The organism is Pseudomonas putida NBRC 14164 (assembly GCF_000412675.1).
Classification (GTDB): Bacteria; Pseudomonadota; Gammaproteobacteria; order Pseudomonadales; family Pseudomonadaceae; genus Aquipseudomonas; species Aquipseudomonas putida.
Genome location: NC_021505.1, coordinates 5,481,233 through 5,708,301, shown reverse-complemented (window position 1 = coordinate 5,708,301; position 227,069 = coordinate 5,481,233). Strand labels below are relative to the sequence as shown.

At 63.1% G+C, this 227,069-nt stretch carries 204 protein-coding genes, 2 tRNA genes, 2 pseudogenes and 2 riboswitches (1 of these 210 cut by a window edge); of the genes and pseudogenes, 116 read left to right on the top strand and 92 right to left on the bottom strand.

What is annotated here, in order from left to right; all coding sequences use genetic code 11:
• Together metF and ahcY are read right to left on the bottom strand one after the other, a co-directional pair.
• Window positions 1-755 carry the 5' portion of a methylenetetrahydrofolate reductase [NAD(P)H] gene (gene metF / locus PP4_RS25415; protein ID WP_016501958.1) on the bottom strand. 91 nt of this gene lie to the left of the window's left edge, so only the first 755 of its 846 coding nucleotides appear in the window; its start codon is at window positions 753-755; the stop codon falls past the left edge of the window.
• Window positions 756-863: 108 nt separating this feature from the next.
• Complete coding sequence (gene ahcY / locus PP4_RS25410) at window positions 864-2,273, bottom strand: adenosylhomocysteinase (protein WP_016501957.1); 1,410 nt, start codon at window positions 2,271-2,273, stop codon at window positions 864-866.
• Between the two features lie 20 nt (window positions 2,274-2,293).
• A riboswitch (S-adenosyl-L-homocysteine riboswitch) is annotated at window positions 2,294-2,390 on the bottom strand.
• 178 nt (window positions 2,391-2,568) lie between these two features.
• On the opposite strand from ahcY, the gene PP4_RS25405 reads away from it, so the two are divergent.
• On the top strand, window positions 2,569-2,970 hold the full coding sequence (locus tag PP4_RS25405; RefSeq protein WP_016501956.1) for an acyl-CoA thioesterase: 402 nt from the start codon (window positions 2,569-2,571) through the stop codon (window positions 2,968-2,970).
• Between the two features lie 35 nt (window positions 2,971-3,005).
• Here the strand turns inward: PP4_RS25405 and PP4_RS25400 are convergent, their stop codons facing one another.
• A complete protein-coding gene (locus PP4_RS25400; RefSeq protein ID WP_016501955.1) occupies window positions 3,006-4,241 on the bottom strand; it encodes a cation:proton antiporter in 1,236 nt (411 codons plus the stop codon).
• Between the two features lie 282 nt (window positions 4,242-4,523).
• Between PP4_RS25400 and PP4_RS25395 the strand changes: the two genes are divergently transcribed.
• Window positions 4,524-5,357, top strand: a complete 834-nt coding sequence (locus PP4_RS25395) for a DMT family transporter (protein ID WP_016501954.1) — start codon at window positions 4,524-4,526, stop codon at window positions 5,355-5,357.
• A gap of 26 nt (window positions 5,358-5,383) precedes the next feature.
• Window positions 5,384-5,770, top strand: coding sequence for an MAPEG family protein (locus PP4_RS25390; RefSeq protein ID WP_016501953.1), 387 nt, complete (start codon window positions 5,384-5,386; stop codon window positions 5,768-5,770).
• A 109-nt stretch (window positions 5,771-5,879) separates the two neighbouring features.
• Here PP4_RS25390 and mltA read toward each other — a convergent pair whose 3' ends face one another.
• Window positions 5,880-7,031: a murein transglycosylase A gene (gene mltA, locus PP4_RS25385; protein ID WP_016501952.1), complete on the bottom strand. Its 1,152-nt coding sequence runs from the start codon at window positions 7,029-7,031 to the stop codon at window positions 5,880-5,882.
• Window positions 7,032-7,150: 119 nt separating this feature from the next.
• On the opposite strand from mltA, the gene PP4_RS25380 reads away from it, so the two are divergent.
• A complete protein-coding gene (locus PP4_RS25380; RefSeq protein WP_016501951.1) occupies window positions 7,151-7,597 on the top strand; it encodes a c-type cytochrome in 447 nt (148 codons plus the stop codon).
• Window positions 7,598-7,725: 128 nt separating this feature from the next.
• Here PP4_RS25380 and PP4_RS25375 read toward each other — a convergent pair whose 3' ends face one another.
• The 4 genes from PP4_RS25375 to PP4_RS25360 all read right to left on the bottom strand — a co-directional run bounded on the left by PP4_RS25375 (window position 7,726) and on the right by PP4_RS25360 (window position 12,294).
• The gene (locus PP4_RS25375; protein ID WP_016501950.1) at window positions 7,726-8,118 is read right to left on the bottom strand and encodes a DUF1090 domain-containing protein; all 393 of its coding nucleotides are present in this window, start codon (window positions 8,116-8,118) and stop codon (window positions 7,726-7,728) included.
• 132 nt (window positions 8,119-8,250) lie between these two features.
• A complete protein-coding gene (ligB, locus tag PP4_RS25370) occupies window positions 8,251-9,948 on the bottom strand; it encodes an NAD-dependent DNA ligase LigB (RefSeq protein ID WP_016501949.1) in 1,698 nt (565 codons plus the stop codon).
• 144 nt (window positions 9,949-10,092) lie between these two features.
• On the bottom strand, window positions 10,093-11,283 hold the full coding sequence (gene metK, locus PP4_RS25365; RefSeq protein WP_003249375.1) for a methionine adenosyltransferase: 1,191 nt from the start codon (window positions 11,281-11,283) through the stop codon (window positions 10,093-10,095).
• A gap of 18 nt (window positions 11,284-11,301) precedes the next feature.
• Entirely contained in the window at window positions 11,302-12,294 is a 993-nt protein-coding gene (locus PP4_RS25360; protein ID WP_016501948.1) for an ArsR/SmtB family transcription factor, read from the bottom strand.
• Window positions 12,295-12,521: 227 nt separating this feature from the next.
• Between PP4_RS25360 and tkt the strand changes: the two genes are divergently transcribed.
• From tkt to PP4_RS25315, 9 genes are all read left to right on the top strand, one after another.
• On the top strand, window positions 12,522-14,519 hold the full coding sequence (gene tkt, locus PP4_RS25355; RefSeq protein WP_016501947.1) for a transketolase: 1,998 nt from the start codon (window positions 12,522-12,524) through the stop codon (window positions 14,517-14,519).
• Between the two features lie 150 nt (window positions 14,520-14,669).
• Window positions 14,670-15,731: an erythrose-4-phosphate dehydrogenase gene (epd, locus tag PP4_RS25350; RefSeq protein WP_016501946.1), complete on the top strand. Its 1,062-nt coding sequence runs from the start codon at window positions 14,670-14,672 to the stop codon at window positions 15,729-15,731.
• A gap of 12 nt (window positions 15,732-15,743) precedes the next feature.
• Window positions 15,744-16,907, top strand: coding sequence for a phosphoglycerate kinase (locus tag PP4_RS25345; protein ID WP_016501945.1), 1,164 nt, complete (start codon window positions 15,744-15,746; stop codon window positions 16,905-16,907).
• Complete coding sequence (locus PP4_RS25340; protein WP_016489511.1) at window positions 16,907-17,158, top strand: hypothetical protein; 252 nt, start codon at window positions 16,907-16,909, stop codon at window positions 17,156-17,158. The genes PP4_RS25345 and PP4_RS25340 overlap by 1 nt, the downstream gene beginning before the upstream one ends.
• Window positions 17,159-17,318: 160 nt before the next feature.
• Window positions 17,319-17,648, top strand: coding sequence for an MliC family protein (locus PP4_RS25335; RefSeq protein WP_016501944.1), 330 nt, complete (start codon window positions 17,319-17,321; stop codon window positions 17,646-17,648).
• Between the two features lie 100 nt (window positions 17,649-17,748).
• Window positions 17,749-18,813 (top strand): class II fructose-bisphosphate aldolase, encoded by a 1,065-nt coding sequence (gene fba, locus PP4_RS25330; protein ID WP_016501943.1) that lies wholly within the window; start codon window positions 17,749-17,751, stop codon window positions 18,811-18,813.
• A 213-nt stretch (window positions 18,814-19,026) separates the two neighbouring features.
• Window positions 19,027-21,159 (top strand): putative bifunctional diguanylate cyclase/phosphodiesterase, encoded by a 2,133-nt coding sequence (locus PP4_RS25325; protein WP_016501942.1) that lies wholly within the window; start codon window positions 19,027-19,029, stop codon window positions 21,157-21,159.
• 39 nt (window positions 21,160-21,198) lie between these two features.
• On the top strand, window positions 21,199-21,699 hold the full coding sequence (locus PP4_RS25320) for a M48 metallopeptidase family protein (protein ID WP_016501941.1): 501 nt from the start codon (window positions 21,199-21,201) through the stop codon (window positions 21,697-21,699).
• Window positions 21,700-21,711: 12 nt separating this feature from the next.
• On the top strand, window positions 21,712-22,008 hold the full coding sequence (locus PP4_RS25315; protein WP_003249396.1) for a winged helix-turn-helix domain-containing protein: 297 nt from the start codon (window positions 21,712-21,714) through the stop codon (window positions 22,006-22,008).
• A gap of 79 nt (window positions 22,009-22,087) precedes the next feature.
• On the opposite strand, the gene PP4_RS25310 is transcribed toward PP4_RS25315, so the two are convergent.
• Window positions 22,088-22,540, bottom strand: a complete 453-nt coding sequence (locus PP4_RS25310; protein ID WP_016501940.1) for a GNAT family N-acetyltransferase — start codon at window positions 22,538-22,540, stop codon at window positions 22,088-22,090.
• A 155-nt stretch (window positions 22,541-22,695) separates the two neighbouring features.
• Between PP4_RS25310 and PP4_RS25305 the strand changes: the two genes are divergently transcribed.
• The gene (locus PP4_RS25305) at window positions 22,696-23,433 is read left to right on the top strand and encodes a substrate-binding periplasmic protein (RefSeq protein ID WP_041167917.1); all 738 of its coding nucleotides are present in this window, start codon (window positions 22,696-22,698) and stop codon (window positions 23,431-23,433) included.
• A 68-nt stretch (window positions 23,434-23,501) separates the two neighbouring features.
• Here PP4_RS25305 and yccS read toward each other — a convergent pair whose 3' ends face one another.
• The 7 genes from yccS to PP4_RS25270 form a co-directional block, all read right to left on the bottom strand.
• Window positions 23,502-25,685 (bottom strand): YccS family putative transporter, encoded by a 2,184-nt coding sequence (gene yccS, locus PP4_RS25300; protein WP_016501938.1) that lies wholly within the window; start codon window positions 25,683-25,685, stop codon window positions 23,502-23,504.
• Between the two features lie 83 nt (window positions 25,686-25,768).
• Window positions 25,769-26,950, bottom strand: coding sequence for a BaiN/RdsA family NAD(P)/FAD-dependent oxidoreductase (locus PP4_RS25295; RefSeq protein ID WP_016489502.1), 1,182 nt, complete (start codon window positions 26,948-26,950; stop codon window positions 25,769-25,771).
• 147 nt (window positions 26,951-27,097) lie between these two features.
• Window positions 27,098-28,435: an ATP-dependent RNA helicase DbpA gene (gene dbpA, locus PP4_RS25290; RefSeq protein ID WP_231859037.1), complete on the bottom strand. Its 1,338-nt coding sequence runs from the start codon at window positions 28,433-28,435 to the stop codon at window positions 27,098-27,100.
• A gap of 113 nt (window positions 28,436-28,548) precedes the next feature.
• Window positions 28,549-29,976 carry a multidrug transporter subunit MdtD gene (mdtD, locus tag PP4_RS25285; protein ID WP_016501936.1) on the bottom strand — a complete coding sequence of 476 codons (1,428 nt, stop codon included), beginning with the start codon at window positions 29,974-29,976 and terminating at the stop codon, window positions 28,549-28,551.
• A 127-nt stretch (window positions 29,977-30,103) separates the two neighbouring features.
• A complete protein-coding gene (locus PP4_RS25280) occupies window positions 30,104-31,423 on the bottom strand; it encodes a TldD/PmbA family protein (RefSeq protein ID WP_016501935.1) in 1,320 nt (439 codons plus the stop codon).
• Window positions 31,423-32,865 carry a TldD/PmbA family protein gene (locus tag PP4_RS25275; protein WP_016501934.1) on the bottom strand — a complete coding sequence of 481 codons (1,443 nt, stop codon included), beginning with the start codon at window positions 32,863-32,865 and terminating at the stop codon, window positions 31,423-31,425. Before PP4_RS25275 ends, PP4_RS25280 begins: the two co-directional genes overlap by 1 nt.
• 32 nt (window positions 32,866-32,897) lie before the next feature.
• Window positions 32,898-34,700: an acyl-CoA dehydrogenase gene (locus PP4_RS25270; RefSeq protein WP_016501933.1), complete on the bottom strand. Its 1,803-nt coding sequence runs from the start codon at window positions 34,698-34,700 to the stop codon at window positions 32,898-32,900.
• A gap of 612 nt (window positions 34,701-35,312) precedes the next feature.
• On the opposite strand from PP4_RS25270, the gene PP4_RS29180 reads away from it, so the two are divergent.
• Window positions 35,313-35,627, top strand: a complete 315-nt coding sequence (locus PP4_RS29180) for a hypothetical protein (RefSeq protein WP_016501932.1) — start codon at window positions 35,313-35,315, stop codon at window positions 35,625-35,627.
• Between the two features lie 8 nt (window positions 35,628-35,635).
• Complete coding sequence (locus PP4_RS25260; RefSeq protein ID WP_041167915.1) at window positions 35,636-36,055, top strand: hypothetical protein; 420 nt, start codon at window positions 35,636-35,638, stop codon at window positions 36,053-36,055.
• A 645-nt stretch (window positions 36,056-36,700) separates the two neighbouring features.
• Here PP4_RS25260 and putA read toward each other — a convergent pair.
• Window positions 36,701-40,654, bottom strand: a complete 3,954-nt coding sequence (putA, locus tag PP4_RS25255; protein ID WP_016501931.1) for a trifunctional transcriptional regulator/proline dehydrogenase/L-glutamate gamma-semialdehyde dehydrogenase — start codon at window positions 40,652-40,654, stop codon at window positions 36,701-36,703.
• Window positions 40,655-41,009: 355 nt separating this feature from the next.
• On the opposite strand from putA, the gene putP reads away from it, so the two are divergent.
• The 9 genes from putP (at window position 41,010) to PP4_RS25210 (ending at window position 51,870) form a co-directional block, all read left to right on the top strand.
• Window positions 41,010-42,488 (top strand): sodium/proline symporter PutP, encoded by a 1,479-nt coding sequence (putP, locus tag PP4_RS25250; RefSeq protein WP_041168145.1) that lies wholly within the window; start codon window positions 41,010-41,012, stop codon window positions 42,486-42,488.
• A 185-nt stretch (window positions 42,489-42,673) separates the two neighbouring features.
• Window positions 42,674-43,510, top strand: coding sequence for a 23S rRNA (adenine(2030)-N(6))-methyltransferase RlmJ (locus tag PP4_RS25245; protein ID WP_016501929.1), 837 nt, complete (start codon window positions 42,674-42,676; stop codon window positions 43,508-43,510).
• A 220-nt stretch (window positions 43,511-43,730) separates the two neighbouring features.
• Window positions 43,731-45,488: a carbamoyltransferase family protein gene (locus PP4_RS25240; protein ID WP_016501928.1), complete on the top strand. Its 1,758-nt coding sequence runs from the start codon at window positions 43,731-43,733 to the stop codon at window positions 45,486-45,488.
• Complete coding sequence (locus PP4_RS25235; RefSeq protein ID WP_016501927.1) at window positions 45,472-46,602, top strand: glycosyltransferase; 1,131 nt, start codon at window positions 45,472-45,474, stop codon at window positions 46,600-46,602. Before PP4_RS25240 ends, PP4_RS25235 begins: the two co-directional genes overlap by 17 nt.
• On the top strand, window positions 46,602-47,498 hold the full coding sequence (locus PP4_RS25230) for an antimicrobial resistance protein Mig-14 (protein WP_016501926.1): 897 nt from the start codon (window positions 46,602-46,604) through the stop codon (window positions 47,496-47,498). The genes PP4_RS25235 and PP4_RS25230 overlap by 1 nt, the downstream gene beginning before the upstream one ends.
• On the top strand, window positions 47,495-48,898 hold the full coding sequence (locus PP4_RS25225; protein WP_016501925.1) for a PIG-L deacetylase family protein: 1,404 nt from the start codon (window positions 47,495-47,497) through the stop codon (window positions 48,896-48,898). The genes PP4_RS25230 and PP4_RS25225 overlap by 4 nt, the downstream gene beginning before the upstream one ends.
• 48 nt (window positions 48,899-48,946) lie before the next feature.
• Complete coding sequence (locus PP4_RS25220; protein WP_016501924.1) at window positions 48,947-49,903, top strand: glycosyltransferase family protein; 957 nt, start codon at window positions 48,947-48,949, stop codon at window positions 49,901-49,903.
• Between the two features lie 64 nt (window positions 49,904-49,967).
• Window positions 49,968-50,741: a glycosyltransferase family 2 protein gene (locus PP4_RS25215; RefSeq protein WP_016501923.1), complete on the top strand. Its 774-nt coding sequence runs from the start codon at window positions 49,968-49,970 to the stop codon at window positions 50,739-50,741.
• A 37-nt stretch (window positions 50,742-50,778) separates the two neighbouring features.
• The gene (locus PP4_RS25210) at window positions 50,779-51,870 is read left to right on the top strand and encodes a glycosyltransferase (protein WP_016501922.1); all 1,092 of its coding nucleotides are present in this window, start codon (window positions 50,779-50,781) and stop codon (window positions 51,868-51,870) included.
• Window positions 51,871-51,873: 3 nt separating this feature from the next.
• Here PP4_RS25210 and PP4_RS25205 read toward each other — a convergent pair whose 3' ends face one another.
• On the bottom strand, window positions 51,874-52,479 hold the full coding sequence (locus tag PP4_RS25205) for a protein kinase family protein (RefSeq protein WP_016501921.1): 606 nt from the start codon (window positions 52,477-52,479) through the stop codon (window positions 51,874-51,876).
• A gap of 101 nt (window positions 52,480-52,580) precedes the next feature.
• Between PP4_RS25205 and PP4_RS25200 the strand changes: the two genes are divergently transcribed.
• From PP4_RS25200 to hldE, 3 genes are all read left to right on the top strand, one after another.
• On the top strand, window positions 52,581-53,756 hold the full coding sequence (locus PP4_RS25200; RefSeq protein ID WP_016501920.1) for an O-antigen ligase family protein: 1,176 nt from the start codon (window positions 52,581-52,583) through the stop codon (window positions 53,754-53,756).
• Between the two features lie 15 nt (window positions 53,757-53,771).
• A complete protein-coding gene (gene msbA / locus PP4_RS25195; protein ID WP_016501919.1) occupies window positions 53,772-55,580 on the top strand; it encodes a lipid A export permease/ATP-binding protein MsbA in 1,809 nt (602 codons plus the stop codon).
• Window positions 55,581-55,710: 130 nt separating this feature from the next.
• Window positions 55,711-57,132 (top strand): bifunctional D-glycero-beta-D-manno-heptose-7-phosphate kinase/D-glycero-beta-D-manno-heptose 1-phosphate adenylyltransferase HldE, encoded by a 1,422-nt coding sequence (hldE, locus tag PP4_RS25190; RefSeq protein ID WP_041167914.1) that lies wholly within the window; start codon window positions 55,711-55,713, stop codon window positions 57,130-57,132.
• Window positions 57,133-57,264: 132 nt separating this feature from the next.
• Here the strand turns inward: hldE and PP4_RS25185 are convergent, their stop codons facing one another.
• The 4 genes from PP4_RS25185 to PP4_RS25170 form a co-directional block, all read right to left on the bottom strand.
• Complete coding sequence (locus PP4_RS25185) at window positions 57,265-58,233, bottom strand: hypothetical protein (protein WP_016501917.1); 969 nt, start codon at window positions 58,231-58,233, stop codon at window positions 57,265-57,267.
• A 55-nt stretch (window positions 58,234-58,288) separates the two neighbouring features.
• Complete coding sequence (locus PP4_RS25180; protein ID WP_016501916.1) at window positions 58,289-59,101, bottom strand: aldo/keto reductase; 813 nt, start codon at window positions 59,099-59,101, stop codon at window positions 58,289-58,291.
• Window positions 59,098-60,273, bottom strand: coding sequence for an NAD(P)/FAD-dependent oxidoreductase (locus PP4_RS25175; protein WP_016501915.1), 1,176 nt, complete (start codon window positions 60,271-60,273; stop codon window positions 59,098-59,100). Before PP4_RS25175 ends, PP4_RS25180 begins: the two co-directional genes overlap by 4 nt.
• A gap of 161 nt (window positions 60,274-60,434) precedes the next feature.
• On the bottom strand, window positions 60,435-60,767 hold the full coding sequence (locus tag PP4_RS25170) for a DMT family transporter (protein WP_008095055.1): 333 nt from the start codon (window positions 60,765-60,767) through the stop codon (window positions 60,435-60,437).
• 87 nt (window positions 60,768-60,854) lie between these two features.
• Here PP4_RS25170 and PP4_RS25165 point away from each other — a divergent pair, with 87 nt between their 5' ends.
• Window positions 60,855-61,745, top strand: a complete 891-nt coding sequence (locus tag PP4_RS25165) for a LysR family transcriptional regulator (RefSeq protein WP_016501913.1) — start codon at window positions 60,855-60,857, stop codon at window positions 61,743-61,745.
• Between the two features lie 37 nt (window positions 61,746-61,782).
• Here PP4_RS25165 and PP4_RS28370 read toward each other — a convergent pair whose 3' ends face one another.
• Window positions 61,783-62,556, bottom strand: coding sequence for an RHS repeat-associated core domain-containing protein (locus PP4_RS28370; RefSeq protein ID WP_080642823.1), 774 nt, complete (start codon window positions 62,554-62,556; stop codon window positions 61,783-61,785).
• Between the two features lie 203 nt (window positions 62,557-62,759).
• Between PP4_RS28370 and waaA the strand changes: the two genes are divergently transcribed.
• Window positions 62,760-64,031 carry a lipid IV(A) 3-deoxy-D-manno-octulosonic acid transferase gene (gene waaA, locus PP4_RS25155; protein ID WP_016501911.1) on the top strand — a complete coding sequence of 424 codons (1,272 nt, stop codon included), beginning with the start codon at window positions 62,760-62,762 and terminating at the stop codon, window positions 64,029-64,031.
• Between the two features lie 152 nt (window positions 64,032-64,183).
• Here the strand turns inward: waaA and PP4_RS25150 are convergent, their stop codons facing one another.
• Window positions 64,184-65,617, bottom strand: coding sequence for a TolC family outer membrane protein (locus tag PP4_RS25150; RefSeq protein ID WP_016501910.1), 1,434 nt, complete (start codon window positions 65,615-65,617; stop codon window positions 64,184-64,186).
• Window positions 65,618-65,777: 160 nt separating this feature from the next.
• A riboswitch (TPP riboswitch) is annotated at window positions 65,778-65,884 on the top strand.
• 155 nt (window positions 65,885-66,039) lie between these two features.
• On the opposite strand from PP4_RS25150, the gene thiC reads away from it, so the two are divergent.
• A complete protein-coding gene (gene thiC / locus PP4_RS25145; protein ID WP_016501909.1) occupies window positions 66,040-67,920 on the top strand; it encodes a phosphomethylpyrimidine synthase ThiC in 1,881 nt (626 codons plus the stop codon).
• Between the two features lie 165 nt (window positions 67,921-68,085).
• On the top strand, window positions 68,086-69,369 hold the full coding sequence (gene cytX, locus PP4_RS25140; protein ID WP_016501908.1) for a putative hydroxymethylpyrimidine transporter CytX: 1,284 nt from the start codon (window positions 68,086-68,088) through the stop codon (window positions 69,367-69,369).
• Here the strand turns inward: cytX and PP4_RS25135 are convergent.
• Entirely contained in the window at window positions 69,338-70,084 is a 747-nt protein-coding gene (locus PP4_RS25135; protein ID WP_016501907.1) for an RsiV family protein, read from the bottom strand. The two genes, cytX and PP4_RS25135, sit on opposite strands and share 32 nt — an antisense overlap.
• Before the next feature lie 185 nt (window positions 70,085-70,269).
• Here PP4_RS25135 and PP4_RS25130 point away from each other — a divergent pair, with 185 nt between their 5' ends.
• The 9 genes from PP4_RS25130 (at window position 70,270) to PP4_RS25090 (ending at window position 79,635) form a co-directional block, all read left to right on the top strand.
• On the top strand, window positions 70,270-70,887 hold the full coding sequence (locus tag PP4_RS25130) for an NUDIX domain-containing protein (RefSeq protein ID WP_016501906.1): 618 nt from the start codon (window positions 70,270-70,272) through the stop codon (window positions 70,885-70,887).
• Window positions 70,878-71,330, top strand: coding sequence for a DUF1249 domain-containing protein (locus PP4_RS25125; protein WP_016501905.1), 453 nt, complete (start codon window positions 70,878-70,880; stop codon window positions 71,328-71,330). The genes PP4_RS25130 and PP4_RS25125 overlap by 10 nt, the downstream gene beginning before the upstream one ends.
• A gap of 1 nt (window position 71,331) precedes the next feature.
• Entirely contained in the window at window positions 71,332-72,129 is a 798-nt protein-coding gene (cpdA, locus tag PP4_RS25120) for a 3',5'-cyclic-AMP phosphodiesterase (protein ID WP_016501904.1), read from the top strand.
• Window positions 72,130-72,436: 307 nt separating this feature from the next.
• A complete protein-coding gene (locus tag PP4_RS25115; protein WP_016501903.1) occupies window positions 72,437-73,045 on the top strand; it encodes a YqiA/YcfP family alpha/beta fold hydrolase in 609 nt (202 codons plus the stop codon).
• Window positions 73,046-73,080: 35 nt separating this feature from the next.
• Complete coding sequence (parE, locus tag PP4_RS25110) at window positions 73,081-74,985, top strand: DNA topoisomerase IV subunit B (protein WP_016501902.1); 1,905 nt, start codon at window positions 73,081-73,083, stop codon at window positions 74,983-74,985.
• A complete protein-coding gene (locus PP4_RS25105) occupies window positions 74,982-75,968 on the top strand; it encodes an esterase-like activity of phytase family protein (protein ID WP_041167913.1) in 987 nt (328 codons plus the stop codon). The genes parE and PP4_RS25105 overlap by 4 nt, the downstream gene beginning before the upstream one ends.
• The gene (locus tag PP4_RS25100) at window positions 75,965-76,483 is read left to right on the top strand and encodes a retropepsin-like aspartic protease family protein (RefSeq protein ID WP_016501900.1); all 519 of its coding nucleotides are present in this window, start codon (window positions 75,965-75,967) and stop codon (window positions 76,481-76,483) included. The genes PP4_RS25105 and PP4_RS25100 overlap by 4 nt, the downstream gene beginning before the upstream one ends.
• Before the next feature lie 10 nt (window positions 76,484-76,493).
• Window positions 76,494-78,752: a DNA topoisomerase IV subunit A gene (gene parC / locus PP4_RS25095; protein WP_016501899.1), complete on the top strand. Its 2,259-nt coding sequence runs from the start codon at window positions 76,494-76,496 to the stop codon at window positions 78,750-78,752.
• 172 nt (window positions 78,753-78,924) lie between these two features.
• Window positions 78,925-79,635 carry a PqiC family protein gene (locus PP4_RS25090; protein WP_041167910.1) on the top strand — a complete coding sequence of 237 codons (711 nt, stop codon included), beginning with the start codon at window positions 78,925-78,927 and terminating at the stop codon, window positions 79,633-79,635.
• A gap of 111 nt (window positions 79,636-79,746) precedes the next feature.
• Here PP4_RS25090 and PP4_RS25085 read toward each other — a convergent pair whose 3' ends face one another.
• Window positions 79,747-81,204 carry an AhpA/YtjB family protein gene (locus tag PP4_RS25085; protein ID WP_016501897.1) on the bottom strand — a complete coding sequence of 486 codons (1,458 nt, stop codon included), beginning with the start codon at window positions 81,202-81,204 and terminating at the stop codon, window positions 79,747-79,749.
• A gap of 134 nt (window positions 81,205-81,338) precedes the next feature.
• On the opposite strand from PP4_RS25085, the gene serB reads away from it, so the two are divergent.
• Window positions 81,339-82,553, top strand: a complete 1,215-nt coding sequence (gene serB / locus PP4_RS25080) for a phosphoserine phosphatase SerB (RefSeq protein WP_016501896.1) — start codon at window positions 81,339-81,341, stop codon at window positions 82,551-82,553.
• A gap of 153 nt (window positions 82,554-82,706) precedes the next feature.
• Here serB and asd read toward each other — a convergent pair whose 3' ends face one another.
• From asd to PP4_RS25065, 3 genes are read right to left on the bottom strand one after another with little or no spacing between them, the layout of a single operon-like run.
• The gene (asd, locus tag PP4_RS25075) at window positions 82,707-83,570 is read right to left on the bottom strand and encodes an archaetidylserine decarboxylase (RefSeq protein WP_016501895.1); all 864 of its coding nucleotides are present in this window, start codon (window positions 83,568-83,570) and stop codon (window positions 82,707-82,709) included.
• Between the two features lie 9 nt (window positions 83,571-83,579).
• Window positions 83,580-84,389, bottom strand: a complete 810-nt coding sequence (locus tag PP4_RS25070; protein ID WP_016501894.1) for a rhodanese-like domain-containing protein — start codon at window positions 84,387-84,389, stop codon at window positions 83,580-83,582.
• A 44-nt stretch (window positions 84,390-84,433) separates the two neighbouring features.
• Window positions 84,434-85,969, bottom strand: coding sequence for an HDOD domain-containing protein (locus PP4_RS25065; RefSeq protein ID WP_016501893.1), 1,536 nt, complete (start codon window positions 85,967-85,969; stop codon window positions 84,434-84,436).
• 130 nt (window positions 85,970-86,099) lie between these two features.
• Between PP4_RS25065 and motA the strand changes: the two genes are divergently transcribed.
• Complete coding sequence (motA, locus tag PP4_RS25060; RefSeq protein WP_016489455.1) at window positions 86,100-86,951, top strand: flagellar motor stator protein MotA; 852 nt, start codon at window positions 86,100-86,102, stop codon at window positions 86,949-86,951.
• Window positions 86,952-86,954: 3 nt separating this feature from the next.
• Window positions 86,955-87,989 (top strand): flagellar motor protein MotB, encoded by a 1,035-nt coding sequence (gene motB, locus PP4_RS25055; protein WP_016501892.1) that lies wholly within the window; start codon window positions 86,955-86,957, stop codon window positions 87,987-87,989.
• Window positions 87,990-88,162: 173 nt separating this feature from the next.
• On the opposite strand, the gene rsgA is transcribed toward motB, so the two are convergent.
• Window positions 88,163-89,194: a small ribosomal subunit biogenesis GTPase RsgA gene (gene rsgA / locus PP4_RS25050; protein ID WP_016501891.1), complete on the bottom strand. Its 1,032-nt coding sequence runs from the start codon at window positions 89,192-89,194 to the stop codon at window positions 88,163-88,165.
• A gap of 152 nt (window positions 89,195-89,346) precedes the next feature.
• Between rsgA and orn the strand changes: the two genes are divergently transcribed.
• Entirely contained in the window at window positions 89,347-89,889 is a 543-nt protein-coding gene (orn, locus tag PP4_RS25045) for an oligoribonuclease (RefSeq protein WP_016501890.1), read from the top strand.
• A 91-nt stretch (window positions 89,890-89,980) separates the two neighbouring features.
• On the top strand, window positions 89,981-90,592 hold the full coding sequence (locus tag PP4_RS25040) for a trimeric intracellular cation channel family protein (RefSeq protein WP_003249516.1): 612 nt from the start codon (window positions 89,981-89,983) through the stop codon (window positions 90,590-90,592).
• Window positions 90,593-90,653: 61 nt separating this feature from the next.
• Here PP4_RS25040 and queG read toward each other — a convergent pair whose 3' ends face one another.
• Window positions 90,654-91,718 carry a tRNA epoxyqueuosine(34) reductase QueG gene (queG, locus tag PP4_RS25035; RefSeq protein WP_041167908.1) on the bottom strand — a complete coding sequence of 355 codons (1,065 nt, stop codon included), beginning with the start codon at window positions 91,716-91,718 and terminating at the stop codon, window positions 90,654-90,656.
• A gap of 65 nt (window positions 91,719-91,783) precedes the next feature.
• On the opposite strand from queG, the gene PP4_RS25030 reads away from it, so the two are divergent.
• The 14 genes and pseudogenes from PP4_RS25030 to PP4_RS24970 all read left to right on the top strand — a co-directional run bounded on the left by PP4_RS25030 (window position 91,784) and on the right by PP4_RS24970 (window position 106,869).
• A complete protein-coding gene (locus PP4_RS25030) occupies window positions 91,784-92,644 on the top strand; it encodes an NAD(P)H-hydrate dehydratase (protein WP_016501887.1) in 861 nt (286 codons plus the stop codon).
• Window positions 92,632-93,105 carry a tRNA (adenosine(37)-N6)-threonylcarbamoyltransferase complex ATPase subunit type 1 TsaE gene (gene tsaE / locus PP4_RS25025; protein WP_016501886.1) on the top strand — a complete coding sequence of 158 codons (474 nt, stop codon included), beginning with the start codon at window positions 92,632-92,634 and terminating at the stop codon, window positions 93,103-93,105. Before PP4_RS25030 ends, tsaE begins: the two co-directional genes overlap by 13 nt.
• An 11-nt stretch (window positions 93,106-93,116) precedes the next feature.
• Window positions 93,117-94,547: an N-acetylmuramoyl-L-alanine amidase gene (locus PP4_RS25020; RefSeq protein ID WP_016501885.1), complete on the top strand. Its 1,431-nt coding sequence runs from the start codon at window positions 93,117-93,119 to the stop codon at window positions 94,545-94,547.
• Complete coding sequence (gene mutL, locus PP4_RS25015; protein ID WP_016501884.1) at window positions 94,547-96,445, top strand: DNA mismatch repair endonuclease MutL; 1,899 nt, start codon at window positions 94,547-94,549, stop codon at window positions 96,443-96,445. Before PP4_RS25020 ends, mutL begins: the two co-directional genes overlap by 1 nt.
• A gap of 1 nt (window position 96,446) precedes the next feature.
• Window positions 96,447-97,418, top strand: coding sequence for a tRNA (adenosine(37)-N6)-dimethylallyltransferase MiaA (gene miaA / locus PP4_RS25010; RefSeq protein ID WP_016501883.1), 972 nt, complete (start codon window positions 96,447-96,449; stop codon window positions 97,416-97,418).
• Between the two features lie 94 nt (window positions 97,419-97,512).
• Window positions 97,513-97,773 carry an RNA chaperone Hfq gene (gene hfq, locus PP4_RS25005; protein WP_016489445.1) on the top strand — a complete coding sequence of 87 codons (261 nt, stop codon included), beginning with the start codon at window positions 97,513-97,515 and terminating at the stop codon, window positions 97,771-97,773.
• Window positions 97,774-97,785: 12 nt separating this feature from the next.
• Window positions 97,786-99,087 (top strand): ribosome rescue GTPase HflX, encoded by a 1,302-nt coding sequence (hflX, locus tag PP4_RS25000; RefSeq protein ID WP_016501882.1) that lies wholly within the window; start codon window positions 97,786-97,788, stop codon window positions 99,085-99,087.
• A 96-nt stretch (window positions 99,088-99,183) separates the two neighbouring features.
• The gene (gene hflK, locus PP4_RS24995; RefSeq protein WP_016501881.1) at window positions 99,184-100,365 is read left to right on the top strand and encodes an FtsH protease activity modulator HflK; all 1,182 of its coding nucleotides are present in this window, start codon (window positions 99,184-99,186) and stop codon (window positions 100,363-100,365) included.
• Window positions 100,365-101,234 (top strand): protease modulator HflC, encoded by an 870-nt coding sequence (gene hflC, locus PP4_RS24990; RefSeq protein WP_012274454.1) that lies wholly within the window; start codon window positions 100,365-100,367, stop codon window positions 101,232-101,234. Before hflK ends, hflC begins: the two co-directional genes overlap by 1 nt.
• Before the next feature lie 301 nt (window positions 101,235-101,535).
• The gene (locus PP4_RS24985) at window positions 101,536-102,723 is read left to right on the top strand and encodes an ATP phosphoribosyltransferase regulatory subunit (protein ID WP_016501880.1); all 1,188 of its coding nucleotides are present in this window, start codon (window positions 101,536-101,538) and stop codon (window positions 102,721-102,723) included.
• 56 nt (window positions 102,724-102,779) lie between these two features.
• Window positions 102,780-104,072: an adenylosuccinate synthase gene (locus PP4_RS24980; RefSeq protein WP_016489441.1), complete on the top strand. Its 1,293-nt coding sequence runs from the start codon at window positions 102,780-102,782 to the stop codon at window positions 104,070-104,072.
• A 632-nt stretch (window positions 104,073-104,704) separates the two neighbouring features.
• Window positions 104,705-105,397, top strand: a pseudogene (locus tag PP4_RS29945) (methyl-accepting chemotaxis protein); the annotation flags it as partial.
• Between the two features lie 21 nt (window positions 105,398-105,418).
• A complete protein-coding gene (locus tag PP4_RS29940) occupies window positions 105,419-106,303 on the top strand; it encodes a methyl-accepting chemotaxis protein (RefSeq protein ID WP_370529844.1) in 885 nt (294 codons plus the stop codon).
• 98 nt (window positions 106,304-106,401) lie between these two features.
• Window positions 106,402-106,869 carry a DUF2867 domain-containing protein gene (locus PP4_RS24970; RefSeq protein ID WP_016501878.1) on the top strand — a complete coding sequence of 156 codons (468 nt, stop codon included), beginning with the start codon at window positions 106,402-106,404 and terminating at the stop codon, window positions 106,867-106,869.
• Window positions 106,870-106,972: 103 nt separating this feature from the next.
• Here the strand turns inward: PP4_RS24970 and PP4_RS24965 are convergent, their stop codons facing one another.
• The 4 genes from PP4_RS24965 to PP4_RS24950 form a co-directional block, all read right to left on the bottom strand.
• Complete coding sequence (locus tag PP4_RS24965; protein ID WP_016501877.1) at window positions 106,973-108,538, bottom strand: ABC transporter permease; 1,566 nt, start codon at window positions 108,536-108,538, stop codon at window positions 106,973-106,975.
• Window positions 108,538-109,551 carry an extracellular solute-binding protein gene (locus tag PP4_RS24960; protein ID WP_016501876.1) on the bottom strand — a complete coding sequence of 338 codons (1,014 nt, stop codon included), beginning with the start codon at window positions 109,549-109,551 and terminating at the stop codon, window positions 108,538-108,540. The genes PP4_RS24965 and PP4_RS24960 overlap by 1 nt, the downstream gene beginning before the upstream one ends.
• Before the next feature lie 185 nt (window positions 109,552-109,736).
• Window positions 109,737-109,823, bottom strand: a tRNA-Leu gene (locus tag PP4_RS24955).
• Window positions 109,824-109,911: 88 nt separating this feature from the next.
• Window positions 109,912-109,998: transfer RNA gene (locus PP4_RS24950), tRNA-Leu, on the bottom strand.
• Window positions 109,999-110,270: 272 nt separating this feature from the next.
• Between PP4_RS24950 and rnr the strand changes: the two genes are divergently transcribed.
• The 7 genes from rnr to dnaB all read left to right on the top strand — a co-directional run bounded on the left by rnr (window position 110,271) and on the right by dnaB (window position 117,464).
• Window positions 110,271-112,856 (top strand): ribonuclease R, encoded by a 2,586-nt coding sequence (gene rnr / locus PP4_RS24945; RefSeq protein ID WP_016501875.1) that lies wholly within the window; start codon window positions 110,271-110,273, stop codon window positions 112,854-112,856.
• Window positions 112,853-113,599, top strand: a complete 747-nt coding sequence (gene rlmB, locus PP4_RS24940) for a 23S rRNA (guanosine(2251)-2'-O)-methyltransferase RlmB (protein ID WP_016501874.1) — start codon at window positions 112,853-112,855, stop codon at window positions 113,597-113,599. The genes rnr and rlmB overlap by 4 nt, the downstream gene beginning before the upstream one ends.
• Window positions 113,600-113,904: 305 nt before the next feature.
• A complete protein-coding gene (gene rpsF / locus PP4_RS24935; RefSeq protein WP_003249557.1) occupies window positions 113,905-114,330 on the top strand; it encodes a 30S ribosomal protein S6 in 426 nt (141 codons plus the stop codon).
• Between the two features lie 28 nt (window positions 114,331-114,358).
• Window positions 114,359-114,589, top strand: coding sequence for a 30S ribosomal protein S18 (rpsR, locus tag PP4_RS24930; RefSeq protein ID WP_003249563.1), 231 nt, complete (start codon window positions 114,359-114,361; stop codon window positions 114,587-114,589).
• A 33-nt stretch (window positions 114,590-114,622) separates the two neighbouring features.
• Window positions 114,623-115,486: a hypothetical protein gene (locus PP4_RS24925; protein ID WP_041167907.1), complete on the top strand. Its 864-nt coding sequence runs from the start codon at window positions 114,623-114,625 to the stop codon at window positions 115,484-115,486.
• Between the two features lie 20 nt (window positions 115,487-115,506).
• On the top strand, window positions 115,507-115,953 hold the full coding sequence (rplI, locus tag PP4_RS24920) for a 50S ribosomal protein L9 (protein WP_012316464.1): 447 nt from the start codon (window positions 115,507-115,509) through the stop codon (window positions 115,951-115,953).
• Between the two features lie 113 nt (window positions 115,954-116,066).
• Window positions 116,067-117,464, top strand: coding sequence for a replicative DNA helicase (gene dnaB, locus PP4_RS24915; RefSeq protein ID WP_016501872.1), 1,398 nt, complete (start codon window positions 116,067-116,069; stop codon window positions 117,462-117,464).
• Between the two features lie 76 nt (window positions 117,465-117,540).
• Here the strand turns inward: dnaB and PP4_RS28360 are convergent, their stop codons facing one another.
• The gene (locus tag PP4_RS28360; protein WP_016501871.1) at window positions 117,541-118,488 is read right to left on the bottom strand and encodes an RHS repeat-associated core domain-containing protein; all 948 of its coding nucleotides are present in this window, start codon (window positions 118,486-118,488) and stop codon (window positions 117,541-117,543) included.
• Window positions 118,489-118,913: 425 nt separating this feature from the next.
• Here PP4_RS28360 and PP4_RS24910 point away from each other — a divergent pair, with 425 nt between their 5' ends.
• Window positions 118,914-119,177 (top strand): DUF3077 domain-containing protein, encoded by a 264-nt coding sequence (locus PP4_RS24910; protein ID WP_016501870.1) that lies wholly within the window; start codon window positions 118,914-118,916, stop codon window positions 119,175-119,177.
• Window positions 119,178-119,378: 201 nt separating this feature from the next.
• Window positions 119,379-121,679 (top strand): YgiQ family radical SAM protein, encoded by a 2,301-nt coding sequence (locus PP4_RS24905; protein ID WP_041167906.1) that lies wholly within the window; start codon window positions 119,379-119,381, stop codon window positions 121,677-121,679.
• A 135-nt stretch (window positions 121,680-121,814) separates the two neighbouring features.
• On the opposite strand, the gene PP4_RS24900 is transcribed toward PP4_RS24905, so the two are convergent.
• The gene (locus tag PP4_RS24900; protein ID WP_016501868.1) at window positions 121,815-122,402 is read right to left on the bottom strand and encodes an LOG family protein; all 588 of its coding nucleotides are present in this window, start codon (window positions 122,400-122,402) and stop codon (window positions 121,815-121,817) included.
• Between the two features lie 349 nt (window positions 122,403-122,751).
• On the opposite strand from PP4_RS24900, the gene azu reads away from it, so the two are divergent.
• Complete coding sequence (azu, locus tag PP4_RS24895) at window positions 122,752-123,201, top strand: azurin (protein ID WP_016501867.1); 450 nt, start codon at window positions 122,752-122,754, stop codon at window positions 123,199-123,201.
• Window positions 123,202-123,314: 113 nt separating this feature from the next.
• Here azu and nadE read toward each other — a convergent pair whose 3' ends face one another.
• Together nadE and pncB are read right to left on the bottom strand one after the other, a co-directional pair.
• Window positions 123,315-124,142 carry an ammonia-dependent NAD(+) synthetase gene (nadE, locus tag PP4_RS24890; RefSeq protein WP_016501866.1) on the bottom strand — a complete coding sequence of 276 codons (828 nt, stop codon included), beginning with the start codon at window positions 124,140-124,142 and terminating at the stop codon, window positions 123,315-123,317.
• A 3-nt stretch (window positions 124,143-124,145) separates the two neighbouring features.
• A complete protein-coding gene (gene pncB, locus PP4_RS24885; RefSeq protein WP_016501865.1) occupies window positions 124,146-125,351 on the bottom strand; it encodes a nicotinate phosphoribosyltransferase in 1,206 nt (401 codons plus the stop codon).
• A gap of 470 nt (window positions 125,352-125,821) precedes the next feature.
• Here pncB and PP4_RS24880 point away from each other — a divergent pair, with 470 nt between their 5' ends.
• The 6 genes from PP4_RS24880 to PP4_RS24855 all read left to right on the top strand — a co-directional run bounded on the left by PP4_RS24880 (window position 125,822) and on the right by PP4_RS24855 (window position 132,271).
• Complete coding sequence (locus PP4_RS24880; RefSeq protein ID WP_016501864.1) at window positions 125,822-126,952, top strand: branched-chain amino acid ABC transporter substrate-binding protein; 1,131 nt, start codon at window positions 125,822-125,824, stop codon at window positions 126,950-126,952.
• A gap of 154 nt (window positions 126,953-127,106) precedes the next feature.
• Window positions 127,107-128,021, top strand: a complete 915-nt coding sequence (locus PP4_RS24875) for an ABC transporter permease subunit (RefSeq protein WP_016501863.1) — start codon at window positions 127,107-127,109, stop codon at window positions 128,019-128,021.
• 2 nt (window positions 128,022-128,023) lie between these two features.
• Window positions 128,024-129,325 carry a high-affinity branched-chain amino acid ABC transporter permease LivM gene (gene livM / locus PP4_RS24870; RefSeq protein ID WP_016501862.1) on the top strand — a complete coding sequence of 434 codons (1,302 nt, stop codon included), beginning with the start codon at window positions 128,024-128,026 and terminating at the stop codon, window positions 129,323-129,325.
• A complete protein-coding gene (locus PP4_RS24865; protein ID WP_016489420.1) occupies window positions 129,322-130,197 on the top strand; it encodes an ATP-binding cassette domain-containing protein in 876 nt (291 codons plus the stop codon). Before livM ends, PP4_RS24865 begins: the two co-directional genes overlap by 4 nt.
• Window positions 130,194-130,910, top strand: coding sequence for an ABC transporter ATP-binding protein (locus tag PP4_RS24860; protein ID WP_016501861.1), 717 nt, complete (start codon window positions 130,194-130,196; stop codon window positions 130,908-130,910). The genes PP4_RS24865 and PP4_RS24860 overlap by 4 nt, the downstream gene beginning before the upstream one ends.
• 593 nt (window positions 130,911-131,503) lie before the next feature.
• Window positions 131,504-132,271: an SDR family oxidoreductase gene (locus tag PP4_RS24855; RefSeq protein ID WP_016501860.1), complete on the top strand. Its 768-nt coding sequence runs from the start codon at window positions 131,504-131,506 to the stop codon at window positions 132,269-132,271.
• Window positions 132,272-132,388: 117 nt separating this feature from the next.
• Here the strand turns inward: PP4_RS24855 and PP4_RS24850 are convergent, their stop codons facing one another.
• The 3 genes from PP4_RS24850 to PP4_RS24840 all read right to left on the bottom strand — a co-directional run bounded on the left by PP4_RS24850 (window position 132,389) and on the right by PP4_RS24840 (window position 134,824).
• Window positions 132,389-133,486, bottom strand: coding sequence for an AGE family epimerase/isomerase (locus PP4_RS24850; RefSeq protein WP_016501859.1), 1,098 nt, complete (start codon window positions 133,484-133,486; stop codon window positions 132,389-132,391).
• 175 nt (window positions 133,487-133,661) lie between these two features.
• Window positions 133,662-134,294, bottom strand: coding sequence for a TetR family transcriptional regulator (locus PP4_RS24845; RefSeq protein WP_016501858.1), 633 nt, complete (start codon window positions 134,292-134,294; stop codon window positions 133,662-133,664).
• A gap of 122 nt (window positions 134,295-134,416) precedes the next feature.
• On the bottom strand, window positions 134,417-134,824 hold the full coding sequence (locus PP4_RS24840; RefSeq protein ID WP_016501857.1) for a hypothetical protein: 408 nt from the start codon (window positions 134,822-134,824) through the stop codon (window positions 134,417-134,419).
• Window positions 134,825-135,164: 340 nt separating this feature from the next.
• Here PP4_RS24840 and PP4_RS24835 point away from each other — a divergent pair, with 340 nt between their 5' ends.
• Window positions 135,165-137,231: an AsmA family protein gene (locus tag PP4_RS24835; protein WP_016501856.1), complete on the top strand. Its 2,067-nt coding sequence runs from the start codon at window positions 135,165-135,167 to the stop codon at window positions 137,229-137,231.
• Window positions 137,232-137,342: 111 nt separating this feature from the next.
• Here the strand turns inward: PP4_RS24835 and PP4_RS24830 are convergent, their stop codons facing one another.
• Window positions 137,343-137,873: a ferritin-like domain-containing protein gene (locus PP4_RS24830; protein WP_016501855.1), complete on the bottom strand. Its 531-nt coding sequence runs from the start codon at window positions 137,871-137,873 to the stop codon at window positions 137,343-137,345.
• A gap of 42 nt (window positions 137,874-137,915) precedes the next feature.
• Window positions 137,916-138,257, bottom strand: a complete 342-nt coding sequence (osmE, locus tag PP4_RS24825) for an osmotically-inducible lipoprotein OsmE (protein ID WP_016501854.1) — start codon at window positions 138,255-138,257, stop codon at window positions 137,916-137,918.
• A gap of 123 nt (window positions 138,258-138,380) precedes the next feature.
• Here osmE and PP4_RS24820 point away from each other — a divergent pair, with 123 nt between their 5' ends.
• On the top strand, window positions 138,381-139,271 hold the full coding sequence (locus PP4_RS24820; RefSeq protein ID WP_016501853.1) for an esterase/lipase family protein: 891 nt from the start codon (window positions 138,381-138,383) through the stop codon (window positions 139,269-139,271).
• Here the strand turns inward: PP4_RS24820 and PP4_RS24815 are convergent.
• Window positions 139,268-140,140, bottom strand: coding sequence for a DMT family transporter (locus tag PP4_RS24815; RefSeq protein WP_016501852.1), 873 nt, complete (start codon window positions 140,138-140,140; stop codon window positions 139,268-139,270). The two genes, PP4_RS24820 and PP4_RS24815, sit on opposite strands and share 4 nt — an antisense overlap.
• A gap of 226 nt (window positions 140,141-140,366) precedes the next feature.
• On the opposite strand from PP4_RS24815, the gene PP4_RS24810 reads away from it, so the two are divergent.
• From PP4_RS24810 to PP4_RS24800, 3 genes are all read left to right on the top strand, one after another.
• Window positions 140,367-141,155 carry an AraC family transcriptional regulator gene (locus PP4_RS24810; RefSeq protein ID WP_016501851.1) on the top strand — a complete coding sequence of 263 codons (789 nt, stop codon included), beginning with the start codon at window positions 140,367-140,369 and terminating at the stop codon, window positions 141,153-141,155.
• Window positions 141,156-141,217: 62 nt separating this feature from the next.
• On the top strand, window positions 141,218-141,505 hold the full coding sequence (locus tag PP4_RS24805; protein WP_016501850.1) for a PsiF family protein: 288 nt from the start codon (window positions 141,218-141,220) through the stop codon (window positions 141,503-141,505).
• A 70-nt stretch (window positions 141,506-141,575) separates the two neighbouring features.
• The gene (locus PP4_RS24800) at window positions 141,576-142,583 is read left to right on the top strand and encodes an AI-2E family transporter (protein ID WP_016501849.1); all 1,008 of its coding nucleotides are present in this window, start codon (window positions 141,576-141,578) and stop codon (window positions 142,581-142,583) included.
• A 134-nt stretch (window positions 142,584-142,717) separates the two neighbouring features.
• On the opposite strand, the gene PP4_RS24795 is transcribed toward PP4_RS24800, so the two are convergent.
• On the bottom strand, window positions 142,718-143,989 hold the full coding sequence (locus PP4_RS24795; RefSeq protein WP_016501848.1) for an Hsp70 family protein: 1,272 nt from the start codon (window positions 143,987-143,989) through the stop codon (window positions 142,718-142,720).
• Window positions 143,990-144,153: 164 nt separating this feature from the next.
• Between PP4_RS24795 and cbpA the strand changes: the two genes are divergently transcribed.
• On the top strand, window positions 144,154-145,107 hold the full coding sequence (gene cbpA, locus PP4_RS24790; RefSeq protein WP_016501847.1) for a curved DNA-binding protein: 954 nt from the start codon (window positions 144,154-144,156) through the stop codon (window positions 145,105-145,107).
• A gap of 2 nt (window positions 145,108-145,109) precedes the next feature.
• Window positions 145,110-145,415 carry a chaperone modulator CbpM gene (locus PP4_RS24785; RefSeq protein WP_016501846.1) on the top strand — a complete coding sequence of 102 codons (306 nt, stop codon included), beginning with the start codon at window positions 145,110-145,112 and terminating at the stop codon, window positions 145,413-145,415.
• 68 nt (window positions 145,416-145,483) lie between these two features.
• Here PP4_RS24785 and PP4_RS24780 read toward each other — a convergent pair whose 3' ends face one another.
• The 17 genes from PP4_RS24780 to PP4_RS24700 all read right to left on the bottom strand — a co-directional run bounded on the left by PP4_RS24780 (window position 145,484) and on the right by PP4_RS24700 (window position 163,218).
• Window positions 145,484-145,999: a GNAT family N-acetyltransferase gene (locus PP4_RS24780; protein ID WP_016501845.1), complete on the bottom strand. Its 516-nt coding sequence runs from the start codon at window positions 145,997-145,999 to the stop codon at window positions 145,484-145,486.
• A gap of 31 nt (window positions 146,000-146,030) precedes the next feature.
• A complete protein-coding gene (gene urtE / locus PP4_RS24775; RefSeq protein WP_016501844.1) occupies window positions 146,031-146,729 on the bottom strand; it encodes an urea ABC transporter ATP-binding subunit UrtE in 699 nt (232 codons plus the stop codon).
• Between the two features lie 98 nt (window positions 146,730-146,827).
• Window positions 146,828-147,685 (bottom strand): urea ABC transporter ATP-binding protein UrtD, encoded by an 858-nt coding sequence (urtD, locus tag PP4_RS24770; protein ID WP_016501843.1) that lies wholly within the window; start codon window positions 147,683-147,685, stop codon window positions 146,828-146,830.
• A complete protein-coding gene (urtC, locus tag PP4_RS24765) occupies window positions 147,682-148,761 on the bottom strand; it encodes an urea ABC transporter permease subunit UrtC (protein ID WP_016501842.1) in 1,080 nt (359 codons plus the stop codon). The genes urtD and urtC overlap by 4 nt, the downstream gene beginning before the upstream one ends.
• Complete coding sequence (gene urtB / locus PP4_RS24760; RefSeq protein ID WP_016501841.1) at window positions 148,761-150,248, bottom strand: urea ABC transporter permease subunit UrtB; 1,488 nt, start codon at window positions 150,246-150,248, stop codon at window positions 148,761-148,763. The genes urtC and urtB overlap by 1 nt, the downstream gene beginning before the upstream one ends.
• 138 nt (window positions 150,249-150,386) lie before the next feature.
• Window positions 150,387-151,652, bottom strand: coding sequence for an urea ABC transporter substrate-binding protein (urtA, locus tag PP4_RS24755; RefSeq protein ID WP_016395201.1), 1,266 nt, complete (start codon window positions 151,650-151,652; stop codon window positions 150,387-150,389).
• Between the two features lie 188 nt (window positions 151,653-151,840).
• The gene (gene cycA / locus PP4_RS24750) at window positions 151,841-153,247 is read right to left on the bottom strand and encodes a D-serine/D-alanine/glycine transporter (RefSeq protein ID WP_016501840.1); all 1,407 of its coding nucleotides are present in this window, start codon (window positions 153,245-153,247) and stop codon (window positions 151,841-151,843) included.
• Window positions 153,248-153,485: 238 nt separating this feature from the next.
• On the bottom strand, window positions 153,486-154,853 hold the full coding sequence (locus tag PP4_RS24745; RefSeq protein WP_016501839.1) for a PepSY-associated TM helix domain-containing protein: 1,368 nt from the start codon (window positions 154,851-154,853) through the stop codon (window positions 153,486-153,488).
• 58 nt (window positions 154,854-154,911) lie between these two features.
• Entirely contained in the window at window positions 154,912-156,978 is a 2,067-nt protein-coding gene (locus PP4_RS24740) for a TonB-dependent copper receptor (RefSeq protein WP_016501838.1), read from the bottom strand.
• A gap of 66 nt (window positions 156,979-157,044) precedes the next feature.
• Complete coding sequence (locus PP4_RS24735) at window positions 157,045-157,476, bottom strand: DUF2946 domain-containing protein (RefSeq protein ID WP_016501837.1); 432 nt, start codon at window positions 157,474-157,476, stop codon at window positions 157,045-157,047.
• A gap of 22 nt (window positions 157,477-157,498) precedes the next feature.
• A complete protein-coding gene (locus tag PP4_RS24730) occupies window positions 157,499-157,984 on the bottom strand; it encodes a copper chaperone PCu(A)C (protein WP_016501836.1) in 486 nt (161 codons plus the stop codon).
• Between the two features lie 46 nt (window positions 157,985-158,030).
• On the bottom strand, window positions 158,031-158,420 hold the full coding sequence (locus PP4_RS24725) for a DUF2946 domain-containing protein (protein WP_041167905.1): 390 nt from the start codon (window positions 158,418-158,420) through the stop codon (window positions 158,031-158,033).
• 208 nt (window positions 158,421-158,628) lie between these two features.
• Window positions 158,629-159,483: an SPFH domain-containing protein gene (locus tag PP4_RS24720; protein WP_016501834.1), complete on the bottom strand. Its 855-nt coding sequence runs from the start codon at window positions 159,481-159,483 to the stop codon at window positions 158,629-158,631.
• Between the two features lie 26 nt (window positions 159,484-159,509).
• Window positions 159,510-159,947, bottom strand: coding sequence for an NfeD family protein (locus PP4_RS24715; protein WP_016501833.1), 438 nt, complete (start codon window positions 159,945-159,947; stop codon window positions 159,510-159,512).
• Between the two features lie 232 nt (window positions 159,948-160,179).
• The gene (locus tag PP4_RS24710; protein WP_016501832.1) at window positions 160,180-160,923 is read right to left on the bottom strand and encodes a cobalt-precorrin-6A reductase; all 744 of its coding nucleotides are present in this window, start codon (window positions 160,921-160,923) and stop codon (window positions 160,180-160,182) included.
• On the bottom strand, window positions 160,920-162,014 hold the full coding sequence (locus tag PP4_RS24705) for a cobalt-precorrin-5B (C(1))-methyltransferase (protein ID WP_016501831.1): 1,095 nt from the start codon (window positions 162,012-162,014) through the stop codon (window positions 160,920-160,922). The genes PP4_RS24710 and PP4_RS24705 overlap by 4 nt, the downstream gene beginning before the upstream one ends.
• Window positions 162,007-163,218, bottom strand: coding sequence for a bifunctional cobalt-precorrin-7 (C(5))-methyltransferase/cobalt-precorrin-6B (C(15))-methyltransferase (locus PP4_RS24700; RefSeq protein WP_041167904.1), 1,212 nt, complete (start codon window positions 163,216-163,218; stop codon window positions 162,007-162,009). The genes PP4_RS24705 and PP4_RS24700 overlap by 8 nt, the downstream gene beginning before the upstream one ends.
• 244 nt (window positions 163,219-163,462) lie before the next feature.
• Between PP4_RS24700 and cobG the strand changes: the two genes are divergently transcribed.
• From cobG to PP4_RS24665, 7 genes are all read left to right on the top strand, one after another.
• Window positions 163,463-164,794 carry a precorrin-3B synthase gene (cobG, locus tag PP4_RS24695; RefSeq protein WP_016501829.1) on the top strand — a complete coding sequence of 444 codons (1,332 nt, stop codon included), beginning with the start codon at window positions 163,463-163,465 and terminating at the stop codon, window positions 164,792-164,794.
• Window positions 164,787-165,413: a precorrin-8X methylmutase gene (locus PP4_RS24690; RefSeq protein WP_016501828.1), complete on the top strand. Its 627-nt coding sequence runs from the start codon at window positions 164,787-164,789 to the stop codon at window positions 165,411-165,413. Before cobG ends, PP4_RS24690 begins: the two co-directional genes overlap by 8 nt.
• A complete protein-coding gene (locus PP4_RS24685) occupies window positions 165,413-166,144 on the top strand; it encodes a precorrin-2 C(20)-methyltransferase (protein ID WP_016501827.1) in 732 nt (243 codons plus the stop codon). Before PP4_RS24690 ends, PP4_RS24685 begins: the two co-directional genes overlap by 1 nt.
• On the top strand, window positions 166,132-167,829 hold the full coding sequence (gene cobJ, locus PP4_RS24680; RefSeq protein ID WP_016501826.1) for a precorrin-3B C(17)-methyltransferase: 1,698 nt from the start codon (window positions 166,132-166,134) through the stop codon (window positions 167,827-167,829). Before PP4_RS24685 ends, cobJ begins: the two co-directional genes overlap by 13 nt.
• 92 nt (window positions 167,830-167,921) lie before the next feature.
• Entirely contained in the window at window positions 167,922-168,602 is a 681-nt protein-coding gene (locus PP4_RS24675; RefSeq protein WP_016501825.1) for a hypothetical protein, read from the top strand.
• Window positions 168,603-168,661: 59 nt separating this feature from the next.
• Window positions 168,662-169,351: a hypothetical protein gene (locus PP4_RS24670; RefSeq protein ID WP_016501824.1), complete on the top strand. Its 690-nt coding sequence runs from the start codon at window positions 168,662-168,664 to the stop codon at window positions 169,349-169,351.
• Window positions 169,348-169,971: a hypothetical protein gene (locus PP4_RS24665; RefSeq protein ID WP_016501823.1), complete on the top strand. Its 624-nt coding sequence runs from the start codon at window positions 169,348-169,350 to the stop codon at window positions 169,969-169,971. The genes PP4_RS24670 and PP4_RS24665 overlap by 4 nt, the downstream gene beginning before the upstream one ends.
• On the opposite strand, the gene PP4_RS24660 is transcribed toward PP4_RS24665, so the two are convergent.
• The 9 genes from PP4_RS24660 to PP4_RS24620 all read right to left on the bottom strand — a co-directional run bounded on the left by PP4_RS24660 (window position 169,968) and on the right by PP4_RS24620 (window position 181,347).
• A complete protein-coding gene (locus PP4_RS24660) occupies window positions 169,968-170,564 on the bottom strand; it encodes a MarC family protein (protein WP_016501822.1) in 597 nt (198 codons plus the stop codon). The two genes, PP4_RS24665 and PP4_RS24660, sit on opposite strands and share 4 nt — an antisense overlap.
• Before the next feature lie 174 nt (window positions 170,565-170,738).
• Complete coding sequence (locus tag PP4_RS24655) at window positions 170,739-173,510, bottom strand: hybrid sensor histidine kinase/response regulator (protein ID WP_016501821.1); 2,772 nt, start codon at window positions 173,508-173,510, stop codon at window positions 170,739-170,741.
• A gap of 150 nt (window positions 173,511-173,660) precedes the next feature.
• Window positions 173,661-174,956 carry a phosphoribosylamine--glycine ligase gene (purD, locus tag PP4_RS24650; RefSeq protein ID WP_016501820.1) on the bottom strand — a complete coding sequence of 432 codons (1,296 nt, stop codon included), beginning with the start codon at window positions 174,954-174,956 and terminating at the stop codon, window positions 173,661-173,663.
• 182 nt (window positions 174,957-175,138) lie between these two features.
• Window positions 175,139-176,746, bottom strand: a complete 1,608-nt coding sequence (gene purH, locus PP4_RS24645) for a bifunctional phosphoribosylaminoimidazolecarboxamide formyltransferase/IMP cyclohydrolase (protein ID WP_016501819.1) — start codon at window positions 176,744-176,746, stop codon at window positions 175,139-175,141.
• Between the two features lie 81 nt (window positions 176,747-176,827).
• A complete protein-coding gene (gene fis, locus PP4_RS24640; RefSeq protein WP_003249693.1) occupies window positions 176,828-177,148 on the bottom strand; it encodes a DNA-binding transcriptional regulator Fis in 321 nt (106 codons plus the stop codon).
• Window positions 177,145-178,158, bottom strand: a complete 1,014-nt coding sequence (dusB, locus tag PP4_RS24635) for a tRNA dihydrouridine synthase DusB (protein WP_016501818.1) — start codon at window positions 178,156-178,158, stop codon at window positions 177,145-177,147. Before dusB ends, fis begins: the two co-directional genes overlap by 4 nt.
• Window positions 178,159-178,414: 256 nt before the next feature.
• Window positions 178,415-179,773 (bottom strand): DUF3426 domain-containing protein, encoded by a 1,359-nt coding sequence (locus tag PP4_RS24630; protein ID WP_016501817.1) that lies wholly within the window; start codon window positions 179,771-179,773, stop codon window positions 178,415-178,417.
• 42 nt (window positions 179,774-179,815) lie between these two features.
• A complete protein-coding gene (gene prmA / locus PP4_RS24625) occupies window positions 179,816-180,694 on the bottom strand; it encodes a 50S ribosomal protein L11 methyltransferase (RefSeq protein WP_016501816.1) in 879 nt (292 codons plus the stop codon).
• Between the two features lie 197 nt (window positions 180,695-180,891).
• Window positions 180,892-181,347, bottom strand: coding sequence for a MaoC family dehydratase (locus PP4_RS24620; protein WP_016501815.1), 456 nt, complete (start codon window positions 181,345-181,347; stop codon window positions 180,892-180,894).
• Between the two features lie 143 nt (window positions 181,348-181,490).
• On the opposite strand from PP4_RS24620, the gene PP4_RS24615 reads away from it, so the two are divergent.
• From PP4_RS24615 to PP4_RS24605, 3 genes are read left to right on the top strand one after another with little or no spacing between them, the layout of a single operon-like run.
• Entirely contained in the window at window positions 181,491-181,853 is a 363-nt protein-coding gene (locus PP4_RS24615) for a CidA/LrgA family protein (RefSeq protein WP_016501814.1), read from the top strand.
• Window positions 181,850-182,566, top strand: coding sequence for an LrgB family protein (locus PP4_RS24610; protein ID WP_016501813.1), 717 nt, complete (start codon window positions 181,850-181,852; stop codon window positions 182,564-182,566). The genes PP4_RS24615 and PP4_RS24610 overlap by 4 nt, the downstream gene beginning before the upstream one ends.
• A 9-nt stretch (window positions 182,567-182,575) precedes the next feature.
• Window positions 182,576-183,166 (top strand): LON peptidase substrate-binding domain-containing protein, encoded by a 591-nt coding sequence (locus PP4_RS24605; protein ID WP_016501812.1) that lies wholly within the window; start codon window positions 182,576-182,578, stop codon window positions 183,164-183,166.
• Between the two features lie 128 nt (window positions 183,167-183,294).
• Here the strand turns inward: PP4_RS24605 and PP4_RS24600 are convergent, their stop codons facing one another.
• Window positions 183,295-184,611: a bifunctional DedA family/phosphatase PAP2 family protein gene (locus tag PP4_RS24600; RefSeq protein WP_016501811.1), complete on the bottom strand. Its 1,317-nt coding sequence runs from the start codon at window positions 184,609-184,611 to the stop codon at window positions 183,295-183,297.
• A 2-nt stretch (window positions 184,612-184,613) separates the two neighbouring features.
• On the bottom strand, window positions 184,614-185,282 hold the full coding sequence (locus PP4_RS24595) for a DNA-3-methyladenine glycosylase (protein ID WP_016501810.1): 669 nt from the start codon (window positions 185,280-185,282) through the stop codon (window positions 184,614-184,616).
• A gap of 330 nt (window positions 185,283-185,612) precedes the next feature.
• On the opposite strand from PP4_RS24595, the gene PP4_RS24590 reads away from it, so the two are divergent.
• The 13 genes from PP4_RS24590 (at window position 185,613) to PP4_RS24530 (ending at window position 198,051) form a co-directional block, all read left to right on the top strand.
• Window positions 185,613-186,884, top strand: a complete 1,272-nt coding sequence (locus PP4_RS24590; RefSeq protein ID WP_016501809.1) for a glutamate-5-semialdehyde dehydrogenase — start codon at window positions 185,613-185,615, stop codon at window positions 186,882-186,884.
• 1 nt (window position 186,885) lies between these two features.
• Window positions 186,886-187,545: a nicotinate-nucleotide adenylyltransferase gene (gene nadD, locus PP4_RS24585; RefSeq protein WP_016501808.1), complete on the top strand. Its 660-nt coding sequence runs from the start codon at window positions 186,886-186,888 to the stop codon at window positions 187,543-187,545.
• Window positions 187,546-187,588: 43 nt separating this feature from the next.
• Window positions 187,589-188,020, top strand: a complete 432-nt coding sequence (gene rsfS / locus PP4_RS24580) for a ribosome silencing factor (protein WP_016489366.1) — start codon at window positions 187,589-187,591, stop codon at window positions 188,018-188,020.
• A 9-nt stretch (window positions 188,021-188,029) separates the two neighbouring features.
• Window positions 188,030-188,497 carry a 23S rRNA (pseudouridine(1915)-N(3))-methyltransferase RlmH gene (rlmH, locus tag PP4_RS24575; protein WP_003249722.1) on the top strand — a complete coding sequence of 156 codons (468 nt, stop codon included), beginning with the start codon at window positions 188,030-188,032 and terminating at the stop codon, window positions 188,495-188,497.
• 16 nt (window positions 188,498-188,513) lie between these two features.
• A complete protein-coding gene (gene mrdA / locus PP4_RS24570) occupies window positions 188,514-190,403 on the top strand; it encodes a penicillin-binding protein 2 (protein ID WP_016501807.1) in 1,890 nt (629 codons plus the stop codon).
• Window positions 190,404-190,441: 38 nt separating this feature from the next.
• The gene (gene rodA, locus PP4_RS24565) at window positions 190,442-191,545 is read left to right on the top strand and encodes a rod shape-determining protein RodA (RefSeq protein WP_049275595.1); all 1,104 of its coding nucleotides are present in this window, start codon (window positions 190,442-190,444) and stop codon (window positions 191,543-191,545) included.
• A gap of 17 nt (window positions 191,546-191,562) precedes the next feature.
• Window positions 191,563-192,573, top strand: coding sequence for a lytic murein transglycosylase B (gene mltB / locus PP4_RS24560; RefSeq protein WP_016501806.1), 1,011 nt, complete (start codon window positions 191,563-191,565; stop codon window positions 192,571-192,573).
• A complete protein-coding gene (locus PP4_RS24555; RefSeq protein WP_016501805.1) occupies window positions 192,573-193,574 on the top strand; it encodes a septal ring lytic transglycosylase RlpA family protein in 1,002 nt (333 codons plus the stop codon). The genes mltB and PP4_RS24555 overlap by 1 nt, the downstream gene beginning before the upstream one ends.
• Window positions 193,575-193,846: 272 nt before the next feature.
• Window positions 193,847-195,007 carry a D-alanyl-D-alanine carboxypeptidase family protein gene (locus tag PP4_RS24550; protein ID WP_016489361.1) on the top strand — a complete coding sequence of 387 codons (1,161 nt, stop codon included), beginning with the start codon at window positions 193,847-193,849 and terminating at the stop codon, window positions 195,005-195,007.
• A 73-nt stretch (window positions 195,008-195,080) separates the two neighbouring features.
• Complete coding sequence (locus PP4_RS24545) at window positions 195,081-195,356, top strand: DUF493 domain-containing protein (protein ID WP_016501804.1); 276 nt, start codon at window positions 195,081-195,083, stop codon at window positions 195,354-195,356.
• Window positions 195,356-196,003 carry a lipoyl(octanoyl) transferase LipB gene (gene lipB, locus PP4_RS24540; protein ID WP_012274372.1) on the top strand — a complete coding sequence of 216 codons (648 nt, stop codon included), beginning with the start codon at window positions 195,356-195,358 and terminating at the stop codon, window positions 196,001-196,003. The genes PP4_RS24545 and lipB overlap by 1 nt, the downstream gene beginning before the upstream one ends.
• A gap of 2 nt (window positions 196,004-196,005) precedes the next feature.
• Window positions 196,006-197,022 (top strand): lipoyl synthase, encoded by a 1,017-nt coding sequence (gene lipA / locus PP4_RS24535; RefSeq protein WP_016501803.1) that lies wholly within the window; start codon window positions 196,006-196,008, stop codon window positions 197,020-197,022.
• Between the two features lie 87 nt (window positions 197,023-197,109).
• Entirely contained in the window at window positions 197,110-198,051 is a 942-nt protein-coding gene (locus PP4_RS24530) for a S66 peptidase family protein (protein WP_016501802.1), read from the top strand.
• 106 nt (window positions 198,052-198,157) lie between these two features.
• Here PP4_RS24530 and PP4_RS24525 read toward each other — a convergent pair whose 3' ends face one another.
• The 5 genes from PP4_RS24525 to leuS all read right to left on the bottom strand — a co-directional run bounded on the left by PP4_RS24525 (window position 198,158) and on the right by leuS (window position 204,250).
• Window positions 198,158-199,474, bottom strand: a complete 1,317-nt coding sequence (locus tag PP4_RS24525; protein ID WP_016501801.1) for a lytic murein transglycosylase — start codon at window positions 199,472-199,474, stop codon at window positions 198,158-198,160.
• 60 nt (window positions 199,475-199,534) lie between these two features.
• Window positions 199,535-199,699, bottom strand: a complete 165-nt coding sequence (arfA, locus tag PP4_RS24520; protein ID WP_016501800.1) for an alternative ribosome rescue factor ArfA — start codon at window positions 199,697-199,699, stop codon at window positions 199,535-199,537.
• Window positions 199,700-199,899: 200 nt separating this feature from the next.
• On the bottom strand, window positions 199,900-200,937 hold the full coding sequence (gene holA / locus PP4_RS24515) for a DNA polymerase III subunit delta (protein ID WP_016501799.1): 1,038 nt from the start codon (window positions 200,935-200,937) through the stop codon (window positions 199,900-199,902).
• 39 nt (window positions 200,938-200,976) lie between these two features.
• Window positions 200,977-201,582, bottom strand: a complete 606-nt coding sequence (locus PP4_RS24510; protein ID WP_016501798.1) for an LPS-assembly lipoprotein LptE — start codon at window positions 201,580-201,582, stop codon at window positions 200,977-200,979.
• A gap of 61 nt (window positions 201,583-201,643) precedes the next feature.
• Window positions 201,644-204,250 (bottom strand): leucine--tRNA ligase, encoded by a 2,607-nt coding sequence (leuS, locus tag PP4_RS24505; protein WP_016501797.1) that lies wholly within the window; start codon window positions 204,248-204,250, stop codon window positions 201,644-201,646.
• Between the two features lie 228 nt (window positions 204,251-204,478).
• Here leuS and PP4_RS24500 point away from each other — a divergent pair, with 228 nt between their 5' ends.
• Both PP4_RS24500 and PP4_RS24495 read left to right on the top strand, forming a co-directional pair.
• Window positions 204,479-204,793 carry a hypothetical protein gene (locus PP4_RS24500; protein WP_016501796.1) on the top strand — a complete coding sequence of 105 codons (315 nt, stop codon included), beginning with the start codon at window positions 204,479-204,481 and terminating at the stop codon, window positions 204,791-204,793.
• A gap of 136 nt (window positions 204,794-204,929) precedes the next feature.
• The gene (locus PP4_RS24495; RefSeq protein ID WP_016501795.1) at window positions 204,930-205,691 is read left to right on the top strand and encodes a YdcF family protein; all 762 of its coding nucleotides are present in this window, start codon (window positions 204,930-204,932) and stop codon (window positions 205,689-205,691) included.
• A gap of 129 nt (window positions 205,692-205,820) precedes the next feature.
• On the opposite strand, the gene lnt is transcribed toward PP4_RS24495, so the two are convergent.
• From lnt to PP4_RS24475, 4 genes are read right to left on the bottom strand one after another with little or no spacing between them, the layout of a single operon-like run.
• Window positions 205,821-207,338 carry an apolipoprotein N-acyltransferase gene (lnt, locus tag PP4_RS24490; protein ID WP_016501794.1) on the bottom strand — a complete coding sequence of 506 codons (1,518 nt, stop codon included), beginning with the start codon at window positions 207,336-207,338 and terminating at the stop codon, window positions 205,821-205,823.
• Between the two features lie 8 nt (window positions 207,339-207,346).
• Complete coding sequence (locus PP4_RS24485; RefSeq protein ID WP_016501793.1) at window positions 207,347-208,186, bottom strand: HlyC/CorC family transporter; 840 nt, start codon at window positions 208,184-208,186, stop codon at window positions 207,347-207,349.
• A 25-nt stretch (window positions 208,187-208,211) separates the two neighbouring features.
• The gene (ybeY, locus tag PP4_RS24480) at window positions 208,212-208,685 is read right to left on the bottom strand and encodes an rRNA maturation RNase YbeY (RefSeq protein WP_016501792.1); all 474 of its coding nucleotides are present in this window, start codon (window positions 208,683-208,685) and stop codon (window positions 208,212-208,214) included.
• On the bottom strand, window positions 208,678-209,676 hold the full coding sequence (locus tag PP4_RS24475; RefSeq protein ID WP_016501791.1) for a PhoH family protein: 999 nt from the start codon (window positions 209,674-209,676) through the stop codon (window positions 208,678-208,680). The genes ybeY and PP4_RS24475 overlap by 8 nt, the downstream gene beginning before the upstream one ends.
• Window positions 209,677-209,908: 232 nt before the next feature.
• Here PP4_RS24475 and PP4_RS24470 point away from each other — a divergent pair, with 232 nt between their 5' ends.
• Complete coding sequence (locus tag PP4_RS24470; RefSeq protein WP_041167902.1) at window positions 209,909-210,235, top strand: DUF1820 family protein; 327 nt, start codon at window positions 209,909-209,911, stop codon at window positions 210,233-210,235.
• 3 nt (window positions 210,236-210,238) lie between these two features.
• On the opposite strand, the gene PP4_RS24465 is transcribed toward PP4_RS24470, so the two are convergent.
• The 4 genes from PP4_RS24465 to PP4_RS24450 form a co-directional block, all read right to left on the bottom strand.
• Window positions 210,239-210,784 (bottom strand): tetratricopeptide repeat protein, encoded by a 546-nt coding sequence (locus PP4_RS24465; protein WP_016489345.1) that lies wholly within the window; start codon window positions 210,782-210,784, stop codon window positions 210,239-210,241.
• A gap of 286 nt (window positions 210,785-211,070) precedes the next feature.
• The gene (gene hemL, locus PP4_RS24460) at window positions 211,071-212,354 is read right to left on the bottom strand and encodes a glutamate-1-semialdehyde 2,1-aminomutase (RefSeq protein ID WP_016501789.1); all 1,284 of its coding nucleotides are present in this window, start codon (window positions 212,352-212,354) and stop codon (window positions 211,071-211,073) included.
• 17 nt (window positions 212,355-212,371) lie between these two features.
• Window positions 212,372-212,995, bottom strand: coding sequence for a thiamine phosphate synthase (gene thiE, locus PP4_RS24455; RefSeq protein ID WP_016501788.1), 624 nt, complete (start codon window positions 212,993-212,995; stop codon window positions 212,372-212,374).
• A 13-nt stretch (window positions 212,996-213,008) separates the two neighbouring features.
• Window positions 213,009-213,806 (bottom strand): hydroxymethylpyrimidine/phosphomethylpyrimidine kinase, encoded by a 798-nt coding sequence (locus tag PP4_RS24450; RefSeq protein WP_016501787.1) that lies wholly within the window; start codon window positions 213,804-213,806, stop codon window positions 213,009-213,011.
• A 265-nt stretch (window positions 213,807-214,071) separates the two neighbouring features.
• Between PP4_RS24450 and PP4_RS24445 the strand changes: the two genes are divergently transcribed.
• Complete coding sequence (locus PP4_RS24445) at window positions 214,072-216,060, top strand: sensor histidine kinase (RefSeq protein WP_016501786.1); 1,989 nt, start codon at window positions 214,072-214,074, stop codon at window positions 216,058-216,060.
• Between the two features lie 456 nt (window positions 216,061-216,516).
• On the top strand, window positions 216,517-216,777 hold the full coding sequence (locus tag PP4_RS24440; protein WP_016501785.1) for a DUF3077 domain-containing protein: 261 nt from the start codon (window positions 216,517-216,519) through the stop codon (window positions 216,775-216,777).
• Between the two features lie 495 nt (window positions 216,778-217,272).
• On the opposite strand, the gene PP4_RS24435 is transcribed toward PP4_RS24440, so the two are convergent.
• The gene (locus tag PP4_RS24435) at window positions 217,273-218,673 is read right to left on the bottom strand and encodes a PAAR domain-containing protein (protein ID WP_041168144.1); all 1,401 of its coding nucleotides are present in this window, start codon (window positions 218,671-218,673) and stop codon (window positions 217,273-217,275) included.
• Between the two features lie 272 nt (window positions 218,674-218,945).
• On the opposite strand from PP4_RS24435, the gene PP4_RS24430 reads away from it, so the two are divergent.
• From PP4_RS24430 to PP4_RS24420, 3 genes are all read left to right on the top strand, one after another.
• A complete protein-coding gene (locus tag PP4_RS24430) occupies window positions 218,946-220,598 on the top strand; it encodes an acyl-CoA dehydrogenase family protein (RefSeq protein ID WP_016501783.1) in 1,653 nt (550 codons plus the stop codon).
• Window positions 220,599-220,732: 134 nt separating this feature from the next.
• The gene (gene amn, locus PP4_RS24425; RefSeq protein WP_217436105.1) at window positions 220,733-222,247 is read left to right on the top strand and encodes an AMP nucleosidase; all 1,515 of its coding nucleotides are present in this window, start codon (window positions 220,733-220,735) and stop codon (window positions 222,245-222,247) included.
• 6 nt (window positions 222,248-222,253) lie between these two features.
• The gene (locus PP4_RS24420) at window positions 222,254-222,886 is read left to right on the top strand and encodes a pseudouridine synthase (RefSeq protein ID WP_016501781.1); all 633 of its coding nucleotides are present in this window, start codon (window positions 222,254-222,256) and stop codon (window positions 222,884-222,886) included.
• A gap of 111 nt (window positions 222,887-222,997) precedes the next feature.
• Here PP4_RS24420 and PP4_RS24415 read toward each other — a convergent pair whose 3' ends face one another.
• Window positions 222,998-223,201 carry a DUF2788 domain-containing protein gene (locus PP4_RS24415; protein WP_003249787.1) on the bottom strand — a complete coding sequence of 68 codons (204 nt, stop codon included), beginning with the start codon at window positions 223,199-223,201 and terminating at the stop codon, window positions 222,998-223,000.
• 54 nt (window positions 223,202-223,255) lie between these two features.
• The gene (locus PP4_RS24410) at window positions 223,256-223,732 is read right to left on the bottom strand and encodes an Lrp/AsnC family transcriptional regulator (RefSeq protein WP_016501780.1); all 477 of its coding nucleotides are present in this window, start codon (window positions 223,730-223,732) and stop codon (window positions 223,256-223,258) included.
• Between the two features lie 396 nt (window positions 223,733-224,128).
• Here PP4_RS24410 and PP4_RS24405 point away from each other — a divergent pair, with 396 nt between their 5' ends.
• Window positions 224,129-224,965: a DUF6515 family protein gene (locus tag PP4_RS24405; RefSeq protein ID WP_016501779.1), complete on the top strand. Its 837-nt coding sequence runs from the start codon at window positions 224,129-224,131 to the stop codon at window positions 224,963-224,965.
• A gap of 123 nt (window positions 224,966-225,088) precedes the next feature.
• On the opposite strand, the gene PP4_RS24400 is transcribed toward PP4_RS24405, so the two are convergent.
• On the bottom strand, window positions 225,089-225,958 hold the full coding sequence (locus PP4_RS24400; protein WP_016501778.1) for a cation diffusion facilitator family transporter: 870 nt from the start codon (window positions 225,956-225,958) through the stop codon (window positions 225,089-225,091).
• A gap of 26 nt (window positions 225,959-225,984) precedes the next feature.
• Window positions 225,985-226,404 carry a hypothetical protein gene (locus PP4_RS24395; protein WP_016501777.1) on the bottom strand — a complete coding sequence of 140 codons (420 nt, stop codon included), beginning with the start codon at window positions 226,402-226,404 and terminating at the stop codon, window positions 225,985-225,987.
• Between the two features lie 117 nt (window positions 226,405-226,521).
• Here PP4_RS24395 and PP4_RS24390 point away from each other — a divergent pair.
• A pseudogene (locus PP4_RS24390) lies at window positions 226,522-226,935 on the top strand (DEAD/DEAH box helicase); the annotation flags it as partial.
• Window positions 226,936-227,069: the final 134 nt, after the last annotated feature.

Here is a 227,069-nt window from a genome sequence, read left to right as displayed (position 1 = left end):
AGCAGCTGTTCGCACATGCGGGTAATCACTTCTTCGCCAAATGCCTGGATGCTGGCGGTGTCGTCGGCATAGGCTTCCAGCTGCTTGCGGATCCAGCGCGGGATCTCGGCGCCACAAGCGTCGGAGAAGCGCGCCAGCTTGCTGTAGTTGGTGATCGGCATGATGCCGGGTACCACCGGGATGTCCACGCCCAGCTTCTGTGCGCGCTCGACGAAGTAGAAGTAGCTGTCGGCGTTGAAGAAGTACTGGGTGATGGCGCTGTCGGCGCCAGCCTTGACCTTGTGCACGAAGTTGGCCAGGTCGGTTTCGAAATTGCGCGCCTGTGGGTGCATTTCCGGGTAGGCGGCCACTTCCAGGTGGAAGTGGTCAGCGGTTTCCTGGCGGATGAACTCGACCAGGTCGCTGGCGTAGCGTAGTTCGCCACTGGCCATGCCCATGCCCGATGGCAGGTCGCCACGCAGGGCGACGATGCGCTTGATGCCGGCAGCCTTGTATTCCGCCAGCAGGGCGCGCAAGTCGTCCTTGGAGTCGCCCACGCACGACAGGTGCGGTGCGGCGGGTACCTTCACTTCGCTTTCCAGCTGCAGCACGGTGTTCAGCGTGCGGTCGCGGGTCGAGCCACCGGCACCGTAGGTGCAGGAGAAGAAGTCCGGGTTGTAGGTGGCCAGCTGGCGGGCGACGCCCATCAGCTTTTCGTGACCGGCGTCGGTCTTGGTCGGGAAGAACTCGAAACTGTAGCGGCGTTCTTGTGACATTACTCGTTCCTCAAGCAGCCTGCTTCAAGCGGCAGGCTGCAAGTAAAAGCCAGGGCGGTGTGGGCCGGCCTGGCTTGGGCATCGTTGCGAAGCGTTGCCTGCGACTACTTAGTAGCGGTAGGCGTGCGGCTTGAACGGGCCTTCGACGGTCACGCCGATGTAGTCGGCTTGCTGCTTGGTCAGCTTGGTAACCACGCCGCCGAAGCCGCGGACCATTTCCAGGGCCACTTCTTCGTCGAGTTTCTTCGGCAGTACTTCAACAGTCAGGCGCTCGGCTTTCTTCTCGGCCGACAGGTCGGCGTACTTCTGCTCGAACAGGAAGATCTGTGCCAGCACCTGGTTGGCGAACGAACCGTCCATGATGCGGCTTGGGTGGCCAGTGGCGTTACCCAGGTTGACCAGGCGGCCTTCGGCCAGCAGGATCAGGTAGTCGTCGTTCTGCGGGTCGAAGCTGCCAGCGCCGGTACGGTGGATCTTGTGTACCTGCGGCTTGACCTCTTCCCAGGCCCAGTTCTTGCGCATGAAGGCGGTGTCGATCTCATTGTCGAAGTGGCCGATGTTGCAGACCACGGCACGCTTCTTCAGGGCCTTGAGCATGTTGGCATCGCAGACGTTGACGTTACCGGTGGTGGTGACGATCAGGTCGATCTTGCCCAGCAGGGCCTTGTCGATGCTGGCTTCGGTGCCGTCGTTGATACCGTCGATGAACGGCGAGACCAGCTCGAAGCCGTCCATGCAGGCCTGCATGGCGCAGATCGGGTCAACTTCGGTGACCTTGACGATCATGCCTTCCTGACGCAGGGACTGGGCCGAGCCCTTGCCCACGTCACCGTAGCCGATCACCAGGGCTTGCTTGCCCGACAGCAGGTGGTCGGTACCACGCTTGATGGCGTCGTTCAGGCTGTGACGGCAGCCGTACTTGTTGTCGTTCTTGCTCTTGGTGACCGAGTCGTTGACGTTGATCGCCGGGACTTTCAGCTCGCCTTTGGCCAGCATGTCCAGCAGGCGGTGTACGCCAGTGGTGGTCTCTTCGGTTACACCGTGCACGCGGTCCAGTACCTGGGGGTACTTCTTGTGCAGCAGCTCGGTCAGGTCGCCGCCGTCGTCGAGGATCATGTTGGCGTCCCATGGCTGGCCATCTTTCAGGATGGTCTGCTCCAGGCACCACTCGTACTCTTCTTCGGTTTCACCTTTCCAGGCGAATACCGGGATGCCGGCGGCGGCGATGGACGCGGCAGCCTGGTCTTGAGTCGAGAAGATGTTGCAGGACGACCAGCGCACTTCGGCACCCAGGGCTACCAGGGTTTCGATCAGCACGGCGGTCTGGATGGTCATGTGGATGCAGCCCAGGATCTTCGCACCCTTGAGCGGTTGCTCGGTCAGGTACTTGCGACGCAGGCCCATCAGGGCTGGCATTTCCGATTCGGCGATGATGGTTTCGCGACGGCCCCAAGCGGCCAGGGAGATGTCAGCGACTTTGAAATCGGTAAAACCAGCAGGCGTGTTTACAGCGCTCATGAGAGCCTCCATTCGTAGTGTGCGAATGGGCGCCGTTGTGCGTTAAGCGCCCGCGAGAGCGAGCAACGCCCCATCCGAGCCTGACAGGCCTAGCCTGCTGCAGCGCCCCTCGGACAGGTGGCGGGCATGGCGCCGCAGTGGGCGACCATGTGAAACGGCGCAGATTATAGCCGCGCGCGGCCACTTGCCCAAGGTTTTCTGTCGATTAATCGAGACGATAGTCGATGTTCAATGGAGCGATGGCGGCCGCTCTGCCATCATTGCTACACGTTAGCCAAGCAGGTCAGGAGTACAGATGAACTTTCACACCCGCAAGTGGGTTAAACCCGAAGACCTCAACCCCAATGGCACCCTGTTCGGTGGCAGCCTGTTGCGCTGGATCGACGAAGAGGCGGCCATTTACGCCATCGTCCAGCTGGGCAACCAGCGCGTCGTGACCAAATACATATCGGAAATCAACTTCGTCAGCGCTTCGCGCCAGGGTGACATCATCGAGCTGGGCATCACTGCCACAGAGTTCGGCCGCACCTCGATCACCCTCAAGTGCGAAGTGCGCAACAAGATCACCCGCAAGAGCATTCTGACCGTCGACAAGATGGTGTTCGTCAATCTCGGTGAAGACGGCTTGCCGGCAGCGCACGGGCGCACCGAGATCAAGTATGTCCAGGACCAGTTCCCGGATTCGGCAGTCGAGTGACGATTTTTTGGGGCCGCAAAGCGGCCCCGAAAATCTTACGGCTGGGCGCTGACCTTGCGCACCACCCGCCCGATGCTCAAGCCCTGCACCAGGATCGACGACAACACCACGATGTAGGTGATCGACAGCAGCAGGTCACGCTCCGCGCCCAGTGGCAGCGACAGCGCCAGTGCCACCGACACCCCGCCACGCAGGCCGCCCCAGGTCAGCACCCGCACCGTGCCTTTGGGCACCGGGCGCCAGCGGCGCAGCAACACAATGGCCGGGGCCACGGTCAGCAGCCTCGACAGCAGCACCGCCAGCGCCAGCACACTGCCGGCCGCCAGGTGCATCCAGTTGAACGGCAACAGCAGCAGCTCAAGGCCGATCAGCGCGAACAGCAGGGCGTTGAGCATGTCATCGATCAGCTCCCAAAAACCGTCCATGTAGCGACGGGTCATGTCGTTCATCGCCAGGTTGCGCCCCAGGTTGCCGATGATCAGGCCGGCCACCACCATGGCGATCGGCGCCGAGACGTGCAGCTCGTAGCACATGGCCGAGCCGCCGATGACCAGCGCCAGTGTCAGCATGACTTCCACCTGGTACTGCTCGACGCTCTTGATCATGCGGTAGGTGGCGTAGCCGATCAGGCCACCAAACACCACGCCGCCGATGGCCTCGCGGGCGAACAGGATCGCCGTGTCGGTCATGCTCGGCGTTTCACCCAGCTGGATGATGCCCAGCAATACGGTGAACACCACCACCGCGGTGCCATCGTTGAACAGTGACTCGCCGACGATGGTGGTTTTCAGCGGTTTGGAGGCGTTGGCGGTACGCAGCGCGCCCAGCACGGCAATCGGGTCGGTAGGCGAGATCAGCGCACCGAACAGCAGGCAGTAGATCAGTGGCACTTGCCAGCCGAACATCGCGAATACCCAGTGCGACAGGTAACCGATGACCACGGTGGCAATCAGCACCCCGATTGTCGCGAGCAAACCGATCGGCCAGCGGTAACTGCGCAGATCGCTGAGGTTCACGTGCAGTGCGCCGGCAAACAGCAGGAACGCCAGCATCCAGTGCATCAGCAGGTCGTTGAAATCGATCTGGTTCATCAGCCCTTCGACGCGTTCTTCCAGGCCAGGGAAGCCGATCAGGCTCAGGCCCTGCAGCATCAGGGAGAACAGCAACGCCGTGACCATCACGCCAATGGCGGGGGGCAGGCCGATGAAGCGGTAATTTACATAGGTGAGGAGGGTGGTGAGGCAGATAAACGCGGCAACTAATTCAAGCATCCCGAATCCTGTGACAGTGGCTTCCAAGTCGTTACCCGAATGGCTCGGGCAGTTCTTTGATGACCTGGCGCGGGGTTCGGGACACAGAGTTTGACCCAATTAGTCCAAATCGTTCCCGTAACAGTCTGCACTGGATACCCTGTGGGAGCGGGCGTGCCCGCGAACACCGGCACAGCCGGTGCCATACACCGAGTTGCATTCTTCGCGGGCATGCCCGCTCCCACAAAGCCCCCCTGAACGCTATATATTCACAGCCATAATCAGCCATAAGGACAAGAAGGCGTGTTGGCAACATCCCTGGTGCTGGTCGCCGCCCTGCTGCATGCGACCTGGAATACCCTGATCAAATTCAGCGGCGAGCGCTTGCTGGTGATCGCCAGCATGGACACGGTGGCGCTGGTGTTCGCAGTGCTGGCTGTGGCCTTCGTCGATGTGCCGCCGGCTGAGATATGGCCTTGGCTGATAGCCTCGGCGCTGGCCGAGCAGTTGTACCGCTACCTGCTGATCAAGGCCTACCGCGTGGGCGACCTGGGGCTGGTCTATCCTCTGATGCGCGGGCTGTCGCCGCTGGTGGTGCTGGGGCTGACGCTGGCCTTTGCCGGGGAGTCGCTGAGCCAGCAGCAGATCATCGGCATCCTGCTGATCCCGTGTGGCATGGCCTGCCTGTTGTGGCAGGGCGGCGGCGGTGACCGGCTGCCTTGGTCGATGCTGCCGGTGGTGGCCCTGATCGGCCTGTGCATCGGCTGCTACACCTGGTTCGACGGCCAGGCCGTGCGCTTGTGGGGTAAACCGTGGGATTACCTGGTATGGCTGACATTGCTCAGTGCCTGGCAATTCCCGCTGCTGGCCAGCGTGGCGCGGCGGGCACCGTTCGTCCTGTTCTGGCGAACGCAATGGCGCCTGGGGCTGGCGGTGGGGTTCTGCGTATTGTTCAGTTATGCCCTGGTGTTGTGGGCCATGCACCTGGGGTCAGTGGCCGAGGCGGCCGCATTGCGGGAGTTGAGCGTGATTCTGGTGGTGCTGCTGGGTATGCGCTACCTCAAAGAACCTTTTGGCGGGCCGAGACTCCTAGCTTGCGGGCTGGTCCTCGCAGGCATGCTGGTGATGAAGCTCTAACCCATTATCGAACAAGGAGTCTGAGCATGACCGTTGCCCTGTGGTGCATCCTGATCGCGCTGCTGCTTAACCCGCTTTGTGCCTTGATCGCCAAGGTGGCCAGCGGCCGGTTCGGCCTCAAGGACAATCACGACCCGCGAGCCTTCCTTGATACCTTGTCGGGCTTGCCACGGCGTGCCCATGCGGCGCAGCAGAATGGCTACGAGGCATTCCCGGCGTTTGCGGCTGCGGTGCTGGTGGCGGATATCGTCGGTAATGCCGAGCAGGTGACGCAGGATGTGCTGGGGGTGATGTACATCACCAGCCGCTTGCTTTACATCATCTGCTACCTGGCCGATTGGGCGGCCTTGCGCTCGCTGGTGTGGTTTGCCGGGTTGGCAATTATCGTGTCGTTCTTCGTGGTTTCCATCTGAAACCGCGTTGCCTTCTTCGCGGGCTTGCCCGCTCCCACAGGCACCACAGTATTCAAGGGCTGTGGTGTACCTGTGGGAGCGGGCAAGCCCGCGAAGAATCCACCGCCGATCAAGGTACCTTAGGTACCTCAGGTAGCGGCTGGCCTTTAGGCCAGAGCATCCAGATCTGCCCCTGCTGCTTCATGTTCCCCGCCAGCTCGCCGGCTTCCGGCCCGGTGCCCCAGAACAGGTCGGCACGCACTTCACCCGCAATCGCGCCACCAGTGTCCTGCGCACCCACCGGGCGCACCACTGGCGAGCCGTCCGGGCGCGTGGTGGAAAGCCACAACAGGCTGCCCAGCGGAATCACCTTGCGGTCGATGGCCACGCTGTAGCCCGCTGTCAGCGGTACGTTCAACGAACCGCGCGGGCCTTCGTTGCTGTCCGGGCGGGTGCTGAAGAACACGTAGCTGGGGTTGCTGGCCAGCAGTTCTGGTACGCGCTGTGGGTTGGCCTGGGCCCAGGCATGAATCGCACCCATGCTCACTTCTTCTTTTTTCAGCTGGCCCTGTTCCACCAGCCAGCGGCCGATCGGCCTGTAGGGGTGGCCGTTCTGGTCGGCGTAGCCCAGGCGCAGCTGACGGCCGTCTTCCAGTTGTACCCGGCCCGAACCCTGGATCTGCAGGAATTGCAGGTCCATCGGGTCGGTCAGCCAGGCCAGCACCGGTGCCTTGACGCCGTTACGGTTGATCACTTCGGCAGTGTCGTATGGTTTGAGTACCCGGCCATCGAGCCGACCACGCAGGCGCTTGCCCTTCAGCTCGGGGTAGACGCTGGCCAGGTCGACCACGATCATGTCATCCGGGGGGCCGTAAACCGCCACATGGTTGGTGGCTGATTGGCTCAGGCTGCCGGGGTAGACCGGCTCGTAGTAACCGGTAATCAGGCCGTTGGCATTGTTCTCGGCGGAGCGCAGGCCATAAACCTGCAGATTCTGCTCAAGGAAGGTACGCACCTGGGCAGCGCTCGCCGTGTCGCTGCCGGCAGCTTCGCAGGTGGCGGCCCACACCGGGTCGCGCTTGAGCTTCTCACAGCCGCTGCGCCAGGCGTAGAAACCGGCCAGCAGGTCTTCGTCGCTGACTGCGGGCAGGTCTTTCCAGGTGGCCGGGGCGTAGGTGGCGATGGCGTGGGGCTCGGGCTTGGCGCTTTCGCCGCCGTTGCAGCCGGCCAGCAAAGCCAGCACTGGGAGTGTCCAGGCCAGGTGGCGCAGGGCAGATGTCATGTGTGCATTCCTGTCATGGGCGAACATGAAAATTCGCCCCTGTTTTTTATGTGGCTATTGGTGTTTGGCCCTTGGGCAGCGATACTGGCCGCCCATTTGCGTAGGCCGAAGTGAGCGTGATGTTGAAGCGATTGACCGTTGTTCTGCTGGCCGCCCTGGCCCTGAGTGGTTGTGACCGGGTTGACCCCAACTCGCCACTGGGCAAACGCAAGGTGATATTCAAGGACATGCTCAAGACCAGTGAAGACCTGGGCGGCATGCTGCGTGGCCGGTTGCCGTTCGACGGGCTGAAGTTTGCCGACGGTGCGCTGAAGCTGGACAGCCTGTCGCATCAACCCTGGCAGCACTTTCCGCAGGTGCGCGATGGCGGTGACAGTGCCGCGCGCGCAGAGGTATGGGAGCGTCAGGCGCGTTTTCATGACCTGGCCCGGCAGCTGGAAAGCGTCACGGGCGAACTGGTCGATGTCAGCCGCAGCCAGCCGCTGGACGCTGCACAGCTGAAAGCGCCGATGGATAAGGTCGAAGCGGCGTGCAAGGCGTGCCATACCGAGTTTCGTAATCATTGATGGCCTGCTGTGGCCTCATCGCCGGCAAGCCAGTTCACACAGGTACTGCGCAGTAATTGAAGGCAGTGTGATACCTGTTGGAGCTGGCTTGCCGGCGATGAGGCCAGTAAGGGCAACGCAAATCGCTGTCAGCGATCCAGATCGTCCACGGCTTCCTGCAACTCTTTACGCGATTCGGCAAGCTTGTCCTTGCGCTTGTTGATCTTCTCCGCGTCGCCTTTTTTCTCGGCTTTCTTCAGGTCTTTTTCCCGCTGCGCCACTTCGTGACGTGCATCCAGCACCTTCTGCTCACGCTCTTTGCGCAGGCTCGCGTCGGTGCAGTTGTCCACGCCACGCAGTGCTTCCTCCAGCCCGGCGACCTGGTCGCTGTTGCCGTGGTCGCGGGCGATTTTCAACTGGTTCTCGATGGCGCTGCGCTTGGCGGCGCAACCGGTCAGGCCTGGGTCCGGCTGGGCCGCTTGTACAGTTCCCGCAGCCAAACCCAGTGATGCGAGCAGGAAAAGAGTCGAAATGCGTTTCATGAAAAGCCTCCTGAACGGGGCGGGGCAGCAAAAGTTGGTGGAAATCCTGCCTTGGTTTTGCCCATTTAGGAACCCTTGGTGAGGTTTTCGGCTTTAATCTCGGGTTTTTCCTACGAGCTAAATGGTAAAAAATCATTGCTCAATGCGCTGTGGGCTCGCGGGGAACCCCTCTATGCCGGTTTTCGCCAACCGTGCAGCAACGGCCTGCACCTCAGGAGCCGCGAAGAAATCCACAAGTTGGCGCGAGCGTTTTGCGCCGATGCCGGGCACGGCTTGCCATTGCCCGGTACTGCGTGAAGCCAGCTCTGCCCAGTCGCCTGTCAGTCGTAGATGCTTGCTGACGGGTGCGCCAATGCCGCGCAGCCACTGATCGAAAGGGCGTGAGCGCGCTTGGTCGAAGCTGCTTAGCAGCTGTGCCGCCGTCAGGCTGCTAATGCCGGGTACCTGCTGCAGGCGCTCGGCATCGAGATGCAGCCAGTCGGTCATCGACGTTACCAGGCCCGCTTCGACCAGCCGGCGCCATGTGCCGGGCCCGGTACGCGGCAAGGCCAGGCCTTGTTTTCCGCCAAGCCAGGTAAGCCGGGCAATGAATTGCTCTTCACAGCCTTCGCTGGCCTGCCAGCAGCTGTGGGCATGATGCTGGTCGGGTGCAGGCACGGCCAGTGGCTGGCGCTCGACAGCGCGGTGCACGACGTGGTCCAGGCGTGGAATGGTCAGCCCGGCCAGGCTGATGGCCACCTGGTCGCCGGGGCGGATATCCAAGGCTTGCCAGCGCCCCAGCGAGCCAAGGCTTACCTGGGAAATACGCCGGTCATCGAGGGTTACCGGCTGCATATGCACAATGGGCGTGACCCTGCCGGTGCGGCCAACCCTAAAGCGCACGTCGCGCACCTCGGCCAAGGCTTGCACATAGGGGTATTTCCAGGCCGCGATCCAGTACGGCGCCTTGGCTTGCCAGCGCTGCGCGGGCGGCCGGCTGCCCTGGCGCAGGATCACACCGTCGGTGGCAAAGGGCAGGGGGGAGCGGTACCAGTGCTCACGCCAGTGTGCTGCGTCCTCCGCCGTGTCGATGGCGATGCTGTAACGCAGGCTGTCCGGGAACCCCAGTTGTGCCAGCTGTGCGAGGCGTTCTGCCTGTTGCCCGGGGCCCTGCGGCCAGCTCCACACAAACAGGCCGATCGTGTCCCCTTGCTCGGCGGTCAGTTGCTTGCGTGCGAGCAGCCCGGCCACGGTGCCGCGGGCGTTGGCACTGCCTGCCTTGGCTTGTACGTGTTCGTTCAGGCGCAGATACAGCTCACCTTGCAAGTGCAGGTCTACCGGCATGGGCAACTCTCGGGTGATTGCGCCGAGTTGTGGAATGTGTCGGCTCCAGTCATGGCCGTGTACACCGTCACCCCGGCTGGTCAGCTGTACCAATCGGCCCTGCTGGTAAGTGAGGGAAACTGCAACACCGTCGACCTTGGGCTGTACCCACACACCGGTCTTGCCGGCCATCCATCGCGCCACGGCCTGGCGGTCTGCCAGCTTGTCGACGCCGGTATGCGGCACGGGGTGGGGGACCGCGCCGCGAGCGCTGGCCAAGGGGGAGGGGCTGCTGCCAACCGCGAAGCACTGCTGCAGGTGATTCAGCCGCTCGCGGCTTTGGTCGTACAGTTCATCGGCGACCAGGGCAGCACCCTGGCGATGGTAGTGCTCGTCCCATCGGGCAAGCGTGGCGCGCAGTTGCGCAACTTCCGCCTCGGCCTGTTGCGGGGTCCAGTCGGGGCATGAGGTGGCGCTGGCCAGTGGGGTGTGTAGCGCAAACAGCAGGACAAGCAGCAGGTAAGGCATGGCCAGCATCCTTGCATGGCGGGTGAGTCCTCCAGCCTAGGCAGGTTTGCAGGCGCTTGCCGCCGCGCGATTGTCAGCCGATATGTCACAAAAAAGCCCCTGCCAATCGCTCGGCAGGGGCTTTCGTCTGGCGCTGCAGGAAACTTACAGGCCGGCAGCGTCACGCAGCGACTGGGCGCGGTCGGTGCGCTCCCAGGTGAAGGTGGTGAAGGTGTCGTCGCCGACAGTCTTCTGCTGCGGGGTACGGCCGAAGTGGCCGTAGGCAGCGGTTTCCTGGTACATCGGGTGCAGCAGGTCGAGCATGGTGGTGATGGCGTACGGACGCAGGTCGAAGCACTCACGCACCAGCTGGATGATCTTGTCGTCGGAGACCTTGCCGGTGCCGAAGGTGTTGATCGAGATGGAGGTCGGCTGCGCCACGCCAATGGCGTACGACACCTGGATCTCGCAGCGCTCGGCCAGGCCGGCGGCAACGATGTTCTTGGCTACGTAGCGGCCGGCGTAGGCAGCGGAACGGTCGACCTTGGACGGGTCCTTGCCGGAGAACGCGCCACCACCGTGGCGGGCCATGCCGCCGTAGGAGTCGACGATGATCTTGCGGCCGGTCAGGCCACAGTCACCCACCGGGCCACCGATGATGAAGTTGCCGGTCGGGTTGATGTGGTACTGGGTGCCCTTGTGCAGCAGCTCGGCAGGCAGGGTGTGCTTGACGATCAGCTCCATCACGGCTTCTTGCAGGTCTTTCTGCGACACTTCCGGGTTGTGCTGGGTCGACAGCACCACGGCGTCGATACCGACTACCTTGCCGTTTTCGTAGCGGCAGGTGACCTGCGACTTGGCATCCGGGCGCAGCCACGGCAGCAGGCCGGACTTGCGCGCTTCGGCCTGGCGCTCGACCAGACGGTGCGAGAAGCAGATCGGTGCCGGCATCAGCACTTCGGTTTCGTTGCTGGCATAGCCGAACATCAGGCCCTGGTCACCGGCGCCCTGGTCTTCCGGCTTGGAGCGGTCCACGCCCTGGGCGATGTCCACCGACTGCTTGCCGATGATGTTCATCACGGCGCAGGTGGCGCCGTCGAAACCGACGTCCGAGCTGTTGTAGCCGATGTCGATGATGACCTTGCGCACCAGGTCTTCAAGATCGACCCAGGCCGAAGTGGTGACTTCGCCGGCGATGATGGCGACACCGGTCTTGACCAGGGTTTCGCACGCTACGCGGGCGTATTTGTCCTGAGCGATGATGGCATCAAGGACGGCGTCCGAAATCTGGTCGGCGATCTTGTCCGGATGCCCTTCGGACACGGACTCGGAGGTGAAAAGGGAGTATTCGCTCATCTCGAAGGTTCCTGAAATTTACCGATGGTGTATGTCGCCAGCCGTCCGCTGGAAATGGCGGACCTGGATCTGGAAACCGTTACGCAAGCCTACGTACAGGCTGTCCCCATGGGCCAGCCCGGCAGCGTTGGCCCAGCGGGCCAGGTCGTCCTGTTCAAAGCCAAGCCACAGGTCGCCGCAGGCGTCCCGCGCCCACCCCTGGTCATGGCTGCACAATTCGGTGACCAGCAGACTACCGCCTGCCTTCACCCGTTTGGCCAACTGGCGCAAGGCCAGGGCCGGGTCGCTGAAATGGTGCAGCACCATGTTCAGCACAACGCAGTCGGCGGCCACATCCGTTGCACCCAGTGCATCGGCCAACTGCAGGTTCACGTTGTCGAGCCCCTCGCGCTGGCACACCTGGCGCGCCAGTTCGAGCATGGTCGGGCTGTTGTCCAGGGCGGTCACCTGGGCGAAGCGCCGGGCCAGGTCGGGGAGGAAGCCGCCATCACCGGGGCCGACCTCCAGGGCGCTGGCCGCCGGGTCGAAATGCAGTTTGTCGAGTAGCGCAAGCAGGCTTTCGCGGTACTGCGGCAGGCCGGCGATCAGGTCTTGCTGGGCGCGAAACTTTTCTTCAACGCGCAGGAAGAAGTCCTGGCTGGTGGCCGCACGGCGCTGCTGCACCTGGGCGATCCGCGCCTGCACATCGGGCGGCAGGACCAGGTCGTCGACTTCATCGAGCAGCGCCGCATGCAGCCGACCGCCCAGGCGCAGGCCGTCGGGCAGGGCACGGCGATAGAAGATGGCGTTACCTTCGCGGCGGGTTGCCACCAGCTCGGCCTGGGCCAGCACCTTCAGGTGGTGGCTCATGCCCGACTGGCCGATGTCGAAGATCTGCGCCAGCTCCAGCACGCCGAACGAATCGTTGGCCAGTGCGCGCAAAACATTCAGGCGCAGCGCATCGCCACTGGCTTTGCACAGGGCGGCCAATGCTTCGCGTTGCTCGGGTATCGATTGCGCACGGAGGTTCATGGGGCGGCAGTCTAGACAGGCATCGATGCCCTAGCAAGGCCAATATCAAAAAGTTTTGATATTGGGTGATGGGCGGGACGGTTAACCCGGTTTTGCCCCGAATTGAATGCCAATCACAGGAAAATCCCCCGACTGCGACCATACGTCATTGCCCCAAGCCCCCCCAGTGGGCGAAAATGGCCGCCTTTTTCGTAACACTACCTATTCAAGCCCCCAGGAGATCAGCGATGCCCAGCCGTCGTGAACGTGCCAACGCCATTCGTGCACTCAGCATGGATGCCGTGCAAAAGGCCAACAGCGGCCATCCAGGTGCCCCCATGGGCATGGCGGATATCGCCGAAGTGCTTTGGCGCGACTATCTGAAGCACAACCCGAGCAACCCGAGTTTCGCCGACCGTGACCGCTTCGTGCTGTCCAACGGCCACGGCTCGATGCTGATCTACTCGCTGCTGCACCTGACCGGCTACGACGTCACCATCGATGACCTCAAATCGTTCCGCCAGCTGCACAGTCGTACCCCGGGCCACCCGGAGTTCGGCTACACCCCGGGTGTGGAGACCACCACCGGCCCGCTGGGCCAAGGCCTGGCCAATGCCGTGGGCTTCGCCCTGGCCGAGAAGGTACTGGGCGCCCAGTTCAACCGTGAAGGCCACAACGTCGTCGACCACAACACCTACGTGTTCCTGGGCGACGGCTGCATGATGGAAGGCATCTCCCACGAAGTCGCCTCGCTGGCCGGCACCCTGGGCCTGAACAAGCTGGTTGCCTTCTATGACGACAACGGCATCTCCATCGACGGTGAAGTGGAAGGCTGGTTCACCGACGACACGCCGAAGCGTTTCGAGTCCTACAACTGGCTGGTGATCCGCAACGTCAATGGCCACGACGCCGACGAGATCCGTACCGCCATCGACACCGCCCGCAAGAGCGATCGCCCGACCCTGATCTGCTGCAAGACCATCATCGGTTTCGGTTCGCCGAACAAGCAGGGCAAGGAAGACTGCCACGGTGCTCCGCTGGGCAACGACGAAATCGCCCTGGCGCGCAAGGAACTGAACTGGAACCACGGTCCGTTCGAAGTCCCTGCCGACATCTATGCCGAGTGGGATGCCAAGGACGCTGGCGCCAAGGTCGAAGCCGAGTGGAACAAGCGCTTCGACGCCTACGCCGCTGCCTTCCCTGAGCTGGCAGGCGAACTCAAGCGCCGCCTGAGCGGTGAGCTGCCAGCCGACTTCGCGGAAAAAGCCGCTGCCTATATTGCTGAAGTCGCGGCCAAGGGCGAGACCATTGCCAGCCGCAAGGCCAGCCAGAACACCCTGAACGCCTTCGGCCCGCTGCTGCCGGAACTGCTGGGCGGCTCGGCCGACCTGGCCGGCTCCAACCTGACCCTGTGGAAAGGTTGCAAGGGCGTCAGCCATGAAGATGCCAATGGCAACTACATGTACTACGGCGTGCGCGAGTTCGGCATGACCGCCATCATGAACGGCGTTGCCCTGCACGGTGGCCTGGTGCCTTACGGTGCGACCTTCCTGATGTTCATGGAATACGCCCGCAACGCCGTGCGCATGTCTGCCCTGATGAAGCAGCGTGTGATCCACGTCTACACCCACGACTCCATCGGCCTGGGCGAAGACGGCCCGACTCACCAGCCGATCGAGCAGCTGGCCAGCCTGCGCAGCACGCCGAACCTGGACACCTGGCGCCCAGCTGACGCCGTTGAGTCGGCGGTTTCCTGGAAGCATGCCCTGGAGCGCAAGGATGGCCCTTCGGCGCTGATCTTCTCGCGTCAGAACCTGCAGCACCAGGACCGCGACGCCCAGCAGATCGCTGACATCGCCCGTGGCGGTTACGTGCTGAAAGACTGTGCTGGCGAGCCTGAGCTGATCCTGATCGCTACCGGCTCCGAAGTGGGCCTTGCCGTTCAGGCGTTCGACAAACTGACCGAGCAAGGCCGCAAGGTGCGCGTCGTGTCGATGCCAAGCACTAGCGTGTTCGACGCCCAGGACGCTGCCTACAAGCAGTCCGTGCTGCCGTTGGAAGTGGGTGCGCGCATCGCCATCGAAGCCGCCCATGCCGACTTCTGGTACAAGTACGTCGGCCTGGAAGGTCGCATCATTGGCATGACCACCTACGGTGAGTCGGCCCCGGCCTCTGCACTGTTCGAAGAATTCGGTTTCACCCTGGAGAACATCCTGGGTACTGCCGAAGAGCTGCTGGAAGACTGATACAAGGAAGGCGAGGGCCTTTGGCCCTCGTTCGCGGCACAAGGCCGCTCCTACAGGGTATTGCATACGCCGTCCCCTGTAGGAGCGGCCTTGTGCCGCGAATGGGCCGCGCAGCGGCCCCGTTCAACTGCCGGAGTTCAAGAGCTGCCTATGTCCCACCTGCGTCCCTACAAAGTTGCACTCAACGGTTATGGCCGCATCGGCCGCTGTGTCCTGCGCGCGCTGTTCGAGCGGGGGGCGAAGGCCGGTTTCGAGATCGTCGCGCTGAACGACCTGGCCGACCAGGCCAGCCTGGAATACCTGACACGCTTCGACTCCACCCACGGGCGTTTCCCCGGCGAGGTGAAAGTCGACGGCGACTGTCTGCATATCAATGGCGACTGCGTGAAGGTAATGCGCAGTGCCACCCCCGAAGGCATCGACTGGGCCTCGCTGGGTATCGACCTGGTACTGGAGTGCTCGGGTGCCTATAACACCCGTGCCGATGGCCAGCGTTTCCTCGACGCCGGCGCGCCACGTGTGCTGTTCTCGCAGCCCATGGCCAGCGAGGCCGACGTTGACTCCACGGTGGTCTACGGTATCAATCAGGCCTGCCTGACCGGCAGCGAACGCCTGGTGTCCAATGCCTCGTGTACCACCAACTGCGGCGTGCCGCTGCTACGTGTGCTGGACCAGGCGTTCGGCATCGAGTACGTGCAGATCACCACCATCCACTCGGCGATGAACGACCAGCCGGTGATCGACGCCTACCACCACGAAGACCTGCGCCGCACGCGTTCGGCCTTCCAGTCGGTGATCCCGGTGTCCACTGGTCTGGCACGTGGCATCGAACGCCTGCTCCCGGAACTTGCCGGGCGAATCCAGGCCAAAGCGGTACGTGTACCGACCGTCAACGTCTCGTGCCTGGACATCACCCTGCAGACCGCCCGCGACACCAGTGCGGCCGAGGTCAACCGGGTGCTGCGCGAGGCCGCGCTGGAAGGCCCGCTGAAAGGCTTGCTGGCCTACACCGAGCTGCCGCACGCCAGCTGTGATTTCAACCATGACCCGCATTCGGCGATTGTCGATGCCAGCCAGACCCGCGTTTCCGGCCCCCGCCTGGTGAACCTGCTGGCCTGGTTCGACAACGAATGGGGTTTTGCCAACCGTATGCTCGACGTTGCCGAACACTTTCTGCACGTCGTTCACCCAACCCGCAACAAACAGCCCTGAAGGACTGCATTCATGACCGTGTTGAAGATGACCGACCTCGACCTGCAAGGTAAGCGCGTACTGATCCGCGAAGACCTCAACGTGCCTGTGAAGGACGGTGTGGTAACCAGCGACGCGCGTATCCTGGCAGCGCTGCCGACCATCAAGCTGGCCCTGGAGAAGGGCGCGGCGGTAATGGTCTGCTCGCACCTGGGCCGCCCGACCGAAGGCGAATTCTCTGCCGAGAACAGCCTCAAGCCGGTTGCCGACTACCTGAGCAAGGCCCTTGGCCGTGACGTGCCACTGGTTGCCGACTACCTGGACGGTGTCGCGGTACAGGCCGGCGAGCTGGTGCTGTTCGAGAACGTGCGCTTCAACAAGGGCGAGAAAAAGAACGCCGACGAGCTGGCGCAGAAGTACGCTGCCCTGTGTGACGTGTTCGTCATGGACGCCTTCGGCACCGCCCACCGCGCCGAAGGTTCCACTCACGGTGTAGCCAAGTTTGCCAAAGTCGCTGCTGCAGGCCCGCTGCTGGCTGCTGAACTGGACGCTCTGGGCAAGGCCCTGAAGGCCCCGGCCAAGCCAATGGCAGCCATCGTTGCCGGTTCCAAGGTATCGACCAAGCTGGACGTACTGAACAGCCTGAGCTCGGTCTGCGACCAACTGATCGTTGGTGGCGGCATTGCCAACACCTTCCTGGCCGCTGCTGGTCACCCGGTTGGCAAGTCCCTGTACGAGCCTGACCTGGTTGACACCGCCAAGGCCATCGCTGCCAAGGTCAGCGTGCCGCTGCCCGTCGACGTGGTGGTTGCCAAGGAGTTTGCCGAGAGCGCCGAAGCTACCGTCAAGGCCATTGCCGATGTTGCTGCCGACGATATGATCCTGGATATCGGCCCGCAAACTGCAGCCAACTTCGCCGAGCTGCTGAAGTCGTCGAAGACTATCCTGTGGAACGGCCCGGTCGGCGTGTTCGAGTTCGACCAGTTCGGCAACGGCACCAAGGTGCTGGCAAAAGCCATTGCCGAGAGCGCAGCGTTCTCCATCGCCGGTGGCGGTGACACCCTGGCAGCCATCGACAAATATGGCGTCAGCGAGCAAATCTCCTACATTTCTACCGGTGGTGGTGCTTTCCTCGAGTTCGTCGAGGGCAAGGTCCTGCCAGCGGTGGCAATCCTGGAAGAGCGGGCCAAGGCCTGATGACGTCGGCGCTTGGCAAAGGGAGTGGCCTGATGGTCAAGCAATTGCCTGTGATGATGCTGGCTGGCCTGCTGAGCGCCTGCTCTGGCAGCCCGGCCTCGGATGGCGACCCGGCGCATCCGCCCAAGGGTGGTTGCTACCAGTCCGAGTGGCAGGCCGAAACCGTGCCGGTCATCAGCAAGCGCGTGGGCCCGGAAGGCCTGGAAAAGTACGACGAAGACCACCAGCGCAAGGCGCCGGGTTGCCCTTGATCGGGTGATAGGCAACCTGAAGGTTGATTTGTGGTCTTGAAGAAGGGGCCGCTGTGCGGCCCTTCGCGGGCTTGCCCGCTCCCACAGGTACAGTGCGGTCTCTGTGGGAGCGGGCAAGCCCGCGAAGGGCTGCACGGCAGCCCCAAATCGAGGAAACTGAATGAAAGCGCTTTTGGCCGTAACGGCCCTGGCGACACTGGCAGGATGCTCACTGCTGCAGCCGGCGCAACCCGCCCCGGCAGACAACTGGACCCGTTGGGTCTGCGACACCCAGGCCGAAGTGCTGTGGCGCTTCGCCGATGCACAACGCGAGCAGGTCGACGTACGCCTTGGCGGCGGTGACCAGGTCTACCGGCTCAAGTCCGAGCCGGGTGCTTCGGGTGCGCTGTACAGCGATGGCATGCTGGCCTTCCACACCAAGGGCGAAGAAGGCCTGGTGTACTGGGTGGCAACCAACGACCTGATTGGGCGGGGCTGCAAGGCACCGTGACTGGCCGGGCCGCGTGAATGGCCCACACTACTTGAACAGCAACCGCCCCTGCGGCAGGCTTGCACGAAACAAACGACGCTTGTCGGGAGAGAGATACACAATGGCACTCATTAGCATGCGCCAGATGCTGGACCACGCCGCCGAGTTCGGTTACGGCGTACCAGCTTTCAACGTCAACAACCTTGAGCAGATGCGCGCCATCATGGAAGCGGCTGACAAGACCGACTCCCCGGTGATCGTCCAGGCCTCGGCCGGCGCCCGCAAATACGCCGGTGCCCCGTTCCTGCGTCACCTGATCCTGGCTGCGATCGAGGAATTCCCGCACATCCCGGTGTGCATGCACCAGGACCACGGCACCAGCCCTGACGTCTGCCAGCGCTCCATCCAGCTGGGCTTCAGCTCGGTGATGATGGACGGTTCGCTGGGCGAAGACGGCAAGACCCCGACCGACTACGAGTACAACGTCCGCGTTACTCAGCAGACCGTTGCCATGGCGCACGCCTGCGGCGTTTCGGTAGAAGGCGAGCTGGGCTGCCTGGGTTCGCTGGAAACCGGCATGGCCGGTGAAGAAGACGGCATCGGCGCCGAAGGCGTGCTGGACCACAGCCAGATGCTGACCGATCCGGAAGAAGCGGCCGACTTCGTCAAGAAGACCCAGGTCGACGCCCTGGCGATCGCCATCGGTACCAGCCACGGTGCCTACAAGTTCACCAAGCCACCTACCGGTGACGTGCTGGCCATCGACCGCATCAAGGAAATCCACAAGCGCATCCCCAACACCCACCTGGTGATGCACGGTTCTTCCTCGGTACCGCAAGAATGGCTGGCGATCATCAACCAGTACGGCGGCGACATCAAGGAAACCTACGGTGTACCGGTCGAAGAGATCGTTGAAGGCATCAAGCACGGCGTGCGCAAGGTCAACATCGACACCGACCTGCGTCTGGCTTCCACCGGTGCAATGCGTCGCTTGATGGCGCAGAACCCGAGCGAGTTCGACCCACGCAAGTTCTTCGGTGAAACCGTCAAAGCCATGCGTGACGTGTGCATCGCCCGTTACGAAGCCTTCGGCACTGCCGGTAATGCCTCGAAGATCAAGCCGATCTCCCTGGAAGGCATGTACCAGCGCTACCTGAAAGGTGAGCTGGCCGCCAAGGTCAACTGATCGACCGGCAGCCGTAAAAAACCCGCAGTGATGCGGGTTTTTTTATGGGCGACAAAAAGCCGGAGCATAAATCCGGCAGACCGACCGTTAGTCGGCTACCGTACAGTTGAACCGCTGATAGCGTTCTGATTGCATTGCGTGTTACCACCTCAGGTCTAGAGTACTAATGGATCCAACCGTATTTTGAAGTCGGTCACATAATCGAGAAGCAGCATGGATGGCGCTCAAGCTCAAGTTCAACCACAGCCACTGGATGGCAGCTCGGTTCTACTGGTGGTAGATGACTACCCGGAGAACCTCATCAGCATGCGGGCGTTGCTGGCCCGGCAGGATTGGCAAGTGTTGACGGCAAGCTCGGGGACGGAAGCCTTGAGTGCGTTGCTCGAACACGATGTCGACCTGGTCTTGCTGGATGTACAGATGCCGGAGATGGATGGTTTCGAAGTCGCCCGGCTGATGCGTGGCAGCCAGCGCACCCGGCTGACACCGATCATATTCCTTACCGCCAACGAACAGTCCGAAGCCGCCGTGCTCAAAGGGTACGCCAGCGGCGCTGTGGACTACATGTTCAAACCGTTCGACCCGCAGATTCTCAAGCCCAAGGTCCAGGCCTTGCTCGACCAGCAACGCAACCGGCGCATGCTGCAGCGCCTTACGCGCGAGCTGGAAGCGGCCAGGGCGTTCAATGCGTCGATCCTGGAGAATGCCGCCGAAGGCATCCTGGTGGTGGATGCCCAGGGCATCATCAGTTTTGCCAACCCGGCCATTTCACGCTTGCTGTCTGCCCCGATGCAGCAACTGCAGGGCGTGCACCTGCTCGACCTTGTGCAACTGGCCAGTGCCAGCCTGTGGGGTGATTCTGACTTCTACCAGGCCTACCTGGGGCGGCGTATCTTCCGGGTGCATGATGCCCAGCTGCGTACCCCCGGCGGCGAACTGGTGCCGGTGGCGTTGTCCAGCGCCCCGCTGCCGGCTGACCAACAGGCCATGGTGGTCACCGTGCTGGACATGTCGGTGGTGCGCAACCTGCACCAGCAGCTGGAATACCAGGCTGTAACCGACCCGCTCACCGGCCTGCTCAACCGCCGCGGTTTCTACCAGGCTGCCGAAGGTGCGCTGCTGCGCAACGAGCGCTCGGACAAGGCGCAGGCATTGATATACATGGACCTGGATGGCTTCAAGCGCATCAACGACTCGTTGGGGCACGACACCGGTGACCGTGTACTGCGCTGGGTGGGCGAGCAACTCAAGGATTGCCTGGGCAGCGAGGCCTTGCTGGCACGCATGGGCGGTGACGAATTCACAGCGCTTTTCGACAGCCTGCCGTATCCCGAACAGGCCGGGCGCTATGCCGAGCAGTTGCTTGAGCGTATTTCGATCAGCCACCAGATCGAAGGGCTTGATGTATGCCTAGGGGTCAGCATCGGCATCGCCACCTACCCGGACTGCGGGGCCAATGTGGAAGGCCTGTTGCGCGCAGCCGATGCGGCGATGTACGCCGCCAAGCAGGCCGGGCGCCAGCAGTACCGTTTCTACGACCAGGAGCTCAACGGCCGGGCGCGTTCGCGGCTGATGCTGGAAGACAGTGTGCGCGCCGCCATCGAGCAGCAGGACTTCACCTTGGTGTACCAGCCGCAGGTGTCCTTCATTGATGGCCGACTGCGTGGCTTCGAGGCCTTGTTGCGCTGGCAGCACCCCAGCGTCGGCGACGTGCCGCCGGGGCTGTTCATTCCATTGCTGGAAGAAGCCCGCCTGATCAACCGCCTGGCCAGCTGGATCTACCGCCAGGGGGCCGCCCAGCGCCAGGCTTGGTACGACCGGTTTCCCGCCGACCTTGTGCTTGGCATCAGCCTGAGCCGCGCGCAGTTTGTCATGCCCGGCCTGGTCGAGGAGTTGCAGCGGGTGATCCAGCTTTACCAGCTGGACCCGGCGCAGCTGGAGGTGGAAGTCGCGGAAACTTCGCTGATGTACAACATCGATGCGGCGGTCAAACAGATACACCGCTTGCGCGAGCTGGGGGTGCGGGTGGCCCTGGACGATTTTGGCGCCGGCGACTGCTCGTTGCGCATGCTGCGTGACTTGCCGATCGACACCTTGAAGCTCGACCGCCACCTGGTGGCGCGCTTGCCCGATTCGGCAGTAGATGCTGCCCTGGTCCGCAGTGTCATCGGCCTGTGCGCCGACTACGGCATCACAGTGATCGCCGAGGGTGTGGAAACCCCGGCCCAGGCGGCTTGGCTGAAGGCCAATGGTTGCGAATACGTGCAGGGCTTCCTGGTGGCGTACCCGATGACCGCGGCGGATGCCAGCGGCTTCCCGGCGATTTTCTCCTGGCCTGGGCCATGATTGGCTAGAATCGGCATTCGTCACGCCGAATGCAGCGCCATGACCGTATTACGTTACTTGCAAGCCTACCCCCCGCACCTGCAACAGCAGGTGCGGCAGATGATCGACAGCGACCGCCTGGGCGAATACCTGCAGCGCCGCTACCCCGACCGCCATGACGTGCAAAGCGACAAGGCGCTGTACAGCTATGCCCAGGACCTGCGCCAGCAATACCTGCGCAGTGCGCCGAACCTGGACAAGGTGCTGTTCGACAACCGTCTCGACCTGACCCATCGGGCCCTGGGCCTGAACACGGCGGTGTCGCGGGTGCAGGGCGGCAAGCTCAAGGCGAAGAAGGAAATCCGCATTGCCTCGCTGTTCAAGGAGGCTGCGCCGCAGTTCTTGCGCATGATCGTGGTGCACGAACTGGCGCACCTGCGCGAGCGCGACCATAACAAGGCGTTCTACCAGCTCTGCCAGCATATGGAGCCGGACTACCACCAACTGGAATTCGACCTGCGCGTCTACCTGACCTATCGGGAGCTGCCGGGCAACTGTTAAGGACTACGCAGCATGGAAGTGAGCAAGACCAAGAGCAGCTTCTACCGTCGCCTGTATGTCGCGTGGCTGATCGACAGCCAGACCGCGACCAGCGTGCCCGCCCTGATGGAGGCCACCGGCATGCCGCGGCGCACGGCCCAGGACACCATCGCCGCCCTGGCCGACCTGGACATCGTCTGCGAGTTCGAACAGCAGGAAGGCGCACGCAACCACGCCGGGCATTACCGCATTCATGACTGGGGGGCGATCGACAAGCAGTGGATCATCCGCCATCTGCGGCAGATCCGCGAAGTGCTGGGTTACCCCTGAAGCATTTGGGGCTCAGGCCTGTGCGTAACCTGTGGGAGCTGGCTTGCCGGCGAAAGGGGTGCAAAGCACCCCGGCAATGTCAGCCTTTGCGCATCCCGATGTGCGGGATGTCATCTTCAAGATGTTCCTCGCCCACCACCGCAAACCCATGGCGGGCATAAAACCCCTGCAAATGCGCCTGCGCCGACAGGTAAACCGGTACTCCCGGCCAGCAGTGCTCCGCTGCCTCAAGCCCCTTGAGCAGCAAGTGTTCTTCAAGCGCCAATTCGCGCGCTTCAGGTGATGTCACCATCCGCCCGATTACCACGTCCCCGCCTTGGGACTGCGGATCGAGCAGGCGCAGGTAGGCCACCAGCTGGTCATCCTGCCAGGCCATGAGGTGCAGGGTATCGTCAGTCAGATCCTGGCCATCGACGTCCTGATAGGCGTAGCGCTGCTCGACCACCAGCACTTGCATGCGCAATTGCAGAATTGCGTAGAGCTGGTCCTTGCCGAGATCGGTGTGGTGCTTGCAGATCCAGTCGACGGACATTGGCGCGAACTCCTTGAGTGGGTCTTCGATCATCGCATGGTGTATGGCCTTCGGCCAAAATAGAGGCTAAATGACACTATTGGCCGCTGCCCTTGGTAACAGCTTTGTGTAATCTCTTCGGCAGTGTGTGCCCACCATTGCGAAAGGACTTGAGCATGCGGCCACTGCTTTGTGTTCTGGGATTACTGGCAATGCTGGTGGCCACGGCCGCCCCGGGTCACGACAAGCTACGCCTGGTGGCTGACAACTGGCCACCGTTCACGGATGCCAACATGCCGGGCGGCGGCCTGGCGACCAGCATCGTCACCACGGCGCTGGCCCGTGCCGGCTACAGCAGCAGCTATGAAGAAGCGCCCTGGGCGCGGGCGCTGCTGGGGGTAGGTGAAGGGCGCTACGACATACTGATCAATGCCTGGTACAACGACTCGCGCACCAACATCGGGCAATTTTCCAACGCCTACCTGACTAACCGCATTCGCCTGCTGCAACGCACGGGCGAGGCGTTCCACTACAAAGGCCAGTCGGATCTGTACCCCTACACCATCGCCGTGGTACGTGATTACGCCTATTCACCGGAATTCGACGCTGATACCCGCCTGCACAAGGTGCCGGTGCGCAACTTTTCGTCGGCGGTACGCATGCTGGCGGCAGGGCGGGTGAACCTGGCGGTGGAGGACGAGTATGTGGCCCGCTACAACCTGCAGCGTGAGCCGCAGGAGGTGCGTGACGGGGTAATGCTGGTGGAGCCGCCGCTGGGGGAGAACACCCTGCATATCCTGGTGAGCCTGAAGCACCCGGAGCATAAGCGCATCGTTGAGCGCTTCGAGCAGGCCATTGCGGCGATGAAGGCCGATGGCAGCTATGACCGGCTGATGCGCCAACATGGCTTCTGATCTGTATCGCCTGTGCCGGCCGCTTCGCGGGCTCGCCCGCGAAGAGGCCAGCACAGGCAACAAGGCAATCAGGCCGGGGCACCTTCCTTGATCAGGTGTGCCGCCAAGGTCCGCAACGGCCCCAACTGTCGGCAAATCAACGCCAACTGTGTCTGCACCAACCGCTGATGTTCATCCAGCTCTTCCGGCATCTGCTCCAGCGCATTGGCCAGCGCCTCTTCGGCATCGCTGTGAATCGCCACCGGTAGCCGAGCGGCCAGGCCGTTGGCAATCTCGTCCAGGCTGCTGGCCAGGCTTTGCCCGGCGCCCTCGATCAACTGCTCCTGCACCTCTGCCGGCAAGGCCGTGTCACGGTGCGCGCCCAGCCCCGAGAGGTAGCTGAGCAAGGTGTGCGACAGCACCAGGAAGCGGAAGCCGACGTCGGCTTCCTTACGGAAGTGCCCAGGCTCCATCAGCATGTTGGCCAAGGTCGTGGACAGCGCGGCGTCGGCGTTATGGGCGTTGCGCCGGGCCAGGCGGTAGGCCAGGTCGTCGCGCTTGCCGTGGGCATACTGCTGCATGATCTGGCGCAGGTACACGCTGGCGCAGGCCAGGGTATTGGCCAGCGCCTTGTTCAGCCGTCGCCCTTGCCAGTCCGGCAGGAACAGGAACACCGCCAGGATGGCGATCAGGCTGCCCACCAGGGTATCGAACAGGCGCGGCAGGAACAGGCCGTAGCCATCGCCGATCTGGTTGAAGCAGAACAGCACCATCAGGGTGATCGCGGCCGTGGCCAGGGTGTAGCGGGTGGTGCGGTTGACGAAGAACACTACCCCGGCAACCACGGCGAACAGCGACTGGATGACCGGGTTGGGGAACAGGTCGAACAATGCCCAGCCCACTGTCAGGCCGACGGCGGTGCCGAAGATTCGCTGCACCAGCTTGCGCCGGGTTGCACCGTAGTTGGGCTGGCACACGAACAGCGTGGTGAGGATGATCCAGTAGCCCTGGGTCGGGTGGATCAGGTGCACCATGCCGTAGCCGATCGACAGCGCCAGCGGCAGGCGCAGGGCGTGACGGAACAACAGCGAAGTCGGTGTGAGCTGGGTGCGCAGGCGCTTCCACACGTCCTTCAGCGAGCGTGGCGAGCGGTCGAGCAAGCTGCTGTCGCTGGTATCGGCCAGGCTGTCCGGGTTGCTGGCGGCGCTTAGCAGGCGGTCCAGCGTTGCCAGGTTGGCGGCCAGTGCCCGCAGCGAGCGCAACAGGCTGCGCCAGGCCGGGTTGTTCTGGAGGCGCAGGTGCTCCAGCGAGGCGTTCAGGTCTTCGAGGGCTTCTGGGTAACCACTGGCCAGCACAAACGGCTGGCGCAGACGGATCGAGCGGGCCAGCTCCTGGCACGACGAGCCTTGTTTACGCAGCAGGCGCTGGCAGCGGAACATCACGTCGCTGTGGAAAAACGCTTCGGTCAGGCCGTTGTAGGGGTAGTGCGAGGCACTGACCCGCTCGTGAATGTCCTGGGCCAGGAAGTACAGTTTGAGGTAGCGGCTGACCTTGGAATTGGGCTGGCTGTTGCCTACCCGGTGCAGGATGATCTCCTTGGCTGCGTTGAGCGCTGCCACCACCTTGCCGTTCTGCTGGGCCAACTCCAGGCGCCGGGCCTCGACGTCGAGGGTGCGGATGGGCTCGAACAGGCTGGCCTTGAGCTTGAGGTAGCTGCCCAGTTCGAAGAACAGCTTGGCCAGGCTCTGTTGCACCGGCTGGTTGGAAAACAGCGCCTGCCACAGTACCGAAAGCAGCCCGTACCAGGCCGCACCGGCCACCAGTAACAGGGGCTCGTGCCAGAAGTCCGTCACTTGGCCACCGCGCTGGTCCACACCGATCATGGTGTAAACCGCCGTGATCAGTGTCGCCGAGGCAATCGCACCATAGCGCTCGCCCAAGGCGCCGAGCATGGTCAGGCCGAACGCCGCCAAAGCCAGGGCGATGGCGAATATCCAGGGGTAGGGGAACAGTAACTCGACCGCCAGTGCAGCGATGGCGAAACATACCAAGGTAACGGCGAGGGCGCTGAGGCGGCCCTGCCAGCTGTCGTCGGTTTCGGCCAGGGCGCTGGCGATGATGCCGAGGAACAGCGGAATCAGCAGGGCCATCTCGTTCTGGTACCAGCACAGGGCCAGGCTGCCGGTGAGGGCGATGGTGACCCGGATGCTGTAGCTGAACTTGTCTTGGCCCCACAGGCGACGCAGTGACTGACGGAACGAGCTCGATGACATGATGGCCTGCTAGGCAGTGAGCGAAGAATGCATTGCAGCACGGGCCAGCAAGAAGCGTTCCGTGCTGCTGAATGGATTCTACTCTACACGAACTGCGCCGCGGCGTTGGCTGATGCCCAGGCCCACTGGAAGTTGAAACCGCCCAGGTGGCCAGTGACATCCAGCACTTCCCCGATGAAGTACAGCCCGGGGCTTTTCAGCGATTCCATGGTCTTGGACGACACTTCGCGGGTATCCACGCCGCCCAAGGTCACTTCGGCGGTGCGGTAGCCTTCGGTGCCGGCCGGCACCACTTGCCAGTTCGCCAGTTTTTCGGCGATTTGCGCCAGTTCCGCCGGGGTGTACTGCTTCATCGGCCTGGACTCGAACCATTGCTCGGCCAGCAGGTTGGCCAGCTTGCGGGTGAATACCTCGCCCAGCACGGTCTTCAGTTCGGCGTTGGCACGTTCGGCCTGCATCTGTTGCAGCCAGGTGAGCGCATCGCGGTCCGGCAGCAGGTTGATTTCGACCGTGTCACCGGCTTCCCAGAACGACGAAATCTGCAGGATCGCCGGGCCGCTCAGCCCGCGGTGGGTGAACAGCAGGTTCTCGCGGAAGCTGGTGCCGTTGCAGCTGGCGGTGCAGTCCAGCGAGGTACCGGACAACTCGGTGCACAGTGCCTTGAGCTGGGGCTCGGTGATGGTGAACGGCACCAGCCCGGCGCGGGTTGGCAGCAGGGTGTGGCCAAACTGGCGCGCCACCTGGTAGCCGAAGCCGGTGGCGCCCAGGGTCGGGATCGACAGGCCGCCGGTGGCGATCACCAGCGACTGGCAGGCGAACTGGCCGCCGCTGGTCTGCAGCAGGTAGCCGCTTTCGGTCTTCTCGATGTGTTCGATGCTGGTGTGCATGCGGATCTCGGCGCCGGCCTCGTCGCATTCGGCCAGCAGCATGTCGAGGATGTCGCTGGCCTTGTTGTCGCAGAACAGCTGGCCGAGCTTCTTCTCGTGGTACGCCACGCCGTGCTTGCACACCAGCTCGATGAAGTCCCACTGGGTATAGCGGGCCAGGGCCGACTTGCAGAAGTGCGCATTGTGCGACAGGAAGTTGGCGGGCTCGGTGTACATGTTGGTGAAGTTGCAGCGCCCGCCGCCGGACATGAGGATTTTCTTGCCCGGCTTGTTGGCGTGGTCGAGCAGCAGCACCCGGCGGCCACGGCGGGCGCTGAGCTGGGCGCACATCAGGCCGGCGGCGCCGGCGCCGAGGATGATCACGTCGGTGGAGTGCACGGTGTTACCTCATGGGTTGTTTGGGGCCGCTGTGCGGCCCATCGCCGGCAAGCCAGCTCCCACAGGCCGTGCACAAGCCTGAGGCCTGTGGTGATCCTGTGGGAGCTGGCTTGCCGGCGATGGGCTGCAGAGCAGCCCCAAAAAATGTCAGAGAATGCGGACTTTCAGGGCGCGGCCCTTGATCTTGCCGCTGTTCAGCCGCTGCATGGCCTGCTTGGCGAGCGCGCGCTCCACGGCAACAAACGCCTGGAAGTCGAAGATGGCGATCTTGCCCACCTGCTTGCCGGGGATACCGGCATCACCGGTCAGTGCCCCCAGGATGTCACCAGGGCGCAGTTTGTCCTTGCGGCCTGCGGCAATGCACAGCGTGGTCATCACCGGCAGCAGCGGTTCACCGCCCTTGCTCTTCAAGCTGTCCAGCGAGTCCCAGCGCAGCGGGCTTTTCTGCAGGTCTTCGATGGCCTGGGCACGGTGGCCTTCTGCCGGTGCCACCAGGCTTACCGCCACACCTTTCTCGCCAGCACGGCCGGTACGGCCCACGCGGTGCACGTGGATTTCCGCATCACGCGCCAGCTCCACGTTGATGACCATGTCCAGGCCATCGATATCCAGGCCGCGCGCGGCCACGTCGGTGGCCACCAGCACCGAGCTGCTGCGGTTGGCGAACATGGCCAGTACCTGGTCACGGTCGCGTTGCTCCAGGTCACCGTGCAGGGCCTGGGCGACGATGCCCTTGGCCGTCAGGTGGGCAACCACGTCCTCGCACTGCTGCTTGGTGAAGCAGAACGCCACGCAGGATTGCGGGCGGTAGTGGCCGAGCACACGGGTGACGGCTTCAAGGCGGTGCTGTGGGTCGATCTCGATGAAGCTCTGTTCGATCTGGTTGTCGGTGTGAAGGCTCTCGACCTTGACCTGCTGCGGGTTGCGCATGAAGTCGGCGGCCAGCTGCTTGATGCCGGACGGGTAGGTGGCCGAGAACAGCAGGGTCTGGCGGCGCGATGGGGTCTTGCCGATGATGCTGGCGATGGCGTCGAAGAAACCCATGTCGAGCATGCGGTCGGCTTCGTCCAGCACCAGCGTGTTCAGGCCGTCGAGCACCAGGGTGCCTTTGTCCAGGTGCTGCTGGATGCGCCCCGGGGTACCGACGATGATGTGCGCACCGTGCTCCAACGAAGCGATCTGCGGGCCCAGCGAAACGCCACCGCACAGGGTGAGGATCTTGATGTTGTCCTCGGCGCGGGCCAGGCGGCGCAGCTCTTTGGCCACCTGGTCGGCGAGCTCGCGGGTAGGGCACAGCACCAGCGCCTGGCAGCCGAAGTAGCGCGGGTTGATCGGGTTCAGCAGGCCGATGCCGAAGGCGGCGGTCTTGCCGCTGCCGGTCTTGGCCTGGGCGATCAGGTCCTGACCCTTGAGGATGACGGGCAGGCTCTGGGCCTGGATCGGCGTCATCGAGGCATAGCCGAGGGCGTCCAGGTTCGCCAGCATGGCGGCGGACAACGGCAAAGTGGCAAAGGCGGTGGATTCGGTGGTCACGAGGCGGGCCTGCGTTGCGAAGCGAAAAAATGCCGCACAGTCTACCAGCCTCGTGGCCATTAGCCCTACGGTTCCATGTGTTGTTCCGGACGACGGGCACGCCTTCCGTCCGTCGGCGCCAGTTGCAGGAAGATCGCTGCCGCCAGCATGGCCATCACGCCGATGGTGACAAACGTCAACTGGAAGGCGCCCAGGGTGCTTTCCACACCCTCGGCGCTACCGGCGGCGGTAAAGCCTCCAAGCAAGGCGCCGGCACAGGCCACGCCCAGGCTCAGCGCCAATTGTGCGACCACCGACAGCAGGCTGTTGCCGCTGCTGGCGCTGGCGTCATCGAGGTCGATCAGGGTTACCGTGTTCATGGCCGTGAACTGCATGGAGTTGACCGCGCCCAGCAGGCCCAGCTGGATCAGCAGCACTGCGTAGGGTGTCTGCTCATCGACCAGGCCGAGGCTGGCCAGCAGCAGGCCCAGCAACAAGGTGTTGCCGGTGAGGATGATGCGGTAGCCGAAGCGCTCGATCAGCGGCCTTGCGACAGACTTGGCCAGCATGGCCGCTGCCGCCAGCGGGATCATGCTCATACCGGCCTGGGCGGGTGAGTAGCCCAGTGCCACCTGCAGCAGCAACGGCACCAGGAACGGCAGTGCGCCGCTGCCCAGGCGGGCGAACAGGTTGCCGAGGATGCCGATGGCGAAGGTACGCACGCGGAACAGGCTGGGCGAGAACAGCGGCTCCGGGTCGCGCCCCGCGCGCAGCCAGTAGGCGGCCAGGCAGGCCATGCCGGCGAACAGCAGCAACATCACCCGCAGGTGCGGCAGGTGCAACTCTCCCAGGCCTTCCATGGCGATGGTGATCAATACCATCGCTGCGCCAAACAACAGGAACCCCGGGCCGTCGAACGAGGTTCGTTCGGCACCGCGCAGGTCCGGGATGAACTTCCAGACGGCAATGCAGCCGATCAGGCCGACTGGCAGGTTGAGCAGGAAGATCCAGTGCCAGCTGAGGATTTCCACCAGCCAGCCGCCGACGGTTGGCCCCAGCAGTGGTCCGAGCAGGCCAGGGATGGTGATGAAGCTCATGATCCGCACCAGCTCGCTGCGCGGGTAGGCGCGCAGCACCACCAGCCGCCCGACCGGCAGCATCAGTGCACCGCCCAGGCCCTGGACGACGCGGGCGAAGATCAGGAAGCCGAGGCTGTTGGCTGCGGCGCACAGTAGCGAGCCGAAGCTGAACAGCAGGATGGCGCTGAAGAAGATGCGCTTGGTGCCAAAACGGTCGGCGATCCAGCCCGAAGCCGGGATCAGCAGGGCCACGGTGAGCATGTAGGCGATGATCACGCCTTGCATGCGCAGCGGGTCTTCGGACAGCGAGCGGGCCATGGCCGGCAGCGCGGTGTTGAGGATGGTGCCGTCCAGGGACTGCATGAAGAAAGCGATGGCCACCACCCAGGGGATCCAGCGGGCGGTGACGGGGTCCAGCGGGGTGCGCTCAGGCATGACTTCCTCGTTTGTCAGTGCCGCCCCTTTCGCGGCTAAAGCCGCTCCCACAGGGATATCACTACATTTGCGGGCAGTGGAAATCCTGTGGGAGCGGCTTAAGCCGCGAAAGGGCCGGCAAGTCCAGTCACAATGTCAGGGTCAGGCCTTTGACCAGTGCCCCGGGCAAATGGCTCGACCCGGTACTGCGCTGGCCATAGGTACTGGTCGACAAGATCATCTCGCGCTCCTGGGTCAGGTCCTCCAGCTGGTTGCCCAGCAAACTGTACAGGCTGTCATCGAAGCGCATGGTGCTTACCGGCCCTTGGATCTGCCCGTTTTCCACCCAGAAGGTGGCGAAGCGGGTCAGCCCGGTCATGCGTGCTGCAGGCAGGTCAGAGTAGTTCAGGTACCACAGGTTGCTGATGTACAGCCCGGTGCCAAGCCGCTCAAGGACCTGCTCATTGGCCAGGTTGCCTGGCGCCAGGCTGAGCGCGCAGGGCGACTCGTAGCTGTCGGCGCCATTGGCCAGCAGCTCGAACTCGACCGCGCTGCGTGCGCAGATCAAGCGTTGCTGCGCCGCGCCTTGCTGGATCAACGGCACATCCAGGCGTGGCGCCCCTTCATCGGAAAACGCCGGGCTTAGCGAGCCGCTGACCTGCTCGGTGAAGCTCACCAGCGGGCTTAACCGTGCATCGCCGTTGTACAGGCGCTGCAAGGCGCTGTTGCCGGTGGCGAGGGCCTGTGCGGAAAAACCGCCCCAGCACAGCATGCCGGCGATTTCGTCCATGGCCGCAGGCGCCAGGTAGGCTCGGTAGCTGCCAGGCTTGAGGGTAACTGCCGGGCGGCCGAGGAAGCCCAGTTGTTCACGTGCCTGGCGCAGGCGCTCGGTGAAGTCGTCGGCGCTCCACTGCTGGCCGGCATAGTTGGCCTTCACCGCCTGGCCGTTTTCGTGGAACAGGCTCCAGTCAAAGTTGAAGCTGTTGGCCTGGTGCCAGCCAAAGGCCCCGAACGAACTGGCAAAGCCCCGGCAGATCGGGCCGGCGGCGTAGATGCCGACCAGGTCCAGGTCGCCAGCTTCACGGTCGAGCAGGGCCAGTACCTCGTCCAGTGCGGGCAGGGGATGGTCCAGCAGGCTGTGGCTGTGCCAGGCGCTTTCGTCCAGGCGCAGGTACGGGTCGAGGGCCAGCAACGGCAAGGTGTGGCGCAGTTGCTCAAGGGCATCGCTCAGGCGCTGGCGGTCCAGTTGCACGTCGCCACTCAAGGTCACTTGCTGTTCCGCCTGGCGGCCATCGCGCACCAGCCGCAGTTGCGCGCTTGCCTGGCTCACTTCACCGGCCTGGCGCACCTTGGCGTGGTTCAACCGCACGAACTGCGACTGTTCTGCGCTGTAGCCGAGGGTGAACTGCTCGCCTGCTTGCAGGGCAGCGCGTACATCCCCGACAAGCGTTTCGAAAGCGTGCTTCATCAGGCGTCTCCTCCGAATACATCGATCTGGCGGAATACGCAGGCCGGCGAGGCATGGCCGACCCGCACCACCTGGTTAGGTTCGCCTTTGCCACAGTTGGGCGTGCCCAGTACCTGGAAGGTACTGCGGTCGCCGACGGCCGACAGGTTGCGCCAGAACTGCGCGGAGATGCCGCGGTAGTTGGGGTTCTTGACGATGCCCTTGAGCTCGCCGTTTTCAATCAACTGGCCATATTCACAGCCGAACTGGAACTTGTTGCGCGCATCATCGATGGACCACGAGCGGTTGGTACGCATCAGGATGCCGTGCTCGATGCCTTGCACCAGTTGCTCCAGGCTCTGATCACCCGGTTCGATGTTGAGGTTGGCCATGCGGTCGATCGGTGCACGGTTCCAGCCACAGGCGCGGCTGTTGGCCACGCCGTCCAGGCCAGAACGGAACTGCGACAGCGCGCCGCCCAGTGGGCGCAGCAGCAGGCCGTCGCGGATCAGGAACTGCTTGCTGGCCGGGGTGCCGTCATCATCAAAGCTGTAGCTGGCCAGTTCTTCGCCGATGGTCGGGTCGAAGGTCACGTTCAACAGGCTGGAGCCGTACTGCAGGTGGCCGAAGTCGCTGGCTTTGACGAAGCTGGTGCCCGCGTAGTTGCGCTCGTCGCCGAGGATGCGGTCCATCTCCAGCGGGTGGCCGATGGACTCGTGGATCTGCAGCATCATCTGGTCGGGCATCAGCAGCAGGTCGCGCGGGCCGCTGGGGGTGTTGGGGGCCAGCAGCAGTTGCAGTGCCTCGTCGGCCACCTGCCGGGCGGCGCCGACCAGCCCGCAGCGCTCGATGATCTCGAAACCGCCCTGCTGGCCGAAGTTGTCGCGGCCCAGGCTGCGGCTCTGGCTGTCCTGGCCATCGCTGGCGGTTACGCCCAGCCCCGGGAACAGGAAACGCTGTGCGTGCCGCAGTTCGGCGCCCGCGGAGTTCAGGTAGGTTTGCTCCACCAGGCTCAGGCCCAGACTGGCCTGCCAGTCCACCAGGCGGCTGTCCTTGGGCACGCTGGCCGATTCGGCGGCGAGCAGGCCAAGGCAGTCGGCGAGGGAGGGGACGGGCTGGTCGAAGTTGGGCGAGATATGGTCGTGGCGTGCGCTGGTCACCGGCTGGTTGCGCAGGTCCAGCAGGCTGTGTCGGGCAATCTGCCGGGCCAGCGCCTCGGCTTGTTCCAATGCGCGTTGCAGGCCAGCCTGGGAGAGGTCGGCGGTGGCCGCATAGGCCTCCACGCCATTGACCCGCACGGTGAGCATGGCGCCTTCGTCCTGGCTGAAGAAAGGTGGCTCGGCGACATTGCGGCGAACCGACAGCGCCTGGTGCGACTGTTTCACATGGCGCAGGGAAAACAACTCGGCCGTACTGCGCAGCGCGGCAAAGCGCTGGCGCAGCAGGGCGCTGGAATCGAACATGCAAAAGCCTCCGTGTACACGGTGGCTCCCCCTTAGAACCACTCGTCCTGCATGGTGAGGCAAGTGTCGTCGCGCGCCTCTAGCAATGCCAGCTCATTATGGCAGCCCGGTACTTCCCAGGTCAGGAAATAACGCGCGGCCTGCAGCTTGCCCTGATAGAAGTCGCGATCGGCAGGGTGACCTTTCTGCAGGCCAAGCTCGGCGTGAATGGCCTGTTCCAGCCAGCGCCAGCCGATCACGCAATGGCCGAAGGCCTTTAGGTACAAGGCCGAGTTTGCCAGGGCACCAGCGACTTCGCCTTGGGCCATGTCGCCGAGCAGGGCCAGGGTCACGGCCTGCAGGCGGTTGACCAGTTGCTCCAGTGGCTGGCGCAGTGGGTCGAGTTTGGGGTGGTGGCTTGCACGTTCGCCAGTGGTGGCGATCAGGCGGATCAGTTGCTTGAGCCCGGCACCATGGTTCTGTGCCAGCTTGCGGCCGAGCAAGTCGAGTGACTGGATGCCTTCGGTGCCCTCGTGGATCGGGTTCAGGCGATTGTCGCGGTAGTACTGTTCCACCGGGTATTCGCGAGTATAGCCGTGGCCACCGAGAATCTGGATCGCCAGTTCGTTGGCCTTGAGGCAGAACGTCGAGGGCCAGGATTTGACGATCGGGGTCAGCAGGTCGAGCAGCGCCTGCGCTTGTGTGCGGGACGTTTCGTCATCGGCGGTGTGGGTATCGTCGAACAGGCGCGCGGCGTAAAGGCCCAGGTCGAAGGCGCCTTCCACGTACGCCTTCTGTGTAAGCAGCATACGTTTCACATCGGTGTGCGCGATGATCGGCACCGCCGGGCTGAGTGGGTCTTTGTTGTCCGGCAGCCGGCCTTGCGGCCGTTGGCGGGCATATTCCAGCGAATACAGGTAGCCGGCGTATCCGAGCATCACCGCGCCCATCCCAACGCCGATGCGTGCCTCGTTCATCATCTGGAACATGCAGGCCAGGCCCTGGTGCGGCTGGCCGACCAGGTACCCGACGCACTGGCCGTTGTCGCCGAAGTTCAGCGCAGTGGAGGTAGTGCCGCGCCAGCCCATCTTGTGGAACAGCCCGGCCAGCAGTACATCGTTGCGGGGGCCACGGCTGCCGTCGGGGTTTACGTGGTACTTGGGCACGATGAACAGCGAGATGCCTTTCACCCCGGGCGGTGCGTCCGGCAGCTTGGCCAGCACCATGTGCACGATGTTTTCCGACAGTTCGTGGTCGCCCCCGGAGATGAAGATCTTGTGGCCCTTGAGCCGGTAGCTGCCGTCGCCCGCAGGTTCGGCACGGGTGCGGATGTCGGCCAGAGACGAGCCGGCGTGGGGCTCGGTCAGTGCCATGGTGCCGAAGTAGCGGCCATCAATCATGGGCTGGAGGAACAAGCGTTTCTGTTCCTCTGTGCCGAAACTCTCGATCAGGTTGGCTGCGCCCATGGTCAGGAACGGGTAGGCCGTGGTGCCGGCGTTGGCAGCCTGGAAGTGTGCGAAGCAGGCCTGCGAAACCAGGCTGGGCAGCTGCATGCCGCCGACCTCGAAGTCGCGATTGGCGTTGAGGAAGCCGGCCTTGAGGAAGGCATCGACGGCAGGCTTGACCTCGGGTATCAGTTCCGCGCGGCCGTCCACGTAGCGCGGCTCGTTTTCGTCGGCCTTGCGGTTGTGCGGGGCGAAGTACTTTTCGGCGATGGTGCGGGCGGTAGCCAGTGCCGCGTCGAAGGTTTCGCGGCTGTGCTCGGCGAAGCGCGGGCGCTGGGTGAGGGCTTGGGCGTCGAGCACTTCGTAGAGTTCGAAGGCCAGGTTTCGAGGGCTGAGCAGGGTCTCGGGCATGGTGGCGGTCCTGAGGCGGGATGCTGCGAGTGTAGGGAATCGGGTGGGGTGGGGGGAGGTTAATAGGTTTGGGTGATATGGGTTTAGAAAGTGCAATGAGACCTAGCGGTCTGGCATCCGTTGAAATCTTGTTTCCCATGCAAAGCAGAGAAATTTCCCACAACATTTTCGGACGTTGCCATGCGGCTTTCTTGAGTTAAACCATGTAAATGTCAGTCTTTGGCATAGAGGATTGGCAATGGAAAAGCTCACTCGCTGGACGGACGTCAGGAAGGAGGAACTGTGCAAGGTCGAAGATCCATTTTTTGCGGTCTCGATAATTAGAGATAACTTGAAAAGTCGAGGTTATGTTCGGGAGGTATGTGGTGTAACCGAGCTCTTGAAGGAGTGTGGTCTCTATTACAGCTCGGTTAGCCTTGTGAGCGATCAAATTGATAAAGCGCTCACGCCGGTTGCGTCAGGCGAGTGGATGCTGATTAAGACGAACCATTCAAGCCAATAAGTATCGAAGAGAATTGGTATGCGAGAATTTGTAGTAGGAAAAATGACGGCGATTTTTTGATTAACACTGTCTCCGACGTAAGTGGTCCCGGCAAATGGAAGATCACGTCTATGCGCGTTAATAAAATTGCATCGAGTGTTGCCTTTGTTGCGAATTTCCTGGTATCGAGAGGCGATGAAGGTCGAGCCTTTTTGTCGTCAGGGAAAGATTTTGCGAATACGACGCGAACGGTAACTCAGGAGTGGGTGCCGTTGGGCGCTGAGGATCGCAACGTTGCATCGTCTTCAGCGAACTATAGATATGGTATGGAGCGGAAAGTCACGCAAGTTTACGTGGAGGCTGATGATGCCTGGGATGTATCGGGGGCTTCATGGCATTGGCGGCCAGTAATCGCAAACGAAGAGTATGAGCTAAAACAAAAATGACTTGGAGCATGGATTTGACAAAGTCAACGCGGTTGGTCGGTTTGCTTTGGGGTGGTATGGATGCTTTTTACATTTCTCTCGTGGTATTCAACAGCTTGAACAGAGGTGTGACGCCCTTTGTGAGTGACTTCAATTCGGCCCTTGCAAATATGGAACAGTGGGGCGGAGGTCTCGAGTTCATGATTTGGATGGCCCTGGCCGTCCAGTTATCCCTTGTCGCCAGCAGTATATTGCTTTGCTTGGGGAACGTCTCCGGAGTCTACTTGGCTAGTGTTCAATTCCCTTTTCGCATTTTCTTTATCATTCCATCGTTTTCCTTGATTTTGCTATTGCCTGATACCAGCACGTGGATTTGGTTGACCCTTGTCGTTGCCTCTGAAGGGGCTAAAGTCTGGAGTCTTTGGTGGCTCTGGCGAAGTCGCCCGTGAAGGACTTAAGGCATAAAGGTGCTTGTCTTTTGACAGCAGATGGTGGTGGTCCTTAACGAGAGAAAATCCAGTGCTGAAGATAGTTCCCGATCCACCTCCTAACACCCCTTCCCTCGAAGACACCTTTATCCAGGCCGGGGATTACGCGCAGTGTGCGCCGAGGTCGATTGACGTGTTGTGAGTGCCCGCGAAAGGGCCGGCCCAGGTATTACAGAAATTCCGGGGGATCGAACAATGACAACAGAAGGCAGTGAGGGCTTGCCTTCCGGTTGCGTGAAGGCGGCCAGGTGGTCGTCACAACATTTCAGCGCCTGTGAGACCGAGCGCCGCCCGCGCGGCGCATCGCGACGCAAGGCCGCTCCCACATTTGTTTCGGGCCAGTCCATCCTGTGAGGCCACCGCTGTCCGCCTTGTTTGTTCCATGCGGTATTGAAGGGGGCACAGTCGCTCTTTATCGATCTCCAGCCATGCACCCAGGGTGCGCGCGCCATAGGCACAGGAGAGACTGGCCCGAAACAGATGTGGGAGCGGCCTTGCGTCGCGATGCGCCGCGCGGGCGGCGCTCGATCTCACAGGCGCCAAGCATCTCAAGATATGCGCCCATAAAAAAGGAGAGCCGAAGCTCCCCTTTTTTATCAACAGCAATCAGCCAATGGTCATCAAGCTGGCATTACCCCCCGCAGCCGCAGTGTTCACACTCACCGCCCGCTCAATCACCAACCGCTCCAGCGCAATCTGGTGATCCCCGCTGGACAGCCCGTGCACACCGACGATCGCACCAGCACGCTTGGCCACCTGCTGGCACACGCTGCGCAGCTGGTCCGAGTCGCCATGGTGAATCACGGCGTCGAACGCCACGTCATCCTTGTTCCAGTCCGCCACCAGCTTGACCTTGGCCTGCAGCTCACGCGGCAGGCGGGCCCGCAGGGCCTTGCCCGGTTCGCTGTCAGCCCACACCGCCGAGCTACCAACGGCCAGTACTGCAGCCAGTTGCGCCAGCAGGTCAGCCTCGTTGTCAGCCAGGCACAGCACGTGCTCACGCGGCAGGATGGTGTAGCTGTTGCGCTCGCCAGTCGGGCCAGGCAACAGGCGGGCGATGCCGCTCTGCGACTGGCTGGCGAATTGGCTGCACAGCGCGGCCAGGTCGGCCAGCTGGTTGTTCTCGGCCCAGGCCTTCAGGCCGTGCAGTGGCTTGACCAGCTGTTCGTGCAGGGTGCGGTCTGGCTTGCCTTCGCCATCTTGCTGCTGGAAGTGGCGGCCAATCGCGTCGGCCGGGCGGGTCGACAGCAGGCGGTACAGGTACAGCGGGCCGCCGGCTTTCGGGCCGGTGCCAGACAGGCCTTCACCACCGAACGGCTGCACGCCTACCACTGCACCGACGATGTTGCGGTTGACGTACATGTTGCCGGCGTTGGCGTTTTCCACCACCTTGGCGATGGTCTCGTCGATGCGGGTGTGCACGCCGAGGGTCAGGCCGTAGCCGGAGGCGTTGATCTGCTCGATCAGCTGGTCCAGGTTGCGGCGGTTGTATCGCACCACGTGCAGCACCGGGCCGAAGATTTCGCGCTTCAGTTCGTCGAAGCTGTCCAGCTCGATCAGGGTCGGCATCACGAAGGTGCCGCGCTTGACCTCGGCAGCATCGGCAATGGCGACCTGATAGACCGAACGGCCTTTCTCACGCATGCCCTGGATGTGCTTCTCGATGCCGGCTTTGGCTTCGGCGTCGATCACCGGGCCAATGTCCACGGCCAGGCGGTCCGGGCAGCCCAGGCGGCTTTCGGCCATGGCGCCCTTGAGCATTTCGATCACGCGGTCGGCGGAGTCTTCCTGCAGGCACAGCACGCGCAGGGCCGAGCAACGCTGGCCGGCACTGTCGAAGGCCGAGGAAACCACGTCGATAACCACCTGCTCGGTCAGTGCCGAGGAGTCGACGATCATCGCGTTCTGGCCACCGGTTTCGGCGATCAGCGGGATCGGGCGGCCCTGGTTGTCCAGGCGACCGGCGACGTTGCGCTGCAGCAGGCGGGCAACCTCGGTGGAGCCGGTGAACATCACGCCTTTGACGCGCTCGTCACCGACCAGGCCGGCACCGACGGTTTCGCCGCGGCCTGGCAGCAGTTGCAGCACGCCCTCTGGGATGCCGGCTTCCAGCAGCAGGCGCACGGCCTGGGCAGCGATCAGCGGGGTTTGCTCGGCTGGCTTGGCCAGCACCGGGTTGCCGGCAGCCAGGGCGGCAGCTACCTGGCCGGTGAAGATCGCCAGCGGGAAGTTCCACGGGCTGATGCACACCACCGGGCCCAGTGGGCGGTGGGCGTCGTTGCTGAAGTCGTTGCGTGCCTGCACGGCGTAGTAGCGCAGGAAGTCCACGGCTTCACGCACTTCGGCGATGGCGTTGGCGAAGGTCTTGCCGGCCTCGCGGATGAGCAGGCCCATCAACGGCTGGATTTCGGCCTCCATCAGGTCGGCAGTGCGTTCCAGAATGGCAGCACGCTCGGCGGGCGGGGTTGCCTGCCAGATCGGCGCGGCGTTCAGTGCGCACTGGATGGCGTTGTCGACGTCGGCAACGGTGGCTTCCTGCACATGGCCGACCACGTCGCGATGATCTGCCGGGTTCAGTACCGGCGCGGCAGTGCTTTCACTGGCGGCGCAGGCCAGCAGCGGGGCGGCCTTCCAGTCGTTGTGAGCGGTGGCCAGCATGGCGCAGGACAGCGACGCCAGGCGGTGTTCGTTGGCCATGTCGATGCCGGCCGAGTTGGCCCGCTCGGTGCCATACAGGTCGCGCGGCAGCGGGATACGCGGGTGTGGCAGGCCGATGTTGCCTTCCTGGGTGCCCATGCGCTCGATGCTGGCGACCGGGTCGGCGACCAGTTCCTGGATGGAAATCGAGTGGTCGGCGATGCGGTTGACGAACGAGGTGTTGGCGCCGTTTTCCAGCAGGCGACGCACCAGGTAGGCCAGCAGCGTTTCGTGGGTGCCGACCGGTGCATAGACGCGGCACGGACGGTTCAGCTTGCCATCGGCAATCTTGCCGACCACTTGCTCGTACAGCGGCTCGCCCATGCCGTGCAGGCACTGGAACTCGTACTGGCCCGGGTAGTAGTTCTGCCCGGCAATGTGGTAGATGGCCGAGAGGGTGTGGGCGTTGTGGGTGGCGAACTGCGGGTAGATGGCTTCTGGCACGGCCAGCAGCTTGCGGGCGCAGGCGACGTAGGACACGTCGGTGTACACCTTGCGGGTGTAGACCGGGTAGCCTTCCAGGCCCTCGACCTGGGCGCGCTTGATCTCGCTGTCCCAGTAGGCGCCTTTCACCAGGCGGATCATCAGGCGGTGGCGGCTGCGCTTGGCCAGGTCGATGACGTAGTCGATCACGTACGGGCAGCGCTTCTGGTAGGCCTGGATGACAAAGCCGATCCCGTTCCAGCCCGCCAGCGACGGCTCGAAGCACAGGCGCTCCAGCAGGTCGAGCGACAGCTCCAGCCGGTCGGCTTCTTCGGCGTCGATGTTCAGGCCGATGTCGTACTGCTTGGCCAGCAGGGTCAGCGACAGCAGGCGCGGGTACAGCTCTTCCATCACGCGTTCGTACTGGGCGCGGCTGTAGCGCGGGTGCAGTGCCGACAGCTTGATCGAGATGCCCGGGCCTTCATAGATGCCGCGGCCATGGGAGGCCTTGCCAATCGAGTGGATGGCCTGCTCGTAGGACGCCAGGTACTTCTGCGCATCGTGCTCGGTAAGCGCGGCTTCGCCGAGCATGTCGTAGGAATAGCGGAAACCCTTGGCCTCAAAGCGGCTGGCATTGGCCAGTGCTTCGGCGATGGTCTCGCCAGTGACGAACTGCTCGCCCATCAGGCGCATGGCCATGTCGACGCCCTTGCGGATCATCGGCTCGCCGCTCTTGCCGATGATGCGCGTGAGCGAGGAGGTAAGGCCGGATTCATTGTGGGTGCTGACCAGCTTGCCGGTCAGCAGCAGGCCCCAGGTGGCGGCGTTGACGAACAGCGAGGGGCTGTTGCCCAGGTGCGGCTGCCAGTTGCCGGTGCTGATCTTGTCGCGGATCAGCGCATCGCGAGTGCCCTTGTCGGGGATGCGCAGCAGGGCTTCGGCCAGGCACATCAGCGCCACGCCTTCCTGGGACGACAGCGAGAACTCCTGCAGCAGGCCCTGGACGATGCCGGCACGACCGCCAGCGCTCTTCTGGTTGCGCAGTTTTTCGGCGATGCCAGCGGCCAGCTTGTTGGTGGCCTCGGCCAGCGGTGCGCTCAGGCGCGCCTGCTCCAGCAGCATTGGTACCACTTCCTGCTCGGGGCGGCGGTAGGCGGCGGTGATCGCCGAACGTAGTACCGACTGTGGCAGGATGCTTTCGGCAAATTCGAGGAAGCACTGGTGGCTGTGGTCGGCCTGAACATCACCGGCATCATCAGCCAGGCTGGTGGCGTGGCCGTTGAGTTCGGTCAGGGTGGCACCACCCTCGAGCTTCTCCAGGTAATTGAAGATCGCTTGCTTGATCAACCAGTGCGGCGTGCGGTCAATCGACTGCGCAGCTGCCTTGAGTCGCTCACGGGTTGGGTCATCGAGTTTGACCCCAAGGGTGGTCGTCGCCATTTCTTATCCTCGTTATTGCCACGGCTGTGGCCTAAGCTGGCGCCAAGAGTAGCTGTAGGACAATTCGGGTGCAACCAGGTGCAACCCGAATTTTTTGTGTAAAAGGTGCAACTCGTCTGACAGACATTTCCACACCGTGAAAAGGGGCGTTTCCGGTTCGTTTTGGTCTGAAAAATTGGCTTGATGCGCCAAAAAGGAGCAAAAAAGTGGCTTTTACAAAAAATGCTCAAGCGGGTGCAACTTGCAAAAGAAAAATGGTTGCACCTTCTTTGCGTTGTTGCATAGCATTCGCCGCCTGGGTGCAACCGCCATCGCTGTGGTTGCGCATGATAAAAACAAACGCCAGGGCACACGCATGGGCAATCCACTAACGATCACCTTCGTGATCTACATCGCAGCAATGGTGCTGATCGGCTTCGCCGCCTATCGCGCCACCAACAACCTTTCCGATTACATTCTGGGCGGTCGCAGCCTGGGTAGCGTGGTCACCGCGCTGTCCGCCGGCGCATCCGACATGAGCGGCTGGCTGCTGATGGGCCTACCGGGCGCCATCTACTTCTCGGGCCTGTCCGAGGCCTGGATCGCCATCGGCCTGACCGTTGGTGCTTACCTCAACTGGCTGTTCGTGGCCGGCCGGCTGCGCGTGCAGACCGAGCACAACGGTGATGCGCTGACCCTGCCGGACTACTTCGCCAGCCGTTTCGAAGACAATAGCGGCCTGCTGCGTATCATTTCGGCGATCGTCATCCTGGTGTTCTTCACCATCTACTGTGCCTCTGGCATCGTTGCCGGTGCCCGTCTGTTCGAGAGCACCTTTGGCATGCCGTACGAGACTGCCCTGTGGGCTGGCGCCGCAGCTACCATCGCCTACACCTTCGTGGGTGGCTTCCTGGCGGTGAGCTGGACCGATACGGTGCAGGCTTCGCTGATGATCTTTGCGCTGATCCTGACCCCGGTGATCGTGCTGATTTCCACTGGCGGCTTCGACACCACCTTTGCTGCCATCGAGGCGGTGAACCCGGCCAACTTCGACATGTTCAAAGGTGCCACCTTCATCGGCATCATCTCGCTGATGGGTTGGGGCCTGGGCTACTTCGGCCAGCCGCACATCCTGGCGCGCTTCATGGCCGCCGATTCGGTGAAATCCATCGCCAAGGCTCGCCGTATCTCCATGACCTGGATGATCCTGTGCCTGGCTGGTACCTGCGCCGTGGGCTTCTTCGGCATCGCCTACTTCTCGGCCAACCCTGACCTGGCAGGCCCGGTCACCGAGAACCATGAGCGTGTCTTCATCGAGCTGGCCAAGATCCTGTTCAACCCATGGGTCGCCGGTGTGCTGCTGTCGGCCATTCTTGCGGCGGTGATGAGCACCCTGAGCTGCCAGCTGCTGGTGTGTTCCAGTGCATTGACCGAAGACTTCTACAAGGCCTTCCTGCGCAAGAACGCTTCGCAGGTCGAGCTGGTGTGGGTCGGTCGCCTGATGGTACTGGCCGTGGCACTGATTGCCATCGCCATGGCTGCCAACCCGGAAAACCGCGTGCTTGGCCTGGTGGCTTATGCCTGGGCTGGCTTCGGTGCGGCCTTCGGCCCGGTGGTGCTGATTTCGGTGCTGTGGAAAGGCATGACCCGTAACGGCGCGCTGGCCGGTATCGTGGTTGGTGCACTGACCGTGATCCTGTGGAAGCAGATCGATACCTGGGGCCTGTACGAAATCATCCCGGGCTTCCTGCTGGCGAGCATCGCCATTGTTCTGGTGAGCAAGCTGGGCAGCCCGTCGAAAGCGATGGTGCAGCGCTTCGAGACAGCAGACGCGGCGTATCACGCTGACAAGTAATACCCGTTGAGTCGGCGTTGCCTTCTTCGCGGGCTTGTCCGCTCCCACAGGTACTGCGCAGGGTCTGAGAACTGTGCAGGCCCTGTGGGGGCGGGTTTACCCGCCAAGCAGGCGCCGCCGATCAGCAGCCAGGCCTGACTCCGCCTGCAAGGCAAGGTAAACTTGCCGCCTTCGCAGGAGTTGCCATGAACTATCGTCACGCCTTCCACGCCGGCAACCACGCCGACGTCCTCAAACACATCGTGCTGACCCGCCTCATCGCCTTGATGTCGCGCAAGGAGCAGCCGTTCGCCTACATCGATACCCACGCAGGGCTCGGTCTGTACGACCTGCAAGGCGACCAGGCAACCCGCACCGGCGAGTACCTGGAAGGCGTCGCCCGCCTGTGGGGCCGCGATGATGTGCCGGCCATGGCTGCCGATTACCTGCGTGTCATCAAGCGCCTGAACGCCGACGGTGAGCTGCGTTATTACCCCGGTTCGCCCGAACTGGCGCGCCGCCTGATGCGTCAGCAAGATCGCGCGCTGCTCAACGAGAAGCACCCTGAAGACGGGCCGCTGCTCAAAGAGAACATGAAAAAAGACCCGCGTGTGGTCGTGCACCTGGGCGAAGGCTGGCATGTGCCCAGGGCCCTGCTGCCGGTGCAGGAAAAGCGCGCGATCATGCTGATCGACCCGCCGTTCGAGCAGGCCGATGAGCTCAAGCGCTGCACCAATTCCATGAAAGAGGCGATCAGCCGCATGCGCCAGACTGTCGCGGCCATCTGGTACCCGATCAAGGACCAGCGCTCGCTGACGCGTTACTACCAGGACCTGACCAGCACCGGCGCGCCGAAGCTGCTGCGGGTCGAGCTGTATGTGCACCATCAGGATAGCCCGCAGGGCCTCAACGGTTCGGGCCTGGCCATCGCCAACCCGCCGTGGGGCCTGGAAGAAGAGCTCAAGGAGCTTCTGCCGTGGCTCGCCAAAGAGCTGGCCCAGACGGACGGTAGCTACCGCATGGACTGGCTCATCGCCGAATAGTATTGCTTGCCTGTACTGGCCTCATCGCCGGCAAGCCAGCTCCCACAGGAACACCACTGCCCTCAAGGGAGATGCAGTACTTGTGGGAGCTGGCTTGCCGGCGATGAGGCCAGTACAGGTTGCCGCGTTGCGCGCATGTTTGCGTTATAATCCCGCCCTTTAGCCGCCACCCGCCCAAGAGGCCGCTGGCGCATTTTTACCGAATGAAGAGGCTAATCCCTTGGCATTGACGATTCTTGGCCTGTCCGGCGCCCTTAGCCATGACCCTTCCGCGGCCCTGTACATTGACGGCAAGCTGATTGCCGCCGCCGAAGAAGAGCGCTTCGTGCGTGACAAGCATGCGAAGAACCGCATGCCCTACGAGTCGGCGAAGTTCTGCCTGGAGCAGGCAGGCATCAAGCCGTCCGACGTCGACGTGGTAGCCATCCCGTTCGCCCCGATCAGCCTGTTCGGCAAGGCGCGCTGGCACTATGCCAAGCGTTACTGGTACGCCCCGGATCGCGCCCTCGACGCCATCCTGATGGGCAACCGTCGCTACAAGCGCTACCGTAAGAAGATCGTCTGGTGCCTGGAGCAGCTGGGCTTCGACCCGAAAAAAGTCAAGATCGAGCCAGTCGAGCACCACTTGGCCCACGCCTCCAGTGCCTACCACTGCTCGGGCTTCAAGGAAAAAACCGCGATCCTCGGCATTGACGGTAAAGGCGAATACGCCACCACCTTCTTTGGCTACGGCGAAAACGGCAAGATCCACAAGATCAAGGAATTCTTCGACCCGGACTCCCTGGGCGGCTTGTATGGCGCAATCACCGAGTTCCTCGGCTTCGAGATGCTTGACGGCGAGTTCAAGGTCATGGGCATGGCGCCGTATGGCGACGCCAGCAAGTACGACTTCTCGCGCCTTGCCAGCTTCGAAAACGGCGAGCTGGTGATCAACACCGAGTACGCCAACGTCATCGGCCTGCGCCGCTATAAAGAGAAGGGCAAGGGGTTCTACTTCTCGCCAAAGCTGATCGAATGGCTGGGCCCCAAGCGCGAAGGCGATATCGCCGACGAGCCTTACATTCACTACGCGGCCAGCATGCAGGCGCTGTTCGAGAAGCTGGCGCTGCAGATGATCGACCACTACCTGGGCGACACCCTGCGTGAAACCGGCAAGCTGGCCTTCGCCGGCGGCTGTGCGCTGAACGTCAAGCTCAACCAGAAGATCATCGCCCGCCCGGACGTGAAAGAACTGTTTGTGCAGCCGGCCTCTGGCGACGCCGGTACTGCTGTCGGCGCGGCCGCCTATGTTTCCCACGCCCGTGGCGTACCGGTCGAGAAGATGGAACACGTCTACCTCGGCCCGTCGTACTCCAACGAAGACGTCATCGCCGCCTGCGCCCGTCACCCGGACCAGCCGAAGTGGCGCAAGCTCGACAACATGCCGCAGCAGATCGCCCAGATCATGGTCGATGGCAACCCGGTGGCCTGGTTCCAGGGCCGCATGGAGTTTGGCCCGCGTGCCCTGGGTGGCCGCTCGATCATTGGCTGCCCAAGCGTCGAAGGCGTGGCTGACCGCATCAACCACCAGATCAAGTTCCGCGAGCGCTGGAGACCTTTCTGCCCGTCGATGCTCGACACCGTTGCCCCTCAGATGATCAAGGTCGACCACCCGGCACCGTTCATGACCTTCACCTTCGAAGTGGCTGAAGAGTGGAAGACCCGCGTACCGGAAGTGGTGCACGAGGACGGTACTTCGCGTGCCCAGGTACTCAAGCGCGAGTACAACCCGCGCTACTACGACATGATGAAGGCGCTGGAAGACCTGACCGGCAATGGCGTGTCGCTGAACACCTCGCTGAACCGCCGCGGTGAACCGATGATCTGCTCGCCGACCGACGCCCTGAACATGTTCTTCGGCTCGGACCTGCAGTACCTCATCATGGAAGACATCCTGGTTGTGAAGGACGGCGCGGCCGCGTATGACCAGCCGCTCTGAACCGCGCATCCTGCAGTTCTGCCATGGCTATGACGGGCCGTTCCTCGACTGTGCCCGTCAGTACGCCAGCCTGTTCCAGGGGCGTGGCTACCAGGTCACCACGGTGTTCCTCACCGGTGCAGCCGACCCGCAGGTAGCGGCCGGCTGCGCATCGGACGAGGTGCTGTTTCTGGAGTTCAGCTCCAAGGCTGTGCGTGGCCTGAAGCTCGGTGCAATCCGTGCCTTGCGGCGCATCGCGGCCGAGCGCAACTTCGCCTTCTGCATTGCCCACCGCTTCAAGCCCATCTACGTGGCCTTGCTGGGTACCGGCCTGCCGGTCATTGGCGTGCACCATGCCTTTGGCGACTATGAGCGCAAAGGCCGTCGGCTGTTCGCCAACCTGTTCAGCAAGCGCCTGAGCCTGCTGGGCGTGTCGGACGCGGTGCGTGACGACATGCGCCGCTGCCTGCCGCAGTGGCCGGCCGAGCGCATCCAGACCCTGTACAACCGCATCGACATCGACGCGCTGCAAACAGCCCTGGTGCCGCGCGTCGAGGCACGCCAGGCCCTGGGCCTGGATGCCCAGGCGTGGGTCGTCGGCAACGTCGGGCGCCTGCACCCGGACAAGGACCAGGCCACGCTGTTGCGTGGTTTTGCACAGGCGCTGCCCGCGCTGCCGGCCGGTGCGCGTCTGGCGATCCTCGGCAAAGGCCGGCTGGAAGCGGAACTCAAGGCCCTGGCCGCCGAGCTGGCCATTGCCGGGCAGGTGGATTTCCTGGGCCAGGTGCCGGATGCACGCCGCTACTTCCAGGCCTTCGACGTGTTCGCCCTGAGCTCCGACCATGAGCCGTTCGGCATGGTGCTGCTCGAAGCCATGGTTGCCGGCGTGCCGGTGCTGGCCACGGCCTGTGGCGGGGCCCGCGAAGTGGTCGAGGGTGTGGGGGTGCTGTTCCCGCTAGGCGATGCCGCACAGTTGGCCCACGGGCTGAAGCATATGGCCACGTTGGACGCTGAACAGCGTCAGGCCTGTGCCGGGCACATGCTGCAGCGCCTGCATGAACGCTTCTCCGATCAAGCGGTACGCGAGGCCTTCTGGCAGCTGCCGCAAGTACGTGCGCTGGTGGGGCAGGCCTGATGCTCAATCGTATCCAGGCCTTCCGCGAGCGCGGTTGGCAAACGATCGACGCCCAGGCCTATGCCGAGGCGTGGGCGCGTTTTGGCGGCAGTGTCGCCACCCATCCGCTGGTGGTCGAGCAACTGGCTGACCTGGCGCAGATCCCGGTGCGTTACCTGGGCTGGTACCAGGCCGGCGAACTGAAAGCCGCCATCCCGACCTGGGGGCGCCACCTGGCGCTGGCCAAGGACGTGCTCAAACGTGCCGGCAAAAAAGCCCTGTTCGACCTGGGCAATGCCGAAATCATCCTGCCAGCGGCGGCCGATGCCGCCGCACCGTTGCGCCATACCGCACGCTACCTGTCCGAACTGTGCCAGGGCCGTTTCAGCGGCCTCAAGGCGCAGAAGGAACAGCTGGCGATGGCGCGGGCGCACGAAGACCTGTCGAAGAAATTCCGCTACAACCAGCGCCGCGAACTGCGCCTGCTGGAAGAGGCGGGTGGCGTGGTACGCCCGATCAGCGACTTCAGTGCGCAGGAAATCGCCAGCATGTACTGCGACCTGTTCCAGCGCCGCTGGGGCTTCCCGGCCACCGGTGCCGAGCGCATGGCCGAGGTGCTGGAGCGCCTGCGCGAGCTGCTGATCGGCTCGGTGCTGATGCTGGACGGCAAGCCGATTGCCATTCAGCTGGTGTACCGCGTCGAAGCGCCGGGATGGGTCAGTGTCGAGTACATCAATGGCGGTGTAGACCCGGAAACCAAGGCCTTCAGCCCCGGGAGCGTATTGAGCTTCCTCAATACCCAGGCCGCCTGGGAAGATGCCCGGGCGCGCAACAAGCCATTGCGCTTCTCGTTTGGCCGTGCCGACCGCGAATACAAGGACCGTTGGTGCAACCCTGTGCCGGTGTATCAGGCGTGAGCCGCAAGCAGCAGTTGCTCAAGCGCCATCGGCGCAACAAGCGCCTGGGCTTGCTGACCGGCCTGGTAGCGCTGATCGCCCTCGGGGTATTGGCCTGGTGGTGGCTGCCGCTGTTGCTGTTGCCGCTGCTCTGGGCCGCCCACGAGGCCTGGTTTGCCGACCATCTGTTCTATGCGCCAGGCGAGGACTACACCTACGATTTCGGTGAACAGGCGCGGGCAGTTCCTGTCAGCCTGCACGATGGGCTGCTCAAGGCTGACTGCGCATTGCAGGGCGATGAAACCCTTGTGCTGGAGCTGCGGGTAAAAGGCAGCTGGCTGGGGCGGTTCTTCGACCCGCAGGTTGTGCTGGTGGCGGCTGAGCAGGCCGACCGGCAAACCTTCGAGCGTGGCGTCGATGGCGTGCGATTCCTCAACCTGACCGGCCTGGCTGCGCCACTGCAAGCCGGCACGTTGCGCCTGCGTGGTCGTCATTGCCGGCTGCTGGGCGAGCCGCGTCTGTGGATAACCCCGGCGGTCGAACTGCAGCGGCGCCGGGTGATGGTGATTGCACCGCATGCCGACGACGCCGAGCTGGCTGCCTATGGCCTTTACAGCCAGGCGGATGAAACCTGGGTAGTGACGCTGACCGCTGGTGAAATCGAGGCCGAGCACTACCAGCAGATGGGCCTGGACAAGGCCGAGGCAGCGCGCCTGAAGGGTCGCCTGCGCGCCTGGGACAGCATCGCGGTGCCGCGCTGGGCCGGTGTGCCGGAGTCGCGTTGCGTGCAACTGGGTTACTTCTGCCTGCAACTGCCTGCCATGCAGGCAGCGCCCGACCAGCCGGCAGCCTCCCGGGAGGCCGACCTCGCCGATATCCGCGTGTTCCGCCAGTTCAACCCGTTCCCGCTGCCGGCCGATCGCGATGGCGCGCCAACCTGGCACAACCTGCTGGCCGACCTGCGTGCCCTGTTGGAAATGGCCAAGCCAGAAGTCCTGGTGATGCCGCACCCGCAGCTCGACCCGCACCTTGATCACATCTGTGCACAAGCAGCAGTGCTTGAAGCCTTGCAAGGCCTGGCCTGGCAGCCACAAACCCTGCTGTGCTACGCCAACCACCTGCATGACAACGACCGCTGGCCCATGGGCGACAGCGGCGATGGGGTGGCCTTGCCTCCGCAGTTGAGTGCTGCGCAGGCCTGGGCACCTTGCAGCCTGGTGCTGGACCTGGCTACCCAGCATGACAAGGCCATGGCCCTGGGCATGATGCACGACCTGCAGCCGCCCGGGCCGTTCAAGCGCCGCCTGCGCCGCTTGCTGCAACGCTGGCTGGCCGGGCGGCGGCCCTCGCCTTACGGGGAGAACGAGTTCTTCCGCAAGGCCGTGCGCCGACACGAGCTGTTCTGGCGGCGCGAGCTGTAAGCACGCCCCATGGTTGACCGCGATGGCGCAGAGCGCCCAAGGAAAGCAATGAAAGTCCTATTTCTGGTGCAGAAGGAACAGCGGGCGATTCTCGACCGCCTGTACGATGGCGTCGCGGCCAACTGCGAGTGCGACCTGCGTTGGCTGACCAGCGAAGACCAGCGCAACCTGCGCCGCTATTTCAAGCGCGAAGTGCAGGTCGAGCGCTATGACCGCATCGTGTTCTTCCTGCGCTTCAAGCAGGAAATCCGCCAAGTGGCCTTCATCCGCACCGTACCGAACCTGGTCATCCTCGAGCACGACGCCTACCAGAACTACATTCCGTGCAAGTACACCGGCAAATTCAGCGCTCATTACCGCCAATTGCCATGGGCACGGGTGATCAGCTCTGGCTACATGGTCAGCGAGCGCCTGCGCCAGGAAGGTTTCGATGCGGTGTTCGTGCCCAAGGGCTACGACGAGCAATTGCTGACCGACCAGGGGCGTGAGCGCGACATCGAACTGGCCTTCGTCGGTAGTGTCAACAGCGTGGCCTACAGCGGGCGCAAGGCGCTGCTGGACGAGCTGGGGCAGGTCGAGAACCTGCTGGTAACCCGTACCAAGTCGGGTGAAGACTATTGCAACACGCTGAACCGTATTCGCTTCTTCGTCAGTGCCGACGTTGGCATGGGCGAATACATGATCAAGAACTTCGAAGCCATGGCCTGTGGTTGTGTGTTGCTGGCGTACGACCAGGGCGAGGAAGAAAACCGCGCATTGGGCCTGCAGGACATGCACAACGTGGTGTTCTATGACAACATCCCGACCCTTCAGGCAAAGCTCCGCCGTTTGCGTGCAGACCCTGAGCTGGCTCGGCAGATTGCAGAAAATGGCCGCCATCTGGCGGTTTCCCGTTTCAGTTTCGCCGCAGTTGGACGTAGCATCGTCGACCATATGCGCCCGGCGCTCAGGCCCCATCCGCCGTTGTCTGCGTGGCAGCGGCTGCGCCTGAAGCTGGGCATCTAAACAAGAGCTTTCGCGCCCAGGAGCGGGTGTCGCAAGCCGATAGTCGCAATGCGGAGGGAGTCCGGTGCGCTTTTCAGAAGAGAGTGACGTCACGCTTGTCGTGACCAGTTGTGGGCGGTTCGATCTGCTCAAAGATACCCTTGAGAGTTTCGATCGCTACAACACCGCGCCCATTCGCGAAGTGTTCATCACCGAAGATTCCGGTGACGATGCCGTGCATGGCGCTGTGCCAGAGCACTGGAAACCGTACTGCAAGGTGTTCGTGAACCGGCCCAAACTCGGCCAGTTGCCGTCAATCGACCTGGCCTACAGCCACGTCAAGACGCCGTACATCTTCCACTGCGAAGACGACTGGCATTTCTACCGCCAGGGCTTTGTCGAAGATTCGCGGGCCATCCTGGATGTCAGCCCCAACCTGTTGCAGGTGTGGCTGCGCAGCCATGCCCATGACCTGGCCGTCCACAGCCCGTACATCCACCTGGGCGATCGCCAGATCATCGCCGGTGTGCCGTGCTACCCGCTGCTGTCCGACAAGGCCGAATGGCAGGCATTTTCGCTCAACCCCGGCCTGCGTCGGTTGAGCGATTACCAGCGCTGTGCGCCATTTGCCGCCTATGCTGGAGAGAAGGCGCTTTCCCGGCGCTACGCTGAGTTAAATCTGACAGCGGTCACCTTGGAGGGTGATGCAGTATTGCACACTGGATTTGGCAATCACGTGACCTTGCCCATTGAAGTGGAGCGCAAGGCCAAGCGTCGCCAACGTGACCGGATCAAACTGGCGTTGACGCTGGTGACAGGTGCCTTGATCGGCATGGGTATCACCCTTTTTGTTCAATGAAGTCGCTGTCCCACCTGACATGAGCGGGAGAGGGCCCATGAACATCGTCAATATGATGTGGGCGGGTGGAACGCCGTACATGTCCATCCACAAGGTGCATCGGCAAGTGCTGTCGCACGCCGGTACCGATGCCCGGATCAGTAACTGGTTGCTGCTGGGTAGCGGGCTCTGCTGTGGGCTCGGTTCGACCCGGGAGTGGCACATGCCGCCACGAGCGCTGAAAGGGCGACACCTGTGGCGCCTGCTGCGGCCGTGGTTGCGCATGCGTTTGCGCAAGGCGCTGACCGAGGCCAAGGCAGAAATCGTGCTGCTCGACGGTATTGGTGTCGCGCGGCTGGTACTGCCGCTGTTGCAGAACATTCCCCAGGTGCGGGCCAAGGTGCTGTTCCATGGCAAGACCCGTCTGAACAGCAGCGATATTCGCCTGTTGCGTATGCTCCCGGCCGAGCGGCTGAGCATCGCGGCCGTGTCGCATACGCTGGCTGAATCGCTGGAGCATGACCTGGGGCGGCCGGTGCAGACCCTGCGCATGGCGCTTGATCCGCTGGCGTTTGTCGAGCCGTTGCTGAGCCGGGACCAGGCCAGGCAGGCGCTGCAATTACCTCAGACCGACGGGGTGATGCTGGGCGCGGTAGGGCGGTTGGTAGAGAGCAAAGGCTTCGAAATGCTGATCGAGGCATTCGCCAAGGCCAATGCACGGCAACCGGGCCTGCAGTTGGCGATCATTGGTGAGGGGCCGCAGCATGCGGTGCTGCAGGCGCGTATCGACGCGCTGGGCCTGGCCGGGCGTGTTCACTTGCGCGGTCACCGTGAAGACCTGCAGCAGCTGTATCGGGCATTCGACTGGCTATTGGTGCCTTCGCGTTCCGAAGGCCTCGGGCTGGTGGTGCAAGAGGCCGTGATGGCCGATGTGCCGGTGGTGTGCAGTGACCTTCAGGTGTTCCGCGAGCAGTTGCGCGATACGGGTGGCTACCTGCCCATTGCCGACGAAAGCGCCTGGGCTGAGGCGATCGAGCGCTGTACGGCACTCGGTGCCCCGGCGGTAGCCGCCAGGCAGCGCCAGGCGCTGGCGCCGGAGCAGGCCTGGCAGGCCTTCTGCAACGGCTCGCAGAGCCTGTTGCGCAACTGACCTTCAGCGCGCCAGCAGGGCTGCCTCGAAGGCGGCGAGGGGGAACCGGTCACCCAGGTTCTCCCGCTCGATATAGCGCACCATGTGCTGCACATTGCGCCGAATCATGCGTGCCGACAGCGGCGGGCGCAGGAAACGCATGTCGGCAACATCGATCAGGCCGAGCTGCTGCTCAGGGGTGACCACCACATTGCCCAGGTGCAGCGAGCGGAAGTACACGCCGTTGCGGTGCAACTGGCGGACCAGCTGGATCAGTTCCGGCAGGTAAGTGTCCCAGCTGAAGCCTTCATCGCGCGACATTTGCAGCAAGGTGCGCCCGGGTAGCGGGCGATACAGCACGGCGGTGCGGCCTGGCAGGTCGAGCTTGTGCTGGCTGATCACCTCGAGGGTGGGGATGCCAAGTTCCGCCAGGCGCGCGGCGTTATCGACGAAGCGCTGCGAGTAAGGACGCAGCAGTGCAGATGAAATCAGCCGCTTCCTACGAAAAACCTTGAGGAAATTACCATCCGCGAGCAGGTAGACTTTGGCGCCATGGCTGTCTGCCTCAAGCACCTGTGCGCCTTGTGTCAGCTGATCGAAGTCGACCTGGGTGAGCCGGGAGCATTGCATGAATAGAGCCTTGTCGTCTGGCGAGCAAAATGACCGGCAATAATGCCGAAAATAATGCGGTAGCACCATGGATGGTGTCTTTGATTCATCGGGGGAAAAGGATGTTGTATCAAAAAAACTGGGCACGGGTCTGGTTGGGGTTGGGTCTGGTCTGGTTCCTGGCGGCGATTGCCTTGGCACCTAGCAACAAGATTTATCAGCAAGGGCTGGTGTTGTTCCTGTGGCTGCCGACGTTGGTGCTGGCATGGTCCGCCCGCGAGGTGCTGGTGCAGGCCTGCAAGCGTCAGCCGGCACTGTGGATGAGTTTGCTGTTGCTGTTGGCCTGGAGTGGGCTGAGCCTGGTCTGGTCATCGGCAGAGGACCCGGGGCGTGAGATCAAGCGCCTGGTCTACATTCTGGTGTTCCTGATGGCGTTTCCGTTGCTGGCCCAGCTTGGCCTGGCGAGGATTCGCCAGCTGTTGCTGCTCGGTAGTGCCTTGCTGGCTGTTGCCGCTCTGGTTTCGGTCATTCATTTCTATGGCGTGCTTGGCATGCCTTGGCGGGCCCGCCTGCAGGGTATCGGTGAAATATCGCACCCCATCCTGGGGGCATATGTCGTCGGTGCGGCGGTGCTTTTCATGCTTTACGAGCCGCCTCGGCAGCGTGGCCTGCAGCTGTTGTGGCTTTTGGCACTGGCTTGCCTGGGGGCGTTTGCCATGCTCAGCCAGAGCCGTGGCGCGCTTTTGGCCCTGGTGCTCACCGTCATCATGGCGCCGCTGTGGTTCCGTGACCGCCACAGCCGGGTGTTTTCCATCCTGGCAGTCTTTGCTACCGGCGTTGCTTTCTATGTGGTGTACGACCTGATCGCCAAGCGCGGCTCCTCCTACCGGCCGGAAATTTTCCATGCCGTGGTCGACATGATTGCCGCCCACCCCTGGACCGGTCTGGGCCTGGGGGCTGCCTACGACGTCAGTGCGGTGGGCAAACACTTTGACCACACCCACAACATGTTCACCCACGTTGCCGTAGAGATGGGCCTGCCGGGCATGCTGCTCTGGGTCATGGTGTGGTTGTTCACCCTGGGTGAAATCATTCGCGCGCGCGGCACGCTGTTTGGCAAGGTCCTGCTGGGCTTCTGGGTGTATTCGACCCTGGCCATGCAGTTCGATGCCGCCAGCCTCACCGGTACGCCACGTGCCGAATGGTTCATCAGCTGGCTGCCTGTCGGCCTTGCCATGATGCTGCCATGGGGGCGTGCCGAAAATGACGCCTGTGGTAAAATTTCCGGTTCAACCTGAACAGCGAGCTCGATAATGGCCGAAACACCGCGTCCGGCGGAGCACACCTCCAGCCTGAAGATCTACTTCCGGCTGTTGGGCTATGTGAAACCCTATGTCGGCATTTTCCTGCTGAGCATTGTCGGTTTTGTGATCTTTGCCTCGACCCAGCCGATGCTGGCCGGGATCCTCAAGTATTTTGTCGACGGGTTGAGCAACCCTGAAGCGGTGTTGTTCCCTAACGTCCCCTACCTGCGCGACCTGCAATTGCTGCAGGCGGTGCCGTTGCTGATCATCCTGATCGCCGCGTGGCAGGGCCTGGGGTCGTTCCTTGGCAACTATTTCCTGGCCAAGGTTTCCCTGTGCCTGGTGCACGACCTGCGCGTGGAGTTGTTCAACAAGCTGCTGGTACTGCCCAACCGCTACTTCGACAACCACAACTCCGGGCACCTGATTTCACGTATCACCTTCAACGTGACCATGGTCACCGGTGCTGCCACCGATGCAATCAAGGTGGTCATCCGCGAAGGCCTGACCGTGGTGTTCCTGTTTGCCTACCTGCTGTGGATGAACTGGCACCTCACCTTGGTCATGGTCGCCATCCTGCCGGTGATCGCGGTGATGGTCAGCATTGCCAGCAAGAAATTCCGCAAGCAGAGCAAGAAAATCCAGGTGGCCATGGGCGATGTCACTCACGTCGCCTCGGAAACCATCCAGGGTTACCGCGTGGTGCGTAGCTTCGGCGGCGAGGCTTACGAGGAGCAGCGCTTCAGCAGGGCTAGCCAGAGCAACACCGACAAGCAGCTGCGCATGACCAAGACCGGCTCGCTGTATACGCCGATGCTGCAGTTGGTGATCTACAGCGCCATGGCCGCGCTGATGTTCCTGGTGCTGTTCCTGCGCGGTGAGTCTACCGCCGGTGACCTGGTGGCCTACATTACCGCTGCCGGCTTGCTGCCCAAGCCGATTCGCCAGTTGTCGGAAGTCAGCTCGACCATCCAGAAGGGCCTGGCGGGTGCAGAAAGCATCTTCGAGCAACTGGACGAAGAGCCTGAACTGGACACCGGTACGGTCGAGAAAGACCGCGTGGAAGGGCGCCTTGAAGTGCGCAACCTGAGCTTCACCTACCCGGGTACCGAGCGTGAAGTGCTGAGCGACATCAGCTTTGTCGCCGAGCCTGGGCAGATGATCGCCCTGGTTGGCCGCTCTGGCAGCGGCAAGTCGACCCTGGCGTCGCTGATCCCGCGTTTCTATCACCATGACCAGGGGCAGATACTGCTCGATGGCGTGGAGATCGAGAACTACCGCCTGCGCAACCTGCGCCGCCACGTTTCGCAGGTGACCCAGCACGTCACACTGTTCAACGACACCGTGGCCAACAACATCGCCTATGGCGATCTGGCGGGTGCCCCGCGCGCAGACATCGAAGCCGCTGCGGCCGATGCCTACGCCAAGGAGTTCGTCGACCGCTTGCCGAAGGGCTTCGACACCGAGGTGGGTGAAAACGGCGTGCTGCTCTCTGGCGGCCAGCGCCAGCGCCTGGCCATTGCCCGGGCACTGCTGAAGAACGCGCCGCTGCTGATTCTCGACGAGGCTACTTCGGCCCTGGATACCGAATCCGAGCGGCACATCCAGGCTGCCCTGGACCACGTGATGCAAGGCCGTACCACGCTGGTGATCGCCCACCGGCTGTCGACCATCGAGAAGGCCGACCAGATCCTGGTCATGGACCAAGGGCGTCTGGTAGAGCGTGGCACCCACGCCGAACTGCTCGCGGCCAATGGCCATTATGCCCGCCTGCACGCCATGGGCCTGGATGAGCCGGCCAAGGCCGATATCACCTGAGTCCTCCCTGATCGGGGCCGTAACGGCCCCGATTGTCACGGGAATTTTCCGGGGGCGATCTGGCCATAAAGCCGTCGTCTACCCTGTGCTAATATCCTGCCCCTGTTCATTATTTCCATATGGGTTGCCCATGAAGTTGTCCATGCCGCGTTTCGATCAAGCCCCGGTTCTGGTGGTCGGCGATGTCATGCTCGACCGCTACTGGCATGGCGGTACTTCGCGTATTTCGCCCGAGGCGCCAGTGCCGGTGGTCAAGGTCGATCAGATCGAGGATCGCCCCGGCGGCGCGGCCAACGTTGCCTTGAACATCGCCGCCCTGGGCGCACCGGCGTCGCTGATCGGCGTTACCGGCCAGGACGAGGCCGCCGACAGCCTGGCCAACAGCCTTCAGGCTGCGGGCGTGCGTTCGGTGTTCCAGCGCATCGCGCACCAGCCGACCATCGTCAAGCTGCGGGTCATGAGCCGTCACCAGCAGCTGCTGCGTATCGATTTCGAAGAGCCGTTCGCCACCGACCCGCTGTCGCTGGGTGCCGAAGTCGACAGCCTGCTCGAAGGCGTCAAGGTGCTGGTCTTGTCGGACTACGGCAAGGGCGCACTGAAGAATCACCAAAGCCTGATCCAGGCAGCGCGGGCCAAGGGCATTCCGGTGCTGGCCGACCCCAAGGGCAAGGATTTTTCCATCTACCGCGGCGCCAGCCTGATCACCCCGAACCTCAGCGAGTTCGAGACCATCGTTGGCCGTTGCGCCGATGAGGCCGAACTGGTGGCCAAAGGCTTGCAGCTGCTGCAGGAGCTGGATCTGGGCGCCGTGCTGGTAACCCGTGGCGAGCACGGCATGACCCTGCTGCGCGTTGGCCAGCCGGCGCTGCACCTGCCGGCGCGGGCGCGTGAAGTGTTCGATGTGACCGGTGCCGGTGATACCGTCATTTCCACCCTCGCGGCGGCCATTGCGGCTGGCGAGGACCTGCCCCACGCGGTGGCCCTGGCCAACCTGGCGGCCGGCATCGTGGTCGGCAAGCTGGGTACGGCTGCGATCAGTGCCCCGGAACTGCGCCGGGCGATCCAGCGTGAAGAAGGTTCCGAGCGCGGCGTGCTGGGCCTGGAGCAACTGCTGCTGGCCATCGATGACGCGCGGGCGCACAAAGAGAAGATCGTCTTCACCAATGGCTGCTTCGACATCCTGCATGCCGGGCACGTCACCTACCTGGAACAGGCGCGGGCCCAGGGTGATCGGCTGATCGTCGCGGTCAACGACGACGCTTCGGTCAGCCGTTTGAAAGGGCCGGGCCGGCCGATCAACAGCGTAGACCGGCGCATGGCCGTGCTGGCCGGTTTGGGCGCGGTGGACTGGGTGATCAGCTTCCCTGAAGGCACCCCGGAAAACCTGCTGAGCCAGGTCAAGCCGGATGTGCTGGTCAAGGGTGGCGACTATGGCATTGATCAGGTAGTGGGCGCTGATATCGTCAAGGCGTATGGCGGCACTGTGAAGGTGCTGGGCCTGGTCGAGAACAGCTCGACTACCGCGATTGTCGAGAAGATTCGCAAGAACTGATACAGCCTGGGCCGCTTTGCAGCCCAATCGCCGGCAAGCCCGCTCCCACAGGTACAGCGCAAGCCTTGAGAATTGCAAAGGCCTTGTGGGAGCTGGCTTGCCGGCGATTGGCTGCGAAGCAGCCCCAGGGATTCACTTGTGAAGTGAGGTGCGGGCCCGCTCCAGCAATGCCCGGGCCTTGTCGCCAAACCGCTGCAGGTGCGATGCCCGCGCCGGCTTGCTCTCCACCAGCCCCTGCTGCTTCACCCAGTCCTTCCAGCGCACCCGCTCTTCCGTCACTACCCAGCCTTCCTGCCGGGCAAAACTCTCAGCCAGGTACAGTCCGCGTGTGCTCGCCGGCACCAGCTCATCCTTCTTCAGCGTATACAGCTCCGCCAGCGGGTGGCCGTCCTTCAACGGCATCAGGTACAGGTCTGGCCGTTTGCGGTTGAGCCGCGCTACCAGTTGGCCGCCCTCCAGCCGCTCATCGACGTGGAACAGGCTGAGTTTCTTGGCTTCACGAGGCACCTGCAGGCGCATGTCGTAGATCAGCTGCAGCGAGGCGGTGGGCAAGTGCACGTAGGCCCTTGGCCGCTCCAGCAGCATCAGGTTGCCGCAGTGCACGGGCCGCGCGGCACCGGACTCGGGGGCCAGCAGGAAGTGCGGTGTTTCGCGGTAGTGCAGGGCAGCGGCGTATGGGACGGGCAGCCAGGTATCGTTGAAGCGCCCGCCTAACCAGCCTTCCGGGGTTTCCAGCAGGCATTCCTCAGCCACTTCCTGAACAGCCGTGTGCAACGGCAGGTTCAGCTCCTGCGCCGGTACATACCCAGAAATCAGTTTCAGCACCACATCGCCACGGTCTTGCCGGCGCTGGCGCACCAACACCCAGTAATCTCGGTTTTGCCAATGCAGGGTAAGGCGCACCGACACACCCAGGTTGGCCAGTTCGACCACGAACCGCTGCGTGTCGGGCAGCTGGATGGCCTTGCGCCGCTGTTGGGTCTGGGCAAAGTTCAGCGGCATGCCGATGCTCTGGTAGATCAGGCCTTCGGGCGTGGCTTCGACATGCAGTGGCAGTGTCTTGAAGTTGCTCGGGTTCTTGCGGATCAGCGTTCGCGCCACGAGGCTCCTCCTTGCGTCGGGTCATTCTCCTGGCCCTTGTTGGGCCAGGGGCAACTCAGTGCTGGCCCAGGATGCGGGCGACGGTGGCCACGTTGTGGGCCAGGTGCAGCGGATTGATGGTGCCGACGATAGCACTGCTGACGCCCGGGTGGGCGAACAGCAGCTCGAAGCTTGCCTGCACCGGGTCAACGCCCGGGGCCAGGCAGACGTGCCCGCTGGCCAGGGCCTTCTTTACCAGGATGGCCTTGCCGTGTTCGGCAGCGTAGTCCAGCACCGGGCGTTCTGCCTGCTCGTTGAGGTTGTAGGTAACCATGGCGCAGTCGCCTTGTTCCAGTGCTTTCAGGCCACCGGCCACAGTCTTGCCGGACAGGCCGAAGCCGAGGATCTTGCCCTCTTGCTTGAGCTCCGCCAGGGTCTGGTAGACCTCCTGCTGTTCGAGGATCGCCAGGTCGTTGCCGTCGGAATGCACCAGCACCAGTTCGATGCGGTCGGTTTCCAGGCGGCGCAGGCTGCGCTCTACCGAAAGACGGGTGTGGGTGGCACTGAAGTCGAAGTGCGACTGGCCGTTGTCGAATTCTTCGCCGACCTTGCTGACGATCACCCACTCATCGCGTTGGCCGCGCAGCAGCGGGCCCAGGCGTTCTTCACTGCGGCCATAGGCGGGGGCGGTGTCGATCAGGTTGATACCCAGCTGGCGGGCCTGGGCCAGTAGCATGCGGGCTTCGTCATCGTCGGGGATGGTGAAACCGGTGGGGTACTTCACACCTTGGTCGCGGCCCAGCTTGACCGTGCCCAGGCCCAGTGGCGAAACCTGGAAACCGGTGCTGCCCAGCGGGCGGTGGAAGTCGTGCAGGGTGGGCAGGCTCATGGCAGCAAGTGCTCCCAGGCCGGCACGCCCAAGGGGGGGCGGGGCAGGTCGGCCAGGTCGGCTTGTGCCTGCGGGCGGATGCCGTCGCGCTCCAGATGGGCGATGACCCGGTCACTGAAGTCCGGTGCCAGGGCCAGCTTGGTCGGCCAGCCCACCAGCAGGCGCTGCTGGTCGGCAAGGAAGGCGTTGTCCGGGCGTACCAGGCCGGATTGCGCAGGTTCGGCGCGGTCGACGCGCAGGGTGGCCCAGCGCACCAGGCTCTGGTCAACCCATGGCAACAGGTTGGCGATTTCCTTCTGTGCCGCAGCAATCTGCGCTGCAGGCTCGCGCGCTACGCCATCGGCTTCCGCCAGGTCGCCGCCGAGGTACCACACCCACTGGCCATCGGCTGCCGGGTGGGTGGTTACCGTCACCCGTGGCTTGGGCCCGCCACCGAGGCAGTGGGCGTACAAAGGTTTGAGGTTCGGGCCCTTGGCCATGACCATGTGCAGCGGGCGTGTTTGCATGGCGGGCTGGTCCAGGCCCAGCGCCTGCAGCAAACCTTCGGTGCCGGCACCGGCGCTCAACACGATGCGCTGGGCACGGATTTCCCGGTCATCCACGCGCAGGCCGACCAAGGCATCACCTTCACGCAATGGTTCGATGCGCTCACCTGCAAGCAAGGAGTCGCCGGCCAGCTCGGCCAGGTTGGCCAGCAGGCTCGGGACATCAATCACCAGTTCTGCCAAGCGATAGACCTTACCCTTGAAGGCGCGGTCCTGCAGCGCGGGCGGCAGCTGGTCGCCCTTGACCTGGTCGACCCGGCCGCGTACGGCCTTGCTGGCGAAGAAACTGGTGAGGTTGCCGGCCAGGGTGCCGGGTGACCACAGGTAGTGGGCATCGGAGAGCAGACGGGTACGGCCGAGGTCGAGTTCGCCGTCACCAGCCAAGGCCTCACGCCAGCGGCGCGGCATGTCGGCGATGGCTTCCGAGGCGCCGGTAAGGGCACCGTGCAGGGCGTACTTGGTGCCGCCGTGGATAATGCCCTGCGACTTAATCGTCTGCTCACCGCCAAGGCTGGCGCGTTCCACCAGCACTGTCGAGTAGCCCTGGCGGCGCAGGCGGGCATTGAGCCAGAGGCCTGCGACCCCGGCGCCGACGATCAGCACGTCAGTGGAAATGGCAGATGGCATGGCGGTACCTCGAAGACTGGGACAGCTGGCAAGTATACAGGCTATACCTGTGAGGGCCCTATCGCCGGCAAGCCAGCTCCCCCAGGGATAGTGCAGAGCCTGCAACTTCCACTATCCCTGTGGGAGCTGGCTTGCCGGCGATGAGGCGCGCACAGGTTGTCTCAGTGCCCGGCTGTCTTGGAAAACAGCTGAATCACCACCACCCCACCCACAATCATGGCCATGCCCAGCATCGCCGGCACATCCAGCTTCTGCCCATAGATCACCAGCGCCGCCACACTGATCAGCACAATCCCCAGCCCCGACCAGATGGCGTAAGCGATTCCCACCGGAATGCTGCGCACCACCAGGGTCAGCATCCAGAACGCAATGCCGTAGCCAACCACCATCAGCAGCAGGGGCAGTGGCGTGCTCAGGCCTTTCACTGCTTTCATGGAGGCAGTGGCGATGACTTCGGCGCAGATGGCGATGGCGAGATAGGTATAGGCATTCATGGCGGGGTCCTCTGGTAACTGGTCGGGCATTCTAGACCTTGCCCAGATGCGGTAAAGTCATTACCTATCAGATATGGGGATAGGTTGATGGCTGAGCAATGGAACCTAGAGCAGTTGCGAATTTTTCTGCGCGTCGCCGAATTGCGCTCCTTTTCTGCCGTTGCCCGCGAACAACGCAAGGCTCAATCGGCGATCAGCAATGCCATCGCCCTGCTGGAAGCAGACCTGGGTGTCACGTTGTTCGAGCGCAGCAGCGGCCGGCAACCGAAGCTGACCGAAAATGGCAGCGCGTTGTTGGAAGATGCGCGCGAACTGTTGCGTCAGTGCGAACACCTGGATGGCCGTGCCCTGGCTCTGATGCGCGGGCAGGAGGCCTTGCTGAGGGTCGCCCAGGACGAAGCCATGCCTTACCAGCCGGTGATCGACAGCCTGGACGAGCTGGCCAGCCGCTACCCGTTCCTGGAGGTGCAACTGGCCAGCGGTGCCCAGGGCGATGTGGCGCGCAAGCTGGTGGAGCGGCGCGCCGATCTGGGCCTGTTCTTCCACCACGAAAGCATCCCGGCATCGCTGGAGCGGCGGGCGCTGGGCAGTGTGGAGATGGTCACGGTTTGCGCAGTCGACCACCCGCTGGCGGGCGAAGGCCGGGTCACCCGCCAGCAACTGGCGCGCCACCGGCAGTTGCTGATCACGCCACAACAAAGCGGTTACCCAGGCGGCGAGGCGATCAGCCCGCAGGTATGGCGTGCCGACAGCTTCTACGCCATGGCCGAACTGCTGATGCGCGGCCTGGGCTGGGCCTGGTTGCCGCGGCACGTGGTGCAGTACCCGACCTACCAGGCGCACATGGTCGAGCTCGATAGCGAGTGGCGCCCGCCGGCGCTGGTGGCGGAACTGGCCTGGCGCCGTGATGCGCCCCTGGGGCCGGCCGCGCAGTGGCTGGCCGAGCGCTTTGCGGTGCACCTGCGTGCGATCGGGTAAGCGGCCATACATGCAGGCACAGATGAGTTAAAGCTTGTTACAGGAACAACAGGTCCCCAAAATTTTCGGGGTCCATAGCGAATATGTCAGTGTCCACTCTTGATCTTATACGGCTAATCGATATCGCGATTTGATTATCGCCGTAAATATAGCCGGCTCGAGTAGCTTTACCTTTCCGTTCTAGCATGGCTCTGGCATCGTGTTCTGTAATTACGCCCTGATATTTTTTTTTAACGATGGTGGCGTTTTCGACCCCTGCTTTAAGGGCTGAGCTGAGCGTGAGCTGTTTGCTGTTGGCTAGCGTGAGTGAGTTGTGCGCAGAAAACACTGGGAAATATTCATTCATTAGGCTTGTTTTTTCGATGTTCAAGTATTTGGTGATGTTGTTTCCTAAGAGTGGTTGGTCAAAAAGTCCGTATAGAGGTGATTTTGTCGTGTCGTACCAGGGCTGCTTTACAGGTACTCGTGAGACCTCGTCATTGTCGTAGATTGGGCCTAGCCTTACCATTGGTCGGCGCGTTGGCCGTATCCGCTGTCGGCTTTGGCCGCTGGGGTCGCGAAAGTTAATGGGGTCAGCCGAGCAATAGCTATAGGTATTTATACCGCCTTTGCCGAACGGACTCAGCCGGTCGGGTGAAAAAAATCTCATCAAATCTTGGCTATAAGGCCGGCAAATCGGCCCAAGTAGATAGGCGTGAAGAGAGCGATCAAAAACCTCCCCATTAAAAAGAGTAAGTGGCTCGAGCTCAGTAGCTGTGTGTCCATATGGCGAATAACTGAGGGCGCTTTTATAGGTCTTTTTGGTGTCCATGATCAGGTTTTTTATATTGTACTGTGGTTGAGTCCAGCACCTTGTCGAAGATTTCAGGGTTTTGGAACTGGCAAAAATACCAGTTGCTTGTTTTGCAGAGCTGCGCCAGTCGAATGTGAACGGACACCTTTGTGAAACAACACGACCAAAAAATGCATTGATCGGTCAGCTTTTTTAGCTGATTCGAGATAAACTCAGCCGCCATGAACAGAACTCTCTATACCTTGCTGTTTCACCTGGGCCTGCCGCTGGTTGCGCTGCGCCTGTACCTGCGCGCACGCAAGGCGCCTGCCTATGGGCAACGCATCGGCGAGCGCTTTGCTTGCAAGCTGCCGGCAATGCGCCAGGGCGGCATCTGGGTACATGCTGTGTCGGTTGGCGAGAGCATTGCTGCCGCGCCCATGGTGCGTGCCTTGCTCAAGGCCTACCCGGAATTGCCGATCACGCTTACCTGCATGACACCGACCGGTTCCGAGCGTATTCGCGCCATTTTCGCCGACGAACCACGCGTACAGCATTGCTACCTGCCCTACGATCTGCCGTGGGCGGCCGGGCGATTTCTCGACCATGTGCAGCCGAAGCTTGGCATCATCATGGAAACCGAGCTGTGGCCCAACCATATCCACCAGTGCGCCAAACGCGGGATTCCGGTGGCGCTGGCCAACGCGCGATTGTCCGAGCGTTCGGCACGCGGCTACGGGCGCTTTGCCAAACTGACTCGGCCGATGCTGGCGGAAATGAGCCTGATCGCCGTGCAGACCGAAACCGAGGCGCAACGCTTTCGTGACCTGGGGGCGCGCCCTGAGTGCGTGCAGGTCACCGGCTCGATCAAGTTCGACCTGAAGATCGATGAGCAACTGCTACCGCGTGCCAGGGCATTGCGTGAGCAGTGGGGGGCCGAACAGCGCCCGGTGTGGATTGCCGCCAGTACCCATGACGGCGAGGATGCGCTGATTTTGCGGGCGCATCGGCAATTGTTGCAGGTGCATGGCGATGCCTTGCTGATCCTGGTGCCGCGCCATCCCGAGCGCTTCAATGCGGTGCATGCGCTGTGCAGCGAGCAATTCACCACCGTGCGCCGTTCTTCGGCAGCGCCGGTCGATGCGCAAACCCGCGTGTTGCTGGGCGACACCATGGGCGAACTGCTGTTCCTGTATGCCCTGGCCGACATTGCCTTCGTCGGTGGCAGCCTGGTGCCGACCGGTGGGCACAATCCGTTGGAGCCTGCGGCGCTGGCGTTGCCGGTGCTCATGGGGCCGCATGTGTTCAACTTCCTCGAAATCAGCGCGATGCTGCGCGAGGCGGGTGCGTTGCAGCAGATTGATGATGCTGACGGGCTGGCCGGTGCGGTGCGCCGTCTGGTGGAACTGCCGCAGGACGCCCAGCGCATGGGCGAGGCGGGCAGGGCGGTGATGCGGGCCAATCAGGGCGCGTTGCAGCGCTTGCTCGATGGCCTGGATGCGCTTATCCACTGACTTTTGCTTTGGTTTTCCTGGCCTCATCGCCGGCAAGCCAGCTCCCACAGGGGCTGCACAAGGCTTGAGGCCAGTGAGGAACCTGTGGGAGCTGGCTTGCCGGCGATGAGGCCATCAAAAGCAACCCGGTCTGTGAGCAATACACCCCTGTTTCAAGGGCGGCGCTCAAAGTTCTTGGCCGCTGCTGCAGCCAGGTCTGGCGGCAGGAAGTCCTTGTCCGGGTTGTAGTCCGGTTTCAGGTAACGCTTGAGGTCCTGCAGGTCTTGCGGGCTGAGGGTGCCGGCCGCCTGCTTCAGGCTCAGGTTGTCGAGGATGTAGTCATAGCGGCTGTTGTTGTAGTCGCGCACCGAGGTGTACAGCTGGCGCTGGGCATCGAGCACGTCGACGATGTTGCGGGTACCCACCTGGTAGCCGATTTCGGTGGCTTCCAGCGCGCTCTGGTTGGAGATGATCGACTGCTTGCGTGCTTGCACCTGTTCCACATCGGTGTTCACCGCGCGGTGCAGGTTGCGGGTGTTTTCCACCACCTGGCGGCGCAGGCTTTCACGCTGCTGCTCGCTCTGGCTCAGGCGCTGGTAGGCCTCGCGTACCTGCGAGCTGGTCAGGCCGCCGCTGTAGATCGGGATATTCAGCTGCAGGCCAACGCTAGTCTGCTCGACGTCGCCGCTGTAGCGCACGCCCAATTGCGAAGGGTTGGTAAAGCCCAGGTTGTCGTTGTCACCCTTCTGGTACTTGGCCACTGCATCCAGGGTCGGCGCATGGCCGGCCTTGCGCTGGCGCAGGGTCTCTTCGGCGGCGGAAACCGCATAGTTGGTGGCCAGCAGGTTGAGGTTCTGGCGGCCGGCGGTTTCGACCCAGGCCTTGGCGTCGTTTGGCGTAGGTACCTGCACCGGCAGGGTATGCACCACGCCTTGAATCGAGGTGTATTCACGGTTTGTCAGGGTGACCAGCGCTTCAAAGGCATCCTGTACCTGGCGCTCGGCGATGATCCGGTTGGCGCGGGCCGTGTCATAGCTGGCCTGGGATTGCAGCACGTCGGTCTTGTCCGACAGGCCCACATCGAAGCGTTCGTTGGACTGGTCCAGCTGGCGCTTGAACGCGGATTCTTCGGCCTTGGTGGCGGCCAGGTTGTCCTGCGCGCGCAGCACGGCGAAGTAGTTTTGCGCGGTTTGCAGGATCAGGTTCTGTTCAGTGGCCGACAGCTCCAGCGCGGCCTGTTCGTTGACTGCTTCGGCCGCCTGCAGCTGGAACCAGCGATCAGCGCGGAAGATTGGCTGGGCCAAGGTCGCGCTCCATGAGTTGCCGCTGCGGTTGGAGGTGATGGAAGGCTCGTCCAGCTTGGTGCGGGTGTTCAGCATCTCGGCATCGGCCGAGAGGTTTGGCAGCAACCCGGCGCGGGCCTGCGGTACCACTTCGCGGCGGGCGCCATAATCGGCGCGTGCCGCAGCCAGGTCGGCGTTGTTGTCTACCGCTTCCTGATAAACGCTGACCAGGTCGGTCTTGACTGTCGAGGGCACGTCCACTGCCCAGGCCACTCCGTTGGACGCACAAGACACGGCAATCGCCAGTGAGAGTTTGCGCAGCATAGAGGCAATCCTTGTACGAAATTTAATTACTGAACTGTTGAGTATCGAGTGACGGGCCAGTGTAGTGCCATGCGCCCCTGGCAACAATCGCCCGGTATGCCTTTCATCAACCGCGCATTTACCCGCTTGGCTTTGCCGACCACTCCAGTCTAGACTGCGCATGTTCTTGTCGGGGTGCCTTGAAGCAAAGGCTGAGATCGCAGAGGTGCGGATCCCGTTGAACCTGATCAGGTTAGCGCCTGCGTAGGGAACAAGATTGCTCGCCTTCCCGGGGAGCCTCTTGTGCCAGGTCCGGGAATGTCGCAGCTGCATGCAGCTTCAGGCACCCCCATATCCGGCACTGCACTCGTCCATGGGTGCGTCCGCGCTTTTCAGGTTCTCCCCGACATTCCACTGCTAGGAAGCCGTCTGGAGAGCCTGTGATGACCAAACAAGAAAAAGCGATCAACCTCAGCGAATCGGCACAAGTCGATCAGCAGTCCGTGCAACCCTTCCCGCGCTCGCGCAAGATCTATGTCGAAGGCTCGCGCCCGGACATCCGCGTGCCCATGCGTGAAATCAGCCTGGACGATACCCCAACCGATTTCGGCGGCGAGACCAACGCGCCGGTACTGGTTTACGACACGTCCGGCCCATACACCGACCCCGATGTGATCATTGATGTGCGCAAGGGCCTGGCCGACGTGCGTTCGGCGTGGATCGAGGCGCGCGGTGACACCGAGCGCCTGGGCGGGCTCAGCTCCGACTTCGGTCAGCAGCGCCTGAACGACGCCGAACTGGCCAAGCTGCGTTTCGCCCACGTGCGCAACCCGCGCCGTGCCAAGGCTGGCGCCAACGTCTCGCAGATGCACTATGCCCGCCAGGGCATCATCACCGCCGAGATGGAATACGTCGCCATCCGCGAGAACATGAAGCTGCAAGAAGCCCGCGCCGCTGGCTTGCTGAATGAGCAGCACGCCGGCCACAGCTTCGGTGCCAACATCCCGAAAGAAATCACCCCCGAATTCGTCCGCCAGGAAATCGCCCGTGGCCGCGCGATCATTCCGGCCAACATCAACCACCCTGAAGTCGAGCCGATGATCATCGGCCGCAACTTCCTGGTGAAGATCAACGGCAACATCGGCAACAGTGCCCTGGGGTCCTCGATCGAGGAAGAAGTGGCCAAGCTGACCTGGGGCATCCGCTGGGGCTCGGACACGGTCATGGACCTGTCCACCGGCAAGCACATTCACGAAACCCGCGAGTGGATCATCCGCAACTCGCCGGTGCCGATTGGTACCGTGCCGATCTACCAGGCCCTGGAAAAGGTCAACGGCGTGGCCGAAGACCTGACCTGGGAGCTGTTCCGCGACACCCTGATCGAGCAGGCCGAGCAGGGCGTGGACTACTTCACCATCCATGCCGGTGTGCTGCTGCGCTATGTGCCGCTGACCGCCAAGCGCGTCACCGGTATCGTCAGCCGCGGTGGCTCGATCATGGCCAAGTGGTGCCTGGCGCACCACAAGGAAAACTTCCTGTACACGCACTTCGACGAAATCTGCGAAATCATGAAGGCCTACGACGTCAGCTTCTCGCTGGGTGACGGCCTGCGCCCCGGCTCGATCGCCGACGCCAACGACGCTGCGCAGTTCGGTGAGCTGGAAACCCTCGGCGAGCTGACCAAGATTGCCTGGAAGCACGACGTGCAGTGCATGATCGAAGGCCCGGGCCACGTGCCGATGCAGTTGATCAAGGAGAACATGGACAAGCAGCTGGAGTGCTGCGACGAGGCGCCGTTCTACACCCTCGGCCCGCTGACCACCGACATTGCACCGGGCTACGACCACATCACCTCGGGCATTGGTGCGGCGATGATCGGCTGGTTCGGTTGCGCCATGCTCTGCTACGTCACGCCCAAGGAACACCTGGGCCTGCCGAACAAGGACGACGTCAAGACCGGCATCATCACCTACAAGATCGCCGCCCACGCCGCCGACCTTGCCAAGGGCCACCCAGGCGCGCAGATTCGCGACAACGCCCTGTCCAAGGCACGCTTCGAGTTCCGCTGGGAAGACCAGTTCAACCTCGGCCTGGACCCGGACACCGCCCGTGCCTTCCACGACGAGACCCTGCCGAAGGAATCGGCCAAGGTTGCGCACTTCTGCTCGATGTGCGGGCCGAAGTTCTGCTCGATGAAAATCACCCAGGAAGTGCGTGAGTACGCTGCCAAGATCGAGGCTGTGGATGTGACGGTCGAGCAAGGCATGCGTGAGCAGGCCGAGCGTTTCCGCCAGGAAGGCAGCCAGCTGTACCAGAAAGTGTAAGAACGCTGGGGCCGCTGTGCGGCCCCTTCGCGACACAAGGCCGCTCCCACAGGGACCGCACAAGGTTCAAGGCCTGCGCGGCCCTTGTGGGAACGGCCTTGCGTCGCGATTCGAGGACGAAGTCCTCGCCAAGAACACCAACAACATTGCCGGCGAGCGCCAACCATGACATCACCCAGCCAGTTCTCCCCCGACCACCCGGTCCCCACCCACCAGCGCATCTTCGGCGCCCGCGACCTGTTCTCGTTGTGGTTCTCCCTTGGCATCGGCCTGATGGTGCTGCAAGTCGGCGCCATGCTCGCCCCAGGCCTTGGCCTTGCCGGCGCGGTGCTGGCCATCGCCCTGGGCACCGGCGTGGGTGTGCTGTTGCTGGGCGCCGCCGGTGTCATCGGCAGCGACACCGGTCTTTCGGCCATGGGCACCCTGAAGCTCAGCCTGGGCAGCCATGGTGCGCGCTTGCCGGCTGTGCTCAACCTGCTGCAACTGGTAGGTTGGGGCGCATTCGAGATCATTGTCATGCGCGACGCCGCCAGCCTGCTGGGCGCGCGCGCGTTCGGCGAAGACAGTGCCTGGAACAGCCCGATGCTCTGGACCCTGTGTTTCGGTGCCCTGGCCACCTTGCTGGCCGTCAGCGGGCCGCTGGCCTTCGTGCGCAAGGTGCTGCGCGCCTGGGGTATCTGGGTGCTGCTGGGGGCTTGCCTGTGGCTGACCTGGAACCTGTTCGCCAAGGCCGACCTGGCTGAACTGTGGGGCCGCGCCGGTGACGGTTCGATGTCGCTGGCCGTGGGCTTCGACATCGTCATCGCCATGCCGCTGTCCTGGCTGCCGCTGATCGCCGACTACTCGCGCTTCGCCCGCAACGGCAAGCACGTGTTCGGCGGCACGGTCATTGGCTATTTCATCGGCAACACCTGGCTGATGAGCCTGGGCGTGGCCTACACCCTGGCCTTCGCTGCCAGTGGCGAGGTCAATGCCCTGCTGCTGGCCCTGGCCGGCGCCGGCATGGGCATTCCGTTGCTGCTCATTCTGCTGGACGAGTCGGAAAAGGCCTTCGCCGACATCCACTCCGCAGCGGTTTCCACCGGCGTGCTGGTGCCTGTGAAGGTCGAGCACCTGGCGCTGGCCATCGGCGTGCTGTGCACCCTGATCGCCCTGCTGGCGCCACTGGCCCAGTACGAGAACTTCCTGCTGCTGATCGGTTCGGTGTTCGCGCCGCTGTTCGGCGTGGTGTTGATGGACCACTACGTGGTTCGTCGTCGCCGCTTGCCGGCACAGGTCGGCGGCTTGCACTGGCAGGCGCTGGTGGCCTGGTTTGCGGGGGTGGCGGTCTACCACCTGATTGCCGCGCAGGCACCGGAGCTGGGGGCTACCCTGCCAGCATTGCTGCTGGCAGGTGTGCTGCATGGGTTACTGAGCCTTAGCCGCGGCCGGGAAACAGTTCAGGCTTGAGTACGCCGTTCAGGCGTGGGTAGGGGATCTTCAGTTCCACGTGGCCCATGGAATAGGGCGCGATGGCATAGACCTCGTACTTGACCACTACTGCGCCGTACGTCAGGGCGATGTGCGGCGACTTCTTGAACGGCCAGGTTTTGACGAACTCGGCGTCCTTGTCCATGCCCACGCTCATCAGCCAGGCGCGGTGCGACTCCTCGACGGTTTTCCAGAAGGTGTCCTCTTGGCCTGGCACCAGCATGTCCTGCAGGGTCAGCACCTTGTCCATCTTGCGCGAATAGTTGATGAAGCCGCGCCCAGGCATGCCGTGGGCGCCACCGCTGTCCAGGTAGCTGGACAACTCGATGATCACCAGGCCGTCATGCTGCTCACGTACCTTGGCTTGCAGATAACTGCTGTTACGTTTGTCGGCACTGGCCAGGTATTGCTGTTCGTAGGCCTGCAAGGTGCTTGGCGCGGTGCCATGCTGATTGTCTTCGGTCAGTTGCAGAAGGCGTTTTTCGACGATGCCGTCGAGCGCGGGCAGGGCCGGGAAGTGGACCATGTCGATGTTCACCAGCGGGCAGTCGCTTTCGCTGCAGCCGGGTTTGACATGCTCCCAGGCGTCGCGCTTGACCTCGAGCGGGGTCCGGTAGTTGGGCGTGAACAGGCTCTGGCAGGCGCCCAGAGCGAGTGCCAGCACGGCCACGGAAGTCAGTTTGACAAGTGTCATGATGATCCTTGCAGAACAGGGAAAAGTCGGCCTTTGACCGTCTGCGCGGCCTTCAGTTCGCCACTAAGCTAACAGAGTGAAGACGCGCTGTCCCGAGTGTGCGAACGGTTGCCGGAAAGGGGTGAAACGCGAAAGCGTGCAGAGTAGGATGGCGCGATGCGGTGATTGAGGTAACGAGGATTTCCATGTCAGACACGTTGAATTCGGTGCCCAAGGCGGTCGAGATCGTCAAGCGGGCCAACTGCTTCCAGGGCTTCTACAAGCTCGACAAGGTGCACCTGCGCCACGAGCTGTTTGCCGGGGGTATGGGCCGCGAGATCAGCCGCGAACTGTTTGTGCGCCATGATGCGGTGTGTGTGCTGCCTTACGACCCGTTGCGCGACGAAGTGGTGCTGATCGAGCAGTTCCGCGTCGGCGCACTGGACAAGGTCGCCAACCCCTGGCTGATCGAGATGGTTGCCGGGCTGATCGACAAGGATGAGCAACCCGAGGAAGTCGCCCACCGCGAAGCCGAGGAAGAAGCCGGCCTGACGTTCAGCGCCTTGTGGCCGATGACCCGCTACTTCCCGTCGCCGGGCGGCAGTGACGAGTACGTTCACCTGTTCCTTGGCCGTTGCAGCAGCGAGGGCGCGGGCGGGCTGCATGGCCTGGAAGAAGAGGGCGAAGACATCCGCGTGCGCGTGTGGTCGTTCGAGGATGCCTTGCAGGCGGTGCGCGACGGGCGCATCTGCAACGCGGCGACTATCATCGGCTTGCAATGGCTGGCGCTGAACCGTGACGAAGTACGAGGTATGTGGAAGTGAACCTGCTGCGCGAGCGCTATCGAGTCGACCTGGTCGGGCTGCAGGCTGCCTGCGAGGCCAACTACGCCCGGCTGATGCGCCTGTTGCCCGACATGCGTACCACCCAGAGCTCGCGCCGCATCGGCATGACCCAGGGCGACCAGATGCTCGGCGTGCTGGTACTGGACGTGGTGCTGGCCTGCCCGTACACCACCACCCTGCATGTGCGCCAGGAGCACAGCCTGCCGTGGCTGCCGGTGCCGCACCTGGAAGTGCAGGTGTACCATGATGCACGCATGGCCGAAGTGGTCAGCGCCGAACATACCCGGCGCCTGCGCAGTATTTACCCGTATCCGAATGAGGCCATGCACCAGCCGGACGAAAAGGCCCAGCTCAACCTGTTCCTCGGTGAATGGCTGAGCCACTGCCTGGCTTGTGGCCACGAACTGGCAAGCGTTCGCTGACATGTACCCAGACAACACGCGCCCTGTTCATGTGGTGCAACTGACCGACGCACATCTTTTCGCCGACCCGGCCGGCAGCATGCTGGGCCTCAATACCCGTGACAGCCTGCGCCATGTGGTGGCCCAGGTGCGGCGCGAGCAACCGCTTGTCGACTTGCTGTTGTGCACGGGTGATCTGTCCCAGGACGCCAGCGTTGCTTCTTATGAAGCGTTCCGGGATCTGACTGCGCCGTTTGCCGTGCCCACCCGCTGGTTGCCGGGCAACCACGACGAGGCCCGGGTCATGGCCGAAGTGGCCCCGGAGCTGGTGCAAGCAGTCACCGATGTTGGCGCCTGGCGTATTGTCATGCTCAACACGGCGGTGCATGGCGCGACACACGGTCTGCTGGAGCGTGACCAGCTGGCAGTGCTGGAAGCCGCCTTGAAAGAGGCGGGCGAACGACATTGCCTGGTGTGTTTCCACCATCAGCCGGTGGACATCGGCTGCGCCTGGATCGCGCCGATCGGCTTGCGCAATGCCCAGGCCCTGTTCGACATCGTCGGGGCTTATCCACAGGTGCGGGCGTTGCTGTGGGGGCATGTGCATCAGGAATGGGACGAGCTGCGCGATGGCCGGCGCCTGCTGGCCACGCCTTCGACCTGTATTCAGTTCGCGGCCGGCAGCGAAGACTTCAAGGTGAGCGAAGAGCATCCCGGGTACCGCTGGTTGCGCCTGCACGCCGACGGGCGGTTGGAAACCGGAGTGGAGCGGGCCACGGACTTTGAGGTGAAACTCGACTTCGATAGCCCGGGTTATTGAAGAATCCGGGGCCGCTGCGCGCCCCATCGCCGGCAAGCCAGCTCCCACACCGACCGCATCGGTTTCAAGCCATGTGAGTATCTGAGAGAGCCGGCAAGCCAGCTCCCATACAGACCGCATCGGTTTCAAGCCATGTGCAGTACCTGTGGGAGCTGGCTTGCCGGCGATGGGCTGCGCAGCGGCCCCGGCTTTCTTGAAGAAATTGTTGCGAAACCCGTGACACTGCGTCAAAACCCGGCGAACGCGCTACACTGCGCGTCCCTGCGCCCGCATCATCAGGCGCGAAGCCACAGATTCCGGGGGCAGCATGTCGGGTTCCATCCTCTATATCCATGGCTTCAACAGCTCGCCGCTTTCGACCAAGGCGCGCCAGCTCGAAGCCGTGATGCAGCAACTGGGCCTGTCGGCCCAGCTACGTGTGCCCGCCTTGCATCACCACCCGCGGCAGGCCATCGCCCAGCTTGAAGCTGCCATCGCCGAACTGGGCGCGCCATTGCTGGTGGGCAGTTCGCTCGGCGGCTACTATGCCACCCATCTGGCCGAGCGCCATGGCCTCAAGGCCCTGCTGGTGAACCCGGCGGTAACGCCACACAAGCATTTTGACGGGTACCTGGGCACTCAGCGCAATCACTACAGCGGTGAAACCTGGGAACTGACCCACGATCACGTACAGGCCCTGGCCGAGCTGGAAGTGCCGGCCCCGGTAGATGCCAGCCGCTATCAAGTGTGGCTGCAGACGGCCGATGAAACCTTGGACTATCGCCACGCCGAGCGCTATTACCGTGCATGTGCCCTGCGTATACAGGCTGGCGGCGACCACAGTTTCCAGGGCTTCGCCCAGCGCCTGCCGGCTCTGCTGGCTTTTGCCGGCATTGCTCGCGGGCAGTATGCGGCGCTCGATTTTTCTGTATTTTGACTTTTTTGCACTCACCAGACTGACGAAGAGACCCTATGGCCAATCCCAGCGCTAGCGCCTATAACGCAGACGCCATCGAAGTCCTCTCGGGCCTTGACCCGGTCCGCAAGCGGCCGGGCATGTACACCGATACCAGCCGCCCCAACCACCTGGCCCAGGAAGTCATCGACAACAGTGTCGACGAAGCCCTGGCCGGCCACGCCCGCTCGGTGCAGGTCATCCTGCATGCCGACCACTCGCTGGAAGTCAGCGACGATGGCCGTGGCATGCCAGTGGACATCCACCCGGAAGAAGGCGTGTCCGGGGTCGAGCTGATCCTTACCAAGCTGCACGCCGGCGGCAAGTTCTCCAACAAGAACTACCAGTTCTCCGGTGGTTTGCACGGTGTGGGTATCTCGGTGGTCAACGCCCTGTCGACCCAGGTGCGCGTGCGCGTCAAGCGTGACGGCAACGAATACCAGATGACCTTCGCCGATGGCTTCAAGGCCAGCGAGCTGGAAGTGGTCGGCTCGGTCGGCAAGCGCAACACCGGCACCAGCGTCTACTTCAGCCCCGACCCCAAGTACTTCGACTCGCCCAAGTTCTCCATCAGCCGCCTCAAGCATGTGCTCAAGGCCAAGGCCGTGCTGTGCCCGGGCCTGCTGGTCAGCTTCGAGGACAAGGCCAGTGGCGAGAAGGTCGAGTGGCACTACGAAGACGGCCTGCGTTCCTACCTGGTCGATGCGGTCAGCGAGTTCCAGCGCCTGCCTGACGAACCGTTCTGCGGCAGCCTGGCGGGCAACAAGGAGGCCGCAGACTGGGCCTTGCTGTGGTTGCCAGAAGGTGGCGACAGCGTCCAGGAAAGCTACGTCAACCTGATCCCCACCGCTCAGGGCGGCACCCATGTCAACGGGCTGCGTCAGGGCCTGCTGGATGCCATGCGCGAGTTCTGCGAGTTCCGCAATCTGCTGCCGCGCGGCGTGAAGCTGGCGCCTGAGGACATCTGGGAGCGCATCTCTTTCGTGCTCTCGATGAAAATGCAGGAGCCGCAGTTCTCCGGGCAGACCAAAGAGCGCTTGTCCTCGCGCGAGGCGGCTGCCTTTGTTTCCGGCGTGGTCAAGGACGCCTTCAGCCTGTGGCTGAACGCCCACCCCGAGCTGGGCATGCAACTGGCCGAGCTGGCTATCAGCAACGCCGGGCGCCGCCTCAAGGCCAGCAAGAAGGTCGAGCGCAAGCGCATTACCCAAGGCCCGGCGCTGCCTGGCAAGCTGGCCGATTGCGCCGGCCAGGACCCGATGCGTGCCGAGCTGTTCCTGGTCGAGGGTGACTCGGCGGGTGGCTCGGCCAAGCAGGCACGGGACAAGGAGTACCAGGCGATCCTGCCGCTGCGCGGCAAGATCCTCAACACTTGGGAAGTGGACGGTGGCGAAGTCCTGGCCAGCCAGGAAGTGCACAACATCGCCGTGGCCATCGGCGTCGACCCGGGTGCCACAGACCTGGCGCAACTGCGCTACGGCAAAGTCTGCATCCTCGCCGACGCCGACTCCGACGGCCTGCACATTGCCACGTTGCTGTGCGCGCTGTTCGTCCAGCACTTCCGGGCGCTGGTCGAGGCCGGGCATGTGTACGTGGCCATGCCGCCGCTGTACCGCATCGACCTGGGCAAGGAAATCTACTACGCCCTCGACGAAGCCGAGCGTGACGGTATCCTCGACCGCCTGGTGGCCGAGAAGAAGCGCGGCAAGCCACAGGTCACCCGCTTCAAGGGTTTGGGCGAGATGAACCCGCCACAGCTGCGTGAAACAACCATGGATCCGAACACCCGGCGCCTGGTGCAACTAACCCTGGACGACGTTGAGGCCACCTGCGAGCTGATGGACAAGCTGCTGGCCAAGAAGCGCGCCGGTGACCGCAAGAGCTGGCTGGAGACCAAAGGCAACCTGGCCGAGGTCATGGTTTGATTCGGCAAGTACTTGCCGTTTGCCTTGCGCTGGTTACCTTGCCTGCCCTGGCGGGTAACTGGCCGGAGCTGAAGCTCAGTGCCGAGCACCCGATCGACGGCATGCGTGGTGGCAACCTGTCTGGCCTGGTGGAATGCCGGGGCGGGCTGTGGGGCGTGTCCGACCGCGACGACGACCGCATCTACCGCTTCGACCAGCAAAAACCGACCTGGCGCGCGCAACCGCTGACCTTTACCCCGCCACCGCCGCCGGAAAGCGGCCTGCCGTGGGGCCTAAAGTCGCGCAATTGGGCGGCGTCGTACATTCGCGGGGGCGAGCTGGATTTCGAAGGCATCACCTGTGACCAGGCGGGTAACCTGTACCTGGCCAGCGAAGCCCATGCCGCCGTGTTGCAGTTACCGCTGGAAGGCGAGCCGGACTGGCTGAAGATCGACCCGGCCATGGTGCGCCAGGCCCGTGCCAGCGGCATGCTGCTGAACTTCAATGCGCTGTTCGAGGGCTTGGCGATCAACCCGGCGGGCGATCGCCTGTGGCTGGCCGCAGAACGCGAGCGCCGTGGCCTGGTGGCCATCGAGCGCCAGCAATCGGTGTGGACTTGCGGGCGCAGCTGTGTGCTGCTGAGCGAGGCCGGGGTGGAGATGCAGCCGGCGCAAATGCCCAATGCCCGGGCCCTGTCGCGCGATTTTGCCGACCTGGCCTGGTTCGAGGGCAAGCTGTTCACACTCGAACGCAATGCCTACCGGGTCTGCCGGCGTGATACCGACAGCGGCAAGGTAGAACGCTGCTGGTCGTTTGCTGCCGACGCCTTGGTCGAGGCCCGCCGTTACCCGCAACCGTTCGGCCTGGCCGAAGCCCTTGTGATCGATGCCAAGGGCGCCTGGATCGGCCTGGACAACAACAACGGCGCCCGCGCCGATGGCGAAACGCGCCCGATCGTCTGGCGCTTTGATGCACCGGAAGGTGGCTGGAGCGCCAAGTCATGAGCCAGGCGCCGGGCAAACGGGCGGGCAGGGTGCTGATGGTCCTCGCGTGGGCGGCCGCGATGTTCCTTGCCACGCGCTTTTTCGGCCAGTGGGAAGACAGCAAGCGCAACCCCAATGCCCAGGTGCAATCCGAACACGGCGAGGGCTTTGTCGAAGTGCGCCTGCTGGGCAACGGCCAGGGCCACTTCATGGTGGATGGCGCCATCAACGGCCAGGCGGTGCATTTCATGCTCGACACCGGCGCCACCGATGTGGCGATCCCCGAGGCGTTGGCCCGTGACCTGAACCTTGAGCGCGGCAGCCCGGTGCTGCTCAGCACCGCCAATGGCCGCGCCGAAGGCTACCGCACGCGCCTGGCCAGCCTGCAACTGGGCGATATCCGGCTGCAGGACGTACGCGCCACCGTGGTGCCGGGCCTGGACGGGCCCATCGTACTGCTGGGCATGAGTGCCCTGAAACAACTTGAATTTACCCAGCGCGGCGGCACCATGCTGTTGCGCCAGAACCTGAAATGACGAGGCCCGCATGAGCGACTCACTGGAACTCAGCCTGGACGGCGTCGAACGCCGCTCGCTGGCTGACTTCACCGAACAGGCCTACCTCAACTATTCCATGTACGTGATCATGGACCGCGCCTTGCCGCACATCGGCGACGGCCTGAAGCCGGTGCAGCGACGCATCGTCTATGCCATGAGCGAGTTGGGGCTCGATGCCGATGCCAAGCACAAGAAGTCGGCGCGTACCGTCGGTGACGTGCTCGGCAAGTTCCACCCCCATGGCGACTCGGCCTGCTACGAGGCCATGGTGCTGATGGCGCAGCCGTTCAGCTACCGCTATACCCTGGTCGACGGCCAGGGTAACTGGGGTGCGCCGGACGATCCGAAGTCGTTCGCTGCCATGCGTTATACCGAGGCGCGTTTGTCGCGCTACGCCGAAGTGCTGCTCAGCGAAGTTGGCCAAGGCACCGTGGACTGGGTACCGAACTTTGACGGTACCCTGCAGGAGCCGGCCGTACTGCCGGCGCGCCTGCCCAACATCCTGCTCAACGGGACCACCGGTATCGCCGTGGGCATGGCGACCGACGTGCCGCCGCACAACCTGCGTGAAGTGGCGAGCGCCTGCGTGCGCCTGCTCGACGAGCCCAAGGCCACCATCGAGCAATTGTGCGAGCACATTCAGGGGCCGGATTACCCGACCGAGGCGGAAATCATCACGCCACGGGCAGAAATCCTCAAGATGTACGAAATCGGTCGCGGTTCGATCCGCATGCGTGCCGTTTACCGCGTCGAGGATGGCGACATCGTAGTGACTGCGCTGCCGCACCAGGTCTCCGGTGCCAAGGTGCTGGAGCAGATCGCCGCACAGATGCAGGCCAAGAAGCTGCCGATGGTTGCCGACCTGCGTGACGAATCCGACCATGAGAACCCGTGCCGCATCGTCATCATCCCGCGCTCCAACCGTGTGGATGCCGACGAACTGATGCAGCACCTGTTCGCCACCACCGACCTGGAGAGCAGTTACCGGGTCAACGTCAATATCATTGGCCTGGACGGCCGCCCGCAGTTGAAGAACCTGCGTGCGATATTGGTGGAGTGGCTGGAGTTTCGCACCAACACTGTTCGCCGCCGGCTGCAGCATCGCCTGGACAAGGTGGAGCGGCGCCTGCACCTGCTGGATGGTTTGCTCACCGCATTCCTCAACCTGGATGAAGTGATCCACATCATCCGTACCGAGGAGCACCCCAAGCAGGCCCTGATTGCCCGGTTCGAACTGAGCGAAATCCAGGCCGAGTACATCCTCGAGACCCGTCTGCGTCAGCTGGCGCGCCTGGAAGAGATGAAAATCCGCGGCGAGCAGGACGAACTGCTCAAGGAACAGGCCAAGCTGCAGGCGCTGCTGGGCAGCGAGGCCAAGCTGCGCAAGCTGGTGCGCAGCGAACTGATCAAGGATGCCGAAACCTACGGCGACGCGCGCCGTTCGCCAATCGTCGAGCGCGTCGAAGCCAAGGCCCTGTCTGAAAACGAGCTGATGCCGACCGAGCCGGTCACCGTGGTGCTGTCGGAGAAGGGCTGGGTGCGTTGCGCCAAAGGCCACGACATCGACGCCACCGGCTTGTCGTACAAGGCCGGCGATGGCTTCAAGGCCGCCGCAGCCGGGCGTTCCAACCAGTTTGCCGTGCTCATCGACTCTACGGGGCGCAGTTATTCGGTGGCGGCTCACAGCTTGCCCTCGGCACGTGGTCAGGGCGAGCCGCTGACCGGCCGCCTGACGCCACCGCCAGGCGCCACCTTCGAGTGTGTGCTGTTGCCGGAGGACGACGCGCTGTACGTGGTTGCCTCGGATGCGGGCTACGGCTTCGTGGTCAAGGGTGAAGACTTGCAGGCCAAGAACAAGGCCGGCAAGGGTTTGCTCAGCCTGCCCAACGGTGCCAAGGTCATGACCCCACGCCCGGTGGCCAATCGCGAGCAGGACTGGCTGGCAGCGGTGACCACCGAAGGCCGCCTGCTGGTGTTCAAGGTCAGCGATTTGCCGCAGCTGGGCAAGGGCAAGGGCAACAAGATCATTGGCGTGCCGGGCGACCGGGTAGCCAGCCGTGAAGAATTTGTCACCGATCTGGCCGTGATTCCTGACGGCGCGACCCTTGTATTGCAAGCCGGCAAGCGTACCCTGTCTCTGAAAGCGGACGATCTTGAGCACTACAAGGGCGAGCGCGGACGGCGAGGCAGCAAGCTGCCACGCGGCTTCCAGCGCGTCGATGGGTTGCAGGTGGAAGTGCCGGCGTAACGGGCAGAAATGTCTGGAACGGCAATTTCAGCGCCGTTCCGGGCAGAAATGCTGGAGTCGGACGGTTATTTCGCGGATGATATGGCCCTTGCGGTGCCGGCGTGGCCGTGTGCCCGTTTGAATCTACATGTATCACTGCGGTGTGCCTTATGGCGGCCGCCTGGATGGGATGATGAAATTTCTGCGCCTTCCATTTGCGCTGTTGATGACTGGCCTGCTGGGCCTTGGCGGGTGCACCATGCATCAGCCGGTTGCCCTGTATCAGCTCGACAGTGGTGATCCTGGCCAGCCGTCGCAGAGTGCGGGCATGGCCGTGGTACTCGGCCCGGTATCGGTAGCCGATTACCTTCAGCGTGAAACGTTCCTGCAGCGTCAAGCCGACGGCAGCCTGAGCGCGGCGACTGACGGCCGCTGGGCGGGTAGCCTTTCGTCGGATATCGACCAGCTGCTGGTGCGTCAACTTGCCTGGCGCCTCGACAGCCAGCGCGTGGTGCTTGCGCCGGCGACCGCTGGCTTCAGCCCGGACGTGCAGGTGCTGTTGTCGATCACACGCCTGGACTCAGGCAAAAACCAGCCGGCCATCCTGGATGCCCAGTGGCGTCTGCTGGATCGCCGTGGCCATGTGCGTGACAATCGTATCGTTCACCTCGAGCAGCCGCACGAGGGCAGCGAGTCGTCGCAGGTTCAGGCCCAGGGTCAACTGCTGCAGAAGCTGGCCGAACAGCTGAGCACTGCGGTCAAGCCGCTGGCCAACCAGCCGGCGATTGCCGAAGAAGCACCGAAAAAGCCCGCTGCACCGGTGCAGGTCAAGAAGGGGCCGGAGAAATCCAGGATCCCTATGGCCTCGCCGATTCGCACCGATATGGAAGTTTATCGTTTCTGATCGAACTGCCACCCACAAAAAAGCCCGCATTTGTTGCGGGCTTTTTTGTACCTGAAGGATAGATGCGGCCTTTGTGGGAGCGGGCGCGCCCGCTCCCACAGGGGGAAACTATCAGGCGCGGCGCTCGTGCATGCGGGCCAGCTGGCGCTCCAGCATCGACGGGTAAGGCTCCATCAAACGCTCCACACAGCAGGCACCCTCAGGGCTGGCAATCGGGCGAATGCGGGCACGCTGGCGAATCAGCGCGTCATCGCTGATCTGCCGCTCCACCAGCAACAGGTTGCGGCTGTGCTGCGACAGCGCCAGGGCATCCTGGGCCTTTTCGGCCATCAGCAGGTCCACCAGCTCCAGCCCTTGCAGGTCGTTGCCCAGGACCAGGCCCAGTTGCAGCTGAAGGGTGATGCCGCTGTCGGCCACTTCGATCTGCAGGGCATGGCCCAGGGCGCGCAGCAGCTCGCCGCAGCAGATGGCGTTGGTCAGGTAGTCCTCGCCACAGTCGCGGCTGTGGAAAAGCACCAGGGTGCTGCCGTCGTTGAGCGTGTGGGTTTCACCGTCGTAGAGCGAGGCAGCATGCTCCAGGCAATCGCGGTAGCGGTCAGTCAGCTCGGTCAGGCGTGTACGCGGCAGGCGGCGCAGTTGTTCCTGTGAGCCCAGTTGCACGGCAAGTACGGCGCTGTGCTGCGGCTCGTCAGATTCGACCGGGGCGGCTTTGGGCGCACTGTCGTCGTCCAGCAGGCCGGCAAAGGCTGCGTCGTCATCGTCCTCGGCCAATGTGGCAACCTTGGGGCGCGGGGCTGCCTTGGGGGCCGGCGCTACGTCGTGGAAGTCGTCGAAATGCTCGTCGTCCTCTTCCTCCAGCTCTGGCTCCGGTGGCGGCGGCGGGGCCAGGCGCGCGTGCAGCTGGCGGGCGATGTCGCCGATCTCGTCCTGGCGGTCGGTGGCCGGGGTATAGGGCTGCGGGTCTCGCAGCCACACCCGCAACTGCAGCAGCGGCAGGGTGATATAGCGGCCCTGTCGCAGGCTCAGGCTGAGGGCCAGGGCCAGCAGGATGGCCGCCATGATGCCCATGCTCTGCAGGCTGATGAGCATCGGCTGCTGGAACTGGCTCATGTCCAGGCTGATGCGCAGTTGCCCGGCCGTCACGTCCTGGAAGGTGATCTTGGTCTGGTACAGGCCCTCTGCCTCGCCCAGCAGGCTGTTGCGCGGGCGCTGGCCGGCCTCGGCGAGGATGCGGTTGTCCACGCTGTAGATGGCCGCGTGGGCCACCAGCGGGTTTTTCACCAGGTTGCCCAGCAGCACGTTGAGACTGAGGATGTCGTTAGACACCAGCAGCTCGGTCGCCGAGGTGGCGGTCTGGGTGGTCAGGCTCTGGCCAAGGGCATCAGCCTGCTCGTGCATGGCCTGCTTGAACTGCAGGCCCATCACGCAGGCATAGATCACCAGCGCCAGCGCGACCAGGAAGATGTTGGTGCAAGCGATGCGCAATGCCAGCGGCACGCGACGTTGACTCAGGGCACGATAGATCATCAGGAAGAAATTGTCTGGTTTGACGGGCGTGGGCCGGTTCACTGAGCTCGGCTCTTAATGGCAGAAAGTGTGGGGCAGTATAGCGACCCGGGTTTTGTCGGCAAAGTATCGTTGGCGCCCGATGGTCACGGAAAATCGGTAGAATGCGCATTTTTCATCGAAGTCGGAGCCAGGTTGTGCGCGAAATCGTCCTGATCAACATCACCGGTGAGGACCGTCCCGGTCTCACTGCGGCTATCACCGGCGTCCTGCTGCAGGGCGGTGTGAGCATCCTCGACATCGGCCTGGCGGTCATGCACGGCACTTTGTCGTTCGGTATCCTGGTCGACATCCCGGACAACGAAGTGGCTACCGCCCTGCTGCAAAGCGTGCAGGCCAAGGCCCATGAACTGAACCTGCAGGCCCGCTACACACCGATTTCCGAGGCGGACTACCAGCACTGGGCTGACGGCCAGGGCGAGGCGCGCCACATCGTCACCCTGCTCAGCCGCAAGATCACCCCCGAGCAACTGCAGCGGGTGAGTGCGGTGATAAGCCAGTATGGCCTGACTATCGAGCGTATCGAGCGTCTGTCGGCGCGTGTGGCGCTGGATGCCGAAACCGACAAGGGCAAAGCGGCCATCGAAATCTCCGTGCGCGGCGCGCCGAGCGATGCCCAGGCCCTGCGTGCCGACTTCTTTGCCCTGGCCGAAGCGCTGAGCATCGACATCGCCTTCCAGAAGGACGACCTGTTCCGCCGCAACCGCCGCCTGGCGGTGTTCGACATGGACTCGACGCTGATCGAAGCCGAAGTCATCGACGAACTGGCCAAGGCTGCCGGCGTGGGTGAGCAGGTGGCGGCCATCACCGAGCGCGCCATGCGCGGTGAGCTGGACTTCCGCGCCAGCTTCAAGGAGCGCATGGCGCTGCTCAAGGGCCTGGATGTGGGTGTGCTGGACGAAATCGGTGCCTCGCTGCGCCTGACCGAAGGTGCCGAAAACCTGTTCGCCGAGCTCAAGCGCCTGGGTTACAAGACCGCGATCCTGTCCGGTGGCTTTACCTACTTTGCCCGCCAGGTGCAGGCGCGCCTGGGTATCGACTATGTGTTCGCCAACGAGCTGGAAGTGGTCGACGGCAAGGTGACCGGTGTGGCGGTCGAGCCGATCGTCGATGCCCAGCGCAAGGCCGAGCTGCTGCAACAGTTGGCCAGTGAAGAAGGCTTGCAGCTGGAGCAGACCATCGCCGTAGGTGATGGCGCCAACGACCTGCCGATGCTGTCGCTGGCCGGCCTGGGCGTAGCGTTCCGCGCCAAACCGCTGGTGCGCCAGTCGGCCAAGCAAGCCATTTCCACCCTGGGGCTGGATGGCGTGCTGTACCTGCTGGGCCTGCGTGACCGCGACGCCCGCGGCTGACCCGGGAACCTGGGGCTGCTTCGCAGCCCTTCGCGGGCATGCCCGCTCCCACAGTGATCGCGCTTTGTGGGAACGGGCGTGCCCGCGAAGGGCCGCACAGCGGCCCCAATGAAAAGGCCCCGCATGAGCAGGGCCTTTTTCATCCAGCTTGAATCAAGCCTGGGCGGGTTCTGCCAACAATTGCCCCATGCGCACTGCAGAACCAGCGCCCAGGTTTTCAGCCCACTTCACCTGCTCCGGCCCGAACAGCACGATGGCGGTCGAACCCAGCTTGAAGCGGCCCAGCTCGGCTCCTTTCTCCAGGTGGATCGGCGCGCGGCTGGCTTCGTCGTAACGGAAGGTCTTCAGCTCACGCTTGGGTGGCGTCACCAGCCCGGCCCACACGGTTTCGATCGAGGCGACGATCATCGCACCCACCAGCACCACGGCCATCGGCCCACGCTCGGTGTCGAACAGGCAGACCACGCGCTCGTTGCGGGCGAACAGCTCGGGAACGTTCTCTGCGGTGGTCTGGTTGACCGAGAACAGACGCCCCGGCACATAGACCATTTCGCGCAGGGTGCCGGCCAGCGGCATGTGCACGCGGTGGTAGTCCTTGGGCGACAGGTAGATGGTGGCAAACTCGCCGCCCATGAACGGCGCTGCCATGGCCGGGTCACCGCCCAGCAGCTCTTGCGCGCTGAAGCCGTGGCCCTTGGCCTGGAAGATGCGGCCGTGCTCGATCGGGCCGAGCTGGCTGACGGCGCCGTCGGCCGGGCACAGGATGGCGCCCGGGGTTTCGTCCAGCGGGCGGGCACCCGGCTTCAGGGCGCGGGTGAAGAACGCATTGAAGTGCTCGTAGGCGCTCAAGTCCTCGACCAGCGCTTCGGACATGTTGACCTGGTAGCGCTTGGCAAACCAGGCGGTGAAGGCATTCTTGAACCAGCGCGCGCGGCACTCGGCGATGCAGCCGGCCAGCCGCGACAGCAGGTGGTGCGGCAGCAGGTACTGGCTGATGATGAACAAACGGGATTTCATGCAGGTTCCTTAAACTTCTACAGGCGTGTCCGGGTGGTTGCCCCATTCGCTCCACGAGCCGGCGTAAGCCTTGACGCGTGGGTAGCCGAGGGCCTTGGCCACCAGATAAGTGAAGCCGGAGCGGCGGTGGGTCTGGCAGTGGGTGATCACTTCCTTGTCAGGGGTGATGCCCAGTTGCTCGAGGACATGTTGGATGTCATGGCGAATGCGCAAGTGGTCGTTGAGGTCCATGCCGGCGGTCCACTCGAAGTTGATCGCGCCGGGGATGTGCCCGCCCTTGGCAGCCAATACCTTCTCGCCGCTGAATTCCTGCGGGCCGCGGGCGTCCCAGATGACCAGGTCATCGGCACCCAGGCGGCTTTGCAGGTACTCGCGGGTGGCGGTGGGGGCGTTGTCGATACGCAGGTGCACCGGGCTGTTGACGCTGGCGGGCACGTCGGTGGACAGCGTGTCAGCCGGCCAGGCCTGGATACCGCCATTGAGGTAGTGATAGGCCTTGTGACCAATCACGTCGAGCAGCCAGATGAAGCGCCCGGCCCAGCCCCCGCCTTCATCGTCATACACCACATAGACGGCGCCGTCGCGGTGGCCGAGTTCGCTGAACAGTTTTTCCAGCTCGCCCAGGGACGGCAGCAGGCCGGGCGCTGGAGGCTGGCCAAGCTGGGTGCGCTTGCCTTCGACAAAGCGTGCGCCGGGGATATGCCCGCTGACATAGCGGTTGGCACTGCTCAGGTCGACCAGGATCAACTGTGGCGAACCCAGGCGTGGCAGCAGGTCCGCGGCTTCGATCACCAGGGGCAGGCCGGAAAAGTCAGTCATCCACGGTCTCCAGTGTGGAAAGAGGGGCGATTGTAGCGCAAGGCTCAGCCCTTGCGGTTGGCAAACACCGACAGTGCCCGCTCGGTGCATTGCGCGGTCTTGCCGAAGGCCTGCACGCTGATATTGGCCAAGGGCCGGCAGCCCTGGTCGGCCACCATCAGCATCAGCACCTGATCGTTCACCGCCAGCGAGCGCAGCAGCACGTGCTCGCTGCGGAACAGCGCACGCAGCGGGACAGGCAGCAGGGCCGAAAACTGGCTGTGGTTTTCCGGGGTAATGCGCAGTTGCCCGGCCTGGGCCATCAGCTTTTGCAGCAGCTTGTTTTGCGACACCTGCAGGGCCAGGGCCGCGGCCTCTTTGGGCAAGCCGGCGGTCTGCTGCACGCGCAGGTAGTCGCTGGCCTTGTCCAGGCTCAGCAGCATAATGCGTTGCATGCCGCAGGCCAGCAGGGCTTCGCGGGCCTGGGTGGCCAGGTGCACGGTGTTGGTGAACGGGCTGGGCTGGGCCAGCAGGTCCTGGCACAGCTTGCGCCAACGCGCCAGGTCGTCGCTGCTGGGCGGTGGCGGGGCCAGCATGTCCGGGTGCGGACGGCGCTGGTGCCAGGGCCAGATCAGTGCTTCAGCCGGGTGGAACAGGGCATGCCTGGCGTGGCGGCGGGCACTGGCGGCAGCTTGTTGGTGCACTTGCTGCTGCACGTCTTCCAGCGAGGTCTGCAGGTACAGCGCTGTCAGCAGTTGCCAGCGCAGCAGGTGCGGGTTGTCCCAGCCCACCTGCGCCGCCAGCGCAAGGTTGTTGGCCAGCAGCACGGTGTTGGCCGGCTGGTTGAACCAGCGGCGCAGGCCGGGCTCGGCATCCAGGCGGTGTTGCTGGCTGAGCAGGTCTTCGTCGCGGGCGATGCTCAGCACCTGGGCCAGTTGTTCGCGTTCTTCCAGCAGCAGGCGGTAACCCTGGGTTACCCACTGCGGCAGGCGCCAGTACTCCGCCATGGTCTGGCACAGCGCCATGATGCGCACGCCAAACAGCTCTTCCTCTACCTGGGCGGCGTCCTCGCCCTTGTGGATAACCCGCAGCTCCCAGGTGTCGAGCAGCTTGGGGTAGGCCAGTGCCAGCGGCCACAGTGGTGACAGGAACAGCAGGCTGCCCCAGTGGATTTCCTGCCACAGCCGCGCCAGGCGGCTGGCGAACAGGCCGCTGGCCTGCTGCGAGGCGTGCTGGCTGATCAGCTGGAACTGGCTGAGCACGGGCGGGATTTCTTCGACCGGCAGCGAGGGCAGGCGCTTGAGCAGTTGCTCACTGCGCTCCAGGCCCAGGCGGTTGAGGGCGACCTCCAGGCTTTCGGCTGGCTCGGCCTGGCTGGCGTTGGTGGGGTGATTGGCTTCGCGCATCACCGATAGCACCAGTGCCGGGCTATCCTGCATCAGTTCGGCGATGTCGCGCAGCGAGCGGCGGCTATCGTTGATTGCAGCCATGACCCGGTCGTAGCTGTGCTTCGGCACGGGGATGCGAACACTCTCCAGCAGCTTTACCCAGGCTTCTAGCGTACGCGGAGCCTGAGCGGGCACCTTGGTTTCAATTGGCATTTTGACATCAGTCCGAACTGGCTTTTCGCATTGAGTGGCTATAGTCTGGCGCAGTTCTGCCGATAAGTAGAAGAAGAGTTTTAAAGCTCCCGTCTCTTCCCCTGACCACGACAGCAAGTGCTTTGAACCTATGGCTAAAATTATCGGCATCATCGTCGTATTCGCGAGCGTGCTCGGCGGCTACGTGCTCTCCCACGGCAAGATCGCAGCGCTGATCCAGCCGTTCGAAGTACTGATCATCGGCGGTGCAGCCTTTGGTGCATTCCTGCAGGCCAACCCTGGCCACATGACCATGCACGTCATCAAGAAGTCGATGAAGATGTTCGGCTCGCGCTTCACCCATGCCTACTACCTGGAGGTACTGGGCCTGGTGTACGAGATCCTCAACAAGAGCCGTCGCGAAGGCATGATGGCCATCGAGGCTGACATCGAAGACGCCGCCGCCAGCCCGATCTTCGCCAAGTACCCGACGGTACTGGCCGATGAGCGCATGACCGCGTTTGTCTGCGACTACCTGCGCATCATGTCCACCGGCAACATGGCCCCGCACGAACTCGAGGGCCTGTTCGACATGGAGCTGCTGAGCATGAAGGAAGAGCTGGAGCACCCGTCCCATGCAGTGACCGGCATCGCTGACGGCATGCCTGGTTTCGGTATCGTCGCGGCGGTACTGGGGATCGTGGTGACCATGGCCTCGCTGGGCGAGGGTGACCAGGCGGCCATCGGCATGCACGTGGGTGCGGCGCTGGTGGGTACCTTCTTCGGTATTCTCGCTGCCTACGGCTTCTTCGGCCCGTTGGCCAAGTGCCTGGAGCACGATGCCAAGGAAGAGCTGAACCTCTACGAATCGATCAAGGCTTCGCTGGTTGCCTCGGCCTCGGGCATGCCACCTTCGCTGGCCGTGGAGTTCGGGCGCAAGGTGCTGTACCCCATGCATCGCCCAAGTTTCGCCGAGCTGGAACAAGCGGTTCGCGGTCGCTGAGTCATGGAAAACAATCAGCCCATCATCGTAAAGCGCGTCAAGCGCTTTGGCGGCGGCCACCACGGCGGCGCCTGGAAAATCGCGTTTGCCGACTTTGCTACGGCAATGATGGCGTTCTTCCTGGTGCTGTGGCTGATGTCCACGGCCACGCCGGAGCAGAAGATTGCCATTGCTGGCTACTTCAAGGACCCGATCGGCTTCTCGGAAAGCGGTACGCCTTATGTCATCGACCTGGGCGGCTCGCCTGAACTGGCGCCGGAGAAAACCATCAACCCGGAAGTGAAATCCGAGCCGATGCCCGAGAGCACGACCCAGCTGAGCAAGGACCAGGTCGAGACCATGGCCGAGCAGGTAGAGCGCGAGCGCCTGGAGTTGCTGCTGCAGGAACTGCAGAACAAGGTGGAAGAGAACCCGCAGCTGCAGAAGTTCAAGGACCAGATCCTGTTCGAAATTACCCAGGACGGGCTGCGCATCCAGATCATGGATGCCGAGAACCGGCCGATGTTCGACATCGGCAGCGCCCGCTTGCAGCCCTACTTTGAAGACATCCTGCTGGCCATGGCCGACACCATCAAGGCGGTGCCGAACAAGATCAGCATCAGCGGCCACACCGACGCCAAGCCGTATGCCGGCAGTGGCGAGTTCGGCAACTGGGAACTGTCGGCCAACCGTGCCAACGCGGCGCGCCGTGCGCTGGTGGCCGGTGGTTACCCGGACGGGCAGGTGGCGCGGGTGGTGGGTTACGCCTCGTCGTCGCTGTTCGACCGCAAGGACCCGTTCAACCCGGTCAACCGCCGTATCGATATCATCGTGCTGACCAAGAAGGCCCAGCGCAATATCGAGGGTGAGCAGGGCGCGCCCGAAGCGCCGGCCGCCGAGCCTGCTGCACCGCCGGCTAGCGGCCCTGTGCCGGGGGCTGCCGCACCGGAAGCCCCAGGGGCAACGGAGCAAGCACCGATGCAACCGCGTGAGCTGCGCCAGAAGCTGAACATCTTTGAAGATGGCACGCTGAAGATGGATGAGGCCAAGGAGCAGTAAACGGCTTTTTTGTGCGGGCGACTGTTCTACACAAAACCCGAACGCTGGCGCGATCACTGTGGGAGCGGGTTTACCCGCGAAGCATCCAGCGCGGTGGATGGCACCGGCGTTGCCGGTGTTCGCGGCTAAAGCCGCTCCCACAGGGGATCGCGGCAAATTTCATTTCAAGCGTTTCAGTAGCTGTCTTCTGTCAGGCTGGCGATGATCGAGCGGTAGCTGTTCATGCGTTGCGGCTTGATGCGCCCCTCGTCCAGTGCCTTGAGTAGCGCGCAGCCCGGTTCGCGGTCATGCTTGCAGTCGCGGAAGCGGCAGGTGCCGAACAGGTCGCGGAACTCGATGAAGCCATCTTCCACGTCGTCGCGGCTGACATGGCCGAGGCCGAACTCGCGGATGCCCGGCGAGTCGATCAGGTCGCCGCCGTTAGGGAAGTGGTATAGCCGCGCCGTGGTGGTGGTGTGAGTACCTTGGCCCGACCATTCCGACAGGTCGCCGACACGCGTGCCGGCATCTGGCAGCAGGCTGTTGACCAGCGACGACTTGCCCACCCCCGACTGGCCGACGAACACACTGATGTGGCCGTCGAGTTGCTGTTGCAGGCGCTGCATGCCGTCACCCTGGTGTGCCGATACTTCCAGCAGCGGGTAGCCAAGTTCACGGTAGACTTCCAGCAGCGCATGCAGGCCGGGGCCATTCTCGTCGTTGATCAGGTCGGCCTTGTTCAGCAGCAGCAGCGGGCGCAGGCCAGCGTGCTCGGCAGCTACCAGGTAGCGGTCGATCAGGTTCGGGTGCGGCTCGGGAGCGGGGGCGAACACAATCACGATCAGGTCGACGTTGGCGGCCACCGGCTTGAGTTGACCGTGGTTGTTCGGCCGGCACAGCTCGGTGCTGCGCGGCATCTGCGCCACGATTACGCCGATGCCCTGGTTACCCGCACGCCACACGACACGGTCGCCAGTGACCAGCGCCGGCAGGTTGGCGCGCAAATGGCAGCGGAACACCTGGCCTGCGGTTTCGCCATCCTGGGCTTCAACTTCTACCTGCACGCCAAAGTGCGCGATCACCAGGCCCAGTTGCTCGGGCCCCAGGTCGCCGCCTTCCAGTTCCTGCAGCGCATGCTGCTCGCGTTTGGCGGCGCGAGCGGCGCGCTCGCCCTGGATTTTTTCGATCCGCCAGTTCTGGCGGCGATTGAGCTGGCGTTTGGCCATGAAGGTACCGTGTGAAAGGCCCGGGCAGGGCATTGAAAACGGCTGGCAGTTTAGCACGCCAGGCGCTGGACCATTGCGCTTACCTTTGAAGCGGCGAATGGGCGTGCTTTTGGCCACTAGGCTAATATGACGGCCTATATGAGGAGCCCTGCATGCAAAACCCACAGAACCTGATCTGGATCGACCTGGAAATGACCGGCCTGGATCCGGACAGCGATGTCATCATCGAGATGGCCACCATCGTCACCGACAGCCAGCTGAACACCCTGGCGGAAGGGCCGGTGATCGCCATCCACCACAGTGACGAAGTGCTGGCGCGCATGGACGAATGGAACACCCGCACCCACGGTGCTTCGGGCCTGACCCAGCGCGTGCGCGAGAGCAAGGTCAGCATGGCTGAAGCCGAGGCGCAGACCATCGCCTTCCTCGAGCAGTGGGTGCCGAAAGGCAAGTCGCCAATCTGCGGCAACAGCATCTGCCAGGACCGCCGCTTCCTCTATCGCCACATGCGCAACCTGGAAAACTACTTCCACTACCGCAACCTGGATGTTTCCACCCTGAAAGAACTGGCCGCGCGCTGGGCGCCGGACGTGCGTGACAGCTTCAAGAAGGGCAACACCCACCTGGCGCTGGACGATATCCGCGAATCGATCGCCGAACTGCGCCACTATCGCGAGCATTTCATCAAGGTGTGAGCCGAAAAGGCGCAGATATTGTATCTGCGCCCCCTTTTGGTGCCCTGGGCAACTGGTTAGACTGCGCGCCTTTCTCGCACGGACCCGCGCCATGTTGTTGATGCTCTACCTCATTGCTATCACCGCCGAAGCCATGACCGGCGCGTTGTCTGCCGGGCGCCGCGGCATGGACTGGTTTGGCGTGGTACTGATCGCCTGCGTCACCGCGCTGGGTGGCGGCTCGGTGCGCGACGTGCTGCTCGGGCATTACCCACTGACCTGGGTGAAGCACCCGGAGTACCTGGTGCTGACCAGCTTTGCGGCGTTGCTGACCATTTTCATTGCCCCGATGATGCGCCGCCTGCGCTCGCTGTTCCTGGTGCTCGATGCCCTGGGGCTGGTGGCCTTTACCCTGATCGGCTGCATGACCGCGCTGGAGATGGGGCAGGGCATGCTGGTGGCGTCGATCAGTGGGGTGATCACTGGGGTATTTGGCGGGATCTTGCGGGATATCTTCTGCAACGACATTCCACTGGTGTTCCGCCGCGAGCTGTATGCCAGCGTGTCGTTTGCGGCGGCATGGTTCTACCTGGGGTGCGTGTATTTCAAGGTGCCGGCAGAGCAGGCGATGCTGCTGACCTTGTTTGGCGGGTTCCTGGTGCGGTTGCTGGCGATCCGCTTCCACTGGGAAATGCCCAAGTTCCACTACAACGACCAGCAGTGACACAGCTGTGGGCGCGACACCGCCCGCTCCCACAGGATGGCGCAAGTGCTGTGGCTAGTCGCTATTGAGCTTCGTGCCGGGCCAAAGCCCACTCCACATGCTCGCGCACCAGTTCTGATTCGTCCTCGCGCCGGGCCTTCAGCGCCTCGATCACAGGAATGGTGGAAGGCGCATTGCCCAACCCCACCGCCAGGTTGCGCAAGAATCGCTCATACCCCGCCCGCCGCAACGGCCCGCCCTCGGTCTTGCGCAGGAAGGTGCGCTCATCCCACAGGAACATCTGCGCCAACTCGGCATTCTCCAGCCCGTGCCGCGGCTGGAAGTCCTGTTCCTGGCTGTGCTTGGCAAAGCGGTTCCACGGGCAGACGATCTGGCAGTCATCGCAGCCGAACACCCGGTTGCCCATCTTTGCGCGCAGCTCGACAGGGATCGCGCCTCTCAGCTCGATGGTCAGGTACGAGATGCAACGCCGCGCATCCAGCACATAGGGCCCGACAAACGCCTGGGTCGGGCAGATGTCCAGGCAGGCCTGGCAGCGCCCGCAGTGCTCGCTGGTAGTCGCTTCATCCACCGGTAGCGGCAAATCGACAAACAGCTCGGCAAGGAAGAAGTAACTGCCCGCCTTGCGGTTGAGCAGAAGGGTGTTCTTGCCGATCCAGCCCAACCCGGCCTGTTCGGCCAGGGCCTTCTCCAGTACCGGCGCGCTGTCGACGAATGCGCGGTAGCCGAACGGGCCGATGGCTTCCTGGATGCGATCGGCCAGGAATTGCACGCGCTTGCGCACCAGCTTGTGGTAGTCCCGGCCCAGTGCATAGCGCGATATGTAGGCCTTTTCCGGCTGTGCCAGGCGCTGCGCCATCTGTGTGTCGCCGGACAGGTAGTCCATGCGCAGCGAGACCACCCGCACCGTGCCGGGAATCAGTTGGTCGGGGTGCGAACGCTTGCTGCCGTGCGCGCCCAGGTACTCCATTTCGCCCTGGTAGCCGGCATCGAGCCAGCGCTGCAGGTGGTGTTCGTGTTCGCCAAGGTCGACCCCGGCGATGCCGACATGGGCAAAACCGAGTTCCTGGCCCCAAATCTTGATCGATTGGGCCAGTTGGGCGAGGTCAGGTGTGCAGCTGGACATGGATGGGCAAGGCAATACGGGCTCAGGTGCGTATAATTCTGCCAGACATTGGAGCCTTTGACCCCATGCCGCAGACCAAACACCCCAGCCATGCCCCGCAACTGCTCAGCAGCGTGACCGTCGCGCACCTGCCGGCGCGACCTGTGAATGCCCATAAAGGCGACTTCGGCCATGTGCTGGTGGTCGGTGGCGACCTGGGCACAGGCGGCGCTGTGCTGTTGAGTGCTGAAGCCGCCCTGCGCTGCGGCGCCGGGCTGGTCAGCGTGGCGACGCGCCCTGAGCATGTGAGCGCGAGCCTGGCGCGTCTGCCCGAAACCATGTGCCTGGGCGTCAGCTCGGCCAACCAGTTGATGGGCGTGCTGGAGCGCGCCTCCGTGCTGGTGGTGGGCCCGGGGTTGGGGCAGGCGGCGTGGGGGCGTAGCCTGCTCTCGGCAGTGGCCAACGCCGAACAGCCGCAGGTGTGGGACGCCGATGCCCTGAATTTGCTGGCGCGTACCCCCCTGGCCCTGCCCAGTGGCAGCATCCTCACCCCGCATCCGGGGGAGGCGGCGCGGCTGCTGGGTATTTCCACCGAAGCGGTACAGGCCGACCGCCAGGGCGCGGCGCGCAAGCTCGCGCGCCGTTACAACAGCGTTTGCGTGCTCAAGGGCGCCGGCACCCTGGTGGCCGACCCGGCCGGGCAACTGATGCTGTGCGAACGGGGCCACCCCGCCATGGCCGGCGCCGGCTTTGGCGATGTGCTGACCGGTGTGCTGGCGGCGTTGTTGGCCCAAGGGCTGGATGCCTGGCAGGCCGCTGGCCTGGGGGTGTGGTTGCATGCCTGTGCAGGCGAGCGGCTGGGTGTAAAAGGTAGAGGCCTGGCGGCCAGTGATCTGGCGCCGGTCATTCGTGAGTTACTGGAGGAGCATTCTGCGTGTCTGGCATAACCCTGTTTCTGGCCGATGAAGACGCCACGGTCAAGTTTGGCGCAGCACTGGCCGAGGTGACCGGCGGTCGCGGCGTGATCTTTCTCGAGGGCGACCTGGGTGCGGGCAAGACTACGCTTTCCCGAGGGCTGATCCGTGGCCTGGGCCATACGGGTGCAGTGAAAAGCCCGACCTTCACCGTGGTCGAACCCTACGAAATCGGTGAGGTGCGAGCCTTCCATTTCGACCTGTATCGCCTGGTCGATCCGGAGGAGTTGGAGTTCATGGGTATTCGTGACTATTTCGAGGGCGACCCGCTGTGCCTGTTCGAGTGGCCACAAAAGGGTGCGGGCGTTTTGCCAAAGCCTGACCTGACCATTACCATAAGCCCCCAAGCGGGCGGACGCTCGCTGATCCTTTCGCCGCAGGGGGCTCGCGGCGAGGCCTGGTGCATGGCACTGGCCAAACACTATAAACAGTAAGTGGGGTAGGTATGCGCATACGCGCACTGGTCGCCATCGTTGGGCTGCTGCTGACAACGGTGACCGTTGAGGCTCTGGCCGTCACTCAAGTCAAGAGCGTGCGCCTGTGGCGCGCGCCAGACAACACGCGGCTGGTCTTTGACCTGTCTGGCCCCGTGCAGCACAGCGTCTTCACCTTGAGCGCGCCTGATCGCCTGGTTATCGACATCAATGGCGCAACCCTGGCCGCGCCATTGAAGGTGGCCACCTCCAACACGCCGATCAGTAGCGTGCGTTCGGCCCAGCGCACCCCGACCGACCTGCGGGTGGTGGTCGACCTGAAAAAGTCGGTCACCCCGAAAAGCTTCACGCTGGCACCGAATGCGCAATACGGCAATCGCCTGGTGGTCGACTTGTACGACCAGGAAGCCGACGCCATTGCGGCCAGCGCGCCACCGCCGGCCCCGGCGCCGGTACAGACGCCGGCGACCACGCCAGCGGTGCCGGTGTCCCCGGCGCAACCGGCGATCAAGTTGCCGCCGGTACCAAGCGGCAAGCGTGAAATCGTGGTGGCCATCGACGCCGGCCACGGTGGCGAAGACCCGGGTGCCTCCGGTTCGCGCGGCCAGCATGAAAAGGACATCGTGCTGCAGATTGCCAAAGAGCTGCAGCGCCAGATCAACAGCGAAAGGGGCTTCCGTGCCGAGCTGACCCGTACGGGCGACTACTTCATTCCACTGCGCAAACGCACGGAAATCGCCCGCAAGAAGGGGGCTGACCTGTTCATCTCGATCCACGCCGACGCCGCACCGTCGCGGGCTGCCTTTGGCGCGTCGGTGTTCGCACTGTCTGATCGCGGCGCCACCTCCGAGACCGCGCGCTGGCTGGCCGACACGGAAAACCGTTCTGACCTGATCGGCGGTGCCGGTAACGTCAGCCTCGATGACAAAGACCGTATGCTGGCCGGCGTGCTGCTGGACCTGTCGATGACCGCCACGCTCAGCTCCAGCCTCAACGTGGGGCAGAAAGTGCTCGGCAACATGGGCCGTGTCACTTCGCTGCACAAACAGCGTGTGGAACAAGCCGGCTTCATGGTGCTGAAGTCGCCGGACATCCCGTCGATCCTCGTTGAAACCGGGTTCATCTCGAACAACAACGAAGCCGCCAAGCTGGCCACCGCCAGCCATCAGCAGGCCTTGGCCCGTTCGATCCATACCGGTGTGCGCCAGTACTTCCAGCAGAACCCGCCGCCGGGTACCTACATTGCCTGGCTGCGCGACACCGGCAAGATTGCCGCCGGCCCACGTGAACACACGGTGCGCCCAGGCGAAACACTGGCGATGCTCGCCGTGCGCTACCAGGTCAGCGTGGCCAGCTTGCGCAGCACCAACAGCCTCAAGACCGATGAGCTGAAGGTCGGCCAGCGCCTTGATGTGCCTGCTACAACTTTGGCCGCGCAATAATGAGTGGTGGTTCGCGCATTGAGCTGCTCAGCCCGCGATTGGCTAACCAGATCGCCGCCGGCGAGGTCGTCGAGCGGCCGGCCTCCGTGGCCAAGGAGTTGCTGGAAAACAGCCTGGACTCCGGTGCCCGGCGCATTGACGTGGAAGTGGAACAGGGCGGCATCAAGCTGCTGAAAGTGCGGGACGACGGCAGTGGTATTTCTGCTGACGATCTGCCTTTGGCCCTGGCGCGTCACGCCACCAGCAAGATCCGCGAGCTGGAAGACCTTGAAGGCGTGATGAGCCTGGGCTTCCGGGGCGAGGCGCTGGCTTCGATCAGCTCGGTGGCGCGCTTGACCATGACGTCACGCACTGCCAGTGCCAGCGAAGCCTGGCAGGTGGAAACCGAAGGCCGTGACATGACCCCGCGGGTGCAGCCAGCGGCGCATCCGGTGGGCACCTCGGTGGAAGTGCGCGACCTGTTCTTCAATACCCCGGCCCGGCGCAAGTTTCTCAAGGCCGAGAAAACCGAATTCGATCACCTGCAGGAAGTCATCCGCCGGCTGGCGCTGGCGCGATTCGATGTCGGCTTTCACCTGCGTCATAACGGCAAGAGCATCCTCAGCCTGCACGAGGCCCATGATGAAACCGCTCGGGCGCGGCGGGTGGGCGCCATCTGCGGTCCGGGCTTCATGGAGCAGGCGCTGCCGATTGACGTCGAACGCAACGGCCTGCGCCTGTGGGGCTGGGTCGGCCTGCCGACCTTCTCGCGCAGCCAGGCAGACCTGCAGTACTTCTTCGTCAATGGCCGTGCGGTGCGCGACAAGCTGGTCGCCCACGCTGTGCGCCAGGCCTACCGGGACGTGCTGTTCAATGGCCGGCACCCGACATTCGTGTTGTTCCTGGAACTGGAGCCCAACGGCGTTGACGTCAATGTGCACCCGACCAAGCACGAAGTGCGCTTCCGCGAGGGGCGCTCGGTGCACGATTTTCTGTATGGCACGCTGCACCGCGCGCTGGCTGATGTGCGCCCGGAAGACCACTTGGCCGCGCCTGCCGCAGTACCTGAGATGGTCCGCCCAACTGGCCAGCAGGCTGGTGAATTCGGCCCGCAAGGCGAAATGCGCCTGGCCTCGCCAGTGCTTGAACGGCCCCAGGCGCCGCAGCACGCGATTTCCAATGGCGGCAGTGGCGCCGGTTACCAGTATCAATACACCCCGCGCCCCTCGCAGCCCGTGCCGGCCGCCGAGGCGCAGGCGGTGTATCGCGAGTTCTACAAACCGCTGGAAGAGGGAGCGGCACCGGTAACTACGCTGCCCGAAAGCCAGGGTGACATTCCCCCGTTGGGCTACGCACTGGCGCAGCTCAAGGGTATCTACATCCTGGCCGAGAACGCCGTTGGCCTGGTGCTGGTGGACATGCACGCTGCCCATGAGCGCATCATGTACGAGCGCCTCAAGGTGGCCATGGCCAGTGAAGGCCTTAGCGGCCAGCCGCTGCTGGTGCCCGAAACCCTGGCCCTGAGCCAGCGTGAAGCTGATTGCGCCGAAGAACATGCGCAGTGGTTCCAGCGCCTGGGGTTCGAACTGCAGCGCCTGGGCCCCGAGACCTTGGCGATTCGCCAGATTCCGGCCTTGCTCAAGCAGGCCGAGGCCAACCGCCTGGTGCAGGATGTGCTCGCCGACCTGATGGAGTACGGCACCAGCGACCGTATCCAGGCGCACCTCAACGAACTGCTCGGCACCATGGCCTGCCACGGCGCCGTGCGTGCGAACCGGCGCCTGGCAATCCCCGAAATGAATGCCCTGCTGCGCGACATGGAAAACACCGAACGCAGTGGCCAGTGCAACCATGGCCGTCCCACCTGGACCCAGATGGGCCTGGACGATCTGGACAAACTTTTCCTGCGCGGTCGATAAAATGAGCGGCAAGCCCCCTGCAATATTCCTGATGGGCCCGACGGCGGCCGGCAAGACCGACCTGGCTATCGAACTGACCAAAGTGCTGCCGTGCGAGCTGATCAGCGTCGACTCGGCGCTGGTCTATCGGGGCATGGATATTGGTTCGGCCAAGCCGTCGAAAGAAATTCTCGCCGCCCACCCGCACCGGCTGATCGACATCCGTGACCCGGCCGAGAGCTATTCGGCCGCGCAATTTCGCGCCGATGCCCTGGAAGCCATGGCCGACATCACCGCGCGCGGGAAAATCCCGCTGCTGGTGGGCGGCACCATGCTCTATTACAAGGCGTTGATCGATGGCCTGGCCGACATGCCGGCAGCTGACGCCGCGGTGCGAGCCGACCTTGAAGCCCAGGCCGAGGCGCTGGGGCTGGCCGAGCTGCACCGCCAGTTGGCTGAGATCGACCCGGAATCGGCGGCGCGCATCCACCCCAACGACCCGCAACGGTTGATTCGCGCGCTGGAGGTGTACCGCGTGAGCGGTGAGAGCATGACGGCTCATCGCCAGCGTCAATTCGCGGAAAGTCGCGGCGCAGACGCAGGCGCTGGCGGACATTTGCCCTATACTGTCGCGAGTTTAGCGATTGCTCCTACAGATCGTCACATTTTGCATCAGCGAATTGCGTTACGATTTTCGCAGATGCTGGAACAGGGCTTCATCGACGAGGTCCGATCGCTGCGAGCCAGAAGTGACTTGCACGCCGGGCTGCCGTCTATACGGGCTGTGGGGTATCGGCAGGTCTGGGATTACCTGGATGGCACGCTGACTGAGAATGAGATGCGAGAACGCGGTATCATTGCGACCCGGCAGCTGGCCAAGCGGCAGTTCACCTGGTTGCGTGGCTGGCCTGATGTGCACTGGCTTGACAGCATGGCCTGCGACAATCTGTCCCGCACCTTGAAATACCTTGGGGCCATCTCCATATTGAGCTGAGTCCCTGCTGATTGCCGTCTATTCTTGCGACTGGGCGGCCTAATTTATCGATTTTCTTGATTTTCTATTATTTATCCTTACAGGAGTGCGGCATATGTCAAAAGGGCATTCGCTACAAGACCCTTACTTGAACACCTTGAGAAAAGAAAAGGTTCCGGTATCGATCTATCTGGTCAACGGCATCAAACTGCAGGGCTCGATCGAATCGTTCGACCAGTTCGTGGTACTGCTGAAGAACACCGTCAGCCAAATGGTTTACAAGCACGCCATTTCGACCGTGGTGCCTGCCCGTCCGGTTCGCCTGCCAAGCCCGTCCGATTCCGACCTCGGCGACAGCGAGCCAGGCAACGCCTGATAGGAGCCTGCATTGTTCTTTGAGCGCCACGGTGGTGGTGAACGGGCGTTGCTCGTTCACTTGGAAGGTCAGAACCCTGAGGCGCGCGAAGATCCGCAGGAGTTTCGGGAGCTGGCACTGTCGGCCGGGGCGGATATCGTCTCGCTGGTGACCGTGACACGGCATCAGCCAACGGCCAAATACCTGATTGGCAGCGGCAAGGTCGAGGAATTGCACGACCTGGTCCATGCCGAACAGGTAGACCTTGTGATTTTCAATCACACCCTCACGCCCAGTCAGGAGCGCAACCTTGAACGTGTGTTCGAGTGCCGAGTGCTCGATCGTACCGGGCTGATCCTCGATATTTTCGCCCAACGGGCGCGTACCCATGAAGGCAAGCTGCAGGTCGAACTGGCCCAGCTTGATCACATGAGCACGCGGCTGGTGCGCGGCTGGACCCACCTTGAGCGACAAAAAGGGGGTATCGGCCTGCGTGGCCCGGGTGAAACCCAGCTCGAAACCGACCGCCGCCTGTTGCGGGTGCGCATTCGCCAGATCAAGTCACGCCTCGAGAAGGTACGCAGCCAGCGTGAGCAGGCGCGTCGCGGGCGCAAGCGCGCGGATATCCCTTCAGTGTCGCTGGTGGGTTACACCAACGCCGGCAAGTCCACGCTGTTCAACGCCCTGACCGAATCCGAGGTGTACGCCGCGGATCAGCTGTTCGCCACCCTCGACCCGACCCTGCGCCGGCTCGAGCTCAACGACCTGGGGCCGATCGTGCTGGCCGACACCGTGGGCTTCATTCGCCACCTGCCGCACAAGCTGGTCGAGGCATTTCGGGCTACGCTCGAAGAGTCGAGCAACTCCGACCTGCTGCTGCACGTGATCGACGCCCATGAGCCAGAGCGCATGGAACAGATCGAGCAGGTGCTGGCCGTGTTGGGCGAGATTGGTGCTGAAGGCTTGCCCATCCTCGAGGTGTATAACAAACTCGACCTGCTCGAAGATGTCGAGCCACAGATCCAGCGCAATGCCGATGGCAAGCCGGAGCGGGTCTGGGTATCGGCACGCGATGGGCGTGGTCTGGAGCTGGTTGGCCAGGCGATTGCCGAGTTGCTGGGGGATGATCTGTTTGTCGGTACCCTGTGTCTGGAGCAGCGTTTTGCCCGCTTGCGCGCGCAATTCTTTGCTCTGGGGGCCGTGCAGAGTGAAGAGCATGATGAAGAAGGGCGCAGCCTGCTGAGCGTGCGACTGCCCATGGTCGAATTGAATCGCCTGGTCAGCCGCGAAGGCATGGAGCCGCAAGTGTTTGTCGAGCAACACACTTTGCAATAAATGCTCGTCGAGGTCGCCGGGCAGCAGTGACAGGCATTCTGTAGCATTGGACGGCGCGCCGTGGGCGCGTCTTTGCTTTATCAGATGGAGAGCGCTATGGCTTGGAACGAGCCGGGTGGCAACTCGAACAATCAGGATCCCTGGGGCGGCCGCCGTGGTGGCGGTGGCGGTGGTGGTGACAAGAAAGGTCCGCCGGATCTGGACGAGGCCTTCCGCAAACTGCAGGACAGCCTGAACGGCATGTTCGGCGGTAACAAGAAACGTGGCGGCGGTGACCGCAATGTCGGCAAGGGCGGTGGCCTGGGCCTGCTGGGCATCGGCCTGGCGGTACTGGCTGCCATCTGGCTGTACAGTGCCGTGTACGTGGTCGACGAGCAGGAGCAGGCTGTGGTGCTGCGCTTCGGCAAGTACCATGAGACGGTCGGTCCCGGCCTGAACATCTACTTCCCTCCGATTGATCGCAAGTACATGGAAAACGTCACGCGTGAGCGTGCCTATACCAAACAGGGCCAGATGCTGACCGAAGACGAGAACATCGTCGAGGTGCCGCTGACCGTCCAGTACAAGATCAGCAACCTGCAGGACTTCGTGCTTAACGTCGACCAGCCTGAGGTAAGCCTGCAGCACGCGACCGACAGTGCCCTGCGCCACGTGGTGGGTTCCACCTCGATGGACCAGGTACTGACCGAAGGCCGTGAGCAGATGGCCGTGGATATCCGCGAACGCCTGCAGCGCTTCCTCGACAACTACCGTACCGGTATCACCGTTACCCAGGTCAACGTACAGAGCGCGGCAGCCCCGCGTGAAGTGCAGGAAGCCTTCGACGACGTGATCCGTGCCCGCGAAGACGAGCAGCGTGCCCGCAACCAGGCCGAGTCCTACGCCAATGGCGTGGTGCCGGAAGCCCGTGGTCAGGCCCAGCGCATCATCGAGGACGCCAACGGTTACCGCGACGAAGTCATCGCCCGGGCCAAGGGTGAGGCCGACCGCTTTACCAAGCTGGTCACCGAGTACCACAAGGCACCTGACGTGACCCGTCAGCGTCTGTACCTGGAGACCATGCAAGAGGTCTACAGCAATTCGAGCAAGGTCATGGTGGCGACCAAGGACGGGCAGAACAACCTGCTCTACCTGCCACTGGACAAGATGGTCGAAGGCAGCCGCAACCCGTCCACGCCAACCACCAGCGTGTCGCCATCGGTCAACGATGCGGCCGCCCGTGCGGCGCAGGACCTGCAACAGCAACAGCAGCCGCTGCGTACTAGGGAGAGCCGCTGATGAGCAATAGATCGCTGATCGCCCTGATCGCCGCCGTCGTTCTGGCCATAGTGGCCTGGAACAGCTTCTATATCGTGTCCCAGACAGAGCGTGCGGTACTGCTGCGCTTCGGTAAGGTGGTCCAGGCGGACGTTCAGCCAGGCCTGCACGTGAAGATTCCGTACGTGAACCAGGTGCGCAAGTTCGACGCCCGCCTCATGACCCTCGACGCCCCGACCCAGCGGTTCCTGACCCTGGAGAAGAAAGCGGTGATGGTCGACGCCTACGCCAAGTGGCGCGTCAAGGATGCCGAGCGCTTCTACACCGCCACGTCCGGCATGAAGCAGATCGCTGACGAGCGTCTGTCGCGTCGTCTGGAAAGCGGCCTGCGCGACCAGTTCGGTAAACGTACCCTGCACGAGGTGGTTTCCGGTGAGCGTGACGCACTGATGGCTGACATCACTGCATCGCTGAACCGCATGGCCAACAAGGAGCTGGGCATCGAGGTGGTCGACGTGCGCGTCAAGGCCATCGACCTGCCGAAGGAAGTCAACCGCAGTGTGTTCGACCGTATGAGCACCGAGCGTGAGCGTGAAGCTCGCGAGCACCGTGCCAAGGGTAACGAGCTGGCTGAAGGTATTCGTGCCGATGCTGACCGCCAGCGCCGTGTGCTGCTGGCCGAGGCCTACCGCGAAGCAGAAGAAACCCGTGGTGACGGCGACGCCCAGGCGGCTGCCATCTATGCCAAGGCCTACAGCCAGGACGCTGATTTCTATGCGTTCCACCGTAGCCTGCAGGCATACCGCGAGAGCTTCTCGAGCAAGAGCGACGTGCTGGTCCTGGACCCGAAGAACGAGTTCTTCCGTTACCTGGACAAGAGCAAGCCGTGATGCTCAGGCCCTGATTTTCATGCAGCGGCGCCCCGCCTGGCAGCTAAAACACCAGGCGGGGTGCATCCTGAATGAAAAGGGGTGTATGATGAGGCAGCCGGGAAATTTCCCGGCTTTTTTGCGTCTGAAAGGTTGATTGGCAAAGCGCCAGTTGACGGTTTGGTCAGCTCGCAAGGCAATTCGAGGGTATCGGGTACGGTGGCTGCGCTGGGATCAGTGCTGCCCGCTGCTGTGCGCGATACCGGCTTTACTGACGGCTCGCCTGCTGGCAAGCCGCCCGGACCAGAGGGGAAAAGGCGTAATGGCAACGGTAGACCGCTGGCTGCTGCCAGATGGCATCGAGGAAGTACTGCCACCTGAGGCTGCGCGCATCGAGATCGCGCGCCGTCAGGTGTTGGACCTGTTCCAGAGTTGGGGCTACGAGCTGGTCGTCACCCCGCATATCGAGTACCTGGAGTCGCTGCTCACCGGCGCCGGCCAGGACCTGGATCAGCGTACCTTCAAGGTAGTGGACCCGCAGTCCGGCCGCCTGATGGGCTTCCGCGCCGACTTCACCCCGCAGGTGGCGCGCATCGACGCCCACACCCTGCGCCGTGAAGGCCCGAGCCGCCTGTGCTACGCCGGCAGCGTGCTGCACGCCCAGCCGCGTGCACTGTCCACCTCGCGCAGCCCGATCCAGCTGGGCGCCGAGCTGTATGGCGATGCCAGCCCGACCAGCGACGTGGAAGTCATCAGCCTGATGCTGGCCACGCTGCAACTGGCCGATGTGCCGGACGTACACATGGACCTGGGCCACGTCGGTATCTACCGCGGCCTGGCCCGTGCTGCCGGCCTGTCCGGTGCGGTCGAGCAACAGCTGTTCGACGCCCTGCAGCGCAAGGCCGTCGATGAGGTGCAGGCGCTGACCGCCGACCTGCCGAAGGATCTGGGCAACATGCTGCGCGCACTGGTCGAACTGTGCGGTGGCCGTGAAGTGCTGGCCGAAGCCCGGGTGCGCCTGGGCCGTGCTCCGGCCGGCGTGCTGGCGGCGCTGGACGACCTGCTGTCGATCGCTGATCGCCTCGCGTCGCGCTTCCCGGACCTGCCGCTGTACTTCGACCTCGGCGAGCTGCGCGGCTACAACTATCACACCGGCGTGGTGTTCGCCGTGTTTGTACCGGGCGAGGGTCAATCGATCGCCCAGGGCGGGCGCTACGACGACATCGGCGCCGACTTTGGCCGGGCACGCCCGGCCACCGGTTTCTCCACGGATTTGAAGACCCTGGTCACACTGGGGCGAGCGGAGGTCGTATTGCCAACGGGCGGCATCTGGATGCCGGACAGTGGCGACGCGGCCCTCTGGCAGCAAGTCTGCCAGTTGCGCAACGAGGGCCAGCGTGTGGTCCAGGCCCTGCCTGGCCAGCCGTTGAGTGCTGCTCTCGAGGCGGATTGTGATCGGCAATTGATTCAGCAAGACGGGCGCTGGCAGGTTCTGCCGCTGGCCCAGTGAGTTTCTGCGTCGGCAACAGGCCGGCAACCAAGTTTGCGTGAATGAGGACCAATGTAATGGGTAAGAATGTCGTCGTCCTGGGCACCCAGTGGGGTGATGAGGGCAAAGGCAAGATCGTCGATCTGCTGACCGAACATGCTGCCGCCGTAGTGCGCTACCAGGGGGGCCACAACGCGGGTCACACCCTGGTGATCAACGGTGAAAAGACCGTTCTGCACCTGATTCCGTCCGGCATCCTGCGTGAAGGCGTACAGTGCCTGATCGGTAACGGCGTGGTCGTTGCCCCGGACGCCCTGATGCGCGAAATCACCAAGCTGGAAGAGAAGGGCGTACCGGTGCGCGAGCGCCTGCGCATCTCCCCGGCTGCGCCGCTGATCCTGTCGTACCACGTGGCCCTGGACCAGGCCCGCGAAAAAGCCCGTGGCGAAGCCAAGATCGGCACCACCGGCCGTGGTATCGGCCCAGCCTACGAAGACAAGGTCGCGCGCCGCGGCCTGCGTGTGGGCGACCTGTTCCACCGCGAGCGTTTCGCTGCCAAGCTGGGTGAGCTGCTGGACTACCACAACTTCCAGCTGGTGAACTACTACAAAGAGCCGGCCATCGATTTCCAGCAAACCCTGGACGAGTGCATGGCCTACGCTGAACAGCTCAAGCCGATGATGCTCGACGTCACCGCCGAGCTGCACAACCTGCGTCGCGCCGGCAAGGACATCATGTTCGAAGGTGCCCAGGGCTCGCTGCTTGACATCGACCACGGTACCTACCCGTACGTCACCAGCTCCAACACTACTGCTGGCGGTATCTCCACCGGCTCCGGCGTTGGCCCGATGTACCTGGACTACATCCTGGGTATCACCAAGGCCTACACCACTCGCGTGGGTTCCGGTCCGTTCCCGACCGAACTGTTCGACGAGACCGGCGCTACACTGGCCAAGCGTGGCCACGAGTTCGGTTCCACCACTGGCCGTGCCCGTCGTTGCGGCTGGTTCGATGCCGTCATCCTGCGTCGCGCCATCGACGTCAACAGCATCTCGGGCATCTGCCTGACCAAGCTGGACGTACTGGACGGCCTGGAAACCATCAACATCTGCGTTGGCTACAAGAACGAGAACGGTGCTGTCATCGACGCGCCTTCCGATGCCGACAGCTACATCGGCCTGGAGCCGGTGTACGAAGAGATGCCAGGCTGGAGCGAGTCGACCCTGGGTGCAAAAACCCTGGAAGAGCTGCCGCAAGCTGCGCGTGACTACATCAAGCGCATCGAAGAGCTGGTCGGCGCGCCGATCGACATCATTTCGACCGGCCCGGACCGCAACGAGACCATCGTGCTGCGTCACCCGTTCGCCTGATCCGCCCTCCAGGCTGATCTGACGCCGTGGCCCTGAAAAGGGCCGCGGCGTTTTCATTTGTGGGGTATGTCTGCATTGGCCCTATCGCCGGCAAGCCAGCTCCCACAGCATCTTCATGGATCTCGAGATGTGTGAAGCTCCTGTGGGAGCTGGCTTGCCGGCGATAGGGCAGGTGCAGGCAACCCCCTTGCTGAACCTTGGCGCATATCCCTGCTGCCTCCGGCACAACCCTTGCTGTAAGAAGTTTCTGAAGATGCCATCAAAATAGTGGCGCCAGAAAACACGAGGGTTACACCGTGTCTGCCATCCTCTCACTGTTACGAAGCCGCCTTTTGCGGCCTGTGTTTGTTGCCCTTGGTATCGCTCTTTTGGTGCAGGTGCTGGTTGCAGTTGCGCTTACCCGAAGCACGGTCACCGCCCTGGAGGCCGACCTTGGCGAACGCCTGGGTAACGACAGCCGCCAGCTGGCCAATGACCTGGAGCAAGCCGGGCAAGATGTGCGCTCGGGCCTCGACGGCCTGTCCAGCAGCACCCGCCAGCGCCTGAGCGCCGGGTTGTCGGAGCGCCTGCAAAGCGAACAGCAGCAACTGCGCAGCACCTTGGAAAAGAACCTGAAGGACTCCGCCAACGACATGGCCGAGCTGCTGGCTTCGGTTGCCCCGCGGGCGATCTGGGACAACGATGTGCCAGTGCTCTCCGACTTTGCCCGGCGTGCCCAGCGCAACCCCAACGTGTTGTTCGTGGTTTACGACGATGCACAGGGCCAGCACCTGACCCGTTACCTGAACCGGCAAAACCCGATCAACCAGGCGTTGATGGACAAGGGCCAGGGCGAGCGTGCGCTGGACAAGGTGATCAATGCCGCCCGACACGACCCGGCGGTTTACTTTGTCGAAGCTTCGATCAACCCCAATGGCGCAGAAATCGGCAAGGTGGTGATGGGGGTTTCCACGGCGGGCATCGACCAGGAGCTCAAGGCCCTGGACCAGCGCTTCGCGGCGCTGATTGCCAGCGGTGAGCAACTGGTTGGCGACAGCCTGGTGGGTGCCGCAGCCGACAGCGGCAAAACCCTGCGTCAGCGCCTGGAGAAGGCGCAAGGCAGTGCTGCAGCGATGCAGGCCAATACCGCACAGACTGTGCGCGAGGCCGCTACCGAACTGCGCTGGCGCATTGGCCTGGGCCTGGTGCTGGTCGGTCTGGGTGTGCTGCTGGCAGTGGCCGTGGTGCTTGGCCGCCGAGTGCTGAGCAAGCTGCGCCTGCTGATTGCTGCCCTGGACGACCTGGCGGCAGGCGAAGGCGACCTGACCAAGCGCGTGCCGCTCGACAGCCGCGACGAAATTGGCGACATGGCTTCGGCGGTGAACCGCTTTGTCGACAAGCTGCAACCGATCGTGCGTGAGGCGGGCGAGGTGGCGCAGCGTACCGGTGTCGAGATTGGCGCGATGGCCCAGCGCAATGCCGGCGCGGATGCTGCTGCCGCATTGCAACGCGATGAAGTGGCAGCCAGCCTGCGCGACCTTTCGAGCATGGCAGACGAAGCCCAAGCCGAAAGCCATGCGATGCAGGCGGCCTTGAAGCAGGTGGTGGATATCCGCCAGGCTACCGACGAAAACAGCCGTTCCTCGACGCAACTGGCGAGCCTGATCGAGAACCTTGCCGGGCAGGTCGAAACGGGCTCTCAGGTGATCGAGCGCCTGGCCAAGCAGAGCGAACAGATTGAAGTGGTGCTGACCGTCATCCATGGCATTGCCGAGCAGACCAACCTGCTGGCGCTGAACGCGGCCATCGAAGCCGCCCGGGCAGGCGAGACCGGGCGCGGGTTTGCCGTGGTGGCCGATGAGGTGCGGGCGCTGGCGAGCAAGACGCAAAGCTCCACGGGGGATATCCAGTCACACATCGCGGCGCTGCAGAAGGGCGCCAAGGAAGCCGTGGCGACCATCAGCCAGGCCGGGCTCAAGGCCAGCGAAGGGCTGCTGGTACTGCGTGACAACGAGCGTCGCCAGCAGTCGGTGCAGGCTGCGGTGGAGCAGGTACACGCGGCCATTGGCCTGGCCACCCGTGCCGCCGAGCAGCAGGCGAGCGGGGCGCAGGCCGTGCGGGGGCGGGTGGAGACTATCCATGCCCAGGCTGAGCGCTCGGCCGAAGTGGTGATGCAGACCACGGCCAGCAGCAAGGTGCTGGATGACCTCGCTGCGCAGCTACGGGCAAGCCTTGGTCAATTCCGCGCCTGACGCGGTCCCTGTAGGAGCGGCCTTGCGTCACGATGGGCCGCTCCTTTAGTGGAAGGTGTTGCTATGATGGCGGCGACACATGGCAAAGGGAGTTGTTCATGTCCGCCCAACTGGTCGCCGCTCCGGCCGAACTGGATTTTCTTCATAGCGATGGCATTTGCGTCACCGCACCAATGACCGCCATACAGGCCTACTGCGCCATGACCTCGGACGTTCCGGGCTGGCTGGCCATGGCCTTTCGCCTGCGCGACTTCATCTCGCGCCGGTTCAACGTTGCCACTATCCACGGTTTTTCATCGCGCAGCCCTGAGCGGGTTCCGGCAGTGGGTGAGCTACTGGATTTCTTTACCGTCGAGGCAATCAGCGACCAGCAACTGGTCCTGACCTCGCGTGACACGCACCTGGCGGTGATGGTGAGCATGGATCTGGATGAAGCAGAGCAGGGCCGGCAACGCTTGAATGTGACCACCTCGGTACAGTGCTTCAATCGTTTCGGCCGCCTCTACATGCTGCCCGTCGGCAAGGCTCATGGGCCAATCGTCCGCCGGATGCTGCGTAACATCTGATGGTCTCATCGCCGGCAAGCCAGCTCCCACAGGTACTGCACAGGCCTTGCGGGCGGCGCGGTACCTGTGGGAGCTGGCTTGCCGACGATGAAGGTGACGCGGGTCAAGCTTTGTTCAGGTACATCCGCGTCGTCAGCAGATAAACCGGCAACCCCGACACCACGATCAGCAGTGCCGCATAAGGCGCCGCCGCCGCGAACTCGACGTTGGCCGTGTGCGCCCACACCTCGGTGGCCAGTGTGGTCATGCCCGTGGGGCTGAGCAGTAGCGTGGCAGTCAGCTCCTTCATGGCATCCAGGAACACCAGCGCAAAAGCCGCCGCCATGGCCGGGAAGATGATCGGCAGGGTCACCCGGCAGAACGCGGTAAAGCTGCTCGCGCCCAGGGTGCGTGCAGCTTCCTCAAGCGTTGGCGAGGCCTTGTTCAGTGCGGTGCGTACCGGCGACTGCGCCAGTGGCAAAAACAGCAGCGCATAGGCCAGCAGCAGCAGTGCCGTGGTCTGGTACAGCGCCGGCACGTAGTGCAGGGCGAAGAACACCAGGGTCAGGGCAATCACCAGGCCGGGCAGGGCGTGTAGCAGGTAAGGCAGGCGCTCGGCCCAGATCGCCAGGCGACCCTTGTAGCGCACCACCAGGAAGCTGATCGGCAGGGCCAACAGCACGCAGAAGCCAGCACCGCCAAGCGACACCGACAGCGAGGTGAACAGTGCCTTGGAGATGGCCGCCACCGGGAACGCTGCCGACGACCCCACACTCAGCCAGTAGCCGAGCATGGCCAGCGGAATACCGCTGCCCAGCACCGCCAGGCCCACGCAAAACAGCTGTGCCAGCACCGACCAGCCACGCAGCCGTACCGGTTGCGCACGCCGCGCTACGCCCTGGCCGATGCGCACATGGCGGGCTTTGCCGCGTACGCGCAGTTCCAGCCACAGCATCACCAGGCACATCGCCAGCAGTACGGCAGACAGCATGGCCGCGTTGGCATTGCTGAACTCCAGTTCGAACTGTTGGTAGATGGCGGTGGTGAAGGTTTGCAGGCCGAGGATCGACAAGGCGCCGAACTCCACCAGCATGTGCAGGGCAATCAGCAGCGCACCGCCGAGCATCGATGGCCACAGCAGCGGCAGGGTGACCTTGCTGAACACGCCCCAGCGGCTGCACCCCAAGGTGCGCGCCGACTCCTCCAGCGAGGTGTCGAGGTTGCGCAGGGTTGCGGCAACGGGCAGGAACACCAAGGGGTATTTGGACAGGGCCATGACCATGATCGCCCCGCCGAGGCCTTCGAAGTCCGAACTCAACGATACCCAGGTGAAGCTGCTGACGAACGACGGCACTGCGAACGGCAGGCATAGCACCACGCCCCACAGCCGGCGGCCGGCCAGGTTGCTGCGCTCCAGCAGCCAGGCCAGCGCCAGGCCCACCACCATGCACGTCAGCGTCACCCCGACCATCAGCAACAGGGTGTTGCGCATCAGCCCCCAGACAAAGGGACGCCACAGCAGGTGCAAGGCCTCGCGCCAGCCGGCTTCCCAGGCTTTGATGGCGACATAGGCCAGTGGCAGCAGGCTCATCGCCACCAGGAACAGCACAGGCAGCACCACCCAGATGGAGGGGCGCTTGCGGCGCGGTACGAAGCGCACCGGCGCCGGTGCGGACAGGGCGGCAGTCATCAGAGCAGACCGACCTCGCGTTCAAGCTCGATGGCTTCTTCGGCGTTACCCAGGTCGGCCGGCGAGATCTTCGGCGGGCGCAGCTCATCGAACGGCTTCAGGCCACGGTCAGAAACCATGCCCTTGTGCAGCGGGTACTCGGCGGTGGTCTGGGTGATCACGCGCTGGCCTTCTTCGCTGGCCATCCAGTTGAGCAGGGCCTGGGCTTCTTTCGGGTGCTTGCTGGCCTTGACCACGGCTGCGCCGGAGATGGTGACCAGGTTGCCGGCATCGCCGTCGGCCAGGTAGTACAGTTTGGTGTCCAGCTTGCCGCGTTCGCGTTCAAGCGCGTACCAGTAGTAGTTGTTCACCAGTACCGCAGCCACTTCGCCTTTTTCCACGGCTTTGAGGGCGACCATGTTGTTGGTGTAGGTCTTACCGAAGGCTTTCAGGCCGGTCAGCCATTCTTCGGTGGCTTCTCGACCGTGCATTTTCAGGATGGCCACGGCCTGCTCCTGGAACGCACCACTGGTGGGTACATAGCCGACGCGGCCTTCCCACTCGGGGTTGGCGAAGTCCATCACCGTGGTTGGCAGGTCTTTTTCGTCGACCTTTTTCGGGTTGTACACCACGATGCGGGTACGGGCCGTGATGCCCATCCAGGTGCCGTTGGCGCCAACGTACTCCTTGGGCACCATGTTCGAGGTGGCGTCGTCGATCTTCGCCAGCAGGCCCAGCTCGCCCAGGTTGTTCAGGGGCGGGGACTCTTCGGTGTAGATGATGTCGGCCGGCGACCGGTCGCCTTCTTCGATGATCTGGCTGGCCAGCTGGTTGCTGCTGCCCTTGCGAATGTCGATGTGAATACCGGTCTTGGCCTCGTAGGCCTTGGCGATGGCTTCGCCGATTTCCTTGTGCTGACCGTTGTACATGGTCAGGGTGACCGGTGCGTCTGCCATGGCGGCCGGAGCGCCGATGACCAGGCTCAGCACGGCGGCGGCCAAGGTGCGCATCAGCGGTTGCGGGCGGATCGTCATGCGGGTACTTCCTCGCTTACGGCTACATATTTGGAAACAATGGTAAACGAAATTGTTTCTCAAGTGGCCGTATGACGAGAAATTCATGGGCAGACCATGGTGTAGGCACTGGGAGCGCGCGGGAAGGGCGGGGGCAAAAAACGCAGGCAAGAAAAAACCCACTAGCAAGCTAGTGGGTTTTTGTATGGTGCCCAGGAGAAGACTCGAACTTCCACGACCTTGCGGTCACTGATACCTGAAACCAGCGCGTCTACCAATTCCGCCACCTGGGCAAAGCTTTGCATCATCTGATGAAGGCGACTATTGTTCGCTTTCACACAGTAGTAACAGATCCTTGGTCATCTATTACTTGAAAATATTTGGTGCCCAGGAGAAGACTCGAACTTCCACGACCTTGCGGTCACTGATACCTGAAACCAGCGCGTCTACCAATTCCGCCACCTGGGCACACATTCGAGATTACAAGATGCTTTACAGCGCCGTTCATCTCTACTACAACGTCGGGGTTGTCCGTCGTTGTGGTGCGCACTATACGGACGCTCCCCAAGGCTGTAAACCCCCCAAACAAAAAAAATTTCAAAAAATTCAACTTGTTGATTCCACAGGCCTATTACTGCTTTGGAAGCACAGCAGTGGGGGCTGTCCAAGCCAGACATTTCCGGTTTCAATAGGCCTATGCCAGAATTCCTATCTATATACCCCAAGGTGAACCCCTTCTGATGGCCGATTGGCAATCCCTCGATCCCGAGGCCGCTCGCGAAGCGGAAAAATACGACAACCCCATTCCCAGCCGTGAGCTGATCCTGCAGCGCCTTGCTGACCGTGGCGAGCCCGCTGCGCGCGAGGAGCTGGCGAAAGAGTTTGGTCTGTATGAAGAAGACCAGATCGAAGCCCTGCGCCGCCGTCTGCGTGCCATGGAGCGCGACGGCCAGCTTATCTATACCCGGCGCGGCACTTATGCCCCGGTGGACAAGCTCGACCTGATCTGCGGCCGTATCTCCGGCCACCGCGATGGGTTTGGTTTCCTCATCCCCGATGATGGCAGCGATGACCTGTTCCTCAGCCCGTCGCAGATGCGCCTGGCCTTCGATGGCGACCGTGCATTGGCGCGGGTGTCCGGTACCGACCGCCGTGGGCGCCGTGAAGGCGTGATCGTCGAGGTCATCTCCCGTGCCCACGAAAGCGTGGTCGGCCGCTACTTCGAGGAAGGCGGCATTGGCTACGTAACCCCGGACAACCCGAAGATTCAGCAGGAAGTGCTGGTGACCGCCGGGCGTAATGGTGGTGCCAAGATCGGCCAGTTTGTCGAAATCAAGATCACCCACTGGCCAACCCCGCGCTTCCAGCCGCAAGGCGATGTGGTAGAGGTCATCGGCAACTACATGGCGCCGGGCATGGAAATCGACGTTGCCCTGCGCAGCTACGACATCCCGCACGTCTGGCCCGAAGATGTGGTCAAGGAAGCGCGCAAGTTCCGCTCCGAAGTCGAAGAGAAGGACAAAGAGAAGCGCGTCGACCTGCGTCATTTGCCGTTCGTCACCATCGACGGTGAAGACGCCCGCGACTTCGATGACGCTGTCTATTGCGAACCGCTGGGCAAGCTGCGCCTGTTCTCCGGTGGCTGGCGCCTGTATGTGGCCATCGCCGACGTGTCCAGCTATGTGCGCCTGGGCTCGGCCCTGGACGTCGAGGCCCAGCAACGCGGTAACTCGGTGTACTTCCCCGAGCGCGTGGTGCCGATGCTCCCCGAAGAGCTGTCCAACGGCCTGTGCTCGCTGAACCCGCACGTCGACCGCTTGGCCATGGTCTGTGAAATGACCATGAACAAAGCCGGCCAGATGGTCGACTACCAGTTCTACGAAGGCGTCATCCACTCCCACGCCCGCCTGACCTACAACAAGGTCAGCAGCATGCTCGAGCACGCCCGCACCCGTGAGGGCAAGGCGCTGCGTGAAGAGTACAAGGAAGTCGTGCCGGACCTGAAGAACCTGTACAACCTGTACAAGGTGCTGCTGGATGCCCGTCACGCCCGGGGTGCCATCGATTTCGAGACCCAGGAAACTCGCATCATCTTCGGCGATCAGCGCAAGATCGCGGAAATTCGCCCAACTGTTCGTAACGACGCACACAAGCTGATCGAGGAATGCATGCTGGCGGCCAACGTGGCCACCGCCGAGTTCCTGCAGAAGCACGGCGTGCCGGCACTGTACCGGGTGCACGACGGCCCGCCGCCGGAGCGCCTGGAAAAACTCCGTGCCTTCCTCGGCGAGCTGGGCTTGAGCCTGCACAAGGGCAAGGATCCGTCGCCGAAGGATTACCAGGCCCTGCTGGCAAGCATCGCCGGGCGCCCGGATTTCCACCTGATCCAGACTGTAATGCTGCGCTCGCTGAGCCAGGCGGTGTACAGCACCGAAAACAACGGCCACTTCGGCTTGAATTACGAGGCGTACACCCACTTCACCTCGCCGATCCGCCGTTACCCGGACCTGCTGGTGCACCGCGCCATCCGCAGCATCATCCGTTCCAAGGTCGACACTCCGCACGTCAAGCGTGCCGGCGCCATGAGCATCCCCAAGGCGCGCATCTACCCGTACGACGAAAACACCCTCGAGCAGCTTGGCGAGCAGTGCTCGATGACCGAGCGCCGGGCTGATGAAGCCACCCGTGACGTGGTCAACTGGCTCAAGTGCGAGTACATGAAGGATCGCGTGGGCGAAACCTTCCCGGGTGTGATCACCGCGGTGACCGGCTTCGGCCTGTTCGTCGAGCTGACCGATATCTATGTGGAAGGCCTGGTGCACGTCAGTGCGCTGCCGGGCGACTATTACCACTTCGACCCGGTCCACCACCGCCTGTCCGGTGAGCGCACCGGGCGCAGCTTCCGCCTGGGCGACACGATTGAAGTCAAGGTCATGCGTGTTGACCTGGACGAGCGCAAGATCGACTTCGAAGTGGCCGACAAGACGCTTGCTGCGCCGATTGGCCGCAAGCAGCGCGGCGCCGCGCCGGCTGCCGACAAAGCCGACAAGCCCGAGCCAGCACCGGTCGAGGCCAGGGCCACGCCGAAGCCGCGCAGCCGCAAGAGCGAAACCTCCGAGGCGTATTTCCCGAAAGACGCCGTGCAGCGTAACGCCGAAGTGCGCAAAAGCCGTGAAATGAAAAAGGCGCTGATGAGCGATGCCCGCACCGGCAGCTCGTCCAGCAGCAAGTCGGACAAAGGCGGCAAGGCCGCCGGCAAACCGACCAAGCACCGTAAAGGCCCGCCGAAGTCCGGCGCGCCACGCAAGAGCAAGAGCAAGTCATGAGTCAGCTGGAAAAGATCTACGGCGTGCATGCCGTGCAGGCGCTGCTGAAGCACCATCCGAAGCGGGTCAAGCAGATCTGGCTGTCGGAAGGGCGCAGCGAGCCACGCCTGCAGACCCTGCTGGCGCTGGCTGCGGAAAACCGCGTGCAGGTTGGCCAGGCCGAGCGCCGTGAGATGGATGCCTGGGTTGAAGGTGTGCACCAGGGCGTTGTCGCCGAGGTGAGCCCAAGCCAGGTGTGGGGCGAATTGATGCTCGAAGAGTTGCTCGAGCGCACCGAAACGCCGCCGCTGATCCTGGTGCTGGACGGTGTTACCGACCCGCACAACCTCGGCGCATGCCTGCGCACGGCCGATGCGGCCGGTGCCACGGCGGTGCTGGTGCCCAAGGACAAGTCGGCGACCCTGACGCCTGTGGTGCGCAAGGTGGCATGCGGCGCGGCAGAGGTGATTCCGCTGGTAGCGGTGACCAACCTGGCGCGTACGCTGGAGAAGCTGCAGCAGCGTGGCTTGTGGGTGGTTGGTACCGCCGGCGAGGCCGAGCAGGAGATTTACCAACAGGACCTGACCGGGCCTCTGGTCATGATCATGGGCGCCGAAGGCAAAGGCATGCGCCGGTTGACCCGCGAGCACTGCGACTTCCTTGTGAAGTTGCCGATGGGCGGTAGCGTCAGCAGCCTGAACGTTTCGGTGGCGACCGGGGTTTGCCTGTTCGAAGCCGTGCGCCAGCGTCAGGCCAAGCGCTGATCTTCAGCCTGTTCCGGCCCATTCGCGGGCGCGCCCGCTCCCACAGGTTTTTCACTGGCTTTCAAGCAGTAGGGTCCCTGTGGGAGCGGGTTTACTCGCGAAAGGGCCGGTAGCCTGTGAATATGTTTCAGGCTGTTCAAATATTCGCCAATTGCCTTGCTTGTGCGCCACGCCTTCTCTACAATTGCGCCCCTTGCCGAGCTGGCAGGCGCTCATGTGCCTCCCCTCCGTGCAAGACATACAGTGTCATTCACTCCTTGTCTGACCAGATACGCTGGCAGACTACTAACCCGTAAGGAGCATTCATGCGTCATTACGAAATCATCTTCCTGGTTCACCCGGACCAGAGCGAGCAAGTCGGCGGCATGGTTGAGCGTTACACCAAGCTGATCGAAGAAGACGGTGGCAAAATCCACCGCCTGGAAGACTGGGGCCGTCGTCAACTGGCCTACGCAATCAACAATGTTCACAAGGCTCACTACGTGATGCTGAACGTTGAGTGCACCGGCAAGGCCCTGGCCGAGCTGGAAGACAACTTCCGCTACAACGATGCCGTTATCCGTAACCTGGTCATCCGTCGCGACGAAGCCGTTACCGGCCAGTCCGAGATGCTGAAGGCTGAAGAAAACCGCAGCGAGCGCCGTGAGCGTCGTGAGCGTCCTGAGCATGCTGACTCCGCCGAAGGCGACGACAGCAATGACAGCGACTCCAGCGATAACGCTGACGAGTAATCCACGGACCTTTAGAGGAGCCTATTAAATGGCACGTTTCTTCCGTCGTCGTAAATTCTGCCGCTTCACTGCTGAAGACGTGAAAGAGATCGACTTCAAAGATCTCAACACCCTGAAAGCTTACGTATCCGAAACCGGCAAGATCGTTCCAAGCCGCATCACCGGTACCAAAGCTCGTTATCAGCGTCAGCTGGCTACCGCTATCAAGCGCGCCCGCTTCCTGGCCCTGCTGCCCTACACCGACAGCCACGGCCGCTGAGACCGGGTCGTCGACAAGCAGTAAGGGATTAGCATGCGAGCGTTAGCAAGTTTCATCATGCGCGGTCGTGTGCAGGCCACCCTCGTGGTGGTCATCAGCGCGGTACTGCCGCTGCTGTTCTGGTTGAGTGCCGCTGCATGCAGCTTTGTGCTGCTGCGGCGTGGTTTCAAGGATGCTACAAGGGTCATCGCCGGCGGCCTGCTGGCCGGGTTGGCCGTGTGGGTCATGGGCGATCCCATCACCTTTCTGGTGATTGCAGGAGCCCTGAGCCTGGCCGCCCTGTTGCGAGCCGAGCATCCCTGGAGCCGGGTGTTGGTGGTCAGTGCCGTGTTCGCCGTGGCTTTCAGCCTCGTGCTCGATCTGGCGCTGGCGCAAACCTTCGATGTGCTGGCCAAGGCGTTTGCCGAAGCCATGCCGAAAATCGAGGGGCAACCCGTGCTCTCCGGTGAGCTGATCCGCCCTGTGCTGGTCGCTTCCACAGCAGTGACGGTGCAATTGTTCAGTGTGCTGGCCTTGGTGCTGGCGCGCTACTGGCAGGCAGCGTTGTACAACCCTGGAGGCTTCGGTCGCGAGTTTCGCGCCCTGAAGTTGCCAAAACAGACCATGGCGGTCTTGGTGGCAGTGATGGTGGTGGCTCCGTTCATCGGACCGCAGTTCATCATCCTGGCATCGGCTTCGAGCCTGGTACTGGTACTGGCCGGCATCGCTTTGATGCATGGGCTGGTGGCACAGGGCCGACTGGCCGGTTTCTGGCTGGTGGGCATGTACGTGACGCTACCGCTGATCATGCAGCTGATTTATCCGTTGCTGGTGGTTTTGGCCATTGTCGACAGCCTGATTGATTTTCGCGGTCGCAAGTCCCCCAAGGGGAATGACTCCGCGAACGGTGAAGGTTAAAAGTTAAGAGGTTTTACCAAATGGAACTGATCCTGCTGGAAAAAGTCGCTAACCTGGGCAACCTGGGCGACAAAGTAAAAGTTAAGGCTGGTTACGGCCGTAACTTCCTGCTGCCATTCGGCAAGGCCACCGTTGCCAACGCCGCCAACCTGGCTGCGTTCGAAGAGCGTCGCGCCGAGCTGGAAAAAGCAGCTGCTGACCGTAAATCGTCGGCTGAAAGCCGCGCTGCCCAACTGGCCGAGCTGGAAGTGACCATCACTGCCACCGCTGGCGACGAAGGCAAGCTGTTCGGTTCGATCGGCACCCACGACATCGCTGACGCCCTGACCGCCTCCGGCGTTGAAGTGGCCAAGGCTGAAGTTCGTCTGCCGAACGGCACCATCCGTCAGGTTGGCGAATACGACGTAGCCGTGCACCTGCACAGCGACGTTGAAGCCACCGTACGCGTGGTTGTCGTAGCTGCCTAAGCTGCGCTAACTGGCTGGCTCCTTGCGGGTCAGGCGGTTAACATCGGGCACGGTCCTGTTTTATACAGGCCGTGCCCTTTGTCTTTTTCATCCTCCAGAATTCTTTCGTGGCCATGAACGAGATCACAACCTCCGAACAGCTTGACCTGCAAACCGCCGCCCTGAAGGTGCCGCCGCATTCCATCGAGGCCGAACAGGCCGTGCTCGGTGGCCTGATGCTGGACAACAACGCCTGGGAGCGGGTGCTGGATCAGGTTTCGGATGGCGATTTCTACCGGCATGACCATCGCCTGATCTACCGTGCCATCCATAAGCTGGTGGACCTTAACCACCCGTTCGACGTGGTCACGTTGCACGAGCAGTTGGACAAGGAAGGCGTTTCGTCGCAGGTCGGCGGCCTGGCTTACTTGGCGGAGCTGGCCAAGAACACGCCATCGGTGGCCAACATCAAGGCCTACGCCGCGATCATTCGCGAGCGCGCCACGCTGCGCCAGCTGATCAGCATCAGCACCGATATTGCCGACAACGCCTTCAACCCCCAAGGTCGCAACGCCGAGGAAATTCTCGACGACGCCGAACGGCAGATTTTCCAGATTGCCGAGGCGCGGCCAAAGACCGGCGGCCCGGTAGGCGTCAACGAGCTGTTGACCAAGGCCATCGACCGCATCGATACGCTGTTCAACTCTGACAGCGAAATTACCGGTGTTTCCACCGGTTACACCGACCTGGACGAGAAGACCAGCGGCCTGCAGCCGGCGGACTTGATCATTGTCGCCGGCCGACCCTCGATGGGTAAGACCACGTTTGCCATGAACCTGGTCGAGAATGCCGTGCTGCGCAGCGACAAGGCTGTGCTGGTGTTCTCCCTCGAGATGCCAGGTGAATCGCTGATCATGCGTATGCTCTCGTCCTTGGGCCGTATTGACCAGACCAAGGTGCGTTCTGGCCAGCTGGACGACGACGACTGGCCGCGCCTGACTTCGGCAGTCAACCTGCTCAACGACCGCAAGCTGTTCATCGACGATACAGCGGGCATCAGCCCTTCGGAAATGCGTTCGCGGACTCGCCGCCTGGCGCGTGAGCACGGCGAAATCGGCCTGATCATGGTCGACTACCTGCAGTTGATGCAGATTCCAGGTTCCGGTGGTGATAATCGGACCAACGAAATTTCCGAGATTTCTCGCTCCCTCAAGGCCCTTGCCAAAGAGTTCAACTGCCCGGTCGTAGCACTGTCCCAGCTGAACCGCTCCCTTGAGCAACGGCCAAACAAGCGCCCGATCAACTCCGACTTGCGTGAGTCCGGTGCAATCGAGCAGGACGCCGACGTGATCATGTTCGTCTACCGTGACGAGGTGTATCACCCGGAGACCGAGCACAAGGGCATTGCCGAAATCATCATCGGCAAACAGCGTAACGGCCCCATCGGCTTTGTACGCCTGGCGTTTATTGGTAAGTACACCCGCTTCGAAAACTTGGCGCCGGGGATGTACAACTTTGATGATGATGAGTGACGACTGCTGAGGTTAATCAAAGTGGTCGGCCAGTTGGTGGGAGACTACGAATACATTACAGGTGCTGAGTCTGCCGCTACCAGTGTCTGCCGCCAGGCCCTGTATTTTGTGTTTTGTGGGGGTTTCGAATGTTGCCCCCCCTGACTTTGGTTGCGGTAAACCCGAAAAGAAAATTATTAATTGGATTGCTGATGCGGTGAGCGACAAACTTTCCGCTCTTGTCGATTTCATCGGCAACGGAGACGGGGCCATCGTAACCTGAGGATTGTACCCCGGTTAGTTTGGCCATTTCATCAGCGACTGAATAGCCCCCGTAATACTCAGGTGTAGCAGAGTAGCAAGCTAAAAAATGTGTTTGTCTACCCTGCATTTTAATACCCTTTTGGTTAAGTCTGATGAAAATATCCAAAGCTGAATAGTTGAGTTCATTTCCCGATAACACACCTTTTTCGCCGTGACTCAGGATGTAAAGGGTGTCGAGATTGCCATCTGTTCGACGCTTTTCAGCGAAAGCAGTTATCCCATCATGTTGCCACAGTATATCGCCACGATACGTTTTCTTCGGGTGAAGCTTGGCATTAAAGTTAATTATAGATTGAGTAACCAATCCGGTGGGGTCACTGCCGTTAATAGGGTCGTTCAGGGTGAATGCGTAGTAGTTAAGGCCACCTTTGGAGAATGGGCTTAAGGGGTCTGGGCTGGTAAATCGCATGATGGACGGGTTGTAGAGTCTGCGACCATTTCCGAGTAGGTAACCGCTGCTGATAGGGTCTTTTCGCTCACCTTTGAAGCCCCATTCGTTGTTAGAGGGGCTGCTGAATCCAAAAGCGCTGTAGCGGTAAGACACAACTTGGTTTGGAGTGGTGGCGAGAAGTGGAGTGTTAAAAAGATCAACGCTCAGAAGTCGCTGGGTGTTCTGCTGAACTTTAAGCGAGAGGTTGTATCTACCGTACCTGAAAAATGATTCGCTCGTGGAGGCATGCGCAATATGTGACAATGTATCTTCACAATAAAAGTATCGCATATTTCATCCTCGCTGCTAGTAGCTTTAAAATTTTACTGTACTTCTTGAGTTGGCTTCGCGGTACTGACAAAAATGCTAGGCAGAATTGTCTATCAATTCTGGATGTGCGCTCAGGGGACATGTCGTCGTAAATGCCGATAAATAGAGAGCTCCGCTTGCGAAGCTCCGCAAAGGCGGCACTCAATCTGACAGGCGCAGCAAACCTGCCGGCGTACGCCCGACAGCTCTTGGCAGGCCTCAAGACGAAAGTCTTGCGGAGCGCGCTACGATTCTTGACCTGGTTGTCGCCTGGATGTGCCCTTTCGCGGGCATGCCCGCTCCCACAGGTACGGTGCACGTCGCGAAGATTGTGGTGACCTTGTGGGAGCGGGCGTGCCCGCGAAGAGGCCCGGCCAGGCGGTCGAGAATTCCGAGGGGATTGAACAATGACAACAGAAGACACCCAATTCACCGTCGGTAAGACCACGTTCTATCAAGGCGAAAATGGCACCCACCCGTTGTTCCGCATTGAGCCGGGTATCCCGTGCCGAAACGCCCGCGAGCAGTCTTCGGAGTTGATGGGGTATTTGCGCGAACTGACCATCACCGGGTTGATGGATGAGAAGCCGATGATGATCTGGGCTGCCCATTACCTGAGTGCGATGGCCAAGGCGCTGATGGATGATGCTGAGTTGGGGATGAAGCAGTGAGGTGTTGGCTTCAGGATGCATGAACACCTGGCAACCCCACCACAACCCCACCACCACAACCCCCAAGCCAGCCATCCGGAACCCCCGCCCACCCAACCGTCGCCCCACCCACCAATCCCCACGAATCCAGTCGGATTTGGTCAAAATTTGTGCTATATTCCGCGCCCGCGATTTCCCTGCACACCAGAACCGGTCACTGACATGCAAGCAGCCAAACCACTCTACGACTATCCCAAGTACTGGGCCGAATGCTTCGGGCCAGCACCTTTCCTGCCAATGAGCAGGCAGGAGATGGATCTGCTCGGCTGGGATTCCTGCGACATCATCATCGTGACCGGTGATGCCTACGTCGACCATCCGTCGTTCGGCATGGCCATCATCGGCCGCCTCCTGGAAGCCCAGGGCTTCCGCGTGGGCATCATCGCCCAGCCGAACTGGCAGTCGAAAGACGACTTCATGAAGCTTGGCGAGCCGAACCTGTTCTTCGGCGTGGCCGCAGGCAACATGGATTCGATGATCAACCGCTACACCGCAGACAAGAAGATCCGTTCTGACGACGCCTACACCCCAGGTGGCCTGGCCGGCAGCCGTCCGGACCGCGCCAGCCTGGTGTACAGCCAGCGCTGCAAGGAAGCCTACAAGCATGTGCCGATCGTACTCGGCGGCATCGAGGCTTCGCTGCGCCGCATCGCCCACTACGACTACTGGCAGGACAAGGTGCGTCACTCGATCCTGATCGACGCCAGCGCCGACATCCTGCTGTTCGGCAACGCCGAGCGTGCGGTGGTGGAAGTGGCCCAGCGCCTGGCCAGTGGCGAGACGATCGAGAGCATCACTGACATCCGCGGCACCGCGTTCGTGCGCCGTGATACCCCGCAGGGCTGGTTCGAGATCGACTCCACCCGCATCGACCGCCCGGGCCGCGTCGACAAGATCATCAACCCGTACGTAAACACCCAGGACACCCAGGCCTGCGCCATCGAGCAGGCCAAGGGCGACCAGGAAGACCCGAACGAAGCCAAGGTCGTGCAGATTCTCGACAGCCCGAGCGTGACCCGGGAAAAGTCGGTAATCCGCCTGCCGTCGTTCGAAAAAGTACGTAACGACCCGGTACTCTATGCCCACGCCAACCGCGTGCTGCACCTGGAGACCAATCCGGGTAACGCCCGCGCCCTGGTGCAGAAGCATGGCGAAGTGGATGTGTGGTTCAACCCGCCACCCATCCCCATGACCACCGAAGAAATGGACTACGTGTTCGGCATGCCCTACGCCCGTGTGCCACACCCGGCCTATGGCAAGGAGCGCATCCCGGCCTACGAGATGATCCGTTTCTCGGTGAACATCATGCGTGGCTGCTTTGGTGGCTGCACCTTCTGCTCGATCACCGAGCACGAAGGCCGCATCATCCAGAACCGCTCGCACGAGTCGATCCTGCACGAGATCGAAGAGATGCGCGACAAGGTGCCGGGCTTCACCGGCGTGGTCTCCGACCTTGGCGGGCCGACCGCCAACATGTACCGCATCGCCTGCAAGAGCCATGAAATCGAGAAGCACTGCCGCAAGCCGTCGTGCGTGTTCCCGGGTATCTGCGAAAACCTCAACACCGACCACAGCTCGCTGATCGAGCTGTACCGCAAGGCCCGTGCCCTGCCAGGTGTGAAGAAGATCCTGATCGCCTCGGGCCTGCGCTACGACCTGGCCGTGGAGTCGCCGGAGTACGTCAAGGAGCTGGTTACCCACCACGTGGGCGGCTACCTGAAGATTGCCCCGGAGCACACCGAGCGTGGCCCGCTGGACAAGATGATGAAGCCGGGTATCGGCTCGTACGACCGCTTCAAGCGTATGTTCGAGAAGTACTCGAAAGAGGCGGGCAAGGAGCAGTACCTGATCCCGTACTTCATCGCCGCGCACCCGGGCACCACCGACGAAGACATGATGAACCTGGCCCTGTGGCTGAAGGGTAACGGCTTCCGCGCTGACCAGGTGCAGGCGTTCTACCCGTCGCCGATGGCCTCGGCCACGGCCATGTACCACTCGGGCAAGAACCCGCTGCGCAAAGTGACCTACAAGAGTGAAGGGGTGGAGATCGTCAAGAGCGACGAGCAACGCCGCCTGCACAAGGCGTTCTTGCGCTACCACGACCCGAAGGGCTGGCCGATGCTGCGTGAAGCGCTGGAGCGTATGGGCCGCGCCGACCTGATTGGGCCGGGCAAGCACCAGCTGATCCCGCTGCACCAGCCGCAATCCGACACGTACCAGAGCGCGCGCCGCAAGAACTCGACGCCAGCGGGCAGCCACAAGGTGGGCAAGGAGCAGAAGATCCTGACCCAGCACACCGGCCTGCCACCGCGTGGCAGCGATGGCAGCAAGCCGTGGGACAAGCGTGAGAAGGCCAAGGCCGAGGCGTTTGCGCGTAACCAGCAGGCGGCCAAGGAGCGCAAGGAAGCAGCCAAGGGCGGCAAGGGCAACAAGAAGCCGCGCCAGCCAGTTATCCCACGCTAATGTCGGGGGCCGCTTTGCGGCCCAATCGCCGGCAAGCCAGCTCCCACAGGTACAGTGCAAGCTTTGGGCTTTGTGCAATCTCTGTGGGAGCTGGCTTGCCGGCGATTGGGCTGCAAAGCAGCCCCCGTATCGGGTTTAGTCAGGCTGCTTGTCGACCCACTTCGGCACCACCGGCGCCACAAAACTGTCCATCCCGTCCAGCAGCGCGTCCGGCTGCTGCCCCAGCAGCAACATCGCCCGATGTTGCGGCCGCACAAAGCCTTCTTCGACGATATGGTCGAGGAACCCGCCCAGTTTCTCGTAGAAGCCGTTCACATCCAGCAGCCCCAGCGGCTTGGCGTGATAGCCCAGTTGCCCCCAGGTCCATACCTCGAACAATTCTTCCAGCGTACCCAGCCCACCCGGCAGGGCGATGAAGGCATCGCTAAGCTCGGCCATGCGTGCCTTGCGGGCATGCATGCCGTCGACCACTTCCAGGCGGCTGAGGCCCTTGTGGCCGATTTCGGCGTTCATCAGGCTTTCGGGAATGATCCCGATCACTTCGCCACCGGCCGCCATGGCCGCGTCGGCAACAGTGCCCATCAGGCCGACAGCGCCGCCGCCATAGACCAGGGTCAGACCGCGGCGCGCAATGGCCTGGCCAAGTGCGATGGCTGCTTCACGGTAGGCAGGGGTGGCGCCGATGCTGGCGCCGCAGAACACACAAACGGAACGTACGGGCATTGCTCATCTCCTGTCACTCAGGTGGACAGGGTACGGCGCATGCCCGTCGCTTCCAAGGCCACGTTCATTCCGGGCGGGAGAATTCGCAGATGGCGCCCGTTGCCCCGTGGGCATAGGCGGCGAGCAGGCTGTTGATAAATGCAGAGATGGGCATTTGGTATTGCTCCTAAATGAGAGGTTGTCCCATCGTCTATTAAAAGGGCATGATGTGCTCTTAGATTGGTTGTATACAATCCATTGAACAATTCTACTGGCTGGCCTGTTGACACCCCCTTGACCCATATCAGCAAGGGGCTGAACGGTTTCAGGCAGTCTCGCAATTGATAAAACCCTGCCAAGGAGATTCATGATGTTTGCGAAAGCTGTAGCGGTATCCCTGCTGACCCTCGCCAGCGCCTCTGTCTTTGCAGCCGAATGCTCGGTGACTGTTGAATCGACGGACCAGATGTCCTACACCACCAAAGAATTCACCGTCGACAAGAGCTGCAAGGAATTCACCGTCAAACTGACCCACTCCGGCAACCTGCCGAAGAACGTCATGGGCCACAACCTGGTGATCAGCAAGACTGCCGACATGCAGGGCATTGCCACTGAAGGCATGACCCAGGGCATCGACAAGGGCTACCTGAAGGAAGATAACGCCAACATCATCGCCCACACCGCGATGATCGGCGCACCGGAAAAAGAGACCGAAGTGAAGTTCGACACTTCCAAGCTGGAAGCCGGTGGTGACTACAGCTTCTTCTGCACATTCCCGGGCCACATCTCGATGATGAAAGGCAAGGTTGTAGTCAAGTAATGACAGCTGTGTAGGCCTCTCGGGCCTATTCGCGGGCACGTCCGCTCCCACAGGTAAGCACTGTTTTCAAGGGCAGTGAAAATCCTGTGGGAGCGGGCGTGCCCGCGAAGCTTTTATGGGGCGAACGGCAGTTCGCGCTTGTGCTGGGTCTTGCGGTAGGTGGCGACGATGATGTCGAACGCCGCCTGATCAACCGGCAACCCATGCAGGAAGGCGTCGATCTGCTGGTAGGTCACGCCATGGGATGCTTCGTCCGGCTTGCCCGGCTCCAGGTCTTCAAGGTCCGCCGTCGGCACCTTCTCCACCAGTGACTCCGGTGCGCCAAAGCTGCGCGCAATCGCCCGTACCTGGTTCTTCACCAGCCCGCTCAGGGGCGCCAGGTCGCAGGCACCATCACCAAACTTGGTAAAGAAGCCCATTACCGCCTCGGCGGCGTGGTCGGTACCGATCACCAGGCCCGCGCGGGCCCCGGCGATGGTGTACTGGGCAACCATGCGGGTACGTGCCTTGACGTTGCCCACCACAAAGTCCACCAGCGTTGGCGAGCCGTTCTTCAATTCCACCACTTCAGCGGCCAATGCCCGCACCGCCGGGGCGATATCCACCGTGTGCACTTCATCGGCCTTGATCACGTCCAGGCAGGCCTGGGCGTCATGCTCGTCATGTTGCACCTGGTAGGGCAGGCGCACGGCAATGAAGGTGTATGCCTTGTCGCCGGTTTCGGCCCGCAGTTCATTCACGGCGCGCTGGGCGAGCAAGGCGGCAGTCAGCGAGTCGACACCGCCGCTGATGCCCAGCACCAGGGTCTTGAGCCGGGCGTTGGCCAGGCAATCCTTGATGAACGCCACACGCCGGGCGACTTCGGCCTCGAGCGCTGCAGCGTCGGCGAACGGCGGCTGTACCTTCAGCGCCTGGGCAATCTCTTGCTGAACCGCTTGCATGGGTTACTCCTTGCTGGGGACTTTGAATACGTGGCGCATGTAGGCGACGAAGTTCTCGTCACGGCATTGGGTCTTGGCGGCCTCATCCGAGATCTTGGCCACTGGCGCGCCGTTGCAGTCGGTCATTTTAAGCACGATGTTCATCGGCGCCACACCCGGTATGTCGCAGGTCAGGTTGGTGCCGATGCCAAAGCTGACGTTGATGCGACCGCGCAGGGCACGGAAGATCTCCAGTGAGCGGGTCAGGTTGAGGCCGTCGGAAAACACCAGGGTCTTGGTCATCGGGTCGATACCCAGTTTCTGGTAATGGGCAATGGCCTTCTCCGCCCAGGCCACCGGCTCGCCCGAGTCGTGGCGCAGGCCGTCGAACAGCTTGGCGAAGTACAGGTCGAAATCGCCGAGGAAGGCATCCATGGTGATGCAGTCGGTCAGGGCGATGCCGAGCAGGCCGCGGTACTCGCGTACCCAGCAGTCCAGCGCGGCGATCTGGCTGTCGATCAGGCGCGGGCCGAGTTGCTGGTGAGCCATGATCCACTCATGGGCCATGGTGCCCAGCGGCTTGATATCCAGTTTCCATGCCAGGTCGACGTTGCTGGTGCCGACGAAGCGGGCCGGGAAGTCGTCGCGCAGCACCCGCACCACGTCTTCCTGCACCCGGCTGGAAAAGCGCCGGCGGGTGCCGAAGTCGGCTACCTGCAGGTTGGCCAGTTCGTCATCGCTGGCATGCGCGCGCAGCCAGTCGAACTTGCGGTACAGCTGGTCGCGAGCCTCGGCCAGGCGCATGTGCGGGTGCAGATGGCGGTTGCGCACTTCGCTGATGATGGCCAGCAGTGGCACTTCGAACAGGATCACATGCAGCCACGGGCCTTTCAGGCGCAGGAACAGCTGGTCGTTTTCAATGCCGATACGCACGTAGCGAAGGTTGAAGCGGAACAGGCGCAGAAAGCGCAGGAAGTCGGGCTTGAGGAAGCTGATGCGTTCGAGGAAGGCCAGCTGGCCATCATCCAGGGTGAGGTCGCTGAGCAGTTCGAGCTGGTGGCGGATCTCGCCCAGGTATGGGCGCAGGTCCTCGCCGTTACGGCAGCGGAATTCCCATTCGACGTCGGCGTCCGGGTAGTTGTGCAACACGCCCTGCATCATCGTGAGTTTGTAGAAGTCAGTGTCGAGCAGGTTGTGCACGATGCGCTCGGCGAATGCGCTCTCGCTCATCAAGGGGGCTCCGGAAGCGGCGAATGGCCGACATTGTGCCAGCCTTTTGGGCCTTGTTGTGTCTGGGCTGGCCTCTTCGCGGGTGAACCCGCTCCCACAGGGCTGCGTATCTGCCAAAACAGAGGTGTTTTTCCGTGCACCGGCTAGCCTTCAAACGGTGCCGCCTGTAGCAGTCGCGCACCAGCGGTGTGCACTTCGGTGACGTCCGCTGTTACAGGGCGGTTGCACGTAAACACTTGCCAGGGTTGCAATGATGGCACATGGCGGTTGCTCCTTGTCTGTACGTGTGGTGGCGCCTGCCGCGCAGCAGACGGTTGCACGCTCAATAAAGAAAAGGCCGTCGGTCGCCTGCAGCGCACCTGCGCAGTGTGTTTTCCCGGAAGACAAAACCTATGGCACGGCCCTTGCTCTGAGCACAGGGTTGAGAAGTTGTAGTGCCAACCAAAAAAAAACTCTAGGAGCACCACCTCATGTCGCAGACGTTTTACAAGAAAGGTTTCCTGGCTCTGGCCGTAGCTACGGCCCTAGGTGTTTCTTCGTATGTTCAGGCCGACGTCAAGATCGGTGTAGCGGGCCCGATGACCGGGGCTAACGCGGCGTTTGGCGAGCAGTACATGAAAGGTGCGCAGGCAGCGGCCGACAAGATCAACGCCGCCGGTGGCGTGAACGGCGAGAAAATCGTCCTGGTCAAAGGCGATGACGCCTGCGAACCGAAGCAGGCCGTGGCCAACCGCCTGGCCGATCAGGACAAGGTGATCGGCGTAGTGGGCCACTTCTGTTCTTCCAACACCATTCCGGCGTCCGAGGTGTATGACGAAGCGGGCATCATCGCCATTACCCCGGGCTCGACCAACCCACAGGTGACTGAGCGCGGCCTCGGCGCCATGTTCCGCATGTGCGGCCGTGACGACCAGCAGGGTATCGTTGCTGGCGACTACATCGTCGACGTGCTCAAGGGCAAGAAAGTCGCGGTGCTGCACGACAAGGACACCTACGGCCAGGGCTTGGCCGACGCGACCAAGGCGCAGCTGGAAAAGCGCGGCGTGAAGCCTGTGCTGTACGAAGGCCTGACCCGCGGCGAAAAAGACTTCAGCGCCGTGGTTACCAAGATCCGCTCCACCGGTGCCGACGTTGTCTACTTCGGCGGCCTGCACCCAGAGGCCGGCCCGCTGGTGCGCCAGCTGCGCGAGCAGGGACTGAAGGACGTCAAGTTCATGTCCGATGACGGCATCGTCACCGACGAACTGGTGTCCACTGCCGGCGGCGCGCAATACGTCGATGGCGTGTACATGACCTTCGGCGCCGACCCGCGCCTGCTGCCAGACAGCAAGGCGGTGGTGGAGGAGTTCCGCAAGGCCGGTACCGAACCTGAAGGCTACACCCTGTATGCCTACGCCTCGCTGGAAGCCTTGGCCGCTGCGTTCAACGGCGCCAAGTCGAACAAGGGCGAAGACGCGGCCAAATGGCTGAAGGCCAACCCGGTCAAGACCGTCATGGGCGAGAAGAAGTGGGACAGCAAGGGTGACCTGACCGTGTCCGACTACGTGGTCTACCAGTGGGACAAAGACGGTAAATACCACCAGCTGGAAAAACAAAAATAATAACGGCCCACGGCCCGGGCTGATGCCCGGGCCCAAGCCCCTGCGGTACCTGTCTTTATTCGGAGATCTGCACGGTTCTGCACTGCGGGGGCCGCTTCATCCGTGGCCTGCCGTGGTCGGCGCTCGTGCAATCTCAATCAGGTGAGATTGCGTTATGGATGGTATTTTCCTGCAGCAACTGGTCAACGGCCTGACCCTCGGGTCGGTCTATGGCCTGATCGCCATCGGCTACACAATGGTCTATGGCATCATCGGCATGATCAACTTCGCGCACGGCGAGGTGTATATGATTTCCGCGTACCTCGCGGCAATCAGCCTGGCATTGCTGGCCTATTTCGGCGTCGAGTCGTTCCCGCTCCTGATGTTGGGCACGCTGTTGTTCACCGTCGTCGTCACGGGCGTCTATGGGTTCACCATCGAACGCATCGCCTACAAACCCCTGCGTAACTCCACCCGCCTGGCGCCGCTGATCAGTGCCATCGGCATCTCGCTGATCCTGCAGAACTACGCACAGATCAGCCAGGGCGCCCGCCAGCAAGGCGTGCCGACCCTGCTTGAAGGGGCCTGGCGTGTCGAAGTCGGCACCGGCTTCGTGCAACTGACCTACACCAAGATCTTCATCCTGATCGCCGCCTTCGTGGGCATGGGCCTGCTCACCTACGTGATCAAGTACACCAAGCTCGGCCGCATGTGCCGTGCCACACAGCAAGACCGCAAGATGGCCTCGATCCTGGGCATCAACACCGACCGGGTGATTTCGTACGTGTTTGTCATCGGTGCGGTAATGGCCGCCCTGGCCGGTGTGCTGATCACCATGAACTACGGCACCTTCGACTTCTATGCCGGCTTCATCATCGGCATCAAGGCGTTCACCGCCGCAGTGCTCGGTGGTATCGGCTCGCTGCCTGGCGCCATGCTCGGCGGCATCATCCTGGGGATTTCCGAGTCGCTGTTCTCTGGCCTGATCAACTCCGACTACAAGGACGTGTTCAGCTTCTCGCTGCTGGTGATGATCCTTATCTTCCGCCCACAAGGCCTGCTGGGTCGCCCGCTCGTGGCTAAGGTGTGAACATGTCCGTTGCCAAAACTGCCTCTGCTTCCGAAACCAAGGGTTTCGACCTTAAACGCAGCCTGCTGGAGACCCTCGTCGCCGGCCTGCTGGCACTCATTGTGTTTGGCCCGGTCGTCGGCGTGGTGCTCGACGGCTACACCTTCAATGCCGAGCCGCGCCGCGTAGCCTGGCTGGTCGGCGGGGTGATGGTGGGGCGCTTCCTGCTCAGCCTGTACCTGCAGACCGCCGCTGGCGTGCGCATGCTCCAGGGCTTCGATAACGGTGGCTCTGGCGTGCATGTGAACGCGCCGGACTACAAGTCGCGGCTGCGCTACATCATCCCGGCGCTGGTGGTGATTGCCATCGTCTTCCCGATCTTCGCCAACAAGTACCTGCTGACCGTCGTCATCCTCGGGCTGATCTACGTGTTGCTGGGGCTTGGCCTTAACATCGTGGTCGGCCTGGCCGGCCTGCTCGACCTGGGCTACGTGGCGTTCTACGCCATTGGCGCCTACGGCCTGGCACTGGGTTACCAGTACCTCGGCCTGGGTTTCTGGAGCGTGCTGCCCCTGGCGGCCATCGCCGCCGCGTTGGCGGGGTGCATACTGGGCTTCCCTGTGCTACGAATGCACGGTGACTACCTGGCTATCGTGACCCTGGGCTTTGGCGAGATCATCCGCCTGGTGCTGAACAACTGGCTGTCGTTCACCGGAGGCCCCAACGGCATGCCGGCGCCTTCGCCAACCTTCTTTGGCCTGGAATTCGGCCGCCGGGCCAAAGATGGCGGGGTGCCGATCCACGAGTTCTTCGGCTTCGATTACAACGCCAACCTCAAGTTCGTGTTCATCTACGCGGTGCTGTTCCTGGTAGTGCTGGCTGTGCTGTACATCAAGCACCGCCTGACCCGCATGCCGGTAGGCCGCGCGTGGGAAGCGCTGCGCGAAGACGAGATCGCCTGCCGCTCGATGGGCCTGAACCACGTGCTGGTCAAGCTTTCGGCGTTTACCCTGGGTGCCTCCACGGCCGGCCTGGCCGGGGTGTTTTTCGCCACCTACCAGGGCTTCGTAAACCCGTCGTCGTTCACCTTCTTCGAGTCGGCGCTGATCCTTGCCATTGTCGTGCTGGGTGGCATGGGCTCGACCGTGGGCGTGGTAATTGCAGCGTTCGTGCTGACCGTGGCACCCGAACTGCTGCGCAGCTTCTCCGAATACCGGGTGCTGCTGTTCGGCGTGCTGATGGTGCTGATGATGATCTGGCGACCGCGTGGGCTGATCCGCATCAGCCGTACCGGTGTGACCCCGCGTAAAGGAGTGGCGCCATGAGCGACGATATCATTCTCTCTGTCGACAACCTGATGATGCAGTTCGGTGGCATCAAGGCGCTGAGTGATGTCAGCCTGAAGGTCCGGCGCAACCAGATCTTCGCCCTGATCGGCCCCAACGGCGCCGGCAAGACCACGGTGTTCAACTGCCTGACCGGCTTCTACAAGGCCAGTGGCGGGCGCATCGAGCTGAACGTGCGCGGCAGCCACACCAACGTCATCCAGTTGCTTGGCGAGCGCTTCCAGGCGGCGGACTTCGTGTCGCCGGCGCGCTTTGCCAACCGCCTGTACTACAAGATGTTCGGCGGCACACACCTGGTCAACCGCGCAGGCCTGGCGCGCACCTTCCAGAACATCCGCCTGTTCAAGGAAATGTCGGTAGTGGAAAACCTGCTGGTGGCCCAGCACATGTGGGTCAACCGCAACCTGCTGGCCGGGGTGCTCAACACCAAGGCCTACCGCAAGGCCGAAAGCGACGCGCTGGACCACGCATTCTACTGGCTGGAAGTGGTCGACCTGGTCGACTGCGCCAACCGCCTGGCCGGCGAGCTGTCGTACGGCCAGCAGCGCCGGCTGGAAATTGCCCGGGCCATGTGCACGCGGCCGAAGATCATCTGCCTGGACGAACCGGCGGCGGGCCTTAACCCGCAGGAAACCGAAGCCCTAAGCCGCATGATTCGTGTGCTGCGTGACGAGCATGACATCACCGTGGTGCTGATCGAGCACGACATGGGCATGGTCATGAGCATTTCCGACCATATCGTGGTGCTGGACCACGGCAACGTGATTGCCGAAGGCGCGCCGCAGGAAATCCGCCACAACCCGACGGTGATCGCCGCCTACCTGGGTGCAGATGAAGAGGAACTGGTATGAGTGCACCCATTCTCGAACTGAAGGACCTGGACGTGTTCTACGGGCCGATCCAGGCGCTGAAAAAGGTATCGATGCACATCAACGAAGGCGAGACGGTCAGCCTGATCGGTGCCAATGGTGCCGGCAAGTCCACCCTGCTGATGTCGATCTTCGGCCAGCCGCGGGCGGCATCCGGGCATATCGTCTATCGCGGCACCGACATTACCCGCAAGTCGTCGCACTACATCGCTTCCAATGGTATTGCCCAGTCGCCGGAAGGGCGCCGGGTATTCCCCGACATGACCGTCGAGGAAAACCTGATGATGGGCACCATCCCCATCGGCGACAAGCATGCCGCTGAAGACATGCAGCGCATGTACGAACTGTTCCCGCGGCTGAAGGAGCGGCGTACCCAGCGGGCCATGACCATGTCCGGTGGCGAGCAGCAGATGCTGGCGATTGCCCGGGCGCTGATGAGCCGGCCGAAGTTGCTGTTGCTGGATGAGCCCTCGCTGGGGCTTGCACCGATCGTGGTCAAGCAGATCTTTGCGACCCTGCGTGAGCTGGCCAAGACCGGGATGACCATTTTTCTGGTGGAGCAGAACGCCAACCATGCCTTGAAGCTGTCCGACCGGGCTTATGTAATGGTCAACGGGGAGATTCGCATGACCGGCACCGGGCAGGAGCTGCTGGTCAACGAGGAAGTGCGCAACGCCTATCTTGGCGGGCACTGAGTTACATCCGGGGCTGCCAAGCAGCCCCATTCCCATGTGGACAACTTGCCGCGCCTTGTTCTCTATACACACCAACACTCCCTCGCAAGCCCTTGTTTCCACAGGCTTGATCTTGTCCACGGATAATGTGGAACCGCCTGTGGAAAACATGGTGGCATCTCGCTACAGCCCTTTGATACCAAACCCTGCAGCGATGCGATCATTTTTTGATCACATCGTTCCTGTGGGTGACTTTTCAGGGTTTTTCACAGACCCGAAAGCACCTGGAAATCAATGTCAAAGCTGTGGATAACTCTGTGGGGAAACCTTGGACAGACTGCTGCAGGCTGCATGCTTGAAAGCTTTGCATCCTCAACGAAAAGATATCCACCGACCACCCAACGCTGAAAGGGTTCCGCACTGTGGACGAGTTGCCCCCAATCCGTGGGGAAAGCCTTGTGGATAACATGCGCATAGCTGGCGCCGAGCCTTCTGCCGCAAGGGTTTGCCGGACATGTACAAAAAATGTACAGCGCCCTGAACGGCTTGCTGCCCGCGCGCGGCGCGGGCATGCTGCAAAGCTGCCGATGACAACCTACCGTGAGGAACAGAGCATGACGTCCACCGTATTCATCACTGGCGCCACTTCCGGTTTCGGCGAGGCCACCGCCCGCCGCTTTGCCGAAGCTGGCTGGAAGCTGGTGCTCACTGGCCGCCGCAAGGAGCGCCTGGATGCCCTGTGCGCAGAGCTGTCGGCCAAGACCGAGGTCCACGGCCTGGTGCTCGACGTGCGTGACCGCAAGGCCATGGAGCAGGCCATCGCCAGCTTGCCGGCCGGGTTCGAGAAGATTCGCGGCCTGGTCAACAACGCCGGCCTGGCACTGGGTGTGGATGCGGCGCAGAACTGCAGCCTCGACGACTGGGAAACCATGGTCGACACCAACATCAAGGGCCTGATGTACACCACCCGCCTGCTGCTGCCACGCCTGATCGCCCACGGTCGCGGCGCGTCGATCCTCAACGTAGGTTCTGTGGCGGGCAACTACCCGTATCCGGGCAGCAATGTGTACGGCGGCACCAAGGCCTTCGTCGGCCAGTTCTCGTTGAGCCTGCGCTGCGACCTGCGCGGCACTGGTGTGCGCGTGAGCAACATCGAGCCGGGCCTGTGCGAGAGCGAGTTCTCGCTGGTGCGCTTCGGCGGTGACCAGGCCAAGTACGACGCCACTTACGCGGGTGCCGAGCCGATCCAGCCGCAGGACATTGCCGAGACCATCTTCTGGATCCTCAACCAGCCGGCGCACATCAACATCAACAGCCTGGAGCTGATGCCGGTGAGCCAGGATTGGGCAGGGTTCTCCATCGACCGTTCGGCCAAGGGCTGATCAACAAAGCGGGGCCGCTTTGCGGCCCATTCGCAGCACAAGGCTGCTCCTACAGGCATTGCGCAGGTTTCAGACGCACCGCTACCCCTGTAGGAGCAGCCTTGTGCTGCGAAAGCGTCAGCTCAGGCGCTGCAACCCTTTCAGGCAAGTCGCCAGATGGTAGGGCGTAGTCGATGGCATATCATGCCGGCTGACATTGCCCTCACCATCCCGGCACTCATACCAGCCCGCTTCGCGCAGGAACCGCGCTTGCAGCGCCTGCAGCTGGTCAACCAGCTTCGCCTCACTCCCAGCGCGTAATACCAGCGCCCGCAGGTACTCCGCCTGGGCCCAGATGCGTTGCGTGGCATCCAGCACCCGCCCATCCACATCCAGCATCGCCAGTACTGCTCCCTCTTTCACCCCATACTGTTCGGCAAAGCCGAAAGCCCGGTCGATGGACGCATGCAGCGGCGTGTCACGCAGCAGCGGTGAGGTGTGCAGCAGGTAGAACCATTCGAACTGGTGCCCCGGCTCGAACCAGTTATCCACAGCCCCGCGTGGCTTTTCCAGCATCAGGCCATGGGCCGGTTCGACGAAGTGCGCCTGCAGCGCTTCACACAACTGCAGCAGCGACTGCTGGGTATGTTCATCAGCGCGCACCGCCAGCACCTGCAGGAACGCCTCGGCCAAGTGCATCTGTGGGTTCTGCAGCGGGCCGCTGCCCAGGTCAGCCCAGTCTTCGCCCAGGCTGGCCTCGTACAGGCCGTCGTCACGGGCGAATTGCTGGTCGATGATGCCCAGCGCAGCGTTCAGGGTTGATTCCACCAGGCTTTCGCGCACCTTGCCCCAGTAGTGCGCGCAGGCAAAGACGATGAACGCGTGGGTGTACAGGTCCTTGCGACGGTCCAGCGGCTTGCCTTGGGCATCGATGCTGTAGAACCAGCCACCGTGCTCGGCATCGTGGAAGTGCTTTTGCAGCGATCGGAACAACGCCGCCGCGCGCTCGGCAGCGCCCGGTTGCCCGATACGGCTGCTGAACAGGTACAACTGGCGTGCGCAGGCCATGGCCCGGTAGCGCTGCGCCGGCAACGGCTGGTGCTTGGCGTCCAGCGCCTCGTAGGGCAGGGCCAGGTCGGCATTCCAGCCCGGGCCTTGCCACAACGGCACGATGCATTCGGCGAAGTGCTGGTTGAAGCGGGCCAGTTCAGGCAGGGTGGGGCGGGGGTCGGACATTTCGGCGCTCGTCGCTGTCGGGCAGGGCGCCATGGTAGCAGAACTGGGGTTTTCGGTAGCCTGTGCCGGCCCCTTCGCGGGCTTGCCCGCTCCCACAGGATCACCACAGGCCCGAGCAATTTGGGTTACCTGTGGGAGCGGGCAAGCCCGCGAAGGGGCCGGCACAGGCTACCCATCAGCCTGGGTTGCCGAGCCCTTGCCAATGCCGTGCCCCGACGAAGATGAAGCGTAATTGCTGGGTGATCTTTTCCTGCGCCGTCAGCGCCTGTGGATAACCCGATTCGGGGCTGTCGATAAGCTCGGGCAGGGTCGCGAACACGGTCTTCACCACCAGGTCGGCCATCACCGCGAGCGCGGCGTTGTCCAGGTGCTGCCAGCGCTTCATGCGCGCCAGGTCGGTGGCCAGATCGTCGCTGATGTCCTGGCGCAGGCGGGCAATGGCCTGGCGCACGGCCTGTGAGCCACCGTATTGCTCGCGGGCCAGAAACAGGAACTGCGCGCGGTGAGCAGCCACCACGTCGAGGAAAATGCGCACCGACGCGTCTGTGATACCGCCCAGTTCGAATTCGTTCTGGCGCACCAGGCGGATGGTCTGGCGGAAGGTGGTGTCGATTTCGGCCACCAGGGCCAGGCCGAGGGCGTCCATGTCGGGAAAATGCCGGTAGAAGCCGGTAGGCACGATGCCGGCCGTCTTCGCCACTTCACGCAGGCTGATACTGCCGAAACCACGGCCACTCTCCATCAGCAGGCAGGCGGCATCGAGCAGGGCCTGGCGGGTCTGTAGTTTCTGTTCGGCGCGCGGCAGCATGGTGCGGGCTTCTGTGGCGGTAAGGCTGGGCACTCTAGATAAAAAAACAAAGCCCGGTCAATGGACCGGGCCTGGAGGGGAGCAAGCGGTGTGACTCAGGTTGTTCTTTTCGGCCATGGTGATCAGCTCACACGGCTGAGTTCAACCAGGCGATCCGAGCCACCTTCAGCGACGCGGCCACTGCGTTCGATCAGGCGATCCGAGCCACCTTCAGCGACGCGGCCACTGCGCTCGATCAGGCGATCCGAGCCACCCTCAGCGACGCGGCCACTGCGTTCGATCAGGCGATCCGAGCCACCCTCAGCGACGCGGCCAGTGCGTTCGATCAGGCGATCCGAGCCACCTTCGGCAACACGCCCACTGCGTTCGATCAGGCGGTCAGAACCCCCTTCGGCAACGGTTTTCAGCGGCTGGGCGATTTCGGCAGCGCTGGAGCGGGATTCGGCGGTCAGGTGTTGTTCGTCGGCTGGCAGGGCAAAAGCGTTGGCAGCCAGGATGGACAGGGTCAGGGTCAGCAGGTGGCGTTTCATGATTTCGGTGCTCCTCTCGGGGGCTGGAAAGTGGGTACGGAGCCAATGCTACGCTCGGTAACGCCAGAGAGAAGTTCATACGGGTAATGGTAACAATCGACCGCATTGATAGAGGTTTGCAAGCGCTCTAGGCAGCGCCATACAGGTCGGCTGATGACGATTTGGTTGGGCTGTTGCCGGGTAGCAGGCATCGCTTGGCGCGACGTATTGCTGAGCAAAAGGCCAGGAAAACTTCGCTATCATGGCGCTCTCGATAAAACCCCACGGGTTTTCCACAGTCCGACATATTGACTGCCATCGCTGCACCCGTTTTGTGCCATGCCGCAAGGAGAATCACGCAATGACGCGTCCCGCCAGAATCCTCGTCTGGACCCTCGCCACCCTGCTCACCCTGCTGGCGATTCTGGTGGTGGTGATCGCTACCTTCGACTGGAACCGCGTAAAACCCCTGCTCAACGAAAAGGTTTCCGAGGCCCTGCACCGGCCCTTCGCAATCAACGGCAACCTGGCCCTTCACTGGCGGACTGAGCCTGAAGAGGGCGGCTGGCGTGCCTGGGTACCATGGCCGCATTTCACCGCCGAGGACCTGACCCTGGGCAACCCGGACTGGCTCAAGGAGCCGAAGATGGTCGGCCTGGAGCGCGTGGAGTTCCGCCTGGCGCCGTTGCCGCTGCTGTTCCAGCAGATCAGCATCCCGCGCATCGACCTGACCAAGCCCACTGCCAGCCTCACTCGCCTGGCCGATGGCCGTGCCAACTGGACGTTCGACTTCGGCCCCAAGGATGAAAACGCAGAACCGTCCAAATGGCAGCTGGATATCGGTGCGATCGGTTTCGACCAGGGGAATGTCAGCTTCGACGACCAGACCCTGAAAACCAGCATGAAGGTGCAGATCGACCCGCTGGGCAAGCCGATCCCGTTCAGCGACATTGTCGGCAAGGCCAGCGCCGAGAAGGCCGGCGGTGCACAGGACTACGCCTTCGGGCTCAAGGCCCAAGGCCGCTACAAAGGTCAGCCGGTGTCCGGCACCGGCAAGATCGGCGGCCTGCTGGCCCTGCAGGACGCCAGCCAGCCTTTTCCGCTGCAAGCCGACGTGCGCATCGCCGACACCCATGTAGTGCTCGCCGGCACCCTGACCGACCCGCGCAACCTCGGCGCGCTCGACCTGCGCCTGCGCCTGTCCGGTGCCAGCCTGGGCAACCTCTACCCATTGACTGGGGTAACCCTGCCAGACACCCCGGCCTACTCGACCGACGGTCGTCTCAGCGCCAACCTGCATGCGCCGCAAGGCGCGACGTTCAACTACCAGGGCTTCAACGGCAAGATCGGTGACAGCGACATCCACGGTGACCTGGCTTTTGTCGCCAGCCAGCCACGGCCCAAGCTGTCCGGCAACCTGGTGTCCAACCAGTTGCTGTTCAAGGACCTAGCGCCACTTATCGGCGCCGACTCCAACGCCGAGCAGAAGGCCCGTGGTGGTGCCAGCAAGCAGCCAACGGGCAAGGTGCTGCCGGTTGAAGAATTCCGCACAGAGCGCTGGCGCGCGATGGACGCCGACGTCACCTTTGCCGGCAAGCGCATCGTGCACAGCACGCAACTGCCGTTCAACGACCTTTCGGCCCACGTGATGCTTGAAGACGGCCTGCTGCGCCTGGAGCCCCTGCGGTTTGGCGTGGCAGGCGGCAACCTGGCCTCCAAAATCCGCCTGGACGGTCGCAGCGTGCCTTTGCAGGGCCGCGCCCAGTTGACTGCCCGGGGCTTTAAGCTCAAGCAGCTGTTCCCCAGTTTCGCGCCGATGCAGACCAGCTTTGGCGAGCTGAACGGCGATGCCGACATCAGCGGTCGCGGCAATTCGGTGGCGGCCTTGCTGGGGACGGCCAATGGCGACCTGCGCATGCTGATCAACGATGGCGCGATCAGCCGCAGCCTGATGGAGATCGCCGGCTTGAACGTGGGCAACTATGTGGTCGGCAAGCTGTTTGGTGATGAGGATGTGAAGATCAATTGCGCAGCGGCCGATGTCGGGCTCAAAGACGGCCTGGCGACTACGCGGCTGTTCATCTTCGACACTGAGAACGCGATCATCTACATCAACGGCACCGCCAACTTCGCCAGCGAGCAGCTGGACTTGAAGATCACTCCGGAATCGAAAGGGCTGCGTCTGTTCTCGCTGCGTTCGCCGCTGTATGTGCGTGGGCCGTTTGCCAAGCCCAATGCCGGCGTGCAGGCGTTGCCGCTGGCACTGCGCGGGGCGGGAATGGTGGCGCTAGGTGTGGTGGCCGGGCCGGCGGCGGGGTTGCTGGCGCTGATTGCGCCCAGCAGCGGGGATGATCCCAACCAGTGCACGCCGCTGTTGCAGCAGATGAAGGCTGGCAAGGCGCCGGCTGCAGTGAAAGGCAAGAAATGATGGGGGCCGCGCTGCGGCCCATTCGCGGCACAAGGCCGCTCCTGCAAGGGATCGCTTTCCCCTGTAGGAGCGGCCTTGTGCCGCGAACGGGCTGCAAGGCAGCCCTTGCGATTACAGCCCTTGCAGCAGGTCGGACATGTCGTCCGCGTGCTCTTCTTCCTGGGCTAGGATGTCTTCGAAGATGCGTCGGGTGGTCGGGTCCTTGTCGCCGATGTACTGGATGATCTCGCGGTAGCTATCAATGGCAATCCGCTCAGCGACCAGGTCTTCCAGCACCATCTCCTTCAACGAATTACCCGCCACGTATTGGGCATGGGAGTTTTTTGTCAGGTTATCGGGGTTGAAATCCGGCTCCCCGCCCAGCTGCACGATGCGCTCGGCCAGCTTGTCGGCATGTTCGGCTTCCTGGTTTGCATGCTCCAGAAACTCCTCGGCAGCCGCGCTGGCCTTGATGCCACTGGCCATGAAGTAGTGGCGCTTGTAGCGCAGCACGCACACCAGCTCGGTGGCCAGCGATTCATTCAGCAGGCGCAGGATTTCCTGACGGTCGGCGTGGTAACCCTCGGTCACCGCGCCTTGCTCCACATGCTGGCGGGCACGTTCGCGCAGGGTTTTCACATCGGTCAGTTCAACGTTGCTCATGTTTATCTCCAGGCGGATCAGGGTCAGGGTGGTGACGCAGGCTTACGCGCCGGGGACGGCGTCGCTGTCCTCTTGGCGTTGTTTACAGGTCTTGAACCCTTTGGCATCGACGTGGCCGGTGGCATCGAAGCGCACGTAGTAGGGCTGTTGCTTGCCGTCACGGTTGAGGATGTAGTCGTTGCAGGTACCCCCGTGCGGCAGGTCGATCACGTTCGACGGGCTGCCGCCGATGGCGATGACCTTCTGCATGGTCATGCCGTGCTCCACCTGTTTGACCAGCGGTTCGTCGCGGTAGGTGACGTAGTCCACCGGGTTTTCCGGGCGGCTGCCGCAGGCGGCCAGGGTGGCGCTTGCCAGAAGGATTGCCAGGGTCTGCTTGTACATGGTCCCGCTCCTTGCAAAGGGTCTGTGTGGTTTGGAACCACAGCGCGCGCCGGGAGTTCGATTGCGATGGTCATGATTGGCGCTGTAGTGTTGGCCGGTCGTCCACGGAAAGGGGCTGGGGCAATGCAGCAGGAATTGGCCACGCGATACCCGTTGGTGCTGGTGCCGGGCATGCTCGGGTTTGTCCGGCTAGTGCTCTACCCCTACTGGTTCGGCATCGTGCCTGCCCTGCGCAAGGGCGGGGCGCAGGTGTTCCCGGTGCAGGTTTCGCCGCTGCATTCCAGCGAGGTGCGCGGCGAGCAGTTGCTGGCGATCATCGAAGACATCTGCCAGCGCACCGGCGCCGACAAGGTCAACCTCATCGGCCACAGCCAGGGTGCACTGAGCGCCCGTTACGCAGCGGCCAAGCGGCCTGGTCGGGTGGCTTCGGTCACCTCGGTGGCCGGCCCCAATCACGGCTCGGAACTGGCCGACCACCTTGAGCGCACGGCACCGGGCCATTCACCCCAGGGGCGTATCCTGAAGGCCGTGCTGCATGGCTTTGCCGTGTTGCTGGTGTGGCTGGAAACCGGCTGGCGCCGCGACCCGCTGCCGGTTGATGTGCATGCCTCGCACCAGGCACTGACCAGCGCCGGGGTCGCGCTGTTCAACCAGGCTTATCCACAGGGCCTGCCGAACACCTGGGGCGGGGAAGGGGCCTATGAGGTCAATGGCGTGCGCTACTACTCGTGGTCCGGCACGTTGCAGCCCGGGTTGACTGACCAGGGACGCAACCGCTTTGACGGCAGCAACCGCTTCTGCCGCCTGTTCGCGCGCAGCTTCGTCAAGGAAAAGGGCCAGTGCGACGGCATGGTCGGGCGTTTCAGTTCGCACCTGGGGCAGGTGATCGGCGATGACTATCCACTTGATCACCTGGATATCGTCAACCAGTCGCTCGGCGCCGTGGGCAAGGGCGCCGAGCCGGTGCGGCTGTTCACCGAGCACGCAGCCCGGCTCAAGGCAGCCGGGCTTTAGCGGCGTATCGGCGTGGTCCAGCGCTCAGCCAGCACCACACCGACCAGGGTGAGCACGCCGCCGACCAAGTGGTAACTGGCCAGTTGCTCGTCCAGCACCACGGCGGCGATCAGTGCGGTGACCAGCGGCAGCAGGTTGAAAAACAGCGTGGTGCGGCTTGGGCCCAGGCGGTGCACGGCCTGCATCCACAGCAGCGGCGCGATCATCGAAGCCAGCACGCAGGCGTACAGCACCAGGCCGATGTTATGGCTGTGCAGGCCCGTCTTTTCCGACAGCAGGTACAGCGGCAGCAGCACCACGATTGCCACCAGCACCTGCAAGTACAGCAACTGCAGCGGTGGCAGGCGCAACTGCCATTTCTTCAGCAGGAAGCTGTACAGCGCGTAGGCCAGGGTGGCCACCAGCATCAACAGGTCGCCGCCGTTCAGGCCCTGTTCCAGCAGGCTGGCGGGGTGGCCGGCACTGACCACTTCCAGCACGCCGAAAAATGACACCACCGCGCCCAGCAGGGCGCCGTAGCTCAGGCGCTGGCCCAGCCAGGCGATGGACAGCGCCAGCGACATCAGCGGCATCAGCGAGAGGATGATGCCCATGTTGGTGGCGCTGGTGATGCCGGCGGCGAAGTAGGCCAGGCTCTGGTACATCGCCATGCCCAGCACGCCCAGCACGAACACTTTGCCCAGGTGCGGGCGAATGGCTGCGCGGTTGCGCCACACGGCGGGCAACAGGAACGGCGTGAACAGCAAGCCGGCCAGCAGCCAGCGGTAGAAGCCGATTTCGGCAGGGTGGATGGCGCCAGCGGACATCTTGGTGACCACGGTGTTGCCGGCCCAGATGAGGATGGCGGTGAGGGGGAACAGGTAATTCATGTAGCGGGTTACTCATTGGGGCCTGGATTGGGGCTGCCTTGCAGCCCTTCGCGGGCTTGCCCGCTCCCACAGGGATATCAAAGGCCTTGAGGCTGGCGCAGTTCTTGTGGGAGCGGGCAAGCCCGCGAAGGCCTGCAAGGCAGGCCCTCGATAGGCCTGTATTATCGAGTGTCTGCCCACAAGCCTATACTCCTATCCAGACAACCCACCCCGCAAAGCAGACAGCATGCCGCGCAAACTCCTCGATATCCCCCAGTTCACCCAACTGCCGGCCCCGGTGTACTTCCGCCACGACGAGTTCGTTGCCGACACCCACAGCGCCGTGCACTGCCACGCCTGGGGCCAGCTCAACTACTCCGCTCACGGCGTGATGCACCTGGATGTGGCCGGCCAGCGTTTCCTGTCGCCGCCGCAATACGCCGTTTGGGTACCGCCCGACACCGCGCATGGCTGCTACAACCCGCAGGCCATCGTCTACCGCTCCATCTATCTCGACCGCAGCCTGTGCACAGCCCTGCCGCAGCAACCGTGCAGCCTGATGATCAGCGATATCCTCAAGGCCATCCTTGGCGACTTCGCCCGGCGTGACCTGAAGGTAGCCGAGGACGAGCGCGACCAGCGCCTGGTACAGGTACTGCTCGACCAGTTGCTGCTGGCGCCCACCCAGGCCTGCTACCTGCCGTTTGCCCACAGCGATGGCCTGCGCCAGGTACTCGACGGCCTTGGTGCCGAGCCCGGTGACAATCGCCCGCTGGCCGATTGGGCCGCCCGTGTGCATGTCAGCGAACGCACCCTGGCCCGCCAGTTCTTGCGCGAACTGGGCATCAGTTTTGGCGAATGGCGCCTGCGCCTGCGTTTTCTGCGGGCCATCGAAGCGCTGGAGGCTGGCCTGCCGATTCAGGCCATTGCTTTCGACCTTGGCTACAGCAGCGCGTCGGCGTTCATCGCCATGTTCCAGCGCCAGGCCCAGTGCACCCCCGAGCAGTACCGTCGGCAGGCACGGGCGGGGCGCTGAAATTCTTGGCTACACTCAGCTCGACCCCCGTGCGTCGGGCACGGAGCCAAGGAGACCACTCCATGAAAGTGCTGCAAATTCCATTGCTGGCGTTGGCGGTGTTGTTCAGCGCCCAAGGCTTCGCGGCCAATACCGCGCAGCAGGAAAAAATGAAAACCTGCAACGCCGACGCCACCACCAAAGCCCTGAAGGGCGATGAACGCAAAGCCTTCATGAGCACCTGCCTGAAGAAGGACGTGCCACAAACCCAGCAGGAGAAGATGAAGACCTGCAACGCCGACGCCACCACCAAAGCCCTGAAGGGTGACGAGCGCAAGGCGTACATGAGCGACTGCCTGAAGAAGAAATGACCTGCGCCTATGCCTGCGCCGCCAAGGCTGGCAGACTGCGGGCATTCCCGCTGTCTGCCGTCGAGGCTGTATGACCTTTACCCCCCGTCAGATCACTCTGGCCAGCCTGATCATCGTCATGGCGGGCCTGCTGCTGGCTTTGCCCCTGAAGTTGTTGCCCAGCCTGCTGGCCGGCCTGCTGGTGTTCGAACTGGTCAACATGCTGACCCCGCGCCTGCAACCGCTACTGGCCGGCCAACGCGCGCGCTGGCTGGCCGTAGCGCTGCTCGGTACGCTGGTGGTCATTACCTTGACGCTGTTGATTGCCGGTGCCTTCAGCTTTTTGTTGCACGAGGCGGAAAACCCCGGCGCCTCGCTGGACAAGTTCATGGCCCTGGTGGAGCGTGCCCGCGGTCAGCTGCCGCCCTTCATCGAGGGCTACCTGCCCGCCAGTGCCGCTGAGTTCAAGGTGGCCATCGGTGACTGGATCAAGAGCCACCTGAGCGACCTGCAACTGGTGGGCAAGGGCATGGCGCACATGTTCGTGACGCTGCTGATCGGCATGATCCTCGGCGCGATCATCGCCTTGCAGCGCATCCCCGATGTTTCCCGGCGCAAGCCGCTGGCGGCAGCGCTGTTCGAACGGTTGAACCTGCTGGTGAAGGCGTTTCGCAACATCGTGTTCGCGCAAATCAAGATCTCGCTGCTCAACACGGCCTTTACCGGCATCTTCCTCGCGGTGGTGATGCCGCTGTTCGGCGTGCACCTGCCGCTGACCAAGACGCTGATCGTGCTGACCTTCCTGCTGGGCTTGCTGCCGGTGATCGGCAACCTGATGTCCAACACCCTGATCACCATTGTCGGCCTGTCGCTGTCGATCTGGGTGGCGGCGGCAGCGCTGGGTTACCTGATCGTCATCCACAAGGTCGAGTACTTCCTCAACGCGCGGATCGTTGGCGGGCAGATCAGTGCCAAGGCCTGGGAACTGCTGCTGGCGATGCTGGTGTTCGAGGCGGCATTCGGGCTGCCGGGGGTGGTGGCGGGGCCGATCTACTATGCCTACCTCAAGAGCGAGCTGAAGCGCGAAGAGCTGGTCTGATTCTTCATTAGCCTGTAGCGGCCTCTTCGCGGGTAAACCCGCTCCCACAGGTACTGCACAAGTCTCAAGTACTGTGCGATCCCTGTGGGAGCGGGTTTACCCGCGAAGAGGCCAGTCCAGGCCATAGAGATGAATCAGGCTGCGCCGTAACGCTTGCGGGCTTCGATGGCCAGGCCGCTACCAATGCTGCCAAAGATGTTGCCTTCCACATGCCGCGCATTCGGCAACATCGCCGACACACTGTTGCGCAGCGCCGGAATGCCGCTGGAACCGCCCGTGAAGAACACGGTGTCAACCTGGCTTTCGCTCACGCCAGCCTTGGCCAGCAGCTCGGTCACACTGCCGCGCACGCGCTCCAGCAGGCCTTCGATCGCCTCTTCGAACAGCGCACGGGTCAGCGCTGCGGTCAGTTCGGGCTCGACACGGCGCAGGTCGATGTGGCGGCTGTCTTGCTCGGTCAGCTCGATCTTGCTGGCCTCCACTTCCATCGCCAGCCAGTGCCCGGCGCGCTGCTCGATCAGCTTGAACAGGCGGTCGATGCCAAAACTGTCCTCGATGTCATAGCGCATGCTGCCCAGCGCCAGCTGCGACTTCTGCGAGTACAGGGCGTTGATGGTGTGCCAGGTGGCCAGGTTAAGGTGGTAGCTGGTGGGCATCAGCGCGCCGCTTTTCATGCGGCTGCCGTAGCCGAACAGCGGCATCACGCCTTGCAGGCTCAGCTGCTTGTCGAAGTCGGTACCGCCGATGTGCACGCCGCCGGTCGCGAGAATGTCGCTTTGGCGCTCGGCGATCAGGTGGCGCTCGGGCGACAGGCGGATCAACGTGAAGTCCGAAGTACCACCACCGATGTCGACGATCAGCACCAGTTCTTCACGGCTGATGCCCGACTCGTAGTCGAAGGCCGCGGCAATCGGCTCGTACTGGAACGACACATCCTTGAAGCCGATCTTGCGCGCCACGTCGGCCAGGGTGTCCTCGGCCTCCTGGTCGGCAGCCGGGTCTTCGTCGACGAAGAACACCGGGCGGCCCAGCACCACCTGGTCGAATTCGCGGCCAGCGGCGGTTTCGGCGCGCTTTTTCAGCTCACCGATGAACATGCCCAGCAGGTCCTTGAACGGCAGGGCACTGCCCAGCACGCTGGTGTCGTGCTTGATCAGCTTGGAGCCCAGCAGGCTCTTCAGCGAGCGCATCAGGCGGCCTTCGTAGCCTTCCAGGTATTCGTGCAGTGCCAGGCGGCCATACACCGGGCGCCGCTCTTCGATATTGAAGAACACCACCGAGGGCAAGGTGATCTTGCCGTCTTCCAGGGCAATCAGCGACTCCACGCCAGGGCGGTGCCAGCCGACCGTGGAGTTGGAGGTGCCAAAGTCGATGCCCAGGGCGCGGGCCGGGGATACGTCAGACATGGGAAATCAGCTTCCGGAAGGAAAACGGCCGCGCAGTTTATGCCACTTGGCTACAGAATCAAGACCAGTCGTCTGCCATGGCGCAAACCCAAGGCGGTCTTGAAAGGCTATGCTTGACCCCTATCTTCTGTTGCAACACGCACATTCACATTGGTGATCCACAGATGGACTTCAAAGACTATTACAAGATACTCGGCGTAGAGCCCACGGCGGACGAGAAGGCGATCAAGGCCGCGTACCGCAAGCTTGCGCGCAAGTATCACCCCGATGTCAGCAAGGAGCGCGACGCCGAGGACAAGTTCAAGGAGGCCAACGAGGCCTACGAAGTGCTGGGCGACGCGCAAAAACGTGCCGAGTTCGACGAAATTCGCAAGTACGGCGGCCAACATGGCCGGCCGTTCCAGGCACCACCGGGCTGGGAGAGCCGTGGCGGTGGCGGCGGCTTCGAGGGCGGCGACTTCTCCGACTTCTTCAGTTCGGTCTTCGGTGGGCGGGGTGGCAACCCCTTCGGTGGTGCCCGGCAGCAGCAACGCAGTGCCGGCAGGCGAGGGCAGGATGTGGAGCTTGAACTGGCTGTGTTCCTTGAAGAGACCCTGAGCAAGGAGTCCAAGCAGATCAGCTTCCAGGTGCCGCAAACCAATGCCTTGGGCCAACGCACCGGCTTCACCACCAAGACCCTGAACGTGAAGATCCCGGCCGGTGTGACCGACGGTGAGCGTATCCGCCTCAAGGGCCAGGGCGCGCCGGGCAGCGGTGGTGGGGCCAATGGTGACCTGTTCCTGACCATCCGCATGGCACCGCACCCGCTGTTCGATGTCGAAGGACATGACCTGATCATCACTGTGCCGCTGGCACCGTGGGAGGCGGCGCTGGGCACCAAGGTTGCGGTGCCGACCCTGGAAGGCAAGATCAACCTGACCATCCGCCCCGACAGCCAGAGCGGCCAGCGCCTGCGTGTACCGGGCAAGGGCCTGGCGAACAAGAGCGGTGAGCGCGGCAACCTTTATGCGCAACTGAAAGTGGTCATGCCGCCGACCTCCGACGAGGCTGCCCGCGAACTGTGGACCAAGCTTTCCGAGAAAGCGGCGTTCAACCCGAGGACACAATGGAGTAAGTGATCATGAGCAGCACCCTGATCGTTCAACTGGACATGCGTACCTTGTGTCAGGAAGCCGATGTCACGGCAGACTGCGTGATCGAGATCGTCGAACACGGCATTGTCGAACCCTCCGGGCGAACGCCTGAGGACTGGTTGTTCGACGATCAGGCGCCGTTGGTGGCCAAGCGCGCGGCGAAGCTGCACCAGGAGCTGGAACTGGAGTGGGAAGGGGTGGCGCTGGCGCTGGAGCTGTTGCAGGAAGTGCAGCAGTTGCGCAGCGAGAACACCATGCTGCGCCAGCGGCTGGGCAGGTTTACCCAGATGTAAACGCTGCATCGTCCCCTGTAGCAGCGGCACAAGGCCGCTCCTACAGGGGTCGCGTCAGGCCTAAGTGCTCAGTTGGGTTCGGCTCCGGGGTTCAGCACCAGCTGCATGAAGGTCAGGTCCAGCCAGCGGCCAAACTTCACCCCCACCTGCGGCATCTGCCCGGTCACCACGAAGCCCAGCCGCTCATGCAGGCACACCGACGCCGCATTGCCACTCTCGATGGCCGCCACCATCACATGCTTGCCACACCCGCGCGCACGCTCCACCAGCGCTGCCATCAACACCGGCCCCAGCCCTTTGCCACGCTGGTCTGCGCGGATATACACCGAGTGCTCAACGGTGTTACGAAACCCTTCAAACGGCCGCCAGTCGCCAAACGAGGCATACCCCAGTACACCCGTCTCATCCACTGCCACCAGAATGGGATACCCCTGCTGCGCCCGCGCTTCAAACCAGGCCTGACGGTTACCGAGGTCAACCGGCGTTTCGTTCCAGATCGCCGTGGTGTTGCGCACCGCGTCGTTGTAGATGTCGAGGATGCCCGGCACGTCGGTGGGCAGGGCGTCGCGGATTTCGTAACTCATGACAGCGTCTCGCAGGGTCGTTGCTCGCAGATTAAATGGTTACCAGCCCGCGCACACCTTCGGCTTGCATGTTTTCGCCGCGGCCATGTTGCACGATCTCGCCACGGGCCATGACCAGGTACTGGTCGGCCAGTTCTTCGGCAAAGTCGTAGAACTGCTCCACCAGCAGGATCGCCATGTCGCCACGCTGGGCCAGGCGGCGGATGACCGCGCCGATCTCCTTGATCACCGAGGGCTGGATACCTTCAGTGGGCTCGTCGAGAATCAGCAGCCGTGGGCGGCTGGCCAGGGCGCGGCCGATGGCCAGCTGTTGCTGCTGGCCACCAGACAGGTCGCCGCCACGGCGCTGCTTCATTTGCTCCAGCACCGGGAACAGTTCGTAGATGAAGGCAGGGACTTCGCGGGCTTCACGGGCCGGGAAGCGTGACAGGCCCATCAGCAGGTTTTCCTCGACGGTAAGGCGCGGGAAAATTTCGCGGCCCTGGGGTACATAGGCGATCCCGGCCTGGACCCGTTGCTGCGGTTTGAGGCTGGTGATGGTTTTGCCTTCCCATTCGATGCTGCCGTCACGGGCGGGTACCAGGCCCATCAGGCAGCGCAGCAGGGTGGTCTTGCCCACGCCATTGCGGCCCAGCAGGCAGGTGACTTCGCCGACCTTGGCTTCGAAGGACAGGCCGCGCAGGATATGGCTGCCGCCGTAGTACTGGTGCAGGGAGTCGATCTTGAGCATGTGAGTGTTCCTGAAAGAGTTACTGTGCCTGTGCTGGCCCTTTCGCGGGCTTGTGGGAGCTGGCTTGCCGGCGATAGGGCCGCTACAGGCGTCAATGTCTAGCGGCCCAGATACACCTCGACCACCCGCTCATCTGCCTGCACCTGCTCCAGCGACCCTTCTGCAAGCACACTGCCCTGGTGCAGCACGGTCACATGGTCGGCAATGCTGCCGACAAAGCCCATGTCATGCTCCACCACCATCAGCGAATGCTTGCCAGCCAGGCCCTTGAACAGCTCGGCGGTAAACTCGGTCTCGGCGTCGGTCATGCCGGCCACTGGCTCATCCAGCAGCAGCAATTGCGGCTCTTGCACCAGCAACATGCCGATTTCCAGAAACTGCTTCTGCCCGTGCGACAGCAAGCCGGCCTGGCGCTGGGCCAGGGGCAGCAGGCGCAAGGTGGTCAGCACTTCTTCGATGCGCTGGCGCTGCTCGCCACCCAGGCGCGCGGCCAGGCTGGCCCACACCGACTTGTCGGTCTTCAGCGCCAGCTCCAGGTTTTCGAACACCGTCAGTGCCTCGAACACCGTGGGCTTCTGGAACTTGCGGCCAATGCCGGCCTGGGCGATCTGGTATTCGCTCATGCGGGTCAGGTCGAGGGTGTCGCCAAAGTAGGCGCTGCCAGTGTCGGGGCGGGTCTTGCCGGTGATCACGTCCATCATCGTGGTCTTGCCGGCGCCGTTGGGGCCGATGATGCAGCGCAGTTCGCCCACGCCGATGTACAGGTTCAGCCCGTTGAGCGCCTTGAAACCATCGAAGCTGACGCTGATGTCCTCCAGGCTCAGCACTGTGCCGTGACGGGTGTCGAGGCCGGCCTTGCGGCTTTGGCCCAGGCCGATTGCGTCGCGACTGGCGCCGAGGGTGTCGAACACCGGTTCGAGCATGAATTCAGGGTGGACCGGGGGCACGCCTCTCATGGCTGGCTCCTTTTCTTCAACAGGCCGACCACGCCCTTGGGCAGGTACAGGGTGACGAGGATGAACAGCGCGCCAAGGAAGAACAGCCAGAACTCCGGGAAGGCCACGGTGAACCAGCTTTTCATGCCATTGACCAGGCCGGCGCCGAGCAGCGGGCCGATCAGCGTGCCGCGCCCGCCCAAGGCCACCCACACGGCGGCTTCGATGGAGTTGGTCGGCGACATTTCGCTGGGGTTGATGATGCCCACCTGCGGCACATACAGCGCGCCCGCCAGGCCGCACAGGACGGCGCTGAGCACCCACACCAGCAACTTGAAGCCGCGTGGGTCGTAGCCGCAGAACATCAGGCGGTTCTCGGCGTCGCGCACGGCGGTGAGCAGGCGGCCGAACTTGCTGCGGGTCAGGCGCCAGCACAGGTACAGGCTGGCCAGCAGCAGCCCGACGGTGAGCAGGAACAGCACCGCGCGGGTGCCTTGTGCGGCAATGTCGAAGCCGAGGATGGTGCGAAAGCTGGTGAAGCCGTTGTTACCGCCGAAGCCGGTTTCGTTGCGGAAGAACAGCAACATGCCAGCGAAGGTCAGGGCCTGGGTCATGATCGAGAAGTACACCCCCTTGATCCGCGAGCGGAAGGCGAACCAGCCAAACACCAGTGCCAGCAGCCCAGGCGCCAGCACCACCAGGCACAGGGCCCAGGCAAAATGCTGGGTACCGGCCCAGTACCACGGCAGCTCGGTCCATGACAGGAAAGTCATGAACCCCGGCAGGCCGTCACCGGCCGCCTGGCGCATCAGGTACATGCCCATGGCGTAGCCGCCCAGGGCGAAGAACAGGCCGTGCCCCAGCGACAGCAGGCCGGCATAGCCCCAGACCAGGTCCAGGGCCAGAGCGACGATGGCGTAGCAGAGGATCTTGCCGACCAGGGTAAGGGTGTAGGCCGATACCTGAAGCGCGTGATCCGCCGGGAGCAGCGACAACAGCGGCAGGGCCAGCAACAGCAGCACGACGAGGGCGCCGATGGTCAGGGTCAGGCGCGGCCCGGCCTTTTGCGTAGCGGTGACAAGCAGTGGCTGGTTCATCAGTCGATTACCCGTCCCTTGAGGGCGAACAGGCCTTGCGGGCGCTTCTGGATGAACAGAATGATCAACGCAAGGATGAGGATCTTGCCGAGCACGGCACCGATCTGCGGCTCCAGCAGCTTGTTGGTGATGCCAAGGCCGAACGCGGCCCAGAGGCTGCCGGCCAGCTGCCCGACACCGCCCAGCACCACCACCAGGAATGAGTCGATGATGTAGCTCTGGCCCAGGTCCGGGCCGACGTTGCCGACCTGGCTCAGGGCCACGCCGCCGAGGCCGGCGATGCCAGAGCCCAGGCCAAAGGCGAGCATGTCGACGCGCCCGGTGGACACGCCGCAGCAGGCGGCCATGTTGCGGTTCTGGGTGACTGCGCGCACGTTCAGGCCAAGCCGTGTGCGGTTGAGCAGCAGCCAGGTGAGCAGCACCACGGCCAAGGCGAAGCCGATGATGACCAGGCGGTTGTACGGCAGCACCAGGTTGGGCAGCAGCTGAATGCCACCCGAGAGCCACGCCGGGTTGCTCACCTCGACGTTCTGCGCGCCAAACAGCAGGCGGATGGCCTGAATCAGCATCAGGCTGATGCCCCAGGTCGCCAGCAGGGTTTCCAGCGGGCGGCCGTACAGGTGGCGGATCACGGTGCGTTCCAGCGCCATGCCGACCCCGGCACTCACAGCGAAGGCCACGGGCAGGGCAATCAGCGGGTAGAACTCGATGGCACCCGGGGCGTAGCGCTGCACCAGCACCTGGACCATATAGGTGCTGTAGGCGCCGAGCATCAGCATCTCGCCGTGGGCCATGTTGATCACCCCGAGCAGGCCGAAGGTGATGGCAAGGCCGAGCGCCGCCAGCAGCAGGATCGAGCCCAGCGACAGGCCGCTGAAGGCCTGGCCGAGCAGTTCGCCCACCAGCAGCTTGCGTTTGACCTGGGCCAGGCTGGTTTCGGCAGCGATGCGCACGCCCGGGTCGGCTTCAGCGTCGGGTTGCAGCAGCGCTTCAAGGCGGGTGCGGGCCAGCGGGTCACCGGTTTCGCCCAGCAGGCGCACGGCTGCCAGGCGTACTGCCGGTTCGCTGGCGCCCAGTTGCAGGTTGGCCAGGGCCAGGCCGATGGCGGCGTGCACGGCAGCATCCGGCTCGCTGGCGAAGCGCCGGTCGAGGAAGGCCATTTGCGCGGGTTGTGCGCTTTTTTGCAGTTGCTGGGCGGCGGCCAGGCGCGTTTCGCTGTTGTCGCTGAGCAGCTGGTGGCTGGCCAGGGCGTTGTCGATCAGGCCGCGCAGGCGGTTGTTCAGGCGCACCTTGCGGGTGTCGTCAGTGGCAATGCGGCCCTGGCGCAGGTTGTCCAGCAGTGACAGGCGCGCGGCATCGGGTTGCGCCGCCCAGCTTTCGAGCAGGCGGGCCTGCTCGGCGGGCTTGGCGGTGAGGAAGAATTCGCCCTCGCTGGCCTGGGTGGCCATGGGGAGTAGCAGAAGCAGGGTGAGCAGCATTCTGAGCATGCGGGCAATCCTGGAATACAGTGGTGGATTCTTCGCGGGCTTGCCCGCTCCCACAGGTATTTCACTGGTCCAGAGGGCAGTGGGGACCTGTGGGAGCGGGCAAGCCCGCGAATGGGCCGCATAGCGGCCCCAGTGCACTCAGTTACCTTTCACTGCGTAGTCAGGTCGCTTGTCATTCCCTGGAATGAACGGGCTCCAAGGCTGCGCCCGCAGCGGCTGCTCGGTTTCCCACACCACACTGAACTGCCCGTCATCCTGGATCTCGCCGATCATCACCGGCTTGTGCAGGTGGTGGTTGGTCTTGTCCATGGTCAGGGTGAAGCCCGACGGTGCCTTGAAGCTCTGCCCGGCCAGTGCTTCACGCACCTTGTCGACGTCGGTGGACTTGGCCTTCTCGGCGGCCTGCGCCCACATGTGGATGCCCACGTAGGTGGCTTCCATCGGGTCGTTGGTCACCGCCTTGTCAGCGCCTGGCAGGCCCTTGGCCTTGGCGTAGGCCTTCCAGTCGGCGACGAACTTCTGGTTCACCGGGTTATCCACCGACTCGAAGTAGTTCCACGCTGCCAGGTGCCCCACCAACGGTTTGGTGTCGATGCCGCGCAGCTCTTCTTCGCCCACCGAGAACGCCACAACCGGCACGTCGGTGGCCTTCAGGCCCTGGTTGGCCAGTTCTTTGTAGAACGGCACGTTGGAGTCGCCGTTGACCGTGGAAATCACCGCCGTCTTGCCGCCGGCGGAGAACTTCTTGATGTTGGCAACGATGGTCTGGTAATCGGCGTGGCCGAACGGCGTGTACACCTCTTCGATGTCCTTGTCGGCCACGCCTTTGCTGTGCAGGAAAGCGCGCAGGATCTTGTTGGTGGTGCGCGGGTAGACGTAGTCGGTGCCCAGCAGGAAGAAGCGCTTGGCGCTGCCGCCGTCTTCGCTCATCAGGTATTCGACGGCAGGAATGGCCTGCTGGTTGGGGGCGGCGCCGGTGTAGAACACGTTTGGCGACATCTCTTCACCCTCGTACTGCACCGGGTAGAACAGCAGGCCGTTGAGCTCTTCGAACACTGGCAGCACCGACTTGCGCGACACCGAGGTCCAGCAGCCGAACACCACCGCGACCTTGTCCTGGGTCAGCAGTTGGCGGCTCTTTTCAGCGAACAGCGGCCAGTTGGAGGCCGGGTCGACCACCACCGGTTCGAGCATCTTGCCGTTCACGCCGCCCTTGGCGTTGATCTCGTCGATGGTCATCAGCGCCATGTCCTTGAGCGAGGTCTCGGAAATGGCCATGGTCCCCGACAGCGAATGCAGGATGCCAACCTTGATGGTCTCGGCGGCCTGGATGCTCCAGCTCAGGCCCATCGCCGCAATCGATGCGCTGAGGGTAAAAGCCTTGATCAGACTGCGACGCTTCATGTGCTCTCTCCGCTGAGTTTTTTAGAGTGTTGGGCAAGCGGGGAGGGGCGTTGCAAGGGATGTGCCTAGTGGCGAAATGGGCGTAATAGAGGGGTTGTGCGAGGTGTTGGGGCGTTTGCGAGGTCCAGGTTGGTGCCTGGGACATTGATGTGCACAGGATTGGGGCTGCAGAGCAGCCCCCGAGGCTATCAGCCGTTGCGCACAGCCGAACGCGGATGGCGCCTGCTGCGTACAAACTGATAGGTCACCGCCAGCAATACGAACCAGATCGGCGTTACCACCAGCGCTGAACGCGTGTCCGCCTCCAGGCTCAGCAACACCAGGATGAAGGCAAAGAACACCAGGCACACGTAGCACATGAAGCGCCCGCCCGGCATCTTGTACTTCGACGCCTGATGCAGCGCCGCACGGTTTTTGCGGTACTTCAGGTACGACAGCAAAATCAGCGTCCACACGAACATGAACAGCACCGCCGAAACCGTGGTCACCAGGGTGAACGCCTCGACCACGTTCGGCACCAGGTAGATCAGCACTGCACCGAGCAGCAGGCAGGTGCAGGAGAAGTACAGGCCGTTAGCCGGCACCGAGCGGCTCGAAAGCTTCTCGAACGCCTTGGGTGCATCACCCTCCTGGCTCAGGCCGAAGAGCATGCGGCTGGTGGAGAACACGCCGCTGTTGGCCGACGAGGCCGCCGAGGTCAGTACCACGAAGTTGATGATGCTGGCCGCCGCTGGAAGGCCGGCCAGCACGAACAGCTCGACGAACGGGCTCTTGCCCGGGACCACGTCGCGCCAAGGTGTCACGGCCATGATCGCGATCAGCGCCAGCACATAGAACACGATGATGCGGATCGGGATCGAGTTGATCGCCCGCGGCAGGGTGCGCTCCGGGTTTTTCGCTTCGGCGGCGGTGGTGCCCACCAGCTCGATACCGACGAAGGCGAACACGGCGATCTGGAAACCGGCGAAGAAACCCATCAGCCCATGGGGGAACATGCCGCCGTCATTCCACAGATTGGCCAGCTGTGCAGTGCGCCCGCTGGGCGAGGTGAAGCCGGTGATGACCATGTACAGGCCGGTGGCGACCAGGCCGAGGATGGCGATGATCTTGACCAGGGCGAACCAGAACTCCATCTCGCCGAACATTTTTACCGTCACCAGGTTCAGCGACAGCAGCAGCCCTACGCAGGTCAGCGCCGGTATCCACTGCGGCAGGTCGGGGAACCAGAACTGTGTGTAGGCGGCGATGGCAACCACGTCGGCGATACCGGTGACTACCCAGCAGAACCAGTAGGTCCAGCCGGTGAAGTAACCGGCCCAGGGGCCGAGCAGGTCGGCCGAGAAGTCGATGAACGATTTGTAGTTCAGGTTCGACAGCAGCAGTTCGCCCATGGCGCGCATGACGAAGAACAGCATGAAGCCGATGATCATGTAGACGAAGATGATCGACGGGCCCGCCAGGCTGATGGTCTTGCCCGACCCCATGAACAGGCCGGTACCGATCGCGCCGCCGATGGCGATCAGCTGGATGTGGCGGTTGGTCAGGTTGCGTTGCAGGTGCTGCTCTTCTTGTGGTTTTGGTGAAATTGCGGTCATAAGCTGCATTCCCTTGAAAGTCGCCGGCTAGGCTAACACGGGCGTTCCAATTCGAGATCGCGACAGATCGCCACGATTTTCAGATGGCAGCCGTGCTTTCGCAGGAAAAGTTCGAGACCTTCCCCGGCCTCTTCGCGGGCATGCCCGCTCCCACAGGTATCGCGCCACGCCTGAGGGCGGCAGAGATCCTGTGGGAGCGGGCAAGCCCGCGAAGAGGCCAGTGCAGGTTATGCAGGGCTCAGGCGCTGGCCAGCTCCCGGCGGCGGCGCACCACCAGGCTGTCCACCACCCACATCACCACCATCGATACGCCCACCAACGGGAACATCAGCCCCAGCACCAGCATCACCCCTACCGCCGCCTTCCAGCGCGGCAGGTCATGGCGCAGCGGCGGCACACCCAGCCCGCCTTCAGGCCGGCGCTTCCACCACATCACCAGCCCGCTCACCGACCCCAGCAGGATCATCAGGCACACCAGCAGGATGATGATCTGGTTGAACGCCCCGAACATCTTGCCCTCATGCAGCATCACCCCCAGCTCGGTGGCGCGGGCGACCGGGCTGTAGTCCTGCCAGCGCACATCGGCCAGGACCTTGCCGGTGTACTGGTCGACATGCAGGGTGGCGTCGTTGCGAGGGTCGTCGGCGAACACGGCAATGGTGAACACACCGTCAGCCGTGGTCGGCAGGGTAATGCTGTAGCCCGGCTCGACCTGGCGGGAGGTGGCGATGTCTTCGACCTGCTGCACGCTCACCTGGGGCGCTGCGGGCATGTCCGACATCATGTGGTGCCCGGCGTGTTCGGCGTGTGCGCCGGACTGCGGCATCGGCGTGTTTTCCATCGCCCAGGGCACGGTCTGGCGGTGGGCACTATTAAGCTCACCCGCCTGCTGGTCCGACTTGGGCACGTCGTTCCACATGGCTGCCGGGAAACGGTTCCACAAATCGGCGTACTGCTTGCCCCAAAGCCCGGTCCAGGTCATGCCGCTGACCAGCATCAGCAACAGCAAGGCCGCGCCCCAGAAGCCGGTAACCGCGTGCAGGTCGCGCCAGAACAACCGGCCGCGTGCCGACAGCCGTGGCCACAGCACGCCAGCGCCATTGCGCCCGCGTGGCCACCAGAGGTACAGGCCCGACACCACCAGCACGATGCCCCAGCCTGCGGCCAGCTCCACCAGGCGGTCACCGACCGTGCCAACCATCAGCTCGCCATGCAGGGCGCGGGCGATGGCCTGCAGGTTCTGCTTGGCGTCCTGCTCGCCGAGCACCTTGCCGCTATACGGGTCGACGAACACGTTCAGTTCGCGCCCGCTGTCATGCACCACGAACTGCGCACTGCGCTCGGCGTTGATGGGCGGCAGGTACTGGCCGACGTGGCCTTTGGGGTAAGCCTGGCGCACTTGCGCCAGCATCGCATCGGCGCCCTGTCGGTGGTGGCCGGCTTCGACCACCATCAGGTCGCGGTACAGCAGCGGGTCGAGCTGCGGCTTGAACAGGTAGATGATCCCGGTGATCGCCAACAGGATCATGAACGGGGCCACGAACAGCCCCGCATAAAAGTGCCAACGCCAGGCCAGGTTATAGAAATTGGTGCGTGTTCCTCTCATGGGAACCTCCTGTTTGACCAGCAGAGGGGCGCAACCGAGGCTGCGCCCGTGGTTGTTGTCAGAAGCTGAAGTCGACCTTGGTCCAGAAGGTCCTGCCTGGCTCGTTGACCGGCTGTGGATCGGTAGCCGGGTAGCCGAACCCGGCGTTCCCGGCCAGGTTCAAGTGCTCGGCGTAGGTTTTGTCGAACAGGTTGTCGACCCCTGCGCTGAGCTTGAGGTTTTTGTTCACCTTGTAGGCGCCGTTCAGGGAGAACACGCCGAAGCCGGCGCTCTTGTCGTAGTCCTTGCCGACCACGTTGCCCTGGTTCTCGGCAATGCGGTTTTGCGCCGCCACCAGCCGCCACAGTGCACCGACGCTCCATACATCGCGGCTGTAGGTCAGGCCGAGGCGGCTTTCCAGGGGTGGCATTTGCGGTAGCGCTTTGCCATCACTGCTGTTCTTGCCCCAAGCGTAGGCCAGCGTGCCGTCGGCCTTCCAGTTTTCGGTCAGCTGGTAGGCGGCACCCAGTTCGCCGCCCATGATGCGGGCGTCGATGTTCTGTGCCTGCGAGGTGCTCATGCCCATCATGCCCGTGCGGTAGTCGAACAGGATGTAGTCGCGGATTTGCCCGACATAGCCCGAAGCCCAGGCTTCCAGGCGCTCGGTGCGATACTGGATGCCGAAGTCGAGCTGGGTGGTCTTCTCTGGCTTGATGCCGTCAAAGGCATTTGCTGCACCGGGCGGTGCCAGCTTGGGCGAGAACAGCTCCCAGTAATCGGGGAAACGCTGGGCATGGCCGAGGCCGATATAGGTGGTGGCCGGGATGGCTGCCAGGTCGTGCTCATAGCGTATGAAACCGCTGGGCAGGGTGTCGGCGCGGCTATCACCTTCTGTGGCGCTGCCTTTACGGAGGTCTCGGGCCGAGGCGCGGTCCAGGCGGGCACCGGTGATCAGCCGGTCTTCACCGCTGACGTACCAGGTCAGTTCGCTGAAGGCACCGTAGTTGTGGAAGTCGGCGTCCTTGGTCCAGGCCTGGCCCTTGTGTGCGTCTACGCCCATGCCCCCACGCTGGCGATGTTCGTTGGTTTGCGCGTCGATGCCACTGATCAGCTGCACATCGGCCCAGCGCCAGGTGGCCTTGATGCGTGCCCCCATGGTGCGACGGTCGACGTTGCTGACCATCGGCATGCCCATCATGCCGCTGCCCGATGGGGTACGAAGGCTGTAGTTGTCCATCACATGGTCGGCGTAGTTGTAGTAGACCTGCGCCTCGACCTTGTCGAGCACCTCGCCAAGGTTGGACTTTTCAAAGCGCAGGCCCAGGCTTTCACGCTTGAACTGCGAGCCGTCCATGCCGCGCCCGGCATAGCGGGCCTCTCCATCGCCCTTGCCGGCCGTCAGCTCCAGCAGAGTGTCCTGGTCGGGCGTCCAGCCGAGGGCGACATCGCCGTTCCATTTTTCCCGGCGCGATGGCACGGTGTCGTTGTTGCCGTCGTGGTAGTCATCCGAGCGCGACTGGTTGCCGACGAAGCGGGCGTAGGCCTGGCTGTTGCCGGCGGCGGCATCCAGCACCTTGTCGAAGCGGCCGTTGGAGCCGGCCAGCAGGCTGGCGTTTACCCGGCTGCCGAGGGTGCCGAACTTTTCGGGTTCACGTTCGAAAAGAATGGTGCCTGCCGAACCGCCCGGGCCCCAGATCACGCTTTGCGGGCCTTTGATCACGGTCAGGCGGTCGTAGGTTTCCGGCGAAATATAGGACGTGGGCGCGTCCATGCGGTTGGGGCAGGCGCCCAGCATCAGGCCGCCATTGGTGAGGATATTCAGGCGCGAGCCGAACATGCCGCGCAACACCGGGTCACCGTTGGTGCCGCCGGCGCGGATCGCCGAGAAGCCGGGGATGGTCTTCAGGTAGTCGGCGCCGTCGCTGGCCGGCACTGGCTGGCGCGGGTCTTTCGGGTTGGTGACCACGGTCAGCGGCGAGCTCGGGGCCACGGCGGTGATTACCGTCGGGCTCAGCTCGGGTGCGTCGTGCGCATGGCCTTCATGGCCAGGGTCGGCGGCCAGGGCCACGGGCGCGAGCAGCGAGCCGCACACGGCGGCGAGGGCCCCACGCAGGGACAAGGCAAGAACAGGGGTACAGCCGGACATAATGATTCCAGTCGATCAGTCATGAGTTAGCGCGAAGCCTCCTGGCTCCGTGCGCAAAATGTGGGTTCAGACGCTGATCGAGGAGGGTGGGGCGCGGCTGCGCGCACCGGGGAATACAGCCTGCCGGGCATGGCCCTGGTGCGTTGGCGCAAGCAGGTGGGTGGTGGGGACGACGCTGCCGGCGCTGAGCGGGCTGAGGGCCTGGGGCAGGGCCGGGCAGTTGAACAACAGGCTGCAATAACCGCACTTTTCCCACATCACATGCAGCTGGCCATCGCCGCCGTGGCCGTGATGGGCGTCTCCGCCATGCTGATGGGCAGCCGCCATCGGCATGTCCATCGGCATGCTCATACCGGCGTGGTGGTCCATTGGCATCGACTGGGAAATCAGCGGGCCGATGAAGATCATCCACATGGCGAACAGGCTCAGCCATCCGCCACCGGCGCGCCTGCGGTCAGGGCGGGTGGTACGGCTGATGCTGTTGCGCGGCAGGCTCATGGCGAGTGCCTGTCAGCAGGTGTCAGTGCGCGTGTTCGTGGGCTTGCGGCTGGTCCGTTGGCGCCTGCTTCTGCACGGCCACTTCGACGGTGACGTCGCCGGCCTTCTCGAAGTGCAGGGTCAACGGGAAGCGCTTGCCGTCGCTGAGCAGGCTGCGGTCCTTGGGCTGCATCAGCATCACATGGTAGGCGCTGGGGGCGAAGGTCAGGTCCTTGCCGGCAGGCACTACAACGCTGGGTACTTGCTGCATCTTCATGGCACCGCTGGCGCTCATGGCGTGCTCGTGCAGTTGCGCGTCATCGCTGATGGGGCTGTCGACACTCAACAGGCGGTCATCGGCCTGGCCATTGTTGTGCACCACGAAATACGCGGCGACATTGGGGGCGTTGGGCGGCAGCTGCAGCGACCAGGGGTGGGCGATGTGCAGGTCGCCCACGCTGTATTCGTGGGCATTGGCAAAGGCGCCGGGCAGCAGCAGGGCGGCCATGACGAGGGCGTGCTTGAGCATGGTGAATCTCCGTTCTGTTCAGGTTCAGGCAGACAGCGAGATGAACTCAGGCCAGCGGAGAGGCACGGGGGTTTAACGCAGGCCAGAGCTGGCGCGGCGTGGGTTGGTAGTCGGCGGGGGGCGGCAGCAGGCCGGCAAACAGTGTTGGCGGGTTGTGCAGCTGCGGCGGGTAGCCGGGCAGGGCCAGCAGTGGTGCAGCGCCCGAGCAGCACCAGCAATTCATCATGCTGGCGCTGTCGTCGCTTTGCGGGCCGAGGTCGATCTTGGCCAGGGCCTGGACGTCGACCTTGGCCTTGTTGGCCATGCTGGAACAGAAAGCCCCCCACAGCAGCTGCTCGGCCGGGCCCTTGGGCACGGCAGAGGCCAGCGGCATGGCCAGCAGGTTGAACAGCACTGCAAGGCAGGCTATCCAGGCGATGTGCCGACGTGGGGGCATGGAGAGATCCGGTCAGGAATCGTGGTGGCTATTGTAAGGCGGAGTATAGGTAAAAATGGCGGGGTGCGGTGAAGTGACGCAGGCAGGCAGTTGAATCGGTGTCGCCGGCTTCGCGGGCACGCCCGCTCCCACAGGATTACCAACAACCTTGAAAGCTGCGGGGGTACCTGTGGGAGCGGGCGTGCCGGCGAAGAGGGTGAAATCAATCTCAAGCCTTGTTTCGGCCCATCAGCCCGCGTACGGTCTCTTGCAGATCCGCCGGCAGCACCACCACCTTGGCGTTGTTGCTGCTCGCCAGGTTCTCCATGGCCCCGACATAACGCTCACCCAGCAAATACATCGCCGGCACGGTCTCGTTGCCCACCGCTTCCTTGACCAGCGAAATCGCCCGCGCCGAGGCCTCGGCCAGGCTGATCTGTGCTTCGGCATCCAGCCTGGCCGCCTGCAGGCGTGCTTCCGCTTCCAGGATCGCGGCCTGCTTGGCACCTTCGGCGCGGGTTACATCGGCCTTGCGCTCACGCTCGGCCGCCGCCTGGCGCTCCATGGCCAGTTGCATGTTTTCCGAAGGCTTGATGTCCTGGATTTCCACCGAGCGCACGGTCACGCCCCAGTCTTCGGTCTGCTCCGACATCGCCTCGCGCAGGCGTGCCTTGATCTGCTCGCGGCTGGACAGCGCTTCGTCCAGGTCCATGGCACCGACGATGGCGCGCAGCGAAGTCATGGTCAGGCTGGTGACGGCGAACGAGAAGTTCTGCACGCCATAGGAGGCTTTCTGCGGGTCGACCACCTTGGCGAAGCACAGGGCATTGGCGACGATCACGGCGTTGTCCCGGGTGATGATTTCCTGCTGCTGCACATCGAGGATGATGTCCTTGGTCGGCAGGCGATAGGCGACCACATCCATGTACGGGATGAGGATGTTCAGGCCGGGCTTGAGCGTGCTGTGGTAGCGGCCCAGGCGCTCGACGATCCATTCCTCGCCCTGGGGCACGATACGTACCCCCTTGAACACGGTGATCAGGACGAACAGGGCGATGGCGGCGACAACGATGAGGCTGGTCATGATGCGAAATTCCTTTTAGTGCGGATTCAGGCCCGGATGACACGGGCAGTGTTGCCCTCAATGGCGGTAAGGCGCACCCGCTCGCCAACCGGGATCTCGCTGTCGGCAATGCAGATCCATTCTTCGCTGCCAAGAATCGGCTTCTGGAAACGCACGCGGCCTTTCTGAAACTCTGAAACGCCAGCGGTCAGCAAGCCCACCTCGCCGATCACGCTGTCGGCAGTCCAGCGCACGTCTGGCTGCTTGCGCCGGAATACCTTGAACCACAGCGCGGTGGTGACAGACGACAGCAGTACCCACAGCAGCACCTGCATGTCCAGTTGCAGGCTGGGGGCGGCGAGCGAGATGAGCGAGACCAGCACGGCACCGATGCCGAACCAGAGGATGAAGAACGTCGGCAGGACCAGTTCGAGCAGGATCAGCGCGATGCCAAAGACCAGCCAGATCCACCATTGCATTTCCATATGGGTGAAACCTTCCGGGGGAGGGGGAGTTGAGTTTACGGCAGCAGTACGACCTGGGGCCACGTGTGGGCCTGAAAGAAAAATCCGAAAGGGCTGTAGGGTAATGGTCCGATACAGGTTTTAAGCCTGGCACGGTCTTCTGTGGGAGCGGGCGTGCCCGCGAAGAAGACGACTCGGTTTATGGCTCCGGCTTGGCCGGTGTTCGCGGGCTTGCCCACTCCCACAGGGGCCCCTAGCGTGCTTGCGAGATGTGTTGATGCAAGTCGAGTGCTGCTGCCATGTCAGCCTGCGATTCGAATGCGCGGTCAACATCCGGCAACGCCGGGCGCTTGAGGATCAGCACCGGCACCCCAAGCTCCCGCGCCACCTCGAGCTTCGGCTCGGTCGCCACACTGCCGCTGTTCTTGCTGATCAGCACATCGATAGTGCGGCGCTGGAACAACGCCCGTTCATCCAAAATGTGGAATGGCCCGCGCGCGCCAATCACTTCGCAGCGCTCGTTGCCAGGGCACGCTTCCAGCGCACGCAGCGTCCAGAACTGCTCCGGTGGAATCTCGTCCAGGTGCTGCAGTGGCTCACGCCCCAGCGTAAACAGCGGCCTGCGGAACGGTTTGAGCGCGTCGATCAGCCCCGCCCAGTCCTCGACTTCGCGCCAGTCATCCCCCGCTTGCGCCTGCCAGGCCGGGCGGCGCAAGGCCCAGCACGGGATGCCAGCGTTGCGTGCGGCGCTGGCGGCATTGCGGCTGATCTGCGCGGCATAGGGATGGGTGGCATCAATCAGCAGGGTGATGCCCGCCTCGCGCAGGTAGCTGGCCAGGCCATCGGCACCGCCAAAGCCCCCGACCCGCACCTGGCATTGCAGGTCCTGCGGCACGCGGCCGATACCGGCCAGGCTATAAACATGCTGTGGGCCGAGGCGGCGGGCGATGGCGAGGGCTTCAGTAACACCGCCCAGCAGCAGGATGCGCGTGGTCATTGCACACCTGCCTGGCCAACGATGCCGCCCTGGCGGTCGATGGCGAACACTTCCACTTGCACTTGCGCCGGCACGACGCTGCGGGCGAAGGCCAGGGCGTGAGCACACACTGCATCCCCCAAGGCGATACCGGCTGTATGCGCGAGGGCGAGCGCTTGCTGGCTGGTGTTGGCGCCGATGATGGCCGCTTGCAGCGTTTCGTCAGCGCCAATGTCTGCCGCCCAGCCGGCCAGTTGCGGCAGGTCGATGCTGGAATGGCGGCTGTGCAGGTCCATGTGCCCGGCGGCCAGTTTGCTGATCTTGCCGAAGCCACCACACAGGGTCAGGCGTGGCACCGGCACCTTGCGCAGGTGCTTGAGCACTGCGCCGACGAAATCGCCCATTTCGATCAGGGCGATTTCCGGCAGGCCGTAGACCCGGCGCATGGTGTCTTCACTGGCGTTGCCGGTGCAGGCGGCGATGTGCGTGTAGCCGTTGGTGTGGGCCACGTCGATGCCCTGATGGATCGAAGCAATGTAGGCCGCACAGGAGAACGGCCGCACGATGCCGCTGGTGCCGAGGATCGACAGCCCGCCGAGGATGCCCAGGCGCGGGTTCATGGTCTTGAGGGCGAGTTGGTCGCCGCCCTGCACATTGACCGTGACCTCGAAGCCACCGAGGTAGCCGCACTCGTCGGCCAGGCGTTGCAGGTGTTCAGTGATCATGCGCCGTGGCACCGGGTTGATGGCCGGCTCACCCACCGCCAGCACCAGCCCCGGCCGGGTCACAGTGCCAACGCCGGCCCCGGCGACAAAGCGGATACCCGGTTCGCCCAGCAGGCGTACCTGGCTGTAGAGCAGGGCGCCGTGGGTCACGTCCGGGTCGTCGCCAGCATCCTTGAGGGTGCCCGCTTCGGCACGCTCGTCAATCAGGCGGCAGAATTCCAGGCGCATCTGCACCACCTTGCCCTTGGGCAGGGTAATGCTGACGGCGTCGCTGCTTTCGCCGTTCAGCAGCAAGCGAGCGGCTGCCAGGCTTGTGGCGGTGGCGCAGCTGCCGGTGGTCAGGCCGCTGCGCAGGGGCGCGGGCTGTTCGCGGGTTTCTTCACGCATCGACGGGCTTCACCACTTCCAGCAGGGTGATCGGCAGCGCCTGGCGCCAGGTGTCGAACGCGCCCAGGGGCTGGGCATGGGCGACATGGATGCGGGTCAGCTCGCCACCGTGCTGCTCGCGGAAATGCGCCAGGGCCAGTTCGCTTTGCAAGGTCACTGCATTGGCCACCAGCCGCCCGCCTGGGCGCAGGTTGGACCAGCACAGGTCCAGCACGCCTTCGCGGGTGACGCCCCCGCCGATGAAGATTGCATCGGGCTGCTCCAGGCCTTGCAGTGCCGCAGGCGCCTTGCCGCAGACCAGTTGCAGGCCGGGTACACCCAGCGCGTCACGGTTGTGTTCGATGAAGCCTTGGCGGCCTTCGTCGGCCTCGATGGCCAGGGCGCGGCAGGCCGGGTGGGCGCGCATCCATTCGATGCCGATCGAGCCGCAGCCCGCGCCCACGTCCCACAGCAGTTCGCCGGGCTGGGGCGCCAGGCGCGCCAGGGTGATGGCGCGCACGTCACGTTTGGTCAGTTGGCCGTCGTGCCGGAAGGCGCTGTCGGGCAGCCCGGCCAGCCGGTGCAGGCGTGGCGCATCGGGCGCGGCCAGGCACTCGATGGCCACCAGGTTGAGCGTGGCGATATCGGCGTGCGGCCAGTCCTGGGCGGTGCCGGGCAACTCGCGTTCTTCCTGGCCACCCAGGTGCTCGAAAACCCGCAGGCGGCTTGGCCCGAAGCCACGTTCGCGCAGCAGTGCAGCAATTGCCGCCGGGCTGTCGCCATCGTTGCTCAGCACCAGCAGGCGCATGCCGCTGTGCAGGTGGGCATTCAACGCCGCCAGTGGCCGCGCCACCAGCGACACAACCTGCACCTCCTGCAACGGCCAGCCCAGGCGGGCGGCGGCCAGGGCGCAGGAGGAGGGCATCGACAGCACGCGCATTTCATCGGCGGGCACCTGCCGCGCCAGGCTGGCGCCGACGCCGAAGAACATCGGGTCGCCGCTGGCCAGCACGCACACCGGCTCGCCGCGCAGGGCCAACACTGGGCCTAAGGAAAACGGGCTTGGCCAGCCCAGCCGCTCGCCGGGCACGCAGCGCGGCAGCAAGGCCAGCTGGCGCGGGCTGCCGAAGACCCGCGCAGCGCCCAACAGCGCGCGCCGGGCCTGCTTGCCCAGGCCACTGAAGCCGTCTTCGCCGATGCCTACTACTGTCAGCCAGGGTGCCATGTATTTCATTCCGCCATTTTTTGGGGCCGCTTCGCGCCCCTTCGCGGGCACGCCCGCTACCACAGGTACAGCGCAGCCATTGAGGGTAGCGATGATCCTGTGGGAGCGGGCGTGCACGCGAAGAGGGCGACACAGCCCTGGATTTCTCCTCAATCGCTGAGGATGCTCGACCACCGGCTTTTCATGCCGCCGGACAAAGCAGGCATAATACCGCGCCTTCTACACTCAAGCGCATTTTCACAGATTGCCGGACGCCCCTTTGACGCAGGCCCATGCCCCCAACGTTTCGCCCCGCCCCTCGGCCTGCCCGGGGTTGTGGCGCATTGTCAGTGCCCGTGATGGCGGCATCTGCCGCATCAAGCTGCCGGGCGGCCTGCTGCTGGCCGACCAGGCCGAAGCGGTGGCGACGGCGGCCGAGCGCTTCGCCGGCGGCGTGATCGAGGCCACCAACCGTGGCAATTTGCAGATTCGCGGCATTGGCAACGAGCATCGGGCCCTGGTCGAGACCCTGCTCGCCGCTGGCCTGGGTCCGCGCGACGCGGCCGGTGACGATGTGCGCAACCTGATGCTCAGCCCGCTGGCCGGGCATGACCCGGCGATGCTGCTGGACGCACGGCCCTTGGCAGGTCAGATCCTCGACTTGTTGGAAGGCACCCCGCGCTTTCACCAGTTGTCGGCCAAGTTTGCCGTGCAGCTGGATGCCGGCGAACGCCTGGCCATGCTCCGACACCCCCATGACCTGTGGCTATCGGCCCTGCGTCTGGAGCAGCAGACCTGGCTGGCGTTCGGCCTGGCGGGCTGCCCGGCGGACGGCCAGGTGCTCGGCGCCGTGCCGCTGGCGCAGGGCCTGGCGCTGGTGCGTGCGGTGCTGGAGCGCTTTCTCGACCTGGCAACCCCGATGCAATCGCGCATGCGCCAGCTGCTCGAGGTGTGCCCGGCAAGCGATTTCGTCGATGGGCTCGGCCTGGGCATCCGCCGCGATGCCGCCGTGCTTGCCTGGCGCCGTGAACATCACCGCGCCTCCTGGCTGGGCACGCTGCCGCAGGCAGATGGCGTTGCCCTTGGCGTCGCCCCGCCGCAAGGCCGCCTGACCCCGGCGATGCTGCGCGGCGCCGCGCAGGTTGCCCGTGAGCGGGGCGATGGCAGCTTGCATCTCAGCCCCTGGCAAAGCCTGGTGCTGACCAATCTGCAAGCCGACTTCATCGACCAGGCCCAGGCTGATCTCTCGGCCCTGGGCCTGCTGTGCCACGACCACGAGCCGCTGGCGCGTATCAGCGCCTGCACCGGTGCCAGCGGCTGCGCCAAGGCCCTTGGCGAAACCAAGGCCGACGCCGTTGCCCTTGCCGCGCTGCTGGGCCCTGGCGTGCCTGCCAGCGTGCACTTGTCTGGCTGCCCCCGTTCCTGCGCCGTGGCCCATGTTGCCCCGGCCACCCTGCTGGCCCGCTCGCCGGGCCGATATGACCTCTATCTGCGTGACGCGCGCCAGCCGGGCTTCGGCGCCCTGCGCGCCACCGACCTTACCTTGAATGAAGCAGGCGCCATGCTCGACCTGCCGACGGAGCACCTTGATGATTGACTACATCCGCGATGGTCAGGAGATCTATCGCAATTCCTTCCGGATCATCCGTGAGGAAGCCCGACTCGAGCGGATCCCCGCAGACCTCGAAAAGCTCGCCGTACGCGTGATCCACGCCTGTGGCATGGTCGATGCCATCGATGGCCTGCAGTTCTCCGAAGGTGCCGGCCGGGCCGGGCGCGAGGCGCTGCTCAACGGCGCGCCAATCCTGTGCGATGCGCACATGGTCGCCGAAGGCATCACCCGGGCCCGCCTGCCAGCCGACAACCAAGTCATCTGCACCCTGCGCGACCCAAGCGTACCGGGCCTGGCCAAGGACGCCGGCAACACCCGTTCTGCCGTAGCCCTTGAGCTGTGGCGCCCGTACCTGGAAGGCAGTGTGGTGGTGATCGGCAATGCGCCCACCGCCCTGTTCTACCTGTTGGAGATGATTGACGCCGGCGCACCCAAGCCGGCGCTGATCCTTGGCTTCCCGGTCGGTTTCGTCGGTGCTGCCGAGTCCAAGGCGATGCTCGCCGCCGACAGCCGTGGTGTGCCATTCGTGATCATGCAAGGCCGCCTGGGCGGCAGCGCGATGGCCGCCGCCGCGGTCAACGCCCTGGCCACGGAGGTGGAGTGATGGCGCCGCGTGGACGTCTGCTTGGCCTGGGCGTGGGCCCGGGCGACCCTGAACTGATCACCCTCAAGGCCCTGCGCCTGCTGCGCGAAGCGCCAGTGGTCGGCTACTTCGTGGCCAAGGGCAAGCGTGGCAATGCCTTCGGCATCATCGAGGCACACTTGCAAGCGCAGCAGACGCTGTTGCCGCTGGTGTACCCGGTCACCACCGAAGCCCTGCCGGCGCCGCTGTCCTACGAGCAGGTGATCAGCGACTTCTACGACGAAGCCAGCGTGCAGGTGGCCGAGCACCTGGATGCCGGTCGCGACGTGGCGGTGATCTGCGAAGGTGACCCGTTCTTCTACGGGTCCTACATGTACCTGCACGACCGCCTGGCGCAGCGCTATGAGGCTGAAGTGATCCCTGGCGTGTGCTCGATGCTCGGTGGCGCCTCGGTGCTGGGTGCGCCGCTGGTGTACCGCAACCAGAGCCTCTCGGTCTTGTCTGGCGTGTTGCCCGCCGAGGAGCTCAAGCGCCGCCTGGCCGACGCCGATGCAGCAGTGATCATGAAGCTTGGGCGCAACTTCCCGAAAGTACGCGAAGTACTGACCGAACTGGGCCTGGACGGGCGCGCGCTGTATGTGGAGCGGGCCACCATGGCCAACCAGAAGATCGTGCCGCTGGATCAGGTTGATCCACAGTCGTCGCCGTACTTCTCGCTGATCATCGTGCCGGGGGAAAAATGGCAGGGCTGAACATCCACAAGGCGCCGGCGATCATCATTCTTGGCCCGGGCAGCCTGGCGACGGCGAAGCGTATCCAGCACTGTTATCCACAGGCCACGATCCATGGCCTGGAGGGGCGTGTCGAGGGTGCAGACCAATCGTACAGCACGTTCGGCGACACCCTGCGCGGGTTGTATCAGCAGGATACGCCGATCATCGCCCTGTGCGCTGCGGGCATTGTCATCCGTAGCCTGGCCAGCCTGCTCAGCGAGAAGGGCAGCGAGCCGCCGGTTCTGGCCGTGGCCGAAGATGGCAGTGCGGTGGTGCCGCTGCTCGGTGGCCTGGCTGGCGTGAATGTGATGGCACGCGAAATCGCAGAGGTTCTGGGCGTTGCTGCTGCGATCACCACCAGTGGCGAGCTGCGTTTCGGCACTTGCCTGCTGAACCCGCCGCAGGGTTATGCACTGGCGGATATCGAGCAAGGCAAGCGCTTTGTCTCTGATTTGCTGGCCGGCGAGGCGGTGCGCGTCGAAGGCGATGCACCTTGGCTGGAGCACGCGCAGCTCCCCGCCAGCGAGAGCGCCCGGCGCACCATCCATGTCGGCCATCAGGCACGCCCGAGCAGCCGTGATGAGCTGCTGATCCACCCGCGTTCGGTGGTGGTGGGCGTCGATACCGCCGACCTGCAACGCATCCGCGCCGCGCTGCAGGCGGCGGGTATCGCCGAACAATCGCTGGCTTGCCTGCTGGCTGGCGAGCACGCCATGGCTGATGCAGCCTTGCACGAGGCCGCGCAGGCCCTTGGCGTGGCGCTGCGTTTTGCGGCCAAGCCTGGCGATTTGCGAGGCATGCTGGCCGAGGCGCTGCCCGGCGCCGAGCTGATCGAGCAGGCGGATACCGTCATCGCCGTGGCCCCGGCGCCGGTGGATGTCGCGCAGGTCGGCCGCCGTCGTGGCCGGCTGGCGGTGATCGGCCTCGGCCCCGGCGCTGCCGAGCTAATGGTGCCGGCGGTCAAGGCCGAACTTGCACGCGCCGAGGACATCCTCGGCTACGAAACCTACGTGCGCATGGCCGGGCCGTTCCGTGACGACCAGGTGATGCACTGCACCGACAACCGTGAAGAGATGCAGCGCGCCCGGCATGCCTTCGAGCTGGCGGCACAAGGCCGTTCGGTGGTGGTGGTCTCGTCGGGCGACCCAGGCGTGTTCGCCATGGCCGCTGCAGTGCTCGAAGCGCTGCACGAATCCAGCGACCCCGCCTGGCATCGCGTCGACCTCGAGATCCTGCCAGGGGTGTCGGCCTCGCTCGCTACCGCTGCGCAGGCGGGGGCACCGCTGGGGCATGACTTCTGTGTGATGTCGCTGTCGGACAACCTCAAGCCCTGGTCGATCATTGAAAAGCGCCTGGACCTGGCGGCCCAGGCTGACCTGGTGCTGGCTTTCTACAACCCGATTTCCAAATCCAGGCCGCACCAGCTCGGGGTGGCCCTGGAAGTTGTGCGTCGCCACCGCGAGGGGAACACGCCTGTAGTCCTTGGGCGCGACATCGGTAGGCCGGGGCAGACGCTTAAGGTAGTCACCTTGGGCGAGCTCCTGCCGGAAATGGTCGATATGCGCACCATGGTTCTGGTTGGCTCCTCTACAACCTGTGTATTCCCTCGCCTGTCGGGTGGGGTGTGGGCCTACACGCCGCGTTGGTACCCCACCGCCAACTAGTTGCGTCGGAAACTCTTCAGCGCGCTTTGTGGCCAGCGCGCTGGCTAAGGTGATTGCCCCTGACTCAAGGGGCAACCATCAAGGAGTTTCCAATGTCCGATGCAACCCAAATCACCACCACCGATGCCGCCATCCTGGTAGACGGCAACCTGCTTGCCTTCGGCGCGGGCATGTCTGCGCAAAGCCGTCATGATGTGAAGAATGCCTTCCACTTCGCCACGTTGGTCGCCGACAAAGCTTTTGACGCCGAAAAGCAGAGCCGGGAGTGGTACGACAAATTCATCGATGTCATGCGAGACCTTGGCTTTACCATCCCACGCCGTACCTTCGAACTTGAAACCTCGGTGGAACTGTCCGTCACCGTAGGCGCCGTGGCCATCCGCGCGATAGGTGTGGTCGGCAATGCGATGCTGGGCGGCACCAAGCTGGGTGAAGTGGCAAAGCGGGCGTTTGACAAAATGACCACAGTCGAAAACGACGCCAAGGTGCTCCACCACAAGCGCAAGAACAAAGCCAGGGGCCTGGTCGGCCTGGCCGCCTGCATTGAAACCTCAAAAAACGATGTGGTCATGGTGGTGAGCTGCATCCAGGCATCTGCCCCAGCACTGGACGACGATGTGCTCGGCATCCAGTGGAAGCTGGACAGGTCCGCTTACTACGCCGGCACGGCAGTGCTCACCCTCAATAACTTTGTCTACGACAAAGTCCGCGAAACCGTAGAAAACAAACTCGGCGTGCGCAGTGTCGAGAACGTGCTCGAGTACGACATCTGATTGCTCGGCGGCGTAGTCGCAACGCCGCCTTGTTCGGTTCTTTGTGACGAGGTAACACGATGGATAGAGCAGATGAGCAACTGATGTTGATTGGCGGAACAGCATTGCTGTATTCGCCAGGCGCAGTCGAGGCACAACGCCAGGCCGCTTTCGATTCAGTCCTGTACGCGCAGTTGGTAGCCAACAAGCACGCCGGTTCACGCGTGGACAATTATGAAAACTGGTATGCCGCGTATCGGGAGGCCTACCGCCAACTGGGCTGGATCAAGCTGGCCAGTACTCATGACCTGAAACCGTTGGGGCGACCTGTGCGCAACGCGCATATACAGCCACTTGAAGCGTGGCTGAAGATGCGTTCGCTTCGCCATGAGGCCGTGCTGGCGGCGATAAAGACGGGCCTTGGCCAGTCTGCTGAAGGCTTCCGGCACTTGCTGAGTTTCTGCGCGCATGATCGGGCGCAGTGCTCCACCCTGGTCATCGAACTTGGCGTACTCAAGCCGGGCCCGGCGCTGGACTTGTGCAGCATCTCCCTGCAAATCGACAAGCCACTCTCGCTAGTTTCGCTGGAGACATTTCTGGGCGAACAAGTACTTGAGGGCGAGGCCGAGTTCAACGGCGTTTCCCTGGCATTGGATGAAGGACGCTTCCAACGCCAGCGTGATGAATTGCAGGCCTTGATGAAAACCAAGGATGCACAGGCCGTTTACCGGTTCGACCCTTACGCACAACCTACAGGAGCAGCATCATGAGTGAAGCCACATCTGCCGTGATCGGCGCTGGGATTGTTTCGTTCTTGCCGGGCGTCGACGCCGCGCAGAAAAACAAGGTAAAGCTGGCCTTGGCAATGGCCGAAAGAGCCACCGAGGCCGCTTTCAAAGAGGGGCTGATTAAAGACTGGTTCGCTTATTACCGTAACCAGCTCAAATTCATGGGGTGGGATGCGGTAACGGCTGAGCAGATCCATTGGCCGGACAAGACGCGTACTCAACAGACGGATCACGTTCTGCAGACCCTGTCCAAAACTGCCGGGGACAGCTTTGCGTCGTCGGTCAAAGTGTCCATTCAAGCGTTGCTGACCAAGCCGTCGGTGCTGAAGGAACTTGAGAAAAAGGCATTCGAGATGCAGCACTTTCAAGTGTTGGCCTGTGCGCCGGCCGGTAATAACCGTGTCGACATGGTGATTTACCACGAAACGGACAAGCAGTCTGTTTTCAGTGCAGGTTTCATCAGTCGCAAGCGCAGTTACAAGAATGTGCGTGCGGAGCTGGTCCGGTTCAATATTCTGGCCTTCGAGAACAGCGTAATGCCAAAAGTGCAGGAAAGCGTCGTCAAGGTATCCCTGGCGCGCATTCATGACTATGCCATCTAAGGCACCAGGTACCCTTTGATCCCTGTAAAAATGATCTGCGCCGCCAGGGCACAGACGAACAGCCCCATCAGACGGCTGACGATCTGCAGGCCCTGGTCGCCCAGGATCCGCTCGATACCGTGGGACAGGTAAAGCACCAGGCCGACAGTGAAACTGGCCAGCGCGATACTGACGATGGCCAGCAGTTTGTCGTCCCAGTGCGGCTGGCTCACACCCATCACCAGCAGGGCCCCGATGGTGCCGGGACCAACCGTCAGCGGAATGGTCAGTGGCACGATGGTCACATCCTGCTGCACGTTGTCGGCCTGCACCGCTGGCTTGCCCTGGGCCATACCCAATGCCGAGATGAACAGCACGCTGCCCGCACCGATGCGGAAGGCGTCGGCGGTGATGCCGAAAATGCCGAAGATCACCCGACCGAACAGGTACAGCAGCACGCTGGCGAGCAGGGCTGCGAAGGCTACCTTCCAGGCCAGTTGCTTGCGCTCCTTGCTGGAGTGGCCGCGGGTCAGGCTGATGAAGCACGACAGCACGAAGAACGGGCTGTAGAGCACAAGCATTTTCAGGTAGACGCTGAACAACTCATGGAGCATGGGGTAGCCCCTTGCAGGGAAGTTGACGGGAAGTGTATCAGCAGCATTGTGGTTGTCTTCACTGGCCTCATCGCCGGCAAGCCAGCTCCCACAGGTACTGCACATGGCTTGAGAACGATGCGATCGAGGTGGGAGCTGGCTTGCCGGCGATGAGGCCAGTACAGGCACTACAGATCAGGAAGTATGCGCCGGGTCTACCTTGGCTTCCCGGTGATTGGCCCAGTACTGGATCAGCTCGCGCAACTGCGACAGCTCGACCGGCTTGGCCATGTGGCCGTCCATGCCCGCCAGGCGGGCGCGTTCCTTGTGTTCTGTAAGAATGTGCGCGGTCAGTGCCACCACCGGGGTGCGCTGGCGCTGGTTGGCGGTTTCCCAGGCGCGCAGCTGCTGGGTGGCCGAGAAACCGTCCAGAATCGGCATTTCGCAGTCCATCAGCACCAGGTCATAGCGCTGGTTTTTCATCGCCTGCAGGGCCTCTTCGCCATTGCACGCGGTGTCCGGCTCAAGGTTCAGCTTGCCAAGCATGCCGCGTATCACCTTGGTGGAAATGCTGTTGTCTTCGGCAACCAGCACGCGGAAGTCGCCGGGCAGGTCCAGTGCCTGCGGGACACCGGGCAGGCTGGCCGGCACTGCCTGATCGCGGCCGCGTTGGGCCAGTTCTTCGGCCAGGGTGGTTTTCAGCGTGTAGCCGGCCACCGGCTTGGCAAGTATCCGCTTCACCCCGGCATTGCGTGCGATGACCTTGCTCGGCGCATTGCTGATGCCGGTGAGCATCACCACCAGGATGTCGTGGTTCAGGCTCGGGTCTTCCTTGATCTTGGCGGCCAGCTGCATGCCGGTCATGCCGGGCATGTTCTGGTCCAGCAGCACCGCGTCGAAGTAGTCGCGCAGGTGGGCCTTGGTGCGCAGAAGGGCCAGGGCTTCCTTGCCTGATGGCACTGCGCTGACGTTCATGCCCCACGCGCTGCATTGTTGCACCAGCACCTTGCGGCAGGTGTCATTGTCGTCCACCACCAGCACGCGGGCATCGCGCAGCGGGCTGTCGAGGTCGGTCGGTGGCTGTTCCAGGCGAGAAGGGTCCAGCGGCAGGGTCAACCACAGGGTGTTGCCCATGCCGGTGCTGCTCTTGATGCCGAACTCGCCCTGCATCAGGCCGATCAGCTGTTTGGCGATGACCAACCCAAGGTGGCCACCCAGCTTGTTGCTGGACAGGAAGTGGTGGCTGTGCAACTCGGCCTGCAACAAGGCTTCACGGTCTGCGGCGGCCAACGGCTCGCCGCTGTCCTGCACGGCGATGCGCAGGCGCGGTAGCTCACCCCGTTGGTCCAGTGCCACGACCAGCAGGATCTCGCCCTGGTCGGTGTTTTTCAGGGCGTTTTCCAGCAGGCTCGACAAGGCTTGGCGCAGGCGTGTCGGGTCGCCGCTGATCACCCGCGGTACTTGCGGCTGGGTAAAGCTGATCAGCTCGATGTTCTGCTGTTCGGCCTTGGCGCGGAAGATGTTCAGGCAGTCCTCGATCAGCGCGTTGAGGTCGAACTGCACGTCATCCAGTTCGATCTGCCGGGACTCCAGCTTGGAAATGTCGAGAATCTCGTTGATCAGCGTCAGCAGCTCGTTGCCGGCGCTGTGGATGGTCTGCACGTAGTCACGTTGTTTGACGGACAGCGGTGTGCCCAGCAGCAGCTCGGTCATGCCCAGCACGCCGTTCATGGGGGTGCGGATTTCGTGGCTGATCTTGGCCAGGAACTCGGCCTTGGCGTTTATTTCGGCATCGCTGGCGGCCAGGGCGCGGCTGGCGCTGAAGCGCTCCTCGCTCATGCGGCGCAGGCGCTCGCTGACTGCCAGGTTGAGCAGCAGGCCGCTGGCAACGGCCAGCCCCAGCAGCACGCACAGCAGCCAGGGCGTCGAGGTGCGGGTCAGGCCCAGCAGTGCCGGCAGCAGCACCAGGCCGCCCAGGTTGAACACCACCATGGCCAGGCTGAACAGGCGCCCAGGCGCGTAACCCCGGTACCAGTGGTAGCTGCTGACCAGCAGCATGCTAACGCTGCCCAAGGCCATCAGGGCGTAGGTCATCAGGTTGAGGGGCAGGGTGTCGACAAACAACAGCACCAGCCCGCTGACCCCCACCACCAGCATTTCGCCCTGCAGCAGGCGGTTAAGCCGGGGTGAGTTGCACGGGTTGAAGAAGTGTTGGGTAAAATACAGCCCCGCCAGGCCGGCCAGTACCAGTGTCAGGTAGGCGGCCGGGGTTTGTGCGTTGTGCCAGACGTGCCACCAGGGGCCGCTGAGGTTCAGCAGGATCAGGCCGCTGAGCAGCATCAGGCCGTGGTATAGCGCAAGGATCAGGGTGGTGGTCGAGCGGCTGTAGAGGAAGCGGATCAGGTTGTGCAGGATCAACATGACCAGGCCGCCGAACAGCATGCCGAACAGCAGTGGCTGGCTCTGGTCCGAGGCGGCTACGGCCGCAGGTTCCAGGCTGATGGCTGGGCGCAACTGGTGCTCGGAAACCAGGCGCAGGTAGATATCCAGCGGTTGCTTGCTGTTGGGCAGGGGCAGTACATGGTCGCTGCCACGCAGGGTCGGGCTGGCATTGCCGGCCTGGCGCCCGTGGTGCAGCTGACGCAGAAGTTGGTCGCCTTCGAGGGCGTAGAGATCAAGGCCAGACAGGTCGGGGGCGAATACCCGTAGCAGTTGCTCCTGGTCGCCTGGTTCCAGGCGGTAGTGCAGCCACAAGGCCTGTTCCGGCGGGGCGGCATCCAGCTCGGTAAGCACCAGCGGGCTGAACTGGTTGCGGTAGCGCTCCGAGCGTACATCGCTCAGTTGCAGGTTGGCCTGTTCGTCGAGCAAAACGGTCCAGCCTCCGTCATGTTCGGCTGCAGCCGGGAACATGCAGAGCAAGGTCAACAAGGTGACGATCAGAGCTGAGGCAATCCGAAGCCGACGCACTACGAAATCCCTTCTTAGCCGATGTGCCGGGTACTAACTATGCGCGGCGCGCCAAGTCGAAGGCAAGGCCCGTGCCGGGCCTTGTCGACGAGCCGGATGCCGTGCACCGGGCGGTGGACAGCCCTGGGCGGCACGGCGCTCCGGTAGTGCTTACTGCTGGTGCTCACCGCGCTCTCGGGCGATGGCCCGGTAGCCGATGTCAGTGCGGTAGAAGCTACCGTTCCAGCTTACTTCCCTGGCCAGGCGGTAAGCCTGCTGCTGCGCATCGGCAACCGTGCTGCCCATTGCCGTGGCGCACAGCACGCGCCCGCCATTGGTGGCCACTTGGCCGTCCTTGAGCGAAGTACCGGCATGGAATACCTTGCCTTCGATCTTGGCTGCTGCGTCCAGGCCACTGATCACGTCGCCCTTGGCGTAGTCGCCCGGGTAACCGCCAGCCGCCAGCACAACGCCCAGGCTCGGACGTGGGTCCCACTGGGCTTCGACCTTGTCCAGCGCCTTGGCGAAGGCGGCTTCGATCAGCAGCACCAGGCTCGACTCCAGGCGCAGCATGACTGGCTGGGTCTCTGGGTCGCCGAAGCGGCAGTTGAACTCGATGACCTTGGGGTTGCCTGCCTTGTCGATCATCAGGCCAGCATAGAGGAAGCCGGTGTAGACGTTGCCTTCCTCGGCCATGCCGCGCACGGTTGGCCAGATTACCTGGTCCATCACGCGCTGGTGCACGTCGGCGGTAACGACCGGGGCAGGGGAGTAGGCACCCATGCCGCCCGTGTTCGGGCCGGTGTCCTGGTCGCCGACGCGCTTGTGGTCCTGGCTGGTGGCCATGGGCAGCACGTTGTGGCCGTCGACCATGACGATGAAGCTGGCTTCTTCGCCGTCGAGGAACTCTTCGATCACCACACGCGAACCGGCTTCACCGAAAGCGTTGCCGGCCAGCATGTCACGCACGGCGGCTTCGGCTTCTTCGAGGGTCATGGCGACGATCACGCCTTTGCCCGCAGCCAGGCCGTCGGCCTTGATCACGATCGGCGCACCTTTTTCCTGCAGGTAGGCCAGCGCCGGCTCGATTTCGGTGAAGTTCTGGTAGTCGGCGGTCGGGATCTTGTGACGCGCCAGGAAGTCCTTGGTGAAGGCCTTGGAGCCTTCCAGCTGGGCCGCACCCTTGGTTGGGCCGAAGCAGTCCAGGCCACGGCTGCGGAACAGGTCGACCACACCGATGACCAGCGGTGCTTCCGGGCCGACGATGGTCAGGTCGACGTTCTTCTCGGCGAAGTCGGCCAGTTGTTCCAGAGCGCACACGTCGATGGCGACGTTCTCGCACTTGGCTTCAATGGCGGTACCCGCGTTGCCAGGGGCAACGAAGACTTTCTCGACGCGTGGGTCCTGGGCAACTTTCCAGGCCAGGGCGTGCTCACGGCCGCCGCTGCCGATGATCAAAACTTTCATGTCAAAACCTCGAATTCTTTCGGGCGCGAAGCGAAGCCTCACGCTGTACGAGGTCGCAATGAAGCAGGTAGATGCAAGGCGGTGCCGGTTCCGATGAGCGGAGTTGCCTTCTGGCAATGAGCATCAGCGGAACCGGCCCCAACGCAGCAGATGCCTGCTTCAGTGCGGCCGATTGCCGTAAATCAGTGGCGGAAGTGGCGCATACCGGTGAATACCATCGCGATACCTGCCTCATCGGCAGCGGCAATGACCTCGGCATCACGCATCGAGCCACCCGGCTGGATCACGGCGCTGATACCCACTTTAGCCGCATTGTCGATGCCATCACGGAACGGGAAGAACGCATCCGATGCCATGACTGCGCCTTGCACTTGCAGGCCAGCATGCTCGGCCTTGATTGCAGCAATGCGGGCGGAGTTGACGCGGCTCATCTGGCCAGCGCCGACGCCGATGGTCTGGCGCTGCTTGGCGTAGACAATGGCGTTGGACTTGACGAACTTGGCCACTTTCCAGGCAAACACCAGGTCGTGGACTTCTTGCTCGGTCGGGGCACGCTTGGTGACGATCTTCAGGTCGTCTGCGGTGATCATGCCGATATCGCGGCTTTGCACCAGCAGGCCACCGTTGACGCGCTTGAAGTCCCAACCGGCAGCGCGCTCAGCTGGCCACTCGCCGCACTCCAGCAGGCGTACGTTCTGCTTGGCAGCTACCACGTCGCGGGCAGCCTGGGAAATTTTCGGGGCGATGATCACTTCGACGAACTGGCGCTCGACGATGGCCTTGGCGGTTTCGCCGTCCAGTTCGCGGTTGAAGGCAATGATGCCGCCGAAGGCCGACTCGGTGTCGGTGGCGTAGGCCAGGTCGTAGGCCTTGCGGATGCCGCCTTCGTCTTCAGGCACAACGGCCACGCCGCACGGGTTGGCGTGCTTGACGATGACACAGGCGGGCTTGACGAAGCTCTTCACGCACTCCAGCGCGGCGTCGGTGTCGGCCACGTTGTTGAACGACAGTTCCTTGCCCTGCAGCTGGGTGGCGGTGGAAATGCTGGCTTCGCCTTTTTTGGCTTCTACGTAGAACGCCGCGCTCTGGTGCGGGTTCTCGCCGTAGCGCATTTCCTGGGCCTTGACAAACTGGCTGTTGAAGGTGCGCGGGAATTCGCTGCGTGCGGAAGTCGAAAGGGTGTCCTTGGCCTGGTCGATGGTGCCCATGTAGTTGGCGATCATGCCGTCGTAGGCTGCAGTGTGCTCGAACGCCTTGAGCATCAGGTCGAAGCGCTGGGCGTAGGTCAGGCCGCCGGCCTTGAGGCCGTCGACGATGCCGGCGTAGTCGCTGGCGTTGACCACGATGGCGACGTCTTTGTGGTTCTTGGCTGCCGAACGGACCATGGTCGGGCCGCCGATGTCGATGTTCTCGATGGCGGTCGGCAGGTCACAGCCAGGCTTGGAAATGGTGGCTTCGAACGGGTACAGGTTGACCGCAACCAGGTCGATCGGCTTGATGCCGTGCTCGTTCATGATGGCGTCGTCGGTGCCGCGACGGCCGAGGATGCCGCCGTGGATTTTCGGGTGCAGGGTCTTGACCCGGCCAGCCATCATTTCGGCAAAGCCGGTGTAGTCGGCCACTTCCACCGCGTTCACGCCGTTGTCCTTGAGCAGCTTGTAGGTGCCGCCGGTGGACAGGATCTCGACACCGAGCTGCTGCAGCTCACGGGCGAATTCGAGGATACCGGTCTTGTCGGAGACGCTGATCAGGGCGCGGCGGACTGGCAGGCGGGTAGTCTGGTCGGTCATTTCGGGTTCCAATAACGCGGTGGAGTCTGCAAAAAAGGCGCCTCTGTTCAGGGAGCCGCCTTTTCTGGTTGGGATTCTGGCTTACAGCAAGTCGTACTGCTTGAGCTTCTTGCGCAGGGTGCCTCGGTTCAGCCCGAGCATCTCGCTGGCCTTGGTCTGGTTGCCCTTCACGTAGTTCATCACGCTTTCGAGCAGTGGCGCCTCCACTTCGGAGAGCACCAGGTTGTACACGTCCGTCACGGTCGCGCCTTCCAGGTGGGCGAAGTAGTTGTGCAGCGCCTTCTCGACGCTGTCGCGAAGGGTCTGGCCCTCTTCGCTCGGCGTATTGAGGTGCTGTTTCAGGTTGGCGTTGTCGCTCACGGGCGTTGTTCCACTCACAAAATTCTCGGTCATCATCGTCATGCGGCCACCCCTTGTCCGTCCTCTGTCTCAAGGCTCTGTCGACGCTCGCTGAAAAACGCACGAACGTTGGCGCACTGCGCTTGTGTGTCTTCCAAAGCGTTGAACCGGGAGCGAAACTCCTTGCCGCCGGGTCGTGTTGCCAGGTACCAGCCCACGTGCTTGCGGGCGATACGTACGCCCATCACATCGCCATAAAAGGCATGCAACGCGGCCAGGTGCTCCAGCAGGATGCGTTCCACTTCGTCCAGTTGCGGCGCTGGCAGGTATTCGCCAGTGCGCAGGTAATGCTCGATCTCGCGAAAGATCCATGGCCGCCCCTGGGCAGCCCGGCCGATCAACAGGCCGTCGACCCCGGTGGCATCCAGCACCGCCCGGGCCTTTTCTGGCGAAGTGATATCGCCATTGGCAAAAACCGGGATAGACACCGCTTGCTTGATGGCCGCGATGGTGTCGTATTCGGCTTCGCCGGTGTACAGGTCGGCGCGTGTGCGGCCATGCACCGCCAGCGCCTGGATGCCGGCCTGTTCGGCGATCTTCGCCACGTTCAGGCCGTTCTTGTTTGCCCGGTCCCAACCGGTGCGGATCTTCAGGGTCACCGGGACGTCCACAGCGCCGACCACGGCGTGGAGGATCTCGCTGACCAAGGCTTCATCTCTCAATAAAGCAGAGCCTGCAGCTTTGTTGCAGACTTTTTTTGCCGGGCAGCCCATGTTGATGTCGATGATCTGGGCACCCGCTTCGACGTTGGCCTTTGCTGCCGCAGCCATCATCTGCGCATCACCACCGGCGATCTGCACCGAGCGTGGCTCGGGATCACCTTCATGGATGCGGCGCAGGCTCGACTTGCGGCTGTTCCACAGGCTCATGTCGCTGGAGACCATCTCCGACACCACCATGCCCGCGCCCAGGCGCTTGCAAAGTGTACGGAAAGGCTGGTCCGTGACCCCGGCCATGGGCGCGAGGATCAGGTTGTTGCGTAGTGTGTATGGGCCGATGCGTACCGCCGACATAGGTGATCCCTGTTGTGGGGCCGAATCTTGGAGTTCGAAAAAGGGTGGGCATGATACCCGCTCTCGGTGACCGGATAAAGATGGATTTGGATAAAATCTGAACAGTTGTCGGCTTATGACTTTTGGTATGAGCCAAGACCCGGGTATCGCACGGACCCCTGTGGGAGCGGGCGCGCCCGCGAAGCAGACGCCGCGGTGCATGGCACGGGCTTGGCTCGGGTTCGCGGGCATGCCCGCTCCCACAGGGTTGTGCTGACTATTCCGGCGAGCGGAAGCTGAGGCTGTAGTTCACGGCCTTTGGCCCCGGGTCGAGGATGTCCAGGGCGATATGGATCGGCGTCTGGCTTGGCATGTCGCCACGCCCGGCCAACTCGCCGGACAGGTACTCGCTGGGCTTGAAGCGCCGGCTGGCGATCAGCTGGCCATTGAGGTCGGCAAAACGCAGTTCCAGCAGCGGGAACGGTTGGGCGAACGGTGCACGGTTGTAGATGATCGCATCGACGATCAGTGCGCCCTTGAAGTCCGGGTGGCTGCGCACCACCAGGTTGCTGCTCTTGATTCTTGCGATATCGACGCGGGTCGGCACCTGGCACCCGACGATCGGGCAAATTTGCTGGAAGATCGGCCGGTACTGGTCCTGGCGGGCCATTTCGTCGAAGTGGAACCACACATACTGGAACGCCAGCAGGCCAGCGGCCAGCAGGGTCAGGAAGCCCCACAGCAGGCGCTTGCCCCAGTTGGGCGCTGGTTTTTCCCAGCCCAGTTGCAGCGGGTCGTCGACTACATCGACCAGCGGCTCTTTGCGCGCCTGGCGCTCGGGCTTGCTGGCAAGGCCTGGCTCCAGGCGGTCACCTGGCAGCGGCTCGACAGGGTCGTCGTCGCGCGCCGACAGGTGCAGCGCCAGCGGTTCATCGTCGCGGGCGCTCAGGCCTTTTTCCGGGATTTCGTCATCACGGGTGCGCAGCGGTTCGCTGAAGGCGGGCTGGTCGTCGATTTCAGCTGCGCGGTGTACGGGCGGCTCGTCATCGATGTCCAGGTCAAGGTTACGGCCCAGGGTCGGCTCGGTGCGCTCGCCGGGTACGGGCTCCAGGTCCAGCTCCAGCGGCTGCGGCTCCAGCAACACAGGTGCGGGCTCTGCCGGCGTTTGCGGCTCGAAGGGCTCATCGGTGGCGTTGCCGAACAGGTCGTCCGCATGCTCGTCCGGGTGCAGTTCGTCACGCCGCGCTTGCAGCCCGCCATCCAGGTTGGCGGGGCGTGCCGGGGCCGGCTGGCCGCGCCGCTCCAGGCGTGCCAGTTCCTGGTCGAGGTCGAGTGCGTCCAGCGCCTGGGCGGTCAGGGCCCAGTCCTCGTCAGGCGTGATGCTGCGCTCGCGGGTGACAGGCTCGGGGGTTACCGGCGGCTCGACCACTGGCTCGGCAGGTGCCGCTGGCACAGGCGCCGGTACCGGCACCTCAGGTGCGCTGGCGCGGTTCTGTTCCAGCAGTTGCTTGGCGGCATTGAACACCTGCAGGCAATGGCCGCAGCGAACCACGCCGCGGGCCACGCTCAACTGGTGGTGGGTGACGCGAAAGCTGGTCTGGCAATGCGGGCACTGGGTGACGAAACTGTCGGTCATGCGGCAATCCGGGAGCTGTGCAGAAAGATATTCTAGGCCCGCTTAGCGGCGGCGACCACTGATGCGCACCCAGCCGTCGCGGACGACGATCGGGTCCAGCTCGAAGTCGGCGGCGTAGGCCGCGGCCACCTCCTCGCCCTGTTCGGCCAGGATGCCGGACAGTGCCAGCAGGCCACCAGGGCGGACCAGGCCGGACAACTGCGGCGCCAGCGACACCAGCGGGCCAGCGAGGATGTTGGCGACCAGCACGTCTGCCTGCATGGCCGGCATGTGCTCGGGCAGGTACAGGGCCAGCTTTTCATCGGCGATGCCGTTGCGCTGGGCATTGTCGCGCGAAGCCTCGATGGCCTGCACGTCGATGTCGGTACCGACTGCTTCACGGGCGCCCAGCAGCAGCGAGGCGATGGCCAGGATGCCCGAGCCGCAGCCGAAGTCCAGCACCTGGGTGCCTTCGAGTTGCTGGCCGTCGAGCCATTCCAGGCACAGGGCCGTGGTGGGGTGGGTGCCGGTGCCGAAGGCCAGGCCCGGGTCCAGCAACAGGTTGACGGCGCCTTTTTCCGGGGCCTCGTGCCAGCTTGGCACGATCCACAGGCGGCGGCCGAAACGCATGGGCTGGAAGTTGTCCATCCAGCTGCGCTCCCAGTCCTGGTCCTCGATCACTTCGGCCTGGTGCTGTGGCAGCTCGGCGCCGGTCAGCAGGCGCAGGTGGGCAAACACCTGCTCGGGCTCGGCATCGGCTTCGAACAGTGCCAGCAGGTGGGTGTGCGACCACAGCGGGGTGGTGTTGAGGTCTGGTTCGAAGATCGGTTGATCTTCGGCGTCCATGAACGTGACCGAGACGGCGCCTACTTCAAGCAGGGCATCTTCGTAGGTTTCGGCTTGTTCCGGGCTGATGGCCAGGCGTACTTGCAGCCAGGGCATGGCGGGCACCTTTGGTAAATCGACAGGGGCAGCCCTAGGCTGCGCGGAGGCTGGCAGTCTACGCGAGTGCGGAAGATTTGTGGATCGGGGGCTGCTGTGCAGCCCGTTCGCAGCACAAGGCTGCTCCTACAGGAGATCGCATACCCCTGTAGCAGCCTTGTGCTGCGAACGGGGCGCATAGCGCCCCCGGGGATAAATCAGACGAAACAGAGCGAGAGCGACTCAGCTATATAAGCAGGCTTCTCTTCACCCTCGATTTCCAGCGTGGCAATCGCCTTGAGCAACCACTGCCCCGGCTTTTTCTCCGCCACTTCGGCCAGGTCCACTTTAAGCCGAACCTGGCTGTTGACCTTGACCGGCTGAATGAACCGTACGCTGTCCAGCCCATAGTTCACCACCATCTTCAGCCCTTCTGGCAGGACCAGAATGTCCTCGATCAGCTTGGGGATCAGTGACAATGTCAGGAAGCCGTGGGCAATGGTGCCGCCAAACGGGGTTTTGGCCGCCTTTTCAGGGTCGACATGGATGAACTGGAAATCGCCCGTCGCCTCGGCGAACAGGTTGATGCGCTGCTGGTCGATTTTCAGCCAGGCCGAGCGGCCCAGTTCCTTACCAACATATTGCGAAAGCTCTGTAACCGGTACATAGGGCATCGCGGACTCTCCAGGTTGTCAGTTGGTACGAAAGTGCAAGATCAGCACGGCGAACCGTTTCAGTCAAGTTGTCTGCTTTTCGGCGAATATCGGTCTATAGCTGCCCGTGCTTATAATGGCGGCCATGCCCGAGGGAGATGCTTATGCTGTTGCGTGGTTTGACCTGGCTGGTGCTGTTCCAGCTGCTGGGGACGGCGATCAACCACCTGTTGGTGCCGTTTCTGCCGGGGCCGATCATTGGCCTGGTGTTGCTGTTGTTCTTCCTTATGGCCCGTGGTGAGGTGGGCAAGCCGCTGAACGAGGCGGCCAGCAGCCTGCTGCGCTACCTGCCGCTGTTGCTGGTGCCGCCGGCAGTGGGGGTGATGGTATACGCCAAGGACATTGCCGCTGACTTCTGGGCGATTGCCGGCGCCCTGCTGATTTCCTGCCTGGTGACGCTGGTGTTTGTTGGTGTGCTGATGCAAAAGCTCATGCATCGCCAGGGCAAGCGCGAGGAGCAGCCATGATGCTCGATTGGCAAGGCGCGCTGAATGCCGTGGTGCACCATCCTTTGTTCGGTATCGGTATCACGCTCGGTGCCTATCAGGTGGTGCTGGCGGCCTACGAGAAAACCCGCTGGATCTTCCTGCAGCCGGTATTGGTTTCGATGTTGCTGGTAATCGGCGTGTTGCTGCTGTGCGGCATCGAATACAGCGAGTACCGCAAGAGCACCGAAATCATGAACATCCTGCTGGGCCCCGCCACCGTGGCGCTGGCCGTGCCGCTCTATCTCAACCTGCGGCGTATCCGGCAGCTGTTCTGGCCCACATTTACTACGCTGGTAATCGGGGGGCTGTTCGCCACGCTCTGCTGCCTGTTGCTAGGCTGGTGGTTCGGTGCCGAGCACATGATCCTGATGACCATGGCACCCAAGTCGGTGACCTCGCCAATCGCCATGCTGGTGGCAGAGCAGATTGGCGGTGTGGCGGCGCTGGCGGCAGTGTTCGTACTGATCACCGGGGTGATCGGCGCGATCTTCGGCCCGGCGCTGCTGAGCCGCTTCGGCGTGCACAGCCCTGAGGCGCGCGGCATGTCGTTGGGTGTGACCGCGCATGCGGTGGGTACTTCGGTCGCGCTGCAGGAAGGTGACGAATGCGGCGCTTTTGCCGCGCTGGCGATGAGCTTGATGGGGGTAGCCACGGCAGTGTTCCTGCCGTTGGCGGTCAGCCTGGTGGCTTGAGGAGTTGTGATGACACTACCGCTGTTTCCGCTCAATACCGTGCTGTTCCCGGGTTGCTTTCTCGATTTGCAGATTTTCGAGGCGCGCTACCTGGACATGATCGGGCGCTGCATGAAGCAGGGCGAAGGCTTTGGGGTGGTCTGCATCCTGGAGGGCGAGCAGGTTGGCAAGGCGCCACCGATGGTCGCGTCGATCGGCTGCGAAGCAGTGATCCGCGACTTCGTGCAGCAGGACAACGGTTTGCTGGGGATTCGCGTCGAGGGCGTACGGCGCTTCAACCTGGAAAGCACCGAAGTGCAGAAGGACCAGTTGCTGGTGGGGCAGGTGCAATGGCTACCGGAGCAGGCGGACAGCCCGTTGCTCGAGGCCGATGACGACCTGCTGGCGCTGCTGGTGGCGCTGGGCGAGCACCCGATGGTCGAGGCGCTGGACATGCCGCGCCCGGTGGACGGGCGCCAGGCGCTGGCCAATCAGCTGGCGTACCTGCTGCCGTTCATGGAAGAAGACAAGCTGGACCTGCTGACCCTTGACTCGCCGCAGCAGCGATTGGGGGAGATTCAGAAATTGCTGGAGCGGATTCAGGGTGAGCTGTTTGCCTGACACTGGTGTGTTGTCTGTGCCGGCCCGTTCGCGGGTAAACCCGCTCCCACAGGTACTGCGCAGGTCTCGGGGCTGGTGAAACCCCTGTGGGAGCGGGTTTACCCGCGAAGGGGCCAGCACAGGCGATATCAATATTGGTATCTGAGCAAAGCCTGCGGCAGCGCATGCATGGCAAAGAACGCCAGCAGCGCGATACATGCCGGCAACACCAGCCACCACACCCGCAGCGGCAGGGCCGGCAGTGTTTGCTGGCGCTGCACCACTGCCAGGCTAAGCGCACACACGCAGCACGCCAGCAGCGCCCCAGCCAGGATATCGGTCGGCCAGTGCGCCCCCAGGTACACCCGTGACAGGGCAATCGCCAGCGCCGGAATACAACCCAGCATCACCCAGGTCAGGCGCATCCGTGGCGGCTGGCCGCGCCCTGCCAGCACCGCCATCACCAGAAAGAACGCAAACGACGCCGAGCTGTGCCCGCTGGGCATGCTGTAGCTGGTCAGTGGGTCGGTCAGCACTTCCGGCCTTGCGCGGGCGAACAGCCATTTCAGCGTACCGTTGGCGATTGCCGTGCCCATCAGCGCGCCAGCGGCAAAAAAGGCGTGCCGCCATTGCCGGGCAAGCAGCAGCAGGCCGGTCAGCAGGCCGCCAAGAAACAGTTGCGTGCGGAAATCGCCCAGCCGGGTCACCAGTACCACGGCGCCATCGATGGCCTGGCTGCGATGTTCCTGTACCAATGTCATCACGCCTTGGTCGAACTCGTGCAGGTAAGGCCAGCCAAGGAATACCCCGGCCAGGGCAGCGAAGCTCATGCCGGCGATCAGTCGTGTTCCATGGCGCTGGTCGCGAATGCTGGTGGTCAGGCTAAGGCCGATGATGACTGCCAGGGCGCCGGCTATGATGCCAGCATCCAGCCAGAAGCCTTCCGGCAGCGGCAGGCGCATGGCCGCGCCGGTGGCCCAGCCTGGCAGCAGGTAGGCCACCGACCAGCCGGCGCCGGCCACCAGGCTGACGGCGATGAAGCGCGGCAGGGGCATGTCGAACATGCCGGCGACCATTGGCAGCATGGGCCGCAGCGGCCCGATGAAGCGCCCGACCAGCAGGCTGGCGATGCCGTAGCGCTGGAAGTAGGTTTCGGCGCTGCCGATCCACTCAGGGTGATGGCGCAGCAATGGCAGGCGGCGAATGTTCTGGTGGAAGTACTTGCCCAACGTGTACGACACCGCGTCGCCCAGCAAACCGCCGAGAAAACCCAGTAGTAATGTTTCGCCCAGGCTGAAGGCGCCACTGCCGGCCAGTACCGCGACGGCGAACAGCAGCACGGTGCCAGGCACGATGATGCCGGCAATGGCCAGGCATTCGATGCAGGCCACCAGGAAAATCGCCAGGCCAAGCCACTGCGGGTTGGCGCTGAGCCAGCCGGTCAGGCTGTCGAGCCATTGGCCCATGTTCAGCTTCCTTGTTCGAGAATGAAGAAGTCACGGCCTTCGACTTGGCCGCGACGTAACGGGTTCCGCGTGCAGAACCGGGCGTACTCGGCGTCGACGAAGCGGTAGGGCAGGTGCTCGTCGCGCCCGTGCGGGATGCCCAGCCTGGCGGTCTGGATCACCCTCGGTACGGCATTGCCGCAATCGTCCACGTACAGCCGCTCGGCGTCAAAGCGCTGGGCGTCCCAGTGGGGCACTTTCAGGCCCAGCGCCCGGCAGAGCAGGGTCTGGCCGGCGCACAGGCGCGCATCCGGGCGCAGCTTGCCGCTGGCGTCGGGGTTGTTCAGTTGCATCTGCGCCAGGCTGTCGGGGCCCGAGCGGGCGTCCTGCCAAGGGTAGGCAGACTTGATCAGCACCGCGTTACCCGGGCCTTGGGCGCTGAAGTTCAGCGAGTCGCCGCCGCGGGCGTAGTACATGTAGATGTGCCCGCCATCGAGGAACAATGCCTTGCGCTTTTCGGTGTAGCCGAGCGAGGCGTGGCTGCCCTTGTCAGTGAGGTAGTAGGCCTCGGTCTCAATGATGCGCGCAGCCAGCCACAGGTCGCCGTGGCGATGGCGGATTACCTTGCCCAGCAGTGCCTTGGCCACGGTCTGGGCATCACGGTTGAAAAAGCTGTCGGGCAGGGCTGGCATGCGGGCAGTTCGTGGCTGGGGAGGCGGGGATGATAGCAATGAATGGCTTAATCGAGGCTGAATCGGATATGGAAGTTGGCAGTGCCGGCTTCTTCGCGGGTGAACCCGCTCCCACTGGTATTGCATAGGGCTCAGGCCTCGTGGAATCAGCGTGGGAGCGGGTTCACCCGCGAAAGGGTCGGAACAGGGAAAGGAATTTTCGATAAGTGCGGTTACATCTTTCCTGCGCATTGCCCCAGCCATTTTCTACCATCCGCCACCCGCCGCTGGGCGTACACCTGCGCGGCAGTTATAATCAGCCGATTTCCCCTTCGCCAAGACACCGAACCCATGACTGAGTCCGTTCTTGACTACATGACCCGTTTGGGTCGCGCTGCCCGTGAGGCTTCCCGGGTGATCGGCCGTGCCAGCACCGCGCAGAAGAACCGCGCCCTGCAAGCCGCTGCCGATGCGCTGGATGCTGCCCGTGCCGAACTGACTGCCGCCAACGAGCTGGACCTGGCCGCCGGCCGCGCCAATGGCCTTGAGCCGGCGCTGCTCGACCGCCTGGCGCTGACCCCCGCGCGCATCGACGGCATGATCACCGGCCTGCGTCAGGTCGCCAGCCTGCCGGACCCGGTCGGTGCAATCCGCGACATGAGCTACCGCCCATCCGGTATTCAGGTCGGCAAGATGCGCGCACCGCTGGGGGTGATCGGGATCATCTACGAGTCGCGCCCGAACGTGACCATCGATGCCGCCAGCCTGTGCCTGAAGTCGGGTAACGCAACCATCCTGCGTGGCGGCTCCGAAGCCATCCATTCCAACCGCGCCATCGCCACCTGCATCCAGCGTGGCCTGGCCGCTGCGGGCCTGCCGGCCGCCGTGGTGCAGGTGGTCGAGACCACCGACCGCGAAGCCGTGGGTGCGCTGATCAGCATGCCGCAGTTTGTCGACGTCATTGTGCCGCGTGGCGGCCGTGGGCTGATCGAGCGCATCAGCCGCGATGCCCGCGTTCCGGTCATCAAGCACCTGGACGGCATCTGCCACATCTATGTCAGCCAGCATGCCGACCTGGACAAGGCCTGGAACGTGGCCTTCAACGCCAAGACCTACCGTTATGGCATCTGCGGCGCCATGGAAACCCTGCTGGTCGACCAGCAAGTGGCCGAGCGCTTCCTGCCGGAAATGGCCCGCCGCTTCCAGGAGAAGGGCGTGGAGCTGCGTGGCTGCGAGCGTACCCGCGCGCTGATCGAGGCCAGGCCGGCCACTGAAGACGACTGGCACACCGAGTATCTGGACGCGATCCTGTCGATCCGTGTCGTCGATGGCCTGGACCAGGCCATCGAGCACATCAACCACTATGGCTCGCACCACACCGACTCGATCATCAGCGAACACCAGGGTGAAGCCCGCCAGTTCATGGCTGAGGTCGACTCGGCGTCGGTCATGCTCAACACCCCGACCTGCTTCGCCGACGGTTTCGAGTACGGGCTGGGTGCGGAAATCGGTATTTCCACCGACAAGCTGCATGCCCGTGGCCCGGTCGGCCTGGAAGGCCTGACCTGCGAGAAGTACGTAGTGATCGGCGACGGCCAGCTGCGCGGTCAGGAGTCCTGCTGAGTTGAGCAAGGCCCAGGCAGTCCGGCGCATCGGCATTCTAGGCGGCACCTTCGACCCCGTGCACATCGGCCACCTGCGCAGCGCGCTGGAAGTGGCCGAGCTCATGGGGCTGGACGAGCTGCGCCTGTTGCCCAATGCCCGGCCGCCGCACCGCGACACCCCGCAGGTGGCCGCGCAGGATCGCCTGGCCATGGTTCGCGAAGCGGTGCAAGGCGTTGATTGCCTGAGCGTCGATGCCCGCGAGCTGGAACGGGACAAGCCGTCGTACACCATTGATACGCTGGAATCGATCCGCGCCGAACTGGCCGGCAACGACCAGCTGTTCCTGGTGCTGGGCTGGGATGCCTTCTGTGGCCTGCCTGGTTGGCACCGCTGGGAAGAATTGCTGCAACATTGTCACATCCTGGTGCTGCAACGCCCGGATGCCGACGTAGAACCCCCTGACGAGCTGCGCAACCTGCTGGCTGCGCGCTCGAAGAGCGATCCCGCCGCCATGTCCGGCCCGGCGGGAAATATTTCGTTCGTCTGGCAGACGCCGCTTGCGGTGTCGGCTACACAGATCCGACAGCTGCTGGCCAGCGGCAAATCGGTGAGGTTCCTGGTGCCGGACGCCGTACTGGCCTACATCGAGGCGCACGAACTGTATCGTGCGCCTAACTGACGGTGCCTCTGGCGCCTCATCCAACGAGTTGAACGAGTTTTATATGAGCAAGCAGAAAACCAATGGCATCAGTGGCGAAGAACTGGTCAAACTGACCATTAGCGCTCTGGAAGACGTCAAAGCCCAGGACATCCAGGTTATCGACGTGCGCGAAAAGCACAGCCTGACCGACTACATGATCATTGCCACCGGTACCTCCAACCGCCAGATCAACGCGATGCTGGAAAAGGTCCGTGAAGCGGTCAAGAAACAAGGCGCGCAGCCGCTGGGCGAAGAAGGCAAGGGCGACAGCGACTGGGTGCTGCTGGACCTGAATGACGTCATCGTGCACATGATGACTGCCGCTGCCCGTCAGTTCTACGACCTGGAGCGTCTGTGGGCGGGTGCCGAGCAGAGCCGTGCTGCTGATGCCAAGCATCACAGCCCGGAAAACGCCAGCGCCTACTTCGATGACAAGATCAAAGACCGGGAATAAGGAAGCGTCGTGCGTCTGCGCCTGATCGCGGTCGGCTCGCGCATGCCGAAGTGGGTCGAGGAAGGCTGGCATGAATATGCCAAGCGCCTGCCCGCCGAGCTGTCGCTGGAGCTGGTGGAAATCCCGCTGAATACCCGTGGCAAGAATGCCGATGTCGCCCGCCTGATCCGTCAGGAGGGCGAAGCCATGCTAAGCAAGGTTCAGCCAGGGGAACGCATTGTCACCCTCGAGGTCCATGGCAAGCCCTGGAGCACCGAGCAGCTGGCGACCGAGCTGGACCGCTGGCGCCTGGATGCGCGCACGGTGAATTTGATGGTCGGCGGCCCGGAAGGCCTGGCGCCTGAGGTTTGCGCACGCGCCGAGCAACGCTGGTCGCTGTCGCCGCTGACCTTGCCGCACCCGTTGGTAAGGATACTCATCGGCGAGCAGATCTACCGCGCCTGGACCGTGTTGTCCGGGCACCCTTACCACAAATGAGCCTGTAAGCAGTCAGATGTCGCAGCCGATCCGCCTCAAGGACCACGAGAAAGACGCCCGCCTGGTGCGCAACCGCGTCGTGGTCGGCGCGGTGGCGATCGTGCTGCTTATTTGCGTGCTGATTGCGCGGCTGTACTACCTGCAGATCATCCAGTACGACTACCACTCGACGCTGTCGGAGAACAACCGGGTGCATGTGCAGCCGATCCCGCCGACCCGCGGGCTGATCTTCGACCGCAACGGGGTGATCGTTGCCGACAACCGGCCCAGCTTCAGCCTGTCGATGACCCGCGAACGTGCGGGTAACTGGCAGGAAGTGTTGGATACCATCGTCGAAGTGCTGGATTTGACGACCGACGACCGGGCCCTGTTCGAGAAGCGCATGCGCCAGGGCCGTCGGCCGTTCGAGCCGGTGCCGATCCTGTTCGAACTCAACGAAGAGCAGATCGCCCGGGTGGCGGTGAACCAGTTCCGCCTGCCAGGCGTGGAAGTGGTGGCCCAGCTGGTGCGGCATTACCCGCAGGGTGCGCATTTCGCCCACTCGGTGGGTTATGTGGGGCGCATCAACGAGAAAGAGCTGAAAACCCTCGACCCGGTGAACTACAGCGGCACCCACCATATCGGCAAGACCGGCATCGAGCGCTTCTACGAAGACGACCTGCACGGCCAGGTCGGCTACGAGGAAGTCGAGACCAACGCTCGGGGCCGCGTGCTGCGGGTGCTCAAGCGCACGGACCCGAAACCGGGCAAGGACATTGTGCTGAGCCTGGACATCAAGCTGCAGGAAGCCGCCGAGGCCGCCCTGGGTGGCCGGCGGGGCGCAGTGGTAGCACTCGACCCACGTACTGGCGAGGTGCTGGCGATGGTCAGCCAGCCAAGCTTCGACCCCAACCTGTTCGTCACCGGCATCAGCTTCAAGGCCTATGCCGAACTGCGCGACTCGATCGACCGGCCGCTGTTCAACCGCGTACTGCGTGGCCTGTACCCGCCCGGTTCGACCATCAAGCCGGCGGTGGCCATCGCCGGCCTGGACAGTGGCGTGGTCAATGCCAGCAGCCGGGTGTTCGACCCGGGTTATTACCAACTGCCCAACTATGACCACAAATACCGTAACTGGAACCGCTCCGGCGATGGCTGGGTCGACCTGGACACCGCGATCATGCGTTCCAACGACACCTACTTCTACGACCTTGCGCACAAGATGGGCATCGATCGGCTGTCCAGCTACATGAACAGGTTCGGCATCGGTCAGCGGGTTTCCCTCGACATGTTCGAGGAGTCTGCCGGCTTGATGCCTTCGCGCGAATGGAAGCGTGCCACCCGCCGCCAGGCCTGGTTCCCTGGTGAAACCCTGATTCTCGGTATTGGCCAGGGCTACATGCAGGCCACGCCGCTGCAGCTGGCCCAAGCCACTGCGCTGATCGCCAACAAGGGCGTGTGGAACCGCCCGCACCTGGCCAAGACCATCGAAGGCCAGCAGCCTGTGGACGAAAACCCCATGGAAAACATCGTGCTGCGTGACAAGTCCGACTGGGCCAAGGTCACCCATGGCATGGAGCAGGTAATGCACGGCGCCCGCGGTACTGCGCGCAAGGCTGCCGCCGGCGCCCAGTACCGCATTGCCGGCAAGAGCGGTACCGCCCAGGTGGTGGCGATCAAGCAAGGCGAGAAGTACGACCGCAACAAGCTTCAGGAGCGCCACCGCGACCACGCCTTGTTCGTCGCCTTTGCCCCGGCCGAAGCCCCGAAAATCGTGGTATCGGTGATGGTCGAGAACGGTGAGTCCGGCTCGGGCGTGGCTGCGCCCGTGGTACGCCAGATCATGGACGCCTGGCTGCTCGACGAAAATGGCCGGCTCAAGCCCGAGTTCGCGCCTGCCACCGTTACCCAGGAATCGGCCCTGTGATGAACAATTTCGATCGCATGCTCTCCAGTGAGGATGTGATGCGTCGGCGCGCCAGCTTTCTGCAGCGCATCCATGTCGACGGCCCCTTGCTGATCATTCTGCTCACCCTTGCGGCCGGCAGCCTGTTCGTCCTTTATTCGGCCAGTGGCAAGAACTGGGACCTGCTGCTCAAGCAGGCCACCTCGTTCGGCATCGGCCTGGTGTCGATGTTCGTCATCGCCCAACTGGAGCCGCGCTTCATGGCACGCTGGGTGCCGCTGGCGTACCTGACCGGGGTGCTGTTGCTGGTGGTGGTGGACGTGATGGGCCACAACGCCATGGGCGCCACGCGCTGGATCAACATTCCCGGCGTGATCCGCTTCCAGCCCTCGGAATTCATGAAGATCATCATGCCGGCGACCATCGCCTGGTACCTGTCCAAGCGCACCTTGCCGCCCCACTTGAAGCACGTGGCGATCAGCCTGGTGCTGATCGGCGTGCCGTTCATCCTGATCGTGCGCCAGCCCGACCTGGGTACGGCGCTGCTGATTCTCGCCTCCGGCGCCTTCGTGCTGTTCATGGGTGGCCTGCGCTGGCGCTGGATCCTCAGTGTGCTGACGGCGGCGGTGCCGGTGGCGGTGGCGATGTGGTTTTTCGTCATGCACGACTATCAGAAGCAGCGGGTACTGACCTTCCTCGACCCGGAAAGCGACCCGCTGGGCACGGGCTGGAACATCATCCAGTCCAAGGCGGCGATCGGCTCGGGCGGGGTGTTCGGCAAGGGCTGGCTGCTCGGCACCCAGTCGCACCTGGATTTTCTGCCGGAAAGCCACACCGACTTCATCATCGCCGTACTGGGCGAGGAGTTCGGCCTGGTCGGTATCTGCCTGCTGCTGATTGTCTACCTGCTGCTGATCGGCCGTGGCCTGATGATCACCGCCCAGGCGCAGACCCTGTTTGGCAAGCTGCTCGCGGGCAGCCTGACCATGACCTTCTTTGTATACGTGTTCGTCAATATCGGGATGGTCAGCGGCCTCCTGCCCGTGGTGGGCGTGCCGCTACCGTTCATCAGCTATGGCGGAACATCGTTGGTGACGCTGCTTTCAGCGTTTGGCGTTCTGATGTCGATCCACACGCACCGCAAATGGATCGCACAGGTTTGAATAAGGTGAAGAATTTCATGCAAGCAGTGCGTAACTGGGCTGCCCGTTGTGCGCCGTGGATCGGCGCGGTGGGCCTGTTCGGCGCTGTACATCTGGCCCATGCCGGCGATTACCAAGGCTCACCGCAGGTGGCCGAGTTTGTTGGCGAAATGAGCCGCGACTATGGTTTTGCCCCTGAGCAGTTGATGGGCGTGTTCCGTGAAGTGCAGCGCAAGCAGTCGATCCTCGACGCCATCTCGCGCCCGGCCGAAAAGGTCAAGCCGTGGAAGGACTACCGGCCGATGTTCCTCACCGACGCGCGCATTGCCCGTGGTGTGGACTTCTGGCGCCAGCACGAGGCCGTGCTGGCCCGTGCCGAGCAGGAATACGGCGTGCCGGCGCAGTACATTGTTTCGATCATCGGTGTGGAAACGTTCTTTGGCCGCAACACTGGCAACTACCGGGTGATCGACGCCCTGTCGACGCTGGGCTTCGACTACCCGCCGCGGGCCGAGTTTTTCCGCAAGGAACTGCGCGAGTTCCTGCTGCTGGCCCGTGATGAACAGCTCGACCCGCTGACGCTCAAAGGCTCCTACGCCGGCGCCATGGGCCTGCCGCAGTTCATGCCGAGCAGTTTTCGCAACTATGCGGTGGACTTCGACGGCGATGGCCACATCAATATCTGGAATAACCCGGACGATGCCATCGGCAGCGTCGCCAGCTACTTCAAGCGCCATGGCTGGGTGGCGGGCGGGGGCGTGGTCAGCCGCGCCTGGGTGGACGGTGCACGTGCCGACCAAGGCCTGACCACCGGCATCGAGCCGGTGAAGACGGTAGGGGAGTTGCGCGCGCTTGGCTGGTCGGTTCATGATTCGCTGCGCGATGATCTGCCGGTTACTGCCTTCCGCCTTGAGGGCGACAATGGCCCCGAGTACTGGGTGGGCCTGAAGAACTTCTACGCGATCACTCGCTATAACCGCAGCGTGATGTATGCCATGGCGGTGCATCAGCTTGCGCAACAGCTGGTTCAAGCACGGGGCGTCAAGTAATGCGCGCAATCATTTCTGCCAATTCCTTCAAGCTGTTGACCTGCCTCGCCGTTGGCGTGGTGCTGGCCAGCTGTTCATCCAGCCGCCCGCCCCAGCAAAGCAGTGGCAACGTCGTGCGTGCCCAGCCGGGGCTGGACATCAACCGGGCCCACAAGGACGGCGCGCCGTGGTGGGACGTGGATGTGAACAAGATCCCCGATGCCACGCCGACCGTGCACACCGGCAACTACAAGGCCAACCCCTACACGGTGCTGGGCAAGACTTATTACCCGATGCAGGACTCGCGCAATTACCGCGCCGAGGGCACCGCGTCGTGGTACGGCACCAAGTTCCACGGCCAGAACACCGCCAACGGCGAGCTGTACGACCTGTATGGCATGAGCGCGGCGCACAAGACCCTGCCGCTGCCGGCCTACGTGCGGGTGACCAACCTTGCCAACGGCCGGAGCGTGATCCTGCGGGTGAATGACCGTGGCCCGTTCTATTCGGACCGCATCATCGACCTGTCCTACGCGGCGGCGAAAAAGCTCGGCTATGCCGAGACCGGTACCGCGCATGTGCGTGTCGAGGGTATCGACCCGCAGCAGTGGTGGGCCCAGCGTGGCCAGACGCCGCCGATGGTGCTGAAAGAGCCGCAGGTGGCCCAGACCCAGGCGATCCCGGCCACTACAGGGCGTGTCGAGCAATGGACCCCGCCGGCCCAACAGCATGCAGCGCCGGTAGTGCCGGTGCAGGTCGGGGGCAACAACGTACCTGGCGGCAATGGCGGCAGCTTCCTGCAGGTGGGCGCCTTCGCCAACCCGGACGCCGCCGAACTGCTGCGCTCTAAGCTCAGCACCATGGTCAGCGCACCGGTGTTCATCAGCTCGATCGTGCGTAACCAGCAGACCCTGCACCGCGTGCGCCTGGGGCCGATTGGCAGCCAGGGCGAGATCCAGCAAGCACAAGACAGCATCCGCCTGGCGAACTTGGGGCAGGCCAAGCTGGTCACAGCAGACTGACCGCGTCGTCTTCTTCGCGGGCTCGCCCGCTCCCACAGGGGTATGCGACACCCTGTGGGAGCGGGCGTGCCCGCGAAGAGGGCAACACCAAACTGTCGGTTTTGTCATGAATTGCCGGGCGCGGCCATGTACAATGACGGCTTTTGCCCGCAGCGACATAAAGCCGCACATGCGCGGGCCAGGCCAACGGCCATAAAACTAGACTGACTGGCGCTGGGCACACGATCTTGCCCAGGGAACATCTCAGACCATTAGCGATTTTCGAGAGACGGATGAACATCACCAACCTTGCCAAACGACTTTGCCTGCCTGTACTGCTGATGATCACGCCTGCCGCCTTCGCGGCAGAGCAGATGACGCCGGCGCCACCGCAACTGGCAGCCAAGTCCTACGTACTCATGGACGCGTCCAGCGGCAACGTGCTGGTCGAGAACAACGGTGACGAGCGTCTGCCGCCAGCCAGCCTGACCAAGCTGATGACCGCCTACATCGCCACCCTGGACATCCGCCGCGGCCAGATCGGTGAGAACGACCCGGTTACCGTCAGCGAAAACGCCTGGCGTACCGGCGGTTCGCGCATGTTCATCAAGGTCGGCAGCCAAGTGACTGTCAGCGACCTGCTGCACGGCATCATCATCCAGTCCGGCAACGACGCCTCGGTCGCCCTGGCCGAGCACATCGCCGGCAGCGAAGATGCCTTTGCCGACATGATGAACAAGACGGCTGCCGACCTGGGCATGAGCAACAGCCACTTCATGAACCCGACTGGCCTGCCGAACCCGGAGCACTACTCGTCGGCGCATGACATGGCAACCCTGGCCCGTGCGATCATCACCGTCGACCCGGCCCACTACGCCATCTACTCGCAGAAAGAGTTCTTCTGGAACAACATCAAGCAGCCTAACCGCAACCTGCTGCTGTGGCGTGACAAGACCGTCGATGGCCTGAAGACCGGCCACACCGACGAAGCCGGCTACTGCATGGTGGCTTCGGCCGTTCGTGATGGCCAGCGCCTGATCGCCGTGGTGTTCGGCACCAACAGCGAGCAGTCCCGTGCTGCCGAGACCCAGAAGCTGCTGACCTACGGTTTCCGCTTCTTCGAAACCCAGACCTTCTACCAGAAGGGCACCGAGCTGACCCAGGCCCCGGTCTGGAAGGGCGCCACCAGCCAGATCAAGGCTGGCCTGGCCGACGACCTGACCATGACTATGCCTAAAGGCCAATTGAAGCGCCTGCAGGCTTCGATGACCATGAACCCGCAGCTCACCGCGCCAATCGCCAAAGGTGACGTGATCGGCAAAGTGGAAGTCAAACTGGACGAGAAAGTGGTTCACAGCGCCGACCTGATCGCCCTCGATGGCGTCGAGGAAGGTGGTTTCTTCCGCCGTATGTGGGATAGCATCCGTCTATTCTTCTTCGGGTTGTTCAACTGATACGTGACCTGCATGCCCCCGCGTATCTAGCGGGGGTGTTGTTGTTGCCACGGCTTACGAGGCCGTTTCCGCCATGAGCGAACCAGACGTCAAGTCGCACAAGATCGAATTCCCCTGCGCTGATTACCCGATCAAGGTGATCGGCGATACCGTTGTCCATTTCAAGGACACGGTCGTCGAGATCTTGAAGAAATATGCTGAGGTCGACATGAAGACCTTGGCTGAGCGCCAGAGCAAGGAAGGCAAGTACACCACCGTGCAATTGCACATCGTTGCCACCAGCGAAGACCAGTTGCACGACATCAATAGCGCCCTGCGCGCTACCGGCATCGTGAAAATGGTGCTCTGATGTCCGCCTGTCTCGGTTTTCGCGAGCTTGGCCTGCAGCCCTACGAACCGGTGCTGGAGGCCATGCGTCGCTTTACCGAGCAGCGCAGCCCGGACAGCCAGGATGAAATCTGGCTGGTCGAGCACCCCGCAGTCTTCACCCAGGGCCAGGCCGGCAAGGCCGAGCACCTGCTGGTGCCGGGCGACATCCCGGTGGTGCAGACCGACCGCGGTGGCCAGGTGACCTACCATGGCCCCGGTCAGCAGGTGGCCTACCTGCTGCTGGACGTGCGCCGGCTGGGCTTTGGCGTACGCGAGTTGGTCAGCCGTATCGAACAGGCCCTGATCGGCCTGCTCGCCAGTTACGACGTGCAGGCATCGGCCAAGCCCGATGCTCCGGGCGTCTATGTCGACGGAGCGAAGATCGCCTCCCTCGGCCTGCGAATTCGCAACGGCCGTTCGTTCCACGGCCTTGCCCTGAACGTGGACATGGACCTTGCGCCATTCCGCCGAATCAACCCCTGCGGCTATGCGGGGCTGGCCATGACCCAGCTGCGCGATCTGGCAGGTCCGATCGAACTCGACGAGGTCAGGACAAGGCTGCGCGGACAGCTGGTCAAGCACCTCGACTACGCTGAGCAGACGACCCTCACGGGCGGAATCGACTGAATATGACAACTGTGCAAGAAGCCGTGCCGAACCTGATACCTACCCTGGATGCCACCCCGCGCCAAGCGCCGAAAAAGGTGGAAGCCGGGGTCAAACTGCGTGGTGCCGACAAAGTCGCGCGCATCCCGGTAAAGATCATCCCGACCGATGAGCTGCCGAAAAAGCCTGACTGGATCCGCGTGCGTATCCCGGTTTCGCCCGAGGTAGACCGCATCAAGCAACTGCTGCGCAAGCACAAGCTGCACAGCGTGTGCGAAGAGGCCTCCTGCCCGAACCTGGGTGAGTGCTTCTCTGGTGGTACCGCCACCTTCATGATCATGGGTGACATCTGCACCCGTCGTTGCCCGTTCTGTGACGTTGGCCACGGCCGACCGAAACCGCTGGACCTGGACGAGCCAAAAAACCTGGCGGTCGCCATTGCCGACCTGCGCCTGAAGTACGTGGTGATCACCTCGGTGGACCGCGACGACCTGCGTGATGGCGGCGCCCAGCACTTTGCCGACTGCATCCGCGAAATTCGCGCGCTGTCGCCGGGTGTGCAGCTGGAAACCCTGGTGCCGGACTACCGTGGCCGCATGGACGTTGCGTTGGCGATCACTGCGCAAGAGCCGCCAGATGTGTTCAACCACAACCTCGAGACCGTGCCGCGCCTGTACAAGGCCGCGCGCCCGGGTTCCGATTACGACTGGTCGCTGGACCTGCTGCAGAAGTTCAAGCAGATGGTGCCGCACGTACCGACCAAGTCGGGCCTGATGCTCGGCCTGGGCGAGACTGACGAAGAAGTGATCGAGGTGATGCACCGTATGCGTGAGCATGAAATCGACATGCTCACCCTCGGCCAGTACTTGCAGCCATCGCGTAGCCACCTGCCGGTGCAACGTTTCGTTCACCCGGACACCTTCGCCTGGTTCGCCGAGGAAGGTTACAAGATGGGCTTCAAGAACGTCGCCTCCGGCCCGTTGGTGCGTTCTTCGTATCACGCTGACCAGCAAGCTCACGAAGCCAAGATCAAGCTCTGAGCCAAAAGCAGAGCTACGTATGCCGATGCACGCCGAAAGGCGGCATCGGCATTTTTGTTTGTGCCACACCCGCTGCAAGGAGCCGCGATGAATTGCGCCGAAACTGTCCAACCCAGCCTGCCAGCCGCGCTGCCGGCTAACGCCTGCTTTGCCATTGTCGCGCCGGCAGGCGCGGCGCGTCTGGATACGCACAAGGTCAGCCAGTGGTTTGCTGACCGCGGCTACCGTTGCCGTATCTACCCGGGTGCCCTGCAAGCGCAGGGTTACCTGGCAGGGCCGGACCAGCAGCGCCTGCAGGACCTGCACGATGCCTTTGCCGACCCGGCCATCGACGCCATCCTGTGCATGCGCGGGGGCTATGGCAGCATGCGTTTGCTCGATCAGCTCGACTTCGAGCTCATTCGCCGCAACCCTAAACCGTTGATCGGCTACAGCGACATTACCGCACTGCACACTGCGATCTACCGGCATTGCGGCGGGCTGGTTACCTTCCACGGGGGGATGCTGAATGCCGATCTGCTGGGGGCCAAGTTGCCGCCGACCGAATCGTCGTTGTTGGCACAGTTGGCTGGGCTTGTGCGGGGCGGCGAGCTGATCGCGCACCCGGCGGACTATGCCTTGACCACGGTGTTGCCGGGTGTGGCCAGCGGGCCGCTGCTGGGCGGCAACCTGTCGATGCTGGGGGCGACCATGGGGACGCTTGCCGAGCTGGATACTCAGGGCTGCATCCTGTTCATCGAGGACGTCAACGAGCCGTTGTACCGGGTGGACCGGCTGCTGACCCAGTTACGCCTGGCGGGCAAGCTGGAGGGGGTGAAGGGCGTGCTGGTGGGGGACTTTGCCGGGATTACCACGGCGGCGTTGGCGCCGTTGCTGGAAGACACGTTTGCGCCGCTGGGTGTACCGGTGCTGGCGGGGTGGCGCAGTGGGCATTGCGACCCGAATGTGTGCTTGCCGTTGGGGGCTCGGGTCAGGCTGGACAGTGATCGGCAGAGCCTGGTGTTGGAGCAGGATCTGTTCAAGGCTTGAGATTGTCGGGGCTGCTTTGCAGCCCATCGCGGCACAAGGCCGCTCCTACAGGGGATTGCGATACATTGCAGTTACGCGGTTGGCTGTAGGAGCGCCCTCAGCAATCTCACGGTTGACGCAGGCTCTCAAGCAGCTTGTGGGTCGGGTAGCCATCTGCTGGCCACCCCAGCCCCTGCTGGGCGGTGCGAATGGCCTTGCGGGTATTGGCGCCGATGATGCCATCGGCATTGCCGGCCTCGTGCCCACGGCTGTTCAGCAAGTTCTGCAGCTCCATGCGCTCGCTGCGGCTCAATGGCAGGTCTTCTTTCGGCCAGCTGCCGGCAATGAAGCCCCAACCACTGAAGCGATCCCCCAGCAGGCTCACCGCCAAGGCATAGGACGACGAGTTGTTGTACTTGAGGATTGCGCGGAAGTTGTCCAGCACCAAAAACGCCGGGCCACGTGCGCCCGCTGGCAGCAGCAGGGCGGCTGACAGCTGGTTGCTGTTGGCGGGCAACTGCGTGCCTGCAGGCAGTGTCACACCCATCGCCAGCCACTCGCTGACCGGTTTGCGCAGCGCACCATCGGCTTGCCAGAAATCGAAGCCAGCCGGCACTTGTACCTCGAAGCCCCATGGCTGACCACGCTTCCAGCCCGAGCTTTGCAGGTAATGCGCCGTGGAGGCCAGGGCATCCGGCGTACTGTTCCAGATGTCGCGGCGGCCATCACCGTCGAAGTCCACGGCATGGGTGTTGTAGGTGGTCGGGATGAACTGGGTCTGGCCCATGGCGCCGGCCCACGAACCACGCATGGCTTCAGGCTGGATGTCGCCATGCTGGATAATTTGCAGCGCGGCGATCAGCTGGTCCTGGGCGAACTGCGGGCGACGGCCTTCATAGGCCAGCGTGGCCAGCGAGCGAATCACTGACTTGTTGCCTTGGAACTGGCCAAAGTTGCTTTCCATGCCCCACACGGCGACCAGCACCTGGCGGTCGACGCCATAGCGTTGCTCGAGGCGGGCCAGCAGCTCGGCGTTCTGCTCCAGCAGCCTCTTGCCATTGCGCACGCGCAGAGGCGACAGGGCGCCTTCGAGGTATTCCCATACCGGGCGGGTGAACTCTGGCTGGCTGCGGTCAGCCTTGATCACGTCCATGTCGGGGGTGACGCCGAGGAAGGCGCTGTCGAACGTGCTCGGCGAGATGCCGGCTTGCAGGGCTTGCTGGCGGAAGCCTGCCTGCCATTGGGCGAAGGTTTGCAGAGGCTGGATTTCAGTGCTGACGTCAGGCGTTGTGCCGGGCACAGTCACCACTGGAGCGGGTTGGGCAGGGGCCAGCGGCAGTGCGTCGGCAGCGGTGGGTTTTTCCGCGCAGGCCACGAGCAGGATGAAGCTGGAGGCCGCGATCAGCTGGCGGGTTTCCCAACGGGGGAGAAGACGGAAGAGCATGCACAGATCCAGAATTGCAGGTCAGGTGACGACCATACCATGCCTGCGCTTGCGATGCTTTCATGCTGCCAAAAAGTAGGAAGCCTCCCAATCTCTCGATTGGAAGGCTTCGCGGCGGTAGCTGCCTTTGCCCTTGTCCGGTTGTTCCTGGCGGCAGCGGAACAGGGGTTGGGCGACGATGGACTTGGCCTTGTTGGGGCCGTGCTTTTTCGGCTTTTTGCTCATGGCGGGGTTCCCTGCTTGGGTGGGTTTCGGGGCGCACTGTAGGGCTTGGGCTACCGGGCCGCCAATTAATTGTGTTTATGGTCAGGATCCTGGGCATAGCATCCCTGTGGGAGCGGGCGTGCCCGCGAACACCGGCGAAGCCGGTGCCATCCACCGCGTCGCCTGATTCGCGGGCGCGCCCGCTCCCACAGTGGCCCTGGTTACTCAGGGGGGAGGGTAAGGCGCTGACCCGCCATCAACAGCGACAAGCGCGCAAGCCCTGTCCAGGGCGAACCCTCGGCCTGGCCCTTGATCTGCGCATCGATACGCTGGGCATCCTGCAACAACTGCCCCCAGCGTCGCGCTGACAAGCGTTGCAGGGCTTTGCTGACCAGCGGTCGGCGTTTGTCCCAGATGGGCGGGCGGGCCTGGCTAAAGGCTTTGTCCAGCGGCACGCCTTGGCTGAACAGTTGGGCCAGCCCGGCCAGTTGGCGCAGTTCACGGGCCAGGGCCCAGAGGATCACGGGCGGCTCCACGCCTTCACCACGCAAGCCTTCGAGCATGCGCAGGGCATGCGCCGCTTCGCCATTGAGAATGGCGTCGACCAGGCCGAAGACATCGAAGCGGGCGCTGTCGGCGACTGCAGCCTGCACGGTTTCCACGGTGATCTGGTTGCCGTCGGCAAGCAGCTTGAGCTTTTCGATTTCCTGCGCGGCGGCCAGCAGGTTGCCTTCCACGCGCGCAGCGATCAGGTCGACAGCGTCACGTTGCGCCGACAGGCCGGCTTGCTGCAGCCGCTGGTTGATCCACTGTGGCAGCTGGTGCACATCCACCGGCCAGATCTGGATGAACTGGCAGTGCGCACCTTCGATCAACGCCTTGCCCCATTTGGTCTTCTGCGCGCTGCCGTCGAGCTTGGGCAGGCTGACCAGCAGCACGGTGTCTTCGGCGGGCCTGGCGCAGTATTCCATCAACGCGGCGGCGCCCTTGTCACCAGGCTTGCCCGAGGGCAGGCGCAGTTCCAGCAGGCGGCGCTGGGCGAACAGCGACAGGCTGGCGCCAGCCTGGAGCAGGGTGCCCCAGTCGAAATTGGCGTCGGCACTGAACACCTGACGTTCGTCGAAACCTTGCTGACGTGCCGCGTTGCGGATGGCGTCAGCGGCTTCCTGGCACAGCAGCGGGTCGTCGCCGCTGACCACGTAGACCGGTGCCAGGGCGCCTTGCAGGTGCTTGTTGAGTTGGGCGGGGGCGAGTTTCATGGGAAACAGGCGGGGCACCCGAGGGTGCCCCACGCGGGCTTAGTTGCCCGGCACTTCCAGTGGCGACTGCTGAGGCGTTTCGGCCTGCTGGCGGCGTGCGGCCTCCAGCGCGTCGGCTTCGGCCTTGGCGCGCTCGTCGGCTTTACGCTGCAGCTCGTCCAGCTGGGACGGGCTCAGCATTTGCAGGCGGACGACCATGGCATTGACCAGGTCGCGGCGCATTTCTTCACGCGCGCGGTTGGCTTCCTGCTCGGAACCGGTGATGTTCGAGCCGTCACGCACGTAGATCTTGCGCACTTCCAGCTTGTCGCTCAGCAGCTCCAGGTTGTTCAGGCCCTGGATGCTGTAGTTCAGCTCCGTGGTCAGCTCGTACTCGGCGGAACGGTTGCCGCTGCTGTAGGTTGCCGAGCGCTCGCGCTCCTGCTCGTTGGTCAACACCAGGCGGTAAGGCGCGCCGGCATGCACGTTGACACCGCTACGCTCCAGTACCTCTCGAAGCTGGACCACGGTCGGGCCGTAGGCATTGCGTGCGCTGACGTCCATTTCCTTCACACTCAGCTCGGTGGAGCCGGTGCCGCGCAGCTGGAAACCGCAGGCGCTGAGCATGACCGCCAGGCCGATTACCAGCAAATTGCGTTTGATCATGTTGTTGCTCCCTTGTGGGCCTGTACCGCCCACCCGCAGCCACTGCGGGTGGGCGTTTTCATCAGTTGGCGACGATGTTGACCAGCTTGCCCGGTACCACGATGACCTTGCGGATGGTAAGGCCATCGATGAAGCGCAGGACATTCTCGTTGCTGCGGGCGGCGGCTTCGACTTCTTCGCGGCTGGCTGCGGCAGGCATTTCGACCTGGCCGCGGAGTTTACCGTTGACCTGAACCACCAGGGTAACGGTGTCCTGCACCAGTGCCTGCTCGTCGACGCTCGGCCAGGCGGCATCGATTACCGACCCTGTGTGGCCGAGGTGCTGCCACAGCGCGTGGGAGATGTGCGGGGTGATCGGCGACAGCAGCAGGGTGACGGCTTCCAGGCCTTCGTGCAGCAGGGCACGGTCCTGCTCGCTGGCTTGCGGGGCCTTTTCCAGCACGTTCATCACGGTCATCACCTGGGCAATGGCGGTGTTGAACTTGTGGAACTGGCCTACATCATTGCTGGCCTGCTTGATGGCGGCGTGGATGGCGCGGCGGATGACTTTCTGCGCGTCGTCCAGGGCGGCGACATCCAGCTTGCCCGGCAGACCCTGGCTGACGTGAGCCTGGGCCAGGCGCCAGACACGGCGCAGGAAGCGGCTGGCACCTTCGACGCCAGAGTCGGACCATTCCAGGCTCATGTCGGGCGGCGAGGCGAACATCATGAACAGGCGGCAGGTGTCGGCGCCGTAGGCTTCGATCATCGATTGCGGGTCGACGCCGTTGTTCTTCGACTTGGACATCTTCTCGGTGCCGCCGATTTCCACCGGCAGGCCGTCGGTCTTCAGGCGGGCGCCGATGATCTTGGCCTTGGCATCGCGCTCGATTTCGACATCGGCCGGGTTGAACCAGTCCTTGCCGCCGTTGCTGGCCACGCGGTAGTAGGTTTCAGCGACCACCATGCCCTGGGTCAGCAGGTTCTTGAACGGCTCGTTCGAGGTAACCAGGCCTTCGTCGCGCATCAGCTTGTGGAAGAAGCGCGCGTACAGCAGGTGCAGGATCGCGTGTTCGATACCACCGATGTACTGGTCGACAGGCAGCCAGTGGTTGGCGGCTTTCGGGTCGACCAGGCCCTTGTCGTAATTAGGCGAGGCGTAGCGGGCGAAATACCAGGACGATTCGACGAAGGTGTCCATGGTGTCGGTTTCGCGCTTGGCCGCGGTGCCGCATTTCGGGCAGGTGCATTCGTAGAATTCAGGCATGCGCGCCAGTGGCGAGCCGGCACCGTCCGGTACCACGTTCTCCGGCAGGGTGACCGGCAGCTGGTCTTCCGGCACCGGTACGTCGCCGCAGGACGGGCAGTGGATGATCGGAATCGGGCAGCCCCAGTAGCGCTGGCGGCTGATACCCCAGTCGCGCAGGCGGAACTGGGTACGCGATTTGCCCAGTTCCTTGCGGATCAGGGCGGTTTCGATGGCGTCGAAGGCGCCGGCGAAGTCCAGGCCATCGAACTCGCCCGAGTTGATCAGCTGGCCGTGCTCGTTGTAGGCAGCCAGCCATTCGTTGCCGACGTCATCGCCTTCGCTGGTGCGTACCACCGCCTTGACTGGCAGGTTGTATTTGCGGGCGAACTCGAAGTCGCGCTCGTCGTGGGCCGGCACGGCCATTACCGCGCCATCGCCATAGTGCATCAGCACGTAGTTGGCGACCCATACCGGCAGCTTCTCGCCGGTCAGCGGGTGCTCGACCAGCAGGGAAGTGGCCATGCCCTTCTTCTCCTGGGTGGCCATGTCGGCTTCGGCAACGCTGCCGCTCTTGCACTCGTCGATGAACGCCTGCAGCGCCGGGTTGCCCTGGGCGGCCTGGGTGGCCAGCGGGTGCTCGGCGGCTACGGCGACGTAGGTCGCGCCCATCAGCGTGTCCGGGCGGGTGGTGAAGACCTTGAGGGTGCCTTCGTGGCCGATGCTGGCCTGGTCGTACGGGAACTGTACTTCCATGCCGCGCGACTTGCCGATCCAGTTGCGCTGCATGGTCTTGACCTGCTCAGGCCAGCCCGGCAGCTCGTCGAGGCTTTCCAGCAGCTCGTCGGCGTAGTCGGTGATGCGGAAGTAGTACATCGGGATTTCGCGCTTCTCGATCAGCGCGCCCGAACGCCAGCCACGGCCGTCGATGACCTGCTCGTTGGCCAGTACGGTCTGGTCAGCCGGGTCCCAGTTCACGGTACCGTTCTTGCGGTAGATGATGCCTTTCTCGAACAGGCGGGTGAACAGCCACTGCTCCCAACGGTAGTAGTCGGGTTTGCAGGTGGTCACTTCACGTGCCCAGTCGATGGCAAGGCCCAGGCTCTTGAGCTGGGTCTTCATGTAGTCGATGTTTTCGTAGGTCCACTTGGCCGGGGCGACGTTGTTTTTCATCGCCGCGTTTTCCGCGGGCATGCCGAAAGCGTCCCAGCCCATCGGCTGCAGGACGTTCTTGCCCAGCATGCGCTGGTAGCGGGCAATCACGTCGCCGATGGTGTAGTTGCGCACGTGGCCCATGTGTAGCTTGCCGCTCGGGTACGGGAACATCGATAGGCAATAGTAGGTGTCTTTGCCTGGCTGTTCGGTAACAGCGAACGATTGTTGCTCGTCCCAGAAGTTCTGGGCGGCGGCTTCGATATCACGGGGCGTGTATTGTTCGTGCATGGCTACTTTTGGCTGAGAGAGAAGAGACCTTGTTCCAGGCAGCGGAACCTCGCTGCAACCGGTACTCCGGTGTCGTTTAGAGTGAACGCCGTAGCATACAGCAGCGTTGCGCATCGTGGGAAACCTTCGTTGCGAATGCCCGCTGGTCGCGGCAGGCGGCTGCTTTTCATTGCGCCGCTAAGCTCAGGTGTGGGGGGAGATATTCTTTATCTTCAATGAGGTGAACGGATGGGAGAGACGCAGCTACCCGCAATCAAGCCGGAGCTTTACGAACGTCTGATCGACCGGCTTGGCCTGGCGCTGGAAACCGCCAGGACCTCGGTGCGATTGCGCGACGAGATGCCGGCCGAGCTGGAATTGCGCGGCCTGAGCCACGCAGAGTTCGAAGTGATCAAGGCCTACCTGGAATCGCTCCCGGTGCGCCAGAGTGCCTGTGCCGGCAGTTACCCACAAGCGGAGCCGGCATCGGCCAAGATCATCTGGCTCAAGGACAAGAAACGCCCCGCCAATACGGCGAGATCCAGGACGCTGCCACATCGCTAGCCGTTCAGGATGCCAGCCGCAGGCCATCGCGCGCCGGTTCTTCAATATCACACAGCTCACGATTGGCGCCGGTCGCACCCTTGTTGACCGGCGCCGATCCTTTTAGGCTGCACCCCTTGCCAAGGAGGTGTGGCCGATGCCGATCCGATTCTTCATCAAACAATGGCTGATGCCGCCGGGCATCCTGTTCCTGCTGCTGCTCGCGGCGTGGTGGCTGCGTGCGCGGCGGCCACGGTTGGCGGCGCTGTGCTTTGCCGTGGGACTGGGTGGCCTGTGGCTGATGAGCCTGCCGCTGGTGGTGCAGGAAACCGCCCGTGTGCTGGAAAGCGAGCCGCCGTTGGCCGTGAGCGACTGGGCCGGCCTGGCGAGCCGGGCGGATGCGATCGTGGTGCTGGGGGCCGGACGTGAGCGGGGCGACCCGGCCTGGGGCGGTAGCGACCAGCCTACGGCCACGGCGCTGGAGCGCATGCGCTTTGCCGCGCGGCTGGCCAAGGCCTCAGGTTTGCCGGTGCTGACCAGTGGTGGGCTGCACTATGGCACGCCGCCGAGCGAGGCGCGGTTGATGGCGGATCGGCTACGCGAGGACTTTGCGGTCGAGGTGAAGTGGCGCGAAGAGGCCAGCCGCACGACCTGGGAAAATGCCCAGCTCACGGCCAAGGTGCTGCAACCGTTGGGGATTCGCCGCGTAGTGGTGGTGACCCAGGCCTGGCACATGCAGCGCTCGCGCTGGAGCTTTGAACAGGCGGGGTTCGAGGTGGTGCCGGCGCCGGTGGGGTTCTTGGGGCGCGATCATGCGCGGCCTTTTGCCGGGTTGCTGCCGGAGAGCCGGGCGATGTGGCAGAGCGGGCAGTTGCTCAATGAAGTGGTGGGGTTGGTGGGGTATCGGGTCTTTTATTGAACCTTGTGCTGCCTGTGACGGCCTCTTCGCGGGCTTGCCCGCTCCCACAGAATTAGCGCAGCCTTCGAGGCGTGTGCAGTCCCTGTGGGAGCGGGCAAGCCCGCGAAGAGGCCGGCACAGGCAGCATCATCAGACGGTTTTGGCTATGCGCCCCGCCAGCAACGCCCAGCCCAGCAGCAGCGCACACACAATCGCCAGCGGCCACGAGCGCCATTTCAGATAAGGCGTCAATTGCTGCATCGGCACCACTTCGCCATACAGCACCGCCTGCTCGAACTGCGGCACTTGCGTGGTAATGCGGCCAAACGGGTCGATAAGGGCCGTCACGCCGTTGTTGGTGGCGCGGATCATCCAGCGGCCGGCTTCCAGGGCGCGCATCTGTGCCATCTGCAAGTGCTGCAAAGGACCGATCGATTTGCCGAACCAGGTGTCGTTGCTGATGGTCAGCAGCAGGTCGCTGCGTGCGGCCAGGCCTGCGGCAAACTCGGGGTAGACCACTTCGTAGCAGATGTACGGCGCAATCTGATAGCCCTTGGCCTGCAGCAGCGGCTGATCTTCCGGCCCGCGGGCGAAGTCGGACATGGGCAGGTTGAAGAACTCGATCATCCCTCGCAGCATGTCCTGCAGCGGCACGTATTCACCAAACGGCACCAGTTTCTGCTTGAGGTAGGTGCCATCGCCTTCACCGGCGACGGTGATGCCGTTGTAGTAGCGGCGCTGATGATGCACCACTTCACGCACCGGCACGCCGGTGATCAGCGCCGAATGCCTCTCGGCAGCGAAGCGCCCCATCACGTCGATGTAGCCCTGTGCCTGGTCCTTGAGCACCGGCACTGCGGTTTCTGGCCAGATCAGCAGGTCCACAGGTTTGGAGCTGAAGCTCAGGTCACGATACAGCGCCAGCTGCGCGTCGATGTGCGCCGGGTCCCATTTCAGGTCCTGCTCGACGTTGCCTTGAATGGCTGCCACTTTCAGCGGGTCACCTGCCGGTTTGGTCCAGGCATGGCCCTTGAGCGCCAGGCCCAGTACCCACGGGGCCAGCAACAGCAAGCAGGCCACGGCAAGAAACGAGGGGCGGGCGCGCAAGCGGTGCAGGTTGCACAGCAGGGCCGCAGTGAGCGCCAGGGTGAAGGAAACCAGCCATACGCCGCCCAGTGGTGCCAGCCCGGCCAATGGGCCATCCAGCTGGCTGTAGCCGGCATAAAGCCAAGGGAAACCGGTCAGGAACCAGCCGCGGAAGGCCTCTTGCAGCAGCCAGAGGGCGGCGAAGCACAAGGCGTCGGCCAGTGGCGCTTCATTGCGCCTCAGCCAGCGTGCCCACAGCCAGGTGGGCAGGGCAAAGAACCAGGCCAGGGCGGCGAAGAACGCCAACAGCAGCAGGATCGCCAGCAGCGGCGAGGCGCCGCCGTAGGTGTTCATGCTGACGTAGATCCACCAGGTGCCGGCGCCATACAGGCCGAAACCGAACCACCAGCCCCGCCACATGGCCTGGCGCGGGGTGAGCTCGCGCAGGCCAAGGTAGAGCACGGCGATGGACAATATGGCCAGCGGCCAGATGTCGAACGGCGCCAGGGCCAGAAGGGTGGAAGCACCGGCCGCCAGGGCCAGCAGGTTACCGGGCCAGCCGGGGCGGGTGATCCAACGCATGTTTGTCCTTAACGGGTGATCGGGGTCAGGCGCAGCAAGTGTATCCGCCGGCTGTCGGCGTTGAGAATACGGAACTTGTAGGACCCGATCTCGGTGGTTTCGTTGCGCTTGGGAAGGTGGCCAAAGGCGCTCATCACCAGCCCGCCAACCGTGTCGAACTCGTCATCGGAGAACTGGCTGTCGAAGAACTCGTTGAAGTTCTCGATCGGGGTAAGCGCCTTGACCAGGAAGTCGCCGCTTGGCAGCGGCTTGATGTAGCTGTCTTCCTCGACGTCGTGCTCGTCTTCGATGTCGCCGACAATCTGTTCCAGCACGTCTTCGATGGTGACCAGGCCCGCCACGCCGCCATATTCGTCGATGACGATGGCCATGTGGTTATGGTTGGCGCGGAACTCGCGCAGCAACACGTTCAGGCGCTTGGACTCGGGCACGAAGGTGGCCGGGCGCAGCAGGTCCTTGATATTGAAGCTGTCGCCGTTCTCCTTGAGGATCAGCGGCAGCAGGTCTTTGGCAAGCAGGATCCCGAGCACATCGTCGTGGCTTTCGCCGATCACCGGGTAGCGCGAGTGCGCGGCGTCTATCACCGCTGGCAGAAACTCGCGAGGCGACTGGCCGGCCTTGATGCTGTTCATCTGCGAGCGCGGCACCATGATGTCTCGCACCTGCAGGTCGGCGACCTGGATGGCGCCTTCGACGATGGTCAGCGCTTCGCTGTCCAGCAGTTTATTCTGATGGGCTTCGCGCAGCAGCTCAAGGAGCTCCTGGCGGTTTTTCGGCTCATGGGCAAAAGCCTGGGTCAGTTTGCCCAGCCAGGACTTTTGCCCGTTGCTCGATCGATCTTCGCTCATGGCGGTTCTCGTGATCCTTCGTGTTTCAGTGTGTGATTGAGTCGGTTTCATCGTCGGCATACGGGTCGGGGTGACCCAGTTCTGCCAGCAATTCCCGTTCCAGGCTTTCCATTTCTTCGGCTTCCTCATCATCGATGTGGTCGTAGCCGAGCAGGTGCAGGCAACCGTGAATGACCAGGTGCGCCCAGTGGGCTTCGAGCGACTTGCCTTGTTCGGCCGCTTCGCGCTCGACCACCTGGACGCAGATCACCAGGTCCCCCAGCAGCGGAATATCGAGCAGTTCGTCGGGCACATCGGCCGGGAACGACAGCACATTGGTCGCGTAGTCTTTGTGCCGGTAGGTGTGGTTCAGCTCACGGCCTTCGGCTTCGTCGACCAGGCGAATGGTCATTTCCGAGTCGGCGCTGCGCTGGCGCAGGGCCAGCTCGCACCAGCGGCGGAAGGCGGCGTCATCCGGGGCGGCAGCGTCCGTGGCCCGTTGGATATCAAGTTCAAGCATCTTTGCCGGGCGCCTCGGGCTTGGCCTGGCGGGCTTCGAAGCGGTCGTAGGCTTCGACAATACGCTGCACCAGTGGGTGACGAACCACATCTTTGGGTTGGAAGTGGGTAAAACTGATGCCCGGAACGTCCTTCAGCACCTCGATGACGTGTGCCAGGCCTGACTTGGTGCCACGTGGCAGGTCGACCTGGGTGATGTCGCCGGTAATCACCGCGGTGGAGCCGAAACCGATGCGGGTGAGGAACATTTTCATCTGTTCCAGCGTGGTGTTCTGGCTTTCGTCGAGGATGATGAAGCTGTTGTTCAGGGTACGGCCACGCATGTAGGCCAGCGGGGCGATCTCGATCACCTGGCGCTCGATCAGCTTGGCAACGTGTTCGAAGCCGAGCATTTCGTACAGGGCGTCGTACAGCGGGCGCAGGTACGGGTCGATCTTCTGTGCCAGGTCACCGGGCAGGAAACCAAGCTTTTCGCCTGCCTCGACCGCAGGGCGCACCAGCAGGATACGGCGCACCTGTTCGCGCTCCAGCGCATCCACGGCACAGGCCACGGCAAGGTAGGTCTTGCCGGTACCGGCCGGGCCGACGCCGAAGTTGATGTCGTTGGCCAGTATTTCCTTCACGTAGCGCTGCTGGTTGAGCCCGCGCGGGCGGATGTTGCCCTTGCGCGTACGCAGCGACACGCTGACCTCGTTGACGGCCGGGTTGTCGATGTTTTCGACAGCCGACTCCTGCAGGTACAGGTGCACGGTTTCCGGCGACAGGTCGGTGGCCTTGGTCTCGCGGTAGAGACGGCGCAGCAACTGTTCGGCCGCAGAGGTGGTCTTGGGTTCGCCGATCAGTTCGAACTGATTGCCGCGGTTGCGGATTTCGATGGCCAGGCGCTGTTCGATCAGGCGCAAGTGCTCGTCGAACTGCCCGCACAAGTTGGCGAAACGGTGGGCCTCGAAGGGCTCGAGGATGAAACGATGGGGTTCTATGGGTGCGTTCAAGGTCGTTTTTAGCCGCTCGACGGCAATGGGTGTGAACTCAAGAATAACCCTTGAATGCCAGTGGCGAAAGCACTGAAACGTTCAACGGTATGTACTGCCTGTTCCGGCCTCTTCGCGGGTGAACCCGCTCCCACAGGTTGTGTGCATGACCTGTGGGAGCGGGTTCACCCGCGAAGAGGCCGGAGCAGGTATCATGCCTGCCTTTTCTTACGCATGTGTTATCCCTCCCATCATGAGCAAACGCGAACCTGCCATCTATAAAGTGATCTTCCTCAACCAGGGGCAGGTCTTCGAGATGTATGCCAAGCAGATCTACCAGAGCGACCTGTGGGGCTTCCTGGAAATCGAGGAGTTCGTGTTCGGCGAGCGCTCGCAACTGGTGGTGGATCCGAGCGAGGAGAAGCTGAAGAACCAGTTCGAGGGGGTGATCCGCAGTTTCGTGCCGATGCACTCGATCGTGCGCATCGACGAAGTGGAGCGGCTGGGCACGGCAAAGATCAGCGAAGCCAAGGGCGGCGGCAATGTGATGCCGTTCCCGATGCCAATGCCGGAAAAGTAACCGTCAGGGGAGTGGCGAGAACGGCGTGCGCCCTTCGGCGTTCTGCAGTTCCAGCAGGTATTTGCGGAAGATCTGGCCGAGCACCTGGGTGGCATGCTCCAGTTCGTCGCGGGGCATTTGCTCGGTGACTTCGTCGGCCATGTCCAGTGCATCTTCGGCGCCGTTGACCGCGGCCATCTTCAGCAGGATGTAGGCCTGCACGTTGTTGGCCTTGACCCCTTCGCCATGGAAGAACATGGCACCCAGACGGTACTGGGCGTCGGCCTGGCCTTGCAGCGAAGCCTTCTGGAACCAGTCCAGGGCTTTGTCGAGGTTTTTCGGCGTTTGCGTGTAGTAGTACTCGCCCAGTTCGAATTGCGCCTGGGCATCCCCCGCGGTAGCCGTCTGCTCGCAGGCCTTGAGGGCGTTTGCCAGGTCTTCAGGCTGAACATTCAAGGTGCAGCGGCCCGTCGCCGGAATCAGCAACGAGTTACCGCCCTCCGCCAAGGCCAGCAGGGGCTGAAGAAGCAACAGGCAGCCCAGGGTCAGGGCGCGGCCGGTGCGGTTCATGGGGATCGACTTACCTCTGCAAAGCTGCGGCCAATGTCTCTGGTGGCACATTATGGGATAAGCAGCGCCAACCTTACAAAGTTTTACTCGAATTTCTGCTTGGTTGGGGAAGTCAGCTGATTGTGCATGCGTAATTATTGCCTGTACCGGCCTCTGTGGGAGCGGCCTTGTGTCGCGATAGGGCTGCGCAGCAGCCCCAGAATTCCAGCAGAAATGCATCGATTGCCGGGGCCGCTTTGCGGCCCTATCGCGACACAAGGCCGCTCCCACAAAGGGGAGTAGCTGCTTATTTCAGGGCGGCAAAGGCCTTCTCAGCCGCGTCCAGGGTGATCTGCAGCTCCTTGTCGCCGTGGGCGATGGAGGTGAAGCCGGCCTCGAACGCGCTCGGTGCCAGGTACACGCCGCCTTCCAGCATCAGGTGGAAGAAGCGCTTGAAGCGTTCGGCATCGCTGCTCATCACGTCTTCGAAGGTGACGATGTCGTCGGCGCCGCTGAAGTACAGGCCGAACATGGCACCGGCCTGGGTGGTGACGAACGGTATGCCAGCGGCATCGGCACGTTGCTGCAGGCCATCGAGCATGCGGCTTGTGTAGTCGGTCAGCTCGGCGTGGAAGCCCGGGCGGCTGATCAGCTTCAGGGTGGTCAGGCCAGCGGCCATGGCCAGCGGGTTGCCCGACAGGGTGCCGGCCTGGTAAACCGGGCCGAGCGGGGCGATGCAGCCCATGATTTCGCGCTTGCCGCCGAAGCAACCGACCGGCATGCCGCCACCGACGATCTTGCCGAAGGTGGACAGGTCCGGCTTGATGCCGTAGTGGCCCTGGGCGCCGCCCAGCGAGACGCGGAAGCCGGTCATCACTTCGTCGAAGATCAGCACCACGCCGTGTTTGTCGCACTGCTCGCGCAGGCCTTCAAGGAAGCCCGGCGCCGGTGGGACGCAGTTCATGTTGCCGGCTACGGGCTCGACGATGATGCAGGCCACGGTCTGGCCGACGTCTGCCAGGGTTTTCTCGACCGCGGCGATGTCGTTGAACGGCAGGGTCAGGGTGTGCTTGGCGAAGTCTGCCGGCACGCCGGCCGAGCTTGGCACGCCCTGGGTCAGCAGGCCGGAACCGGCTTTTACCAGCAGGCTGTCGGAGTGGCCGTGGTAGCAGCCTTCGAACTTGATGATGGCGTCACGGCCGGTGTAGCCACGGGCCAGGCGGATGGCGCTCATGGTGGCTTCGGTGCCCGAGCTGACCATGCGCACCATTTCCATGGACGGCACCAGCGAGCAGACCAGGTCGGCCATATCGGTTTCCATGGCGGTCGGTGCGCCGTAGGACAGGCCGTGCTCCAGCTGCTTGCGTACCGAGTCCAGTACGTCCGGGTGGCCGTGGCCGAGGATCATCGGGCCCCAGGAGCCGACGTAGTCGACATAGCGCTTGTCGTCTTCGTCAACGACGTAGGCGCCTTCGGCATGCTTGAAGAACAGCGGCGTGCCGCCCACGCTTTTGAAAGCGCGCACTGGCGAGTTGACGCCGCCGGGGATGTGCTTCTGGGCTTTGGCGAACAGGTCTTCGGAACGGGACATGAAAGGCTCTCTCGAAATCAGGATGCGAACAAGGCATTGAAGGCGCGGGCGCGGCGGGTAACTTCCTGCGCGCTGTCGGCACCGAACAGGCCATGGATCACCGCCAGCAGGTCGGCGCCGTGGGCGACCAGCGGGGCGGCGTTGTCGAGGGTGATGCCGCCGATCACGGCAATCGGCAGTTTCACCTGGGCACGCGCCTGCTCCAGCAGTTCGACGTTGGCGGCGGGCGCGCCCGGCTTGGTAACGGAATTGAAGAAGCGGCCAAAGGCGACGTAGCTGGCGCCTTCGCTGGCGGCCTGGGCGGCCAGGTCGAGGCTGGCGTGGCAGGTGGAACCGATGATCGCCCGGCGGCCGAGCAGGGCGCGGGCCGGGGTTAGCGGGCCGTCGGTCTGGCCCAGGTGTACACCGACGCCCAGGCGTGCGGCCAGTTCGGCGTCGTCGTTGATCAGCAGCTGGGTGCCGTAGCGCTCGCAGAGCTTCATCAGCCCTTCTGCTTCACGCAGGCGGCGCGCCGCGTCGTCACTTTTGTCGCGGTACTGCAGCAGGCACACGCCGCCTTCCAGTGCCGCCTCGACATGGGACAGGAACCGGCCGGCGAGCAGCTGGCTGTCGGTGATTGCATACAGACCGCGTAGCTTCATTGAAAGCCTCGTATCAGGAACAGAAGTCCAGGGGCAGGCGGCGCGGCACGTACTGGCCCCTGCCCAGCTGCTCGGCGTCACGCAGGGTGCGCCAGGTGTAGTCCAGGGCGCTGCGCACGGCGCTTTCCAGCTGCTCGCCGAGGGCCAGGCGGCCAGCCAGGGCGCTGGCCAGGGTGCAGCCCGAGCCATGGTAGCTGCCCGGCAGGCGGTGGCAGGTCCAGGTGTGGAGCTGGCCGTCCTGGGTGTACAGGCGGTTGTGAATTTCGTCTTCGTCGCCGTGACCGCCGGTAATCAGCAGGTGTCTACAGAACGGCAGCAGCTTTTCGGCACATTCGTCGGCGGTGCCTTCGGGCAGTTCGGCGAGGATGCGGGCTTCAGGCAGGTTCGGCGTGGCGATGGTCGCCAGCGGCAGCAGGCGTTCGCGCAGGGCGTAGCCCACTTCGTCCTTGCCCAGGCGGCCACCGCCGCCGGCACGCAGCACCGGGTCGCAGACCAGCGGCAGGTGCGGGTGGGCGGCCAGCAGTTCGGCGACGGTGTCGACCATCTCGATCGAACCGAGCATGCCCAGCTTGACGGCGGCCACCGTGGAGTCGGCCAGCACGGCATTGGCCTGGGCCAGTACCCACTCGCGGTCGAGCACGCGGAAGTCGGAAACGTTGACGGTATCCTGCACGGTCAGGGCGGTCACTGCGGGTGCAGCGTGACAGCCTTGGGCGATCAGGGCTTCGATATCTGCCTGCAGGCCGGCGCCGCCACTGGGGTCGTGGCCGGAGAGACAGAGGACAACGGGGCGGGAGCTGTAGGTATTCATGGTCGGCGAGCTTACCACCAAACCTGTTTGGGCGGATCGTCCGACAAACGACTTTTACTGATCGATCGGTCAGATTCTAATTGTCTGATCTTCTGAAAGTATTGATTTAGAGCCTTTTCTTTGGTTTTTGATATGGCCGATTGCCAGGTTGCGAAGCTATGCTAGAGTGCTCGGATAACTCGACAAACGGGTTCTGCTGGATCACGTCGTCTCAAACGGATGGGAGGCTACCGCGACGCGACCGGACAGGCCATGCTGGGGCTGTATGCGCTATTTGCTGATTGTGCTTCTGGGCTTGCTGCCCGTGCTGGCCGGAGCGGTCGATTTCGACGACGCTACCCGGCATCTTCCATTGGGCAAGGCCATGCAGGTTTACGAAGACCTCGATGGCAGTGCCAGCATCGCCCAGGTCAGTGCCCCCGGGTTTGCCAAATTCTTCCGCCCCCACCATGAAGACGTGCTGAACGCCGGTTACTCCACCTCGGTGTTCTGGCTCAAGGTCGAGCTGCGCCCCGTTGCCCCGCCCGGCGCTGCCCCGCGGCAGTGGCTGCTGGAGCTGGCCTATCCGCCGCTGGACCACCTCGAGCTGTACTTGCCTGACGGTAGCGGCGTATACCGCCTGGCGCAGCGCACCGGCGATGCCTTGCCCTACGACAGCCGGCAGATACGGCAGAACAACTACCTGTTCAAGTTGCAGTTGCCCCCTGGCAAGGTGACCACCGCCTACCTGCGGCTGCACAGCCAGGGTTCGGTACAAGCGCCGCTGGCGCTGTGGTCCCCTGAAGCCTACCTGGAAGAGCAGCCCACGCGCCTGTATGTGCTGGGGATCATCTACGGCGTGTTACTGGTGATGCTGGTGTACAACCTGTTCATCTACCTCAGCGTGCGCGACGTCAGCTACCTCTACTACATCCTCTATATCGCCTCGTTCGGTTTCTACCAGGTATCGGTGAACGGTGCAGGCGTGGCCTACTTCTGGCCGGACAGCCCCTGGTGGGCGAACGCCTCGACGCCGCTGTTCATCGGTGCGGCGGGCCTGTTCGGCTGCCAGTTCGCCCGGCACTTCCTGCAACTGGGCAACATCAGCCGTGGTTTCGACCGGCTGCTGCAGCTATTGATGCTGGGCGGCGCGCTGGTCATGGTAATGGCGGTGAGCATGCCCTACGGCATTGCCCTGCGCATGGCCACGCTACTGGCGTTGCTGTTCACCGTGAGCATCTTCAGCGCCGGCTTGTACGCCTGGTGGCGTGGCTTGCGCGTGGCGCGCTGGTTCATCATCGCCTGGACGGCGTTCCTGCTTGGCGGGCTGGTCAACACCCTGATGGTGCTGGGCCACCTGCCAAATGTGTTCATCACCATGTATGCCAGCCAGCTCGGTTCGGCGCTGGAGGTAGCATTGCTGTCGCTGGCGCTGGCCGACCGTATCAACAGCCTGCGTGAGCAACAGGCGCAGACCTTGCGCGAGACAGGGCGCACGTTGGAGCAGCTGAACCTGCAACTTGCCAGGAGCAACCGCCTGAAGGACGAGTTTCTGGCCAGCGTGACCCATGAGCTGCGCACCCCGATGAATGGCGTGATCGGCTCGCTGGAGCTGATGCACACCCTGCCGATGGAAGCCGAAATGGCCCAGTACCACCGCACGGCGGTGGGGTCGGCGCAAGGCATGATGGACATGGTCGACGCCATTCTTACCCTGTCCGAGCTGCAGGCAGGCCGCCTGCGCGCGCAGCCGGCGCCGTTCAGCCTGCGCGCACTGCTGCATGGCTTGCGCGCTGGTTACGCAGGGCAGTCCCTGCGCAAAGGCTTGTACCTCAGCCTGGACATACCGGCCGACCTGCCGGACGGGCTGCTGGGTGACGGGAAGAAGCTGGCCCAGTGCCTGGGCTGCCTGGTGGACAACGGTTTGAAGTTCACCCATCAGGGCGGAGTAATGATCCAGGTGCGCGGCCGCCGGTTGGGGCCGGGCGACCTGGCCTTGACCTTTACCGTCAGTGATAGCGGTATCGGCTTCGATGACCTGGAGCAGTCGACCCTGTACCAGCGGTTCTTCCAGGTCGACGGTTCGATGACCCGGCGGTATGGCGGCCTGGGGATTGGTTTGTCGATCTGCCGGCAGATGGGGGAGTTGCTGGGGGCCAGGTTGGCGCATGAATCGACGCGCGGGTTGGGGAGTCGGTTCGAGTTGAGTTTGAACGTGGCGATTTCGCAGGTGCAGATGACTCCGAATATCCAACAGACGAGGCGTTCGCTGTAGGTTTTTATTGGGGCTGCTTTGCAGCCCTTCGCGGGCTCGCCCGCTCCCACAAGGATCGCGCACAGCTTGGGCTGAGCACAAAACCAGTGGGAGCGGGCGTGCCTGCGAAGGGCCGCAAAGCGGCCCCAAGAGATTCATTGGCTACGATGATTTCAGACTCTTCCTACGGCTCGGGGCTGGTAACTCCACCCTCCTGCGAAATACCCTACAACCTCTGTCGACACGCGTCTGATTGTTCCTGCAAATCCCGCCCTCTAGGCTTTGCCTGTCGCTGACGGTTCAGCGATCGGGTGTGGAAACCTGGCAGTACATATGGTGCTTGTTGTCATGACAGCTGTACGCGGGAGGCTTTCGCCTACCGGGTTTGCCATATGCCTGGATTTCCACTCCGTGTGCAGCTGTCACCCCAATGTGTGGAAACTGACGGGTGGCACATAACGATATGGTGCCCAATCGATGACCGACGAAACCAAAACCACCCCAGGCGTAACCTATTTCTACCAAGGCGAAGGCCAAACCCATCCGCTGTTCCGCATAGCCGAAGGCATCCCCTGCCGCAGCGCCCGCGAGCAGGCCTCCGAGTTGATGGGCTATGCACGGGACTTGTCGCTGACCGGTTTGATGGATGGCGACCAGCAAATGATGTGGGCATCGCATTACTTCGCAGCCATGGCCAAGGCGCTGCTGGATGATGCCGAGCTGGGCTTGATGCGCTGACTTTTGTATTGGCTGTACCGGCCCTTTCGCGGGTGAACCCGCTCCCACAGGAATTGTGCATAGATTGAAAGATGCGGTATCACTGTGGGAATCGGTGCCCCGCGATGAGTCCTCAAGCAAGGCGGCTATATCAAAAAGTAGTTGATGGTCAGCCAGGTGAATCCAATGGTGTTTGCCCAGGATGCGATAACCAATTTCGCTCTCAAGTTTCTGGGTAGTTGATCGTAGTCTCGAGCATCCAGTATGCCTCTGCGGATGCTGGACTTAGGGAATGTAATGGTGCCAGTGATCATGAAAATCACCAAAAGTCTCGAGCGTATATGTTCTTCACCCCAGAGAGCTACGGAATAGGAAAGGCATTTGCTCCGGGAGAGTGATTTGGTCATGCTTGCATATTGGCGAGAGCAGGCTATTTGAATATCTATTGCGAGTGATAGAAGGCCCAGGCAGAATGGTGAGGCCAATATGAGTAGCCGTAATTTGATGTCCAGATGATCAATCATCTTGAATGGCCTCAAAAATGACCTCGCCTAATTTTTCGCCACTTCCCATGCCTAGGAGGCTTCCGGCCAATGCTCCTGCGCCAGTAATCACTACTCCGCACACCAATCCATTGGCTCCGGCTTTCCAGCAAACCTTCGTGGCGGCTTTGCTTCCTATTTTGCCGCCTAGCCAGCCCCCAGCTAGTCCACCAGAAAAATTTCCTGCCTCAGTGACTTTGATCTTTTGGCAGGATTTAACATTGCCTGCTTGGCAAACTTCGGAGATTTTTACCGCCGAACTAGCGCCGCCAACAGTAATGGCAACAGATCCTCCAGCTTTAAGGTATTTAGCCATCTTGGCCAGTTTCTTTAGATGTGTCGAATAACCAGGGATGTGGCTCGGAGCCCCTGCTTTACTCCAGTGGTGTACTAAGCTTCTTGATGATATACCTAAATCCCTGCGGAGGTTTTCATAATTTCCAAGGTTGAGGCGTTTGTTTAAAACGGTTGCTTTTAAGTTTGCACTTAGTTGTGTGAACAGTTTTTGGCGTTCCGCAAAGAACTCAGGGTGCCTAAGATGCCCATGCTTGATGAATTGATCTTTATGCAGGTCTTCAATTTTTCTTAGTATCTCGCTGAGTTCATCCAGCGACCTGCCAACCATCGCCTCACTTACCCCCATCGCCAGGCTCACATCGCTGAGCAAACCGGCAATCTCGGCCTGATGGCGCATCATGAACTCGGCCTCTTCTGGCGTCAGGCTCGCCAACGCTTCCCGCGCCTGCTTCGCCGCACTCATTGCAGTCAGTTCTTCACGCGTGCACACCGGCCGCCGCAAACCGTCGCCGATAACAAAGATCTCACCTGCCTTGAACCCTCGCTGATAGGTCGGGTTCAGTCGTTCCAGAATCGAGCTAGGCAGGTTGGCCTGCGGCGCGCCGAGTTCTGCCAAGACTTCCTGATACGTCACGCAGCGCGGAACAATGTAGAAGCCAGGCTCCATGCCCTGCGCTGTTTTTGAGGGCTGATGTGCCCGAGGTTGATAGCTGCTGCTTACTTGGTTACTCGCTTGGGCCTGTGGTGGTGCCTCATGAACAGGCTCAGGTGCAGGCGCCCTGCGCGACGCCGCAGGGGCGTGTCCACTTGCAACCAGGCGATTGCTGCCCGATGGGCACCCGCATTGCACCAGCGCTCCATCCAGAGCAGTGGGTATGTCGTCCTGCCGCCAGCGGGATTCGCCCTCGATGATGGTGCCCGCTTGTCCACAGAGCGGGCAGGGTGTGGTCGGGTCGCCTTGAAGCAGCCAGTTGCGGCCATGCACGCGGCCCCTGGCCCGGCTGGCAATGCAGATAGCGCCTGTGGTGGTTTGGTCGCCCTCAAGGCCCTGGTATCGGCCAAAGATGTTCATGCGCATGCTCATGGCTTGCCTCTTTTTTGAGGATGAAAGCCAGGAACCTAGCAGCCTCTAGACGGGTATTTTCGGGGCAGGGAGGCTTTAGGAAAGGACCTACAGGGGATAGAGAATTGGACTACAAACCTTCCAGGGTGGCACCGCCTGTCAGCCCTGATGCCTCCCAAGGCATGCGCCGCCCCCACCACACGTTTAGTCATTAATGCCCCTTTGACTCCCCCGCAAGCAGTGCTTCACTGGGTCTCTCAAGCCTACCCGGATCCAGGAGCCCCCCGATGAACCTGCACCAGTACGCTGAAACCCACGAAGTCACCAACCAGCCGCCGCCTCTCGACGGTGCCAACCTGTACCGCCTCGACCTGCCTTTGCAGGAATGGTCACGGCGTTTCGGCGCGGGCTGGGCCGAGTCGCGGATAGATGCCTACGGCGCCCTGGCGGGCGGCCCGCTGATGCAGGCAGGTTTCCTGGCCAACGCGCACAAGCCGGAGTTCATCAGCCACGACCGCTATGGCCATCGCATCGACCTGGTCGAGTTCCACCCGGCCTACCACGAGCTGATGCGTACCGCCGTCGAACACGGCCTGCCTTCTTTGCCATGGGCCGAACCCCGCGCTGGCGCCCATGTGGCACGCGCGTCGATGACTTACATGCACAGCCAGGCCGAAGCCGGTACTGGCTGCCCGCTGACCATGACCTTCGCTGCCGTGCCGGCGCTGCGCCTTCAGCCCGAGCTGGCCGAGTACTGGCTGCCGAAAATCCTTGCCTGCGAGTATGACCCGCGCAACGTCGGCGACCGGCACAAGGCCGGGGTCACCCTGGGCATGGCCATGACCGAGAAGCAGGGCGGCACCGATGTGCGCGCCAATACCACGCGGGCCTACCCGGTAGGGGCACCTGGTCCAGGCCAGCCGTATGAGCTGGTCGGGCACAAGTGGTTCTGCTCGGCACCCATGTGCGATGCCTTCCTCACGCTGGCGCAAACCGAAAAAGGCCTGAGCTGCTTCCTGCTGCCGCGCCATCGCCCGGACGACAACCGCAACCAGTTCTATATCCAGCGCCTGAAGAACAAGCTGGGCAACAGCTCCAACGCCTCCAGCGAGGTGGAGTTCCGTGGTGCGCTGGCATGGATGATTGGGGAGGAAGGGCGGGGTGTGCCGACCATCATCGAGATGGTCGCCATGACCCGTTTCGACTGCATGGTCGGCTCCAGCGCCCTGATGCGCCAGGCGCTGACCCAGGCGGCCCACCACTGCGCGCACCGCAAGGTCGGCGGCCGGTTGCTCAATGAGCAGCCGCTGATGCAGAACGTGCTGGCCGACCTTGCCCTGGAAAGCGAGGCGGCACTGGCCCTGAGCCTGCGTATGGGGCAGGCGCTGGAGCAACCCGACGACCCGCAGCAGGCGCATTTCGCCCGGCTGGTCACGGCGGTTGGCAAGTACTGGATCTGCAAACGGGCGCCGGCCATGATCAACGAGGCCGCCGAATGCCTGGGCGGTGCGGGTTATGTCGAAGACAGCATCCTGCCACGTCTGTACCGCGAGGCACCGGTCAATTCGACCTGGGAAGGCTCTGGCAACGTACAGTGCCTGGATGTGCTGCGGGCCTTGTCCAAGGAGCCGGGCGTGCTCGATGCGCTGTTCGCCGAATTGGGCGACGGGCATGGGGATCCGCGGCTGGCGGCGCATATCGGCAACCTCAAGGGGGCATTTGCCGACACCGGCGACATACAGTACCGCGCGCGGCAGCTGACCGAGGATATCGCCCTGGCGCTTCAGGCCAAGCTGTTGCTGGAGGCGGGCAACGCGGTGGTCAGCGATGCGTTTATCGGTAGCCGCCTGGCGGGTGGTGGACGGGCGTATGGGGCGCTGCCACGGGGTGTGGATGTGCAGGCATTGGTGGTCAGGGCAACACCTGCCTGGCCGAGTTGAGGTGTGTTTGAAGGCCCTATCGCCGGCAAGCCAGCTCCCACAGGTAATGCGCAATGTTCGATACCGGTGGAGGACTTGTGGGAGCTGGCTTGCCGGCGTTGAGGCCGGTACTGACCGCCGGGGATGTAATTGCCATGAAACGCAGGCAAGATGGTTCACATGCATGTCCAGACAGGAAGCACAGTGTGAGCCACGCTTTTGTAGTCGTTGATACCCCCGAACAGGCCGTCGACCGTCTGGCGGCCCTGCATGAACAGGCCACCGGGGCCCTTAGCCAGGCCCTCAAGCGTTACCTGAAGGACCGTACCGAGCCGGGCGCCGATGAGCGCGACCTGTTCCGCTACCCGGCGCTGCGCCTGACCTACTACAGCCACGGTGAGGTCGCCGCCACCACGCGGGCCTATGCCAAGGTGCAGGTGGCCGGCACCTACAGCGTCACCGTCACCCAGCCCGCTGCGTTCCGTGGCTACTTGCTGGAGCAGTTGCGCCCCCTGATGCACGACTACACCGTCACGGTAGAGGTAGGCATCAGCGAGCAGAACATTCCATACCCTTACGTAGTCGACCAGGGCGACGAACTGGCCGGCAGCGGCATTACCGCCGCGCAGCTGGCGCGGGTGTTCCCTAGCACCGACCTGTCGGCCGCCACTGACAACATCGCCGATGGCCTGTACGACTGGGACCGTGCCGAAATTTTCCCACTGGCGCTGTTCGACGCCGCGCGCGTCGACTTTTCGCTGCGCCGCCTGGTGCACTACACCGGCAGCGACTGGCGCCATGTGCAGCCATGGATCCTGCTGACCAACTACCACCGTTATGTCGACCAGTTCATCAGCCACGGTCTGGAGCAACTTCGCGACGACCCGCGCTTCGTGCGCATGGTGCTGCCAGGCAACGTGGTGATCGAAAAAGCCATGGATCACGGTGAAACCCAGGCCCTGGTCGCCAGCGTGATCTGGCACCGCTACCAGATGCCGGCCTACCATCTGATCGCCGCCGACGGCGACGGCGTGACCTTGGTCAACATTGGTGTCGGCCCTTCCAACGCCAAGAACATCACCGACCACCTGGCCGTGCTGCGCCCGCACTGCTGGCTGATGATCGGCCACTGCGGCGGCTTGCGGCAGTCGCAAACCATCGGCGACTACGTGCTGGCCCACGCCTACATGCGCCGTGACGGCATTCTCGACCGGGTGGTGCCGCCGAACATCCCCATTCCAGCCCTGGCCGAAGTGCAACTGGCCTTGCAGGAAGCGGCTGCGCAGGTTACCGGCGAACGTGGCGAACAGCTGAAGAAACGCCTGCGCACCGGCACCGTGCTGACCTACGACGACCGTAACTGGGAGCTGCGATGGGCCCAGGAACGGCCGTTGATCAACCTGTCGCGTGCCGTGGCCGTGGACATGGAAAGCGGCACTATTGCTGCTCAGGGTTACCGTTTGCGCGTGCCGTACGGCACCTTGCTGTGTGTGTCCGACAAGCCGCTGCACAGCGAGATCAAGCTGCCGGGTTCGGCCAACGCCTTCTACAACCGGGCGGTCAGCCAGCACCTGAAGATCGGCATTGCCGCCCTCGACCTGTTGCGCACCGAGCTCAACTCGCTGCACTCGCGTAAACTGCGCAGCTTCGATGAGCCGCCGTTCCGCTGAGGATCCATGTCACTGCCACCCCGTAACAAGCCGCGCCGCCCCCAGGCGCGGCCTGCCGCCGGCCCGCGTCGCCAGCCCAAGGCGTCACCGGCCGAGCCGCGCCTGATCCTGTTCAACAAACCGTTCGACGTGCTGACCCAGTTCAGCGACGGCGAAGGGCGCGCGACCCTCAAGGACTTCATCGACATCGCGGGCGTTTACCCGGCCGGGCGCTTGGACCGCGACAGTGAAGGCCTGCTGTTGCTGACCAACGATGGCGGGCTGCAGGCGCGTATTGCCGACCCCAAGCACAAGCTGGCCAAGACTTACTGGGTGCAGGTGGAAGGGGAACCGAGCGACGAGCAGTTGCAGCGCTTGCGTGATGGCGTGGAGCTGAACGATGGGCCGACCTTGCCGGCCGAGGCACGGCGCCTGGAAGAACCCGACCTGTGGCCACGCAACCCGCCGGTACGCTTTCGCAAGAGCGTGCCGACCAGCTGGCTGGAACTGGTGATTCGCGAGGGGCGTAACCGGCAAGTACGGCGGATGACGGCGGCAGTGGGGCTGCCGACCTTGCGTTTGGTGCGGGTGCGGATAGGGGGGTGGGCGCTGGATGGGCTGGAGCAGGGTTGCTGGCGCGAAGTCCCTGCCAAGCTTTAGTTCAGGTCATGGGCCTGTTCGCGGGCACGCTCCCACAGGGACGGCGCAGTACTCGAAGGCAACGCCAAATCTGTGGGAGCGGGCGTGCTCGCGAATGGGCCCTGAAATTTTTTATACGCCTTCGAGAAACCCCACCACCACGCTCTTGATGATAAAGGCCAGCACCCCCAGCCCCAGCACGAAGAACAGGATCAACGTCCCGAACTTGCCTGCCTTGGACTTTTTCGCCAGGTCCCAGACGATGAAACCCATGAAACCGATCAATACGGTGACCAGGATTATCATCATCCACTCTTCGAATACGGCGGGATCCATCTGTGTTCTCCAGGCAGGCTGAGCAGCCGATTATACGCCGGCTACCGTGGGCATTTAACGCAGGTGGGTCAATGGCAGCTCGGTGCTGGCCAACACCTGGTTGAGCACGAAGCTTGAACGCACGCTGGTGACGCCTTCGATACGGGTCAGGCTGCCTAGAAGCAGTTTCTGGTAATGGTCCATGTCCGGCACCACCACTTTGAGCTGGTAGTCGGCATCCATCCCGGTGACCAGGCTGCATTCAAGCACCTGCGGCAGGATACGGATGGCCGCCTCGAAGGTTTCGAAGCGCTCCGGGGTATGGCGGTCCATGCCGATAAGCACGTAGGCGGTGAGGCTCAGGCCCAGCTTTTTGCGGTCGAGCAGCGCCACCTGGCGCGAGATGTAGCCGTCGTCCTCCAGTTGCTTGACCCGACGCGAGCATGGCGAAGGCGACAGGCCTATGCGTTCGGCCAGTTCCTGGTTGGAAATGCGCGCATCGCGCTGCAATTCGGCGAGGATGCTCAGGTCGTAGCGGTCAAGTTTGCTCATGGTATTTGCCCTTTTCTGTTCGTATTGCGGCGAATTATCAATCCAGGGTGAAAAATTGCGCAAGTGCTATTTATCTGAGCAATCTTCGCAATCCTCTGCCGCAACCTGTCCGGTATCTTTATCAACAGAATCACTGCCCGGACATCAGTCCACGGCGACGCGCCCTAGGCGGGCGGTCGCGGCCAGCCATCCAACAGGATGCACTCGGCCCCCGGGCTACACACCTTCCAGAAGACGGTGTGAGGTGAGCCGGCGCCACAAGTGCCGAGCACGGACGACAATTTCAGAAGGGAGGCCCTGTGGCCTCCCTTTTTTCTGTCTGGAAATTTAATTGGCCTGTGGTGCCGTCACGGTAGACTGGCTCTAGTTGCCGTATTTTCTACCGTGAGGAACACCATGAAGTCGCGCATCTGGCAGTTGGCAGGTGTTGTTTTGCTGGGTTTGAGCATCAGCCTGGGGGCCTTGGCCGAAGGGCCGGGTGAGGGGCATGGCGAACGTGGCCAACAGGGGCAGGCAGAAGGTACGCCCGGCCGCTCGCTGAACTCGCGCGACGAAGTGCGCCAGACCCAGCCGCCAAGGCAGGGTTACTATCAGGACATCCCCCGGCGCCACGGCGATAACCATCAATGGGAGGCTGGCGGCCCGGGGCAACGCCCCGGTGGCGACTGGCAGGGGCGCCCGGATGGCCACGGCAATGGTTGGGGGCCTGGGCCGCAGTATCGACCGGGTCACACTGTCGATCATTTCCCCGACCGCTACTGGAAAGTGCCCTACCGGGGGGCGGACTACTTCTACTCCGGTGGCTACTGGTATCGCCCCCATGGTGGCAGTTACATCGTCGTGACCCCGCCTTACGGCGTGCGGGTCAATTACCTGCCGCCCTATGCGCAGGAGGTCTGGCTGGGTGGGGCGATGTTCTTCCTGGTGGCCGACACCTATTACCAGTACCTGGCTGACAGCCAGGAATACGTGGTGGTCAACCCGCCCGTCGGCGCCCCTGCGCCTGTACCGGTGGCACCGGCAAACGGCGGGTATGACGTGGTGGCTTACCCGATGAACGGGCAGGGGCAACAGCAGCAGGAGCAGGACCGCTACCAGTGCCATCGCTGGGCGGTGAGCCAGTCGGGGTTCGACCCGGCGACGGCGACCTACGCACCGGCGGCCAATGTGCTCGACACCTATCGCCGGGCGCTGGGTGCCTGCTTCAGTGGCCGGGGTTACAGCATCAACTAAGCCAGATGTGCTGTCGGTCCCGGCCCTGTCGTCAGCAAGCCAGCTCCCACAGGTATTGCACATGCCGTCAGGCCAGTGCACCCCTGTGGGAGCTGGCTCGCCGGCGATAGGGCCCTTGTTAATTCACACCGGGTCGGCGTGCACCATCACATCCGCCAGAGGATAACGCTGGCGGATCACCCGCGAGGCCTCCACGCACAACCCATGCGCATCATGCAGCGGCAACTGCTCCGGCAGCTCCAGGTGCAGCTGCACGAACCACTGGTTACCCGACACCCGCGTACGCAGGTCATGCACGCCTTTCACCCCGGGTATGGCCAACACCAGTGTGGTCATGTCCTCGCCAACTTCACCGGGCAGCTCCTTGTCCATCAGGATCGCCGTACTCTCGCGGGCAATCTGAAAAGCGCTCCAGAGGATGTAGCAGGCAATGCCCAGGCCGAACAGTGCATCCAGTTGTGGCCAGCCAAAGCGTGCCAGCAACAGGGCCAGCAGAATGCTGCCGTTCAACAGCAGGTCCGAGCGGTAATGCAGGGAGTCGGCCCGCACTGCGGTGGAGCCGGTCAGGCGAATAACCTTGCGTTGCAGTGCCAGCAAGGCAAGGGTCAGCCCCAGCGATAACAGCATCACTGCAATGCCGACGCCGGTATCGCCCAAAGGTTGTGGCGTGTGCAGGCGTTCGGCCGCCTGCACGCCGATCAGCACCGCACTGACGCCGATGAACAGCGCCTGCGCCATACCGGCCAAGGCTTCGGCCTTGCCATGGCCAAAACGATGGTCGTCGTCGGCCGGGCGCAAGGCGTAGTGCACGGCGAGCAGGTTGATGAACGAAGCGACAGCATCCAGTGCCGAGTCGGTCAACCCGGCCAGCAGGCTCACCGAGCCGCTCAGCCACCAGGCCAGCGCCTTGCTCAGCACCAGGATACTGGCCACCGCCAGTGAAGCGCGGGTGGCAAGGCGTAGCAGGCGCTGGTGTTCAGCCGAGGTGATCATCCGTGGTCCAGGTCCGTGAGTGGGTGTCAGGCTGCCGGCACCAGGCCCAGGCTGGCCAGCTGTTCGACACTGCCGCGGTGCTGGATCAGCCGTGGGTCGTTCAGCGGCAGGCGCTGGCCCAGTTCGCTTTCGATGATGGCCTGCAACTTCAGGTTGTCGACCTTGCCGTCGGGGCTGACCGCTTCCTGCAGCTTGGCCGGGTCGACCTGGGCGGTGCGGCCACCCGGGTAGTAGATGGCGCCAGTGGCGAAGTCGATGCCGAAGGCAATCAGCCCCGGGATGACGTAGAACAGAATGCCGATGGCGTCCATTGCGGCTACCACGGGGTCGATCTTGCCGCCGATCTGGCCGCGCCGGTCCGGGTAGAAAATGGTACCGCAGGCCGTCAGCTGGGTCAGCAAGGTGGCGATGAGGGCGCCGCCGATGACGCGGGATGGGATGCGCATGTAAATCTCCGAGAAGGTATTCATCAGGGCAAGCGAAGCGCCTGCGCCTGAAGCTTAAGACCATGATAGAGCAGGCTGGGTTCGCCGTTATACTCGCCAGATTGTTCGAGGACCACCATGATTTCATTACCGATCGATGCCGTGCTGCCTGCTTTGCGCCAAGCCCTGGAAAAACGTGACGAAGCTGTGCTCGAAGCGCCACCCGGCGCCGGCAAGACCACCCGCGTGCCGCTGGCGCTGCTGAACGAGCCGTGGCTTGCCGGGCAGACCATCCTCATGCTCGAACCGCGGCGCCTGGCGGCGCGTGCGGCAGCCGAACGGCTGGCGAGTGAACTGGGCGAGCAGGTGGGTGAAACGGTGGGATACCGCATCCGCCTGGACAGCAAGGTGGGGCCGAAAACCCGTATCGAGGTGGTGACCGAAGGCATTCTGACCCGCCGCCTGCAAGCCGACCCGGCGCTGGAAGGCGTGGGCCTGCTGATCTTTGACGAATTCCACGTTTTGCTGATCGGTCATTCTTCAGCTTTGGCTTGTCACGCTTTTCAGTCAAAGCCCACAAGGCTTTGATGTTCCTGCTCCTGCTCCTGCTCCTGCTCCTGCTCCTGCTCCTGCTCCTGCTCTTGCTTCACCCCCTGCCTTCACCGTCCCTCCAGTTCCAGCCCTCA

Excerpts from the sequence above, each read along its gene's own strand:
- ahcY (WP_016501957.1), bottom strand. The coding sequence starts at position 2,273 with ATGAGCGCTGTAAACACGCCTGCTGGTTTTACCGATTTCAAAGTCGCT.
- PP4_RS25405 (WP_016501956.1), top strand. The coding sequence starts at position 2,569 with ATGAACTTTCACACCCGCAAGTGGGTTAAACCCGAAGACCTCAACCCC.
- PP4_RS25400 (WP_016501955.1), bottom strand. The coding sequence starts at position 4,241 with ATGCTTGAATTAGTTGCCGCGTTTATCTGCCTCACCACCCTCCTCACC.
- PP4_RS25390 (WP_016501953.1), top strand. The coding sequence starts at position 5,384 with ATGACCGTTGCCCTGTGGTGCATCCTGATCGCGCTGCTGCTTAACCCG.
- mltA (WP_016501952.1), bottom strand. The coding sequence starts at position 7,031 with ATGACATCTGCCCTGCGCCACCTGGCCTGGACACTCCCAGTGCTGGCT.
- PP4_RS25380 (WP_016501951.1), top strand. The coding sequence starts at position 7,151 with ATGTTGAAGCGATTGACCGTTGTTCTGCTGGCCGCCCTGGCCCTGAGT.
- PP4_RS25375 (WP_016501950.1), bottom strand. The coding sequence starts at position 8,118 with ATGAAACGCATTTCGACTCTTTTCCTGCTCGCATCACTGGGTTTGGCT.
- ligB (WP_016501949.1), bottom strand. The coding sequence starts at position 9,948 with ATGCCTTACCTGCTGCTTGTCCTGCTGTTTGCGCTACACACCCCACTG.
- metK (WP_003249375.1), bottom strand. The coding sequence starts at position 11,283 with ATGAGCGAATACTCCCTTTTCACCTCCGAGTCCGTGTCCGAAGGGCAT.
- PP4_RS25360 (WP_016501948.1), bottom strand. The coding sequence starts at position 12,294 with ATGAACCTCCGTGCGCAATCGATACCCGAGCAACGCGAAGCATTGGCC.
- tkt (WP_016501947.1), top strand. The coding sequence starts at position 12,522 with ATGCCCAGCCGTCGTGAACGTGCCAACGCCATTCGTGCACTCAGCATG.
- epd (WP_016501946.1), top strand. The coding sequence starts at position 14,670 with ATGTCCCACCTGCGTCCCTACAAAGTTGCACTCAACGGTTATGGCCGC.
- PP4_RS25345 (WP_016501945.1), top strand. The coding sequence starts at position 15,744 with ATGACCGTGTTGAAGATGACCGACCTCGACCTGCAAGGTAAGCGCGTA.
- PP4_RS25340 (WP_016489511.1), top strand. The coding sequence starts at position 16,907 with ATGACGTCGGCGCTTGGCAAAGGGAGTGGCCTGATGGTCAAGCAATTG.
- PP4_RS25335 (WP_016501944.1), top strand. The coding sequence starts at position 17,319 with ATGAAAGCGCTTTTGGCCGTAACGGCCCTGGCGACACTGGCAGGATGC.
- fba (WP_016501943.1), top strand. The coding sequence starts at position 17,749 with ATGGCACTCATTAGCATGCGCCAGATGCTGGACCACGCCGCCGAGTTC.
- PP4_RS25325 (WP_016501942.1), top strand. The coding sequence starts at position 19,027 with ATGGATGGCGCTCAAGCTCAAGTTCAACCACAGCCACTGGATGGCAGC.
- PP4_RS25320 (WP_016501941.1), top strand. The coding sequence starts at position 21,199 with ATGACCGTATTACGTTACTTGCAAGCCTACCCCCCGCACCTGCAACAG.
- PP4_RS25315 (WP_003249396.1), top strand. The coding sequence starts at position 21,712 with ATGGAAGTGAGCAAGACCAAGAGCAGCTTCTACCGTCGCCTGTATGTC.
- PP4_RS25310 (WP_016501940.1), bottom strand. The coding sequence starts at position 22,540 with ATGTCCGTCGACTGGATCTGCAAGCACCACACCGATCTCGGCAAGGAC.
- PP4_RS25305 (WP_041167917.1), top strand. The coding sequence starts at position 22,696 with ATGCGGCCACTGCTTTGTGTTCTGGGATTACTGGCAATGCTGGTGGCC.
- yccS (WP_016501938.1), bottom strand. The coding sequence starts at position 25,685 with ATGTCATCGAGCTCGTTCCGTCAGTCACTGCGTCGCCTGTGGGGCCAA.
- dbpA (WP_231859037.1), bottom strand. The coding sequence starts at position 28,435 with ATGCTGGCGAACCTGGACGCCCTCGGCTATGCCTCGATGACGCCGATC.
- mdtD (WP_016501936.1), bottom strand. The coding sequence starts at position 29,976 with ATGCCTGAGCGCACCCCGCTGGACCCCGTCACCGCCCGCTGGATCCCC.
- PP4_RS25280 (WP_016501935.1), bottom strand. The coding sequence starts at position 31,423 with ATGAAGCACGCTTTCGAAACGCTTGTCGGGGATGTACGCGCTGCCCTG.
- PP4_RS25275 (WP_016501934.1), bottom strand. The coding sequence starts at position 32,865 with ATGTTCGATTCCAGCGCCCTGCTGCGCCAGCGCTTTGCCGCGCTGCGC.
- PP4_RS25270 (WP_016501933.1), bottom strand. The coding sequence starts at position 34,700 with ATGCCCGAGACCCTGCTCAGCCCTCGAAACCTGGCCTTCGAACTCTAC.
- PP4_RS29180 (WP_016501932.1), top strand. The coding sequence starts at position 35,313 with ATGCGCGTTAATAAAATTGCATCGAGTGTTGCCTTTGTTGCGAATTTC.
- PP4_RS25260 (WP_041167915.1), top strand. The coding sequence starts at position 35,636 with ATGGATTTGACAAAGTCAACGCGGTTGGTCGGTTTGCTTTGGGGTGGT.
- putA (WP_016501931.1), bottom strand. The coding sequence starts at position 40,654 with ATGGCGACGACCACCCTTGGGGTCAAACTCGATGACCCAACCCGTGAG.
- putP (WP_041168145.1), top strand. The coding sequence starts at position 41,010 with ATGGGCAATCCACTAACGATCACCTTCGTGATCTACATCGCAGCAATG.
- PP4_RS25245 (WP_016501929.1), top strand. The coding sequence starts at position 42,674 with ATGAACTATCGTCACGCCTTCCACGCCGGCAACCACGCCGACGTCCTC.
- PP4_RS25235 (WP_016501927.1), top strand. The coding sequence starts at position 45,472 with ATGACCAGCCGCTCTGAACCGCGCATCCTGCAGTTCTGCCATGGCTAT.
- PP4_RS25230 (WP_016501926.1), top strand. The coding sequence starts at position 46,602 with ATGCTCAATCGTATCCAGGCCTTCCGCGAGCGCGGTTGGCAAACGATC.
- PP4_RS25220 (WP_016501924.1), top strand. The coding sequence starts at position 48,947 with ATGAAAGTCCTATTTCTGGTGCAGAAGGAACAGCGGGCGATTCTCGAC.
- PP4_RS25210 (WP_016501922.1), top strand. The coding sequence starts at position 50,779 with ATGAACATCGTCAATATGATGTGGGCGGGTGGAACGCCGTACATGTCC.
- PP4_RS25205 (WP_016501921.1), bottom strand. The coding sequence starts at position 52,479 with ATGCAATGCTCCCGGCTCACCCAGGTCGACTTCGATCAGCTGACACAA.
- PP4_RS25200 (WP_016501920.1), top strand. The coding sequence starts at position 52,581 with ATGTTGTATCAAAAAAACTGGGCACGGGTCTGGTTGGGGTTGGGTCTG.
- msbA (WP_016501919.1), top strand. The coding sequence starts at position 53,772 with ATGGCCGAAACACCGCGTCCGGCGGAGCACACCTCCAGCCTGAAGATC.
- hldE (WP_041167914.1), top strand. The coding sequence starts at position 55,711 with ATGAAGTTGTCCATGCCGCGTTTCGATCAAGCCCCGGTTCTGGTGGTC.
- PP4_RS25180 (WP_016501916.1), bottom strand. The coding sequence starts at position 59,101 with ATGAGCCTGCCCACCCTGCACGACTTCCACCGCCCGCTGGGCAGCACC.
- PP4_RS25175 (WP_016501915.1), bottom strand. The coding sequence starts at position 60,273 with ATGCCATCTGCCATTTCCACTGACGTGCTGATCGTCGGCGCCGGGGTC.
- PP4_RS25170 (WP_008095055.1), bottom strand. The coding sequence starts at position 60,767 with ATGAATGCCTATACCTATCTCGCCATCGCCATCTGCGCCGAAGTCATC.
- PP4_RS25165 (WP_016501913.1), top strand. The coding sequence starts at position 60,855 with ATGGCTGAGCAATGGAACCTAGAGCAGTTGCGAATTTTTCTGCGCGTC.
- PP4_RS28370 (WP_080642823.1), bottom strand. The coding sequence starts at position 62,556 with ATGGACACCAAAAAGACCTATAAAAGCGCCCTCAGTTATTCGCCATAT.
- waaA (WP_016501911.1), top strand. The coding sequence starts at position 62,760 with ATGAACAGAACTCTCTATACCTTGCTGTTTCACCTGGGCCTGCCGCTG.
- PP4_RS25150 (WP_016501910.1), bottom strand. The coding sequence starts at position 65,617 with ATGCTGCGCAAACTCTCACTGGCGATTGCCGTGTCTTGTGCGTCCAAC.
- thiC (WP_016501909.1), top strand. The coding sequence starts at position 66,040 with ATGACCAAACAAGAAAAAGCGATCAACCTCAGCGAATCGGCACAAGTC.
- cytX (WP_016501908.1), top strand. The coding sequence starts at position 68,086 with ATGACATCACCCAGCCAGTTCTCCCCCGACCACCCGGTCCCCACCCAC.
- PP4_RS25135 (WP_016501907.1), bottom strand. The coding sequence starts at position 70,084 with ATGACACTTGTCAAACTGACTTCCGTGGCCGTGCTGGCACTCGCTCTG.
- PP4_RS25130 (WP_016501906.1), top strand. The coding sequence starts at position 70,270 with ATGTCAGACACGTTGAATTCGGTGCCCAAGGCGGTCGAGATCGTCAAG.
- cpdA (WP_016501904.1), top strand. The coding sequence starts at position 71,332 with ATGTACCCAGACAACACGCGCCCTGTTCATGTGGTGCAACTGACCGAC.
- PP4_RS25115 (WP_016501903.1), top strand. The coding sequence starts at position 72,437 with ATGTCGGGTTCCATCCTCTATATCCATGGCTTCAACAGCTCGCCGCTT.
- parE (WP_016501902.1), top strand. The coding sequence starts at position 73,081 with ATGGCCAATCCCAGCGCTAGCGCCTATAACGCAGACGCCATCGAAGTC.
- PP4_RS25100 (WP_016501900.1), top strand. The coding sequence starts at position 75,965 with ATGAGCCAGGCGCCGGGCAAACGGGCGGGCAGGGTGCTGATGGTCCTC.
- parC (WP_016501899.1), top strand. The coding sequence starts at position 76,494 with ATGAGCGACTCACTGGAACTCAGCCTGGACGGCGTCGAACGCCGCTCG.
- PP4_RS25090 (WP_041167910.1), top strand. The coding sequence starts at position 78,925 with ATGAAATTTCTGCGCCTTCCATTTGCGCTGTTGATGACTGGCCTGCTG.
- asd (WP_016501895.1), bottom strand. The coding sequence starts at position 83,570 with ATGAAATCCCGTTTGTTCATCATCAGCCAGTACCTGCTGCCGCACCAC.
- PP4_RS25070 (WP_016501894.1), bottom strand. The coding sequence starts at position 84,389 with ATGACTGACTTTTCCGGCCTGCCCCTGGTGATCGAAGCCGCGGACCTG.
- PP4_RS25065 (WP_016501893.1), bottom strand. The coding sequence starts at position 85,969 with ATGCCAATTGAAACCAAGGTGCCCGCTCAGGCTCCGCGTACGCTAGAA.
- motA (WP_016489455.1), top strand. The coding sequence starts at position 86,100 with ATGGCTAAAATTATCGGCATCATCGTCGTATTCGCGAGCGTGCTCGGC.
- motB (WP_016501892.1), top strand. The coding sequence starts at position 86,955 with ATGGAAAACAATCAGCCCATCATCGTAAAGCGCGTCAAGCGCTTTGGC.
- rsgA (WP_016501891.1), bottom strand. The coding sequence starts at position 89,194 with ATGGCCAAACGCCAGCTCAATCGCCGCCAGAACTGGCGGATCGAAAAA.
- orn (WP_016501890.1), top strand. The coding sequence starts at position 89,347 with ATGCAAAACCCACAGAACCTGATCTGGATCGACCTGGAAATGACCGGC.
- PP4_RS25040 (WP_003249516.1), top strand. The coding sequence starts at position 89,981 with ATGTTGTTGATGCTCTACCTCATTGCTATCACCGCCGAAGCCATGACC.
- queG (WP_041167908.1), bottom strand. The coding sequence starts at position 91,718 with ATGTCCAGCTGCACACCTGACCTCGCCCAACTGGCCCAATCGATCAAG.
- PP4_RS25030 (WP_016501887.1), top strand. The coding sequence starts at position 91,784 with ATGCCGCAGACCAAACACCCCAGCCATGCCCCGCAACTGCTCAGCAGC.
- PP4_RS25020 (WP_016501885.1), top strand. The coding sequence starts at position 93,117 with ATGCGCATACGCGCACTGGTCGCCATCGTTGGGCTGCTGCTGACAACG.
- mutL (WP_016501884.1), top strand. The coding sequence starts at position 94,547 with ATGAGTGGTGGTTCGCGCATTGAGCTGCTCAGCCCGCGATTGGCTAAC.
- miaA (WP_016501883.1), top strand. The coding sequence starts at position 96,447 with ATGAGCGGCAAGCCCCCTGCAATATTCCTGATGGGCCCGACGGCGGCC.
- hfq (WP_016489445.1), top strand. The coding sequence starts at position 97,513 with ATGTCAAAAGGGCATTCGCTACAAGACCCTTACTTGAACACCTTGAGA.
- hflK (WP_016501881.1), top strand. The coding sequence starts at position 99,184 with ATGGCTTGGAACGAGCCGGGTGGCAACTCGAACAATCAGGATCCCTGG.
- hflC (WP_012274454.1), top strand. The coding sequence starts at position 100,365 with ATGAGCAATAGATCGCTGATCGCCCTGATCGCCGCCGTCGTTCTGGCC.
- PP4_RS24985 (WP_016501880.1), top strand. The coding sequence starts at position 101,536 with ATGGCAACGGTAGACCGCTGGCTGCTGCCAGATGGCATCGAGGAAGTA.
- PP4_RS24980 (WP_016489441.1), top strand. The coding sequence starts at position 102,780 with ATGGGTAAGAATGTCGTCGTCCTGGGCACCCAGTGGGGTGATGAGGGC.
- PP4_RS29940 (WP_370529844.1), top strand. The coding sequence starts at position 105,419 with ATGGCTTCGGCGGTGAACCGCTTTGTCGACAAGCTGCAACCGATCGTG.
- PP4_RS24970 (WP_016501878.1), top strand. The coding sequence starts at position 106,402 with ATGTCCGCCCAACTGGTCGCCGCTCCGGCCGAACTGGATTTTCTTCAT.
- PP4_RS24965 (WP_016501877.1), bottom strand. The coding sequence starts at position 108,538 with ATGACTGCCGCCCTGTCCGCACCGGCGCCGGTGCGCTTCGTACCGCGC.
- PP4_RS24960 (WP_016501876.1), bottom strand. The coding sequence starts at position 109,551 with ATGACGATCCGCCCGCAACCGCTGATGCGCACCTTGGCCGCCGCCGTG.
- rnr (WP_016501875.1), top strand. The coding sequence starts at position 110,271 with ATGGCCGATTGGCAATCCCTCGATCCCGAGGCCGCTCGCGAAGCGGAA.
- rlmB (WP_016501874.1), top strand. The coding sequence starts at position 112,853 with ATGAGTCAGCTGGAAAAGATCTACGGCGTGCATGCCGTGCAGGCGCTG.
- rpsF (WP_003249557.1), top strand. The coding sequence starts at position 113,905 with ATGCGTCATTACGAAATCATCTTCCTGGTTCACCCGGACCAGAGCGAG.
- rpsR (WP_003249563.1), top strand. The coding sequence starts at position 114,359 with ATGGCACGTTTCTTCCGTCGTCGTAAATTCTGCCGCTTCACTGCTGAA.
- PP4_RS24925 (WP_041167907.1), top strand. The coding sequence starts at position 114,623 with ATGCGAGCGTTAGCAAGTTTCATCATGCGCGGTCGTGTGCAGGCCACC.
- rplI (WP_012316464.1), top strand. The coding sequence starts at position 115,507 with ATGGAACTGATCCTGCTGGAAAAAGTCGCTAACCTGGGCAACCTGGGC.
- dnaB (WP_016501872.1), top strand. The coding sequence starts at position 116,067 with ATGAACGAGATCACAACCTCCGAACAGCTTGACCTGCAAACCGCCGCC.
- PP4_RS28360 (WP_016501871.1), bottom strand. The coding sequence starts at position 118,488 with ATGCGATACTTTTATTGTGAAGATACATTGTCACATATTGCGCATGCC.
- PP4_RS24910 (WP_016501870.1), top strand. The coding sequence starts at position 118,914 with ATGACAACAGAAGACACCCAATTCACCGTCGGTAAGACCACGTTCTAT.
- PP4_RS24905 (WP_041167906.1), top strand. The coding sequence starts at position 119,379 with ATGCAAGCAGCCAAACCACTCTACGACTATCCCAAGTACTGGGCCGAA.
- PP4_RS24900 (WP_016501868.1), bottom strand. The coding sequence starts at position 122,402 with ATGCCCGTACGTTCCGTTTGTGTGTTCTGCGGCGCCAGCATCGGCGCC.
- azu (WP_016501867.1), top strand. The coding sequence starts at position 122,752 with ATGTTTGCGAAAGCTGTAGCGGTATCCCTGCTGACCCTCGCCAGCGCC.
- nadE (WP_016501866.1), bottom strand. The coding sequence starts at position 124,142 with ATGCAAGCGGTTCAGCAAGAGATTGCCCAGGCGCTGAAGGTACAGCCG.
- pncB (WP_016501865.1), bottom strand. The coding sequence starts at position 125,351 with ATGAGCGAGAGCGCATTCGCCGAGCGCATCGTGCACAACCTGCTCGAC.
- PP4_RS24880 (WP_016501864.1), top strand. The coding sequence starts at position 125,822 with ATGTCGCAGACGTTTTACAAGAAAGGTTTCCTGGCTCTGGCCGTAGCT.
- PP4_RS24875 (WP_016501863.1), top strand. The coding sequence starts at position 127,107 with ATGGATGGTATTTTCCTGCAGCAACTGGTCAACGGCCTGACCCTCGGG.
- livM (WP_016501862.1), top strand. The coding sequence starts at position 128,024 with ATGTCCGTTGCCAAAACTGCCTCTGCTTCCGAAACCAAGGGTTTCGAC.
- PP4_RS24865 (WP_016489420.1), top strand. The coding sequence starts at position 129,322 with ATGAGCGACGATATCATTCTCTCTGTCGACAACCTGATGATGCAGTTC.
- PP4_RS24860 (WP_016501861.1), top strand. The coding sequence starts at position 130,194 with ATGAGTGCACCCATTCTCGAACTGAAGGACCTGGACGTGTTCTACGGG.
- PP4_RS24855 (WP_016501860.1), top strand. The coding sequence starts at position 131,504 with ATGACGTCCACCGTATTCATCACTGGCGCCACTTCCGGTTTCGGCGAG.
- PP4_RS24850 (WP_016501859.1), bottom strand. The coding sequence starts at position 133,486 with ATGTCCGACCCCCGCCCCACCCTGCCTGAACTGGCCCGCTTCAACCAG.
- PP4_RS24845 (WP_016501858.1), bottom strand. The coding sequence starts at position 134,294 with ATGCTGCCGCGCGCCGAACAGAAACTACAGACCCGCCAGGCCCTGCTC.
- PP4_RS24840 (WP_016501857.1), bottom strand. The coding sequence starts at position 134,824 with ATGAAACGCCACCTGCTGACCCTGACCCTGTCCATCCTGGCTGCCAAC.
- PP4_RS24835 (WP_016501856.1), top strand. The coding sequence starts at position 135,165 with ATGACGCGTCCCGCCAGAATCCTCGTCTGGACCCTCGCCACCCTGCTC.
- PP4_RS24830 (WP_016501855.1), bottom strand. The coding sequence starts at position 137,873 with ATGAGCAACGTTGAACTGACCGATGTGAAAACCCTGCGCGAACGTGCC.
- osmE (WP_016501854.1), bottom strand. The coding sequence starts at position 138,257 with ATGTACAAGCAGACCCTGGCAATCCTTCTGGCAAGCGCCACCCTGGCC.
- PP4_RS24820 (WP_016501853.1), top strand. The coding sequence starts at position 138,381 with ATGCAGCAGGAATTGGCCACGCGATACCCGTTGGTGCTGGTGCCGGGC.
- PP4_RS24815 (WP_016501852.1), bottom strand. The coding sequence starts at position 140,140 with ATGAATTACCTGTTCCCCCTCACCGCCATCCTCATCTGGGCCGGCAAC.
- PP4_RS24810 (WP_016501851.1), top strand. The coding sequence starts at position 140,367 with ATGCCGCGCAAACTCCTCGATATCCCCCAGTTCACCCAACTGCCGGCC.
- PP4_RS24805 (WP_016501850.1), top strand. The coding sequence starts at position 141,218 with ATGAAAGTGCTGCAAATTCCATTGCTGGCGTTGGCGGTGTTGTTCAGC.
- PP4_RS24800 (WP_016501849.1), top strand. The coding sequence starts at position 141,576 with ATGACCTTTACCCCCCGTCAGATCACTCTGGCCAGCCTGATCATCGTC.
- PP4_RS24795 (WP_016501848.1), bottom strand. The coding sequence starts at position 143,989 with ATGTCTGACGTATCCCCGGCCCGCGCCCTGGGCATCGACTTTGGCACC.
- cbpA (WP_016501847.1), top strand. The coding sequence starts at position 144,154 with ATGGACTTCAAAGACTATTACAAGATACTCGGCGTAGAGCCCACGGCG.
- PP4_RS24785 (WP_016501846.1), top strand. The coding sequence starts at position 145,110 with ATGAGCAGCACCCTGATCGTTCAACTGGACATGCGTACCTTGTGTCAG.
- PP4_RS24780 (WP_016501845.1), bottom strand. The coding sequence starts at position 145,999 with ATGAGTTACGAAATCCGCGACGCCCTGCCCACCGACGTGCCGGGCATC.
- urtE (WP_016501844.1), bottom strand. The coding sequence starts at position 146,729 with ATGCTCAAGATCGACTCCCTGCACCAGTACTACGGCGGCAGCCATATC.
- urtD (WP_016501843.1), bottom strand. The coding sequence starts at position 147,685 with ATGAGAGGCGTGCCCCCGGTCCACCCTGAATTCATGCTCGAACCGGTG.
- urtC (WP_016501842.1), bottom strand. The coding sequence starts at position 148,761 with ATGAACCAGCCACTGCTTGTCACCGCTACGCAAAAGGCCGGGCCGCGC.
- urtB (WP_016501841.1), bottom strand. The coding sequence starts at position 150,248 with ATGCTCAGAATGCTGCTCACCCTGCTTCTGCTACTCCCCATGGCCACC.
- urtA (WP_016395201.1), bottom strand. The coding sequence starts at position 151,652 with ATGAAGCGTCGCAGTCTGATCAAGGCTTTTACCCTCAGCGCATCGATT.
- cycA (WP_016501840.1), bottom strand. The coding sequence starts at position 153,247 with ATGACCGCAATTTCACCAAAACCACAAGAAGAGCAGCACCTGCAACGC.
- PP4_RS24745 (WP_016501839.1), bottom strand. The coding sequence starts at position 154,853 with ATGAGAGGAACACGCACCAATTTCTATAACCTGGCCTGGCGTTGGCAC.
- PP4_RS24740 (WP_016501838.1), bottom strand. The coding sequence starts at position 156,978 with ATGTCCGGCTGTACCCCTGTTCTTGCCTTGTCCCTGCGTGGGGCCCTC.
- PP4_RS24735 (WP_016501837.1), bottom strand. The coding sequence starts at position 157,476 with ATGAGCCTGCCGCGCAACAGCATCAGCCGTACCACCCGCCCTGACCGC.
- PP4_RS24730 (WP_016501836.1), bottom strand. The coding sequence starts at position 157,984 with ATGCTCAAGCACGCCCTCGTCATGGCCGCCCTGCTGCTGCCCGGCGCC.
- PP4_RS24725 (WP_041167905.1), bottom strand. The coding sequence starts at position 158,420 with ATGCCCCCACGTCGGCACATCGCCTGGATAGCCTGCCTTGCAGTGCTG.
- PP4_RS24720 (WP_016501834.1), bottom strand. The coding sequence starts at position 159,483 with ATGACCAGCCTCATCGTTGTCGCCGCCATCGCCCTGTTCGTCCTGATC.
- PP4_RS24715 (WP_016501833.1), bottom strand. The coding sequence starts at position 159,947 with ATGGAAATGCAATGGTGGATCTGGCTGGTCTTTGGCATCGCGCTGATC.
- PP4_RS24710 (WP_016501832.1), bottom strand. The coding sequence starts at position 160,923 with ATGACCACGCGCATCCTGCTGCTGGGCGGTGTTACTGAAGCCCTCGCC.
- PP4_RS24705 (WP_016501831.1), bottom strand. The coding sequence starts at position 162,014 with ATGCGTGAAGAAACCCGCGAACAGCCCGCGCCCCTGCGCAGCGGCCTG.
- PP4_RS24700 (WP_041167904.1), bottom strand. The coding sequence starts at position 163,218 with ATGGCACCCTGGCTGACAGTAGTAGGCATCGGCGAAGACGGCTTCAGT.
- PP4_RS24690 (WP_016501828.1), top strand. The coding sequence starts at position 164,787 with ATGATTGACTACATCCGCGATGGTCAGGAGATCTATCGCAATTCCTTC.
- PP4_RS24685 (WP_016501827.1), top strand. The coding sequence starts at position 165,413 with ATGGCGCCGCGTGGACGTCTGCTTGGCCTGGGCGTGGGCCCGGGCGAC.
- cobJ (WP_016501826.1), top strand. The coding sequence starts at position 166,132 with ATGGCAGGGCTGAACATCCACAAGGCGCCGGCGATCATCATTCTTGGC.
- PP4_RS24675 (WP_016501825.1), top strand. The coding sequence starts at position 167,922 with ATGTCCGATGCAACCCAAATCACCACCACCGATGCCGCCATCCTGGTA.
- PP4_RS24670 (WP_016501824.1), top strand. The coding sequence starts at position 168,662 with ATGGATAGAGCAGATGAGCAACTGATGTTGATTGGCGGAACAGCATTG.
- PP4_RS24665 (WP_016501823.1), top strand. The coding sequence starts at position 169,348 with ATGAGTGAAGCCACATCTGCCGTGATCGGCGCTGGGATTGTTTCGTTC.
- PP4_RS24660 (WP_016501822.1), bottom strand. The coding sequence starts at position 170,564 with ATGCTCCATGAGTTGTTCAGCGTCTACCTGAAAATGCTTGTGCTCTAC.
- purD (WP_016501820.1), bottom strand. The coding sequence starts at position 174,956 with ATGAAAGTTTTGATCATCGGCAGCGGCGGCCGTGAGCACGCCCTGGCC.
- purH (WP_016501819.1), bottom strand. The coding sequence starts at position 176,746 with ATGACCGACCAGACTACCCGCCTGCCAGTCCGCCGCGCCCTGATCAGC.
- fis (WP_003249693.1), bottom strand. The coding sequence starts at position 177,148 with ATGACGATGATGACCGAGAATTTTGTGAGTGGAACAACGCCCGTGAGC.
- dusB (WP_016501818.1), bottom strand. The coding sequence starts at position 178,158 with ATGTCGGCGGTACGCATCGGCCCATACACACTACGCAACAACCTGATC.
- PP4_RS24630 (WP_016501817.1), bottom strand. The coding sequence starts at position 179,773 with ATGACCGACAGTTTCGTCACCCAGTGCCCGCATTGCCAGACCAGCTTT.
- prmA (WP_016501816.1), bottom strand. The coding sequence starts at position 180,694 with ATGCCCTGGCTGCAAGTACGCCTGGCCATCAGCCCGGAACAAGCCGAA.
- PP4_RS24620 (WP_016501815.1), bottom strand. The coding sequence starts at position 181,347 with ATGCCCTATGTACCGGTTACAGAGCTTTCGCAATATGTTGGTAAGGAA.
- PP4_RS24615 (WP_016501814.1), top strand. The coding sequence starts at position 181,491 with ATGCTGTTGCGTGGTTTGACCTGGCTGGTGCTGTTCCAGCTGCTGGGG.
- PP4_RS24610 (WP_016501813.1), top strand. The coding sequence starts at position 181,850 with ATGATGCTCGATTGGCAAGGCGCGCTGAATGCCGTGGTGCACCATCCT.
- PP4_RS24605 (WP_016501812.1), top strand. The coding sequence starts at position 182,576 with ATGACACTACCGCTGTTTCCGCTCAATACCGTGCTGTTCCCGGGTTGC.
- PP4_RS24600 (WP_016501811.1), bottom strand. The coding sequence starts at position 184,611 with ATGGGCCAATGGCTCGACAGCCTGACCGGCTGGCTCAGCGCCAACCCG.
- PP4_RS24595 (WP_016501810.1), bottom strand. The coding sequence starts at position 185,282 with ATGCCAGCCCTGCCCGACAGCTTTTTCAACCGTGATGCCCAGACCGTG.
- PP4_RS24590 (WP_016501809.1), top strand. The coding sequence starts at position 185,613 with ATGACTGAGTCCGTTCTTGACTACATGACCCGTTTGGGTCGCGCTGCC.
- rsfS (WP_016489366.1), top strand. The coding sequence starts at position 187,589 with ATGAGCAAGCAGAAAACCAATGGCATCAGTGGCGAAGAACTGGTCAAA.
- mrdA (WP_016501807.1), top strand. The coding sequence starts at position 188,514 with ATGTCGCAGCCGATCCGCCTCAAGGACCACGAGAAAGACGCCCGCCTG.
- rodA (WP_049275595.1), top strand. The coding sequence starts at position 190,442 with ATGCGTCGGCGCGCCAGCTTTCTGCAGCGCATCCATGTCGACGGCCCC.
- mltB (WP_016501806.1), top strand. The coding sequence starts at position 191,563 with ATGCAAGCAGTGCGTAACTGGGCTGCCCGTTGTGCGCCGTGGATCGGC.
- PP4_RS24555 (WP_016501805.1), top strand. The coding sequence starts at position 192,573 with ATGCGCGCAATCATTTCTGCCAATTCCTTCAAGCTGTTGACCTGCCTC.
- PP4_RS24550 (WP_016489361.1), top strand. The coding sequence starts at position 193,847 with ATGAACATCACCAACCTTGCCAAACGACTTTGCCTGCCTGTACTGCTG.
- PP4_RS24545 (WP_016501804.1), top strand. The coding sequence starts at position 195,081 with ATGAGCGAACCAGACGTCAAGTCGCACAAGATCGAATTCCCCTGCGCT.
- lipB (WP_012274372.1), top strand. The coding sequence starts at position 195,356 with ATGTCCGCCTGTCTCGGTTTTCGCGAGCTTGGCCTGCAGCCCTACGAA.
- lipA (WP_016501803.1), top strand. The coding sequence starts at position 196,006 with ATGACAACTGTGCAAGAAGCCGTGCCGAACCTGATACCTACCCTGGAT.
- PP4_RS24530 (WP_016501802.1), top strand. The coding sequence starts at position 197,110 with ATGAATTGCGCCGAAACTGTCCAACCCAGCCTGCCAGCCGCGCTGCCG.
- PP4_RS24525 (WP_016501801.1), bottom strand. The coding sequence starts at position 199,474 with ATGCTCTTCCGTCTTCTCCCCCGTTGGGAAACCCGCCAGCTGATCGCG.
- arfA (WP_016501800.1), bottom strand. The coding sequence starts at position 199,699 with ATGAGCAAAAAGCCGAAAAAGCACGGCCCCAACAAGGCCAAGTCCATC.
- holA (WP_016501799.1), bottom strand. The coding sequence starts at position 200,937 with ATGAAACTCGCCCCCGCCCAACTCAACAAGCACCTGCAAGGCGCCCTG.
- PP4_RS24510 (WP_016501798.1), bottom strand. The coding sequence starts at position 201,582 with ATGATCAAACGCAATTTGCTGGTAATCGGCCTGGCGGTCATGCTCAGC.
- leuS (WP_016501797.1), bottom strand. The coding sequence starts at position 204,250 with ATGCACGAACAATACACGCCCCGTGATATCGAAGCCGCCGCCCAGAAC.
- PP4_RS24500 (WP_016501796.1), top strand. The coding sequence starts at position 204,479 with ATGGGAGAGACGCAGCTACCCGCAATCAAGCCGGAGCTTTACGAACGT.
- PP4_RS24495 (WP_016501795.1), top strand. The coding sequence starts at position 204,930 with ATGCCGATCCGATTCTTCATCAAACAATGGCTGATGCCGCCGGGCATC.
- lnt (WP_016501794.1), bottom strand. The coding sequence starts at position 207,338 with ATGCGTTGGATCACCCGCCCCGGCTGGCCCGGTAACCTGCTGGCCCTG.
- PP4_RS24485 (WP_016501793.1), bottom strand. The coding sequence starts at position 208,186 with ATGAGCGAAGATCGATCGAGCAACGGGCAAAAGTCCTGGCTGGGCAAA.
- ybeY (WP_016501792.1), bottom strand. The coding sequence starts at position 208,685 with ATGCTTGAACTTGATATCCAACGGGCCACGGACGCTGCCGCCCCGGAT.
- PP4_RS24470 (WP_041167902.1), top strand. The coding sequence starts at position 209,909 with ATGAGCAAACGCGAACCTGCCATCTATAAAGTGATCTTCCTCAACCAG.
- PP4_RS24465 (WP_016489345.1), bottom strand. The coding sequence starts at position 210,784 with ATGAACCGCACCGGCCGCGCCCTGACCCTGGGCTGCCTGTTGCTTCTT.
- hemL (WP_016501789.1), bottom strand. The coding sequence starts at position 212,354 with ATGTCCCGTTCCGAAGACCTGTTCGCCAAAGCCCAGAAGCACATCCCC.
- thiE (WP_016501788.1), bottom strand. The coding sequence starts at position 212,995 with ATGAAGCTACGCGGTCTGTATGCAATCACCGACAGCCAGCTGCTCGCC.
- PP4_RS24450 (WP_016501787.1), bottom strand. The coding sequence starts at position 213,806 with ATGAATACCTACAGCTCCCGCCCCGTTGTCCTCTGTCTCTCCGGCCAC.
- PP4_RS24445 (WP_016501786.1), top strand. The coding sequence starts at position 214,072 with ATGCGCTATTTGCTGATTGTGCTTCTGGGCTTGCTGCCCGTGCTGGCC.
- PP4_RS24440 (WP_016501785.1), top strand. The coding sequence starts at position 216,517 with ATGACCGACGAAACCAAAACCACCCCAGGCGTAACCTATTTCTACCAA.
- PP4_RS24435 (WP_041168144.1), bottom strand. The coding sequence starts at position 218,673 with ATGCGCATGAACATCTTTGGCCGATACCAGGGCCTTGAGGGCGACCAA.
- PP4_RS24430 (WP_016501783.1), top strand. The coding sequence starts at position 218,946 with ATGAACCTGCACCAGTACGCTGAAACCCACGAAGTCACCAACCAGCCG.
- amn (WP_217436105.1), top strand. The coding sequence starts at position 220,733 with ATGAAACGCAGGCAAGATGGTTCACATGCATGTCCAGACAGGAAGCAC.
- PP4_RS24420 (WP_016501781.1), top strand. The coding sequence starts at position 222,254 with ATGTCACTGCCACCCCGTAACAAGCCGCGCCGCCCCCAGGCGCGGCCT.
- PP4_RS24415 (WP_003249787.1), bottom strand. The coding sequence starts at position 223,201 with ATGGATCCCGCCGTATTCGAAGAGTGGATGATGATAATCCTGGTCACC.
- PP4_RS24410 (WP_016501780.1), bottom strand. The coding sequence starts at position 223,732 with ATGAGCAAACTTGACCGCTACGACCTGAGCATCCTCGCCGAATTGCAG.
- PP4_RS24405 (WP_016501779.1), top strand. The coding sequence starts at position 224,129 with ATGAAGTCGCGCATCTGGCAGTTGGCAGGTGTTGTTTTGCTGGGTTTG.
- PP4_RS24400 (WP_016501778.1), bottom strand. The coding sequence starts at position 225,958 with ATGATCACCTCGGCTGAACACCAGCGCCTGCTACGCCTTGCCACCCGC.
- PP4_RS24395 (WP_016501777.1), bottom strand. The coding sequence starts at position 226,404 with ATGCGCATCCCATCCCGCGTCATCGGCGGCGCCCTCATCGCCACCTTG.